The sequence below is a fragment of the Pseudomonas sp. PVC-5-1 genome (assembly GCF_057444345.1).
On the sequence record NZ_CM172024.1, the window covers coordinates 3998468 to 4225432 of the forward strand.

General features: G+C 62.9%; 217 protein-coding genes, 5 tRNA genes, 1 other RNA gene and 1 pseudogene (2 of these 224 only partly in view). 77 read left to right on the forward strand and 147 right to left on the reverse strand.

The window, feature by feature from the left end:
* Positions 1-245, forward strand: a pseudogene (locus AC2T3R_RS18305) (substrate-binding periplasmic protein) (its annotated part extends 520 nt beyond the left edge of the window); the annotation flags it as partial.
* A 195-nt stretch (positions 246-440) separates the two neighbouring features.
* Here AC2T3R_RS18305 and AC2T3R_RS18310 read toward each other — a convergent pair.
* On the reverse strand, positions 441-941 hold the full coding sequence (locus tag AC2T3R_RS18310) for a DUF2938 domain-containing protein (RefSeq protein WP_486744078.1): 501 nt from the start codon (positions 939-941) through the stop codon (positions 441-443).
* An 82-nt stretch (positions 942-1023) separates the two neighbouring features.
* Here AC2T3R_RS18310 and AC2T3R_RS18315 point away from each other — a divergent pair, with 82 nt between their 5' ends.
* The 3 genes from AC2T3R_RS18315 to AC2T3R_RS18325 all read left to right on the forward strand — a co-directional run bounded on the left by AC2T3R_RS18315 (position 1024) and on the right by AC2T3R_RS18325 (position 2673).
* The gene (locus AC2T3R_RS18315) at positions 1024-1446 is read left to right on the forward strand and encodes a helix-turn-helix domain-containing protein (protein ID WP_486744079.1); all 423 of its coding nucleotides are present in this window, start codon (positions 1024-1026) and stop codon (positions 1444-1446) included.
* A 137-nt stretch (positions 1447-1583) separates the two neighbouring features.
* Positions 1584-2009, forward strand: a complete 426-nt coding sequence (locus tag AC2T3R_RS18320; RefSeq protein ID WP_015271150.1) for a hypothetical protein — start codon at positions 1584-1586, stop codon at positions 2007-2009.
* Positions 2010-2115: 106 nt separating this feature from the next.
* Entirely contained in the window at positions 2116-2673 is a 558-nt protein-coding gene (locus AC2T3R_RS18325; RefSeq protein WP_223997978.1) for a hypothetical protein, read from the forward strand.
* A gap of 154 nt (positions 2674-2827) precedes the next feature.
* Here AC2T3R_RS18325 and ffs read toward each other — a convergent pair.
* From ffs to AC2T3R_RS18350, 5 genes are all read right to left on the reverse strand, one after another.
* Positions 2828-2924: signal recognition particle sRNA small type (gene ffs, locus AC2T3R_RS18330), an RNA gene on the reverse strand.
* A 329-nt stretch (positions 2925-3253) separates the two neighbouring features.
* On the reverse strand, positions 3254-5584 hold the full coding sequence (ligA, locus tag AC2T3R_RS18335; RefSeq protein WP_041505748.1) for an NAD-dependent DNA ligase LigA: 2331 nt from the start codon (positions 5582-5584) through the stop codon (positions 3254-3256).
* 238 nt (positions 5585-5822) lie between these two features.
* The gene (gene zipA, locus AC2T3R_RS18340; RefSeq protein ID WP_015271153.1) at positions 5823-6713 is read right to left on the reverse strand and encodes a cell division protein ZipA; all 891 of its coding nucleotides are present in this window, start codon (positions 6711-6713) and stop codon (positions 5823-5825) included.
* A gap of 205 nt (positions 6714-6918) precedes the next feature.
* On the reverse strand, positions 6919-10407 hold the full coding sequence (smc, locus tag AC2T3R_RS18345; RefSeq protein ID WP_486744080.1) for a chromosome segregation protein SMC: 3489 nt from the start codon (positions 10405-10407) through the stop codon (positions 6919-6921).
* A gap of 3 nt (positions 10408-10410) precedes the next feature.
* Positions 10411-11070, reverse strand: coding sequence for a GntR family transcriptional regulator (locus AC2T3R_RS18350; RefSeq protein ID WP_015271155.1), 660 nt, complete (start codon positions 11068-11070; stop codon positions 10411-10413).
* Positions 11071-11338: 268 nt separating this feature from the next.
* Between AC2T3R_RS18350 and xdhA the strand changes: the two genes are divergently transcribed.
* From xdhA to guaD, 4 genes are all read left to right on the forward strand, one after another.
* Positions 11339-12793, forward strand: coding sequence for a xanthine dehydrogenase small subunit (gene xdhA, locus AC2T3R_RS18355; RefSeq protein ID WP_410953274.1), 1455 nt, complete (start codon positions 11339-11341; stop codon positions 12791-12793).
* Complete coding sequence (gene xdhB, locus AC2T3R_RS18360) at positions 12786-15185, forward strand: xanthine dehydrogenase molybdopterin binding subunit (RefSeq protein WP_046615035.1); 2400 nt, start codon at positions 12786-12788, stop codon at positions 15183-15185. Before xdhA ends, xdhB begins: the two co-directional genes overlap by 8 nt.
* 148 nt (positions 15186-15333) lie before the next feature.
* A complete protein-coding gene (xdhC, locus tag AC2T3R_RS18365; RefSeq protein ID WP_039614440.1) occupies positions 15334-16179 on the forward strand; it encodes a xanthine dehydrogenase accessory protein XdhC in 846 nt (281 codons plus the stop codon).
* A gap of 10 nt (positions 16180-16189) precedes the next feature.
* A complete protein-coding gene (gene guaD, locus AC2T3R_RS18370) occupies positions 16190-17494 on the forward strand; it encodes a guanine deaminase (RefSeq protein ID WP_039614441.1) in 1305 nt (434 codons plus the stop codon).
* Here the strand turns inward: guaD and aqpZ are convergent.
* Positions 17491-18189 (reverse strand): aquaporin Z, encoded by a 699-nt coding sequence (gene aqpZ, locus AC2T3R_RS18375; RefSeq protein WP_046615033.1) that lies wholly within the window; start codon positions 18187-18189, stop codon positions 17491-17493. The genes guaD and aqpZ overlap by 4 nt on opposite strands.
* Positions 18190-18407: 218 nt before the next feature.
* A complete protein-coding gene (locus AC2T3R_RS18380) occupies positions 18408-19163 on the reverse strand; it encodes a GntR family transcriptional regulator (protein ID WP_003259493.1) in 756 nt (251 codons plus the stop codon).
* 282 nt (positions 19164-19445) lie between these two features.
* Here AC2T3R_RS18380 and AC2T3R_RS18385 point away from each other — a divergent pair, with 282 nt between their 5' ends.
* Entirely contained in the window at positions 19446-20795 is a 1350-nt protein-coding gene (locus AC2T3R_RS18385) for an NCS2 family permease (protein ID WP_013973528.1), read from the forward strand.
* A 154-nt stretch (positions 20796-20949) separates the two neighbouring features.
* Positions 20950-21717 (forward strand): RHS repeat-associated core domain-containing protein, encoded by a 768-nt coding sequence (locus AC2T3R_RS18390; RefSeq protein WP_486744081.1) that lies wholly within the window; start codon positions 20950-20952, stop codon positions 21715-21717.
* Positions 21718-21777: 60 nt separating this feature from the next.
* Here AC2T3R_RS18390 and uraH read toward each other — a convergent pair whose 3' ends face one another.
* Positions 21778-22131, reverse strand: a complete 354-nt coding sequence (gene uraH, locus AC2T3R_RS18395; RefSeq protein WP_003259496.1) for a hydroxyisourate hydrolase — start codon at positions 22129-22131, stop codon at positions 21778-21780.
* A 17-nt stretch (positions 22132-22148) separates the two neighbouring features.
* Positions 22149-22454 (reverse strand): hypothetical protein, encoded by a 306-nt coding sequence (locus tag AC2T3R_RS18400; RefSeq protein ID WP_410952781.1) that lies wholly within the window; start codon positions 22452-22454, stop codon positions 22149-22151.
* Positions 22455-22529: 75 nt separating this feature from the next.
* Between AC2T3R_RS18400 and puuE the strand changes: the two genes are divergently transcribed.
* The 7 genes from puuE (at position 22530) to AC2T3R_RS18435 (ending at position 29560) form a co-directional block, all read left to right on the forward strand.
* Positions 22530-23456, forward strand: coding sequence for an allantoinase PuuE (puuE, locus tag AC2T3R_RS18405; RefSeq protein WP_013973531.1), 927 nt, complete (start codon positions 22530-22532; stop codon positions 23454-23456).
* On the forward strand, positions 23456-23971 hold the full coding sequence (gene uraD / locus AC2T3R_RS18410) for a 2-oxo-4-hydroxy-4-carboxy-5-ureidoimidazoline decarboxylase (protein WP_013973532.1): 516 nt from the start codon (positions 23456-23458) through the stop codon (positions 23969-23971). The genes puuE and uraD overlap by 1 nt, the downstream gene beginning before the upstream one ends.
* A 56-nt stretch (positions 23972-24027) precedes the next feature.
* The gene (locus tag AC2T3R_RS18415; RefSeq protein ID WP_003259500.1) at positions 24028-24531 is read left to right on the forward strand and encodes an ureidoglycolate lyase; all 504 of its coding nucleotides are present in this window, start codon (positions 24028-24030) and stop codon (positions 24529-24531) included.
* 59 nt (positions 24532-24590) lie between these two features.
* Positions 24591-25919, forward strand: a complete 1329-nt coding sequence (locus AC2T3R_RS18420; protein WP_013973534.1) for a urate hydroxylase PuuD — start codon at positions 24591-24593, stop codon at positions 25917-25919.
* A 225-nt stretch (positions 25920-26144) separates the two neighbouring features.
* Positions 26145-27500 (forward strand): nucleobase:cation symporter-2 family protein, encoded by a 1356-nt coding sequence (locus AC2T3R_RS18425; protein WP_013973535.1) that lies wholly within the window; start codon positions 26145-26147, stop codon positions 27498-27500.
* Positions 27501-27640: 140 nt separating this feature from the next.
* Positions 27641-28426: an outer membrane protein OmpK gene (locus AC2T3R_RS18430; protein ID WP_486744082.1), complete on the forward strand. Its 786-nt coding sequence runs from the start codon at positions 27641-27643 to the stop codon at positions 28424-28426.
* A 351-nt stretch (positions 28427-28777) separates the two neighbouring features.
* A complete protein-coding gene (locus AC2T3R_RS18435; RefSeq protein ID WP_003259506.1) occupies positions 28778-29560 on the forward strand; it encodes an outer membrane protein OmpK in 783 nt (260 codons plus the stop codon).
* Between the two features lie 137 nt (positions 29561-29697).
* Here AC2T3R_RS18435 and AC2T3R_RS18440 read toward each other — a convergent pair whose 3' ends face one another.
* Positions 29698-30612: a DUF808 domain-containing protein gene (locus AC2T3R_RS18440; protein ID WP_486744083.1), complete on the reverse strand. Its 915-nt coding sequence runs from the start codon at positions 30610-30612 to the stop codon at positions 29698-29700.
* 132 nt (positions 30613-30744) lie between these two features.
* Here AC2T3R_RS18440 and AC2T3R_RS18445 point away from each other — a divergent pair, with 132 nt between their 5' ends.
* Entirely contained in the window at positions 30745-31356 is a 612-nt protein-coding gene (locus AC2T3R_RS18445) for a TetR/AcrR family transcriptional regulator (protein WP_015271167.1), read from the forward strand.
* Between the two features lie 134 nt (positions 31357-31490).
* Here AC2T3R_RS18445 and AC2T3R_RS18450 read toward each other — a convergent pair whose 3' ends face one another.
* Positions 31491-31931, reverse strand: coding sequence for a GlcG/HbpS family heme-binding protein (locus AC2T3R_RS18450; protein ID WP_013973539.1), 441 nt, complete (start codon positions 31929-31931; stop codon positions 31491-31493).
* Between the two features lie 257 nt (positions 31932-32188).
* On the opposite strand from AC2T3R_RS18450, the gene gcl reads away from it, so the two are divergent.
* The 6 genes from gcl to AC2T3R_RS18480 all read left to right on the forward strand — a co-directional run bounded on the left by gcl (position 32189) and on the right by AC2T3R_RS18480 (position 39902).
* Positions 32189-33964 (forward strand): glyoxylate carboligase, encoded by a 1776-nt coding sequence (gcl, locus tag AC2T3R_RS18455; protein WP_015271168.1) that lies wholly within the window; start codon positions 32189-32191, stop codon positions 33962-33964.
* A gap of 68 nt (positions 33965-34032) precedes the next feature.
* Positions 34033-34815, forward strand: a complete 783-nt coding sequence (gene hyi, locus AC2T3R_RS18460) for a hydroxypyruvate isomerase (RefSeq protein ID WP_003259508.1) — start codon at positions 34033-34035, stop codon at positions 34813-34815.
* 185 nt (positions 34816-35000) lie between these two features.
* Positions 35001-35894 carry a 2-hydroxy-3-oxopropionate reductase gene (locus AC2T3R_RS18465; RefSeq protein WP_003259509.1) on the forward strand — a complete coding sequence of 298 codons (894 nt, stop codon included), beginning with the start codon at positions 35001-35003 and terminating at the stop codon, positions 35892-35894.
* A gap of 258 nt (positions 35895-36152) precedes the next feature.
* Positions 36153-37427, forward strand: a complete 1275-nt coding sequence (locus AC2T3R_RS18470) for a glycerate kinase type-2 family protein (protein WP_039614445.1) — start codon at positions 36153-36155, stop codon at positions 37425-37427.
* Positions 37424-38839, forward strand: coding sequence for a pyruvate kinase (gene pyk / locus AC2T3R_RS18475; RefSeq protein ID WP_013973542.1), 1416 nt, complete (start codon positions 37424-37426; stop codon positions 38837-38839). Before AC2T3R_RS18470 ends, pyk begins: the two co-directional genes overlap by 4 nt.
* A gap of 187 nt (positions 38840-39026) precedes the next feature.
* Positions 39027-39902: an urea transporter gene (locus tag AC2T3R_RS18480; RefSeq protein ID WP_486744084.1), complete on the forward strand. Its 876-nt coding sequence runs from the start codon at positions 39027-39029 to the stop codon at positions 39900-39902.
* Between the two features lie 15 nt (positions 39903-39917).
* On the opposite strand, the gene AC2T3R_RS18485 is transcribed toward AC2T3R_RS18480, so the two are convergent.
* Entirely contained in the window at positions 39918-40688 is a 771-nt protein-coding gene (locus tag AC2T3R_RS18485) for an RHS repeat-associated core domain-containing protein (RefSeq protein ID WP_486744085.1), read from the reverse strand.
* A 161-nt stretch (positions 40689-40849) separates the two neighbouring features.
* Between AC2T3R_RS18485 and AC2T3R_RS18490 the strand changes: the two genes are divergently transcribed.
* Both AC2T3R_RS18490 and AC2T3R_RS18495 read left to right on the forward strand, forming a co-directional pair.
* Positions 40850-41671 (forward strand): ion transporter, encoded by an 822-nt coding sequence (locus AC2T3R_RS18490; protein WP_486744086.1) that lies wholly within the window; start codon positions 40850-40852, stop codon positions 41669-41671.
* Between the two features lie 217 nt (positions 41672-41888).
* Positions 41889-42890, forward strand: coding sequence for a sulfate ABC transporter substrate-binding protein (locus AC2T3R_RS18495; RefSeq protein WP_046615020.1), 1002 nt, complete (start codon positions 41889-41891; stop codon positions 42888-42890).
* A gap of 124 nt (positions 42891-43014) precedes the next feature.
* On the opposite strand, the gene AC2T3R_RS18500 is transcribed toward AC2T3R_RS18495, so the two are convergent.
* Together AC2T3R_RS18500 and AC2T3R_RS18505 are read right to left on the reverse strand one after the other, a co-directional pair.
* On the reverse strand, positions 43015-43941 hold the full coding sequence (locus AC2T3R_RS18500) for a class I SAM-dependent methyltransferase (RefSeq protein ID WP_410952784.1): 927 nt from the start codon (positions 43939-43941) through the stop codon (positions 43015-43017).
* A 246-nt stretch (positions 43942-44187) separates the two neighbouring features.
* A complete protein-coding gene (locus tag AC2T3R_RS18505) occupies positions 44188-45087 on the reverse strand; it encodes a DMT family transporter (RefSeq protein ID WP_418056980.1) in 900 nt (299 codons plus the stop codon).
* 134 nt (positions 45088-45221) lie between these two features.
* Here AC2T3R_RS18505 and AC2T3R_RS18510 point away from each other — a divergent pair, with 134 nt between their 5' ends.
* The 3 genes from AC2T3R_RS18510 to AC2T3R_RS18520 all read left to right on the forward strand — a co-directional run bounded on the left by AC2T3R_RS18510 (position 45222) and on the right by AC2T3R_RS18520 (position 48495).
* Positions 45222-45659, forward strand: coding sequence for an Lrp/AsnC family transcriptional regulator (locus AC2T3R_RS18510; protein WP_075047026.1), 438 nt, complete (start codon positions 45222-45224; stop codon positions 45657-45659).
* A 558-nt stretch (positions 45660-46217) separates the two neighbouring features.
* Entirely contained in the window at positions 46218-47750 is a 1533-nt protein-coding gene (locus tag AC2T3R_RS18515) for an NCS1 family nucleobase:cation symporter-1 (protein WP_039614451.1), read from the forward strand.
* Between the two features lie 16 nt (positions 47751-47766).
* Entirely contained in the window at positions 47767-48495 is a 729-nt protein-coding gene (locus AC2T3R_RS18520) for an aspartate/glutamate racemase family protein (RefSeq protein WP_015271178.1), read from the forward strand.
* Positions 48496-48633: 138 nt separating this feature from the next.
* On the opposite strand, the gene AC2T3R_RS18525 is transcribed toward AC2T3R_RS18520, so the two are convergent.
* The 15 genes from AC2T3R_RS18525 to ccmA form a co-directional block, all read right to left on the reverse strand.
* On the reverse strand, positions 48634-49296 hold the full coding sequence (locus AC2T3R_RS18525; protein ID WP_397460571.1) for a histidine phosphatase family protein: 663 nt from the start codon (positions 49294-49296) through the stop codon (positions 48634-48636).
* Between the two features lie 240 nt (positions 49297-49536).
* Positions 49537-49875 carry an FKBP-type peptidyl-prolyl cis-trans isomerase gene (locus tag AC2T3R_RS18530; protein WP_003254365.1) on the reverse strand — a complete coding sequence of 113 codons (339 nt, stop codon included), beginning with the start codon at positions 49873-49875 and terminating at the stop codon, positions 49537-49539.
* Between the two features lie 112 nt (positions 49876-49987).
* Positions 49988-50395, reverse strand: coding sequence for a GFA family protein (locus tag AC2T3R_RS18535; protein ID WP_039614455.1), 408 nt, complete (start codon positions 50393-50395; stop codon positions 49988-49990).
* Positions 50396-50569: 174 nt separating this feature from the next.
* Positions 50570-51358 carry a PhzF family phenazine biosynthesis protein gene (locus AC2T3R_RS18540; protein ID WP_397460570.1) on the reverse strand — a complete coding sequence of 263 codons (789 nt, stop codon included), beginning with the start codon at positions 51356-51358 and terminating at the stop codon, positions 50570-50572.
* A gap of 50 nt (positions 51359-51408) precedes the next feature.
* Positions 51409-52347, reverse strand: a complete 939-nt coding sequence (locus AC2T3R_RS18545) for a 2-hydroxyacid dehydrogenase (protein ID WP_486744087.1) — start codon at positions 52345-52347, stop codon at positions 51409-51411.
* A gap of 844 nt (positions 52348-53191) precedes the next feature.
* The gene (locus AC2T3R_RS18550; protein ID WP_013973557.1) at positions 53192-53608 is read right to left on the reverse strand and encodes a hypothetical protein; all 417 of its coding nucleotides are present in this window, start codon (positions 53606-53608) and stop codon (positions 53192-53194) included.
* 12 nt (positions 53609-53620) lie between these two features.
* Entirely contained in the window at positions 53621-54811 is a 1191-nt protein-coding gene (ccmI, locus tag AC2T3R_RS18555; RefSeq protein ID WP_486744088.1) for a c-type cytochrome biogenesis protein CcmI, read from the reverse strand.
* A complete protein-coding gene (locus tag AC2T3R_RS18560) occupies positions 54804-55292 on the reverse strand; it encodes a cytochrome c-type biogenesis protein (RefSeq protein WP_003257333.1) in 489 nt (162 codons plus the stop codon). The genes ccmI and AC2T3R_RS18560 overlap by 8 nt, the downstream gene beginning before the upstream one ends.
* Entirely contained in the window at positions 55289-55825 is a 537-nt protein-coding gene (locus tag AC2T3R_RS18565) for a DsbE family thiol:disulfide interchange protein (RefSeq protein WP_486744089.1), read from the reverse strand. The genes AC2T3R_RS18560 and AC2T3R_RS18565 overlap by 4 nt, the downstream gene beginning before the upstream one ends.
* Positions 55822-57795, reverse strand: a complete 1974-nt coding sequence (locus AC2T3R_RS18570) for a heme lyase CcmF/NrfE family subunit (RefSeq protein WP_178075731.1) — start codon at positions 57793-57795, stop codon at positions 55822-55824. The genes AC2T3R_RS18565 and AC2T3R_RS18570 overlap by 4 nt, the downstream gene beginning before the upstream one ends.
* 11 nt (positions 57796-57806) lie before the next feature.
* Positions 57807-58262: a cytochrome c maturation protein CcmE gene (gene ccmE, locus AC2T3R_RS18575; protein ID WP_015271187.1), complete on the reverse strand. Its 456-nt coding sequence runs from the start codon at positions 58260-58262 to the stop codon at positions 57807-57809.
* A complete protein-coding gene (gene ccmD / locus AC2T3R_RS18580) occupies positions 58259-58435 on the reverse strand; it encodes a heme exporter protein CcmD (protein ID WP_003257324.1) in 177 nt (58 codons plus the stop codon). Before ccmD ends, ccmE begins: the two co-directional genes overlap by 4 nt.
* The gene (locus AC2T3R_RS18585) at positions 58432-59199 is read right to left on the reverse strand and encodes a heme ABC transporter permease (RefSeq protein ID WP_012273476.1); all 768 of its coding nucleotides are present in this window, start codon (positions 59197-59199) and stop codon (positions 58432-58434) included. The genes ccmD and AC2T3R_RS18585 overlap by 4 nt, the downstream gene beginning before the upstream one ends.
* Positions 59200-59245: 46 nt before the next feature.
* Complete coding sequence (gene ccmB / locus AC2T3R_RS18590; protein ID WP_013973563.1) at positions 59246-59923, reverse strand: heme exporter protein CcmB; 678 nt, start codon at positions 59921-59923, stop codon at positions 59246-59248.
* Positions 59911-60543: a cytochrome c biogenesis heme-transporting ATPase CcmA gene (gene ccmA / locus AC2T3R_RS18595; protein WP_013973564.1), complete on the reverse strand. Its 633-nt coding sequence runs from the start codon at positions 60541-60543 to the stop codon at positions 59911-59913. Before ccmA ends, ccmB begins: the two co-directional genes overlap by 13 nt.
* 266 nt (positions 60544-60809) lie before the next feature.
* Between ccmA and fliK the strand changes: the two genes are divergently transcribed.
* From fliK to AC2T3R_RS18610, 3 genes are all read left to right on the forward strand, one after another.
* Complete coding sequence (fliK, locus tag AC2T3R_RS18600; RefSeq protein WP_486744090.1) at positions 60810-62366, forward strand: flagellar hook-length control protein FliK; 1557 nt, start codon at positions 60810-60812, stop codon at positions 62364-62366.
* A complete protein-coding gene (locus tag AC2T3R_RS18605) occupies positions 62363-62707 on the forward strand; it encodes an EscU/YscU/HrcU family type III secretion system export apparatus switch protein (RefSeq protein WP_123083721.1) in 345 nt (114 codons plus the stop codon). Before fliK ends, AC2T3R_RS18605 begins: the two co-directional genes overlap by 4 nt.
* Positions 62708-62798: 91 nt before the next feature.
* On the forward strand, positions 62799-63770 hold the full coding sequence (locus AC2T3R_RS18610; protein WP_015271190.1) for a GlxA family transcriptional regulator: 972 nt from the start codon (positions 62799-62801) through the stop codon (positions 63768-63770).
* A 12-nt stretch (positions 63771-63782) separates the two neighbouring features.
* On the opposite strand, the gene AC2T3R_RS18615 is transcribed toward AC2T3R_RS18610, so the two are convergent.
* From AC2T3R_RS18615 to AC2T3R_RS18640, 6 genes are all read right to left on the reverse strand, one after another.
* Complete coding sequence (locus tag AC2T3R_RS18615; protein WP_486744091.1) at positions 63783-64709, reverse strand: dienelactone hydrolase family protein; 927 nt, start codon at positions 64707-64709, stop codon at positions 63783-63785.
* Positions 64710-64780: 71 nt separating this feature from the next.
* Complete coding sequence (locus tag AC2T3R_RS18620; RefSeq protein WP_486744092.1) at positions 64781-65008, reverse strand: hypothetical protein; 228 nt, start codon at positions 65006-65008, stop codon at positions 64781-64783.
* A complete protein-coding gene (locus tag AC2T3R_RS18625; RefSeq protein ID WP_486744093.1) occupies positions 65001-66266 on the reverse strand; it encodes an aminotransferase class I/II-fold pyridoxal phosphate-dependent enzyme in 1266 nt (421 codons plus the stop codon). The genes AC2T3R_RS18620 and AC2T3R_RS18625 overlap by 8 nt, the downstream gene beginning before the upstream one ends.
* A 50-nt stretch (positions 66267-66316) precedes the next feature.
* Positions 66317-67546, reverse strand: a complete 1230-nt coding sequence (locus tag AC2T3R_RS18630) for an MFS transporter (protein ID WP_003257315.1) — start codon at positions 67544-67546, stop codon at positions 66317-66319.
* Positions 67547-67569: 23 nt separating this feature from the next.
* The gene (locus AC2T3R_RS18635) at positions 67570-68292 is read right to left on the reverse strand and encodes an iron-containing redox enzyme family protein (RefSeq protein ID WP_085721214.1); all 723 of its coding nucleotides are present in this window, start codon (positions 68290-68292) and stop codon (positions 67570-67572) included.
* 73 nt (positions 68293-68365) lie between these two features.
* Positions 68366-68941: a GNAT family N-acetyltransferase gene (locus tag AC2T3R_RS18640; RefSeq protein WP_085721213.1), complete on the reverse strand. Its 576-nt coding sequence runs from the start codon at positions 68939-68941 to the stop codon at positions 68366-68368.
* A gap of 233 nt (positions 68942-69174) precedes the next feature.
* On the opposite strand from AC2T3R_RS18640, the gene AC2T3R_RS18645 reads away from it, so the two are divergent.
* Positions 69175-71928, forward strand: a complete 2754-nt coding sequence (locus AC2T3R_RS18645; protein ID WP_486744094.1) for a dermonecrotic toxin domain-containing protein — start codon at positions 69175-69177, stop codon at positions 71926-71928.
* Between the two features lie 112 nt (positions 71929-72040).
* Here the strand turns inward: AC2T3R_RS18645 and AC2T3R_RS18650 are convergent, their stop codons facing one another.
* From AC2T3R_RS18650 to flgB, 53 genes are all read right to left on the reverse strand, one after another.
* Positions 72041-72436: a DUF2802 domain-containing protein gene (locus AC2T3R_RS18650; RefSeq protein ID WP_015271199.1), complete on the reverse strand. Its 396-nt coding sequence runs from the start codon at positions 72434-72436 to the stop codon at positions 72041-72043.
* A gap of 1 nt (position 72437) precedes the next feature.
* Positions 72438-72917 (reverse strand): chemotaxis protein CheW, encoded by a 480-nt coding sequence (locus AC2T3R_RS18655; RefSeq protein ID WP_003254393.1) that lies wholly within the window; start codon positions 72915-72917, stop codon positions 72438-72440.
* Between the two features lie 41 nt (positions 72918-72958).
* Entirely contained in the window at positions 72959-73852 is an 894-nt protein-coding gene (locus AC2T3R_RS18660) for a CheW domain-containing protein (RefSeq protein WP_486744095.1), read from the reverse strand.
* Positions 73852-74640, reverse strand: a complete 789-nt coding sequence (locus AC2T3R_RS18665; RefSeq protein ID WP_013973578.1) for a ParA family protein — start codon at positions 74638-74640, stop codon at positions 73852-73854. Before AC2T3R_RS18665 ends, AC2T3R_RS18660 begins: the two co-directional genes overlap by 1 nt.
* Positions 74641-74862: 222 nt before the next feature.
* Complete coding sequence (gene motD, locus AC2T3R_RS18670; protein WP_013973579.1) at positions 74863-75720, reverse strand: flagellar motor protein MotD; 858 nt, start codon at positions 75718-75720, stop codon at positions 74863-74865.
* Positions 75721-75723: 3 nt separating this feature from the next.
* Entirely contained in the window at positions 75724-76464 is a 741-nt protein-coding gene (locus AC2T3R_RS18675; RefSeq protein ID WP_013973580.1) for a flagellar motor protein, read from the reverse strand.
* Positions 76464-77603, reverse strand: coding sequence for a protein-glutamate methylesterase/protein-glutamine glutaminase (locus tag AC2T3R_RS18680; RefSeq protein WP_013973581.1), 1140 nt, complete (start codon positions 77601-77603; stop codon positions 76464-76466). Before AC2T3R_RS18680 ends, AC2T3R_RS18675 begins: the two co-directional genes overlap by 1 nt.
* A gap of 46 nt (positions 77604-77649) precedes the next feature.
* Positions 77650-79890, reverse strand: a complete 2241-nt coding sequence (locus tag AC2T3R_RS18685; protein WP_486744096.1) for a chemotaxis protein CheA — start codon at positions 79888-79890, stop codon at positions 77650-77652.
* A gap of 12 nt (positions 79891-79902) precedes the next feature.
* Entirely contained in the window at positions 79903-80691 is a 789-nt protein-coding gene (locus AC2T3R_RS18690; RefSeq protein WP_015271204.1) for a protein phosphatase CheZ, read from the reverse strand.
* A gap of 20 nt (positions 80692-80711) precedes the next feature.
* Positions 80712-81086, reverse strand: coding sequence for a chemotaxis response regulator CheY (locus tag AC2T3R_RS18695; RefSeq protein ID WP_161551427.1), 375 nt, complete (start codon positions 81084-81086; stop codon positions 80712-80714).
* Positions 81087-81189: 103 nt separating this feature from the next.
* Positions 81190-81930 (reverse strand): RNA polymerase sigma factor FliA, encoded by a 741-nt coding sequence (gene fliA / locus AC2T3R_RS18700; protein ID WP_013973585.1) that lies wholly within the window; start codon positions 81928-81930, stop codon positions 81190-81192.
* Positions 81927-82760, reverse strand: coding sequence for a flagellar synthesis regulator FleN (gene fleN / locus AC2T3R_RS18705; RefSeq protein WP_003254408.1), 834 nt, complete (start codon positions 82758-82760; stop codon positions 81927-81929). The genes fliA and fleN overlap by 4 nt, the downstream gene beginning before the upstream one ends.
* Before the next feature lie 93 nt (positions 82761-82853).
* Positions 82854-84164 carry a flagellar biosynthesis GTPase FlhF gene (gene flhF / locus AC2T3R_RS18710; protein ID WP_486744097.1) on the reverse strand — a complete coding sequence of 437 codons (1311 nt, stop codon included), beginning with the start codon at positions 84162-84164 and terminating at the stop codon, positions 82854-82856.
* An 11-nt stretch (positions 84165-84175) separates the two neighbouring features.
* Entirely contained in the window at positions 84176-86305 is a 2130-nt protein-coding gene (flhA, locus tag AC2T3R_RS18715) for a flagellar biosynthesis protein FlhA (RefSeq protein WP_013973588.1), read from the reverse strand.
* Positions 86306-86508: 203 nt separating this feature from the next.
* The gene (gene flhB / locus AC2T3R_RS18720; RefSeq protein ID WP_486744098.1) at positions 86509-87651 is read right to left on the reverse strand and encodes a flagellar biosynthesis protein FlhB; all 1143 of its coding nucleotides are present in this window, start codon (positions 87649-87651) and stop codon (positions 86509-86511) included.
* 2 nt (positions 87652-87653) lie between these two features.
* Positions 87654-88430, reverse strand: coding sequence for a flagellar biosynthetic protein FliR (fliR, locus tag AC2T3R_RS18725; RefSeq protein ID WP_013973590.1), 777 nt, complete (start codon positions 88428-88430; stop codon positions 87654-87656).
* A 7-nt stretch (positions 88431-88437) separates the two neighbouring features.
* Entirely contained in the window at positions 88438-88707 is a 270-nt protein-coding gene (gene fliQ / locus AC2T3R_RS18730) for a flagellar biosynthesis protein FliQ (protein ID WP_013973591.1), read from the reverse strand.
* A gap of 21 nt (positions 88708-88728) precedes the next feature.
* Positions 88729-89484, reverse strand: a complete 756-nt coding sequence (gene fliP, locus AC2T3R_RS18735) for a flagellar type III secretion system pore protein FliP (protein WP_038410037.1) — start codon at positions 89482-89484, stop codon at positions 88729-88731.
* The gene (gene fliO / locus AC2T3R_RS18740) at positions 89484-89918 is read right to left on the reverse strand and encodes a flagellar biosynthetic protein FliO (protein ID WP_289331757.1); all 435 of its coding nucleotides are present in this window, start codon (positions 89916-89918) and stop codon (positions 89484-89486) included. Before fliO ends, fliP begins: the two co-directional genes overlap by 1 nt.
* Positions 89919-89930: 12 nt before the next feature.
* Complete coding sequence (fliN, locus tag AC2T3R_RS18745; RefSeq protein WP_024087456.1) at positions 89931-90401, reverse strand: flagellar motor switch protein FliN; 471 nt, start codon at positions 90399-90401, stop codon at positions 89931-89933.
* A gap of 47 nt (positions 90402-90448) precedes the next feature.
* On the reverse strand, positions 90449-91417 hold the full coding sequence (fliM, locus tag AC2T3R_RS18750; RefSeq protein WP_013973595.1) for a flagellar motor switch protein FliM: 969 nt from the start codon (positions 91415-91417) through the stop codon (positions 90449-90451).
* A gap of 9 nt (positions 91418-91426) precedes the next feature.
* On the reverse strand, positions 91427-91924 hold the full coding sequence (gene fliL, locus AC2T3R_RS18755) for a flagellar basal body-associated protein FliL (RefSeq protein WP_013973596.1): 498 nt from the start codon (positions 91922-91924) through the stop codon (positions 91427-91429).
* 218 nt (positions 91925-92142) lie between these two features.
* A complete protein-coding gene (locus AC2T3R_RS18760; RefSeq protein ID WP_486744099.1) occupies positions 92143-93393 on the reverse strand; it encodes a flagellar hook-length control protein FliK in 1251 nt (416 codons plus the stop codon).
* Between the two features lie 72 nt (positions 93394-93465).
* Positions 93466-93813: an Hpt domain-containing protein gene (locus AC2T3R_RS18765; protein WP_044047131.1), complete on the reverse strand. Its 348-nt coding sequence runs from the start codon at positions 93811-93813 to the stop codon at positions 93466-93468.
* 48 nt (positions 93814-93861) lie between these two features.
* Entirely contained in the window at positions 93862-95553 is a 1692-nt protein-coding gene (locus AC2T3R_RS18770) for a fused response regulator/phosphatase (protein WP_486744100.1), read from the reverse strand.
* Positions 95554-95561: 8 nt separating this feature from the next.
* Positions 95562-95867 (reverse strand): STAS domain-containing protein, encoded by a 306-nt coding sequence (locus AC2T3R_RS18775; protein WP_013973600.1) that lies wholly within the window; start codon positions 95865-95867, stop codon positions 95562-95564.
* A 191-nt stretch (positions 95868-96058) separates the two neighbouring features.
* On the reverse strand, positions 96059-96511 hold the full coding sequence (gene fliJ / locus AC2T3R_RS18780; protein ID WP_013973601.1) for a flagellar export protein FliJ: 453 nt from the start codon (positions 96509-96511) through the stop codon (positions 96059-96061).
* Positions 96512-96517: 6 nt separating this feature from the next.
* Positions 96518-97873, reverse strand: coding sequence for a flagellar protein export ATPase FliI (gene fliI / locus AC2T3R_RS18785; protein WP_013973602.1), 1356 nt, complete (start codon positions 97871-97873; stop codon positions 96518-96520).
* A complete protein-coding gene (gene fliH, locus AC2T3R_RS18790) occupies positions 97863-98645 on the reverse strand; it encodes a flagellar assembly protein FliH (RefSeq protein ID WP_038410041.1) in 783 nt (260 codons plus the stop codon). The genes fliI and fliH overlap by 11 nt, the downstream gene beginning before the upstream one ends.
* Before the next feature lie 161 nt (positions 98646-98806).
* The gene (gene fliG, locus AC2T3R_RS18795) at positions 98807-99826 is read right to left on the reverse strand and encodes a flagellar motor switch protein FliG (protein ID WP_013973604.1); all 1020 of its coding nucleotides are present in this window, start codon (positions 99824-99826) and stop codon (positions 98807-98809) included.
* Positions 99819-101597, reverse strand: coding sequence for a flagellar basal-body MS-ring/collar protein FliF (fliF, locus tag AC2T3R_RS18800; RefSeq protein ID WP_013973605.1), 1779 nt, complete (start codon positions 101595-101597; stop codon positions 99819-99821). The genes fliG and fliF overlap by 8 nt, the downstream gene beginning before the upstream one ends.
* A 15-nt stretch (positions 101598-101612) precedes the next feature.
* Positions 101613-101945 carry a flagellar hook-basal body complex protein FliE gene (gene fliE, locus AC2T3R_RS18805; protein WP_013973606.1) on the reverse strand — a complete coding sequence of 111 codons (333 nt, stop codon included), beginning with the start codon at positions 101943-101945 and terminating at the stop codon, positions 101613-101615.
* Positions 101946-102154: 209 nt separating this feature from the next.
* Complete coding sequence (locus AC2T3R_RS18810; protein ID WP_169774812.1) at positions 102155-103510, reverse strand: sigma-54-dependent transcriptional regulator; 1356 nt, start codon at positions 103508-103510, stop codon at positions 102155-102157.
* Positions 103510-104727 carry a sensor histidine kinase gene (locus AC2T3R_RS18815; RefSeq protein ID WP_486744101.1) on the reverse strand — a complete coding sequence of 406 codons (1218 nt, stop codon included), beginning with the start codon at positions 104725-104727 and terminating at the stop codon, positions 103510-103512. The genes AC2T3R_RS18810 and AC2T3R_RS18815 overlap by 1 nt, the downstream gene beginning before the upstream one ends.
* 210 nt (positions 104728-104937) lie before the next feature.
* Positions 104938-106413, reverse strand: a complete 1476-nt coding sequence (gene fleQ / locus AC2T3R_RS18820) for a transcriptional regulator FleQ (protein WP_015271222.1) — start codon at positions 106411-106413, stop codon at positions 104938-104940.
* 167 nt (positions 106414-106580) lie between these two features.
* Positions 106581-106874 carry a flagellar protein FliT gene (gene fliT / locus AC2T3R_RS18825; RefSeq protein WP_023661008.1) on the reverse strand — a complete coding sequence of 98 codons (294 nt, stop codon included), beginning with the start codon at positions 106872-106874 and terminating at the stop codon, positions 106581-106583.
* A gap of 18 nt (positions 106875-106892) precedes the next feature.
* Positions 106893-107288 (reverse strand): flagellar export chaperone FliS, encoded by a 396-nt coding sequence (gene fliS, locus AC2T3R_RS18830; protein ID WP_169774813.1) that lies wholly within the window; start codon positions 107286-107288, stop codon positions 106893-106895.
* An 82-nt stretch (positions 107289-107370) separates the two neighbouring features.
* Positions 107371-108726 (reverse strand): flagellar filament capping protein FliD, encoded by a 1356-nt coding sequence (gene fliD / locus AC2T3R_RS18835; RefSeq protein ID WP_169774814.1) that lies wholly within the window; start codon positions 108724-108726, stop codon positions 107371-107373.
* 78 nt (positions 108727-108804) lie between these two features.
* Complete coding sequence (locus AC2T3R_RS18840; protein WP_169774815.1) at positions 108805-109155, reverse strand: flagellar protein FlaG; 351 nt, start codon at positions 109153-109155, stop codon at positions 108805-108807.
* 76 nt (positions 109156-109231) lie between these two features.
* Positions 109232-110923, reverse strand: coding sequence for a flagellin N-terminal helical domain-containing protein (locus tag AC2T3R_RS18845; protein WP_486744102.1), 1692 nt, complete (start codon positions 110921-110923; stop codon positions 109232-109234).
* 410 nt (positions 110924-111333) lie between these two features.
* Positions 111334-112263, reverse strand: a complete 930-nt coding sequence (locus AC2T3R_RS18850) for a ketoacyl-ACP synthase III (protein WP_023661003.1) — start codon at positions 112261-112263, stop codon at positions 111334-111336.
* A gap of 492 nt (positions 112264-112755) precedes the next feature.
* Complete coding sequence (locus AC2T3R_RS18855) at positions 112756-114321, reverse strand: flagellar hook-associated protein 3 (RefSeq protein WP_247727097.1); 1566 nt, start codon at positions 114319-114321, stop codon at positions 112756-112758.
* A gap of 13 nt (positions 114322-114334) precedes the next feature.
* Positions 114335-116377 carry a flagellar hook-associated protein FlgK gene (gene flgK / locus AC2T3R_RS18860; RefSeq protein ID WP_486744103.1) on the reverse strand — a complete coding sequence of 681 codons (2043 nt, stop codon included), beginning with the start codon at positions 116375-116377 and terminating at the stop codon, positions 114335-114337.
* A gap of 12 nt (positions 116378-116389) precedes the next feature.
* Entirely contained in the window at positions 116390-117544 is a 1155-nt protein-coding gene (gene flgJ / locus AC2T3R_RS18865; RefSeq protein WP_013973618.1) for a flagellar assembly peptidoglycan hydrolase FlgJ, read from the reverse strand.
* 11 nt (positions 117545-117555) lie between these two features.
* The gene (locus AC2T3R_RS18870; protein WP_015271237.1) at positions 117556-118665 is read right to left on the reverse strand and encodes a flagellar basal body P-ring protein FlgI; all 1110 of its coding nucleotides are present in this window, start codon (positions 118663-118665) and stop codon (positions 117556-117558) included.
* A 12-nt stretch (positions 118666-118677) separates the two neighbouring features.
* Complete coding sequence (gene flgH, locus AC2T3R_RS18875) at positions 118678-119373, reverse strand: flagellar basal body L-ring protein FlgH (protein ID WP_013973620.1); 696 nt, start codon at positions 119371-119373, stop codon at positions 118678-118680.
* A gap of 50 nt (positions 119374-119423) precedes the next feature.
* Positions 119424-120209 (reverse strand): flagellar basal-body rod protein FlgG, encoded by a 786-nt coding sequence (flgG, locus tag AC2T3R_RS18880; RefSeq protein WP_013973621.1) that lies wholly within the window; start codon positions 120207-120209, stop codon positions 119424-119426.
* A gap of 47 nt (positions 120210-120256) precedes the next feature.
* Positions 120257-120997, reverse strand: a complete 741-nt coding sequence (gene flgF / locus AC2T3R_RS18885; protein WP_013973622.1) for a flagellar basal-body rod protein FlgF — start codon at positions 120995-120997, stop codon at positions 120257-120259.
* A gap of 159 nt (positions 120998-121156) precedes the next feature.
* Positions 121157-121327 carry a hypothetical protein gene (locus AC2T3R_RS18890; RefSeq protein WP_013973623.1) on the reverse strand — a complete coding sequence of 57 codons (171 nt, stop codon included), beginning with the start codon at positions 121325-121327 and terminating at the stop codon, positions 121157-121159.
* Positions 121328-121387: 60 nt separating this feature from the next.
* Positions 121388-122710, reverse strand: a complete 1323-nt coding sequence (gene flgE, locus AC2T3R_RS18895) for a flagellar hook protein FlgE (protein WP_023661398.1) — start codon at positions 122708-122710, stop codon at positions 121388-121390.
* A 28-nt stretch (positions 122711-122738) separates the two neighbouring features.
* Positions 122739-123440 carry a flagellar hook assembly protein FlgD gene (gene flgD, locus AC2T3R_RS18900; RefSeq protein ID WP_397461289.1) on the reverse strand — a complete coding sequence of 234 codons (702 nt, stop codon included), beginning with the start codon at positions 123438-123440 and terminating at the stop codon, positions 122739-122741.
* Positions 123441-123452: 12 nt separating this feature from the next.
* Entirely contained in the window at positions 123453-123896 is a 444-nt protein-coding gene (gene flgC, locus AC2T3R_RS18905) for a flagellar basal body rod protein FlgC (RefSeq protein WP_025340101.1), read from the reverse strand.
* A 2-nt stretch (positions 123897-123898) separates the two neighbouring features.
* A complete protein-coding gene (gene flgB / locus AC2T3R_RS18910; protein WP_023661397.1) occupies positions 123899-124309 on the reverse strand; it encodes a flagellar basal body rod protein FlgB in 411 nt (136 codons plus the stop codon).
* A 114-nt stretch (positions 124310-124423) separates the two neighbouring features.
* Between flgB and AC2T3R_RS18915 the strand changes: the two genes are divergently transcribed.
* The 3 genes from AC2T3R_RS18915 to AC2T3R_RS18925 all read left to right on the forward strand — a co-directional run bounded on the left by AC2T3R_RS18915 (position 124424) and on the right by AC2T3R_RS18925 (position 126669).
* Entirely contained in the window at positions 124424-124627 is a 204-nt protein-coding gene (locus tag AC2T3R_RS18915) for a hypothetical protein (protein ID WP_486744104.1), read from the forward strand.
* A gap of 67 nt (positions 124628-124694) precedes the next feature.
* Positions 124695-126041 (forward strand): DUF6861 domain-containing protein, encoded by a 1347-nt coding sequence (locus AC2T3R_RS18920; protein ID WP_486744105.1) that lies wholly within the window; start codon positions 124695-124697, stop codon positions 126039-126041.
* A 10-nt stretch (positions 126042-126051) separates the two neighbouring features.
* Entirely contained in the window at positions 126052-126669 is a 618-nt protein-coding gene (locus AC2T3R_RS18925; protein WP_410952747.1) for a GAD-like domain-containing protein, read from the forward strand.
* Positions 126670-126785: 116 nt separating this feature from the next.
* Here the strand turns inward: AC2T3R_RS18925 and cheR are convergent, their stop codons facing one another.
* Positions 126786-127613 carry a protein-glutamate O-methyltransferase CheR gene (gene cheR, locus AC2T3R_RS18930; RefSeq protein WP_023661396.1) on the reverse strand — a complete coding sequence of 276 codons (828 nt, stop codon included), beginning with the start codon at positions 127611-127613 and terminating at the stop codon, positions 126786-126788.
* A gap of 51 nt (positions 127614-127664) precedes the next feature.
* On the reverse strand, positions 127665-128594 hold the full coding sequence (locus AC2T3R_RS18935) for a chemotaxis protein CheV (protein ID WP_013973629.1): 930 nt from the start codon (positions 128592-128594) through the stop codon (positions 127665-127667).
* Between the two features lie 77 nt (positions 128595-128671).
* On the opposite strand from AC2T3R_RS18935, the gene flgA reads away from it, so the two are divergent.
* The 4 genes from flgA to AC2T3R_RS18955 all read left to right on the forward strand — a co-directional run bounded on the left by flgA (position 128672) and on the right by AC2T3R_RS18955 (position 131243).
* Entirely contained in the window at positions 128672-129424 is a 753-nt protein-coding gene (gene flgA / locus AC2T3R_RS18940) for a flagellar basal body P-ring formation chaperone FlgA (protein WP_013973630.1), read from the forward strand.
* A gap of 164 nt (positions 129425-129588) precedes the next feature.
* Entirely contained in the window at positions 129589-129903 is a 315-nt protein-coding gene (flgM, locus tag AC2T3R_RS18945) for a flagellar biosynthesis anti-sigma factor FlgM (protein ID WP_023661394.1), read from the forward strand.
* 49 nt (positions 129904-129952) lie between these two features.
* Positions 129953-130420, forward strand: a complete 468-nt coding sequence (locus AC2T3R_RS18950; RefSeq protein ID WP_397461292.1) for a flagella synthesis protein FlgN — start codon at positions 129953-129955, stop codon at positions 130418-130420.
* A gap of 79 nt (positions 130421-130499) precedes the next feature.
* Positions 130500-131243: a flagellar brake protein gene (locus AC2T3R_RS18955; protein WP_410952745.1), complete on the forward strand. Its 744-nt coding sequence runs from the start codon at positions 130500-130502 to the stop codon at positions 131241-131243.
* Positions 131244-131582: 339 nt separating this feature from the next.
* On the opposite strand, the gene AC2T3R_RS18960 is transcribed toward AC2T3R_RS18955, so the two are convergent.
* The gene (locus tag AC2T3R_RS18960; RefSeq protein ID WP_003257254.1) at positions 131583-132923 is read right to left on the reverse strand and encodes an MFS transporter; all 1341 of its coding nucleotides are present in this window, start codon (positions 132921-132923) and stop codon (positions 131583-131585) included.
* A gap of 272 nt (positions 132924-133195) precedes the next feature.
* On the reverse strand, positions 133196-133681 hold the full coding sequence (bkdR, locus tag AC2T3R_RS18965) for a Bkd operon transcriptional regulator BkdR (protein WP_012273540.1): 486 nt from the start codon (positions 133679-133681) through the stop codon (positions 133196-133198).
* A gap of 198 nt (positions 133682-133879) precedes the next feature.
* Between bkdR and AC2T3R_RS18970 the strand changes: the two genes are divergently transcribed.
* From AC2T3R_RS18970 to lpdA, 4 genes are read left to right on the forward strand one after another with little or no spacing between them, the layout of a single operon-like run.
* Positions 133880-135112 (forward strand): 3-methyl-2-oxobutanoate dehydrogenase (2-methylpropanoyl-transferring) subunit alpha, encoded by a 1233-nt coding sequence (locus tag AC2T3R_RS18970; protein WP_013973636.1) that lies wholly within the window; start codon positions 133880-133882, stop codon positions 135110-135112.
* 1 nt (position 135113) lies between these two features.
* Complete coding sequence (locus AC2T3R_RS18975) at positions 135114-136172, forward strand: alpha-ketoacid dehydrogenase subunit beta (protein WP_015271253.1); 1059 nt, start codon at positions 135114-135116, stop codon at positions 136170-136172.
* Positions 136173-137459, forward strand: a complete 1287-nt coding sequence (locus tag AC2T3R_RS18980) for a dihydrolipoamide acetyltransferase family protein (RefSeq protein ID WP_486744106.1) — start codon at positions 136173-136175, stop codon at positions 137457-137459.
* A 2-nt stretch (positions 137460-137461) separates the two neighbouring features.
* A complete protein-coding gene (gene lpdA, locus AC2T3R_RS18985; RefSeq protein ID WP_038410063.1) occupies positions 137462-138841 on the forward strand; it encodes a dihydrolipoyl dehydrogenase in 1380 nt (459 codons plus the stop codon).
* A gap of 206 nt (positions 138842-139047) precedes the next feature.
* On the opposite strand, the gene AC2T3R_RS18990 is transcribed toward lpdA, so the two are convergent.
* Together AC2T3R_RS18990 and AC2T3R_RS18995 are read right to left on the reverse strand one after the other, a co-directional pair.
* Positions 139048-140046 (reverse strand): sensor domain-containing diguanylate cyclase, encoded by a 999-nt coding sequence (locus AC2T3R_RS18990; protein ID WP_367069735.1) that lies wholly within the window; start codon positions 140044-140046, stop codon positions 139048-139050.
* A gap of 93 nt (positions 140047-140139) precedes the next feature.
* Positions 140140-141018 (reverse strand): LysR family transcriptional regulator, encoded by an 879-nt coding sequence (locus AC2T3R_RS18995; RefSeq protein ID WP_486744107.1) that lies wholly within the window; start codon positions 141016-141018, stop codon positions 140140-140142.
* A gap of 121 nt (positions 141019-141139) precedes the next feature.
* Between AC2T3R_RS18995 and AC2T3R_RS19000 the strand changes: the two genes are divergently transcribed.
* Both AC2T3R_RS19000 and AC2T3R_RS19005 read left to right on the forward strand, forming a co-directional pair.
* Positions 141140-141874 carry an AzlC family ABC transporter permease gene (locus AC2T3R_RS19000; protein WP_486744108.1) on the forward strand — a complete coding sequence of 245 codons (735 nt, stop codon included), beginning with the start codon at positions 141140-141142 and terminating at the stop codon, positions 141872-141874.
* The gene (locus AC2T3R_RS19005) at positions 141871-142197 is read left to right on the forward strand and encodes an AzlD domain-containing protein (RefSeq protein WP_486744109.1); all 327 of its coding nucleotides are present in this window, start codon (positions 141871-141873) and stop codon (positions 142195-142197) included. The genes AC2T3R_RS19000 and AC2T3R_RS19005 overlap by 4 nt, the downstream gene beginning before the upstream one ends.
* A gap of 74 nt (positions 142198-142271) precedes the next feature.
* Here the strand turns inward: AC2T3R_RS19005 and AC2T3R_RS19010 are convergent.
* Together AC2T3R_RS19010 and phnN are read right to left on the reverse strand one after the other, a co-directional pair.
* Positions 142272-142348 (reverse strand) — tRNA-Arg (locus AC2T3R_RS19010).
* 111 nt (positions 142349-142459) lie between these two features.
* On the reverse strand, positions 142460-143053 hold the full coding sequence (gene phnN / locus AC2T3R_RS19015) for a phosphonate metabolism protein/1,5-bisphosphokinase (PRPP-forming) PhnN (RefSeq protein ID WP_054573231.1): 594 nt from the start codon (positions 143051-143053) through the stop codon (positions 142460-142462).
* A gap of 344 nt (positions 143054-143397) precedes the next feature.
* On the opposite strand from phnN, the gene AC2T3R_RS19020 reads away from it, so the two are divergent.
* Entirely contained in the window at positions 143398-143724 is a 327-nt protein-coding gene (locus AC2T3R_RS19020) for an Arc family DNA-binding protein (RefSeq protein ID WP_015271261.1), read from the forward strand.
* Positions 143725-143934: 210 nt separating this feature from the next.
* Here the strand turns inward: AC2T3R_RS19020 and mgtE are convergent, their stop codons facing one another.
* The 8 genes from mgtE to alaS form a co-directional block, all read right to left on the reverse strand.
* On the reverse strand, positions 143935-145377 hold the full coding sequence (gene mgtE / locus AC2T3R_RS19025; protein WP_039612614.1) for a magnesium transporter: 1443 nt from the start codon (positions 145375-145377) through the stop codon (positions 143935-143937).
* Between the two features lie 531 nt (positions 145378-145908).
* A tRNA-Arg gene (locus tag AC2T3R_RS19030) sits at positions 145909-145985 on the reverse strand.
* Between the two features lie 72 nt (positions 145986-146057).
* Positions 146058-146134 (reverse strand) — tRNA-Arg (locus tag AC2T3R_RS19035).
* 71 nt (positions 146135-146205) lie between these two features.
* A tRNA-Arg gene (locus AC2T3R_RS19040) sits at positions 146206-146282 on the reverse strand.
* A gap of 106 nt (positions 146283-146388) precedes the next feature.
* Positions 146389-146479 (reverse strand) — tRNA-Ser (locus AC2T3R_RS19045).
* Between the two features lie 72 nt (positions 146480-146551).
* On the reverse strand, positions 146552-146740 hold the full coding sequence (gene csrA / locus AC2T3R_RS19050; protein WP_003254503.1) for a carbon storage regulator CsrA: 189 nt from the start codon (positions 146738-146740) through the stop codon (positions 146552-146554).
* A gap of 165 nt (positions 146741-146905) precedes the next feature.
* Positions 146906-148141, reverse strand: coding sequence for an aspartate kinase (locus AC2T3R_RS19055; RefSeq protein ID WP_013973645.1), 1236 nt, complete (start codon positions 148139-148141; stop codon positions 146906-146908).
* 84 nt (positions 148142-148225) lie between these two features.
* Positions 148226-150850, reverse strand: coding sequence for an alanine--tRNA ligase (gene alaS / locus AC2T3R_RS19060; RefSeq protein WP_015271263.1), 2625 nt, complete (start codon positions 150848-150850; stop codon positions 148226-148228).
* Between the two features lie 265 nt (positions 150851-151115).
* Here alaS and AC2T3R_RS19065 point away from each other — a divergent pair, with 265 nt between their 5' ends.
* Positions 151116-152396, forward strand: coding sequence for a M91 family zinc metallopeptidase (locus AC2T3R_RS19065; protein ID WP_486744110.1), 1281 nt, complete (start codon positions 151116-151118; stop codon positions 152394-152396).
* A gap of 21 nt (positions 152397-152417) precedes the next feature.
* Here the strand turns inward: AC2T3R_RS19065 and astE are convergent, their stop codons facing one another.
* The 13 genes from astE to acs form a co-directional block, all read right to left on the reverse strand.
* Positions 152418-153425, reverse strand: a complete 1008-nt coding sequence (gene astE / locus AC2T3R_RS19070) for a succinylglutamate desuccinylase (protein ID WP_486744111.1) — start codon at positions 153423-153425, stop codon at positions 152418-152420.
* Positions 153426-153435: 10 nt separating this feature from the next.
* Positions 153436-153726, reverse strand: coding sequence for a topoisomerase II (locus AC2T3R_RS19075; protein WP_003256592.1), 291 nt, complete (start codon positions 153724-153726; stop codon positions 153436-153438).
* Positions 153727-153740: 14 nt separating this feature from the next.
* Positions 153741-155090: an N-succinylarginine dihydrolase gene (gene astB, locus AC2T3R_RS19080; protein ID WP_410952720.1), complete on the reverse strand. Its 1350-nt coding sequence runs from the start codon at positions 155088-155090 to the stop codon at positions 153741-153743.
* 23 nt (positions 155091-155113) lie between these two features.
* Positions 155114-156577, reverse strand: a complete 1464-nt coding sequence (astD, locus tag AC2T3R_RS19085; RefSeq protein ID WP_486744112.1) for a succinylglutamate-semialdehyde dehydrogenase — start codon at positions 156575-156577, stop codon at positions 155114-155116.
* Positions 156578-157606 carry an arginine N-succinyltransferase gene (gene astA / locus AC2T3R_RS19090; protein ID WP_013973651.1) on the reverse strand — a complete coding sequence of 343 codons (1029 nt, stop codon included), beginning with the start codon at positions 157604-157606 and terminating at the stop codon, positions 156578-156580. It abuts the gene before it with no gap.
* Positions 157607-157684: 78 nt separating this feature from the next.
* On the reverse strand, positions 157685-158704 hold the full coding sequence (aruF, locus tag AC2T3R_RS19095; protein WP_013973652.1) for an arginine/ornithine succinyltransferase subunit alpha: 1020 nt from the start codon (positions 158702-158704) through the stop codon (positions 157685-157687).
* A gap of 146 nt (positions 158705-158850) precedes the next feature.
* Positions 158851-160071, reverse strand: coding sequence for an aspartate aminotransferase family protein (locus AC2T3R_RS19100; RefSeq protein ID WP_253138549.1), 1221 nt, complete (start codon positions 160069-160071; stop codon positions 158851-158853).
* Between the two features lie 341 nt (positions 160072-160412).
* Complete coding sequence (argR, locus tag AC2T3R_RS19105; RefSeq protein ID WP_238066723.1) at positions 160413-161393, reverse strand: transcriptional regulator ArgR; 981 nt, start codon at positions 161391-161393, stop codon at positions 160413-160415.
* Positions 161394-161490: 97 nt separating this feature from the next.
* Entirely contained in the window at positions 161491-162255 is a 765-nt protein-coding gene (locus tag AC2T3R_RS19110; protein WP_013973655.1) for an ABC transporter ATP-binding protein, read from the reverse strand.
* A gap of 22 nt (positions 162256-162277) precedes the next feature.
* Positions 162278-162976 (reverse strand): ABC transporter permease, encoded by a 699-nt coding sequence (locus AC2T3R_RS19115; protein WP_003260115.1) that lies wholly within the window; start codon positions 162974-162976, stop codon positions 162278-162280.
* A complete protein-coding gene (locus AC2T3R_RS19120) occupies positions 162973-163662 on the reverse strand; it encodes an ABC transporter permease (RefSeq protein WP_003260113.1) in 690 nt (229 codons plus the stop codon). The genes AC2T3R_RS19115 and AC2T3R_RS19120 overlap by 4 nt, the downstream gene beginning before the upstream one ends.
* Before the next feature lie 88 nt (positions 163663-163750).
* On the reverse strand, positions 163751-164536 hold the full coding sequence (locus AC2T3R_RS19125; RefSeq protein WP_054903345.1) for an ABC transporter substrate-binding protein: 786 nt from the start codon (positions 164534-164536) through the stop codon (positions 163751-163753).
* A 639-nt stretch (positions 164537-165175) separates the two neighbouring features.
* The gene (gene acs / locus AC2T3R_RS19130; protein ID WP_015271271.1) at positions 165176-167137 is read right to left on the reverse strand and encodes an acetate--CoA ligase; all 1962 of its coding nucleotides are present in this window, start codon (positions 167135-167137) and stop codon (positions 165176-165178) included.
* 398 nt (positions 167138-167535) lie between these two features.
* Here acs and AC2T3R_RS19135 point away from each other — a divergent pair, with 398 nt between their 5' ends.
* Positions 167536-167790, forward strand: a complete 255-nt coding sequence (locus tag AC2T3R_RS19135; RefSeq protein ID WP_003260110.1) for a DUF2790 domain-containing protein — start codon at positions 167536-167538, stop codon at positions 167788-167790.
* A gap of 154 nt (positions 167791-167944) precedes the next feature.
* Here AC2T3R_RS19135 and AC2T3R_RS19140 read toward each other — a convergent pair whose 3' ends face one another.
* A complete protein-coding gene (locus AC2T3R_RS19140) occupies positions 167945-169504 on the reverse strand; it encodes a sigma-54-dependent phenylalanine hydroxylase transcriptional regulator PhhR (protein WP_024087504.1) in 1560 nt (519 codons plus the stop codon).
* 256 nt (positions 169505-169760) lie between these two features.
* Between AC2T3R_RS19140 and phhA the strand changes: the two genes are divergently transcribed.
* From phhA to AC2T3R_RS19160, 4 genes are all read left to right on the forward strand, one after another.
* Positions 169761-170549 (forward strand): phenylalanine 4-monooxygenase, encoded by a 789-nt coding sequence (gene phhA / locus AC2T3R_RS19145; RefSeq protein WP_003260109.1) that lies wholly within the window; start codon positions 169761-169763, stop codon positions 170547-170549.
* A 39-nt stretch (positions 170550-170588) separates the two neighbouring features.
* Positions 170589-170945, forward strand: a complete 357-nt coding sequence (locus AC2T3R_RS19150; RefSeq protein WP_003254532.1) for a 4a-hydroxytetrahydrobiopterin dehydratase — start codon at positions 170589-170591, stop codon at positions 170943-170945.
* Between the two features lie 322 nt (positions 170946-171267).
* Positions 171268-171396 carry a hypothetical protein gene (locus AC2T3R_RS19155; RefSeq protein WP_015271274.1) on the forward strand — a complete coding sequence of 43 codons (129 nt, stop codon included), beginning with the start codon at positions 171268-171270 and terminating at the stop codon, positions 171394-171396.
* 91 nt (positions 171397-171487) lie between these two features.
* On the forward strand, positions 171488-172687 hold the full coding sequence (locus AC2T3R_RS19160; protein ID WP_486744113.1) for an MFS transporter: 1200 nt from the start codon (positions 171488-171490) through the stop codon (positions 172685-172687).
* A gap of 136 nt (positions 172688-172823) precedes the next feature.
* On the opposite strand, the gene ydiJ is transcribed toward AC2T3R_RS19160, so the two are convergent.
* Entirely contained in the window at positions 172824-175844 is a 3021-nt protein-coding gene (gene ydiJ / locus AC2T3R_RS19165) for a D-2-hydroxyglutarate dehydrogenase YdiJ (RefSeq protein WP_486744114.1), read from the reverse strand.
* A 152-nt stretch (positions 175845-175996) separates the two neighbouring features.
* Between ydiJ and AC2T3R_RS19170 the strand changes: the two genes are divergently transcribed.
* A complete protein-coding gene (locus AC2T3R_RS19170; protein ID WP_486744115.1) occupies positions 175997-176881 on the forward strand; it encodes a LysR substrate-binding domain-containing protein in 885 nt (294 codons plus the stop codon).
* Positions 176882-177059: 178 nt separating this feature from the next.
* On the opposite strand, the gene AC2T3R_RS19175 is transcribed toward AC2T3R_RS19170, so the two are convergent.
* The 6 genes from AC2T3R_RS19175 to AC2T3R_RS19200 all read right to left on the reverse strand — a co-directional run bounded on the left by AC2T3R_RS19175 (position 177060) and on the right by AC2T3R_RS19200 (position 183655).
* Positions 177060-178478: an amino acid permease gene (locus AC2T3R_RS19175; RefSeq protein WP_161551429.1), complete on the reverse strand. Its 1419-nt coding sequence runs from the start codon at positions 178476-178478 to the stop codon at positions 177060-177062.
* Positions 178479-179201: 723 nt separating this feature from the next.
* Complete coding sequence (gene rluB / locus AC2T3R_RS19180; RefSeq protein WP_013973666.1) at positions 179202-180269, reverse strand: 23S rRNA pseudouridine(2605) synthase RluB; 1068 nt, start codon at positions 180267-180269, stop codon at positions 179202-179204.
* 274 nt (positions 180270-180543) lie between these two features.
* On the reverse strand, positions 180544-181314 hold the full coding sequence (gene scpB, locus AC2T3R_RS19185) for an SMC-Scp complex subunit ScpB (RefSeq protein ID WP_486744116.1): 771 nt from the start codon (positions 181312-181314) through the stop codon (positions 180544-180546).
* Entirely contained in the window at positions 181301-182155 is an 855-nt protein-coding gene (locus AC2T3R_RS19190) for a segregation and condensation protein A (protein WP_013973668.1), read from the reverse strand. The genes scpB and AC2T3R_RS19190 overlap by 14 nt, the downstream gene beginning before the upstream one ends.
* Positions 182152-182781 (reverse strand): L-threonylcarbamoyladenylate synthase, encoded by a 630-nt coding sequence (locus AC2T3R_RS19195; protein WP_486744117.1) that lies wholly within the window; start codon positions 182779-182781, stop codon positions 182152-182154. Before AC2T3R_RS19195 ends, AC2T3R_RS19190 begins: the two co-directional genes overlap by 4 nt.
* A gap of 13 nt (positions 182782-182794) precedes the next feature.
* A complete protein-coding gene (locus AC2T3R_RS19200; RefSeq protein WP_023661025.1) occupies positions 182795-183655 on the reverse strand; it encodes a PHP domain-containing protein in 861 nt (286 codons plus the stop codon).
* A 67-nt stretch (positions 183656-183722) separates the two neighbouring features.
* Between AC2T3R_RS19200 and AC2T3R_RS19205 the strand changes: the two genes are divergently transcribed.
* From AC2T3R_RS19205 to AC2T3R_RS19225, 5 genes are all read left to right on the forward strand, one after another.
* Positions 183723-184316 (forward strand): septation protein A, encoded by a 594-nt coding sequence (locus tag AC2T3R_RS19205; protein WP_003259096.1) that lies wholly within the window; start codon positions 183723-183725, stop codon positions 184314-184316.
* Position 184317: 1 nt separating this feature from the next.
* A complete protein-coding gene (locus AC2T3R_RS19210; protein ID WP_015271283.1) occupies positions 184318-184617 on the forward strand; it encodes a YciI family protein in 300 nt (99 codons plus the stop codon).
* A 204-nt stretch (positions 184618-184821) separates the two neighbouring features.
* Positions 184822-185499 carry a response regulator transcription factor gene (locus tag AC2T3R_RS19215; protein WP_013973673.1) on the forward strand — a complete coding sequence of 226 codons (678 nt, stop codon included), beginning with the start codon at positions 184822-184824 and terminating at the stop codon, positions 185497-185499.
* 101 nt (positions 185500-185600) lie between these two features.
* A complete protein-coding gene (locus tag AC2T3R_RS19220) occupies positions 185601-186017 on the forward strand; it encodes a Spy/CpxP family protein refolding chaperone (protein WP_025340137.1) in 417 nt (138 codons plus the stop codon).
* A 60-nt stretch (positions 186018-186077) separates the two neighbouring features.
* Positions 186078-187418 carry a sensor histidine kinase gene (locus AC2T3R_RS19225; protein ID WP_486744119.1) on the forward strand — a complete coding sequence of 447 codons (1341 nt, stop codon included), beginning with the start codon at positions 186078-186080 and terminating at the stop codon, positions 187416-187418.
* A gap of 146 nt (positions 187419-187564) precedes the next feature.
* Here AC2T3R_RS19225 and AC2T3R_RS19230 read toward each other — a convergent pair whose 3' ends face one another.
* Positions 187565-188122 (reverse strand): nitroreductase family protein, encoded by a 558-nt coding sequence (locus AC2T3R_RS19230; RefSeq protein ID WP_013973676.1) that lies wholly within the window; start codon positions 188120-188122, stop codon positions 187565-187567.
* A 102-nt stretch (positions 188123-188224) separates the two neighbouring features.
* Here AC2T3R_RS19230 and AC2T3R_RS19235 point away from each other — a divergent pair, with 102 nt between their 5' ends.
* The gene (locus AC2T3R_RS19235) at positions 188225-189679 is read left to right on the forward strand and encodes a TrkH family potassium uptake protein (protein ID WP_013973677.1); all 1455 of its coding nucleotides are present in this window, start codon (positions 188225-188227) and stop codon (positions 189677-189679) included.
* On the opposite strand, the gene AC2T3R_RS19240 is transcribed toward AC2T3R_RS19235, so the two are convergent.
* Positions 189636-190697, reverse strand: coding sequence for an AraC family transcriptional regulator (locus tag AC2T3R_RS19240; protein ID WP_410952713.1), 1062 nt, complete (start codon positions 190695-190697; stop codon positions 189636-189638). The genes AC2T3R_RS19235 and AC2T3R_RS19240 overlap by 44 nt on opposite strands.
* A 153-nt stretch (positions 190698-190850) precedes the next feature.
* On the opposite strand from AC2T3R_RS19240, the gene AC2T3R_RS19245 reads away from it, so the two are divergent.
* A complete protein-coding gene (locus AC2T3R_RS19245) occupies positions 190851-191162 on the forward strand; it encodes an Mpo1-like protein (protein ID WP_015271286.1) in 312 nt (103 codons plus the stop codon).
* Between the two features lie 141 nt (positions 191163-191303).
* Here the strand turns inward: AC2T3R_RS19245 and AC2T3R_RS19250 are convergent, their stop codons facing one another.
* Positions 191304-192116 carry a UDP-2,3-diacylglucosamine diphosphatase gene (locus AC2T3R_RS19250; RefSeq protein WP_410952712.1) on the reverse strand — a complete coding sequence of 271 codons (813 nt, stop codon included), beginning with the start codon at positions 192114-192116 and terminating at the stop codon, positions 191304-191306.
* Positions 192117-192247: 131 nt separating this feature from the next.
* On the opposite strand from AC2T3R_RS19250, the gene AC2T3R_RS19255 reads away from it, so the two are divergent.
* Positions 192248-193015 (forward strand): helix-turn-helix transcriptional regulator, encoded by a 768-nt coding sequence (locus AC2T3R_RS19255; RefSeq protein ID WP_410952711.1) that lies wholly within the window; start codon positions 192248-192250, stop codon positions 193013-193015.
* 166 nt (positions 193016-193181) lie between these two features.
* The gene (locus AC2T3R_RS19260) at positions 193182-194072 is read left to right on the forward strand and encodes a DMT family transporter (protein ID WP_410952710.1); all 891 of its coding nucleotides are present in this window, start codon (positions 193182-193184) and stop codon (positions 194070-194072) included.
* Between the two features lies 1 nt (position 194073).
* Here the strand turns inward: AC2T3R_RS19260 and AC2T3R_RS19265 are convergent, their stop codons facing one another.
* Complete coding sequence (locus AC2T3R_RS19265) at positions 194074-194355, reverse strand: Rdx family protein (RefSeq protein WP_003259082.1); 282 nt, start codon at positions 194353-194355, stop codon at positions 194074-194076.
* A gap of 67 nt (positions 194356-194422) precedes the next feature.
* Between AC2T3R_RS19265 and AC2T3R_RS19270 the strand changes: the two genes are divergently transcribed.
* Positions 194423-196609 carry a patatin-like phospholipase family protein gene (locus AC2T3R_RS19270; RefSeq protein ID WP_013973684.1) on the forward strand — a complete coding sequence of 729 codons (2187 nt, stop codon included), beginning with the start codon at positions 194423-194425 and terminating at the stop codon, positions 196607-196609.
* Between the two features lie 123 nt (positions 196610-196732).
* Here the strand turns inward: AC2T3R_RS19270 and AC2T3R_RS19275 are convergent, their stop codons facing one another.
* Positions 196733-197170 carry a MarR family transcriptional regulator gene (locus AC2T3R_RS19275; RefSeq protein ID WP_013973685.1) on the reverse strand — a complete coding sequence of 146 codons (438 nt, stop codon included), beginning with the start codon at positions 197168-197170 and terminating at the stop codon, positions 196733-196735.
* Between the two features lie 150 nt (positions 197171-197320).
* Complete coding sequence (recQ, locus tag AC2T3R_RS19280; protein WP_410952709.1) at positions 197321-199468, reverse strand: DNA helicase RecQ; 2148 nt, start codon at positions 199466-199468, stop codon at positions 197321-197323.
* 246 nt (positions 199469-199714) lie between these two features.
* Between recQ and AC2T3R_RS19285 the strand changes: the two genes are divergently transcribed.
* The 3 genes from AC2T3R_RS19285 to AC2T3R_RS19295 all read left to right on the forward strand — a co-directional run bounded on the left by AC2T3R_RS19285 (position 199715) and on the right by AC2T3R_RS19295 (position 202345).
* On the forward strand, positions 199715-200302 hold the full coding sequence (locus AC2T3R_RS19285; RefSeq protein ID WP_013973687.1) for a YecA/YgfB family protein: 588 nt from the start codon (positions 199715-199717) through the stop codon (positions 200300-200302).
* Complete coding sequence (locus tag AC2T3R_RS19290) at positions 200256-200675, forward strand: YbaN family protein (RefSeq protein ID WP_161551430.1); 420 nt, start codon at positions 200256-200258, stop codon at positions 200673-200675. The genes AC2T3R_RS19285 and AC2T3R_RS19290 overlap by 47 nt, the downstream gene beginning before the upstream one ends.
* A 311-nt stretch (positions 200676-200986) precedes the next feature.
* Positions 200987-202345, forward strand: coding sequence for a TolC family outer membrane protein (locus tag AC2T3R_RS19295; protein ID WP_397461313.1), 1359 nt, complete (start codon positions 200987-200989; stop codon positions 202343-202345).
* A 178-nt stretch (positions 202346-202523) separates the two neighbouring features.
* Here the strand turns inward: AC2T3R_RS19295 and AC2T3R_RS19300 are convergent, their stop codons facing one another.
* From AC2T3R_RS19300 to AC2T3R_RS19310, 3 genes are all read right to left on the reverse strand, one after another.
* Positions 202524-203123 (reverse strand): tRNA-uridine aminocarboxypropyltransferase, encoded by a 600-nt coding sequence (locus AC2T3R_RS19300; RefSeq protein ID WP_367245693.1) that lies wholly within the window; start codon positions 203121-203123, stop codon positions 202524-202526.
* 164 nt (positions 203124-203287) lie between these two features.
* Positions 203288-204853 carry a methyl-accepting chemotaxis protein gene (locus AC2T3R_RS19305; protein WP_486744121.1) on the reverse strand — a complete coding sequence of 522 codons (1566 nt, stop codon included), beginning with the start codon at positions 204851-204853 and terminating at the stop codon, positions 203288-203290.
* Between the two features lie 139 nt (positions 204854-204992).
* On the reverse strand, positions 204993-205886 hold the full coding sequence (locus tag AC2T3R_RS19310) for a LysR family transcriptional regulator (RefSeq protein ID WP_013973692.1): 894 nt from the start codon (positions 205884-205886) through the stop codon (positions 204993-204995).
* Positions 205887-206111: 225 nt separating this feature from the next.
* Between AC2T3R_RS19310 and speB the strand changes: the two genes are divergently transcribed.
* Together speB and AC2T3R_RS19320 are read left to right on the forward strand one after the other, a co-directional pair.
* Positions 206112-207062 carry an agmatinase gene (speB, locus tag AC2T3R_RS19315; RefSeq protein ID WP_013973693.1) on the forward strand — a complete coding sequence of 317 codons (951 nt, stop codon included), beginning with the start codon at positions 206112-206114 and terminating at the stop codon, positions 207060-207062.
* A 266-nt stretch (positions 207063-207328) separates the two neighbouring features.
* Positions 207329-208708, forward strand: a complete 1380-nt coding sequence (locus AC2T3R_RS19320; RefSeq protein ID WP_013973694.1) for a sodium:solute symporter family protein — start codon at positions 207329-207331, stop codon at positions 208706-208708.
* Between the two features lie 189 nt (positions 208709-208897).
* On the opposite strand, the gene AC2T3R_RS19325 is transcribed toward AC2T3R_RS19320, so the two are convergent.
* The gene (locus tag AC2T3R_RS19325) at positions 208898-209026 is read right to left on the reverse strand and encodes a PA1414 family protein (protein ID WP_009683677.1); all 129 of its coding nucleotides are present in this window, start codon (positions 209024-209026) and stop codon (positions 208898-208900) included.
* A gap of 124 nt (positions 209027-209150) precedes the next feature.
* Positions 209151-210044, reverse strand: coding sequence for a putrescine utilization regulator PtrR (gene ptrR / locus AC2T3R_RS19330; protein WP_410953330.1), 894 nt, complete (start codon positions 210042-210044; stop codon positions 209151-209153).
* Positions 210045-210150: 106 nt separating this feature from the next.
* Here ptrR and AC2T3R_RS19335 point away from each other — a divergent pair, with 106 nt between their 5' ends.
* Positions 210151-211323: an MFS transporter gene (locus AC2T3R_RS19335; RefSeq protein ID WP_486744122.1), complete on the forward strand. Its 1173-nt coding sequence runs from the start codon at positions 210151-210153 to the stop codon at positions 211321-211323.
* Between the two features lie 127 nt (positions 211324-211450).
* Here AC2T3R_RS19335 and AC2T3R_RS19340 read toward each other — a convergent pair whose 3' ends face one another.
* From AC2T3R_RS19340 to AC2T3R_RS19355, 4 genes are all read right to left on the reverse strand, one after another.
* Positions 211451-212377: a DMT family transporter gene (locus AC2T3R_RS19340; RefSeq protein WP_015271296.1), complete on the reverse strand. Its 927-nt coding sequence runs from the start codon at positions 212375-212377 to the stop codon at positions 211451-211453.
* 107 nt (positions 212378-212484) lie between these two features.
* Positions 212485-212880, reverse strand: a complete 396-nt coding sequence (locus tag AC2T3R_RS19345) for a hypothetical protein (protein WP_013973698.1) — start codon at positions 212878-212880, stop codon at positions 212485-212487.
* A gap of 77 nt (positions 212881-212957) precedes the next feature.
* Positions 212958-213212, reverse strand: a complete 255-nt coding sequence (locus AC2T3R_RS19350) for a BrnA antitoxin family protein (RefSeq protein WP_013973699.1) — start codon at positions 213210-213212, stop codon at positions 212958-212960.
* Positions 213190-213468 (reverse strand): BrnT family toxin, encoded by a 279-nt coding sequence (locus AC2T3R_RS19355; RefSeq protein ID WP_309669225.1) that lies wholly within the window; start codon positions 213466-213468, stop codon positions 213190-213192. Before AC2T3R_RS19355 ends, AC2T3R_RS19350 begins: the two co-directional genes overlap by 23 nt.
* A 268-nt stretch (positions 213469-213736) precedes the next feature.
* Between AC2T3R_RS19355 and AC2T3R_RS19360 the strand changes: the two genes are divergently transcribed.
* The gene (locus tag AC2T3R_RS19360; protein WP_013973700.1) at positions 213737-214009 is read left to right on the forward strand and encodes a hypothetical protein; all 273 of its coding nucleotides are present in this window, start codon (positions 213737-213739) and stop codon (positions 214007-214009) included.
* Between the two features lie 125 nt (positions 214010-214134).
* Here AC2T3R_RS19360 and AC2T3R_RS19365 read toward each other — a convergent pair whose 3' ends face one another.
* Positions 214135-215496, reverse strand: a complete 1362-nt coding sequence (locus tag AC2T3R_RS19365; protein ID WP_238066756.1) for a DEAD/DEAH box helicase — start codon at positions 215494-215496, stop codon at positions 214135-214137.
* Positions 215497-215599: 103 nt separating this feature from the next.
* On the opposite strand from AC2T3R_RS19365, the gene AC2T3R_RS19370 reads away from it, so the two are divergent.
* Complete coding sequence (locus AC2T3R_RS19370) at positions 215600-216901, forward strand: mechanosensitive ion channel family protein (RefSeq protein ID WP_486744123.1); 1302 nt, start codon at positions 215600-215602, stop codon at positions 216899-216901.
* A gap of 144 nt (positions 216902-217045) precedes the next feature.
* Here the strand turns inward: AC2T3R_RS19370 and AC2T3R_RS19375 are convergent, their stop codons facing one another.
* The 4 genes from AC2T3R_RS19375 to AC2T3R_RS19390 form a co-directional block, all read right to left on the reverse strand.
* The gene (locus AC2T3R_RS19375) at positions 217046-218422 is read right to left on the reverse strand and encodes a purine-cytosine permease family protein (protein ID WP_486744125.1); all 1377 of its coding nucleotides are present in this window, start codon (positions 218420-218422) and stop codon (positions 217046-217048) included.
* 72 nt (positions 218423-218494) lie between these two features.
* The gene (locus AC2T3R_RS19380) at positions 218495-219376 is read right to left on the reverse strand and encodes a carboxylate/amino acid/amine transporter (protein WP_015271300.1); all 882 of its coding nucleotides are present in this window, start codon (positions 219374-219376) and stop codon (positions 218495-218497) included.
* A gap of 325 nt (positions 219377-219701) precedes the next feature.
* Positions 219702-220301: an FMN-dependent NADH-azoreductase gene (locus tag AC2T3R_RS19385; RefSeq protein WP_013973705.1), complete on the reverse strand. Its 600-nt coding sequence runs from the start codon at positions 220299-220301 to the stop codon at positions 219702-219704.
* Positions 220302-220411: 110 nt separating this feature from the next.
* Complete coding sequence (locus tag AC2T3R_RS19390; RefSeq protein ID WP_012051530.1) at positions 220412-220726, reverse strand: hypothetical protein; 315 nt, start codon at positions 220724-220726, stop codon at positions 220412-220414.
* A 48-nt stretch (positions 220727-220774) separates the two neighbouring features.
* Between AC2T3R_RS19390 and AC2T3R_RS19395 the strand changes: the two genes are divergently transcribed.
* From AC2T3R_RS19395 to AC2T3R_RS19410, 4 genes are all read left to right on the forward strand, one after another.
* On the forward strand, positions 220775-221698 hold the full coding sequence (locus AC2T3R_RS19395) for a LysR family transcriptional regulator (RefSeq protein WP_486744126.1): 924 nt from the start codon (positions 220775-220777) through the stop codon (positions 221696-221698).
* A gap of 13 nt (positions 221699-221711) precedes the next feature.
* Complete coding sequence (locus AC2T3R_RS19400; protein ID WP_013973707.1) at positions 221712-222524, forward strand: alpha/beta fold hydrolase; 813 nt, start codon at positions 221712-221714, stop codon at positions 222522-222524.
* Positions 222518-223075 carry a peptidylprolyl isomerase gene (locus AC2T3R_RS19405; protein WP_486744128.1) on the forward strand — a complete coding sequence of 186 codons (558 nt, stop codon included), beginning with the start codon at positions 222518-222520 and terminating at the stop codon, positions 223073-223075. The genes AC2T3R_RS19400 and AC2T3R_RS19405 overlap by 7 nt, the downstream gene beginning before the upstream one ends.
* Positions 223076-223138: 63 nt before the next feature.
* On the forward strand, positions 223139-224971 hold the full coding sequence (locus AC2T3R_RS19410; protein WP_486744129.1) for an ABC transporter ATP-binding protein: 1833 nt from the start codon (positions 223139-223141) through the stop codon (positions 224969-224971).
* Between the two features lie 126 nt (positions 224972-225097).
* Here AC2T3R_RS19410 and AC2T3R_RS19415 read toward each other — a convergent pair whose 3' ends face one another.
* Entirely contained in the window at positions 225098-226225 is a 1128-nt protein-coding gene (locus AC2T3R_RS19415) for a GNAT family N-acetyltransferase (RefSeq protein ID WP_410953343.1), read from the reverse strand.
* A 262-nt stretch (positions 226226-226487) separates the two neighbouring features.
* Between AC2T3R_RS19415 and AC2T3R_RS19420 the strand changes: the two genes are divergently transcribed.
* On the forward strand, positions 226488-226965 hold the 5' portion of the coding sequence (locus AC2T3R_RS19420) for a putative porin (protein WP_015271304.1). Its footprint extends 767 nt past the window's final position; only the first 478 of its 1245 coding nucleotides appear in the window; the start codon lies at positions 226488-226490; its stop codon lies beyond the right edge, outside the window.

Consider the following 226965-nt stretch of genomic DNA (forward strand, 5'->3'; position numbering starts at 1 on the left):
ATGCGGTAAGCAACCAGCTGTCGTTGCAGTGGTTCAACCAGGGCCTGCCCACCGAACAGCAATTGCAGGCGCTGGCAGTACTGGAAGAACAGGACCTGGGGTGCATGGTACGCAATGACCCGGCGATACCGACCCAAGAGCTGCTGCGGGCGCTGGTGCGAATGAAGCAGTCGGGGGAGATCGAGCGGATTGTGCAGCGGTATGGGGGGATGGGCTATCCAACCCCTATGTCTGTGGCTCGCCCCCGAACCCTGGAGTATCGGCAGCAATCTCTGACTCAAAATCTCAAAGTCGGCGTGGTCGCTGTGGGAGCGGGCGAGCCCGCGAACACCGGCATAGCCGGTGCCAGCCACCGAGCTGCATTCTTCGCGGGCATGCCCGCTCCCACAGGATTGTGCGGTGCAGACACAGTTTCTATTACAGGCTCAAGCCTGGTGGTGTCAGCAGGCTGATTGCGCGCTCGCCAGCAAACCCGCACTCAAGAACATCCCCACGCCAAACACAAAATGCGTGGCCAGGCTCTTCAAGCAGTTGCGCGCAGGCGTCGGCGTCCTCGACGCAAAGAACCCCGCACCCATCGCCGGCTGCATGAAGCACAAAGGCGCCACGACCGTCACCACACCAACAACCAGCGCAGGCAACAATGTAGGTGCCAGCAACCAGCCCTCCCCCACGATCATGACCAGCAGCATCGCGAACAGCACGCCGATGGCGTAATGAATCCCCCACCCCAACGCCAGCTCATGCCGCACCGGTTCCGCCTTGGCAATCGCCTGGTGCCGCACACGCCCGTGCAGCAAATGCCCCGCCCAACGCCCGACCATGGCGAAGTTCAGCGTGGCAACACCCATCCGCCTAAGCAGCAGCCCCCACAAGTCCATCACCATCGTGGCACCGATACCAATCGGCACGGCAGCGGAAAACATCGCAGTAAAGGTCATTGAACAAGCCCTCCAAGATTGACGGTCATCACCATGCCGCGCAGCATAGAAGTTGAAGTCAACTTCAAGTCAAGGGCCCGAAATGGACATTGCCGACGTCGCCAAACGCACAGGCGTACCCGCCTCGACGCTGCGCTACTACGAGAAGAAAGGCCTGCTCAAGTCACTCGCCGGGCCTGGCCAGCGGCGGCAGTTCGCAGCCGATGTTGCAGACCGGCTGGCGCTGATCGCCCTGGGCCAGGCTGCGGGGTTTTCGCTGGATGAAGTCGGGGCGATGCTGGTGGACCTGCAGGTCGACCGGCAGATGCTGACCGCCAAGGCCGACGAACTGGATGCACGGATCAGGCGCTTGCAGGCGATGAGCAAGGGCTTGCGGCATGCGGCGCAGTGCCCTGAGGAAGATCACCTGGAATGCCCGAAATTCCAGCGGCTGATGAAGCTGTCGGCGGCGGGCCATGGGAAAAAACAGGGCAGTTCAATATTTGTCTTGAAGCGCCCAGGATAAAACCACCATCTGGATGCATCATCATCCGAATAGAGTAATGGCAATACGATATCAAAACGCCACTGCTCAGTGTAGAGTTACGCGCCTCCGCGCCCAGCCGTGCGCCGAGAACAGTACTCACACTCAGGAAATGTTGCATGTCCACAATTCGAAATCTGACCGCTGCCGCACTGATAGCGCTGACCACTGGTTGTGCTACCGGCCTCAATTCGGCCCAAGAGTCGGAACTTGCCAGTTATCGCGCCAGAAACCTCGCGGTTGAAGAAAAAAGCCCAGGGCTTGCTGCCGGCCTTGGCCTGCTTCCAGGTGGTGGCTCGTTCTATGGTCGTGCATATGGCTTTGGCGTGGTGAACCTGCTGTTCTGGCCGCTTTCCATTCTGTGGGACCCGGTGAGTGGGCATGACGCTGCAGAGATGATCAACTACCAAGCCACCAAAGCCCATGTTGCAACGCTGAAAAAGCACGACATGGACGAGCTCGATGCCAAGCTGGAATCCGACTCGATCGACCTCAAGCGCTACACGCTCGACAAACGCAGAATCGATGAGAAATACAACCTGTAAAGGCATCTGCCGCACAGCGCGACGCTCGGCCTTTCAATAGTTGAAGCCATACACGATGTATGGCTTTCGTCTTGCACTACCGGCATCTCACTCAAGGATTATTAAAGTGACCTACTTCCGTGTGTTTCTGGTCTCGGTATTTATTGCCCTTTGCACAGGGTGCGCTTCGCCTGCTCAAATCTCCGGAATGTCCGTGGCATCCGACCAGACCGATGCGCAGTTTTACGATCAACGCCTGCATCGCAATATTCAGGTAACCGAAGTAAATGGCGGAGACGCCACCAACCCGCTCTGGACTTCGGAAATCGACGGCCCGGACTTTGGCGCTGCACTCAAACAATCACTTGCCAGTGCTGACCTGCTTGGCGAAGCACCAGCCGCCTACACCCTGCGCGCCAACCTGCTACGCGTCGACCAACCCATTTTTGGCCTGGACTTCGAAGTTACCTGCGAGGCTGAATATACGTTGACCGAGTCCGCTACAAACACCGTAATTTTCCGAGAGATCATCAGGACGCCCTTTACCGCTGGCGTTGGCGACTCCGTTATCGCGATCAAGCGCCTGCGCCTGGCCAATGAAGGTTCGGCACGCACAAATATCAACACGCTGCTTAAGCGCCTGAAGGAACTCAAACTTGAGACCAGACAGGTTTCTTTGAAGTAATGAACGCCTGCTGATAGCGGCTTTCGATGCGGGTAGGACGACAGCGCCTACTCCGCTGCATCGGCGCGGTCGCGGCAGGACTGGCGGCCAAACCAGAGCGAAGTTGGGTAAAGCGAGAAATCCTTGAGAATTCAAGGACCTGAAATGGAGGCGGCCCCACCAGCCACACCCCGGCACTCGATGTTCCCGCTATGGCTGCTCCCTTCCGGGCCTGACCAGGTTAACGGGTAATCAATGCGGGGGGACCGATGGGGCCACCACTACAAGGCTCGCTGAACAGCGAGTGGCGCCATTGTACCGGTCTTGGGGGCAGATACAACCTCTGGAGGAGAAAAAGTCATCATTTCTCAATGACTTGTCCGGGCCGGGGTGGCCTGGAGCTGCCAATTCGCGGGTGAACCCGCTCCTACAGGGTTAGCGCTGACAGCAAGACTAGCGCAGGACTTGTGGGAGCGGGCGTGTCGAGGCGTCGAACCGCCGCGAAGCAGGCGCCGCGATGGATGGCACGGGCTTCGCCCGTGTTCGCGGGCATGCCCGCTCCCACAAGGACCGCGCAAACCACAGGGGATTGCGCAGGGCGTTAGACAGCGATGCCCTGCTCGCCCAGGAAGGTGACAAAGGCATCTTCATCAAGCACCTTCACGCCCAACTCACTGGCCTTGGCCAGCTTGGACCCCGCCCCCGGCCCCGCCACCACGCAGTGGGTCTTGCCGGATACCGAACCCGCCACCTTGGCCCCCAGGCTTTCCAGCTTTTCCTTGGCGATGTCGCGGCTCATGCGCTCCAGGGTGCCGGTCAGCACCCAGGTCTGGCCAGCCAGCGGCAAGCCTTCGGCCACTTTCTTCTCGCTGCTCCAGTGCATGCCGAACGCCAGCAACTGTGCCTCGATGTCCCGGGCCAGCTTCTGGTTGGCTTCATCCTTGAAGAACTCGCGCACGGCTTCGGCCTGCTTGGCCGCCAGGGCCTGGCGCAGGTCGATACCGTCGGCGGCGATGATCTTGTCCAGGCTGTCTAGCTTGGCCACCAGCTTCTCGGCACCGGTCGGGCCAACCGAGGCGATGTCGAGCTTGGCGATCATGCCGGCCAGGGTGGTGCTGGCGGCGAACTCGGCAGCCAGCTCGCCTTCGTCCTGCAGTTGCATGCCGCTGTCGAGCAGCTGCTTGATGACCTTGCGGTTGTGCTCGTCCTCGAAGAAGTTGTGGATCTCGTACGCCACCTCCAGGCCGATGTCCGGCAGGTAGGTGAGCACTTGCGGCAGCGCTTGCTGCACGCGCGCCAGGCTGCCCAGCGAGCGGGCCAGCACCTTGGCGGTCTCCTCGCCTACGTCCGGGATACCCAGGGCGTAGATGAAGCGCGCCAGGCCCGGGCGCTTGCTGGCTTCGATGGCATCCAGCAGCTTCTTGCTGGACACTTCGGCAAAGCCTTCCAGGCCGACGATCTGGTCGAATTCCAGCTTGTACAGGTCGGCCGGCGACCCGATCAGGCCTTCGTCCACCAGTTGCTCGACGCTCTTCTCGCCCAGGCCGTCGATGTCCATGGCGCGGCGTGACACGTAGTGGATGATTGCCTGCTTGAGCTGGGCGCCACAGGCAAGGCGACCGACGCAGCGGTACACCGCCCCCTCGCTGGTGGTTTCCTTGCCCTTGCTACGCTTGACCAACTGGGTACGCTCGACCTGCGAGCCGCATACCGGGCACTCACTCGGCACCTGCACCGGGCGCGCATCTTCCGGGCGGCGCTCCAGCACCACCTGCATCACCTGCGGAATCACGTCACCGGCGCGGCGGATGATCACCGTGTCGCCAATGCGCAGGCCCAGGCGGGCGATTTCGTCCATGTTGTGCAGGGTGGCGTTGGACACGGTCACACCGGCCACCTTGACCGGCTTCAGGCGTGCCACGGGCGTTACCGCGCCGGTGCGGCCGACCTGGAACTCGACATCCAGCACCTCGGTCAGCTCTTCCATGGCCGGGAACTTGTGGGCAATCGCCCAGCGGGGCTCACGGGCACGGAAGCCCAGTTCGCGCTGGGCGGCCAGGCTGTTGACCTTGAACACCACGCCGTCGATTTCGTAGGGCAGGCTGTTGCGTCGCTCGCCGATGTCGCGGTAGTAGGCCAGGCATTCTTCGATACCGGCGGCATGCTTGAGTTCGCGGCTGATCGGCAACCCCCACGCCTTGAGCTGTTCGAGGATGCCGATGTGGCTGTCGCCAATGCTCGCAGACACCTGGCCGACGCCATAGCAGCAGAACTCCAACGGGCGGCTGGCGGTGATTTTCGAGTCCAGCTGACGCAGGCTGCCGGCTGCGGCGTTGCGCGGGTTGGCGAAGGTCTTGCCGCCGGCTTCGGCCTGGGCGGCGTTGAGCCGGTCGAAACCGGCCTTGCTCATGTACACCTCGCCGCGCACCTCCAGCACCGCAGGCCATCCCTCGCCTTGCAGCCTGAGCGGGATGTTGCGCACGGTGCGTACGTTGGCACTGATGTCTTCGCCGGTGGTGCCGTCGCCACGGGTGGCGCCCTGTACGAGCAGACCGTCGCGGTACAGCAAGCTCACGGCCAGGCCGTCGAGCTTGGGCTCGCAGCTGTAGTCGACCGCACCGGGCTGGTCGAGGCCGTCTACCACGCGGCGGCCGAACTCACGCAGGTCGGCTTCTTCGAAAGCGTTGCCGAGGCTGAGCATGGGCACTTCGTGGCGGACCTGGCTGAACGCGGCCAGGGCTGCGCCACCGACACGCTGGGTGGGCGAGTCGGGGGTTACCAAGTGTGGGTATTCGGCTTCAAGCGCCTTGAGCTCGTTGAACAGGCGGTCGTATTCGGCATCGGGCACGCTTGGCTCATCGAGCACGTAGTAGCGGTAGTTGTGCTGGTCGAGCTCGGCACGCAGTTCGTGGATACGGGTTTCGGCGGTCATGGGATTTGTCTTCTCTTGCAAAGCAAAAGAGCAGCCTGGGGGTGGTGCCGGGGGTTTGAGGTATTTATTGCCTGTGCCGGCCTCTTCGCGGGTAAACCCGCTCCTACAGGGACACCACAAACCTCAAGGGCTGTGGTGTCCCTGTAGGAGCGGGTTTACCCGCGAAGGGGCCGGCACAGGCGATAACAACACCCGAACCGACCAGCACGCCCTGAGGCTGCTCTTTCGTCTGGATCTGTCAGCGCTTCTGGGTCAGCGCACGGCGCTCGAACTCGACGATGCGCTGGCGATAGTGCTCGATGGTCTGGGCGGTCAGCACGCTGCGCTGGTCGTCCTTGAGCTCACCGTTCAGTTCGTGCGCCAGCTTGCGCGCCGCAGCCACCATCACGTCGAAGGCCTGCTTCGGATGACGCGGGCCCGGCAGGCCGAGGAAGAAGCTCACCGCGCGGGTGCTGAAGTGGTCGATGTCGTCCAGGTCGAACACGCCGGGCTTGACGGCGTTGGCCATGGAGAACAGCACCTCGCCGTGACCGGCCATGCTCTCGTGACGGTGGAAGATGTCCATTTCGCCGAAACGCAGGCCGCTTTCCAGAATGTTCTGCAGCAGCGCCGGGCCCTTGAAGCCACCCTCGTCGCGGGAGATGACGCTGATCACCAGCACTTCCTCGGCCGGCGGCAGCTCCTTGACGCTGCTGCTGGCAGGCGCCGCACCGTTGCTGCGGGTATTTTCCGCGGCAAAGTCATCATCGCTGTCGGCAAACAGGTCGGGCTCGCGTGGCTCGGCACTCAGGTTCAGGTCGCCCTGCTGTGCATCCGCGGCAGCGGTGGCGCGCTTGCCGCGCTTGGCAGCCTTGGCCGGCTTGGGCTCGCGCTCGCGATCACGCGCAGAAGCACTGAGCGACGGCAGGTCGCTTTCATCCAGCTCAGGCTCCTTGTGGGTATCCAGCACCCGCGACGGGCCAAGCACTTCGGCATTGCCCTCTTCGTCCGGCAGGTTGGAATAACTGCGATCCAGACGGAATTTCAACTTGCCTTTCCCGCCGCGCATGCGGCGCCAGCCGTCGAAAAGAATCCCGGCAATGACAATGATGCCGATGACGATCAGCCACTCGCGCAGACCGATTTCCATGTAATCCCGTGCCTCTATAAAAATATGCTTGAAAACAAAGGGTTCAAAGCCCTTTAACACGTGGCGCCAACTCTATGTTCTGACAGGCGTTTTACCCACGCAAAAAACGAGTGACATTAAGCTAGCACGACCAAAGACAACTTTACACCGTCTGTCGCACATGGCGGGGGCATTTCGCTACGGAATATGACCTTATCGTCGAGCATCAGGCATCGACCATGGCCATGGCCTCCTCCACGTCGACGGCAACCAGACGTGAACAGCCCGGTTCATGCATGGTCACCCCCATCAATTGATCCGCCATCTCCATGGCAATCTTGTTATGGGTGATGTAGATGAACTGCACGCTTTCACTCATTTCCTTGACCAGACGGGCGTAGCGCCCGACGTTGGCATCGTCCAGCGGCGCGTCGACTTCGTCGAGCATGCAGAACGGTGCGGGGTTCAACTTGAAGATGGCAAACACCAGCGCCAATGCGGTCAGTGCCTTCTCGCCGCCGGACAGCAGATGGATGGTGCTGTTCTTCTTGCCCGGTGGTCGCGCCATGATCGTTACCCCTGTATCGAGTAGATCTTCGCCCGTCAGTTCCAGATAAGCGCTGCCACCACCGAAAACTTTTGGGAAAAGTGCCTGTAATCCGGCATTTATCTGATCAAAGGTATCCTTGAAGCGGTTGCGGGTTTCCTTGTCGATCTTGCGAATGACGTTTTCCAGGGTCTCCAGGGCTTCGACCAGGTCGGCGTCCTGGGCGTCCAGGTAGCGCTTGCGCTCGGACTGCTGCTCGTACTCTTCGATGGCCGCCAGGTTGATCGCCCCCAGGCGCTGGATACGCGCCTCAAGCTGCTCCAGCTCCTGTTCGGTACCCTGCTCGCTGGCCTCGGCCTCGAGAGTGGCGAGCACACCTTGCAGGTCGTAGCCGTCGGCCAGCAACTGCTCCTGCAAGGTCTTGCGCCGCACATCCAGGCCCTGGCACTCCAGGCGCAGTTGCTCCAACTGGCCACGCAGCAATTGGGCCTGCTGCTCGGCCTGGGTACGACGCTTTTCGGCGTCACGCAGTTCGCGGTCGGCTTCGTCCATGTGCAGGCGGGCCTGGCGCATTTCCTCGTCGACGCTCATGCGCCGCTCCAGCAGCTCTTCCAGCTTCAGGCGCAGTTCTTCCTGCGGGGCCTCGCCCTCTTCCAGGTTCAGGCTCAGTTGCTCCTGGCGCTCGATCAGGCGCGCGGCCTGCTGCTCCAGGCGCTCCAGTGCCTGCCGGGTGGAGTCGTGCTGGGCACGCAGCGAGCCCAGGCGAACAGCCAGCTGGTGGGCGTGATCCTTGTGCTGGCGGGCCTCCTGGCGCACGCGATCGAGGCTTTCGCGCAAAGTGTCGCGGCGGGCCATCAACTGCTCGCGCTGCTCGGTGTCCTGGGCCATCAGCTCCAGGGCCTCCTGCAGCAGCAGGCGGGCTTCGCCCAGTTGCTCATGTTCCAGAGCGCGCTGCTCTTCCAGTTCGGCCAGCTCTTCCTGCAGGCGCCGGCGGCGCAGTTCGACCTGCTCGGCACGTGCGCGGCCAGCCGACAGGTTGGCCTTCAGTTCGCCATGCAGGCGGCTTTCTTCCTGGGTGCGACGGCGCAGTTGTTCACGCTGTTCTTCAAGGTCCAGCTGCTGCTCGCGCAGGGCCTGCAGTTGCTGTTCCAAATGCTCCAGCGCCGCATCCTGCTCCAGCTGCTCCTGGCCGAGGCGCTCGATCTCCTGGCCGCGTGCCAGCACACCGCCTTCGGCTTCGCCGCCACGGCGCACCCGCAGGAAGTGTCGGCCGACCCAGTAGCCATCGCGGCTGACCAGGCTCTGGCCTTCGCCGAGCGAGGCGCGCTGCGCCAGTGCCTGGGCAAGGTTTTCCACGGGTTTGACGTGGCCCAGCCAGGGCGCCAGGTCGACGCGGCCTTCGACCTTTTCCAGCAGGCTGCCAGGCAGCGACGAGCCGGTACCGCTTGCCAGCAGCAAGCGCAACTCGCCCTGCTCCAGGCCAGCAAACTCCAGGTTACTGAAGTCGTCCACCAGTACAGCCTGCAGATCGGCGCCAAGCACGGTTTCTAACGCAAGCTCCCAGCCCGGCTCAACCCGCAACCCTTCAGCCAGCCGCGGCCGTTGCTCCAGGCCTTGGCCCTGGAGCCAGTCCGCAGCACCTGCACCCGGCTCCAGGGCAGCCTGCTGCAAGGCTTCGAGCGAGGCAAGGCGCCCGCCCAGGCGTTGCAGGTCGCCCTGCGCCTGCTGTTGGGCCTGGGTGGCCTGCTGCAGTTGTTCACGCGCGCCTTCCAGGCGCTCGACCACCTGCTCTTCGGACAACTGCAACTCTTCCAGCAACATTTCGCTACTGGCCAGCTGCTCGGCCAGTTCGAGCATGGCCGCATCCTGCGGGTCGCTGCCCAGCAGCTCGCGCTCCTCGCCCAGCTTGCGTTGGCGCTCGGCCTGGCGTTCCAGGCTGGCTTCCAGCTGCTGCAGACGCGCCTGCTGCACTTCGGCCTGGCGGCGCGGCTCGGCGGAACGGCTGTTGAAGCTGTCCCACTGTTCCTGCCAGCCGTGCATGCCCAGCTCGGCCTCTTCAAGGGCAGCGGCGGCTTCTTCGGCAGCGGCCAGGGTCATTTCCTGCTCGGGTTCGAGCATTGCCAGCTCTTCGCCCAAGGTAGCCAGCAGGGTGCGGTCGTGCCCGAGGTGCGACTCGGTCTCCAGGCGCGTGCGCTCGGCTTCCTTGAAGTCATCCTGCAACTGGCGCAGGCGCTGCTGGCCGTGCTGGATGCTCTGCTCGACCCGGGCGATGTCACCGGCCACCGAGTAGAAGCGGCCCTGCACCTGGTTGAAGCGCTCGGACAATTCGTGATGGCCATCGCGCAAGCGCTCGATGCTGGCATCGGCATTGCGCTGCTCGGCCACCAGCGCCTCATGGGACACATCCTGGTCGCCGATCACCGCCTCGCGCTGGCGCACCCGTTCGTCCAGATCACGCCAGCGCAAGGCCGACAAGCGCGCCTTCAGCTGGCGTTCCTGGGCCTTGTATTCCCGGTACTTCTCGGCTGCCTGGGCCTGGCGGTGCAGGCGCTCCAGCTGGCGCTCCAGCTCTTCGCGCAGGTCGGTCAGGCGCGCCAGGTTTTCCTGGGTGCGGCGGATGCGGCTCTCGGTTTCCCGGCGGCGTTCCTTGTACTTGGAAATGCCGGCGGCTTCCTCGATGAAGTTGCGCAGCTCCTCGGGCTTGGCCTCGATCAGCTTGGAGATCATGCCTTGCTCGATGATCGAGTAGCTGCGCGGCCCCAGGCCGGTGCCGAGGAAGATGTCGGTGATATCGCGCCGGCGGCACTTGGTACCGTTGAGGTAGTAGCTGTTCTGCCCGTCGCGGGTGACCTTGCGGCGGATCGAGATCTCGGCGTAGGCGGCGTATTCGCCGACCAGGGTGGTTTCGCTGTTGTCGAACACCAGCTCGATGCTGGCCTGGCTGACCGGCTTGCGGCCACTGGAGCCGTTGAAGATGACATCGGTCATCGACTCGCCGCGCAGGTTCTTCGCCGAACTCTCGCCCATCACCCAGCGCACGGCATCGATGATGTTGGACTTGCCACAGCCGTTGGGGCCGACCACGGCCGCCATGTTGCTGGGGAAGTTGACCGTGGTCGGGTCCACGAACGACTTGAACCCGGCCAGGCGAATGCACTTCAGGCGCATCGGTCAGCCTCGGGCCAACGCCGCCAGCACCAGTTCGCAGCTGCGCTGGCCATAGGCGGTGAGCACCTCGCGAATGCGCGGCAGGTCACGGGCGATCACGGCGTCGAGCAGGCGGGCGAACAGGTCCAGGTAATCGATCATGTTGGCCTGGCGCTGGTCCAGCGACAGGTAGTAGGCACGGCTCATCGCCGGCTGCAGGTTTTCCACGGTTTCCTGCAGGAAAGGGTTGTCAGCGAACGGATAGGCCGCCCGCATGACCGCGAAGCTGTCGGCGACGAAGGCCTTGATGTCCAGCTGGTCATGGGCTCGCTGCAGGCGCTGCTGGATCTCCAGGAACGGGCGCAGGTCGGCATCGGTGCGCCATTTTTGCGCAACCGCGTTACCCAGCAGGATGTAGAACTCGCCCATCAGTGCACACAGGCTGCGCACACTGCGCTCGTCGAGCTCGGTCACATGGGCACCCCGCCGCGGCAGGATCGCCACCAGGTGGCGGCGTTCGAGGATCAGCAGCGCCTCGCGCACCGAGCCGCGGCTGACGTTGAGTGCCTGGGTGACCTTCTGCTCCTGGATACGCTCGCCTGGCGCCAGCTCGCCACGGATGATGCGTTCGGCCAGGTAATCGGCAATCTGCTCGGAGAGGCTGTCCGGGGCCTTGAACGTCATGGTTTTCCTTCAAAATCATTGAACTGGGCACAAGGAGCGAATTGTAGCGTACTTGGCCGCTGATCGCGCAGAGGGGCCTGGCGGTTTATTTGACCTGCAAGGCAACCGCACGCCCGGCGCGATCTATGCTTGGAATATGGGCAATGTGTGCAGCCGGGCTTGGACATGAGCAATTTCTTGACCTTTGAGTCAGAAAAATATTGACCAGCTGGACAGCTCTTGCTTAGAGTCCGCCCAACAACAATAAAACCATTGCGAGGCCATCCCCGTGATCCAGTTTCTCGTAAACCAGGAGCTGCGTAGTGAGCATGCCCTGGACCCGAACATGACGGTGCTGCAGTACCTGCGCGAGCACCTGGGCAAACCTGGCACCAAGGAGGGCTGCGCCAGTGGTGACTGCGGTGCCTGCACCGTGGTGGTCGGCGAGCTGACCCAGGACGACCAGGGCAACGACAGCATCCGCTACCGTAGCCTCAACTCGTGCCTGACCTTCGTCTCGTCGCTGCACGGCAAGCAACTGATCAGCGTCGAGGGTCTCAGGCACCAGGGCCAGCTGCACAGCGTGCAACAGGCCATGGCCGATTGCCATGGCTCGCAGTGCGGCTTCTGTACACCCGGCTTCGTCATGTCGCTGTTCGCCCTGCAGAAGAACAGCAGCGGCGCCGACCTGCACCAAGCCCAGGAAGCCCTGGCCGGCAACCTGTGCCGCTGCACCGGCTACCGGCCGATCCTCGACGCCGCCGAGCAGAGCTGCCGCCAGCCCTGCCGCGACCAGTTCGATGCCCAGCAGGCACAGACCATCAGCCGCCTCAAGGCCATTGCCCCAACCCAGACCGGCGAACTGAACAGTGGCGACAAGCGCTGCCTGGTGCCACTGACCGTGGCCGACCTGGCCGACCTGTACAGCTCGCACCCCGAAGCGCGGCTGCTGGCCGGCGGTACCGACCTGGCACTGGAAGTCACCCAGTTCCACAAGACCTTGCCGGTGATGATCTACGTCGGCCATGTGGCCGAGCTCAAGCGCATCGAGAAAACCGCCAGCCACCTGGAAATCGGCGCCGCCACACCGCTCACCGACTGCTACGGTGCACTGAACGAGGAATACCCTGACTTCGGTGCCCTGCTGCACCGCTTCGCCTCGCTGCAGATCCGCAACCAGGGCACCCTGGGCGGCAATATCGGCAACGCTTCGCCAATCGGTGACTCGCCACCCCTGCTGATTGCCCTGGATGCGCAGATCGTCCTGCGCCAGGGCGAGCGCCAGCGGGTGATGCCACTGGAAGACTACTTCATCGACTACCGCATCACCGCCCGCCAGGACAGCGAGTTCATCGAGAAGATCATCGTGCCGCGCGCCACCAGCGATTGGGCGTTCCGCGCCTATAAAGTGTCCAAGCGCCTGGACGATGACATTTCCGCCGTGTGCGGCGCCTTCAACCTGAGCATCGAAGACGGCGTGGTCAGCGGTGTGCGCATCGCCTTCGGCGGCATGGCGGCAATCCCCAAACGGGCCCGTGCCTGCGAAGCAGCGCTACGCGGCAAGCCGTGGAACCAGGCTGCCATCGAGCGCGCCTGCCAGGCCCTGGCGGAAGACTTCACCCCGCTCAGCGACTTCCGCGCCAGCAAGGAATACCGCCTGCTGACCGCCCAGAACCTGCTGCGCAAGTACTTCATCGAACAGCAAACGCCGTACATCGAAACCCGGGTGACCGCTTATGTCTAACCATCACGTAGCCAAGAGCCAGGCCGAGATGGCCGAACTGTTCAGCCAGGACCTGACCACCGGGGTCGGCCGCAGCGTCAAGCATGACAGCGCCGACAAGCATGTGTCCGGCGAGGCGGTGTACATCGACGACCGCCTGGAATTCCCCAACCAGCTGCACGTCTATGCGCGCACCGCCGACCGCGCCCACGCGCGCATCCTGCGCATCGACACCACGCCGTGCTATGCCTTCGAGGGCGTGCGCATCGCCATCACCCACGAAGACATCCCTGGCCTCAAGGACATCGGCCCGGTGGTGGCCGGCGACCCGCTGCTGGCCATCGACAAGGTCGAGTTCTTCGGCCAGCCGGTGCTCGCCGTGGCCGCCCGCGACCTCGATACCGCGCGCCGTGCGGCCATGGCCGCCATCGTCGAGTATGAAGACCTGGAGCCGGTGCTGGATGTGGTCGAAGCACTGCGCAAGAAGCACTTCGTGCTCGACAGCCACACCCACCAGCGTGGCGATTCCGCCGCTGCACTGGCCAGTGCACCGCACCGCATCCAGGGCACCCTGCACATCGGTGGCCAGGAGCACTTCTACCTGGAAACGCAGATCTCCTCGGTGATGCCCACCGAAGACGGCGGCATGATCGTCTACTGCTCCACGCAAAACCCCACCGAAGTGCAGAAACTGGTCGCCGAAGTACTCGACGTGCCAATGAACAAGGTGGTGCTGGACATGCGCCGCATGGGTGGCGGTTTTGGTGGCAAGGAAACCCAGGCCGCCAGCCCGGCGTGCCTGTGCGCCGTGGTGGCGCGCCTGACCGGCCAGCCGACCAAGATGCGCCTGCCACGGGTCGAAGACATGACCATGACCGGCAAACGCCACCCGTTCTACGTCGAGTACGACGTGGGCTTCGACGACGACGGGCGCCTGCACGGCATCAACTTCGACCTGGCCGGCAACTGCGGCTACTCGCCCGACCTGTCCGGTTCGATCGTCGACCGCGCCATGTTCCACTCCGACAATGCCTACTACCTGGGCGATGCCACCGTGCACGGCCACCGCTGCAAGACCAACACAGCCTCCAACACCGCCTATCGCGGCTTTGGCGGCCCGCAGGGGATGGTCGCCATCGAGCAGGTGATGGACCACATCGCCCGCCACCTGGGCCGCGACCCGCTGGCGGTGCGCAAGGCCAACTACTACGGCAAGACCGAGCGCAACGTCACCCACTACTACCAGACCGTCGAGCACAACATGCTCGAAGAGATGACCGCCGAACTGGAAGCCAGCAGTGACTATGCCGAGCGCCGCGAGTCGATCCGCCGCTTCAACGCCAACAGCCCGGTCCTGAAGAAGGGCCTGGCACTGACACCGGTCAAGTTCGGTATTTCGTTCACCGCCACCTTCCTCAACCAGGCCGGTGCGCTGATCCATATCTACACCGACGGCAGTATCCACCTGAACCATGGCGGCACCGAGATGGGCCAGGGCCTGAACACCAAGGTGGCACAGGTGGTGGCGCAGATCTTCCAGGTCGATTTCAGCCGTATCCAGATCACCGCCACCAATACTGACAAGGTGCCCAACACCTCACCGACCGCTGCCTCCAGTGGTGCCGACCTGAACGGCAAGGCAGCGCAGAACGCTGCGGAGATCCTCAAGAAGCGCCTGACCGAGTTCGCCGCACGGCACTACCAGGTGACCGAGGAAGACGTCGAGTTCCGCAACGGCCATGTGCGCGTGCGCGACCAGATCGTCAGCTTCGAGCAGCTGGTGCAGCAGGCCTATTTTGCCCAGGTGTCGCTGTCCAGCACCGGTTTCTACCGTACGCCGAAGATCTACTACGACCGCAGCCAGGCACGTGGCCGGCCGTTCTACTACTTCGCCTTCGGCGCCGCCTGCGTGGAGGTGGTCGTCGACACCCTGACCGGCGAATACAAGATGCTGCGCGCCGACATCCTGCACGATGTGGGTGATTCGCTGAACCCGGCCATCGACATCGGCCAGGTGGAAGGCGGCTTCATCCAGGGCATGGGCTGGCTGACCACTGAAGAACTGGTGTGGAACGCCAAGGGCAAGCTGATGACCAACGGCCCGGCCAGCTACAAGATCCCGGCAGTGGCGGACATGCCGCTGGATTTGCGGGTAAAGCTGGTGGAAAACCGCAAGAACCCTGAGGACACCGTGTTCCACTCCAAGGCCGTGGGCGAACCGCCGTTCATGCTCGGCATCGCCGCCTGGTGCGCGATCAAGGACGCCGTGGCCAGCATCGCCGACTACCGCGTGCAGCCACAGGTGGATGCACCGGCGACGCCGGAGCGGGTGTTGTGGGGTTGCGAGCAGATGCGCAAGGCGGTGGCTGCAGCGCAACCTGCCGAGCCGGAGCTGGAAACCGTCACTCACTGAGGTTGGGTGGGCGCCTGTTCGGGCCCTATCGCCGGCAAGCCGGCTCCCACAGGTACTGCACCGCTGGCAAGCTCTGTGTTGCACCTGTGGGAGCCCGGCTTGCCGGCGATAGGGCCAGTACAGGCAACCTGAAATGAGGATCTGCATCATGCACCAATGGATCAACGCCCTCGCCGACCACCAGTCCCGTGGCGAAGCCTGCGTGCTGGTTACCATCATCGAGGAGCGCGGCTCGACCCCGCGCAATGCCGGCTCGAAAATGGTCGTCAGCGCCAGCGGCCTGTTCGACACCATCGGCGGCGGCCACCTGGAATACAAGGCCCTGCACATCGCCAGGCAAATGCTCGAAGAGCACCGCACCACCCCGCATCTGGAGCGCTTCAGCCTCGGTGCCAGCCTTGGCCAGTGCTGCGGCGGCGTCACTGTGCTGCTGTTCGAGCCCATGGCCGCGGTGCAGGCGCAGATCGCGGTGTTCGGCGCGGGCCATGTCGGCCGGGCTCTGGTACCCTTGCTCGCCGCGCTGCCCTGCCGGGTGCGCTGGATCGATTCGCGCGAGCAGGAATTCCCTGCCCTGATCCCCGACGGGGTGACCAAGGTGGTCAGCGAGGATCCGGTCGACGAAGTGGCAGACCTGCCGCCAGGCTGCTACTGCATCGTCATGACCCACAACCACCAGCTCGACCTGGAACTGACCGCCGCCATTCTCAAGCGCAACGACTTCACCTGGTTCGGCCTGATCGGCTCGAAGACCAAACGGGTCAAGTTCGAGCACCGCCTGCGCGAGCGCGGCTATGACGAGGCCGTGATGGCGCGCATGCGCTGCCCGATGGGCCTGGCCGAGGTCAAGGGCAAGCTGCCCATCGAGATCGCCGTGTCCATCGCCGGTGAAATCATCGCCACCTACAACGCCTGCTTCGGCCAGCACGACGCTGCCGCCAATGCCGGCCCCATTGCCCAGTTGCTGCCGCCCTCCCGGCGCAGCCAAGCCATTTGACGAGTGTGTTATGACCGTTACCCGCAAAGCCTACCGTGCCGCCATCCTGCACAGCATCGCCGACCCGGCCGAGGTGGGCCTGGAGGCTTCCCATGAATACTTCGAGGACGGCCTGCTGGTGGTCGACAATGGCCGCATCAGCGCCGTAGGCCACGCCGCCGAACTGTTGCCGACCCTGGACGCCGATATCCCGGTCGAGCACTACCAGGACGCACTGATCACCCCAGGCTTCATCGACACCCATATCCATTTCCCGCAGACCGGCATGATCGGCTCCTACGGCGAACAGTTGCTGGACTGGCTGAATACCTACACCTTCCCCTGTGAAAAGCAGTTCGCCGACAAGGAACACGCCGACCAAGTGGCGAAAATCTTCCTCAAGGAACTGCTGCGCAACGGCACCACCACCGCCCTGGTGTTCGGCAGCGTGCACCCGGAATCGGTCAATGCCCTGTTCGAAGAAGCCGAACGCCTGGACCTGCGCCTGATCGCCGGCAAGGTGATGATGGACCGCAACGCCCCGGACTACCTGACCGATACCGCAGAGTCCGGCTATACCGAAAGCAAGGCACTGATCGAGCGCTGGCACGGCAAGGGCCGCCTGCATTATGCAGTCACCCCGCGCTTCGCCCCGACCAGTACGCCTGAACAGCTGGCGCTGGCGGGCCAACTGCTCAAGGAACACCCGGGCGTGTACATGCACACGCACCTGTCGGAGAACCTCAAGGAAATCGAGTGGGTCAAGTCGCTGTTCCCCGAGCAGAAGGGTTACCTCGACGTATACGACCACTTCGAGCTGCTGGGCGAACGCTCGGTATTCGCCCATGGCGTGCACCTGTGCGATGATGAATGCCAGCGCCTGGCCGAAACCGGCTCGGCGGTGGCCTTCTGCCCCACCTCCAACCTGTTCCTCGGCAGCGGCCTGTTCAACCTGCCCCAGGCCGAGCGCTTCAAGGTCAATGTGGGCCTGGGCACTGACGTTGGCGCCGGTACCAGCTTCTCGCTGCTCAACACCCTGAACGAAGCGTACAAGGTGATGCAACTGCAGGGCGCACGCCTGCACCCGTACAAGTCACTGTACCTGGCCACCCTCGGCGGCGCCCGCGCGCTGCGCCTGGACGACCGCATCGGCAGCCTGCGCCCGGGCAACGATGCCGACTTCGTGGTACTGGACTACAAGGCCACGCCACTGCTGGACTACCGCATCCAGCAGTCCAACAGCATCGAGGAAACCCTGTTCGTGCTGACCACCCTCGGCGACGACCGCACCGTGCGTGAAACCTACGCCGCTGGGCGTTGCGTGCACCAGCGCTAAGGTTCTTTTGCCAGACCCCGGTACAGTGCGCCGCCGATCGCAGCACCAATCAGCGGCGCCACCCAGAACAGCCACAGCTGTTGCAGGGCCCAGCCACCGACGAACAAGGCCGGCCCCGTGCTACGCGCGGGGTTGACCGAGGTATTGGTCACCGGGATCGAGATCAGGTGGATCAGGGTCAAAGCCAAACCGATGGCGATCGGCGCAAACCCCGCCGGCGCCCGGGCGTCGGTAGCGCCCATGATCACCACCAGGAACATCGCCGTCATCACCACTTCACTGACAAAGCCCGCCCCGAGCGTGTAGCCGCCAGGCGAGTGGTCGGCGTAGCCGTTCGAAGCCAATCCCGCAGACAGCTCGAAACCTGCCTTGCCGCTGGCGATGAGGTAGATCACACCTGCCGCCAGAATGGCGCCGATCACCTGGGCGATCACGTAGGGCAGCAGCTCTTTGGCCGGAAAGCGCCCGCCCACCACCAGCCCGAACGACACGGCGGGGTTGAGGTGACAGCCGGAGATATGGCCGATGGCGAAGGCCATGGTCAGCACGGTGAGGCCGAAGGCGAAGGCGACGCCAAGTACACCGATGCCGATGGGCGAGCTGGCGGCGAGTACCGCACTGCCGCAGCCGCCAAGCACCAGCCAGAAGGTGCCGACCAGCTCGGCCCCCATGCGTTTACCGAGGGACATGCTCATGAGTCCATTCCTCAAGAAGTTGAACGCAACGAATGCGCAAGCCCAACTGCTTGATGAAGGTTTGCTCACAAGAATTTAGCAGACACCAGGCTAATGGCCAGAAATGGCTGGGGGCTGCTTCGCGCCCCATCGCCGGCAAGCCAGCTCCCACAGGTGTGGGAGCTGGCTTGCCGGCGATGGGCTGCAAAGCAGCCCCCTTCAGTCAACCAGGCAAACGATCAACCCTTGACCGATACCTTGGGCTTTTTCAGCAAGTGCGAGAACACCGCATGCAGGTCGTCCGAGGCACTCTCCTCGTCCAGGTTCAGCTTGCTGTCGATGTGGTCCATGTGGTGCATCATCAGGCTCACCGCCTGCTCTGCATCCCGCGCCTCGATGGCATCGATCAGCTGCATGTGCTCGTCATACGAGCAATGCGAGCGGTTGCCGCTTTCGTACTGGGCGATGATCAACGAAGTCTGCGACACCAGGCTGCGCTGGAAGCTGACCAGCGGCGCATTGCCCGCAGCCTCGGCCAGCTTGAGGTGGAATTCGCCGGAAAGACGAATGCCGGCACCGCGGTCACCACGCGAGAAGCTGTCGCGCTCCTCCCGCACCATCTGCCGCAGCTCGTTGAGCTGCTCGAGGGTAGCGTGCTGCACGGCCAGTTCGGTAATGGCCCGTTCGACCATGCGCCTGGAGAAGAACACCTGACGGGCTTCTTCCACCGTAGGGCTGGCCACCACTGCGCCGCGGTTCGGCCGCAACAGCACCACGCTTTCATGGGCCAGCCGCGACAACGCGCGGCGAATGATGGTGCGGCTGACGCCGAAGATCTCGCCCAGCGCTTCCTCGCTCAACTTGGTACCCGGTGCCAGACGCTGCTCGAGGATCGCCTCGAAAATATGCGCGTAGACGATGTCGTCCTGGGTACCACTGCGGCCAGCCTTGCCGGTACGCGCAGGTTTCTTCAGAGGTTGCAGCTGTTCGTTCATGGGCTCTCGAGGCACGAAGGAAAGTATGGCGCCATTGTACACAGGCTGAGCCGTTTCTGCAGGTGGCCTTTTACCTATATAGCCGTTGTACGACGTATTGCGCACACAAAAGATAAAACATTATTTGCTTTATTTGTACACAAAAGCATAATCCACCGAGCAACTTCTTGACCCATAAGTCAACAAACCGGTCAGACGTCTGCCTTCCCTCGCGGAGCCGCCAAGTGCATTGCGCAGGCCCATGGTTCCAGAACAACAAGAAAGACTTGAGGAGTACTCGCTGTGGAAAGCCGCAAATCCGAAGCCCCTACGCTGGATCTTGCCCCACCGCTCGAAACGAGCTGGCTGGAGCGGATTTTCAAACTCAAGCAACACGGCAGCACCGTCAGAACCGAAATGATCGCCGGCGTGACCACCTTCATCACCATGGCCTACATCATATTCGTCAACCCCAACATCATGGCCGACGCAGGCATCGACCACGGTGCCGCCTTCGTCGCCACCTGCATCGCCGCCGCGCTGGGCTGCCTGCTGATGGGCCTGTACGCCAACTGGCCGGTGGGCCTGGCGCCGGGCATGGGGCTTAACGCCTTCTTCACCTACACCGTAGTCGGCACCATGGGCTACAACTGGGAAACGGCACTGGGCGCAGTCTTCGTCTCGGGTGTGCTGTTCATGTTCCTGACCTTGTCGAAAGTGCGCGAATGGTTGCTCAACAGCATCCCGGTCAGCCTGCGCCATGCCATGGGGGCCGGCGTCGGATTGTTTCTCGGGCTGATCGGCCTGAAGACGGCAGGCATCATCGTCGACAGCCCCGCCACGCTGATCAAGCTGGGCTCGCTGCATGAGCCAGGGCCGCTGCTGGCGGCGGTGTGCTTCCTGCTGATCGCCATCCTCAGCTACAAGCGGGTGTTCGGTGCAATCCTGATCAGCATCATCGGTGTCACCCTGGCCGGCTGGGGCCTGGGTCTGGTGAAATTCGGCGGGGTGATGTCGATGCCGCCTAGCCTGGCTCCGACCTGGATGGCCATGGATGTGGCCGGTGTTTTCAACGTCAGCATGATCAGCGTGGTGCTGGCGTTCCTGTTCGTGCACATGTTCGACACCGCCGGCACCCTGATGGGCGTAGCGCAGCGGGCCAACCTGGTGGCGCCGGACGGGCGTATCGAGAACTTGTCGAAGGCGCTGAAGGCTGACAGTGCTTCAAGTGTGTTCGGCGCCGTGGTCGGCGTGCCGCCGGTGACCAGCTATGTGGAAAGTGCTGCCGGCGTGGCCGCTGGTGGCCGTACCGGCCTGACTGCCGTGGTGGTCGGCCTGCTGTTCATCGCGGCGATGTTCTTCGCCCCGCTGGCCGGGATGATTCCAGCCTATGCCACCGCCGGTGCGCTGATCTACGTGGCGATGCTGATGATGGGCAGCATGGCGCATATTCACTGGGACGAGGCCACCGACAGCATTCCGGCGATCGTCACGGTGATCATGATGCCGCTGACTTTCTCGGTCGCCGACGGTATTGCCCTGGGCTTCATCAGCTATGTGGCGCTGAAGGCAGGTACCGGCAAGTACAAGGAAATCTCCGCCAGCCTGTGGGTGCTGTGCGCGATCTTCATTGCCAAGTTTGTGTTCCTCTGAACCCTGCTGCACCAACCAAGGGCGCCTCGGCGCCCTTTTTTCCTCCCCGGCGCGCCCCCCCCCCTGTGGGAGCGTCAGGCTGATATTTCTGTCAGGTGCAAGGTGCGCAGGGGCTTGATACAAATGCTACCGGATACCAGTGGAGGCTGGCCCAATGCGTGATTCGACAAAGTCCGCCCGCGCCTATGCACCTTTTGGTTACGGTACGCCCGCCAACAACTTGCTGGGTTTCAATGGCGAAATTCAACACGTCATTAGCGGTCTTTACCCGCTGGGTAACGGCCATCGCATGTACAGCCCGACGCTGCAGAGATTCCACAGCCCTGACACCCAGGCCCCCTTCAACCGAGGCGGGATAAACCACTATGCCTATTGTGGCAACGACCCGGTCAACTGGCGGGACCCAAGCGGGAAATGGCGACAGGTCGTGAAAATTGCGCTGAAGATTGCAGTGGGTGGCGGCGCTGCGGCAGCAGGCAAGATGAACGCAGAGTTTGTCGGCGATGTGTACACGACAGGCAAGCATGCACTGACGCGAGGGCCAGTACCGCAGCACGAGTTCCCCCTGGAACGAACCACCCTCATGCAAAACGCCAATCAAGATAGACGACCGTTCAACGACTCGGTAAACGGCGTCAACTTCAATCTGGCGACCTGGGGTGATGCCTCGCTGACCGAGCGCCAGGCCCGGTACTACATAGACGGGACCTGGTCGGACCAGAGCAATACCACCCTTTACGGTTACAGCGCTGCAGGCTGGCTCATTGGCTTCGCCAAAACCCGTCAACCCGGCACCTTGACCGGAGCCCTGTTCAATGCTGCGGGCGCGGCCGGCGCAGGCGTCCTGGACCATGTGAGCTACAAGACCGGAAGCATGCTTACACAAGACTTCACGCGACAAACCGCGTCAATCCGACAATAAAAAAAGCCCGCCAGTGTGAGAGCGGGCCAAAGGACCTACGAAGATTCTTCTAGCGACCAACTAGCTTCCACGATAGGTCGAATAGCTGTACGGCGAGATCAGCAGCGGCACGTGGTAGTGCTCCTGCTGCTCGTCGATGCCAAAGCGCAGCACGACAACATCCAGGAACGCCTGGGCCGGCAGCTGTACACCGCGAGCGCGGTAGTAGTCACCAGCGCTGAACTGCAGCTGGTAGACGCCGGTACGGTAGTCGTCACCCTGCAGCAGCGGCGCATCGACGCGGCCATCGCTGTTGGTCAGGGCGGTGTTCACCAGCTCAAGCTGCTGGCCTTCGACACGGTACAGCTCGACCTTGATCGAGCTGCCCGGGCAGCCATGCGCGGCATCCAGTACGTGTGTGGTCAAACGTCCCATTGCTTGTCGCCTCTTGTTCAATCTGTGGGCAAAAAATACTCAGCCGTCGCACCAGCATAGCGCCTGCGGCAGGCGGGAATGACGTCATTAAGACATTCCGAGCCAAGATTGTACACAATTTTTTCAACCCATCTGTCGCCCGCAGCAAATCTTGCCACTGAGCGACCCACCGATCGCAAAGACAGGCCTGGTAACGACACCAACATCATTAGCTGACCAATCAGGCAGGTTTCTTGCACTGTTTTTCCAGGTCGCTGCGAGGCGACAAAAGGGAAGAAATGCGGAAAAACAGGCTTACAAAAGATTTCAGAAGTTGTATACAATCAGCCCATCCGGTGGTGCGACATCCCGACGCGGTCCGCCCACCCCCGCACAAACGCACAAGAAGGAAGACTGCAGTGAGCGCTGACTACCCTCGCGACCTGATCGGTTACGGCAACAACCCTCCTCACCCGCAATGGCCGGGCAACGCTCGCATCGCGCTGTCTTTCGTCCTCAACTACGAGGAAGGTGGCGAACGCAACATCCTGCACGGTGACAAGGAGTCCGAAGCGTTCCTCTCGGAAATGGTCGCCGCCCAGCCACTGCAGGGCGTGCGCAACATGAGCATGGAATCGCTGTACGAGTACGGTAGCCGTGCCGGCGTGTGGCGCCTGCTGAAGCTGTTCAAGGACAGCGGCGTGCCGTTGACCATCTTCGCCGTGGCCATGGCCGCCCAGCGCCACCCCGACGTGATCCGTGCCATGGCCGAGGCCGGTCATGAAATCTGCAGCCACGGTTACCGCTGGATCGACTACCAGTACATGGACGAGGCCCAGGAGCGCGAGCACATGCTCGAAGCCATCCGCATCCTCACCGAAATCACCGGCGAGCGCCCGCTGGGCTGGTACACCGGCCGCACCGGCCCGAACACCCGTCGCCTGGTGATGGAGGAAGGCGGCTTCCTGTATGACAGCGACACCTACGACGACGACCTGCCCTACTGGGAGCCGAACAACCCTACCGGCAAGCCGCACCTGGTGATCCCCTACACCCTCGACACCAACGACATGCGCTTCACCCAGGTACAGGGCTTCAACTGCGGCGAGCAGTTCTTCCAGTACCTGAAGGACGCCTTCGATGTGCTGTACGCCGAGGGCGCCGAAGCACCGAAAATGCTGTCCATCGGCCTGCACTGCCGCCTGGTCGGCCGCCCGGCGCGCCTGGCCGCACTGAAGCGCTTCGTCGATTACGCAAAAAGCCATGACCAGGTCTGGTTCGCCCGTCGCGTGGACATCGCCCGCCACTGGCACGCCACCCACCCGTACAAGAAAGAGAACGCCTGATGACCGCCTTCAAGACCCTCAAGCCATCCGCCCTGGACCGCGACGCCTTCGTCAAGGCCTTCGCCGACATCTACGAGCACTCGCCGTGGGTAGCCGAAAAAGCCTATGACCTGGGCCAACTGGGCGAACTGGACGAGATCGAGGCGCTGCACCAGCGCATGAGCGACATCCTGCTCAGCGCCAACCACGCCGACCAGTTGGCGCTGATCAACGCTCACCCGGACCTGGCCGGCAAGGCCGCCATCCAGGGCGAGCTGACCGAATCGAGCACCAACGAGCAGGCCGGCGCCGGTATTCACCAGTGCACCGCCGAAGAGTTCGCCCGTTTCACCGAACTGAACGACGCCTACAAGGCCAAGTTCCAGTTCCCGTTCATCATGGCGGTAAAAGGCAGCAACCGGCACCAGATCCTCGCCTCCTTCGAAAAACGCATCCACAACGATGCCGATGCCGAATTCAAGGAAGCCCTGGCACAGATCAACCTGATCGCCCTGTTCCGCCTGCTGCAGCTGTAAAGCCGCCGCAACGCTTGAGCCTTATCCAGAACAACGAACATAGAAGAGATATCCGCATGCGCACCCTGATGATCGAGCCCCTGACCAAAGAAGCCTTCGCCCCCTTCGGAGACGTGATCGAAACCGACGGCAGCGACCACTTCATGATCAACAACGGCTCGACCATGCGCTTCCACAAGCTCGCCACGGTCGAAACCGCCGAGCCTGAAGACAAGGCGATCATCAGCATCTTCCGCGCCGACGCGCTGGACATGCCGCTGACCGTGCGCATGCTGGAACGCCATCCGCTGGGCAGCCAGGCTTTCATCCCGCTGCTCGGCAACCCCTTTCTGATCGTGGTCGCGCCAGTTGGCGATGCACCTGTATCAGGTTTGGTCCGAGCCTTCCGCAGTAATGGCAGGCAGGGCGTTAATTACCATCGCGGCGTCTGGCACCACCCGGTGCTGACGATCGAAAAGCGGGATGACTTCCTGGTGGTTGATCGCAGTGGTTCCGGCAACAACTGCGACGAGCATTACTTCACCGAGGAACAGATGCTGGTCCTCAATCCCCACCAATAAGAAAAGGTCGGTCATTCAAGGGCATTGCCCGAGCGGGTGACCGGCAAGAGGTACATACTGTGGAAGCACACCTTCACGAATGGCTGAACCTGAGCATTCGCTGGGTTCACATGATCACCGGTGTCGCCTGGATCGGTGCATCGTTCTACTTCGTCTGGCTGGAGAACCACCTGAACCGAAGCAATCCGCGCGATGGGTTGTCGGGTGATCTCTGGGCAATTCACGGCGGTGGTATCTACCACCTGGAGAAATACAAGCTCGCCCCCCCGAAAATGCCCGAGAACCTGCACTGGTTCAAATGGGAGGCCTACTTCACCTGGATGTCCGGTATTGCCCTGCTGTGCGTGGTGTTCTACTGGAACCCGACCCTGTACCTGCTGGCCCCTGGCAGCACCTTGAGCGGTGCCGAAGGCGTGGCCATCGGTATCGGCTCGCTGATCGCCGGCTGGTTCATCTACGACTTCCTGTGCGACTCGCCCCTGGGCAAGAAGCCAGCGCTGCTCGGTGCAGTACTGTTCGTGCTGATCATCGCCGCATGCTGGGGCTTCAGCCTGGTGTTCAGCGGCCGTGGTGCGTACCTGCACACCGGCGCGATCATCGGCACCATCATGGTCGGCAACGTGTTCCGCATCATCATGCCGGCCCAGCGCCAGCTGGTTGCGGCGATCGAGAACAACCAGACCCCAGACCCGGTACTGCCGGCCAAGGGCCTGCTGCGCTCGCGCCACAACAACTACTTCACCCTGCCGGTGCTGTTCATCATGATCAGCAACCACTTCCCGAGCACCTACGGTAGCCAGTACAACTGGCTGATCCTGGCCGGTATCGCAGTAGCCGCGGTCCTGATCCGCCACTACTTCAACACCCGCCACGACAGCAACAAGTACGCCTGGACCCTGCCGGTCGGCGCCCTGGCGATGATCTGCCTGGCCTATGTCACCGGTCCGAAACCGATGGCCGTCAGCCCGGAGCAAGCTGCGGCGAAGGTCGAGTACCAGCCACTGCCCGCGACCGCTGTAGGTGGCAAGACCGCCGCCGAGCAACGCGCCGAAGACGCCGCCAAGGCTGCCGCAGCGCCTGCCGCGCCGGCCGAAGCCCCTGCCCAGGCCACCGCCCAGGCTGGCGGCGAGAGCTTCGACAAGATCCACAATGTCATCCAGGAACGCTGCACCGTGTGCCACTCGTCCAAGCCGACCAGCCCACTGTTCAGCGCTGCCCCTGCCGGCGTGATGTTCGACACCCCGCAGCAGATCCAGGCCCAGGCCGCGCGCATCCAGGCGCAAGCGGTCGCCAGCCAGATCATGCCGCTGGGCAACATCACCCAGATGACCACCGAAGAGCGCAAGCTCGTCGGTGACTGGATCGCCAAAGGCGCCCCGGTCAACTGATAGCACCTCGCCAGGCAACCCGTTCCCAAGGGGGATCACCCCCCCCTGTGGGAGCGGGCGTGCCCGCGAAGAGGCCGGCAAAGCCAGCCTCAGGCTTCATGTATTACGCAACAAGCAAGCATCGAGCGTTCGACCTCTAGCGAGAACCCCAGGCTGCCTCCACCGAGCCTGCCGCCTGAGCCCGGCGCTTGGATCCGAGAATAAAAACAAAACTCGAGGTGCTGCATGTCCGAGTCACGCAAGGCGTACATCCCTGTTGCGCCGCCGCGCGAGCCCTTGCCCCTGTTCCAACTGATCCTGGTTGGCCTGCAACACGTTCTGCTGATGTACGGCGGCGCCATCGCCGTGCCATTGATCATCGGCCAGGCCGCCGGGTTGTCCCGTGAAGAAGTCGCTTTCCTGATCAACGCCGACCTGCTGGTCGCTGGCGTCGCCACCATCATCCAGTCCTTCGGTATCGGCCCGGTGGGCATCCGCATGCCGGTAATGATGGGTGCCAGTTTCGCTGCCGTCGGCAGCATGGTGGCCATGGCCGGCATGCCCGGCGTGGGCCTGCAGGGGATCTTCGGCGCGACCATCGCCGCCGGGTTCTTCGGCATGCTGATCGCGCCGTTCATGTCCAAGGTCGTCCGCTTCTTCCCGCCTCTGGTTACCGGTACGGTGATCACCTCGATTGGCCTGTCGCTGTTCCCGGTGGCAGTCAACTGGGCCGGTGGCGGCCAACAGGCAGATACCTTCGGCTCGCCGATCTACCTGCTGGTGGCCGGCCTGGTGCTGGCGGTAATCCTGCTGATCAACCGTTTCATGCGCGGTTTCTGGGTCAACGTGTCGGTGCTGGTGGGCATGGGCCTGGGCTACATCCTGGCCGGTTCCATCGGCATGGTCGACCTGTCGGGCCTGAACGACGCACCGTGGCTGCAAGTGGTCACCCCACTGCACTTCGGCATGCCGACCTTCAGCCTGGCGCCGATCCTGTCCATGTGCCTGGTGGTGGTGATCATCTTCGTCGAGTCCACCGGCATGTTCCTGGCCCTGGGCAAGGTGACCGATCGTGAAGTTACCCCAGGGATGCTGCGTCGCGGCCTGCTGTGCGATGCCGGTGCGTCGTTCATCGCCGGCTTCTTCAACACCTTCACTCACTCCTCGTTCGCCCAGAACATCGGCCTGGTGCAGATGACCGGGGTGCGCTGCCGCTATGTCACCATCGTGGCCGGTGCACTGCTGATCCTGCTCAGCCTGCTGCCCAAGGCGGCCTTCCTGATTGCCTCGATCCCGCCAGCGGTACTGGGCGGCGCGTCCATCGCCATGTTCGGCATGGTCACCGCCACCGGGATCAAGATTCTCCAGGAGGCGGACATCGGCGACCGTCGCAACCAGCTGCTGGTTGCAGTGAGCGTCGGGTTCGGGTTGATCCCCGTGGTACGTCCGGAGTTCTTCGCCCAGATGCCCCAGTGGATGGAGCCCATCACCCACAGTGGCATCGCCATGGCCACGGTCAGCGCCCTGGTGTTGAACGTGCTGTTCAACATCCTTGGTGGTGCCGACCGCGCGGTGCACAACGAAGCCTGTCACCAACATTGAGCCAGACGGGGCGGCGCATGGCCGCCCCGCATTCACACAGGCAGTAAACGCAACACCGTCGGCCCGCCGGAATGGGCCGCCCGGGGCGCCTGCGCGCCAAATAAACCGCCAACAAAAACAATAAGTCCGGGAATCACAACATGAAGCGCATCACCACGTCCCTGTTGCTGGGCAGCAGCCTGCTGGCCACCCTCCCCTCGCATGCAGGCGAATGGCTGCAATGGCACGGCGAAAGCCTGACCTACCTGTACGGCAAGGACTTCAAGGTCAACCCTGATATCCAGCAGACCATCACGTTCGAGCACGCCAACAAATGGAAGTACGGCGACACCTTCATGTTCGTCGACAAAATCTTCTACAACGGCAAGGCCGACGCCAGCAAAGGCGTCACCACCTACTACGGCGAGTTCAGCCCACGCCTGTCATTCGGCAAGATCTTTGACAAGAAGCTGGCCTTCGGCCCGATCAAGGACGTACTGCTGGCCATGACCTACGAGCGCGGCGAAGGCGACAACGAGGCCTACCTGATCGGCCCTGGTTTCGACCTGAACATCCCCGGCTTCAACTATTTCACCCTGAATTTCTACGTGCGCAACACCGAGGGCAGCCGCCCGGGTGACAACGTCTGGCAGATCACCCCCGGCTGGTCGTACACCGTCCCCGTGGGCAGGTCCGACATTCTGATCGACGGCTACATGGACTGGGTCACCGACAATGACCAGACCCGCCGTGGCACCTACCACGCCAACCTGCACTTCAACCCGCAGGTGAAGTACGACCTGGGCAAAGCGCTGAACCTGGGCGCCAAGCAGCTGTACGTGGGCTTTGAGTACAGCTACTGGAAGGACAAGTACGGCATCGACAGCCGCGGCAATCTGGAAAGCAACCAGAGTGTCGCCAGTGCGCTGATCAAAGTGCACTTCTAGAAAACTGACCAAACGCACAAGTTTGTTCCACTCTGCTCCAGGACGGAGCACTTGAGGCAAGGCGCGCAAGCCAGTAATCTGCGCGCCCCCTCGATCAGGGCAGAACGGATTCTGCCTGCGTTTACTGACCGCTCAGTCAATGAATACGGGCGGTTGGCCAACGTGTTGCCAGCCTGAAAGACCCTTTTCATCCGTTCAGAACGAAGTCGAGCAGGAAGGTTTTGCCAGCCCAGGAAAGTTGGCTCAACCCTTGCCAAACAGCTGTGGCCTATCGAAAAAAGCTGACTCAAAAGACAAAAAGCGCCAATAACGAGCGCTGACAACAGATCAATCAAGGGAGCGACACTCGCAATGCGTACCATCAACAGCCTGATCCTCGCCGGCGGCCTGCTGGCCTGTGGCACCACCTTCGGCGGCGACCTGCTGCAATGGCAGAACAACAGCCTGACCTACCTGTGGGGCAAGAACTTCAAGGTCAACCCGTCGATCCAGCAAACCGTGACCTTCGAGCACGCTGATGGCTGGAAGTACGGCGATAACTTCATCTTTGTCGACAAGATCTTCTACCAGGGCCAGAAAGATGAGGGCAACGGCCCGAACACCTACTACGGCGAAATCAGCCCGCGCCTGTCGTTCGGCAAGATCTTCGACCAGAAGATCGGGTTTGGCCCGGTCAAGGACGTACTGCTGGCGATGACCTACGAGTTCGGTGAAGGTGATACCGAGTCTTACCTGATCGGCCCTGGCTTCGACCTGGACATCCCAGGCTTCGACTACTTCCAGCTGAACTTCTACAACCGCACCACCGACGGCAGCCGCGCCGGCGACAACGTGTGGCAGATCACCCCGGTGTGGTCGTACACCATTCCGGTCGGTTCGTCCGATGTGCTGATCGACGGCTTCATGGACTGGGTGGTGGACAACGACGAGAACCGCCGCGGCACCTACCAGGCCAACCTGCACTTCAACCCGCAGATCAAGTATGACCTGGGCAAGGCCTTGCACCTGGGCGAGAAGCAGCTGTATGTGGGTGTGGAGTACGACTACTGGAAGAACAAGTACGGCATCAAGGATTCCGATGCCTTCACCACGGACCAGAACACCATGAGCTTCCTGCTCAAGGTTCACTTCTGATCTGAGTACAGGGGCCGCCTTGCGGCCCATTCGCGGGTAAACCCGCTCCTACAGGGTCCGCACCGGCTTCATGGCAGACGCTATACATGTGGGAGCGGGCTTGCCCGCGAACCGGGGCAAAGCCCCGGCCATGCAAATCAGGTGGCCGGCCGAACCGCCCGCCACAGTTTCCCCGCAATGCCCACCACCGCCAGCACCACGGCACCGGCCACAACCCCGACACCGCCGTTCAGCAGTGCCACGGTCAACGCCCCGCCACGCCCTTCGCTGAATGCCTCGATCGCATGATGCAGAGGTGCGATGCCATGCACCAGGATCCCGCCACCAACCAGGAACATGGCTGCCGTGCCGATCACCGACAGGCTCTTCATCATGTATGGCGCGGCACGCAGAATGCCGTTACCTACCGCCCTGGCCAGGCGTGATGCCTTGCGGGTCATCCACAGCCCCAGGTCATCGAGCTTGACGATACCGCCCACCAGCCCGTAGACGCCGATGGTCATGACCACCGCAATACCCGACAGCACGACGATCTGCTGGGTCAACGGCGAGTCGGCAACGATGCCCAGGGTGATGGCGATGATCTCTGCCGACAGGATGAAGTCGGTACGTACCGCCCCCTTGATCTTGGTTTTCTCGAACGCCACCAGGTCGACATTGGCATCGGCCACCGCCTCCTTGAGCGCTTCGTGCTCGGCGTCAGTTTCGGCCTTGCTGTGCAGGAACTTGTGCGCCAGCTTCTCGAAGCCCTCGAAGCAAAGGTAGGCACCGCCCAGCATCAGCAATGGCGTCACCGCCCAGGGAATGAACGCACTGATCAGCAGCGCCGCCGGCACCAGGATGGCCTTGTTCACCATCGAGCCCTTGGCTACTGCCCACACCACAGGGATCTCGCGCTCGGCACGTACCCCGGTGACCTGCTGGGCATTCAGCGCCAGGTCATCGCCCAGCACGCCTGCGGTCTTTTTCGCCGCCACCTTGGTCATCACCGAGACGTCATCGAGCACAGTGGCGATGTCGTCGATCAGTACCAGTAGACTGCTTCCTGCCATGTTTGCCTGCATCCAGAAGAGTAAGTGTCCAGGATTCTAGCCCAAAGCCGCTGCCTTGAGCGCCCGTCGAGCCCGGTGCTACCATGCCCGATCCCTCTTAGAGGTGGCCAGACACGAGGAAGGTCCCTGACCATGAGCACCATTCGCGAGCGCAACAAGGAACTGATCCTGCGCGCGGCCAGCGAGGAATTCGCCGACAAGGGCTTCGCCGCCACCAAGACCAGCGATATCGCGGCCAAGGCCGGCCTGCCCAAGCCGAACGTGTATTACTACTTCAAATCCAAGGACAACCTCTACCGCGAGGTCCTGGAAAGTATCATCGCGCCGATCATGCAGGCGTCTACCCCGTTCAATGCCGACGGTGACCCGAAGGAAGTGCTGAGTGCGTACATCCGCTCGAAGATCCGCATTTCGCGCGACCTGCCGCATGCGTCCAAGGTGTTCGCCAGCGAGATCATGCACGGCGCCCCGCACCTGTCGCCGAACCAGGTAGCGCAGCTGAACGAGCAGGCGCGACATAACATCGAGTGCATCCAGCGCTGGATCGATCGCGGGCAGATCGCCCATGTGGATGCGCATCACCTGATGTTCAGCATCTGGGCAGCGACCCAGACCTATGCCGATTTCGACTGGCAGATCTCTGCCGTGACCGGCAAGGCCAAGCTGGCCGACAGCGATTATGACGCGGCGGCGGAGACCATCATCCGCATGGTGCTCAAGGGGTGTGAGCCTGAGCTAGCCTGACAGGGCCAGTGGGGCTGCCTTGCAGCCCATCGCCGGCAAGCCAGCTCCCACAGGGCCGCCACAGACCTTGAAAACTGTGATGTACCTGTGGGAGCTGGCTTGCCGGCGATGGGGCCGGAACAGGCAACAGAGATTTAGGCTGCTACACCCGCATCCGCCTTCAACCCCACCTCCTCGATCGCACTGATCGCGCACTGCTCGTCGATATCCGACGTATCCCCGCTGATCCCTACCGCACCCAACACCTTGCCGTCCTGATCACGCACCAGCACACCACCCGGCGCCGGCACCACCGGTCGCTCGCCCAACCCGTTCAGCGCGGCAAAAAATGCCGGCCGCTGCTGCGCGTCCAGCGCCAGCAGGCGCGACCCCTTGCCCAGGGCAATCGCCCCCCAGGCCTTGCCGGTAGCCACCTCCGGCCGGATCAGGCTGGCGCCATCCTCGCGCTGCAGCGCCAGCAAGTGGCCGCCGGCATCCAGCACCGCCACGGTCAGTGGCGCGGCGTTGATCTTGCGGCCCGCCGCCAGCGCGGCATTCACCAGGCTGACCGCGACTTTCAGGTTCAAAGCGTTCATGGAAAGGTCCTCTTCTTGTTGTGAGAAGCCCTGAGGGCAGGTGAAAAACCGATAAGCCAATAGAACACAACTGAATCTTTTTTTGTATACAATAAATTGAAACGATCGTATGCGAGATTGCAAACGCCCGTTTTCACGGGCGCTTGAACGAAAGCGACCTCGTCCGACGAAAACCCGTTGACCTGAGCGGCCAGCCGTGAATACACTCTGGCACAAAGCAAGTTGTATACAATTACAAAATCGATGAGGCACAAACCATGAGCAAAATGAGAGCAATCGATGCAGCCGTTCTGGTCATGCGCCGTGAAGGTGTAGATACCGCGTTCGGCATCCCGGGGGCTGCCATCAACCCGTTGTACTCGGCCCTGAAGAAAGTCGGTGGCATCGATCACGTCCTCGCTCGTCACGTCGAAGGCGCCTCGCACATGGCCGAGGGTTACACCCGTGCCAACCCAGGCAACATCGGCGTGTGCATCGGCACCTCCGGCCCAGCCGGCACCGACATGGTCACCGGCCTGTACAGTGCCTCCGCCGACTCCATCCCGATCCTCTGCATCACCGGCCAGGCCCCACGTGCCCGCCTGCACAAGGAAGACTTCCAGGCTGTCGACATCACCAACATCGTCAAGCCGGTCACCAAGTGGGCCACCACCGTTCTGGAGCCGGGCCAGGTACCTTACGCCTTCCAGAAGGCCTTCTATGAAATGCGCACCGGCCGCCCAGGCCCGGTACTGATCGACCTGCCGTTCGACGTGCAGATGGCCGAAATCGAATTCGACATCGACGCCTACGAACCGCTGCCAGTGCACAAGCCGTCCGCTACCCGCGTACAGGCCGAAAAAGCCCTGGCCCTGCTCAATGACGCCGAACGCCCGCTGCTGGTAGCCGGTGGCGGCATCATCAACGCCGACGCCAGCGACAAGCTGGTCGAGTTCGCCGAACTGACCGGTGTACCAGTGATTCCAACCCTGATGGGCTGGGGCACCATCCCGGACGACCACGCACAGATGGTCGGCATGGTCGGCCTGCAGACTTCGCACCGCTATGGCAACGCCACCCTGCTGAAATCCGACCTGGTGTTCGGTATCGGTAACCGCTGGGCCAACCGCCACACCGGTTCCGTCGACGTCTACACCGAAGGCCGCAAGTTCGTGCACGTGGACATCGAGCCGACCCAGATCGGCCGCGTATTCACCCCGGACCTGGGTATCGTTTCCGACGCTGGCAAGGCACTGGACGTGTTCCTCGAAGTGGCCCGCGAGTGGAAAGCCGCTGGCAAGCTGAAGTGCCGCAAGGCCTGGCTGGAAGACTGCCAGGAGCGCAAGGCCACCCTGCAGCGCAAGACCCACTTCGACAACGTGCCGGTCAAGCCGCAGCGCGTCTACGAAGAAATGAACCAGGTATTCGGCAAGGACACCTGCTACGTCAGCACCATCGGCCTGTCGCAGATCGCCGGCGCGCAGTTCCTGCACGTGTACAAGCCACGCCACTGGATCAACTGCGGCCAGGCCGGCCCGCTGGGCTGGACCATCCCTGCCGCCCTCGGTGTGGTCAAGGCCGATCCGAAGCGCAAGGTGGTCGCGCTGTCGGGTGACTACGACTTCCAGTTCATGATCGAAGAGCTGGCGGTGGGCGCACAGTTCAACCTGCCGTACGTGCACGTGCTGGTGAACAACGCCTACCTGGGCCTGATCCGTCAGGCGCAACGTGGCTTCGACATGGATTACTGTGTACAACTGGCGTTCGAGAACATCAACTCGACCGACGCCGCCACCTACGGTGTCGACCATGTCGCCGTGGTCGAAGGCCTGGGCTGCAAGGCCATCCGTGTATTCGAGCCGGCCGAGATCGCCCCTGCCCTGCTCAAGGCACAGAAGATGGCCGAAGAGTTCCGCGTACCGGTGGTGGTCGAAGTGATTCTCGAACGTGTGACCAACATTTCCATGGGCACCGAGATCAACGCGGTCAACGAGTTCGAAGACCTGGCCCTGGTCGGCAACGACGCGCCAACCGCCATCTCGCTGCTGGACTGATCGCCTGACGCCCCCGTGCCGGCCCCTACCTCAGGGCGCCGGGGGCCTTCATCGCTAGGAGACACAACATGCCTCGCTTCGCTGCCAACCTGTCCATGCTGTTCACCGAACAGGACTTCCTGGCCCGCTTCAAGGCTGCCGCCGATGCTGGTTTCAGCGGCGTAGAGTACCTCTTCCCGTACGATTTCAGCGCTGCCGAGATCAAGCAGCAGCTGGACGCCAACGGCCTGACCCAGGTGCTGTTCAACCTGCCGGCGGGCGATTGGGCCAAGGGTGAGCGCGGTATCACCTGCCACCCTGACCGCGTCGAGGAATTCCGCGCCGGTGTCGACAAGGCCATCGAGTACGCCAAGGTGCTGGGCAACACCCAGGTCAATGCCCTGGCCGGCATTCGCCCACAAGGCCCGGACTGCGCCACCGTGCGCAAGACCTTCGTGGAAAACCTGCGCTACGCCGCCGACAAGCTGAAAGCCGCCGGGATCCGCCTGGTCATGGAAATGATCAACACCCGCGACATCCCCGGCTTCTACCTGAATACCACCAAACAGGCCCTGGAAATCCAGGCCGAGGTTGGCAGCGACAACCTGTTCCTGCAGTACGACATCTACCACATGCAGATCATGGAAGGTGACCTGGCTCGCACCATGGAAGCCAACCTGAAACTGATCAACCACATCCAGCTGGCCGACAACCCCGGCCGCAACGAGCCAGGCACCGGCGAGATCAACTACCGCTTCCTGTTCGAACACCTGGACCGCATCGGCTACCAGGGCTGGGTGGGCGCGGAGTACAAGCCGCTGACCACCACCGAAGCGGGCCTGGGCTGGCTGAAGACCCATAACGCTATTTAAGGACCACACGCACCTTGTAGGAGCGGCCTTGTGTCGCGAAAGGGGTGCGCAGCGCCCCCAGGATTTCAGCTACGGCATAGATTGCCGGGGCTGCTGCGCAGCCCATCGCGACGCAAGGCCGCTCCTACAAGGGTCCGCGTTGTCTGCTCCATCGAGATTCAACAAATACAACGAGGTAATCTCTCATGGCTAAAATCGGTTTCATCGGCACCGGCATCATGGGCAAGCCCATGGCTCAGAACCTGCAGAAAGCAGGTCACAGCATCTTCATTTCCACCCACCACGACGCTGCCCCGGCCGACCTGATCGCCGCCGGTGCCGTGGCCCTGGCCAACCCGAAGGAAGTTGCCCAGGAAGCCGAGTTCATCATTGTCATGGTCCCCGACACCCCGCAGGTCGAGAGCGTCCTGTTCGGTGACAACGGCGTGGCCGAAGGCGTGGGCCCGAACAAGGTCGTGATCGACATGAGCTCGATCTCCCCTACCGCTACCAAAGCCTTCGCAGAGAAGATCAAGGCTACCGGCGCTGCCTACCTGGACGCCCCGGTGTCCGGCGGCGAAGTCGGTGCCAAGGCCGCGACCCTGAGCATCATGGTCGGTGGCTGCCCGAAAGCCTTCGAGCGCACCCTGCCGCTGTTCGAAGCCATGGGCAAGAACATCACCCGCGTCGGTGGCAATGGCGACGGCCAGACCGCCAAGGTGGCCAACCAGATCATCGTTGCCCTGAACATCCAGGCCGTTGCCGAAGCCCTGCTGTTCGCCGCCAAGAATGGTGCCGACCCGGCCAAGGTACGTGAAGCCCTGATGGGCGGCTTCGCCTCGTCGAAGATCCTCGAAGTGCACGCCGAGCGCATGATCAAGGGCACCTTCGACCCAGGCTTCCGCATCAACCTGCACCAGAAGGACCTGAACCTGGCCCTGCAAGGCGCCAAGGAACTGGGCATCAACCTGCCCAACACCTCCAATGCACAGCAAGTGTTCAACACCTGCCAGGCCCTGGGCGGCGGCAACTGGGACCACTCGGCGCTGATCAAAGGCCTGGAGCACATGGCCAACTTCTCGATCCGCGACGACAAATGATCTAGATCCGGGGGCTGCTGCGCAGCCCTTTCGCGACGCAAGGCCGCTCCTACAACGGATCGCGGTCCCCTGTAGGAGCGGCCTTGTGTCGCGAAAGGGGCGCAAAGCGCCCCCAAAATCTCAGATCCAACACCTTAGAACCTGCGACCACAGCTTCAAGGGTGGCACCGAGCAACACCCGCCCCTGGTTCGGCCTGCACGGAGGCAGTTCCAGGGGCGTTTTTGATTCTGCAGAACAACAATAATTGGGAGCCTGCCATGTCGGTCGATCCGCAAAACCTTCTCCGCGAGCTGTTCGACACAGCCATCGCCGCCGCCCACCCCCGTCAAGTCCTCGAACCCTACCTGCCCGCCGACCGCAGCGGCCGGGTCATCGTCATCGGTGCCGGCAAGGCCGCAGCCGCCATGGCCGAAGTGGTCGAGAAGTGCTGGCAGGGCGAAGTCTCCGGGCTTGTTGTCACACGGTACGGTCACGGTGCCAACTGCCAGAAGATCGAGGTGGTCGAAGCCGCCCACCCGGTCCCCGATGCCGCCGGCCTGGCCGTGGCAAAACGCGTGTTGGAACTGGTCAGCAACCTCAGTGAAGACGACCGCGTCATCTTCCTGCTGTCCGGCGGTGGCTCAGCGCTGCTGGCCCTGCCCGCCGAAGGCCTGACCCTGGCCGACAAGCAGCAGATCAACAAGGCGCTGCTGAAATCCGGCGCCACCATCGGCGAGATGAACTGCGTGCGCAAGCACCTCTCGGCGATCAAGGGCGGCCGCCTGGCCAAGGCCTGCTGGCCGGCCACGGTGTATACCTATGCCATTTCCGATGTCCCGGGCGACCTCGCCACGGTGATCGCCTCCGGCCCTACCGTGGCCGACCCGAGCACCTCGGCCGACGCCCTCGCCATCCTCAAGCGCTATAACATCGAAGCACCCAAGGCGGTTATCGACTGGCTCAACAACCCCGCCTCGGAAACCGTCAAGGCCGATGACCCAGCCCTGGCCCGCAGCCACTTCCAGCTGATCGCCAAGCCCCAGCAGTCGCTCGAAGCCGCCGCGGTCAAAGCCCGCCAGGCCGGGTTCAGCCCGCTGATCCTCGGCGACCTGGAAGGCGAATCACGCGAAGTGGCCAAGGTGCACGCCGGTATCGCCCGGCAGATCGTCCAGCACGGCCAGCCACTGAAGGCACCCTGCGTGATCCTGTCCGGCGGCGAAACCACCGTGACCGTGCGCGGCAATGGCCGTGGCGGGCGCAACGCCGAATTCCTGCTCAGCCTCACCGAAAGCCTGAAAGGCCTGCCGGGCGTGTACGCCCTGGCCGGTGACACCGACGGTATCGATGGCTCGGAAGAGAACGCCGGCGCCTTCATGACCCCCGCCAGCTACGCCCGCGCCGAAGCCTTGGGCCTGTCGGCCAGCGACGAGCTGGACAATAACAACGGCTACGGCTATTTCGCCGCCCTGGATGCGCTGATCGTCACCGAGCCGACCCGCACCAACGTCAACGACTTCCGCGCCATCCTGATCCTCGAGACTGCCCAATCATGACGCCTGATAAAAAAGTAAAGATCCTCGCCACCCTTGGCCCTGCGATCAAAGGCATCGACGACATCCGCCAACTGGTAGAAGCCGGGGTGAACATCTTCCGCCTCAACTTCAGCCACGGCGAGCATGCCGACCACGCCCTGCGCTACCAGTGGATCCGCGAAGTCGAGCAGCAACTGAACTACCCGCTGGGTATCCTCATGGACCTGCAGGGGCCGAAGCTGCGCGTCGGCCGCTTTGCCGACGGCAAGGTGCAGCTGCAACGCGGCCAGGCCCTGCGCCTGGACCTGGACAACACCCCGGGCGACAGCCGCCGGGTCAACCTGCCGCACCCCGAGATCATCGCCGCCCTCGAGCCGGGCATGGACCTGCTGCTGGACGACGGCAAGCTGCGCCTGCGCGTCACCGCCAAGCACAGCGACGCCATCGACACCGAAGTGCTGGCCGGTGGCGAGCTCTCCGATCGCAAGGGTGTCAACGTGCCGCAAGCGGTGCTCGACCTCTCCCCGCTCACCGAGAAAGACCGCCGCGACCTGGCCTTCGGCCTGGAACTGGGCGTGGACTGGGTGGCCCTATCGTTCGTGCAGCGCCCCGAAGACATCACCGAAGCACGCCAGCTGATCGGTGACCGTGCCTATCTGATGGCGAAGATCGAAAAGCCATCGGCGGTCGAACAGTTGCAAGCCATCGCGGAACTTGCGGATGCAATCATGGTGGCCCGTGGCGACCTGGGCGTGGAAGTGCCGGCCGAAAGCGTGCCGCAAATCCAGAAACGCATCATCGGCACCTGCCGCCAACTGGGCAAACCGGTGGTGGTGGCCACCCAGATGCTCGAATCCATGCGCTTCTCGCCAGCGCCGACCCGCGCCGAAGTCACCGACGTGGCCAACGCCGTGGCCGAAGGTGCCGATGCGGTGATGCTGTCGGCCGAGACTGCCTCGGGTGAGTACCCGCTGGAAGCCGTGCAGATGATGAGCAAGATCATCCGCCAGGTGGAGAACGGCCCGGACTACCAGGCCCAGCTCGACGTTGGCCGGCCGAAGGCCGAGGCCACCGTATCGGACGCCATCAGCTGCGCCATCCGCCGTATCAGCGGCATCCTGCCGGTGGCGGTGCTGGTCAACTACAGCGAGTCGGGCGCCTCGACCCTGCGCGCGGCCCGCGAGCGGCCACGGGCCCCGATCCTCAACCTCACGCCGAACCTGGCCACCGCGCGTCGCCTGAGCGTGGCGTGGGGCGTGCACTCGGTGGTCAACGACCGCCTGCGCCAGGTGGACGAGGTTGTATCCACCGCACTGGAGATTGCCCAGGCACAAGGCATGGCCAGCCGTGGCGACACGCTGCTGATCACCGCCGGTGTGCCTTTCGGCAAACCAGGGTCGACTAACACGCTGCGGATCGAGACCTTGATCTGACCGCATCGCCGGCAAGCCGGCTCCCACAGGGATCGCACCACTTCAAAGGCCTGCGCAATCCCTGTGGGAGCTGGCTTGCCGGCGATTGGAGGGCAAAGCCCTCCTTGTACACAGAAACACCAGACCTGCGGAAAACCCGAGGCCCAAAGAGGCCCACCGCTCCCCATCAACCTCACTGACTGCCCCGATGTACACCAAAAATTTCGTCAACCCGTGCCCCGACTGGGCCACGGCGTTACTCAACGGCTTCAGCCAGGTGCTGCTGCTGCGCAACCCCCTGTGCGGCCTGTGCTGCCTGCTGGCCATCCTGCTGACCGCCCCCGGCCTGGTCGGTGGCGCCCTGCTCGGTGCCTTGGCCGGCCTGCTCACCGCCCAGGCTCGCGGCTACGACCGTGCCGACCGCCAGGCCGGGCTGTACAGCTACAACGGCGTACTGATCGGCATCCTGATCAGTGCCGTGCTGCCCTGGTCGGTCATCCTGCCGCCACTGATCATCGCCGCTGGCGGCCTGTCCAGCATCATCACCCACCAGTGGCGCAAGCGCGGCGGCAAACTGCTGATCGCCTACACCGCACCCTTCGTGCTGCTTGGCTGGGCCGTATTGCTGATCGCCAGCCCCTCGCCCAGCGGCTTCGTCGAAGCCCAGCCGCTGTACGCGTTGGCGCGCGGCGTGGGCCAGATCTTCCTGCTCGACCAGCCGCTGGCCGGTCTGCTGATCATCATCGGCATGTTCATCGCCAACCCTTATGCCGCAATGTGGGCGGTGATCGGCTCGGCCATCGGCGGTGGCGTGGCACTGTTCGCCGACCAGGCGCAAGCCGCCTGGCTGGGCCTGTACGGTTTCAACGCCGCGCTGGCGGCACTGGCGTTCAGCAGGCAAGGTGAAAAGCCGTGGGTGACGCTGCTGGCCATCGCCCTGGCCCTGCTGCTGCAACCGCTGTTCAAGCTGCTACCGGTGCCCGGCCTGACCGCGCCCTTCGTCGCCGCCTGCTGGCTGATGCACCTGGGCTGCCACCTCAAATCGTTTGGCGAACGACGCAATAGCAAAGGCATCCCCAGTTGAACATTATGCTGGCTGCTAGCTAAGAGGTGATGTCCCGGGGCGCCCCTTGCGGATGGCGGCTGCCAGCCCAGGCATGGTCAGGCCTGGTCTCGAGTAGTCAGTCATGCCTGAGCTGTTTATGTAAATCATGTTGGGGGCAGGTTTCACCTGGCCATTTTTTCCTACTTCTACGTGAATGGGATTGACGTCCATCAGAGTGAATCCCTCACTGATGAATTGTTCGGTGGGTTCCAATGGCTCCATACCAATACCTTTAGCAGGTACAAGATACTCATTGATGAATAGGCTTCGATCCTTACTTACATAGAACTTTCCACTGAGATTTGCATCCGGATCCGGACGCTCGGAAACCTTCCCATCTAACGACTTTGCCCTAAACGGCTGGATGCGCTTGTCTTCAGGGGCTGCCGGGTCATAAGAAAAACCCTGAACTCGTAAATTCTTGCCGTTGATTTTTTTGAAAACCGGTTCGAAAGCCTTCCAATGCTTGGCAAATCGGTTGCTACCTTTGGGATCAATGAAATTGACCGGGTCGCCTCCACAATATGCATAAGGATTGACCCCTCCGGCCTTGAAGGGGCTCAATACATCCACACTGCAGAAACGCATCAGAACCGGGCTGTATATTCGGTTCCCGTTCCCTAGCAGATACCCCTGCACTACGCAATCCAGTAACTGCCCGTTGTAACGCAGTCGATGACCACGTATGCAGTTAGCCAAGTAGCCATAGACTGAATAGGCTGATGACTTGATTGTCCTTTGGGCCGAGCCGGTCCTATCGTCCATTACCTTCTCCAAAAGCGGCACCACCTATACGCTTATGCTGTATCGCAGGGCAGATAAACGAAACTGGCATTTCTACCAGGTTGGCTCCGATCTTCGTTACGTTGCTAGCCTAGGCAAAGACCTTCTAGGCTTGACTTTCACACCACCGGAATCTTCTTCACATGCCCACCCCGCAATCCCTGCGCGAGCAGCTCTACATCATCGTCTTCCAGACCGATACCGTGGCTGGAAGACGCTTCGACAAGATCCTCCTGCTGATCATCCTGGCCAGCTTGGTTACCGTCATCCTCGACAGCATCGACGAAGTGCACCAGGGCTACGCCGGCCTGCTGGCCGGCATCGAGTGGGGCTTTACCGCGATCTTCCTGGCCGAGTACCTCACCCGCCTGTACTGCTCGCCCAAGCCTTTGCGCTACGCATTCAGCTTTTATGGCCTGGTCGATCTGCTGGCGATCGTGCCGGGGGTCATCGCGCTGTACTACAGCGACGCCCAGTACCTGCTGATTATCCGGGTGATACGGATGCTACGGATCTTCCGTGTGCTCAAGCTCAGCCCCTACCTCAAGCAGGCCCATTACCTGATGGAGGCGCTGCGCGGCAGCAAGCAGAAGATCATCGTGTTCCTGGTGACGGTATCGACCCTGGTGACGGTGTTCGGCACCTTGATGTATGTGATCGAAGGGCCTGAGCATGGCTTTACCAGCATTCCCAAGGGCATCTACTGGGCCATCGTTACCCTGACCACGGTAGGCTTTGGCGACATTGTGCCGAAGACCCCGCTGGGGCAGGTGCTGTCGTCGCTGGTGATGATTACCGGTTATTCGATCATCGCCGTACCGACCGGGATCTTTACCGCCGAGCTGGCCAATGCCATGCGCGGGGAGCAGCTGCAGCATGATTGCCCGACTTGCAGCAAGAAAAGCCATGAGCATGGCGCGGCGTTCTGTTCGCGGTGTGGGAATGTGCTGTTTCCCAAACAATGATTCCGCCTGTTCCGGCCCTATCGCCGACAAGCCCGCCCCCACAGGATCACAACAGGCCCAAACCCTGCGCGGTCCCTGTAGGAGCGGGCTTGCCCGCGAAGAGGCCAGCACAGGCAGGAGCATAAACAAAGTCGTTTTTGTTCTTTAACCCGCGCAAACCCACCCGCTATAGTCGCTGGCAATCTGCCCCAATAACCTTCAAGAACAAGGAAGCAACGTGAAAAAACTCTTCACCGCCTCGCTGCTCGCCGCAGGCCTTGCCCTGGGCAATTTCGCCCAGGCTGCCCCCACCCTGCTCAACGTTTCCTACGACGTGATGCGCGACTTCTACAAGGATTACAATCCGGCCTTCCAGAAGCACTGGGAAGCCGAGCACAACGAGAAGGTCAACGTGCAGATGTCCTTCGGCGGCTCGAGCAAGCAGGCGCGAGCGGTGATCGATGGCCTGCCGGCCGATGTCATCACCATGAACATGGCCACCGACATCAACGCCCTGGCCGACAACGGCAAACTGGTGCCGGACAACTGGGTCAGCCGCCTGCCGAACAACAGCGCGCCATTCACCTCGGCCACTGTGTTCATCGTGCGCAAGGGTAACCCCAAGGCGCTGAAAGACTGGCCCGACCTGCTCAAGGATGGCGTACAGGTGATCGTGCCCAACCCCAAGACCTCGGGTAACGGCCGCTACACCTACCTGTCGGCCTGGGGCTATGTGCTCAAGCAAGGCGGTGATGAAAACAAGGCCAAGGACTTTGTCGGCAAGCTGTTCAAGCAGGCGCCGGTGCTGGACACCGGTGGCCGCGCCGCCACCACCACCTTCATGACCAACCAGATCGGCGACGTGCTGGTGACCTTCGAGAACGAAGCCGAAATGATCGCCCGCGAGTTCGGCCGCGACCAGTTCGAAGTGGTCTACCCGAGCGTGTCGGCCGAAGCCGAGCCGCCGGTCAGCGTGGTCGACAAGGTTGTGGCGAAGAAAGGCACCCAGGCCGCGGCCGAGGAATACCTGAAGTACCTGTGGTCGCCAGCCGCCCAGGAAATCGCCGCACAGAACTACCTGCGCCCGCGTGATGCAACGGTACTGGCCAAGTACACCGACCGCTTCCCGAAAGTGGACTTCCTGTCGGTGGAGAAGACCTTTGGTGACTGGCGCACCGTGCAGAAGACCCACTTCAATGATGGTGGGGTGTTTGACCAGATCTACACCAACAATCAGTAATTGATGCAGGCAGGTCCGGCCCTATCGCCGGCAAGCCAGCTCCCACAGGTACTCCACAGTACTCAACACCTGTGCAGTACCTGTGGGAGCTGGCTTGCCGGCGATAGGGCCGGTACAGGCAACATCAGACCTGACGGAATACCAGGGCCTTCAAGCCCCCCGCCGGGTCCACGTCAGGAAACTCCGGTGGGTTCTCCAGCCGCTCGACGAATTTCAGCGACGGCGCCTGCTCTGCCATCCCCTCGATCAGAAACTCTGGCCCGATGCCCGGATCGTTCACGCATGCCAGCACCGTCCCGCCCTCGCTCAACAACTCCGGCAAGCGCCGCAGGATCTTCGCGTAATCCTGGGTCAGCACAAAACTGCCGCGCTGGAAGGTCGGCGGGTCGATGATGATCAGGTCGTAAGGCCCGTACTTGCGCACCTTGCCCCACGACTTGAACAGCTCGTGCCCCAGGTAGGCCACCCGCGACGCATCGTGGCCATTGAGGCGGTGGTTGTCGCGGCCCCGGGACAACGCCGACTTGGCCATGTCCAGGTTCACCACCTGCTCGGCGCCACCGGCAATCGCCGCCACCGAGAAACCGCAGGTGTAGGCGAACAGGTTCAGCACGCGCTTGCCCGCCGCCTGCTCGCGCACCCAGCGCCGACCATAGCGCATGTCGAGGAACAGGCCATTGTTCTGCCGTACGCCCAGGTCCAGCAGGTAGGTCAGCCCATCCTCGACCACCTCGCGCTGCTGGCACGGTTCGCCCAGCAGCCACTGGCCCGGGCTGTCGGGCAGGTAGCGATGCTGGAGAAGGATGGCTTGACCAGTCCACTGTGGACGCTCGGCGAGCGTGAGCAGCATGGATTCCAGTTCGGCCAGCTGGCCTTCCGCCGGCTCGCGGAACAGAGCGACCGATAGCACGCCTTGCAGCCAGTCCACGGTGACCTGCTCCAGGCCCGCCCAGCAGCGGCCGCGGCCGTGGAACAGGCGGCGGGTTTCCTGCGGGGCAGGGTCGAGGGCGGCGAGCAGGTGTTGCTCCAGAGTCTGGATCGGCGAAGTCATCATGGGTCGCAAGCTGGCAAAAGCGGCATTCTACCCCCAGAGGGCGCTTCGCGCCCTATCGCCGGCAAGCCAGCTCCCACAGGTCCTGCGCAAGCTTTGAGAACTGTGCATTACCTGGGAGCAACTTGTACTGCCTGTACTGGCCTCATCGCTGACAAGCCAGGCTCCTATAGGTACTGCGCATGGCTTGAGCCCGATGCGGTCGAAGTGGGAGCTGGCTTGCCGGCGATAGGCCGCAAAGCGGCCTCAATGCCCCTTGACCGCTATCGTCCTGGGCCGGAACCACCACCCCTGCTGCATCCCCGCCGCCGCCAGCAGGATCAACGCCACCCCCAGCCACTGCAACGGTGCCAGCCGGTGCCCGAACGCCACCCAGTCCACCAGAATCGCCGCAATCGGGTAGATGAACGACAGTGCCCCGGTCAGCGCCGTGGGCAAGCGCTGGATGGCGCTGTACAGCAACACATACATCAAGCCGGTGTGCACCATGCCCAAGGTCACCAGGCTGGCCAGTGCCGGCACTTCACCCGGCAAGCCGCCAAGCTTGACCCACGGCGCCAGCAACAGCACACCCGTAGCCACCTGGATCAGCGCGATCAGGTGCGGTGGCGTGCCACTCAGGCGCTTGATGATCAACGCCGCGATGGCATACAGGAAGGCCGCCCCCAGCGCCAGCGCAATGCCCAGCAAATAGTCCTCACCGCCACCCTGCCCCGCGCCATGGGCACTGACAATGGCCAGCATGCCGAGGAACGCCACGCTCAGCCAGGTAACTTTGGCCAGGGTGATCTTCTCGCCCAGGAACACCGCCGCCAGCCCCACCAACATGAACGGCTGTACGTTGTACACCGCCGTGCCGATGGCAATCGACGCCCGCGAGTAGGAGGCGAACAGCAGCACCCAGTTGCCGACAATGGCCACACCGCTGGCAATCGCCAGCAGGAACGCCGTGCGGCTGATCACGCCCGGCCGCAGAAAGCCGAACCCCGCGCAGATCGCCAGCAAGGTCACGGCACCGAACACGCAGCGCCAGAACACCACCTCGAGCACTGGCTGGCCGGACACCAGCACGAACCAACCGATGGTCCCGGAAATCAGCATGGCGGCAACCATTTCCAGCGAGCCACGACGCAATGAACTGTCCATCTCACACCTCCTGTTGAAGACGGCAACAGTATGCAAAGGTTGCTGGCCGCCCTTCCAGCGGATAACGAAGGAAGATTGGCATGTTTGCCTTTACTATCAAGGCAAATCACGCGAACTACCTGATTGAGGTGACCATGACCGATGCCATCGACCAACTGCTGATCAACGCGCTCATGGAAGACTCGCGCCGCTCGCTCAAGGCCCTGGCGCAAATCAGCGGGCTGTCGGCGCCCAGCGTCAGCGAACGCCTGCGCCGCCTGGAGGAACGCGGCGTGTTGCGCGGTTACACCGTAGAGGTCGACCCGCGCGCTTTTGGCTACCAGTTGCAGGCCATCGTGCGCATCCGCCCGCTACCCGGGCAGCTGCAGGAGGTGGAACGGCAGATCGTTGCCATTCCCGAGTTCACCGAGTGCGACAAGGTTACTGGCGAGGACTGCTTCATCGCCCGGCTGCATGTGCGCTCGATGGAGCAGTTGGATACCCTGCTCGACCGCATCAATGTGCTGGCCGAGACCAACACCGCCATCATCAAGAAAAGCCCGGTGAAGCGGCGGTTGCCGCCGATGGATTGATTTCTTCCTGTTCTGGCCTCTTCGCGGGCACGCCCGCTCCCACAGGATCTCCACAGTCCAGGATGCTGTGCGGTCCCTGTGGGAGCGGGCGCGCCCGCGAAGAGGCCAGTACAGGAAAAAGCTGACTAAAATTTGTACACAAGAATGTCACCATAAGTGCCGTTTTTGTGTGCACTTTCCAAGATTGCGCCCCAATAGGTTACACACTTCCCACAAATAATTCTGACCAAACGATCAACTAAATTACCTTCGGGAAATTTAAATCTGTTCATTTGGTCAACTTATACTCTATTTATTTCATGAACTTACAACTCAACAAGATAAGTTCAAAATGATGGCCAGCTGAAGTTTGCTTTTTCCTTGGCATGGAACTCGCTTTTGTGTGTTCGTGTTTTGTATACAAACAAAGCAAAACATAAATACACAAGAACCCGCGACGCCGACCCAACATCGGCCGCCGCGCCCCAAACCCTGAGATGCCAACGCTGCACCGACGAGATGGCGAGCCCGTGCGCATGCCCGCTCATCGCAGTCCACGTGCATCAGGAGCCCGCCGGAATGAGTACCAGCTTCGACCTTGCCCCTGAACTATCCGTCGCCAGCACCCACCCCGCGTCCACTCTCGCCGGCAGCCAGCCGGAACTCGCCCTGAGCCCGCGCCTGCATAACCGCGACCTCGCGCCGACGCGCATCGAAGGTCGCCGCTGGGGCGGCTACAGCATCTTTGCGCTGTGGACCAACGATGTGCACAACATCGCCAACTACTCGTTCGCCATGGGCTTGTTCGCCCTCGGCCTGGGTGGCTGGCAGATCCTGCTGTCGCTGGCCATCGGCGCGGCGCTGGTGTACTTCTTCATGAACCTGTCCGGCTACATGGGGCAGAAGACCGGCGTACCATTCCCGGTCATCAGCCGCATCGCCTTCGGCATCCATGGTGCGCAGATTCCGGCGTTGATTCGTGCGGTCATCGCCATCGCCTGGTTCGGCATCCAGACCTACCTGGCTTCGGTGGTGCTGCGCGTGCTGCTCACCGCTGTATGGCCGCAGATGGCAGCCTATGACCATGACAGCATCCTCGGCCTGTCGAGCCTGGGCTGGGTGTGCTTCGTGTCGATCTGGCTGGTGCAGCTGGTGATCCTGGCCTATGGCATGGAGATGGTGCGCCGCTACGAGGCCTTTGCCGGCCCGGTGATCCTGCTGACCGTCGCCGCCCTGGCGGTGTTCATGTACTTCAAGGCCGACGCCCGCATCGCCTGGTCGGTGGCCGAACCGCTGACCGGCTACGAGATGTGGCGCAACATATTTGCCGGCGGCGCGCTGTGGCTGGCGATCTACGGCACCCTGGTGCTGAACTTCTGTGACTTCGCCCGCTCCTCGCCATGCCGCAAGACCATCCGCGTCGGCAACTTCTGGGGCCTGCCGGTGAACATCCTGGTGTTCGCCGTGATCACCGTGGTGCTGTGCGGCGCGCAGTTCCAGATCAACGGCCAGATCATCGACAGCCCGACCCAGATCGTCGCGGCCATCCCAAGTACAGCGTTCCTGGTACTGGGCTGCCTGGCCTTCCTGATCGTGACGGTGGCGGTGAACATCATGGCCAACTTCGTCGCCCCGGCCTTCGTCCTCAGCAACCTGGCACCGCGTCACCTGAACTTCCGCCGCGCCGGGCTGATCAGCGCCACCCTGGCGGTATTGATCCTGCCGTGGAACCTGTACAACAGCCCGCTGGTGATCGTGTACTTCCTGTCCGGCTTGGGTGCCCTGCTCGGCCCGCTGTACGGGGTGATCATGTCCGACTACTGGTTGCTGCGCAAAGGCTGCATCAACGTGCCGCAGCTGTACAGCGAAGACCCGGCTGGCGCCTACCACTACACCAAGGGCATCAACCTGCGCGCCGTGGCCGCCTTTGTGCCGGCCGCCCTGCTGGCCATCGTCCTGGCCCTGGTGCCCAACTTCCATGGAGTGGCGCCATTCTCCTGGCTGATCGGTGCCGGCATCGCCGCCGCACTTTACCTGCTGATCGCCCCACGCAAACACCAATACCAGGACGTCAGCGGCGAATGCATCGCCGTGGACCACAGCAGCCATTGACCAGGGAGGACTACCCATGCGCATTCTGATCGCCAACGTCAACACCACCGAAGCCATCACCGAAGCCATTGCCGAACAGGCCCGTGCGGTGGCAGCGCCCGGCACCGAAATCATCGGCCTCACCCCATGGTTCGGTGCCGAGTCGGTGGAAGGCAACTTCGAAAGCTACCTGGCCGCCATCGCGGTGATGGACCGGGTACTGGCCTACGAAGGCCCTTACGACGCCGTGATCCAGGCGGGTTACGGCGAACATGGCCGCGAGGGCTTGCAGGAACTGCTGAACGTGCCGGTAGTGGACATCACCGATGCAGCCGCCAGCACGGCGATGTACCTGGGCCATGCCTACTCGGTGGTGACCACCCTGGACCGCACCGTGCCGCTGATCGAGGACCGCCTGAAGCTCTCCGGCCTGTATGACCGCTGCGCATCTGTACGCGCCAGCGGGCTGGCAGTGCTGGAGCTGGAAGCCGACCCGCAGCGCGCGGTGGAGGCGATTGTCGAGCAGGCAGAACGCGCCGTGCGTGACGACAAGGCCGAGGTGATCTGCCTGGGTTGCGGCGGCATGGCCGGTTTGGACGAGCAGATCCGCCAGCGCACCGGCGTGCCGGTGGTGGATGGTGTGAGTGCGGCGGTGACCATGGCCGAATCGCTGGTGCGCATGGGCTTGAGTACCTCCAAGGTCCGTACCTATGCCACGCCACGGGTGAAGAAAGTGGTGGGTTGGCCGATGCGGTTCGGACGCTAACCTTCTATTTGCCTGTGCCGGCCCTTTCGCGGGCTTGCCCGCTCCCACAGGCCCCCACCGCTCTCAAGGGCTGTGCTGTACCTGTGGGAGCGGGCAAGCCCGCGAAGAGGCCGGTACAGGCAAACCATCACCAGCGGATCAGGTCGGGCAGCTATGCGCACCATCATTCAGGCCCTGACGCACATTGCGGCTGAGCAGGCTGGCCTTGCCGTCGTGCCAGGTCAGGGTCAGGACGTAGAGGGTGTCGAAGTCGTCGCCGCTCCAGTCCTCGGTGATCACCCGCTTTTCACCGAGGGCCTTGCCAGCCACGGCATTGATCAGGTCAGGGAGGTAGCCATGCGACCAGGCGGTGTACACGGTCGCGTTACGGTACTTGTCGCGCAGCAGCTCTTCGGCCAGCGCGTCGGTGTCGTTGGCGCCATAGTCGATGTTTACCGGCAGGCCCAGGCGAATGGCGCTGGGGCTGATGGTCATCAGCGGGCGAATGTAGCTGTAGCTTTGGTCCTTGCTGCCTTCCTCGACATGCCGCGAGGGGTTGGCAGCGAACACGTAGTCGGCCTTGCCAAAGCGCTCGGGCAGCACGGTAGCCAGGTCCAACGCACGGTTGAGGCCCTGGCAGTTCAACTGGCCCAGCCCCTCACCCGGCTTCTCGGCGTGGCGCAGGAACACAAGGGTCTGGGTGCCATCCACCGGTTGCGCCCGGCTTTCGACTGCTTCCAGCGCCAGCGGTACGGCTATGGCTGCAAGCGTCAGGCTCAGCAACCAGTGACGACGACGGCGGAAGAATGTTGGCAACTTCATCAAAACAGGCCCATGTGGCAGAAAGAATCGGGTAGACCCGCCACATCACCCCGCCAACAGCACCGCGGGGCATCCTTGTAGTGAATGCCGTCCTTGGCAACGAGTGAGGGTGAGAGTGCCCTGAACCCGTTTGGTTCCTCCCTGGAGGTGGATGCCGTTCCCTAGGCAAGGCTTAGATTAGAGGATGGGGTGTTGCTGAAATGTGTAGGGCGCAAGAACATCGGGTTGCAGTACTGCCACTCAATCATCCCGCGTCAGCACTTCCAGCAATTCGATCTCGAAGGTCAAATCCGAATTCGGCGGAATCGCCCCCACGCTGCGTTCGCCATAGCCCAGGTGCGCCGGTACCAGCAACTTGCGCTTGCCGCCAACGCGCATACCCATCAGGCCTTGATCCCACCCCTTGATTACCCGACCAGTGCCGATCACGCACTGGAACGGCTTGCCGCGCGACCAGGACGAGTCGAACTCGCTGCCGTCGGCCAGCCAGCCTGTGTACTGGGTGGTGATCAGGGCGCCTTTGACGGCGGCTTTGCCATCCCCCTCCACAAGGTCGATGATCTGCAGTTCTTGGCTCACGGGGCATACTCCAACGCTGGAAACAAAGCCGCCCTTTTCTCAGGAATGCACCGGTTTGGCAAGTTCGCGTGGCGTTTCGTGCTGGCGCATCGATCACAGCACGCCGCCTGAATCAGCCGAGCTGCTCGAAGGCTTCCTGGCCAGTCAGTTCCTTGGTCTGGTTGGCGAAGCAATACCAGGCGGGTTTCTGTTCGACGAAGATCTGCAAGTCGAAATGCCATTCCTGGTCGCCGTCGAGCAGGCCGACCGGCACGGCGTGGAAGTCATTGGCCTTGAGCCGGTAGTACAGATGCGTGCCGCACTGGCCGCAGAAGCCGCGCTGGGCCCAATCGGAAGACTCATAGACGCTGGGCGCGCGCCCTTCGATCACCGGTGGCTGGCTGCAATGCACCACCAGCAATGGGCCGCCGGTCCATTTGCGGCACATGCTGCAGTGGCAGGCGCTGATATGGGTATTGTCGACGGTGACCTTGAGCCGGGTGGCGCCGCACAGGCAGGTGCCGTGTTTTTCCAGGGCCATGGATGGCTCCTTGAGCGGAAGATGGGCCAGCAAGTATAGATGCCTGTACCGGTCTCATCGCCGGCAAGCCTGCTCCCACCCCGACCGCGCCGTTCTCAGGCCAGTGCAGTACCTGTGGGAGCTGGCTTGCCGGCGATGAGGCCGGCACAGGCAGCACAAGACAGTTGCCCAAGGTCAGATGTACACCGTACCGCGCAGGTACAACGCCGCCCGCCCGCTGATGATCACCCGGCCGTTACCCGGCACTTCGCACTGCAGCTGCCCTTTGCGCACCCCACCCTGCTCGCAGCTCAGCACGTTCCTACCCAGACGCTCTGCCCATATCGGCGCCAGCGAGGTGTGCGCCGAGCCAGTCACCGGGTCTTCGTTCACGCCAACCCTCGGGCCGAACCAGCGGGTGACGAAATCAAAGCCACGGCCTGCCGCGGTAACGGCGATACCGCGCACATCGAAGGCCGACAGCGCAACGAAATCCGGCTTCAGGGTGTCGAGCAACAGGGCGTCATCGATCACTACCACATAGTCGTCACTGCGGTACAGCGCCTGTGCCTGGCCCAGGCCCAGCGCCTGCAACAGGCCCGGTAGCATGTCCACGGCGACCGGCTGCTTGGCCGGGAAGTCCATGGCCAGCAGCCCGTCAGCGTTGCGGCTGACCCGCAGCTCGCCACTGCGGGTGTTGAAACGCAGCACCTGCGCCTGCTCGCCCAGCTGTTCGAACAGCACATAGGCCGAGGCCAGGGTGGCATGGCCGCACAGGTCGACTTCCACGGTCGGGGTGAACCAGCGCAGGTCGAAGGTTTCGCCGTTGCGCACGAAGTAGGCGGTTTCCGAGAGGTTGTTCTCTTCGGCAATGCGCTGCAGCACGTCGTCCGGCAGCCAGCTTTGCAGTGGGATCACTGCCGCCGGGTTGCCCCCGAACGGCTCGGCGGAAAACGCATCGACCTGGAAGATTTCAAGTTGCATGCACACACTCCTTGTTGCCCGATCGCTGCCAGGCAGATGTATGAAAAGGGTTACTGGCGTACCGGAGTCAACACGGCTTCGCCGGCAAAGAACGCCTGCAGGTTGCGCAGCACTAGGGTCACCGTATCGCGCGCCGCCTCCGGCGACTGGCCGGCCACGTGGGGGGTGAGCACGGTGTTGCCAAGGGCCTTGAGGGCATCGGGTACAGCCGGCTCGTCGTCGAACACATCCAGTGCCGCACCAGCCAGCTGGCCATGCTGCAGCGCGGCCACCAGGGCCTGGGTGTCGACCACGCTGGCTCGGGCGATATTCACCAGGTAGCCCTCGTCCCCCAGGGCCTCGAGCACCTGCGCATCGACCAGGTGACGAGTGTTGGCTCCCCCGGGGGTTGCCACCACCAGGATGTCGACGGCGTCAGCCAAGTGCTGCGGGCTGTCGTACCAGGTGTAGGGCACATCCTGGCGCGGCGTGCGGCTGTGGTAACTGACGGGCATGGCGAAGCCCAGGTGGGCGCGCCTGGCGATGGCCAGGCCCACCGCACCAAGGCCGAGAATGCCCAGGCGCTTGCCACTCACCGAGGGGCTGATCACCCGGTTCCATTCGCCCCGGCGGGTACTGGCATCGGCGCGGGGAATGTCGCGCAACAGCGCCAGCAGCAGGGCGAGGGTGTGGTCGGCGACCGCTTCGGCATTGGCCCCGGCGCCGTTGGTGACAGTGATGCCGCGCGCAGCGGCCGCGGCCAGATCGACCTGTTCGTAGCCGGCACCGATCACGCAGATGATCTGCAGTTTGGACAGCGTGTCGATTTCGCTGGCAGTCAGGCCCAGCGGGCCGCGGGTGAGCACGGCATCTACTTCATGGGCATGGCGCTGGATGGCCTCGGCCCGCAGTTGCGGCGAAGGGGCACGGATCAAACGGTAGCCGGCCTGCTCCAGCATGGGCAGGTAATCATCGACGGTTTCCACCAGCACCAGGACTGTCTTGTGCATGCCACCTCCGGGTCAGTTCGAGGCGACATTATGCGGAGTCACCGGCCAGTACAGTCAACCGAAATAAAGAGGTGAAACTGCACTGTTCTGCTTAGCTCTGCTCTGCTCTGCTCTGCTCTGCTCTTGCTCTTGCTCTTGATCTTGATCTTGATCTTGATCTTCGCGACTTCAGGAGGCCGAGCAGAGGTCTTGCGGAGGGAGGTGACGGGCATGGATGCCCGTCAAGCGCTGAGGCCCCATGGATGGGGCCTGCAGCGCGTACTCCCGGGAGCAAGACCGGCGCGAGGGAACCCCGGAGCGCAGCGCAGGGGCCGGATGATGGGAGCGCAGCGTTTTTTGGTTACTTTTTGTCGCGTTTGACAAAAAGTAACTCGCCGTAAGGGCGAAAAGGTGAGTATGCGTCGCCATCGTAAATGGACTATGCGCGAGATCAAGACCGGTACTTTTCCGCTCTTCGCTCTTCGCTCTTCGCTCTTCGCTCTTCGCTTTCAAGCGTGGGCATCAACAACAAGGTCAACATTCATTTTCGAAGGTGGCGCTTAATCACCTTTCCGCCCTTACGGCGGGTCACTTTTTGTCAAACGCGACAAAAAGTAACCAAAAAACGCTGGCTCCTATCATCCGGCCCCTACGCTGCGCTCCGGGGTTCCCTCGCTACGAGCCTGCTCCCGGGAGTACGCGCTGCAGGCCCCATCCATGGGGCCTCAGCGCTTGACGGGCATCCATGCCCGTCACCTCCCTCCGCAGTCCCTTCGCTCGGCCTCCTGAAGTCGCAATCGGCGGCGCCTGGACTACCGCGCGCTTAAAAGCAAAAGCAACGGCAACGGCAACGGCAACGTTGCAATTATTGGGCGAACGCACGCCCCAGACCACCCGGCACACCGCTGCTGTCAGTCTCCTGCCACGGTCCATCCGGGCTCAGCGACCAGCTCCAGCCGTTGTTGAAGCGGTAGTAGGTCCGCTGGCGGTAGAAGGTATTGGGCTTCTTCTCCAGCACATACACACCCAGCTTCGGGTCCCAATGGCTCGCCCCGCCAGGCGGCGGCGCGAAGCTGGCCGAGGTGCGAGGCATCGGCTTGGGCGTGGCCGCAGGCTTGCTCGGCGCGGGGGCCGGCTGCCTGTCCGGCAAGGGCTTGACCGCCGGCCCCGGCGGCGGCAGGCGCTCGATCGGTGGTTCGGGCTGCTCGTACGGCTCATGCACCGTACACGCAGACAAACCCAGGGCCAGGGTGATCAGGGTCAGGCGGACGATGCTGTGCATGGCATTGCTCTCTTACGGGTCGGGGCTGTCGATGGTCAGGTGCTGGATGGCCTGGGTGGCGCTGGGCAATGGCGTGCCCTGGCCAATCCACTCGCCATGGGTTGGCTGGCCAGCGCGTGATACACGTGCAACGAGTTGGACTTCGGCAAAGTCCGACAGTTTCATCTGCGGCATCATGGCGTCAGCATCGGACAGTTCCACCTCGATCGGCAACTGCGCCACGGTCACCCGCTTGGCCGCCAGCGGCATGGGTGGGCCATTGCTGGCGCGGGCGAAGATGAATACCGTGTCGTCCGGCTTGACCTTGTCCTTCAACGCCGCAGCCAGTTCCACGCGCACCTTCAAGCGAGCCGCCACGGGCGCCGCAGACCGCCCCGGCGAACCACCCAGGCGCTCGGCGGCGCGGTCGATGCCGCCCTGCAGCGCCGCACGCGAGGTATCACCTTCCGGCAGCTGCGCCAGCAGGCGCTTCCAGTAATCGATGGCTTCCTGGTAACGCTCGCCCTCGAAGGCAGCGATACCACGCAGCCCCAGGCTGGTCACTTCGTTGGGGTCGGCTTTCAGCGCCTCGTCAGTCAGCGCCTGCAGCTGCGGGCTCCATTTCTTGTCGGCGGCGAAGTACAGCGCCTGTGCCCATTGCCCGAGCAATTCGGGCTGGCGACCGGCCAGGGCCACGGCGCGCTCGAAGGTACGCGCGGCATCGGCGGGGCGCTGCTCGGCCATGTAGGCTCGGCCCAGGAAGTACACGGCCTCGGCCGAATCCGGCTGGGCCTGCACCACCCGCTCCAGGCGGGCAGTCATTTCTTCCATCGATTTGGGCGCTTCGGCAAACTCCTGGGTCAGCTCAACCTTGTCGGCCGCGCCGAAATGCAGGTACAGCCCCAATGCCAGCAGCGGCACCAGCAGCGCCGCCAGCAACGGCAGGGCCTTGCCCAGGTGCCCCTGACGCGGGGCCTCGGCACCTTCGGTATCCGCCAGCAGCTCACGGGCGGCCTCGTCACGGCCCTTGGCCATCTGCGCCTCGTCGAGCACGCCAGCGGCCTGCTGGGCAACCAGTTCGGCGACGCGCTCCTGGTACAGTGCCACGTTCAGGGCGGTGCGGTCTTCTTCCTGCTGGCGGCCACGGCCACGCAGGATCGGGATCAGCAGGAAGCTGAGGGCAGCGAGCAGCAGCAGGCCCGCGCTAAGCCAGAATTCAATCATGGGTCTGTTCTTTTTCCAGCAATTTGGCGAGACGCTCGCGTTCTTCGGCGGACAACTCATTGGCGCCCTGCACGGCCGCACTGCGGCGCCGGCGCACGATCAGCGCCAGCACCACGAAACCACCAGCCAGCAAAATCCCCGGGCCGAACCACAGCAGCCAGGTACGCCCGCTGAGCGCCGGCTTGTAGCGCACGAAGTCGCCATAGCGGTCGACCATGAAGTCGACGATCTGCTGGTTGCTCTTGCCCTCGCCGAGCATGCGGAAGATTTCCCGACGCAGGTCGGCGGCAATCGGCGCGTTGGAGTCGGCGATGTCCTGGTTCTGGCACTTGGGGCAGCGCAGCTCTTTGGTCAGCTGCTGGTAGCGCTCACGCTCGGCATCGTCGCGGAACTGGTAGGTGTCGATGGCCGCCTTGGCCACGCCTGCCAGGCTCAACCCCATGAAGAGCCCCAGCACGGCAGCTGCCAGCCCCCGCTTCATGGCCTGGCCTCGTAGACCAGGCCCTGGTACAGCGGCGCCAGCTGCTCACGCCAGACCGTGGCATCGACCACGCCCACGTGCTTGTAGCGGATGATGCCCTTGGCATCGATCAGGAAGGTTTCCGGAGCGCCATACACGCCCAGGTCCAGGCCCAGGCTGCCCTGCTCGTCACGAATGTCCAGCTGGTACGGGTTGTGGAACTCGGCCAGCCACTTCAGGGCCGCCGCATTGTCGTCCTTGTAGTTGACGCCGTGGATCACCACGCCCTGCTGGGCCAGCTGGTTCAGGTACGGGTGCTCTACCTTGCACGACGGGCACCAGGTGGCCCACACGTTGACCAGTGCCGGGCGGCCACGCAAGTCGGCCTCGGTCAGGGTACGGTCGCCCTGGGTCGAGGCCAGGGAAAACGCCGGGAACGGCTTGCCGATCATTGCCGAGGGCAGCTCGTCGGGCTTGAGGAACAGCCCTTTGTAGAGGAACACCGCCACCAGCAGGAATACCGCCAGGGGGACTACCATGATCCAACGCTTCATGCAGCTGCTCCAGACACGCCCAGGGCATCACGCACCCGGGTCTTGACCTTGACGCGATAGCGCCGGTCGAGGGCCGCCAGCAACCCGCCCAGGCCGGTCAGCAGACCGCCCAGCCAGATCCAGCGGACGTAAGGCTTGATATGCACGCGGACCGCCCAGGCACCGTTCTCCAGCGGCTCGCCGAGGGCGACGTACAGGTCGCGGGTAAAGCCGGCGTCGATGCCAGCTTCGGTCATCATCGACTGCTGCACGGTGTACAGGCGCTTCTCCGGGTGCAGGGTGGTCACTTCACGGCCATCGCGGCTGACCACCACGGTGCCCTTGTCGGAGATGAAGTTCGGCCCTTCGAAGTGCCGGGCCCCCTGGAACAGGAAGTGGTAACCGCCCAGCTCCACGCTCTCGCCCGGTGCCATGCGCAGGTCGCGTTCAGCGCTGTTGTTGCTCGACAGCACCACGCCCAGCGCGCACACCGCCAGGCCCAGGTGCGCCAGCTGCATGCCCCAGTAGCTGCGACCCAGGCCAGGCAGGCCCTTGAGCAGGCCTTTGTGACGGGTCTTGTCGAGAATGTCGCGCAGCCCGCCAAGCACCACCCAGGCGGCCAGGGCGAAGGCGGTCAGGGTCGGCCAGTCGAAGTCGTCGACAATAAAGCCTGCCACCGGCGCGAGGATGGCGCTGCCGAGCAGCACCGGGGTCATCATGCTGGCCAGCCATTTGCCGGGGGTGTCTTTCCAGCGCACCACCACGCCCACGCCCAGCACCACCATCAGCAGTGCCATCAGCGGCAGGAACAAGGCGTCGAAATACGGTGGGCCGACCGACAGCTTGGCACCGGTCAACGCATCGAGCACCAGCGGGTAGAGGGTGCCGAGCAGAATCATCGAGGCCGCCACTACCAGCACCAGGTTGTTGGCCAGCAGCAGCGTCTCGCGCGACCACAGGGCAAAGCCGACCTGGCTCTTGACCACCGGTGCGCGCAGGGCGAACAGAGTGAGCGAACCACCGACCACGAACAGCAGGAAGATCAGGATGAAAATGCCCCGCGACGGGTCGGCGGCAAACGCATGCACCGAGGTCAGGACACCGGAGCGCACCAGGAAGGTACCCAGCAGGCTCAGCGAGAACGCGGCAATCGCCAGCAGCACGGTCCAGCTCTTGAATACCCCGCGCTTTTCGGTCACCGCCAGCGAGTGGATCAGCGCCGTACCCACCAGCCAAGGCATGAACGAGGCGTTTTCCACCGGGTCCCAGAACCACCAGCCACCCCAGCCAAGTTCATAGTAGGCCCACCACGAACCCAGGGTAATGCCGACACCGAGGAAGGCCCAGGCAACGATGGTCCAGGGCCGCGACCAGCGCGCCCAGGCGGCGTCCAGGCGGCCACCGAGCAAGGCGGCGATGGCGAAGGCGAAGGCCACCGAGAACCCGACGTAGCCCATGTACAGCATCGGCGGGTGGACGATCAGGCCAAAGTCCTGCAACAGCGGGTTGAGGTCGCGGCCATCGGTCGGCACCTGCGGCAGCAGGCGCTGGAACGGGTTGGAAGTGATGATCAGGAAGCTCAGGAAGCCCACGCTGATCATGCCCATTACCGCAAGCACGCGGGCCAGCATCACCTGCGGCAACTGCCGCGAGAACACCGACACGGCGAAGGTCCAGCCGCCGAGGATCAGCGCCCACAGCAGCAGCGAACCTTCGTGGGCGCCCCACACGGCACTGAACTTGTAATACCAGGGCAAGGCGCTGTTGGAGTTGCTGGCCACATAGGCGACCGAGAAATTGTCGGTCATGAAGGCATGGGTCAGGCAGGCGAAGGCAAAGGCCAGGAAGGCGAACTGCCCCCAGGCCGCCGGCCGCGCCAGGCTCATCCACAGGCTGTCGCCACGCCAGGCGCCGAGCAGCGGCACGCTGGCCTGCACGACGGCAAAGCAGATGGCCAGGATCATCGCCAGCTGGCCGAGTTCGGGGATCACCAGCGCCGCGTTCATGGCCTGGCCTCCCCGCCGGTGGCGGCCTGGCCGCTTTCCTTCAGGGCCTTGGTAACCTCGGGCGGCATGTACTTCTCGTCGTGCTTGGCCAGTACTTCATCGGCCACCACCACGCCATCGGCGTTGAGCTTGCCGAGGGCGACGATGCCCTGCCCTTCGCGGAACAGGTCGGGGAGGATGCCACGGTAGGTGATCGGCACCGACTTGTTGAAGTCGGTGACCACGAAGCGCACGTCCAGCGAATCGGACGAACGCTGTACCGAACCTTTCTCGACCATGCCGCCGGCGCGGATGCGGGTGTCCAGCGGCGCTTCGCCGTTGGCGATCTGGGTCGGGGTGTAGAACAGGTTGATGTTTTGCTGCAATGCGCTCAAGGCAAAGCCGACGGCAACCCCGACGCCGACCAGCAGGCCGACGATGAGCAACAGGCGTTTCTTGCGCTGCGGATTCACTGGTTGTTCTCCCGGCGCAAACGGCGCGCCTCATCTTGCAGGTAGCGACGGCGGGCCAGCACGGGCGTGGCGACATTCAGCGCCAGCACCGCCAGGCAGATGCCATAGGCCGTCCACACGTACAGGCCATGGTGGCCCATGGCGAGAAAGTCACCGAAGGTGGCGAAACTCATTGTGCGGCCCTCCGCCCCAGGCTGTTCAATACTTCATCCTTGACCCAACTGGCGCGCGCTTCGCGCTTGAGTACTTCAAGGCGCATGCGCAGCAACAGCACCGCGCCGAAGAAGCAGTAGAAGCCCAGCGCCGTGCACAGCAGCGGCAACCACATTTCTGCGGGCATCGCCGGCTTTTCGGTGAGGGTGAAGGTGGCGCCCTGGTGCAGGGTGTTCCACCACTCCACCGAGTACTTGATGATCGGGATGTTCACCACGCCGACGATCGCCAGTACCGCACAGGCCTTGGCTGCACTGTCACGATTACTGATTGCCTGGCCCAGCGCAATAATGCCGAAGTACAGGAACAACAGGATGAGCATGGACGTCAGCCGGGCATCCCAGACCCACCAGCTTCCCCAGGTGGGCTTGCCCCAGATGGCCCCGGTGACCAGCGCCACGGCGGTCATCCAGGCGCCAATGGGGGCGGCGCATTGCAAGGCGACGTCGGCCAGTTTCATCTTCCACACCAGCCCCACCACCCCGGCCACTGCCAGCAGCACGTAGCAGGACTGCGCCAGCATCGCCGCCGGTACGTGGATGTAGATGATGCGGAAGCTGTTGCCTTGCTGGTAGTCCTGGGGGGCGAAGGCCAGGCCCCAGGTGATGCCGACCAGCAGCAGGAGCACGGCAGCGCCGGCAAGCCACGGCAGCATGCGGCCGCTGATGGCATAGAACCATTTGGGGGAGCCCAGCTTGTGGAACCACGTCCAGCTTATTTTCATCAGGGTACATCCAGGGTATTGGCCGGGCTTGAAAGCCCGGGACTCGTTATTCGCCGACGCTGATCTTCAGGCCGGCCGCTATCGCAAAGGGTGCCAGGGTCACGGCCAGGGCCGTCAGGCTGGCGAGCCAGAGCAGGTGGCCGGTTGCCGGCATATTCTGCAACGCCGCTTGCAACGCACCACTGCCCAGGATCAATACAGGGATATACAACGGCAGAATCAGCAATGCCAGCAGCAAACCGCCGCGTTTCAGACCGACTGTCAGCGCCGCGCCCACCGCGCCCAGCAGGCTCAGCACGGGCGTGCCCAGCAGCAGGGAACCGAGCAGCACCGGCAGGCAGTGGCTCGGCAGGCCCAGCATCAGCGCCAGCAGCGGCGCCAACAATACCAGCGCCAGCCCGGAAAAGATCCAGTGTGCCAGCACCTTGGCCAGCACCAGCAGCGCCAACGGGTGCGGCGACAGCACCCACTGTTCCAGCGAGCCGTCCTCGAAATCGCTGCGGAACAGGCCGTCCAGCGACAACAGCACCGCCAGCAGCGCCGCCACCCAGACCAAGCCTGGCGACAAGGTTTGCAACAATTGGCTTTCCGGGCCGACTGCCAGCGGGAACAGTGCAACCACGATGGCGAAGAATACCAACGGGTTGGCCAGCTCGGCCGGGCGGCGGAACAGCAGGCGCGCTTCGCGGCGCAACAACAGGATGAATACGCTCATGCCGCCCATTGCCCCAGGTTCAGTTCACGGTAACCGGAGGGTTTGCGTTCCAGCGTGTGGTGGGTGGTCAGCACCACCGTGCCGCCCTGCTCGCAGTGGGCCGCCAGGTGCGCCTCGAGCTGCGCCACGCCCTGCTTGTCGAGGGCGGTGAAGGGTTCGTCGAGGATCCACAGCGGCGGGCTGGCCAGGTACAGCCGGGCCAGGGCCACGCGGCGCTGCTGGCCGGCAGACAGGGTGTGGCAGGGCACGTCTTCAAAACCACGCAGGCCGACGGCCGCCAGTGCCGCCCAGATCGCCTCGCGGCTGGCCGGCTGGTGCAGGGCGCACAGCCAGGTGAGGTTCTCCTCGGCGGTGAGCAGGTCCTTGATGCCCGCTGCATGGCCGATCCACAACAGGATGCTGGCCAGGGCGTGGCGCTGCTCGGCCAGTGGCTTGCCACCCAGCAGGATCTGCCCGGCCGTCGGCTGCATCAGGCCGGCCAGCAAGCGCAGCAGGCTGGTCTTGCCGCTGCCGTTGGGGCCGCTGATCTGCAGCATGTCGCCGGGCCGCAGCTCGAAAGCGAGGTGCTCGAACAGCAGGCGCCAGTCGCGCTCGCAGGCCAGGCCCGCGGCTTGGAGGTGAAGGGTCACGGTTTCGCCTTATCTTTGTAGGGTTCCGGAGCGGTGTCGCCTGCTTCGCGGGCACGCCCGCTCCCACAAGGTTTCACGCAAGGCTTGAAAGCTGCGCAACCCCTTGTAGGAGCGGGTTCACCCGCGAAGCAGGCGACACGGCCCTGGAGCCCTGTATCTCAAGTCGCCCCCCTCGCTGCCGTTATACTGGCAACGACGGACGGCCGGCATTATTACACGCGCCGCCACGCTGCCAAGAGGGCGGGTTCGACAGGTTGTATACAATCATGACTGAAATCAATAGTCTCGGCGCACAAACCGCAATCAGCCCCCAGGCCATCAAGGCGGGCATGACCGGCGAACTGCTGCGCCTGACACAACCGCAACCCGGCTTGATGGCCCCCGGCGAGACCGCCCAGGCCGAAGTCATGTCGTTGCGCCAGGTGGGCCAGGACTTTCAGCTGGTGCTGCGGCTGATGCAGGCCAACGGCACCCAGACCCAGCTGCAAGCCAGCGCCAGCCAGCCCCTGCCCCAGGGCAGCCAGGTCACGGTCAGCCAGACCGAAAGCAACCGCCTGGCGATCATGCTGCAGCAGGCCAGCGCCAGCCAGGTCGCCACCCTCACCCGCCTGGACACCAGCAAAGTGCCGGTCGGCACCCTGCTGCAGGGCAAGGTCCTGACCAACCAGGCGCTGGCCCAGGCGCCCGGCCAGCCAGCCGTCTACCGGGCGCTGGTCAGCCTGCTCAACAGCGCCCAGGCCGGCGCTACCCTGAGCGTGGACAGCCCGCGCCCGCTGGCCGTCGGCAGCCTGCTCAGCGCGCTGGTGCAGGGCGACCAGTCGCTGCGTTTCGTACCGCTCAGCGGCCGCCAGGACCAGCTCAGCATTGCCCAGCAGCTGCTGACCCAACAAAACCGCCAGGCTTCGCTGCCCGGCCTGCTCAATGCCCTGCAACAGGTGGCCCGCGACCCGGGCGCCGATGGCGAATTGCGAGCCAGCGCCGAACGCCTGCTGGCGAGCCTGCCAGAAGCCCGGCAACTGGGTGATGCCAAGGCAGTGGCGCAGGCCCTGAACAACAGCGGTGCCTTTCTCGAAGCCAAACTGCTGGGCGGTTTCCCGGCCAGTGTCGCCACCGACCTCAAGGCCCACTTGCTGCGGCTGATCACCATCACGCCGGCAAGCGTACCCGGGGCGCCCAACCTGGCGCCCGCCAGCCTGGCCGTTACCATGCCGGCCCTGGCCCGCAGCGCGCTGGGCATGCTCGAGCGGGTCAGCCCCAAGCCGCAGCCGGGCGCATTCCCGCTGCCGTCGCGCCTGCTCAAGGCCATGGAGGACGAAGGCGACCTGCAACAATTGCTACGCCTGGCCGCCGCTGCCGTATCGCGCCTGCAAAGCCATGCCATGAGCAGCCTGCAACAAACCGGTACCCTGGAAAACGGCAACCTGCAGACCACCTGGCAAACCGAAGTGCCGATCCGTCACGGCCAAGAGTTCATCCCGTTGCAGGTCAAGCTGCAGCGCGAGGAAACGCCACAACAGCAGGCCGACCGCCAGCAGGAGTCAGCCGACCCGCTGCAAGCCCTGTGGCGTATCGAGCTGGCTTTCGACCTCTCGCCCCTTGGCCCGCTTCAGGTCCAGGCACAACTGAGCCAAGGCCGCCTGGGTGGCCAGCTTTGGGCGGAACGCGAGGCGACAGCCCGGCTGATCGACAGCCAGCTCGGCAGCTTGCGCGAACGCCTGTTGGCGCGGGGCCTGGATGTGGGTGATCTGGAATGCCATCCTGGTATCCCACCACAAGGCCCGCGTACGCGGGTAGAACAACGTTGGGTGGATGAGAACGCATGACGCACCAACCTGCACGCCAGGCGATTGCCCTGTTCTACGACGGGCAGCAAGCCCCGACCCTCACCGCCAAGGGTGACGATGCGCTGGCCGAGGCCATCCTGGCATTGGCCCGGGAACACGAGGTGCCGATCTACGAAAATGCCGAGCTGGTGCGTCTGCTGGCGCGCCTGGAGCTGGGGGACCAGATACCGGAGGCGCTGTACCTGACCATCGCCGAAATCATCGCCTTTGCCTGGCACCTGCGGGGCAAGGTGCCTGCGGGCTTCGATGACGAACCTGCCGCCCCTGGGCCTGTTCCACCGCTCCTGGGAAGGCTGCTGCCAGGAGGCGAAGGCACCTGACCACCCTGGTATTCATGCAAATTGCCTTTTTGCGCCATATTGGTAACGTGCCGCTCAAGGTCAGGCGCCTGGCGATGTAAGGAATACTGTAATGCGTACCATCTGGTTCTTGCTGCTTCCGGGCACCCACATCCTTGATCTCGGCGGCCCGTTACAAATCATGGCGAGCCTTGAAGAACTCCAGCTGGCTCCGGTCAACGTACGTTGCATAGCCGCCAGACAACAAGTCAGCAGTTTTCAGGGCGTGACACTGAGTGGCCTGCACCAGTTGCCTGACCGGCTGGCACCGCAGGACTTGCTGTTCGTGGTGGGCAACAAGCTCTCTGCGACACCCGCCGATACCGCGATATTGACCGCCACAGCCCGGTGGCTGGCGCAGGTGGTCAGGCAAACGCCGGATATACAACTGTGCTCCATATGCACCGGTGCGTTTCTGCTGGGCGAAGCTGGCTTGCTGGATGGCCGGCAATGCACCACGCACCATCGTTACGTCGACTTGCTTCGAACGCGCTACCCAGCAGCCAAGGTGCTGGAGAACCGCCTGTTCGTCGAGGATGATGGCGTGTTCACCTCGGCAGGCGTGTCCAGCGGAACCGACCTGGCGCTGCACATCGTCAGCCTGCAATTTGGCAAGGTAGTGGCCAACCAGGTGGCGCAGGAACTGGTCATCTACCGTCGCCGCGCCGGCGAAGATGTGCAACTGCGCGCGGCAGACCTGGCGCGCAACCACATCCACCCGTTGGTGCATGCAGCCCAGGACTACATGGATGCACACCTGGGTACCAACTTCAGCTTCGAACAACTGGCCAGCCAGTTCAATGTGAGCTACCGGCACCTGGCGCGGCTGTTCCGCGATAATACCGGCCAAACGCTGCAGAACTACCTGCGCGCCCAACGCATCGACCTGGCCCGTGAGCTTTTGCGCGGCAGCCATCTCAACGTGGAACAGATCGCCGAGCGTTGCGGCTACGGCAGCAGCCATGCCTTTCGCCTGGCATGGCGCCAGGAAATGCCACAACCGCCACTGCAGTTTCGCCATGCTCTGGCTAACGAGGGCGCCTAGATCTTTGTGCTGCTACCGCTCGCTTATCGCAGTCGGGGCGAAGCTTTCGGTGAAGAACTCCACCACGGCCCGGCGCGAAGCGTCGCGCGCTGCCGGGTCAGGTGCCGAACGCCCCACGCCTCCCTGGCCACGGTGCAGGAACGGGTCCTGATACTCCTGTGCAGCCTCCAACCCATTGAAGCCGTGCTCTGCGCCGGGGTACACCAGCACCTGCGCCCGCGCCTGGTCTTCGCTGGGCAGGTTTGAAATCAGCGACGAACAGGCACGCGGGTCATCGTCGTACTGGTCGTTTTCGCCCACCAGCACCAGCAAGCGCGCCGGGGCCAGATGCTTGAAGGTATAACCTGGCACACGGTTGTAACCCCAACACACGGGGTAGAACGCGGCCATCGAGATGGGGCGTACGCCTGAGGCTTTCTCCAGTTCGTCGTTGATGGGAGCAGAGGCGGCGAGCATGGCCTGTACGCCCCCCCAGGAAAACCCGAGCACGCCCACGCGTTTGTCATCGACACCGGGTTGCTTGGCCAGGTAAGCCAGGGCGCCTGCCAGGTCCGGCAGGGTATCGTGCACACGTGGTGGCCGCCCTTGTGCACCGCCCGCAAGCCTGCGTGCGCCCCACATATCCAACTCCAGCGTAGCGATGCCGCGGGCATTGAGGTCGCCGCCATGCAACGGGCCGCGCGAATCCATGCCCGCCGAGCCATGCAGGATGATCACCGCCGGTACCGGGCCCGCACCGTTGGCCGGCAGCGACAACACAGCCGGAACCCGAATCGGTATCGCCTTGCCAGCGGATGGCAGTGGCTGACTATAGAAAGAGACAAGCCGTTTGCTGACAGTGACAACGGTGCCGCTATCGGTGGCGGCGACCTCAGCCCGGGCCGTTGCGAACGGAAGCGCACAGCCCAGCACCAAGCTGATGGCCATTACTTTGAACATCTGGTTACCCCTGAACGTCATGAGCGGGTGTTGAACCTTCACCCGTTATCGAAAATTGGCGGCGCCTGGCATCAGCCGCACATCGTCATTACTGCCAGGCCATCGACATGCCATTGGGTGAATGCCAACGGGTCGAGCACCGCCATACCTGTCATCACGCAACTCGCCAGCACAAAAGCCACGGCATAAAAACGCACCTCCTTCGCGCAGGCCGTGCCATACACCGCGATCAATGCAAGGATCTGCACCCCCACGGCGAACACACCGATGCCGAATCCTGAAGCAAGCAGTTCAGCCATTGAACACCGCGTTCCGGGCACGGCCGGCCGTCGCTGCCATGGACCTTTGCGAGGACACGGCCTGGAAGGCCTGTTGCAGGTCGGCCTTGATATCGTCAACACGCTCCAGGCCGACACAGAACCTGATCAAACCATCCGTGATACCCGCCTGTTGGCGTGCCTGTGCGTCCAACCGCCCGTGTGTGGTTGTGGCCGGATGCGTGACCATGCTGCGGGTGTCACCGATGTTGGTACAGCGCGCCACACAACGCAGTTCGTCAATCCATTGCCAGGCTGCGGCCTGGCCCCCGACGATCTCGAAAGCCAATAGCCCGCCATGGCCGTCCTGCTGGCGGCACGCCAATGCATGCTGGGGGTGGTGTTCAAGGCCGGTGTAATGGACTTCAGTCACCAGGTCCTGATCCATAAGCCAGCGTGCCAGCTCAAAGGCGCTCTCCTGCGCCCGCATCATTCTGACTTCGAGGGTTTCCAGGCTTTTGAGCAGCAGCCAGGCGTTGAACGGGCTGCAAGAAATGCCCAAGGTACGCAGAACACCCCGCAACACCTGCAGGAGGCTTTGCGAACCGGTCACGACGCCCGCCAATGCACGCCCCTGGCCATCCATGTACTTGCCAGCGGAGTGGATGACCAGGTCCGCTCCCAGTGTGTGTGGCCGCTGAAAAACCGGGGTCAGCAAGGTGTTGTCCACCACCAGCAATGCCCCTTTTTCATGTGCCAGCATGCTTATGGCGCGGATATCACCGATTTTCAGCAGCGGATTGGAGGGCGACTCCAACACCACCAGGCGGGTCCTGCCGTCGATTGCTGACTTCCACTGCGCCAGGTCTGTCAAATCGACGAATCGGGCCTCGATCCCGAAGCGGGCCATGTAGTAGCTGAAGGCATTGACCGTAGTACCGAACACGTCCCGGCTGCAGACGATGTTGTCGCCTTGCTGGAGAAAGGCGTGACAAAGCGCGGTGAAAGCGCCCATACCAGAAGCGAACGCCACTGCGCTTTCAGCGCGTTCGAGCGCTGCCACACGGCTTTCAAACGCTTGGACGGTCGGGTTGGTGAACCGGCTGTATACATTGCCTTGCTGCTGGCCGCTGAAGCGCTCGCATGCCTCTTTGGCTGAAGCGAAGGTATAGGCGGACGTCATGGCCAACGGCTCACAGAACACATCGGACAGGTCGCTGACCCGGTGAGCATGCAATGCCCTGGTTGCATTGAAATCAGTTGCGTTGAAATCATCCAGGCCAATCACGGTCGATTGCATGGTTATGCGCCTCCTTGTTTGCATTGAACAATGCGCAATTGATCGGTGGACTATTCAGGTTCGGCGAGTTGAGTGGCCAGGGTTTCGCTTGAAGGGCGAACCGCTACCAGCCACAAGGATGCCAGGGCAGCCACCGCCGTGGCCGTGGCCAGGCCGGCCAAGGTCAGCTGGTAGCTTTGATGCCGGTCGAAATCCAGTGCGCCCAGCTGCGTGGCTACCAAGGCGCCAAGTTGGTGTACCAGGAACAGCATCCCAAACACCTTGCCTTTGATTTCGGCGCCATACAGCGCGAAGCAGAAGGCAGACGTGAGCACCACCGTTCCGAGGTAACTGGCGCCAAACAGCACAGCGAACACGTACGTTCCGAGGGGCCCGGGCGTGGTCAGCAGCACGATGACCGCAGCGGTTCGCAGCAGGTAGAACATCATCAACAGCAGCCCCTTGTTGTAGCGGGTGGCCAACCAACCCGCCAGCAGGCCGCTGACCAGTTCCAGCACACCCAGCAGGCTCAGGCCGCTGGCCTGCACCGAACTGGGCAGCGCCTCACCCTGCCAGAACGACACCAGATGAACATCGATGAACGCCATGGTGGCACCACAACTGGCGAAACTGAGCGCCAGCACGAAGAAGCGCGGGTCACGCAGCAGAAACATCACCGGATGCCTGACCTTTGCTGCCTGCGGGTCGGGCTTCAGCGGCACGGTGCGGGATACCCAATACAGCGCCAGGCTCAAAGGCACCAGGAAGATCAGGCCAACCCAAGAGAACACCGACTGCCAGGGCACGCTCTGCTGCAGCATGATCCACAACGGCGACAGCACGATGAAGCCGATGGACGTGCCGTTGGTGACGAATGCGAAAGCGAAGGCCTTGAACCGTTCGGCGACCAGGCGATCGACCAGAATACCCATGGGTACATAGGTCATCGCCGCAAGGGCAAAGGCTCCAAGCAGGCCATACACCAGGGTGAACACCAGCAGGTGCGTGCCGGCGAAGGTCACGCCCAGCAGCACCACCCCGCCGCTGAGACTGCCCAGGGCCACCGTGCTCAAGGGGCCAACCCGGTCGCTCAGCCACCCCACCACGGGCGACACCAGGCCAATGGTCAGGACGAACAGCGATCCTGCGGTGGCCAAGGCTGCGCGCCCCTCGCCAAAGTGCGAGGCCAGGTCGACGAAGTAGACTTGGTACAACCCTTTCAATGCGCTGGACAGAAACATCACCACGAAGCCGACTACCAGCACCGAGACGATCAAGGTAGAGCTGAATTTCTGTTTCATGGCCAATCCTTATTGTGTGGGCATTACACCGCCTCGGCTTGCGGAACTCGGCAATAGGCCTGGTACATGTTTTCGTACATTGCGTAGAACAGCCGGCAGGTGTGGTCTACCGCCTGCAACGCCTCTTCCTGCATCTGCGCGGTGGTGCACAACTGCGAGACAAGGTCCAAGCCTTCATTGACGTGGCCCACGTCTTCCTTCTGGTGCACCGAGAAAAACAGCAGGTCCTGTTCGGTCAGGCCATAGGCTCGCCCCAGCAACACGTGCCGTGCATCTCCAGCGACGGTCTCGAGGTTCTGCCCCTCGCTGGCGATCATCACTGCTGCTGCACCAATGTGATAACGCGCCGGGTCCCGTACCGCCTGCAGGCGGAAATCGATCAACTCCCGAGTGGCTGGCAGCGGTTGCTCGGCATCACGCTCGGCATCGGTGATACCGAGTGCCCGCAGGAAGTTCTGCATGAGCACGACATGGTTATCGGTGCGCGAAAGCCGGCCGGTTTCTTCTTCGAAGCAATTGGTGATCAATGCCCGCTTGTGGGCGGGCAGCGGGCAATGAAAGAACAAGTGCTCGACATAAGTCAGGAAATACTTGGTGAGCTGGTAGCCTTGCAGCGCGACCTTGCGCAGCAGCAGCCGGTTGCCCTCGGGCGCAAGCAATTCCTCGAATATCGGGTGGGACAAGGTCAGATGGTGGTGCAGCTTCTGCTCCAACTGATCGCGAAAATCTGCAGTAGATAAGGCCATTGGGGCGTTCCTTGGATGAATGAGCAGTTGCCGTTGACGGGGATGACCGCAGGCGGGGTCAATGAAGGGCAATTCAGTGCAGGTTGAGTCGCAGCGCAAGGCTTTCCACGGTCTGGGCCATGTAATGGCCGCGATGCTTCACGCCATCGACCCGCGCGTAGTCGTCAAGCACGCCGTAGGTCTGAAACCCGAAGGATTGCCATAACCGGTGTGCACGAGTGCCCTCGCGCACATCCAGGGTCAACAGCTCGATACCTTGGGCCTGGCACAAGCGCACGACTTCGCAGAAAGCCCGTGCCACCAGGCCGGACCCGCGATAGGCCGGATGCACCACGCCCTTGCTAAGGTCGGCAATATGCCGGCAGTTCGGCATGCTGCTGCGCGAAAGGATGACCAGGCATGCCGGCCCTGCCATTGCCTGGCCGAGCAGGACGTGGGTATCGCCGCCACGGATGCGCTCTTGCAGCGAGGCCGTGAATTCGACGCTCTGCCCGGCAGACATCTCGTGCTCGTAACCCAGAACACCGCCATCGCCAACTGTGCTGTTGATGAGTTGCATGATGGCTGGCGCGGTATGGCTGTCAGCCTGGCGCAACCACTGCAACTGTGGTTCGCCGGGGGCCAACTGCTTTGAAGAGAGGGTGTTCATTGCGTAAATCCCTTGTGCGTACAGGCAGGGATTTAAACGTTTAAGTAAGACGCCGGGTAAGAAGGGAACCGGACAGGAAACGGAAGGATAGTGACATACATGCAAAATGCCATCAGCGACCGAGGCCAGGTGCGATGAGACCGGTCAGGTCCTGTACCGAAAAATCTACCACCGTTTTCCCGCGCCCCTGTTTCAACCTTGCCGACCTCATCTCAGCGCAAGGTATACCCCCCATGCATTCGACCCGCATCAACGTGATGGGCACGCATTACGTTATAGACCACCTTGGCCATGTGCCCCGCCCCGATCGTGAGGCCAACCGCGCCATCCGCCAATGGCTTGCGCAGCAAGGCCATGACCTGGACCCGGACCAGCTCGACGTCGTTACCCTCCACTACTGTTCGGATGGCGCAGGTGGCCAGCTGGCCGCAATCAGCCAGCGCACCAGCCTGACCCAGGCACTGCTGGGCAACTGGCAGGGCGAGTCGGCCAGTGACATGTTCGGCAAGCTGCTGCAAGCACCCTGGGCCGGTGCGTTACCCGCAGGTCCGATACGGTTGGTGGACACCCTCCCGGCCCCCGCCTTCAATCACTACGGGGCACCCTTCGAGGTATTCAACGGACTGTTCCGGCGCACTACCGCGCAACGCTACGACGCTTCCACCCATTTGCCGGTAAGCGCCGAAGCCTTCCAGCAGTTCATCAACAACCTGGATTTCCAGCAGCCTTTCAAAGCGTCGCTCGATGCCTACTGGCGTGACCATCTGCACAGCCACAGGCTGGCGCTGAAGCTCAACTTCATCGCAGCCTGCAACAGACAGGTCAGCGAGGGCAGCCTCAGCGAACCTGCACGGCAACTGGTCTGGCAAGCGGCCGGGCTGATGCCACGGCGCAACAGGCTGCGACGCAGCACGTTGAGCATCTACGGCTATGCAGCGACCGACCTGCTGTACCTGAACGACCCCGCCACCGACCTGACGGTGCTGTACGTACCTGGCAACAGCTCACCGTTGCTGACGTTCAGCAGCGAACGAGAATTGAAGGCCTGGGTCGGTGAACAATGCAAAGACCCGACCAGGCGCCAGGCCCTGAAACAGCACTTTCGCCTGGCCGATTGCCCGCAAGGCCTCGATTTCAGCGGACTGGACACTGCCATGGAGGGGCTGGGTGCCTACCCTGAGCGTCACCTGCTGCCGCCCGAACACGGCTATTTCAACGACGACGGCACCTGGCCGCCGCAGACCTATGTCAATTATCGACCAGCCAAGTACAACCCCAAAATCAAGGGCGACCTGTTCCAGGCGTTGGCCGAGCGCCAGCGTCAGCGCAGCTACGACGATGCCGCGTTTCTTATCACGGCTGACAGCGAAGTCATCAAGGCCAGGTGGCGTGGCTACCTGGCCACAACGCTCAATCTGCTGGCGCCACTGTGCCTGGTAGTACCCGGCCTGGGGCCGCTGCTGGCCGTCGGCGGTATCGCCCAGCTTGGCCTGGGGCTCGACCAGGCAATCAACGGCAAGTCACTGCAGCAGCGTCAGGAAGGCATCGGCAACATCACCTGGGGCCTGTTCAACGCCTTGCCCCTGGCGGCAGGCGCTGCCGCAAGGGCCCAGGCGTTGTTCGAATTCAAGGTCGAAGGTTTCGCGCCGCCGACGCGGCTGAATGAACAGATCGGCTACCCCCTGAGCCCGCTCTCGCCACCGCGCTTCCCGGAGCCCGAGGGCGCAAGCTACTTCCATATCACCGACCCGATAGAGCCACTGGAGGACGCTGACCAGGCAGTTGCCGACGCCGTCATTCGTACACCCCAGTACGATGGTGAGCCAGACACCCTGGCAGCGAACATCGATGGCTACAACGCCAGGGTGATCTACGACATGGAGCGGGACGTATTCATTCGGGCCGAAGACCTGAACCAGGTCGACCCTGTCGGCTTCGTGGCGGTACCCGGCAGCCGGAACCTGCGCCCCGCGCCACAAGGGCGCGTGGTTACCCATGCGATGCGCAGTCGTACCCTGCGGGCGCTGGGCGTGGACCTGCCATTGCCGCTACAGGTGCCGGCCAGAGCGCCAGGCAGTTGGCCAATACCCAAGCACATCTCCTGCCTGTGGGTCGGTGACCAGATCATCGGCCCGGAGCTGCTGGCCAACTTGGGCCAGAACGCAGCGCGGTTGCAAGGTAGCGAATACAGCATGCGGTTGTTCCTTTCCAGCACTGCCCAGCAGGCCTATGCCGAAAACCTGGAGCTGCTGGCCAGTCATGCCCCGGGTTTGCAGGTGCTGCCCTTGGAAGAGCAGGCCTTCTTCAGGGCTTTCCGCCAAAGCAGGTACTACGCGCAGTACGACGCTGCCCTGGATGGCAACGGCGGCGTTGCCCGCAACTATGCATCGGCATGCGATGTGCTGCGCTACCCGATGCTGCACCACGAAGGTGGCTTGTACATGGATGTCGATGACACCTTGCTCGCGCCAGGCGAATACTCATTGATCATCGACGGCCAACCGGTAGGTGCCGCCGGTGAACCCATCGATCAGGTCGATTTGAGCACGGACGCCAATGGGCTGCTGCTGGTACCGCCCATGTCCAATGAAAAGATGAGCATGAACAGCCTTTACAACTCCAGCCTTATCGGCAGCCACCCCGGCAACCCCACCCTGGAGGCCATTTCCGAAGAGATGTACGCACGCTACCAGCTCAATCGCGACTTCTACGACAGCAAGCCCAGCCTGGCTGAAGACCCGGGGAATTTCTATGAGTATGCCAGCCGCCTGAGCTACCTCACCGGCCCTGCCCTGCTCAGCGACGTGGTCGATCGGCAACTGCCGAGCCTGCGCATCCTGCGCCAGCTCACCAATCTCTATGGGATGCCGCGCATCAATGCCTACCGGTTCGTCGATCTGCCACGCATGCGCGATTCGGTGCGTACGCTCCTGCCCCTGAACCGGTTCGCCACCGTCGGTGGCAACCATTCCTGGAGCCGAACATGAATCACCGCGAACCACTGGAAGAGGTCGCGATGGCGGGGGACGCGCAGGGCTACTGACTGCCGGACGGGCTTGCGCGGCCGCTGTGCCTGGGGCCGCACAAGACTCATGGCAATCAGTTGCCGCGATGCAGCTTGCTCATCAGTTCTGCCTCGGCCTGGGTCAGGCCGCAGCTTTCGGTCAGCTCGGCCACGCTGGCGCCCATGCCCACCAGCTTGGCCGCTTGGGTGAAGGTGACGTTGTGCGGGTCGCGCTGCTCCAGTTGCTGGATCTTGTCGGGCAGCGGCGCAACCGCCACGCGCAAGTCATGCAGCGCCTCGCCCATGCGCACGGTACCGTTCTGGTAATCGTCCAGGCGCTTGGCCAGGTCCTTGATGCGCTGGTCACGCAGCGCGTCACCCGCTGCCTGCTGCGCAGCCAGCTCGCGCTGGCGCTTGCTGTAGTTGAGAAAAAACCACAGGCTCAGCGCCCAGACCAGCGCCAGGAAGATGACAGCAACCTCTAGGATCAACTCAGATGTTCTCCAGCTCGGACCACTCTTCCTCGGTCATCATCTTGTCCAGCTCGACCAGGATCAGCAGTTCGCCGTTCTTGTTGCACACGCCCTGGATGAACTTGGCCGACTCTTCGTTACCCACGTTCGGCGCAGTCTCGATCTCGGACTGGCGCAGGTAGACCACCTCGGCCACGCTGTCGACCAGGATACCGACCACTTGCTTGTCGGCCTCGATGATGACGATACGGGTGTTGTCGGTGACTTCAGTCGGCATAAGGCCAAAGCGCTGGCGGGTGTCGATCACGGTCACCACGTTGCCGCGCAGGTTGATGATGCCCAGCACGTAGCTTGGTGCACCCGGCACCGGGGCGATCTCGGTGTAGCGCAACACTTCCTGCACCTGCATCACGTTGATGCCGTAGGACTCATTGTCCAGACGGAAGGTAACCCATTGCAGGATCGGATCTTCGGAACCTTGTGCAGACGACTTTTTCATTCCCCTACCCTCAAAATCCGCCACAGGCGGTGTGTTCGGTGTCATTTCTGTTTGGCGTGCATCTGCTTGACCGCACCACTGGCGATCAGCTCGGCCAGTGCAGCGACGTCGAGCAGCGCACACATGTGTTCAATAACCGTGCCGGCCAGCCACGGGCGCTGGCCACGCTGGCTGCGCCACTTGATCTCGGACGGGTCCAGGCGCAGCGAGCGGCTGACCTGGTGTACGGCCAGCCCCCATTCGTAGCCCTGCACGGAAATCACGTACTGCAGGCCCTGGCGAAAATCATCGCGGTAGCGATCGGGCATCACCCAGCGCGCGGTGTCCAGCACCTTCAGGTTGCCGGCCTGGCAGGTCAGGATGCCGAGAAACCAATCCGGCTGGCCGAATAGTGGTGTCAGTTCCTGGCCGGCCAGGGTGTAGATCGAGCCCAGGCACACCAGCGGCACCGCCAGGGTCAGGCCGGCCACGTCGAACAGCAGGCATTCGAACGGCTCGGCGGCCCAGGCCGGGCGGCCATCGACCGTGGCCGGGGGCTCGGGCACCTGCGGCGCCGGCAGGTGTACGTCCACCAGCGGCACGGCCGGCTCCACGGTCTGCTCCTCGACCAGCACCGGGATGCTGGCCTCGGCCACCACTTCGCGCTCGACTACCGTCACTACCGGCGCCTCCACCGGCATCACCTGGGGCAGCACCGCCAGCCTGGGCTCGGCGAACAGCCGTGGTGCGGGGCTGCCGGTTGCTTCGGCTGACGCTGGCCTGGCTTGCTGCAAGGCATCACGCACCTGCTCTTCGCGCACCGCTTCGACGAACTCGTCCGCCGCCGCTGGCGCCTCGAACAGGTCTTCAGCTTCGGTGGCTTCCTGCAGCAGGCCGTCGAGGTACGACTGTAGGGCCATCTGTGGCCGCGTACTGGTTTGCCGTGTCTGGGTCATCAGGCCACCTGCGCTGCAGTCTTGTAGGTCAGCAGGTGCTTGAGCAGCGCCCTGTAGGCAACCAGCCCGCGGCTCTTGCTGTCGAATTGCGAGGGCGTGACGCCCTTGCGGCTGGCATCGCGCAGGCGCGTATCCACCGGGATGTAGCCCTGCCACACATGCTGGCCGTAGGTGTCACGCAGCAGCTTGAGCGTGGCCAGCGAGGCCTGGGTGCGGCGGTCGAACAAGGTCGGCACTATCTGGTACGGCAGCGCCTGCTTGCGCGAGCGGTTGACCATGGCCAGGGTCCCGACCATGCGCTCCAGGCCCTTGACCGCGAGAAATTCGGTTTGCACCGGAATCACCAGCTGCTGGCTGGCTGCCAGGGCATTGACCATCAGCACACCGAGCAAGGGTGGGCTGTCGATCAGGGCATAGTCGAAATCCTGCCACAGCTGCGCCAGACTCTTGGCGATCACCAGGCCCAGGCCGTTCTGCCCCGGTGACTGGCGCTCCAGCACTGCCAGCGCGGTACTCGACGGCAACAGCGAGATGCGTTCGTCACTGGTGGGCAGCAGCAGTTGCCCCGGTAGGCCCTCGGGCACCGCGCCCTTGTGCAGGAACAGGTCGTAGCAGCTGTGCTCCAGGGCATCGGGGTTGTGCCCGAAATAGCTGGTCATCGAGCCGTGCGGGTCGAGGTCGACGACGACCACGCGCTTGCCGGCCTCGGCCAGCAGGCCGGCCAGGGCGATGGTAGTGGTGGTCTTGCCGACGCCACCTTTTTGATTGGCTACTGCCCAGACTCTCATCAAGCAAACTCTATCTATTGATTTGGCAGGGACACTGCTGGGGCAACTGTCTTGCTCAACATCGGAAAGCTGGCGCGATCCCTGTGGGAGCGGGCGCGCCCGCGAACACCGGCGCAGCCGGTGCCATTCACCGCTTCGCCTGATCCGCGGGCTCGCCCGCTCCCACAGGGGACAGTACTGCCTTCAAATTTGTGTTCGTGGCAACGTCGGGGAATTGACGGATCACTGCCCCGCCACCGTTGCTGGCGTTGCCGGTGCACTTTGTGTGCCAGCCCGGCGCAATGCAGCATCCGGCGTGGCATTGGCACTGCCCGAGCCAGTCAGGCTGCGGCGCACTTCGAGGTTGCGCGAAATCACCAGCACCACGCGGCGATTGCGCGCACGGCCTTCGGCAGTGTCGTTGCTGGCAACCGGCTGGTACTCGCCATAGCCGACCGAGGCCATGCGTGCCGGGTTGACCCCTTCCATGGCCAGCAGGCGCACGATGCTTGCCGCCCGAGCCGAAGACAGCTCCCAGTTGGTCGGGTACTGCGCAGTGCGGATTGGCAGGTTGTCGGTAAAGCCTTCGACGTGCACCGGGTTGGCGAACGGTTTGAGAATGCCGGCCACCTTCTCGATGATCGCAAACGCCTTGTCGCTGGGCATGGCATCGCCACTGCCGAACAGCAACGAGGAATTGAGCTCGATCTCGATCCACAGCTCATTGCCACGCACAGTCATCTGGTCGCTTTTGATCAGGTCGCCAAAGGCATCGCGCACGTCATCGCTGATGGTTTTCAGTGGGTCGATACTGGTCGCCCCAAGGCCGGCATCGGTCTGCTCGCTGTCCTTCACCAACGGCTCGGCCGGGCGCACGCTCAGCGGCCGCTCTTCACCGATGGGGATCGGCTTCATGCTGCGCTCGGGGTCGTTGAACACCCCGAGCAAGGCCTGGGAAATGACCTTGTACTTGCCCTCGTTGATCGAGGAAATCGAGTACATCACCACGAAAAAGGCGAACAGCAGAGTAATGAAGTCGGCGTACGACACCAGCCAGCGTTCGTGGTTTTCGTGCTCCTCGGTATGACGACGGCGACGCATGGGTTACTCCATGAAGCCTTGCAGCTTCAGCTCGATCGAGCGCGGGTTCTCACCCTCGGCGATCGACAGCAGGCCCTCGAGCAGCATCTCGCGGTAGCGCGACTGGCGCATGACGATGGCCTTGAGCTTGCTGGCGATCGGCAGCAGCACCAGGTTGGCGCTGGCCACGCCGTAGATGGTCGCGACAAAGGCCACGGCAATGCCGTTGCCCAACTGCGACGGGTCGGCCAGGTTGCCCATCACGTGAATCAGGCCCATCACCGCACCGATGATGCCGATTGTCGGCGCGTAGCCGCCCATGCTCTCGAACACCTTCGCGGCCTGGATATCACGGCTTTCCTGGGTCAGGAAGTCGACTTCGAGGATGCTGCGGATGGCCTCCGGCTCGGCACCATCCACCAGCAGCTGCAGGCCCTTGCGCGCATAAGGGTCAGGCTCGCTGTCGGCCACCCCTTCCAGGCCCAGCAGGCCTTCCTTGCGCGCGGTCAGGCTCCAGTTGACGACGCGGTCGATCCCGCCCGCCAGGTCGACCCGTGGCGGAAACAGGATCCAGCGCAGAATCTGCAAGGCACGCTTGAACGACGACAGCGGCGACTGCAGCAAGGCCGCCGCCAGGGTGCCGCCCAGCACGATCAGTGCCGCCGGGCCATTGATCAGGGCGCCGACATGGCCGCCTTCGAGGAAGTTACCACCGACGATGGCGACAAACGCGAGGATCAGGCCGATCAGGCTGAGCACGTCCATCAGACGCACGCCTCCACCAGGTGCTTGCCGATTTCGTCCAGGCTGTACACCGCGTCGGCCAGGTTGGCCTTGACGATGGCCATGGGCATGCCATAGATCACGCAGCTGGCTTCATCCTGGGCCCAGACCGTGCTGCCGCCCTGCTTGAGCAGGCGCGCCCCTTCACGACCATCGGCACCCATGCCGGTAAGCACCACCGACAGCACCTTGTCGCCATACGACTTGGCCGCCGAGCCGAAGGTGATGTCCACGCACGGTTTGTAGTTCAGACGCTCGTCACCGGGCAGGATCTTCACCGCGCCACGGCCGTCGATCATCATCTGCTTGCCACCTGGGGCCAGCAGGGCCAGGCCCGGGCGCAGCATGTCGCCGTCCTCGGCTTCCTTGACGCTGATGCGGCACAGCTTGTCCAGGCGCTCGGCAAAGGCCTTGGTGAACGCCGCTGGCATGTGCTGGATCAGTACGATCGGCGCCGGGAAGTTGGCCGGCAGCTGGGTCAGCACCCGCTGCAGGGCGACCGGGCCGCCCGTGGAGGTACCGATGGCCACCAGTTTGTATGGCTTGCGCTTGGGTGCCGGCGAATGCGCTGGCGCCGCTGCCGGGGCCGCTGCACGGGCAGGCGCAGGCGTGCGCGCCGCTGCCGGGCTGGCGAAACTGCTGGCAGCTGCGTGACCGCTGCCTGCTGGCGCGGGTACGGGTGCGGCAACCGGCGCATGGCTGGCGTAGCTGCCAAAACGGCGGTTGCTGCGGGAAATGGTATGCACCTTCTCGCACAGCAGTTGCTTGACCTTGTCGGGGTTGCGCGAGATGTCCTCGAAGTTCTTCGGCAGGTAATCCACCGCACCGGCATCCAGCGCATCGAGGGTGACACGGGCGCCTTCATGGGTCAGCGACGAGAACATCAACACCGGCGTCGGGCAGCGCTGCATGATGTGCCGCACCGCGGTGATGCCGTCCATCATGGGCATTTCGTAGTCCATGGTGATGACATCGGGCTTCAGCGCCAGCGCCTGGTCGATTGCTTCCTTGCCATTGGTCGCGGTACCCACTACCTGGATCGTCGGATCCGCCGAGAGGATTTCCGAGACGCGGCGGCGGAAGAAACCGGAATCATCCACCACCAGGACCTTGACTGCCATAAACACTCCATTAGGCGGCGCAACCCGCCAGGGTGCGCCACCGAAATCAAATACGCCGCGCGGCGTAACGCTTGAGCATGCTCGGGACGTCGAGAATCAACGCGATGCGACCGTCGCCGGTGATGGTGGCCCCGGACATGCCCGGGGTGCCCTGCAGCATCTTGCCCAGCGGCTTGATTACCACTTCTTCCTGGCCAACCAGTTGATCGACGACAAAGCCGATGCGCTGGGTGCCGACCGACAGGATCACCACGTGGCCCTCGTGCTGCTCTTCGTGCACCTGGCCCTGGACCAGCCAGCGCTTGAGGTAGAACAGCGGCAGCGCTTTGTCGCGCACGATCACCACTTCCTGGCCGTCGACCACGTTGGTGCGCGACAGGTCGAGGTGGAAGATCTCGTTGACGTTGACCAGCGGGAAGGCAAACGCCTGGTTGCCCAGCATCACCATCAGGGTGGGCATGATCGCCAGGGTCAGCGGCACTTTGATGACGATCTTCGAGCCTTGGCCCTTGGCCGAGAAGATGTTGATCGAGCCGTTGAGCTGGGAGATCTTGGTCTTCACCACGTCCATGCCCACACCACGACCGGACACGTCGGAAATCTCGGTCTTGGTCGAGAAGCCCGGGGCGAAGATCAGGTTGTAGCAGTCCGACTCGCTCAGGCGCTCGGCGGCATCCTTGTCCATCAGGCCCTTTTCCACGGCCTTGGCGCGCAGGATGTTAGGGTCCATGCCCTTGCCGTCGTCGGAGATCGACAGCAGGATGTGGTCGCCTTCCTGCTCGGCCGACAGCACCACGCGGCCGGTACGCGCCTTGCCGGAGGCTTCACGCTCCTCGGGCATCTCCACGCCATGGTCGACGGCGTTGCGCACCAGGTGCACCAACGGGTCGGCCAGGGCCTCGACCAGGTTCTTGTCGAGGTCGGTCTCTTCGCCGACCAGCTCCAGGTTGATTTCTTTCTTGAGCTGGCGAGCCAGGTCGCGCACCAGGCGCGGGAAGCGGCCGAAGACTTTCTTGATCGGCTGCATGCGGGTTTTCATCACCGCGGTCTGCAGGTCGGCGGTGACCACGTCGAGGTTGGACACGGCCTTGGACATGGCCTCGTCACCGCTGTTAAGGCCCAGGCGCACCAGACGGTTACGCACCAGCACCAGCTCGCCGACCATGTTCATGATCTCGTCCAGGCGCGCGGTATCGACCCGCACGGTGGTTTCCGCTTCGCTGGCGCCATGCTTGTCGGCGGCCGGGGCCGGGGCGCGGGGTGCTGCGGCAGGTTTGCTGGCAGGCGCCGGCGCCGGTGCCGGAGCAGTAGCTGCTGCTGGCTTGGCCACGGGCTGGCTGTCGGCCTTGGCCGCAGCCGGCGCTTGCACCTTGGTTGCAGCCGGGGCTTCGACGGCGGCCACGTCGCCGCCAAACTTGCCTTTGCCGTGCAACTGGTCCAGCAGCGCCTCGAACTCGTGCTCGCTGATTTCATCGCTGGCTGCACTGGTGTCAGTTGCAGCAGGCGCCGGCGCCTTGGCACCGGGCAAGGCATCGGCCTGGAAGGTACCCTTGCCATGCAACTGGTCCAGCAGCGATTCGAATTCGGCGTCGGTAATTTCGTCGCTGGCCACTTCCGGCGCGCTGGCAACCGGCTGCGCGGCAACCTCGGGGCTGAACTGGCCTTTGCCGTGCAACTGGTCGAGCAGCGACTCGAACTCGGCGTCGGTGATTTCGTCACCTTCGCCGCTCACGGTCTCGCCCTGCATCTGCTCGTCGGCCGCAGCTTGCGCCTTGACCGCATCGAGCGAATCGAGCAGCTGTTCGAACTCGCTGTCGGTGATGTCCTGCTCCTCGGCAGGCGCTTCGGCAACCGGTGCCGGTGCTGCGGCGGCAGGCGCTTCAACGGCCACGGCGCCCCCCGGCTCGGCCAGGCGCGACAGCGCCGCCAAAAGCTCGGGGGTAGCCGGGGTCACTTCGGCGCGCTCGCGCACCTGGCCAAACATGCTGTTGACCGTGTCCAGTGCCTCGAGCACCACATCCATCAGTTCCGCGTCGACCCGGCGCTCACCTTTGCGCAGGACGTCGAACACGTTCTCGGCGATATGGCAGCACTCCACCAGCTCGTTCAGCTGAAGGAAGCCGGCGCCCCCTTTTACAGTGTGGAAACCGCGAAAGATCGCATTGAGCAGGTCGGCATCGTCGGGCCGGCTTTCCAGCTCGACCAGTTGCTCGGACAGTTGCTCAAGAATTTCGCCGGCTTCTACCAGGAAATCCTGGAGGATTTCTTCATCGGCGCCGAAGCTCATCAAACGTGCTCCTTAAAAACCCAGGCTGGACAGCAGATCATCGACATCGTCCTGACCGGACACGACGTCTTCACGCTTATCGGCATGAATCTGCGGACCTTCACCCCGAGTCGGATGTTTTTCTCGATCTTTTTCTGCGCGCAGCTGATCGTGGTCATGCTGGATGCCCGCAAAGCGGTCGACCTGGCTGGCCATCAGCACCAGTTTGAGCAGGTTGCTTTCCACCTCGGTGACCAACGTGGTGACGCGCTTGATCACCTGGCCGGTCAGGTCCTGATAGTCCTGGGCCAGCAGAATGTCGTTGAGGTGGCCGGCGACCTTGCGGTTACCTTCGGCGCTGTGCGTCAGGAAACTGTCGACGCGCTTGACCAGGTCACGGAACTCCGGCGCAGCCACTTCGCGGCGCATGAAACGCTGCCAGTCGGTGCTCAGTGCCTGGGCCTCGCTGGCCAGGTCGTTGAGCACCGGGGTGCTTTCCTCGACCAGGTCCATGGTGCGATTGGCCGCGCCCTCGGTGAGCCTGACGACGTACGACAGGCGCTCGGTGGCGTCGGTTATCTGCGACACCTCCTCGGCCTGCGGCATGGTCGGGTCGATCTGGAAACTGACAATGGCACTGTGCAGCTCGCGGGTCAGCTTGCCGACTTCCTGGTACAGGCCGCGGTCGCGGGTCTGGTTCAGCTCGTGAATCAGCTGCACCGCCTCGCCGAAACGGCCCCGCTCCAGGCTTTCGACCAGCTCCTGGGCATGCTTCTTCAGGGTCGATTCGAACTCGCCCAAAGACGTTTGTGATGAATCCATGGCGCGCCCCCTGACGTGACTCAGCCGTTGACGCGTTCGAAGATCTTCTCGATCTTTTCTTTGAGCACCTGGGCGGTGAACGGCTTGACCACGTAGCCATTGACGCCGGCCTGGGCCGCTTCGATGATCTGGTCGCGCTTGGCTTCGGCGGTCACCATCAGCACCGGCATGGTTTTCAGGCGATCGTGGGCACGCACCTTGCGCAGCAGGTCGATGCCGGACATGCCAGGCATGTTCCAGTCGGTCACCAGGAAGTCGTAGTGGCCGTTCTCCAGCATCGGCAGCGCCGTGGTGCCGTCATCGGCTTCTTCGGTGTTGGTGAAGCCCAGGTCACGCAACAGGTTCTTGATGATCCGCCGCATCGTCGAAAAGTCGTCAACGATGAGGATTTTCATGTCTTTGTTCAAGTAGACCTCCAAGCAGTCTCAAACGCGCTCGGCCCCGAGCGCGCATTCACAATTCGGTACAACGTAGAAAACGACTGCAACGACAGCGGGCTCAACGCGCCCGCCATTCCCCCAGGCGGCTGCGCAGGCGCGCGGCACACTGGCTGTGCAACTGGCTGACCCGCGACTCGCTGACCCCCAGCACCTCACCGATTTCCTTGAGGTTCAGCTCTTCGTCGTAGTACAGCGCCAGCACCAGGCGCTCACGCTCCGGCAGGTTGGCGATGGCCTCGGTCAGGGCGACCTGGAAGCGCTCGTCCTCCAGGCCACGCGCAGGTTCTACCTGGCCACTGGCGCCATCCTCATGCAGCCCTTCGTGCTCGCCGTCCTGCAACAGGTCGTCGAAGCTGAACAGGCGGCTGCCCAAGGTATCGTTCAAGATCCCGTAGTAATCATCGAGACTCAATTGGAGTTCGGCAGCAACTTCATGATCTTTAGCGTCACGTCCGGTTCTGGCTTCAACCGCACGCATCGCGTCGCTGACCATGCGGGTGTTGCGGTGCACCGAACGCGGTGCCCAGTCGCCCTTGCGTACTTCATCGAGCATGGCCCCGCGAATGCGGATGCCGGCGTAGGTTTCAAAGCTGGCGCCCTTGCTGGCGTCGTATTTGTTGGCTACTTCCAGCAGGCCGATCATGCCGGCCTGGATCAGGTCCTCGACCTGCACGTTGGCCGGCAACCGCGCCAGCAGGTGGTAGGCAATGCGCTTGACCAGCGGGGCGTAGCGTTCGATCAGCTCGTACTGGGCATCTTTCGACGCTCGGCTGTACATCTTGAAACCGCTGGCGTTCATAGCACTGGACCCGCGCTGGTGGGTTGCACCAGACGCTCGACAAAGAACTCCAGATGGCCACGCGGGTTGGCCGGCAGCGGCCAGCTGTCGACCTTCTGGGCTATCGCCTTGAAGGCCAGCGCGCACTTGGACCGTGGGAAAGCTTCGTACACGGCACGCTGCTTCTGCACCGCCTTGCGCACGCACTCGTCATACGGCACAGCGCCCACATACTGCAGGGCAACGTCGAGGAAACGGTCGGTGACCTTGGTCAGCTTGGCGAACAGGTTACGGCCTTCCTGCGGGCTCTGCGCCATGTTGGCCAGCACGCGGAAACGGTTCATGCCGTAGTCGCGGTTGAGCAGCTTGATCAGGGCGTAGGCGTCGGTGATCGAGGTGGGTTCGTCGCATACCACCAGCAGCACCTCCTGTGCCGCGCGGACGAAGCTGACCACCGAATCACCGATACCCGCCGCGGTGTCGATCACCAGCACGTCGAGGTTGTCGCCAATTTCGCTGAACGCCTGGATCAGCCCGGCATGCTGGGCCGGGGCCAGGTGCACCATGCTCTGCGTGCCCGAGGCAGCCGGTACGATGCGCACACCACCGGGGCCCTGCAACATCACGTCGCGCAATTCGCAGCGCCCTTCGATGACATCGGCCAGGGTCCGCTTGGGGGTAAGGCCCAGCAGCACGTCGACATTGGCCAGGCCCAGGTCGGCGTCGAGCAGCATGACCCTGCGGCCAAGCTCGGCCAGCGCCAGGGACAGGTTCACTGAAACGTTAGTCTTGCCGACGCCACCTTTGCCACCGGTCACGGCGATCACCTGTACGGGATGCATGCTACCCATGTCTGTTCTTTACCTTGTCTCGCTGGGACTCAGGCCACACGTAGGGCAATTCTGCGTACCCTTTGGCATAGCTACCTTGCACACACTTCATCATCAACCCGCTCGCCGTGGGTTGTGATAGAGATCAGCGAACATGTCGGCCATGGCCTCTTCGCTGGGCTCGTCCTGCTGCTGCACATTGACCGCGCGGGTGACCAACTGGTGCCCCCGAGGCAGGTGCAGGTCGTCAGGAATGCGCGGCCCATCGGTCAGGTAGGCCACTGGCAGTTCATGACTGATGGCAAGGCTCAGCACATCGCCAAGGCTCGCCGTTTCATCGAGTTTGGTCAGGATGCAACCAGCCAGGCCGCAGCGCTTGTAGCTGTGGTAGGCAGCAGTCAGCACCTGCTTCTGGCTGGTGGTGGCCAGCACCAGGTAGTTCTTCGCGGCAATGCCACGCCCGGCCAGGGTTTCAAGTTGCATGCGCAGGGCCGGGTCACTGGCCTGCAGGCCAGCGGTATCGATCAGCACCACGCGCTTGCGCAGCAGCGGCTCCAGCGCCGCGGCCAGCGACTGGCCCGGGTCGACGTAGGTCACAGGCACGTTAAGGATGCGGCCCAGGGTCTTGAGCTGCTCCTGGGCGCCGATGCGGAAGCTGTCCATGCTCACCAGCGCCAGGTTCTGCGCGCCGTACTTGAGCACGTAGCGGGCGGCCAGCTTGGCCAGGGTGGTGGTCTTGCCCATGCCGGCCGGGCCGACCATGGCGATCACCCCACCCTCTTCGATCGGCTCGACCTCGGGGATTTCGATCATCCGCGCCAGATGCGCCAGCAACATGCGCCAGGCCTGGCGTGGCTCGTCGATCTCGGCGGTCAGGTCCAGCAGCTCACGGGCGATCGGCCCGGACAGACCGATGCGCTGCAGCCGGCGCCAGACGGTGGCCTGCTGCGGCTTGCTGCCTTGCAGCTGGTTCCAGGCCAGCGAGCCGAGCTGCACTTCCAGCAGCTCGCGCAGGCCCGAAAGCTCGGAGCGCATGGCATCGAACAGGCGCGGATCGACCGGCGCCGACGCAGGGACTGGCGCAGCGGCCTCGGGCGCATCGATGTGCGGTTCGATCAACGGCTCGGCGGCGGTCAGCGACTGCCCGGCGAACAATTGGCGGTTGTTGTCGCTGCTGTCCTGACGATGATCCAGTTCGGCCTGGGCAGTGGCGATGCGCGTATGGGTCTTGCGCAGCTCTTCTTCCAGTTCTGCGTTGGGCACACGCGGGGCCAGGGCAGACAGCTTGTAGTCCAGCGCGGCCGTCAGTTCGACACCGCCGGCGATGCGACGGTTGCCGATGATGGCGGCATCGGCGCCCAGCTCATCACGGACCAGCTTCATGGCCTGACGCATATCGGCGGCGAAAAATCGCTTAACTTGCATTATCCCCTACCTCAGCCGTTAGGGCCCACGGTGGCAACGATTGTGACTTGCTTGTTGTCCGGTATTTCCTGATACGCCAGAACATGCAAATTCGGTACAGCCAGACGACCGAAACGCGACAGCATGGCGCGGATCGGGCCGGCGACCAGGAGGATGGCCGGTTGGCCCTGCATTTCCTGGCGCTGGGCCGCCTCGATCAACGAACGCTGCAGCTTCTCGGCCATGCTCGGTTCCAGAAGAACACCGTCTTCCTGACCTTGCCCGGCCCTTTGCAGACTATTGAGCAAAATCTGTTCCAACCTTGGCTCCAGGGTAATCACTGGCAGCTCCGACTCAACGCCGACAATGCTTTGCACGATGGCGCGACACAATCCGACGCGCACCGCCGCCACCAGCGCGGCGGTATCTTGACTCTTGCCGGCGTTGTTAGCGATCGCCTCGGCGATACTGCGGATATCGCGTACGGGCACCTGCTCCGACAACAGAGCCTGCAGCACCTTGAGCAGGCCCGACAACGAAATGACACCCGGCACCAACTCTTCTGCAAGTTTAGGCGATGCCTTGGCCAACACCTGCAGCAGTTGCTGGACCTCTTCATGGCCGATCAGCTCGTGGCAGTGCTTCTGCAGAATCTGGTTCAGGTGCGTAGCCACCACGGTACTGGCATCGACCACGGTGTAGCCCAGCGACTGCGCCTGGGAACGCTGGCCGACATCAATCCACACGGCCTCCAGGCCGAACGCCGGATCGCGTGCGGCAATGCCGTTGAGAGTACCGAACACCTGCCCCGGGTTGATTGCCAGTTCGCGATCCGGGTAGATCTCGGCTTCGGCCAGGATCACCCCCATCAGGGTCAGGCGATAGGCGCTGGGCTGCAGGTCAAGGTTGTCGCGGATGTGCACGGTGGGCATGAGGAAGCCCAGGTCCTGCGACAGCTTCTTGCGCACGCCCTTGATTCGCGCCAGCAATTGGCCACCCTGGTTGCGATCGACCAGCGGGATCAGCCGGTAGCCGACCTCCAGGCCAATCATGTCGATCGGCGTGACGTCATCCCAGCCCAGCTCCTTGGTTTCCAGCGCGCGTTGTGGCGATGGCAGCAGGTCCTGCTGGCGCTGCGCTTCCTGCAGCGCCTGCGCCTTGGCCTTCTGCTGCTTCTTCCACACCAGGTACGCGCCACCACCGGCCAGCAGGCCAAGGCTGAGGAAGGCCACGTGCGGCATGCCCGGCACCAGGCCCATGACGATCATCAGCGCGCCGGACACCGCCAGGGCCTTGGGCGAATCGAACATCTGCCGGTTGATCAGCTTGCCCATGTCCTCGGAGCCCGAGGCGCGGGTAACCATGATCGCGGCAGCGGTCGACAGCAGCAGTGATGGCAATTGCGCCACCAAACCGTCACCGATGGTCAGCAAGGCGTACACCTTGCCGGCATCGCCAAAGCTCATGCCGTGCTGCAGCATGCCGATCAGCATGCCGCCGATCAGGTTGATGAACAGGATCAGCAAACCGGCGATGGCGTCACCGCGAACGAACTTGCTGGCACCGTCCATCGAACCGTAGAACTCGGCCTCCTGCGCCACTTCGGCACGACGGTGCTTGGCCTGGGCCTGGTCGATCAGGCCGGCGTTGAGATCGGCGTCGATGGCCATCTGCTTGCCGGGCATGGCGTCGAGGGTGAAACGCGCGCTCACCTCCGAGATGCGCCCGGCACCCTTGGTCACCACCACGAAGTTGATGATCATGAGGATGGCGAACACCACGGCACCGACCACGTAGTTACCGCCGATCACCACCTCGCCGAAGGCCTGGATCACCTTGCCGGCGGCGCCATGGCCCTCCTGGCCATGCAGCATCACCACCCGGGTGGAAGCCACGTTCAGGGCCAGGCGCAGCAGCGTGGCCACCAGCAGGATGGTAGGGAACGCAGCGAAGTCGAGCGGGCGCAGGGCGTAGACGCAGACCAGCAGGACCACGATCGACAGGGCGATGTTGAAAGTGAAGAACACATCGAGCAGGAACGGCGGTATCGGCAACATCATCATTGCCAACATCACCAGCAGCAACAGCGGTACACCCAGGTTGCCCCGACCGAGCCCGGCCAGGTTGTTACGGGCGTTGCTGATTAACTGAGTGCGATCCACCGCGAGTCCTCTTGATGCAAAACTTTGACGCACAGGGGGCGCCTGGCGCTGGCTTTGCAAGAAGCTTTCCAACTTTGCTCGATGGGGGATTTATGTTGCCTGTTCCGGCCTCTTCGCGGGTGAACCCGCTCCCACAGGGACCGCAGCAGAGGACCTGTGGGAGCGGGTTCACCCGCGAAAGGGCCAGAAGCCCTGACACAAGGTCAACTGTCGCGGCGCAGGTCCGGCGGAATCGGCAGGTCGTCCTTAAGCGGCTCTGGCCGCTTGCCCTTGCCAGCCCGGTACTGGCGGATCTGGAACACGTAGGCCAGCACCTGCGCCACCGCCAGGTAAAGCCCGGCAGGGATTTCCTGTTCGAGCTCGGTGGAGTAGTAGATCGCCCGCGCCAATGCCGGTGATTCGAGGATCTGGACCTTGTGCTCCACACCGATCTCGCGAATCTTCAAGGCAATGAAATCCGTCCCCTTGGCTAGCAGCAACGGCGCTGCCCCACCTTTTTCCGGGTCGTACTGCAAGGCCACCGCATAATGCGTCGGGTTGGTGATGATCACGTCGGCCTGCGGCACAGCCGCCATCATGCGCCGCTGCGATACCTCGCGCTGCAGCTGGCGAATACGCTGCTTGACCTCAGGCTTGCCTTCGCTGTCCTTGTACTCGTCGCGCACTTCCTGCTTGGTCATCTTCATTTTCTTGTGGGTCTGCCACAGCTGGAACGGCACGTCCGCCGCCGCGATCAGCAGCAGCCCGGCCGACATCCACAACGCACTCCAGCCCACTACCTGCAAGCTGTGGATGATCGCCTGCTCCAGCGGCTCGTTGGCGATCGACAGCAAGGCCTGGCGATCGCTGACCAGCACCACCACCGCCACCACCAGGATCACGAAGAACTTGGCCAGCGCCTTGAGCAGCTCGGTCAGGGCATGCATCGAGAACATGCGCTTGATACCCGCCAGCGGGTTCATGCGGCTGAACTTGGGCTGCAGCAGGCTGCCGGAGAACAGGAAACCGCTCAGCGCAATGGGTGCCACGAAGGAGATCACGAAGAGCAGGATCAGCACCGGCTGCGTCGCCCAAATCGCCATCTTGCCCGAGGCCAACAGGAAGGCGCTCATAGCCCGCTCGTCGACGATGATGTCGCGGGTCAGGCTGAAGTTCATGCGCATCATCTCCAGCAGCGTCTCGGCCAGGTGGCCGCCGAAGGCCAGCAGGCCACCGGCGCCGGCCAAGGTCACCGCCACCGTGTTCAGCTCCTTGGAGCGCGCGATCTCGCCTTTCTCGCGGGCATCGCGCTTGCGCTTTTCGGTGGGGTCTTCTGTCTTGTCCTGACCGCTCTCGCTTTCCGCCATGCTCAGCGCGCCCTCGCCAGTTCACGCAGCCATTGCAGCGCTTCGCTGGCCAATGCCTGGTAGTGGGACAGCACATCGGCCAGGCCGACCCAGAAAATGAACATGCCCATGACCAGGGTCAGCGGGAAACCGATGGAGAAAATGTTCAGTTGCGGCGCGGCGCGGGTCATCACACCAAAGGCAATGTTCACGACCAACAGCGCGGCGATCACCGGCAGAATCAGCAGCAGGCCTGCGGCAAATACCCAGCCCAGGCGCCCGGCCAGCTCCCAGAAATGGTTGACTACCAGTGCGTTGCCCACCGGCAAGGTGGTGAAGCTTTCGGTCAGCACCTCGAACACCACCAGGTGGCCATTCATCAGCAGGAACAACACACTTACCAGCATGGTCATGAACTGGCTGATCACCGTGACGTTGACCCCGTTGGCTGGGTCGACCATCGAAGCGAAGGCCATACCCATCTGCACCGCGACGATCTGCCCGGCAATCACGAACACCTGGAACAGCAACTGCAACGCCAGGCCGAACAGCGCGCCGACAATGATCTGCTCGGCACACAGCAGCAAACCGCGCAGGCTCAGCGGGTCGAACTCAGGCAGGGGGGGCAGTGCCGGGACGATTACCACGGTAATAGCCACCGCCACGTACAGGCGCACCCGCGCCGGCAGCATGCGGGTGCCGAGGATGGGCATGGTCATCAGCACCGCCGTCACCCGGAACAACGGCAGGATGAAGGTCGCGACCCAGGTGCCGATCTGCGTGTCGGTCAGCTCCAGCATCGGCGCGTCAACCGATCAGCTGCGGGATGTTGGTGTAGAGACTGGTGATGTACTCCATGAACTTCTGCACCAGCCACGGCCCGGCGATGATCAACGTCACCAGCATCACCAACAGGCGCGGCAGGAAACTCAGGGTCTGTTCGTTGATCTGCGTGGCGGCCTGGAACATCGCCACCACCAGGCCCACCAGCAGGCTCGGCACCACCAGCACGGCAACCATCAGCGTGGTAAGCCATAACGCATCACGGAACAGGTCGACAGCGACTTCAGGTGTCATCGGCGGCTCTCCTTGACGGCGTCAGACGCCGCCGAAACTACTGGCCAGGGTACCCATGATCAGCGCCCAGCCATCGACCAGCACGAACAGCATGATCTTGAACGGCAGCGAGATGATCAGTGGCGACAGCATCATCATGCCCATGGCCATCAGCACGCTGGCCACCACCATGTCGATGATCAGGAACGGGATGAAAATCATGAAACCGATCTGGAACGCGGTCTTCAGCTCGGAGGTGACGAACGCCGGCACCAGGATCGTCAGCGGCACCTGGTCCGGGCCGGCGATGTCTGTACGCTTGGACAGGCGCATGAACAGGTCGAGGTCGCTTTGCCGGGTTTGTGCCAGCATGAAGTCCTTGAGCGGCCCCTGGGCCTTGTCGATGGCCTGCTGGGCGGTCATCTGCTCCTTCAGGTACGGCTGCAGGGCGTCCTGGTTCACCCGGTCGAACACCGGCGCCATGATGAACATGGTCAGGAACAGCGCCATGCCGGTCAGCAACTGGTTCGACGGCGTCTGCTGCAGGCCCAAGGCCTGACGCAGGATCGAGAACACGATGATGATGCGGGTGAAGCTGGTCATCAGGATGACGAACGCCGGGATGAAGCTGAGCGCAGTCATGATCAGCAGGATCTGCAGGCTGACCGAATATTCCTGCTGCCCGTCCGGGGTATTGGACAGGGTAATGGCCGGGATCGACAGCGGGTCGGCACCCAGGGCCAGCGGCGCAGCCAGCAGCAGCGCCAGAGTCAACAACACACGCAGCGCGCCACTCATCACTTCTTGTCCTTAGGGTCCTTGCCCATCAGCTCCATCAGCCGCTGGGCAAACTCCGGTGTCGCCTGGCGGGCGTTTTCCGGCACTTCCACGGGCTCGGCCAGCACATGCAGGGCCTCGATGCTGCCAGGGGTATGGCCGATCAGGATCTGCTCCTTGCCCACCTGCACCAGCAGCAGGCGGTCACGCGGGCCGATGGCCCGGCTGCCGACGATCTCGATCACCTGCCCGCCCTTCACCGCCGTGCTTTGCAGACGCCGCAGCAACCAGGCCAGGAAGAAGATCAGGCCGACCACCAGCAGCAGGCCGAAAACCATCTGCGCCAGCTGCCCACCGAGGCTGCCAGGTGCGGCTGCCGGTGTGGCCGCAGGTGTGGCCGCGGCCAGGCAAGCCTGGCTGGCGAGCAGCGCGGCAGCCGCCGCGATGGCGCGCATCGTGCCCTTCACTCAGCGCAGCTTCTTGATACGTTCGCTGGGGCTGATCACGTCGGTCAGGCGGATGCCGAACTTCTCGTTGACCACCACTACCTCGCCATGGGCGATCAGCGTGCCGTTGACCAGCACGTCGAGCGGTTCGCCGGCCAGGCGGTCGAGCTCGATCACCGAGCCCTGGTTGAGCTGCAGCAGGTTGCGGATGTTGATCTCGGTGCTGCCCACTTCCATGGAAATGTTCACCGGGATATCCAGGATCACGTCCAGGTTCGGGCCTTCGAGGCTGACGTTTTCGTTCGGCTTCGGCGAGCTGGCGAACTCCTCCATCGGCAGGCGTCCCGGTCCGCTGGTGCTGCTGCCGGTGTCACCACCCAGCAGTGCATCAATGTCGGCCTGGCCGGCTGCACCGGTTTCTTCCAGTGCCGCAGCCCACTCATCGGCCAGTGCCTGGTCCTCTGCGGAGGTAATCTCGTTTTCGTTAGCCATGGTTTCCTCGACAGGCATTCAATTCGTTATGTGCGATCGGCACGCCGTCAGCGGCGTTCGATCGGGTCGATGATCTGCAGCGCCAGGTTGCCCTTGTGCGAACCCAGGCGCGCCTTGAACGACGGCACGCCGTTGGCACGCAGCACCAGGTGCTCGGGCAGCTCCACCGGGATCACGTCGCCAGGCTGCATGTGCAGGATGTCGCGCAGCTTCAACTGGCGACGGGCTACGGTGGCGGTCAGCGGCACGGCAACATCCAGCACGTCCTCGCGCAGGGCCTTGACCCAGCGCTCGTCCTGGTCGTCCAGGTCGGACTGGAAACCGGCGTCGAGCATTTCCCGCACCGGCTCGATCATCGAGTACGGCATGGTCACGTGCAGATCGCCGCCCCCGCCGTCCAGTTCGATGTGGAAAGTGGACACCACCACCGCCTCGCTGGGGCCGACAATGTTGGCCATGGCCGGGTTGACCTCGGAGTTCATGTACTCGAAGGTGACCGGCATGATTGCCTGCCAGGCTTCCTTGAGGTCGACGAAGCACTGGTCCAGCACCATGCGCACCACGCGCAACTCGGTGGGGGTGAACTCGCGGCCTTCGATCTTGGCATGGCGGCCATCGCCGCCGAAGAAGTTGTCCACCAGCTTGAACACCAGCTTGGCATCGAGGATGAACAGCGAAGTGCCGCGCAGCGGCTTGATCTTGACCAGGTTGAGGCTGGTCGGCACGTACAGCGAGTGCACGTATTCGCCGAACTTCATCACCTGCACGCCACCCACCGCCACGTCGGCGGAGCGGCGCAGCAGGTTGAACATGCTGATACGGGTGTAGCGGGCGAAGCGCTCGTTGATCATTTCCAGGGTCGGCATGCGACCCCGCACGATACGGTCCTGACTGGTCAGGTCGTAGCTTTTGATGCTGCCAGGCTCGGATGCACTCTCGGTCTGCACCAGCCCGTCGTCGACGCCATGCAACAGGGCATCGATTTCATCCTGGGACAGCAGGTCCTGTACGGCCATTGCGGACTCCTACTGCAATACGAAATTGGTGAACAGCAACTGGTCGACGACCGGCTTGCCGACTTCCTTCTGCGCCACTTCCTGGACCACTGCGGTGGCCTTCTGACGCAGCATTTCCTGCCCCACCGGGCTGCCGGCCAGGGTGTCGAAGCCTTGCCCGGAGAACATCATCACCAGGTTGTTGCGGATCACCGGCATGTGCACCTTGAGCGCATCCAGGTCGGCCTGGTTGCGCGCTTGCAGGGTGATGCTCACCTGCATGTAGCGCTGGCGACCGTTCTGGTTGAAGTTGACCACGAAGGCCGGGGTCAGTGCTTCGTAGATAGCCGCTGGCTTGACGTTGCTGGCTGCAGGATCGGCGGCCGGGGCCGGCTCGCTCTTGTGCATGATGAACCAGGTAGCGCCCACCGACAGGCCGATCGCCAGCAACAGGCCCACTACTGCCAGCAGGATCAGCTTGAGTTTGCCTTTAGTGGCGGGGTCTTTGACTGCTTCGCTCTTCGCCATGCCAATAATCCGTCGTCCATCGGGGGTTCAAGGGAGGATGGCTTGGCTTGAGCAAGTGTTATGCCAGATTTTGCAGAGGATGGGTTCCGGCAGGTTTTGCGGCGCTGCCTTCTTCGCGGGCACGCCCGCTCCCACAGGCAACGCACAGGATTCGAAACCGATGAAATACCTGTGGGAGCGGGTGCGCCCGCGAAGAGGCCGGCTCAGGCTAACGGTTATCAGGCGTAATAATCGACCGCACTGTCACCAACAACCACCTGCTGCTCCACAGGCCGGGCGCTATCGACTGCCTCTACCCCGCCCTGCTCGACCCGGCGCGCCGCCACCCCGGACAGGTTGCTGCCCTGCGCCTGCCCCTGCTGCTGTTGCTGCTGCCCGCGCGACTGGTCGGCCACGTTGACATCCGGCTGTGCCAGCCCCTGCTGGGCGAACAGCTCGCGCAGGCGGTGTACCTGGCTGTCGAGGGCGTCACGCACCCCGGCGTGGCCGCTGATGAAGGTGACCTGGGTCGACTGGTCCGTCGCAACATTGACGCGAATGTCCAAGCGGCCCAGTTCAGCCGGCTCCAGCTGGATATCCGCCGACTTGAGGTTCTGGCTGGACAGGTACATGACCCGGTTGACCAGGCCCTCGGCCCAGGCGTTCTGGTTCATCGGCAGCGGTTGGTGCAATGGGCTGGCGTTGGCAGGCACGGCATTGGCGGTCTTGGCCGTGGCGGCCTGGGTCAGGTTGGCCAGGCGGTTGGCGAAATCGTCGATGCGCGTATCGCTGCCAGCGCCCTTGGTGTCCTTCAGGCCATCTTCGAGCAAGGCAGCAAAGGCCTTGTCGCCGGGCTCGCCCGCCTCACCCTCGGCATTCTCGACCAGATTCGCCAAGGTATTGACGGCCATCTGCCCCTCCTCGCCCTGAGCCTGCGAAGCGTCCAGGGCATGTGCCGAAGTCGCCCCTTTGGCCTGGGCGCTTTGCTCCAGCGCCAGACGCAAGGTCGGCAGGTTGGCCAGAGGGTCGGCGTCAGGATCGAAGGTTTCCTCGGCGGCAGACTCCTCGGGCAGCACGGCCGTGACCTGCGCCGTGGCGGCCTGCAACACCGGCGCCACCGCCTCGGCCTGCGCCTGGATCAGTTGAGCGCCAGGCTGGGCGTCGGTTACCTGGCCGGCCACCAGGCTGGCATCGCGCAAGCCGGTGTCAGCCTTGGCCTGGTCGTCGGCTGGCAATGGTTTGCCGTCATCGGCAACTGCGGGTTTGTCGGCAGCGGCTTTCTTGCCGCCCTGCGCCGCCTCTGGCTTGGCCTGGGCGACCTTGTCGTCCTGCCCTGCGGCCTTGTCGCGGCCCTGCTTGGCCATCACCTGGCCGAAGCCTTCGCCCTTGTCGCCCGGCGCCTGCAGCGGCTTGTCGGCCTGTGCGGTGGCCGAACGCGAGGTATTGGCAACGGCGTTGCCTTGCAGCAATGGGTTGGGTGCGACAGGCATCGAGCGGTCTCCGCGCCAGAAACAAAAAAATCATCCAGTCAGAGACAGGCAAGACTCGCGCCAAGTCGTGTATCAACCCGCCGAAATGCGTTGCTGCTCACCTCGGTAGAAGCGCTGTACCTCGACGAACTCCAGGTCGATGCGGTTGATCAGGTCCTCGATGCCATACAGCGGAGGCCGCCGCGCGCGCTCCTCCAGTTGCTGGCACAGGCTGGCCAGTGCAACCGCGCCCATATTGCTGCTACTGCCCTTGAAACTATGGGCCGCAGAACCGAGCTCTTCAGCATTTTTGGCCGCATGCAACTGGCCCAGGCGCCGCTCGGAGTCGTCAAGAAAGGTTTGCACCAACTGCAGGTAGCCATCTTCCATGACCTCACGCAGGTCGCTGAGTACCTTGTGGTCAATATGCATGTCAGTCACTTGTTCACTCCTTGATCAAGCCAGATTATGCCCGAGCCAACCCGTGGCTCACCAGACGAACTCCACATGCGCGCAACGCCCGCCTTCACTCCAGCACGCGCTGCTGGCCAGCCGCCGAACCAGATTCAGGCCACGCCCGCTCAGCCCCTGCTCCAGCGTGGGCCGCGACAGCACGCCCTGCACATCGAACCCGGCACCACTGTCACGGACCTCGATCATCAGACGCCCGCCGTCGGCATGCGGTTCAACCTTGAAATCGATGCGCACGTAACCGTCGGTCAACACCCCGAGGCGCCGGGCGCGCTCTTGATAATAGTCTGCAAAGCCTTGGCCATCGCGCTTGAGCTGCGAATCCAGGCCCAGCACGCCATGCTCCAGCGCGTTTGAATAAAGCTCGCTGAGCACACTGTGCAGGTTGCCGGTGCGCGCACGCAGGCCGTGAATCTCCTGCAACAACTGCACCAGGTACGGCACCGGGTTGAAGCGTTTGAGGCTCTCGCCACGCACCTCGAATCCCAGCGACCAGTCCAGCGGGCTGGAGCGGCCGCTATCAGAGTAGATCATCGGCGCCGGCACCCGCTCCTCGGCACAGAACATACGAATGTCGCACAGGCTGATGTCATCGCGCGGGCGCCCGCCAAAGCGCTCCAGGGCCTGCATCACTTCGTCGAACAGCCGCGCCGGGTCACGGTTGTCGGCCAGCACCCTGCGCAGGCGCTGCACGCCGAACAGGCGCTCCTGGTCGTCGGCCGTATCGAGCACGCCGTCCGAAAGCAGCAGCAGGCGCTCACCCGGCGCCAGCGGCAGCACTTCGGTACTGTCATCGAAACGCTCAGCGTCCAGGATGCCCAGCGGCAGGTGTCGCGAACCCAGCGCCGACAGCACCTGGCCATCCACTGCCAGGCGATAGCCATCAGGCATACCGCCGTTCCACACCTCCACCGAACCGCGCTGCATGCTGAGGTTGAGCAGCAGCGCACAACAGAACATGTCCACCGGCAAGATGCGCTTGAGCTTGGCGTTCATCTCGCGCAGGACCTGCGCCATGCCGTAGCCCTTGGCAGTCATGCCGTAGAACACTTCGGCCAGCGGCATCGCCCCTACCGCCGCCGGCAGGCCGTGGCCGGTAAAGTCGCCGAGCAGCACACGCATGTCGCCGGACGGGGTGAACGCGGCCAGCATCAGGTCGCCATTGAACAGCGCATAGGGCGATTGCAGGTAGCGGATGTTAGGCGCGGCAAGGCAGCCGGAGTGGGCCACCTTGTCGAACACCGCCTTGGCCACCCGCTGCTCGTTGAGCAGGTGGTGGTGGTGCCGGGCAATCTGGTCACGCTGCTCCATCACGGTGGCCTGCAGCCGGCGCAGGCGGTCCATGGCGCGGATCTTGGCACCAAGGATCACCGCACTGTAGGGCTTGGCCATGAAGTCGTCGCCCCCTGCCTCCAGGCAGCGCACCAGGCCTTCCTCCTCGTTCAATGAAGTCAGGAAAATGATCGGCACCAGCGCTTCGCCGGCCAGGGCCTTGATCTGTCGCGCCGCCTCGAAGCCATCCATCACCGGCATCAGCGCATCCAGCAGCACCAGTTGCGGGCGCCGCTCGACGAACAACGCCACCGCCTGCTCGCCGTTTTCCGCGGTAAATACCTGATGACCCTGACGGCGCACGATCTGCGCCAGCAGCAGGCGGTCGGCGGCACCGTCTTCGGCCACCAGCACGGTCAACGCCTGTTCGGCCGGCATGTCGGCGCTCAACTGATATCGAAGAGTTTTTCGAAATTGGAGATGGCGAGTATCTTGCGCACGTCGGAGCTGGCATGCACCACTCGCACATCCGACTCATCGCCGCCTGCATGGTCACGCAGCAACAGCAGCATGCCGAGCGCGGAACTGTCGAGGTAGGTGGTGTCCTTCAGGTCGACGACCACCGAATCTGGCCGGCTGGGCTGGCGTTCGTAGGCGTCGCGAAATTCCTGGTGCTTGCCGAAATCGAAGCGCCCCTTGATCTTTATCGTCAGCTTTTTCCCGTCCTGCGAAAAATCAGTCTCGACTGCCATGCTAGCGATTCCTTCGATGATGGCGGATGCAACTCCATAAAGGTTTAGCAGGCGATGGCGGGGGTGGCAAGCATGTGGGCTGCCTGTCCCGGCCTCTTCGCGGGTAAACCCGCCCCCACAGGATCTCCACAAATTCGAATCCTGCGCCGTGCCTGTGGGAGCGGGTTTACCCGCGAAGAGGCCAGTACAGGCTATAGGTGATTCTGCCGCGGCAGGCGTTGTGACAGCTCGTCGAGCAGGCGCTGCTCGCGCTTGTCTTCGGCCCGCCGGGCTTCCTCCAGATAGCGCTGTACCAGCTTGCGCAGGCCTTCCACCCGGGCATAGGCCTGCTGCCAGGTGCCGCGGGCGTTGTTGAGGTTGTTCTGGTGCCAGACCAGGCTCTGGCGCTGCTGAGTCATGGCCGTTTCCAGCTGCCCGAGGAAGCGCTGGTAATTGACCAGCCAGCTACCGTTTACCCCCTGCCCGCCGCGGTTGATCCACTGCAGCTGGTAATCCTCGCGAAACCGCTCGAGCTCGGCCAGCTTGGCCTGGGCAGTGGCCACCTGCTGCTGGAACTGCCCAAGGCGCTGCGCCGCCTTGCGCTCGGCCTCTTCGGCCATGTCCACCACCGGCGCCAGGCGCGCGGCACGTCCAGGCAGCGCCATGGCTTATCAGCCTGCCGGGGGCGTGAAGATCGCCCCCAGCTGGTCGCGGCTTTGCGCCATGCCCACGTTCTCGCGCAGGCCCTGGCGCAGAAACTCCACCAGCTTCGACTGCAGGGCAATGGCCAGATCGGTTTCCGGGTCGCCACCCGCCACGTAGGCACCCACACTGATCAGGTCACGGCTTTGCGACAGGCGCGACCACAGCTGCTTGAACTTTTGCGCCTGGCGCAAATGGTCGGCATCGACCACCTGAGGCATGACCCGACTGATCGAGGCTTCGATGTCGATAGCCGGGTAATGGCCTTCCTCGGCCAACCGCCGCGACAGCACGAAGTGGCCATCGAGCACACCACGCGCCGAGTCGGCAATCGGGTCCTGCTGGTCGTCACCCTCGGACAACACAGTGTAGAACGCGGTGATCGAACCACCGCCTGGCTCGCCGTTGCCGGCCCGCTCCACCAGCTTGGGCAGCTTGGCGAACACCGACGGCGGGTAACCCCGGGTGGCCGGCGGTTCGCCGATGGCGAGGGCAATTTCACGCTGGGCCTGGGCGAAACGAGTCAGCGAGTCCATCAGCAACAGCACGTTCTTGCCCTTGTCGCGGAAGTACTCGGCGATACGTGTGCAGTACATGGCGGCGCGCAGGCGCATCAGCGGCGCATCGTCGGCGGGCGAAGCGACCACAACCGAGCGCTTGAGGCCTTCCTCACCCAGGATATGCTCGATGAATTCCTTGACCTCGCGGCCCCGCTCACCAATCAGGCCGACGACGATGATTTCGGCTTCGGTGAAGCGGGTCATCATGCCCAGCAACACCGACTTGCCCACGCCGGTACCGGCGAACAAGCCCAGGCGCTGGCCGCGACCGACGGTGAGCAGGCCATTGATGCTGCGGATACCCACATCCAGCGGTTTGCTGATGGGGTCGCGGTTCAACGGGTTGATCACCGGGCCGTCCATCGGCACCCAGTCCTCGGCCTTCATCCCGCCCTTGCCATCCAGCGCACGGCCGGCGCCGTCGAGCACCCGGCCGAGCATGCTCATGCCCATGGGCAGGCGGCCGCCGTCATCCAGCGGCACCACCCGGGCGCCGGGAGCGATGCCGACGATGCTGCCGACCGGCATGAGGAATACCTTGGGCCCGGCAAAACCCATGACTTCGGCTTCCACCTGCACCGGGTGATAACTGTCGTCGTTGATTACCAGGCAGCGGCTGCCGACTGCAGCGCGCAGGCCTTCGGCTTCCAGGGTGAGGCCAACCATGCGCAGCAGGCGGCCTTCGACGATGGGCTGGGCCGGCAGTTCGATGGCCTCGGCATAACTGCCCAGGCGTTTGCCGAAGCTGGTGCGTTCAAGGTGCATCCGGGGTATCCACCAGGCTGTCCAGATCAATGGACATATCCGCTGCCGCCGGGTGCAGCGAATGGTCGTGCAACTGATCGAACAGTTGCGCCACGGCTTTCTCGATGCGGGTTTCCATGGTCGCGTCGATGCGGCTGTGCGCGGTCTCGATACGGCAGCCGCCTGGTAGCAGCGCGCTGTCCTCGAGCAGCCGCCAGCTTTCCTCATGGCGCTCGCGCAGGGCCTTGGCCAGCTCGAAATCCTGCGGGTTGAGATGGATGCGAATATTGTCCGCGCCCATGGGCAGCAGCTTGAGCGCTTCGCGCAGTACCTGGGTGATCTGGCTGGAATCACTCCGCAGTTCGCGACCGATTACCTGACGGGTCATGTGAGCAACCAGGTGGACCAGGGCCTTCTCGATCTGCGTGTCTTGCTCGGCGATCGGCTCCATCAGGTTGGTCATCAGCCGGTCGAGGCTTTCCAGCTTGGTCTTCAGGGCCTCTTCGGCTTCCTGGCGGACCTTGAGCTGGGTGCTATGGAAGCCCTCGCGCTCACCGGTGGCAAAGCCTTCGTTGTAGGCTTCCTGGCGGATGGCCTCGAGTTCTTCCAGGGTCAGTGGCTGGACTTCTTCCAGCGGCACTTCCTCGACTTCTTCCTCGACTACCTCGGGCTCCGGCTCCGGTTCGGGCTCAGGCTCGGGTTCCGGGTCGAAGCTGGGCAGCGCCCATACGTCCACGCCTTCGAGGTCGCGGGCGCGGATCAGGTCGCTGGGGTGATGTTCTTTGGTGGGCATGCTGTCATGTTCTCAAACCATGTTCAGCCGACACGGTCCCTGTGGGAGCGGGTTCACCCGCGAATGCGTCGGCAGCGACAACCTCTATCGCCAGGTCCGACGCCTTCGCGGGTAAACCCGCTCCCACAAGGGGCGGCGTCGGCTTTCAGATCGCGAAGACCTTAGATCATTTCCTCGGCACCCTTGCCGCCGAGCACGATCTCGCCGGCCTCGGCCATGCGGCGGGCGATGGTGAGGATTTCCTTCTGCGCCGTTTCCACGTCGCTGACCCGCACCGGCCCCTTGGCCTCCAGGTCGTCGCGCAACAGCTCCGAGGCACGTTTGGACATGTTCTTGAAGATCTTGTCCTTGACCCGCTCGTCGGCGCCCTTGAGCGATACCACCAGCACGTCGGACGAGACTTCGCGCAGCAGCGCCTGGATGCCACGGTCGTCGACATCGGCCAGGTTGTTGAAGACGAACATCAGGTCTTCGATCTGCTCCGACAGGTCGCTGTCGATCTCGCGGATCGCGTCCATCAGCGCACCTTCCACCGAGCTGTCGAGGAAGTTCATGATGTCGGCGGCGCGCTTGATGCCACCCAGGGTGGTACGTGCCGCGTTGGAATTGCCCGAGAACTGCTTCTCGAGGATCTGGTTCAGCTCCTTCAACGCCGCCGGTTGCACAGTGTTCAGCGACGACACGCGCAGGACGATGTCCAGGCGCACCTTGTGGTCGAAGTTGCTCAACACTTCGCCGGCCTGGTCGGGGTCGAGGTAGGCGACCACGATGGCCTGGATCTGCGGGTGCTCGTAGCGGATCACATCGGCAACGGCGCGCGGCTCCATCCACTTGAGGCTGTCCAGGCCACTGGTGTTGCCACCGAGCAGGATGCGGTCGACCAGGCCGTTGGCCTTGTCCTCGCCCAGCGCCTGGTTGAGCATCTTGCGGATGTAGGCATCGGAGCCCACGCCCAGGCTGGTCTGGTCGCCGACGATTTCGACGAACTCGCTCATCACCTGCTCGACCTGGTCACGGTGCACATTGCCCATCTGGGCCATGGCCACACCCACCCGCTGTACTTCCTTTGGCCCCATGTGCCGCAGCACCTGGGCCGCGTCGGTCTCGCCCAAAGAAAGCAGGAGGATTGCCGCCTTGTCGACGCGGCTCAGCTTGGCGGTAACGGCTCGGTTGTCACTCATCGGCGTTGATCCACTCTTTCACGACCTGGGCAACGCGGCCCGGGTCTTCGGCCACCAGGCCTTTGATTGCGTTGAGCTGTGCCTCGTAACCCTCGCTGGGGCTAGGCAGCAGAATGCTTGTCGGGCCACCCAGAGTGACGCGGTCGTTGGCCAGTTCGCCATCCAGACCCATCATGCCGCCCAGCTCCATGTCGCTGTCCGGGGCAGCCTGCTTGCCGCCCCCTGTAATATTGTTCAGCACCGGCCGCAACACACCGAATACCAGTACCAGGATGAACACCACGCCCAGCACCTGCTTGACGATGTCCCAGAACCACGGCTGCTGGTAGAAGGCGATATCGGCGATCTCCTCGCCACGGTCGGCGGCGAACGGCACGTTGATCACCGTCACGCTGTCGCCACGGCTGGCATCGAAGCCGACCGCGTCCTGTACCAGGCGCGTGAAGCGTGCCAGGTCCTCGGCGCCCCAAGGCGCACGGGTGGTGTCGCCGGTGGCCGGGTCGATCTTGACCTGATCGTCCACCACTACCGCCACCGACAGGCGGGTCATGCGCCCCTGCTGCTGGCGGGTATGGCTGATGGAGCGGTCGAGCTCGAAGTTCTTGGTACTCTGCTGACGTTTATCCGACGGATACGGCGCAAGCATAGGCTGGCCGGTGGCCGGGTCCATGATCTGCTGACCATTGGCATCCACCAGCGGCTGGCCTGGCTGGATGGCAGCAGCCGGCGTGGCGGCGCCACCGGTTGTCTGCGGTGCCGATGCAGCGCCTGGCGGCTGGTTGCTCAGCGCGCCAGGCACGCCTTGCGGGCCTTGGCTGCTGGCACGTTGTTCATCGACCGATTGCTCGCTGCGCAGCGCCGGCTGGTCGGGGTTGAACTGCTCGGAGGTGGACTCGACCGCGCTGAAGTCCAGGTCGGCAGACACTTCGGCCTTGTAGCGGTCATTGCCCAGCACCGGCTGCAGGATGTTGTGTACCCGCTGGGTGAGCATGCTTTCTACCCGGCGGCTGTAGTCGAACTGCTTGCCTGCCTGGGTCAGGGCGGTGTCCTGGATCTGCTCGGACAGCAGGTTGCCCTTCTGGTCGACTACTGTGACCTGGGACTTGTCCAGTTCCGGCACGCTGGTGGCGACCAGGTTGACGATGGCCATCACCTGCCCGGCTTCCAGGGCACGGCCCGGGTACAGTTCGACCAGTACCGAGGCGCTGGGCTTGCGTTCGTCACGCACGAACACCGAGCTTTTCGGGATGGCCAGGTGCACGCGCGCGCCCTTGACGTTGTTCAGGCTGGACACGGTACGCGCAAGTTCGCCTTCCAGGCTGCGACGGTAACGGGTGGCTTCCATGAACTGGCTGGTGCCCAGGCCCTGCTCCTTGTCGAGCAGCTCGAAACCGACGTTGCCATCGCTTGGCGCCACCCCGGCGGCCGCCAGTTTCAGGCGCGCACGGGAGAGGTCGTCGGCCTTGACCAGCAGAGCCCCGGAGTTGGGCTCGACGTTGTAGGGGATGTCGGCGGCGGCCAGGGTATCCATGACCTGCTTGGTGTCCATGCCGGCCAGGCTGCCGTACAGCGGACGGTAATCGGGTTGTTGCGACCACAGCACCACGGCAAAGCCGATCGCCACGCTGGCGGCCAGGCCGACCATGAGGCCGATCTGACGCAGCATGGGCATCTGCGCGATGTTTTCCAGAAACGCCATGCCGAACAGCGGCGGCTTGGCCGCGGGCGGGCCGCTCTTGGCAGGGGCGTTGTCGACGACTGCTTCAGCCATGGTTTACGTCCGTCCTCAAACCGGCATCTGCATGATGTCCTGGTACGCCTGGACCAGCTTGTTGCGTACCTGGGTCAGGGCCTGCATCGACACGCTGGCCTTTTGCGAAGCGATCATCACGTCGGTCAGGTCGACGCCACTCTTGCCGATCTCGAAAGCGTTGGCCAGTTGGGTCGAAGCCTGCTGAGTCTCATGCACCTTGCCGATGGCCTGGCCGAGCATGTCGGCAAAGGTACTCTGCCCCGGTGCCAGCTCGGGGGCGGCGGCCACCTTGGGCAGCGACATGGCATCGGCCTGCATGGCCCGCATGTCCAACATCAGACGATTGAATTCAACACCTTGGCTCATGACCCTTCTCTCTCCTGCAGCCGCATTTTTTTGACAGTGATGCGGCGGATAGCCAACCTAAAGCAACAAAGGTGCCAGCCTATGCATGCCAGACAATCTGGGGCCGCTTCGCGCCCCATCGCCGGCAAGCCAGCTCCCACAGGTACAGCGCGGGCCTCTGTGGGAGCTGGCTTGCCGGCGATGGGCTGCGCAGCAGCCCCTTTCGATCTTCAGCCGAACAGGCTGGCCTCGACGTCAAACCCGGCATCGCGCATCTGCGCCAGCTTGTAGCGCAAGGTACGCGGGCTTATCCCCAGGCGTTCGGCCGCCTCCTTGCGGCGGCCGCGCTCGGCTCGCAGGGTGTCGATGATCATCTGGTACTCATGACGACGCATGTCATCGCCCAGCCCGCCAGCCTCGGCCACCACCTCGAGTGATGGCTCTGTGCCGGCTGACAATGGAATGGCGCCCGCCAGACAGAAATCCGCCGCCTCAATCACCCCACCCTGCTGCAGGATCAACGCCCGCTGCAGGGCATTGTCCAGTTCACGTACGTTGCCCGGCCAGGCGTACGCCTGCAGGCAATCCTGTGCCTGGGGCGACAGGCGCACCGGGGCATGCTTCATCTTGGCCACGTGGCGCGCCAACAAGCGCTCGGCCAGTTGCAGGATGTCACCTGGGCGTTCGCGCAGCGGGCGCCAGGCCAGAGGGAACACCGACAGGCGATAGTACAGGTCTTCACGAAAACGCCCGGCAGCCACTTCGCCAGCCAGGTCACGGTTGGTGGTGGCCAGCACACGGATATCCAGGCTGATCGGCTTGCGCCCGCCGACCCGCTCCACCTCGCGCTCCTGCAGCACGCGCAAAAGCTTGGCCTGCAAAGCCATCGGCATTTCCGAGATTTCATCGAGCAGCAAGGTGCCACCCTCGGCCTGCTCGAACTTGCCGACCTGGGCGGCAATGGCGCCAGTGAAGGCGCCCTTCTCGTGGCCGAACAGGGTGGCCTCGAGCATGTTGTCGGGGATGGCCGCACAGTTGATCGCCACGAAGGGTTGAGCCGCGCGCGCCGACTGTTGGTGGATATAGCGCGCCAGCACTTCCTTGCCGGTGCCGGACTCGCCCGAAATCAGCACGGTCGAGTCACTGCGCGCCACGCGAGCGGCCAGTTCCAGCAACTGTCGGCTGGCTGGCTCGCAAGCCACCGGGCCTTCTTCTTCAGCCACGCGCCCGGCGGCATGCCGCTCGACCAGGCTGAGCAATGCCTTGGGCTCGAACGGCTTGACCAGATAGTCGGCAGCCCCTTGGCGCATCGCCTCGACGGCGCGCTCCACCGCGGCATGCGCAGTCATCAGCAACACGGGCAGTTGCGGTTGCTGGCGGCGCAGCTGGGCCAGCAGTTGGTGCCCATCCATGCCAGGCATGTTCACATCGCTGACCACCAGGCTGAAGGCCTCCTCCAGCACTGCTTCCAACGCTTCTTCGGCACTGCCTACCGCCTGGTAGGCGAAACCGCCGATTTCCAGGGTATCGCCCAGTGCCTGGCGCAATACACGGTCGTCCTCGACCAGCAGCACCTTGATCGTCATTACATGCCCTCCGCCAGCTGCCCACCGATCAACGGCAGCTCCACCCGCACACAGGTGCCACGGCCAACCTTGGAGCGCAGGCGCAGCGTACCTTGGTGCGCACGCACCACGGCCTTGACCACGGCCAGGCCCAAGCCGGTGCCAGTAGCCTTGGTGGTCAGGAACGGCTCGCCCAGGCGACCGAGCAGGTCGGCATCTATGCCACTGCCGGCGTCGCTTACACACAGGTGCAGGCTGCGCTCGCGGCGGAACAGGTGCACCTTCAGGCGCGCCGGGCCGTCGCTGGCTTGCAGCGCATTCTCGATCAGGTTGAGCAATGCACCAATCAAGGTGTCCCGGTTGCACAGCAGCTCACCCAGGTGGCTGTCGCACTGCCAGCGCACGGCGTGCCCTTGCACATGCGCCTGGGCAGCCTGCTGCAGGACCTGGAACAGGGCTTTTGGCGTGACTCGATCACCCAGCGGCAGCTCGCCACGAGCGAATACCAACATGTCGCGGACCTGATGCTCCAGCTCGTGCAGGCGCTCCTTCAGGGTGCCGGCAAAGCGCTGGCGGGTTTCCGCGCCCAGGTCTTGTTCGGGATCAGCCAGGTGGCTGGCGTAGAGCATCGCCGCCGACAGTGGCGTGCGGATCTGGTGCGCCAGCGAGGCGACCATGCGCCCCAGCGAAGACAGGCGCTCGTGGCGAGCCAGCTGGTCTTGCAGGCGACGGGTTTCGGTCAGGTCGTTGAGCAACACCAATTGGCCAGGTTCGGCATCCAGCGAGCGAGTGGCAATGGACAGGCGGCGGCCATCGCGCAGCGAGACTTCGTGACCGTCATCCTTGCGTGGGGCAAAGCTGCGGGCGATCACCTGGCGCCACAGCTGGCCGACCAGCGGCTCGCCGAGCAATTCGCAGGCTGCCGGGTTGGCTTCGCGTACCAGGCCCTGGCCATCGATCACGATCACCCCGCCGGGCAGCAGGTCCAACAGGTTTTGCAGGCGGTTGGCCAGGCGTTCCTTTTCGCTCAGTTCATCGATGCGCTGGGCGCTGACCACCGCCAGCTCGCCCTTGAGCTCGCTGACCCGGGCCTCCAGCAGGCTGTAGGACTGACTCAACTGGCTGGACACCTGATTGAACAGGGCGAAGGCCTGCTCGACACCCTGGCGACTGTCCTGCTCGATCGGGGTTTGCCCCTGCGGATCGGGGGCTCGGATTACGTGGGCGGCCTGGGGCATCTTGCTCTCTCGCGTGGCTGACCGTCATAAAAACGGTGTGTTACCAGCGGTGTAGCAATAGCCGTGCCGGAGATAGGGATTTGGGTTGGCTGTGCCGGCCCCTTCGCGGGTGAACCCGCTCCTACAGGGATATCATCGAATCAAGCTGTGCATCGTTCCTGTGGGGGCGGGCGTGCCCGCGAAGAGGCCGGTACAGACAACCGCCAGGCGTCAATCCTCCGCCTGCTCCTCGCCGCCCTGGCGGCTCATGCCGTACTTGCGCATCTTCTCGACCAAGGTGGTGCGGCGAATGCGCAAACGTTCAGCTGCACGCGCAACGATACCGTTGGCATCGTCCAGCGCCTGCTGGATCAGGCCCTGCTCCAGGCTGCCCAGGTAATCCTTCAGGTCCAGGCCTTCAGGTGGCAGCATGGCGTGGTTGCTGAAGTTCGGCGTATGGCCGTTGATCGCCACGCGCTCTTCCAGGTCGCTGCGCAGGCTGTCGACCATCTGCTCGTCTTCGTCATCGACGTAACGGAATTTCTTCGGCAGCTCGGAAACGCCAATCACCCCGTACGGGTGCATGATCGCCATGCGCTCGACCAGGTTGGCCAGCTCACGTACGTTGCCCGGCCAGCCGTGGCGACACAGCGACATGATCGACGCGGAGTTGAAGCGGATGGACCCGCGCTTCTCGTGCTCCATGCGCGAGATCAGCTCATTCATCAGCAGCGGGATGTCTTCCACCCGCTCACGCAGCGGCGCCATCTCGATGGGGAACACGTTCAGGCGGTAGTACAGGTCTTCGCGGAACGTACCCTCCTCGATCATGGTCTCGAGGTTCTTGTGGGTCGCGGCAATGATGCGCACATCGATGCTCTGGGTCTTGTTGCTGCCCACGCGCTCGAAAGTACGCTCCTGCAGCACACGCAACAGCTTGACCTGCATCGGCAACGGCATGTCGCCGATTTCGTCAAGGAACAGGGTACCGCCGTTGGCCAGCTCGAAGCGCCCGGCACGGCTGGTGATCGCCCCGGTGAAGGCGCCCTTCTCGTGGCCGAACAGTTCGCTTTCCAGCAGCTCGGCCGGGATCGCACCGCAGTTGACCGGCACGAACGGCGCTTCGCGGCGTTTGGAATGGTAGTGCAGGTTGCGCGCGACCACTTCCTTGCCGGTGCCGGACTCACCCAGGATCAGCACGCTGGCATCGGTATCGGCCACTTGCTGCATCATCTGCCGCACGTGCTGAATGGCACGGCTGGTGCCGACCAGGCTGCGGAACAGGTTGGGTTCGCGCTGGCGGCCACGCTCGCGCGCCTGGTCGTACATCTCGCGATAGACCTGGGCACGGTGCAGCGAATCCAGCAGCTGGCTGTAGCTTGGCGGCATTTCCAGGTTGGAAAGCACCCGGCGGCGAAGGTCTTCCGGGAACTCCGCAGAAGAAATTTCACCTAAAAGCAGAACCGGAAGGAACTCATCCCACCCAGTCACTGTCTTAACGAGCCCAAGCACACTGCCCGGGGCATTTACAGTGCCGATAAGCACGCACAGCACTTCGCGACTCGAAGACAACGGCTCGACCACTTGCTGCCAGTCCTGGCTGGAGCAAGCGAGGTTTTCTTCGCCGAGGAAGTTAAGCACCACCGCCAGGTCGCGGCGGCGTGCGCTGTCGTCGTCGATCAGCAGAATCTTGGTTTCACGCCACATGCAATAGCAACTTCCCTAGTCATATCGGCGCCCGAGGGCGTGCTCGACATCATTCCGACTGAATGGTCAGTGTTCGGACGTCTGAAATTCGAAAACAGCCACTAGTAAAGTCAAAAACTTAAAGGCAGTCAAATTTATGGCGCCGAAGCGTTGCATTCTGGCCAGCTTCAGCTGAACAGATGGTATACCTTTGTGGCGTGTTTCGCTTGGTTGATATTCGACATTTGTGTGACCAAGGATTGACGCTCGTCACTTGCAACGTCGATTAGCTGACGATAAACCGCCATCAACGCTTCCAGATTAGCCCGCACGGCGGCTTCATCCCCCTGCCCCTCCTGCAGCACTTCATCCATCAGCGCCCGACACGCCAAGTCGAGCTCACCAATGGCCGCCCAGTCGCGCGCTTGCAGGGCCTGGCTCAGGGCCAGACGGGTATCTTCAATTTGCTGCAACGCGCTCATAGGGGTGTCCTCAGGGTGTTATTGCTCGGCGGAGGCGATGGCGTCCCAGCCGCTTTTCACAGTGATCATCAGCTGTGCGACTTCATCGATAATTGCCGGGTCGCTGTGCAGGTTGGCCTGGGTCAGTCGACGGGCCATGTAGTCGTACAGGCTGTCCAGGCGGTCCAGTTCGTCCGGGTTGTCGGTCTTTTCCTTGTCCAGGCCTTCACGCAAGCCGCCGATGATGTCGATGGCCTTGCCCAGCATCAGGCCCTTCTGCGCCACGTCGCCGCGCGCGATCGCACCCTTGGCCTGGGCCATGCGATCAAGCGAGCCTTCCATCAACATCTGCACCAAGCGGTGCGGAGTGGCTTCGGAAATCTGGGCGTGGGAATTGACCTTCTGGTACTGGCGAAGGGCTCTCATCGGGTGCATGGGGGATCCTCAGTAAACGGGGCTGCTCGGCAGGGGCCGTATACTTACTACATCGGCCCTGCCCCGGTTTTCTTTAGTGCGGTCAGTCGTCGCTGTTGGCTTTATTCAGTGCATTCAGCGTGGTCATGACGCTGTCGCTGGTAGCCTTGAGCTGGGCAACCATGGTGTCCATGGCGTTGTATTTCTTGGTCAGGGTTTCGGTCAGCGACTCGATACGGCGGTCCAGTGCGGCTTGCGCCTCCTCCAGCTCTTTAAGCTGGTTGGTCAGGCTGGTCTGGCGCGAGGCGAGGATACCACCGGTTTTGGTGTACTCCTCCGTGGTGCTCGTCATCCGGCTCAACAGACCATCCTTGCCAGTAAACAGGCTGCCAATGTCAGCACCGTAACTCTTGACTGCACTATCCCACTTGGTGTCATTGAACTCGAGCAAACCGGTCTTCTGCACTGTGTTGATACCGAGCTGCGACAAAGTACGCAGGCCGCCACTTCCCATACTGCGACTGATTTCGCTACGCATGGCATTGACCAGCGAACGCATGGTGGCATCACCGGTCAGCGCCGCAGAGCCCGTGGCAGCGCCATCGGCGCCTGTGGTGACCTTGGTCTGGGTATTGATGGCAGTCATCAGTGCGTTGTAAGCGGTGACGAACGATTGCACGGAACTCTTTAGCGTGTCGTTGTTGCTGATAACCGAAAGACTGGCCTTACCTTCCTTGACCAAGGTGATGTCCACACCACTGACGGCGCCAGTAACGGTATTAGAGGCGGACTCCAGCTCCAGCCCATCAAGGGTGTACTTGGCATTTTGCGGCTTGGCGATAGTAGTCACGCCGGTGGCCATGTTGGCATCGCCGCCCAGTGTCAACTCGGTGCCCTCGCCCATCTTGGTCGAAGAAAAAATGAGCCGCGAACCACTGGCGTCGGTAACGATGTTCGCGGTTATGCCCTTGGACTGCAGCTGCCCATTGATCGTGTCGCGAGCCTGTTGCAAGGTCGCGCCGTTGGCGATGGTCACGCTATGAGTGGCGCTGCCTTGACTGATGGTCAGGGTTTGCGACTCACCCGAATCGTTAACGATGGTCGACGTTTTGTCGTAGACCTGGGTAGAAATTTTCGAAGCCGTTGCCAACTGGGTAACTTCCAGCGCGTAGCTACCCGACGACGCCCCATCCCCCAGCTTGATCTTGGCGATAGCTTCGTCAGACGATGAAGATGCCAAACCAGAGAAACTCGAAGCCGTGTTCAGTTTGGTGATGGCGGCACGGAAAGTGTCCAGTGCACTTTTGATGGTACCGATGGCCGACAGCGAGGTAGTAGCCGTGGTGGTTTGGGTGTTGATCTGCTTCTGCTTTGGTGCCTTTTCGGCATTGGCCAACGCCGCAACGATCTCATCGATCTTAAGACCCGAACCCAGGCCGGTAATAGTTGAACTCGCCATCTTCACTCTCCATTTCGGTGACCGTCGAAAATCCGACGAAAACGCGTCCGTGCGGCTTTACAACAAAAGCCGTGCCAATCAGGCCTGAATATCAAACAACAGGCTATTGGCATCCCTCAGGTTTTCCGCCAGTTTCAGCGCTACTTCGGAGGGCAGCTGACGGATGACTTCGCCGCTTTGGCGGGCTATGACCTTGACCACCACCTGACCGGTGGAGTCATCGATCGAAAAGTCGAGTTGTCGCTCTGAAGCCTTGACGAAGTCCTGGATGGCGCTGACCGCGCTTTCCAGGTCTTGCCGGGCTGCAGGCTTGGAATCTTTGTCGACCGGCTCGTTGGCTGCCGGGTCGCTTGCTTGCCGCTTGCTCGTCGTAGTGTCGTGCGCAGCGGAGGCGGGATAGGACAGGCCCAGTTTCACGCTCATATCCATGTCTTACACCTCTTTTTACTGGAAAGACGAAAGGGTACGTCACCGTACCCTTCGTCAAACTACTCAGCTTTTGGTATTAGCCCAGCAGTTTCAGCACCGACGACGGCAGCTGGTTGGCCTGGGACAGGATCGCGGTGGAAGCCTGTTGCAGGGTTTGCTGCTTGGTCAGCTCGGCGGTTTCCGAAGCGAAGTCGGCGTCCTGTACACGGCTGCGGGCAGCGGTGGAGTTTTCCGAGATGCTGTTCAGGTTGGCTACGGTGCTGTCGAAGCGGTTTTGAACGGCACCCAGCTGGGCGCGCTGGCTGTCGACCTGGGCAATGGCAGCGTCCAGAGCCTGAATTGCAACTTGGGAAGACTTGGCATCGGTGATGCTCAAGTTGGAAACAGTTGTTTCCATAGTTACTGCTTTAGCACCAGTTTTCCCTGTCAAACCGAGCGCCGCCAAACCGGTACCGGCACTACCATCCGCAATAGTAATGTCCTTATCAGAGAACAACGACAAGCTACCATCATCAGCAAGGCTTGCAGTTACGCCAGTGCTAGCGCTATTGATCGCAGAAACAACGTTCTGTGCAGTCGAGCCAGCGGCAAATTTAACCTCGACACCATTAAGGTTGATCGAGGTATCTGCATTAGTTTTAGCTTCCGACGTACCAGCAGTGAGGCCCAACTGAGCAAGCGAACCACCAGTATTGTTAGCCAGTTTGACATCACTACCGTCTTTCGAAGTAATGCTCAATCGGCCATCCGCATCAAAGGCGGCAGATGCAATGCCATCAGCTCCAGTGATTTGAGCCAGGACAGAGGTCACAGTTGCGCCAGTGGTCCAAGTGACATCAGTGCCATTGACTTTCAGAGAGCCAGCCGAGCCCAACGTTGCAGTTGCAGAGTTCGCGGAAGTGACTGTATTAGTAGTAGCTGCGGTAAGACCAATATCGGCGACATCCGCACCTGCCACAACGATATCCGACGACGAGCTCAAGGTCAGCTTATTAGCGGTGTCATCCCAAGATGCAGAAACGCCTGCGCCCAAATCGTTGATCGCCTTGGCAACATCCGCACCTTTTGCAGAAGCAGCCAGAGTCAGCGCTTTACCATTAATGCTGATGTCTTCTGTACCGGTGATAGTCGATGCCCCTCCGCTATTGAGAGTTGCAACAGCCGCACCAGTAACAGCCGCGCCAGCCTTATTGCCTAACGCAGTAGCAGTCAAACCAGCCAGTGGGCCACTAGCTACGCTTGCTTCGCTGTAAGCCCCCTTCAAACCAGTCGAGCTAATGTCAGTCATACCAAACGAAATAGTTTCGTTAGCGCTTGCACCAATTTGGAAACCAACGTTCTGGAACGAACCGTCCAGAATGTTACGGCCACCGAAAGTGGTGGTGTTTGCAATACGAGTCAACTCACCCGAAAGCGCAGTGAATTCCTGCTGCAGGGAAGTACGGTCGTCATCGCTGTTCGAGCCGTTAGCCGACTGCAGGGCCAGTTCACGCATACGCTGCAGAATGCTGGTCGATTCCTGCATCGCGCCTTCAGCGGTCTGGGCGATGGAGATGCCGTCGTTGGCGTTCTTCACGGCAACGCTCAGGCCTTTGATCTGGCTGGTCAGACGGTTGGCGATCTGCAGGCCAGCGGCGTCGTCTTTGGCGCTGTTGATTTTCAGGCCAGAGGACAGGCGGGACATCGAGGTACCCAGCGCGTCGGAAGCACGGTTCAGGTTCTTCTGAACGCCCAAGGAGGTGATGTTGGTGTTAACGGTCAAAGCCATGACGAATTCCTCGTTGTATGGATACTGCGGCTTCCGGCCCTGGCGACAGCCGGGTGTGGCCTAGAGAACCTTCGTAATAGTTATCGTCGGGTGCGCAGGTTGCTTGAGGGCGTTTTTGAAAAAAAAATGCTGGCATGGGGCCAGCCCTGAGAAATCAAGGGGTTAAGGGCGGTTTATTGGCGTCAAAAACTGTGCGGGAGTAGGCCAAATGCCATATCAGGAGCATCACCCCGCCCTGTGGGAGCGGGCGCGCCCGCGAAGAAGGCAACGCGATGGATGGCACCGGCTTCGCCGGTGTTCGCGGGCATGCCCGCTCCCACAGAAACCGCGTGACGGCCTCGATTTTCTTTCGAGCATCAAAAAAGCGCCGGGCGGTGGCCGCCGGGCGCTTTTTCTGGACTGCTGGGGGATCAGTCGCGGTACAGGATGGCCGAGCCCCACGACAAGCCCACGCCAAAGCCGCTGATCGCCACGCGCTTCCAGCTGCCGTCGAGCATGTGCTTCTGCAGCAGCAGCGGCACGCTGGAAGAAACGGTGTTGCCGGTTTCCAGCATGTCCTTGACGAACTTTTCCGGATGGTTCTCTTCGAAACGGCGGGCCACGGCATCGACAATCGCCGCACTGCCCTGGTGTATGCAGAAGGCATCGATATCCGACGACTTCAGGCCGCTGGCATCCAGCAGCTCGTGCAGATGCGCCGGCACCTTGACCAGGGCAAAGTTGAACACCTGGCGGCCGTTCATGAAGAACTTGCCATCACTCACCTTGAGGTGCTCGGCACCGGAACCGTCGGTACCGAAGCGCGCCTGGCCCAGGTTCCAGACCGCGTTTTCACCCATCCAGGTAGCCGTGGCGGCATCACCGAACAACATGGTGGTGTTGCGGTCTTCCGGGTCGACGATCTTCGAATACGGGTCGGCGGTGATCAGCAGGCCGTTCTTCAGCCCCGCCGCTTCCATGAAGCCCTTGATGGCATACAAGCCGTACACGTAGCCGGAGCAGCCCAGCGACACGTCGAACGCCGCCACGCGGGTAGACAGGCCGAGCTTGCTCTGGACGATGGCGGCAGTGTGCGGCAGGCCTTCTTCGTCACCGTTCTGGGTGACCACGATCAGCGCATCGATCGATTGCGGGTCGAGGTCGGGATTGCTGGCGAACAGCGCCTGGGCGGCTTCCACGCACAGGTCCGAGGTTTCCTGCTCGGCGGCCTTGCGCGGCAGGAACGATGCGCCGATCTTGCCGAACATGAACTCTTCGTCCTTGCCGAACTTCGCACCCTGGACATAGTTGTCCAGGCCAGCGGTGGGCACGTAACTCGCGATGCTTTTGATGCCAATCATTCTGGCTTCCCAATGAAAACAGCCAAAGACCACCACTCGATGAATTGAGGGCGCCAAATACCGGAACGTCACCGCTGGGGGTTGAAGGCAGTGCTCGCCTGCGCACCGGTAACAAAATGCTGCAACAGCTGTTGCATAGAATACAGGGAAGATGACCGTTTTGACTCATTGGTCACATTGAAATGCTACGAAAGCCGTGTGGAAGGTGTGGGGACTGTGGAATTCGGGAGTGACCAAGCGGACACAACACCTGCGGGGTAGGCCTTCTGTAGCGTAAATCGGCAAAAAGCATCCCACAGGTAGGTGGGGTCCTGAAACCTGCTCGACACCTGTGGGAGCGGGTTCACCCGCGAAGCAGGCGACGCGGTGGATGGCACCGGCTCCTGCGCCGGTGTTTGCGGGTAAAACCCACAGGGATCGCGCCAGCTTCCAGAAATTGAGCAGGGCAGCAGCGCCCACTAGGGCGAGCGCTCCAGCCTGCCAGGCGCCCGATCAGATCTTGTCGAACAGGCTCAGCTGTGAAATACGCGCAAACGCCAGCTGCGAGGCTTCGAGCATGGCCTGCTGCAGCGTCAGCTGGATGGTCGCCGAAGCCATGTCGGTATCGCCGATAGCACTTTGCGTGCTTTTGTTGGCCAAGCCCAGGCTTTCGTTCTCCTGCGCCTGAATTTCCAGCGAGTTGGCCCGCGCACCGATGGAGCCACGGGTAATGTCGATGCGGTCACGGGCACTGGCCAGGTTGGAGATCGCCGAGTCGGTGGCAGTTTTCAGCGCAGCCTGCGCCTCTGGCGAGTCAAGGGGCTTTTCCAGGGCACTGCGCAGCTGACCCAGGGTGTCCAGCACGTTCTGTGAGCGGTGGGTATTGGCATTGACCGAGAACTGGTCACCCTGGGCTGGTGCGCTGTCGAACTGGTAGGTAACGCCGGCCACCGTGATCGCATTGCCCGCTCCTAGTGTACCGGAGGCAATAGGCTTGCTATCGGCAGAGTACGGCTGCGCATACAGCGAATACTCCGTATCACTGGTGAAGCGGATCACCGCACCGTTGCTCGGGAAGGTGCTGCGGTAGGCATCAGGGTCAGTGATACTGGTACCGGTTACCTGCGCGGTCGATGGGTTACCAGCGCTGCGGGTGGCAGTCAGGGTGTCTGGCTTGGCTTCGAGGGTGAAAACGTGGCCCGCCACCACGGCGTCGGCATCATCGCCCTCCGCCAGGTTCAGGTTGATTTCGAAGTCGACGCCCCGCAGCGAAATCATCTTGCCGCCTTCGGTGTTGACGTCGAACTTGCCCTTGCCCGCCGTTTCGGTGGTGATGTCGTTGCCGGCTGCGTCCTTCACGCTGTACTCGGTGGCACTGGTGAATGTGACGGTATAAGGCTGGCCAGCAGCAAACTGGTTGCTGTAGGTGGTGGCCGACGTCAGCAGGCCGCCAGAGAGCAGCACCTTGCCATCATCCGGCGACGGTGCCACCAGGTTCGATTGGGTGCGGCTGTTGTTGGTGGCCTGGTCGAAAATGCTGTAGCCGGTGTCGTTGGTCGCCAGGCGCAGGGTGTCGGACACCTGCAGGCTCAGCTGGGTCTGGTCGCCCTGGTAGCTGTAGGTGCCGTCGGCGTTGCGCACATAGGGTGGGGTCGACGACTTGGAGCCGCCGAACATGTAGTCGCCGTTGGCGTCGCGCGAGTTCAGCAGACCGAAGACATTGGCTTCGATTTCCTTGATCTCACTGGCAATCGAGGTACGGTCGGCATCGCTCAGGCCACCGTTGCCGGCCTGGATCGCCAACTCGCTGGCGCGCTGCAGGGCATCGTTGATGGTCGACAGCACGCTCTCTTCCTGCAACAGGGCGTTCTTGACTGTGGTCATGTTGCCGCTGTACTGGTCCAGCAAGGCGCTCTGTTGCTGCAACACCAGCAGGCGCGCAGCGCCGACCGGGTCGTCGCCGGCCGACTGGATGCGCGACTTGGAGGTAACCTGTTCGGTGATCTTGGCCAGGTTGGAGTAGTTCTGCGAGTAGCCGGTGGCGCTGGTCTCGTAGAACTGAGCAGTGGAAATGCGCACGGTAGTCTACTCCTTACAAGGCGTTGATCAGGGTGCTGAAGGTTTCTTGCGCCGCCTTGATGATCTGCGACGACGCCGTGTAGTAGTGCTGGAACTTCACCAGGCTGGCCGCCTCATCATCGAGGTTGACGCCCGACACCGCACTTCGGCTTTCGGCGGCGGACTTGAACACCGCCTGGGTCGCCGTGGTATCGATGGCGGCCTGGCTGGCCTTGGCCCCTACCCGCTCGACCAGCGAGGCATAGGCCGAGGTGAAGCTGGTGCCGGTGCCGGAGTTGGTGCCCACGGTCGACTTGGTCTGCAGGTCCAGCAGTGCGTTGGCGTTGCGGTTGTCGGCCTTGCCGTCGGCATTGAACGACAGGGTGAAGCTGTCGTTGGTAGCCGGGCTGCCGCCAATGGTGGTTTCCACGGCAAAGGTACTCGGATTGCCGCTGCCATCGAGAATCGGGTTACCGGACGCATCACGCATCGGCACGGCGATCGACAGCTTGTTGTCCTGCCCTGGCACCACGCTGCCGGTACCAATCTGGGTGCCCTTGGCATCGTACAGCTTGTAGCCCTGGGAGCCGCCACTGGCCGCGTCGAACACCACGCGCACCGGCATCGAGTCGCGAATCGATTGCTGGATCAGCGCAGTGTCGGCCCCACCGTAGATGTCCAGTGATTCGCCCAGCGTCGGCTGGGTGATGGTGCCGGTACCACTGTTGCCGCTGCCCGCCGTGGCACTGACCGGGCCGGCAAAAGCCAGCTTGTTGGCATCGGTGAGGGTGGTGGTGATGCTACCGGCTGCCGAACGGGTGGGGATCACCTTGAAGCTGTCCCCAGCCGCCAGGCCGCCGCCATTCAGCGACAGGCTGAAGCCGTCGATCACTGGTGCCGGGTCGGCGCTGAGGTCGAAGGTGCCCATGTCGGTGCCGTCGGAGCGGCGCACGCTGTACTGATTGGCGCTAGTGAACTTCACCTCGTAGTCGTAGGTGCTCAGCGCGCCACTGTCGGCAATGGTCACGTTGAGGTTGCCAGAGCCGGCACTGTTGTTCGACGAGGCCAGGCTGCGCTGGGCAACGGCGGTGGCACTGTTGATGCTGGAGAACAGCGAGCTGCCGAACTGGCCGTTTGCATCCAGGCCCTGGCCCAACTGGCTGTTGATGCTGTCGGCAACCACCAGGGCGACCCGACCGAGCTCGTTCATCGATGGTGTCAGCACATCCTGGCGATAGCGCAAAAGGCCGCCGATGGTGCCACCAGTGATCACCGAGGTCACATCGGAGCTGAACGATTCATAGTTGATGCGCAGGCTGGCCTGGCTCTTGTCGGCGGCGCCGGGCTGCACCGACAGGGTGTTGGCCTTGTTGCCAGTGACCAGCGACTGGCCGCTGCCCAGGTATACGTCGTAGTTTCCGTCACGCTCCTGCACCGTCACACCGACCAGCTCGTTGAGCTGGCGCACGGCTTCGCTGCGTGCGTCCAGCAGGCTGTTGGGCGTGTTGCCGGTAGCGCTGGCGGCGGCGATCTGCTTGTTGTACTCGGCGATGCTGCCGGTGAGCTTGTTGACCTGCCCCGCCAGCGTATCGAGCTGGGAGTTGATCACCTCGTTCTGCTGGCTCAGCTGGGTGGACACCGCATTGAAACGGTTGCTCAAGGTCTGCGCCTGGGTCAGCAGCAGCTGCCGCGAGGCAACATCACCAGGCTTGGCCGATGCGGTCTGCAGGGCCGAGAAGAATGCGGTAAGGACCGAACTGATGCCGGTGTCACGGTCGGCCAGCAGCTTGTCGACGCTGGTGATCTGGTCCTGGAAGGCGACCGAGTCGGCCTGCAGCGAGGTGGCGGTCTGCAACTGGTTGTCCAGATAGGCGCTGTAGATGCGGCGCACATCCGACAGCGTGGTACCGGTGCCCAAAAAGCCCGCGCCGATGTTGTGCGAAGGGCCCGCTGCCTGGATCGTCTGCTGGCGCGAATAGCCACTGGTCGCAGCGTTGGCGATGTTGTTACTGGTGACCGACAATGCCGCCTGGCTGGCACTCAGGCCACTCAGGCCGATGGAAATCAGGCTCGACATGATTTAGTCCTTTTATAGATTCGTGGTTCTGCCAGCCATGGCGTATTGCGGGGTTGCTTGCATTTGCCGGGCAATGCTGATGATTTTTTTCGCATAGCCCGGGTCGGTCGCATAACCTGCCTTTTGCAGCTCTCTTGCAAACTGCTCAGGGTTATCGGCCGAATTCAGGGCATCTTGATAGCGGGAATTGCTCTGCAACAGGCTTACCAGGTCGTGGAAGCTGTCCTGGTATGAGTCGTAGCTGCGGAATGCAGCCGTTTCCTTGACGAACTGGCCGTCACGGAACTCGCTGGTGATCGCCCGCGCTTGCTCGCCCTGCCAGTTGCCGGTGGCCTTGATGCCGAACAGGTTGTGGCTGCTGCTGCCATCGGTATTGCGCATTACCGATTTGCCCCAGCCGGTTTCCAGAGCGGCCTGGGCCACCAGGTAGCGCGGGTCGATACCAATGCGTTTGGCAGCCTGCTCGGCCATCGGCAGCATGGTGGCGACGAACTCGTCACTGTCGGCAAAGGCCTTGTTCGGGGCCAGTGGCGGTTGGGCCACGGCGCGGCCAAGTATGCGCAGGCCGTTGTCCGGCACGGCGAAGGCCTGGGCTACCTGCTGACCGTCACGGGCCGGCACGGCAGCGCTGTTAGCGGTGGCCGCCGACGGCACGATGCCGGCCAGCAGGCGGTCGGTGAGTTTGCTCGGCAACGCCAGTCGCCGCGCATTGAGCGCGGCAACATCGTTGCGGCCAGACGCCGAATCAGCGGCATGCGCCGGCTCCGCCACCTTGCTGCCCCACAATGCCGGGCCACTGGCATCGGCCCGTGGGAACGGGCTGGTGTTGATGGACGCACTACGGCCTTTGGTCAACTGGCGTACCAGCACATCCTGCAGGCCAATACCTCCACCTTCGCGGGACATGCTCACGGCCAACTGCTGGTCGTACATGTCGCGGTACTGCTTCACCGTTTCGGTGTTCATCGGGTTGTCGTCGGCCAGCACGTCACTGGCCTTGCGCGAGGCCTTGAGCATTTCGCTGATGAACAGCGATTCGAACTCCTGGGCCACCTTGCGCACGTTGGCTTCGCTGTCGCGGTCACCCACCTTCAGCGAGCTGAGGCGGTTGAGGTCGGTGTAGGCGCCGCTGTCGACGCTACCTGAAACCAGGCTTTTGCTGTTCATCCGCACCGTCCTCAGATCACGATCAGGTCGGCCTGCAACGCGCCGGCCTGTTTCAGGGCTTCGAGGATGGCCATCAGGTCGCTGGGCGCTGCGCCCACCTGGTTCACCGCGCGGACGATTTCATCCAGCGTGGTGCCCGGGCCGAACTTGAACATCGGCTTGGCTTCCTGCTCGGCATTGACCCGCGAGCGCGGCACCACGGCGGTCTGGCCGTTGGAGAACGGCCCCGGCTGGCTGACGATCGGGTCTTCGGTAATGGTCACGGTCAGGCTGCCGTGGGTCACCGCGGCCGGCGACACCTTGACGTTCTGGCCGATGACGATGGTGCCGGTACGCGAGTTGATGATGACCTTGGCGACCGCCTGGCCCGGGTCGATCTCGAGGTTCTCGAGGATCGACAGGTAGTCCACGCGCTGGCTAGGGTCCATCGGCGCAGTGACACGCACCGAACCGCCGTCCACGGCCTGGGCCACGCCCGGGCCGAGCAGGTCGTTGACCTTGTCGACGATGCGCTTGGCGGTGGTGAAGTCGGGGCGGTTGAGGTTCAGGGTGAGGCTGTTGCCCTGGTTGAAGCCGCTCGGCACCGCACGCTCGACGGTAGCACCGCCAGGGATGCGACCAGCTGACGGAACGTTGACGGTGATCTTCGAACCGTCACGGCCCTCGGCATCGAAGCCGCCCACCACCAGGTTGCCCTGGGCCACGGCATAGACGTTGCCATCGATACCCTTGAGCGGGGTCATCAGCAGGCTGCCACCGCGCAGGCTCTTGGAGTTACCAATCGAGGACACGGTAATGTCCACCACCTGGCCTGGCTTGGCGAACGCTGGCAGGTCGGCATGCACCGACACTGCTGCAACGTTTTTCAGCTGCACGTTACCGGAGCCGGCCGGCACCTTGATGCCGAACTGCGACAGCATGTTGTTGAAGGTCTGCAGGGTGAATGGCGTCTGGGTGGTCTGGTCACCCGTGCCGTTGAGCCCCACCACCAGGCCGTAACCGATCAGCTGGTTGGAGCGCACGCCAGAAATGCTGGCGATGTCCTTCAGGCGCTCGGCCTGGGCGCCAAAAGCACAGGACAGGAGCAGGGTTGCGGCAATCAGCTGCCTCACGTTGAACATGGTCATCCGTACTCAGAAAGGCCAAAGCGGGCTGATGAAGAAGCGGTCCAGCCACCCGGGCTGGCTGGCATCGGCGAACGAGCCGGTACCGGAATAGGTGATGCGCGCGTCGGCCACACGGGTGGACGGCACGGTGTTGTCGGTGGCGATGTCGTCGGCGCGGATCATGCCGGCAATGCGCACCAGCTCTTCGCCGGTGTTCAGGGTCAGCCACTTCTCTCCGCGCACGGCGATGATGCCGTTGGGCAGCACTTCGGCCACGGTCACGGTGATGGAACCGGTCAGGGTGTTGCCCTGGGTGGCCTTGCTGTCGCCCTTGGTGGCGCGCTCGCCGCTGTAGCCGGCCTCCAGCGACAGGTCACCGCTGCCGAACGGGTTGTTGGTGCTCGGCGTGCTGCCGAACAATGACGTCAGGCCGATGTTGGCGTTGCTGTTTTTCTGAATCTGCGAGCCGGCGTTCTTGCTGGCCGATGTGCGCTCGTTGAGGGTGATGGTGATGATGTCACCCACCCGGAACGCCTTGCGGTCGCTGTACAGGTTCTGCTCGAAACCGGCCTGGTAGATCGAACCGTTGTTGGCCGCTGCCGGCAACGGGGTGCGCGGCAGTACCGGCGCGTAGTACGGGTCGTTGGGCTTGGGCGTCGGCGCGACGCAGCCTGCCAGCAACACCGCCCCCCCCAGGGCGAAAACGGACAACAGACGATTCATGACGCTTACCTCACGGGTGCAACGGAGTGACGGGGTTAGAGCTGCCTGCTTCAGAGCTGTTGAGTAACGAACGACAGCATCTGGTCAGCCGTGGAAATGACCTTGGAGTTCATCTCGTAGGCACGCTGGGTGGTGATCATGTTCACCAACTCTTCCACGGTGCTGACGTTGGAGTTTTCCAGGGTCTGCTGCAGGGTGGTGCCGAACCCGTTCAGGCCCGGGGTGCCAACCTGCGGCGCGCCACTGGCAGCGGTCTCGAGGAAAAGGTTGTCGCCAATCGCCTGCAGGCCCGCCGGGTTGATGAAGTCGGCGGTCTGGATGTTGCCGATCACCTGCGCAGCCGGATTGCCGGCGGTGGTGATCGACACCGTGCCGTCCTGGCCGACGGTGAAGGTCTGCGCGTCGTTCGGCACGACGATGGCAGGCTCCAGCGCGTAACCGTTGGCGGTGACGATCTGGCCGTCGGAGTTCAGGTGGAAGGTACCGTCACGGGTATACGAAACTGTGCCGTCCGGTTGCAGGATCTGGAAGAAGCCACGGCCGTTGACCGCCATGTCCAGCGGGTTTTCGGTGGTCTGCAGGCTGCCGGCAACGAAACTTTTCTGGGTGCCGACAATACGCACACCGGTACCGACCTGCAGGCCCGAGGGCAGCTCGCTATCCTGCGTAGACTGGGCGCCAGGCTGACGGCGGATCTGGTACAGCAGGTCCTGGAACTCGGCGCGGTCACGTTTGAAACCAGTGGTCGAAACGTTGGCCAGGTTGTTGGAAATGACCGTCAGGTTGGTGTCCTGGGCGGACAGGCCGGTTTTAGCGACCCAAAGAGCCGGAAGCATGTTGATTCTCCTCGTGCGCCTGTTTTACGGCACCCGTTCAAAAGTGATTAGCCGATTTGCAAAACCCGAGCCATGGCTTCGTCGCCTTCCTTGGCCGTATTCATCATCTTGACGTGCAGTTCGAACTGACGGGACAGCGCCAGCACCGAGGTCATTTCCTCGACGGCATTGACGTTGCTGCCTTCCAGGAAACCCGACACCACCCGCACGTTGACGTCGGCGTCGGCCGGCTGACCGTCGCGGGTATGGATCAAGCCGTCCAGGCCCTTGGTCAGGCCTTTGGTGTCTGGGTTGACCAGCTTGATGCGGTCGACCTCGGCCATCACCCGCGGGTCTTCACCCATGGAGCGAATGCTGATGGTGCCGTCGGCGCCCACTTCCACCTTCTGCTCCGGCGGAATGGCGATCGGGCCACCATTACCGATCACCGGCATGCCATTGCCGGCACGCAGCACGCCAAGGGCATCGATGTTCAAGCTGCCGGTACGCACGTAGGCTTCGCTGCCATCGGGCGCCTGCACGGCAATGAACCCCTTGCCGGTCACCGCCACATCCAGGTCGCGGCCGGTCTCGACCATTGGGCCCTCACTGAAGTCGGTGGCCGGGCGTTCGGTCATGGCAAAGGCGCGCGACGGAAAGCTGTCGCCGAACACCGGCATCGAACGTGCCTGCTCCAGGTCACGCTGGAAACCGTTGGTGGAAATGTTCGCCAGGTTGTTGGCGTGGGCCTTCTGTGCCAGCGCGTTCTGGCTGGCGCCGGTCATGGCCACATAAAGCAGTTTGTCCACAGCATCTCCTCTGCGCGTAGCTGCCGCGCTGTCACTGCGCAGGTCAAAGCAATAATCGAACCAACTCTGAAAGCCCTTGTTTACAGGGGGTTCAGCATAGTGAGGGGCAATAAACGTCAGTTTGTCGGCGGATGTTTGCCGCCTGCGGCAAGGGTTTGCTTAGAAGGTGCGGCAAGCGGCGTTGTTGTAGGGACCGGAATGGCGCACCCAGCCTTCGCCCGGACTGCTGGCCGAGCACATGTAGCGACCGGTGGCCAGGCTTTGCCATTGGTAGAACGGGGCGGGAGCGGCCGCGAGCGGCAGGGCCATGGTCAACAGGATTGTGAGCATTAGCCGTTTCATGCGTTGGGACCTCGAGAATTTGGGGCCGCTTTGCGGCCCCAATGACCATCAGGCCATCTGGATGATGGTCTGCATGATGGTGCTTTCGGTGGAGATGGTCTTGGCGTTGGCCTGATAGTTGCTCTGTGCCTTGATCAGGTTGACCAGCTCGCCGGTCAGGTCGACGTTGGAGTCTTCCAGCGCACCGCCACTGATCTGGCCAAGAGTACCCGTGTCCGGAGCGCCGATTACCGGCACACCCGAGGCGTAGGACTCTTGCCAGCTGGTACCGCCAATCGGCGTCAGGCCCTGCAGGTTGGCGAAGTTGGCGATGGCCACCTGGCCGATTACCTTGTCCTGGCCGTTGGTGAAGTTGGCGAACATGTTGCCGCTTTGATCGATGGTCAGGCCCGACAGCTCACCGGTAGCGAAGCCGTCCTGGCTCTTGGCGGTGGTGGCGCTTGCCGCGTTGTACTGAGTGGTGCCGAGCATGTCCAGGTTCACCCCGGCCAGGTTGGCAGTGGCGCCGTTCGGGCTCCATACGCCGGCAGCGTTCTTCTGCGCCGGGATCCAGTTGCCCAGGGTGAAGGTCTTGTCGGCAGCGATGGTCATGCCACCGGCTACCGGGCCTGCGGTCATGGCCGCGGTGTCCAGGGTGCCGTCAGACTTGAACGGCAGCTTGTTGGTCAGTGGCGTGGTCAAGGTCGGGTCGGCCGGGTTACGCCCATCGATGGTGGTGTACATGGTCCAGGAGTTGCTGCTGGCATCCTTGACGAAGTACTGGTTCAACTGGTGCGCGTTACCCTGGCTGTCGTAAACGTCGGTGTTGAATGTGTAGTTGTAGCTGCCGGTATTGGTGGGATCGAACGGCGTCACGGCCGGCGCGGTGGCACTGGAGTTCAGGTTGACGTTCTCGGAGATTTTTCCGGTCGGATTGGGCGTCAGGTTCGAGGTATCGATCTGCAGGTTGGTCAGCACGCCCTGCATGATCTTGCCATTGGCATCCACTGCATAACCTTGCAGGTTGGCGCCCGACGAGTTGACCACGTAACCATCCTTGTCGCTGTAGAACGCACCGGCACGGGTGTAGATCTTCGAACCGCCGTCGCTCATCACGAAGAAGCCGTTGCCATCGATGGCCATGTCCAAGGCCTGGCCGGTGCCGTTGATATTGCCCGGGGAGAACATCTGCGACACCGCAGCAGTCTTCACACCAGTGCCCACCACGGTCTTGCCGGCGCTGGTGCCGCGAATGGAGTTGGAATACTGGTCGGCGAATTCGGCACGCGACGATTTGAAGCCGGTGGTGGCAACGTTGGCAATGTTGTTGCCGGTAACGTTCAGGGCCTTGTTCGCTGCATAGAGGCCGCTAAGGCCGGTATTGAAAGACATGTGTAACTCCTGTCGTTTTGCTCAGGCCCTAGATGCCGATGCTTTGGATTTTGGAAAGCGCAACACTGCCCAGCCCAGCCAGGTTGAGCGTCATCTCCGAACCGTTGGTGCCCATGGTCACACTGGTGACCGAGGCCGGCAGGTTGGTGGTCATGGTGGTGGCCTTGCCATCGATCGAGGCGGTGGCCTTGAAGGTGTAGGCACCTGCTGCGACGGCTTCGCCGTCGTCATTCAGGCCATTCCAGGTAAAGTCGATCTTGCCGGCTTTCTGCGTACCCAGGTCGATGGTGCGCACCAGCTTGTCGTCCTTGTCGTAGATGCCCACCGAAGTGGCAGTACTGGACGACGTCAGATTGACCGTACCTTTCATTTCCTTGCTGGTGTCGACCAGAGCCTTGTTGGTCTCGACAATTACGTTGCGCCCGACCAGTGACGACGCCTGCAAGGCCTGGGATGACTGCAAACCGGCCGCGATACTGGTCACCGAATCATTCAGAGACTGCATGCTTTCGAGGCTGCTGAACTGCGCCAGCTGCGCCACGAACTCGCCGTTCTCCTGCGGGTCGAGCGGGTTCTGGTTCTTCATCTGGGTAACCAGCAACTGCAGGAATGCATCCTTGCCCAAGGCGCTGCCGGCGCTGCCTGTGCTGCTGTCGGTCTTCGACGTCTGCTTCTGCAGCGAGGTCAGGTACGCGCTACCGGCCTCGGTGGTGGAATTGGTGGTGGTCATGTCGGCTTCCTATCACTGCCCCAGGGTCAGGACTTTCTGCATCATGCTCTTGGCCGTATTCATCAGCTCGGCGTTGGTCTGGAACGCGCGGCTGGCGGAGATCATGTCAGCCATCTCTTCGACCACGTTGACGTTCGGGTAGTAGACGTAACCGTCCTTGTTCGCCGCTGGGTGGTTGGGCTCGTAACGGGCCTCCAGGTTGCTTTGATCCTCGACGATGCCTTTTACCTGCACGCCCTGCCCTGCCTCGCCCTGGTCTTCGAACAGCGACTGGCTACCGCCGGCCTGCGCGTCCTGGAAGGTGGTGGCGAACACCGGGTGGCGGGCGCGGTAGGTCTGGTCGATGCTCGAGGACACCGTCTCGGCGTTGGCGATGTTGGAAGCAACGGTGTTCAGGCGCGTGTTCTGCGCACTCATGCCGCTACCGGCAATGTTGAAGACACTGGAAAGGGACATGGTCATTCTCCCCGCAGGGCCGAAACCAGCCCTTTGAATTTACTGTTGAGCAAAGTGAAGCTGGCCTGGAAGCCGATGGCGTTTTCGGTGTAGTTCGATTGCTCGATCTGCGCGTCCACGGTGTTCTGGTCGATCGACGGCTGCGTTGGCGTGCGGTACTTGAGGGTATCGTCAACCATGGCCAGGCCCTCGGCCTCGATATGGCGGCTGTTGGTACGATCCAGGCTGAAACGGCCGCCGCTCTGCTGCTTGTCGCTCTCGGCAGCGAGCACCGAAGCGAAGTCCATGTCTCGCGCCTTGTAATTGGGCGTGTCGGCGTTGGCGATGTTGTTGGCCAGCACTTCGGCACGCTGGGCGCGGAAGCCCAGAGCCTTTTCGTGAATACCAAGCGCCTTGTCGAAGCTGATGCTCATGTCGGGGAAACCTTCGGAGGTTGACCGGAATATCGTTGGCCAAGGTGTAGCAAGGGCTGTGCCAAACAACCGAAAGCCCGGAAATACGGGCTTGCAGAGCGAGGTGCTGTCAGAGTGATGCCAGAAAAGCGGCAAAGGCCTTCCGCCTTCGGCCGCGAAAGCGGCAATTGCCGGGCGGCAGAAGCGGCAAAACAAAAATTTGACGTCAATGAGCAGCCATCACCACCAACCACGGACACCTGCCCCGCCCTCTCACAGCACATACACATGAACTTCGCCGAACATGCCGGGAATGAAGTCGCCTTTTCCTACAGCTGACTCAGAAACCTCCGATCCGAATCCATGATGGGATTTCCCCCTGTACACGCTGTCAGGGAGACACCTCATGTACCTGGATTACCTCGTGCCCTCCTGGCACGAGATCGAGTCACGTGTCATCGCCATGGTGGGCTACCAAAGCGGTGGCCAGTTCCGCACCAGCCTCAATGAAGAGGTCGCCTCGCTAGGCCTCAACCTGCGCCGGATCGAAGCCGTCCGCACAGCCTTCTACCACGCCGAATGGCAGGCGGCGCACGTGCTGCGCCAGCGCTTCGCCGACCTCGACATCAACAGCATCGTCGACGAACTGCTGATGGTCGTGCGGCAGATGGCGATGATCGTCGCCGGCAGCACCATTACCGGTGGCCTGCTTGGCGCGGGGGTTGGCGCATTCGCCGGCGGCGCCGGAACCATTCCGTTCGCCGGCGCGGGCGCGGCCATGGGCCTCAAGGTCAGTGGCTGGATCCTCGGCGCGCTGGGGCTGGCCTCCATCGCCGAGTTCTTCATCGAGGGCTTGCCGCGTATCGGCGAGTACTACGTCGACGGCATTCGCTTCGCTTGGGAAGGCACCTGCGGCAATGAAGGCACGGGCCCGTTCTGCCGGGACGACCCCTATGCGATATCCCGGGCCACGCATCAGATTGCCCAAGGTCATGTGGAGGTCGTGCTGCTGTTGCTGGGGGCGATCGTGTCGTACCTCACCCGCGGCCGCGGCGATGCCCGGGTGCTGGCCCAGGAAATGGCGGCCAGCCGCAAAGGTGCGCGGCTGGGGCAATGGATGCTCAAGCATGAAGAAGGGTTGAAGCAACGGCCGGACCTGCAGGTGCCGGAGCGGCGCAAGGGGGTGGTGGGTGAGCCGCAACCGATGCAGCCTGATCGGCCGGCAGGGAAAGACAAGGAGCCCTCGACAGGGAAGCCCGGTAGCATGCCGTTGCATACCGTGGCGTGCTTCAAGGCAGACAAATTGCCAGTATCCAAGCATGGCGAGTTTGAACGGCAGTTGAAAGGGCAGCAGGAAGGGTTGAACCGGCTGACGGTTGAGGAGTTTCTCGAGAATATTGCCAACCCCGTAAAGCGGAGCCCTAGCGCGGCAAAAAGAGCGCGCAAAGAGCTGGAAGAAGCACTGACCCAGCGACTGGAAGAAGAGTTACAGGAATCAATGGGATATAGAGCTGCAAAAGCAGAAGCAGCTAAGAGGGCAAAGAAAACCATGGCAAGCCTTGCAGCCCTGCACAACCCTGACCTTGTAGCCGGCGGGAAAGATGTCATTGCTGATTTTGGAGATCGGCAGGTCAACTCAAGTATCGGACCACAATGGAAGACTAAGGTCGAGAACCTAAGAAATGCCGCAGCGGCAATACCAGAATCCTCTCGTGGCAGAACGTTGATAAATGTAAATCTTCACAAATGCTAGGAGACAATAAATGGATGAGGCTTTTTCTGTTTTTCTAGAAGAGTTTGGCAATACCATAGAGCGCCGAGAAGTCCCAGTATCGAGCATTCAGCGCTATCGCGGGACACTGCCTGATCAGCTACTGGAGTATTGGAGCGAGCATGGATGGTGCGGTTATGGCGATGGGATTTTCTGGATGGTCAACCCACAGGAGTATAATGGCATTGTAGCATCCTGGCTTGAAGGCACCGCGCTCGAAACCATCGACAACTATCACGTGATTGCCAGAAGCGCCTTTGGAGACTTGTACCTCTGGGGAGAGAAGACAGGCGCATCACTCAAAATCACGAGCGTGCTTTCGCGCTACAGAGTTCATAACTCCATTTACGTTGGAGACAAAATGAACAAGGGGGTTAAGGCCTTCATGGCATCCAAGCGGGTAGATACCAACGACTACGGCGACCTATTCAAGCCGGCTCGACAAAAACTTGGCCAGCTAGGCCCTGACGAGATGTATGGTTTCACCCCCGCCATCATGCTTGGCGGCCCTGATAATCTTGACCATTTGGCGAAAGTAAAAATTGTGGAGCACTTGATGCTCCTATCGCAAATATCCGAACTCAAGCCATTCGCCCTTTCCGACTTTTAGGCAATTTATCTACAAGCACAGCCTTCCCGCATCGACCAGCAATGGACCAAGCGCCGCCAGGCGCTTGGGACCCACTCCTGATTACCGCAAAATTTCATCTCACGGAGATAGCCGACTCACTTCGCCTGGTAGATGATCCCCGGACTGCACTGCACCATCTGGTAATGGTCCGGCAGCCCGTTCAGCGCCTCGGAAGCCCCGAGGAACAGATAGCCGCCCGGCTTCAAGGTACTGTGGATACGTAACAGGATGTCCTTCTTCACCTGCGCCGAGAAGTAGATGAGCACGTTACGGCAGAACACCACATCGAACTTGCCCAGGCTGGCATAGCTGTCGAGCAGGTTGAACGAGCGGAACTCGACACGGCTGCGAATCGCCGGCTTGACTGCCCAGCGCCCCGGCCCCTTGGTTTCGAAGTAGCGCTGCAGGCGCTCCTGGGACAAGCCACGGGCAATCGCCAGGCTGTCGTACTCGCCGGTCTTGCAGTTGGTCAGCATGGTGCCGGACAGGTCGGTGGCCACGATTTGCGCGCCCATCTTCAACTGGCCGAGGTTGCTGCGTTCGAACTCGTCGATAGCCATGGAGATGGAATACGGCTCCTGCCCCGACGAACAGGCCGCCGACCACATGCGCAGGCGCTGGCCAGGGTTGTTGCGGATGAACTCGGGGATGACCTTGTTCTTCAGCACCTCGAACGGGTAGGTATCGCGAAACCACAGGGTCTCGTTGGTGGTCATGGCATCGACCACCTGCTCGCGCAAGCCGCCGCGCGGTTGGGCCTGGATGCGCTGCACCAGTTCGCCCAGGCTCTTGATGCCCTGTTGCTCCATCAGCTTGTTGAGACGGCTGGAAACCAGATACTGCTTATTCTCGCCCAGCAGGATGCCACAGGCTTTCTCCAGGAAGACCCGGAACTGTTCGAAATCCAAATTACCCGTAGACACTACTGCCGCCTCTTTTCAATCACTGGTGCCGGGGGCCTGCCCCCGGCTGCTTCAATGCGCCGCCTTGATCCGGTCGACCACCCGCTGGGCCAGGTCGTCCGGCTTGAACTTGGCCAGGAAGTCATCGGCACCGACCTTCTTGACCATCGCCTGGTTGAACACCCCGGAAAGCGAAGTATGCAGGCAGATGTGCAATTTTTGCATGCGTGGGTCACTGCGGATCTCTGCCGTTAGCGTATAGCCGTCCATTTCCGGCATTTCAATGTCCGAGATCATCATCAGGAACTCTTCTTCCGGCTTCTTGCCCTCATCCACCAGCTGGCGCAGGTAGTTCAGGGCCTGACGGCCGTCATTGAGCGCCACCACCTCGACCCCCACGGTCTGCAGGCAGCGGCTGACCTGTTTGCGCGCCACCGACGAATCGTCGACGGTGAGCACCCGCAGCAGCACGGCCTTGTCCTGCACCTCGGCATCGATCACACCGGCCGACACCGACTCGGAGGACGGCGCCACTTCGGCCAGCACCTTCTCCACATCGATGATCTCGACCATGCGGTTGTCCACCCGGGTGACCGCGGTCAGGTAGTGGTCGCGGCCAGTGCCCTTGGGTGGCGGATGGATCTCTTCCCAGTTCATGTTGACGATGCGCTCCACCGAATGCACCAGGAAGCCTTGGGTCTTGGTGTTGTACTCGGTGATGATCACGAAACTGTTGCGCGTGTCTTCCTGCAGCGGCCGCAATCCGGTGGCCATCGACAGGTCGAGGATCGGGATGGTCGCCCCGCGAATATTGGCAACCCCACGCACCACCGGGTGCGCCTTGGGCAGCAGGGTCAGCGCAGGGCATTGCAGCACTTCCCTGACCTTGAATACGTTGATGCCGTAAAGCTGTTCGCCATTGAGGCGGAACAGCAGCAATTCCAGGCGATTCTGCCCCACCAGCTGCGTGCGCTGGTTGACCGAATCCATAACACCTGCCATGCCAGACTCCTTTATGTTTCAGCCTTTCGTTGCAACTCAGGTAGCGAGTCGGCACGGGCTTTGCTTTTTTGAGCGCCATGTACACGAAAACGACATTTTTCCGACGACTGACGCGCCTGCTGACTGGCTCGCTGGCCATGCTGTGCCTGCTGGTGCCCGGCGCTCGCACGGTAGCGGACGCGTTTACCTTGCCTGAACAACTTATCGGTGTCACTCAAGGGTTTCTTGAATTCAGCGTCGAAGATTATCTGGCCACCACCCAGACCGCCGGCCGTTACGAGATCCAGGTCAACCCGCTGGACCCGCGCCTGCGCATGCCGCTGTGCAGCCAGCAGCTGGACGCCTCGCTTGAAAGCCCGGCCCAGCCGTTGGGCCGCGTCACGGTGAAGGTGCGCTGCGAAGGCTCGGCGCCCTGGACCGTGTTCGTGCCGGCCACTGTGCGGCTGTTCCGCGACGTGGTGGTGGTGACCCGACCACTCAAGCGCGACAACGTGGTGGGCGAAGGCGACGTGGCCCTGCGCGAGCGGGATGTCGGAACCCTGGGCCAAGGCTTCCTGACCGAACTGGAGCAGGCGGTGGGCATGAAGATGCTGCGGCCCACGGTGATCGACCAAGTACTCACCCCGCAACACCTGGAACAGGCCGAAGTGGTGCGCAAGGGCGACCACGTGGTGATCATCGCCCGCAGCGGCAGCCTGAGTGTACGCATGCCCGGGGAAGCCCTGAGCAAGGGTGGCCTGAGCGAACAGATCCGGGTGCGCAACCTCAATTCCAAACGGGTGATCAAGGCCAGGGTGACCGGCCCTGGACAGGTAGAGGTGAGTATGTAGCCAGCCCATTGATTTGCGCTGGCGGTGAGGAACCGCTTTTCCTAAACTGTGTCAGAAAACGGGTTCGCGAGCTTGCTGACAGGCGGCTATGCATTTGTGCCTAAAGTTTCTTTCGGGTTGGCCGAAAACAAGGCAAGCGTCCAAATACCCAGAGGTTTCTGATCATGGTCATCGACTTCAGTCGTTTGAATAACTCTCCGTCCGTCACGGGCGGCGTGCGCGGCAACACCGCGTCCGGCAGCGCCGAAAAACCGGCAGCCAGCCAGGAAGCGGCAACCGGCACCAGCGCCAGCGGAGAAGCGGTACACCTCAGCCAAGAGGCCCAGCAGTTGCAGAAGATCAGCGACAAGCTGCGCGACGAGCCGGTGGTCAACAGTGCCCGTGTGGCCCAGTTGAAACAGGCGATCGCCGACGGCAGCTACCAGGTCGATGCCGGCCGGGTCGCCAGCAAACTGCTCGATTTCGAAGCCCAGCGCTGACCGTTCGGCGCGCTGACTTCACGGACGCTAGAAAAGCCAAGAGTTAGCCATGCACGACACCACCTTGCTGCAACTGATCGAAGATGACATTGCCCCGCTGCAGGAACTGCTTGACCTTCTGCAAAAGGAAGCGATCGCCCTGCATGGCCGCGACATGCCGCTGCTGGAGCAGATCCTGGCGCGCAAGCAGTCGTTGATCATCTTGCTCGAGCAGCACGGCCAGCGCCGGAGCCAGTTGCTCGGCAGCCTGGGCCTGAGTGCAGATCGGGCAGGTGTGCAGGCGCTGGCTGCGCAATCGGCTCATGGCGAAACGATGCTGCAGCGGCTCGACATGCTTTCGCAGCTGATGGACAGCTGTCAGCAGGTCAACCAGACCAATGGCCGGATCATCCAGGTGCAGCAGCACGTCACCAACAACCAGATCCGCATCCTCATGGGCGGAGACTCTCCGTCGCTCTACGACAGCCGCGGCAGTACCTCGCCGCTGGCCAAGCCACGGGCGCTCAGCCAAGTGTGATTTTTCTATTAAGGCACGGAACATACTGGCAAAATGCCGTTAATTGCGTGTGTCGCTTTTGCCTGGAGAACGATAAGCCGTGTTCAATGAATCCGATGCCCCGCAGCCGCCAAAGGTGCTGAACACCCCTTTGGAGATTGCGGCCAATTTGCGGCAGCTGCAGGAAAGCCACGACCCCCTGATCATCACCTTCCACGACCGCAGCCAGCGCTTCCAGAGCTACGTGGTGCACGTGGACCGTGAAAGCAACATCCTGGCGCTGGACGAGATGATTCCGCGCGATGGTGAGAAATTCATCGAGAACGGCGAACACTTCCGCGTCGAAGGCTTCCATGATGGCGTGCGTATCGCCTGGGACTGCAACCATGCGTTGAGGATCAGCGAAGTCGACGGCCACCGCTGCTACCGCGGCGCCATGCCTCAGGAGATGACCTACCACCAGCGCCGCAATGCCTTCCGCGCCGCGCTGAAGCTATCGCAGCTGGTCGATATCATCCTCGATGGCACCCACCTCAAGGGCAACGGCGCCCTGCGTGGGAAGCTGCTGGACATCTCCGCCACCGGCTGCAAACTACGCTTCGAAGGCAATGTCGAGGATCGCCTGCAACTGGGCCAGGTATATGAACGCTTCAAGGCAGGCACCCCGCTGAGCCTGGTCGATACCATGGTCGAGCTGCGCCACCTGCACTATGAAGAGCGGATCAATACCACCTTTGCCGGCGTGCGCTTCCATAACCTTACCGGGCAGGCGCAGCGCAAGGTCGAGAGCTTCGTGTACCAGTTGCAGCGTGAAGCGCGGCGGTTCGACAAGGACGACTATTGATCGTCGGCCGAGTACAAAACGCCACCTATCAAGGTGGCGTTTTCATTTGTGATTCTCCTGTGCCGGCCTCTTCGCGGGCATGCCCGCTCCCACAGAACTGCACATAACTCATTGAATTAGAAGGGACTCTGTGGGAGCGGCTTTAGCCGCGAACACCGGCGCAGCCGGTGCCATGCACCGCGTTGGATTCTTCGCGGCTAAAGCCGCTCCCACAGGGTACGCGTACTGCTTGCGGATCCAGTTATCTACGCGACAGCTCTCCCACAGGTACAACGCATGCCTTGAACGCTGCGCGGTCGCTGTGGGAGCGGGCGTGCCCGCGAAGAGGCCGGCACAGGCCTACACCGACTTGCTGACCTCACCTTCCGGCTCAGGCTCCTTGTCAGCCCCCTTCTCCTCCGCCTCGGTATCCTCAGCCGCCACCGGCGCCTGCATTACCTCCTGCACCGTCTGCTCATCCACCCGTGGGTCCAGCGCCGCCGACAGTGGCGAACCGGCAGCCGGCATCGCAACGTGGCCCAAAGGCGCATCCTGCACCTGGTGCAGCCCGGTGACCGCCTTCGGACGAATGCGCCACACCAGCACCAGGGCAAAGAACACGAAGAAGGCATACAGCATCTGCGGGCCCAGCACCTTCATCAGCACGCCTGCCGCCAGCGGCCCGATACACGCGCCCACACCGTAGGTCACCAGCAGCATCGCGGTCAGCGACACCCGCCGCTCGCTTTCCACATGGTCGTTGGAAAACGCCACCGCCAGCGGGTAGAGGCAGAACTGCAGCAACGAAATCACGAAACCTATGCCGAACAGCAACTCCAGCGGCACACTGGGCAGCATTGCAAGTGGCGCCGAGGCCAGCGCCAACCCCACGGCCACGCTGCGGATCAGCACCGCCCGATCGTAGCGGTCAGACAACCAGCCCAGCGGCCACTGCACCAGCAGGCCGGCAAAAATGCAGCTACCCATGAACAGACCGACCTGTTCGGTAGTCATGCCTTGGCTGGAGGCATACAAGGGCGCCAGGCCATAGAACGAGCCGACGATCAGCCCTGAGCCCAGCACCGTGCTGAGCGACTGCGGCACCCGCTTGATGAAGAACTTCGGCTCCATCGGTGCCGGGCGCAACGGTGCGGGGTGAATGCGCCGGGTCATGGCCACCGGCACCAGGCACAGGGTGAAACACATGGCCACCAGCATCAGCAGCTCCAGGCCAAGCTGTGGGTGCACCACCAAAATCAGCTGGCCGAGCACCAGGCCCAGGTAAGAGGCGATCATGTAGCCGCTGAACACCGCGCCGCGGTGCTTCACATCGGCCTGCTCGTTCAGCCAGCTTTCGATGACCATGTACTGGCACATCATCCCCAGGCCGACGATCATCCGCAGCCCGACCCAGGCCGGCAGCCAGCTGGTCAAGCCATGGCCGAGCACCGCCGCACCGACGATGCCAGCACAAGTGGCGTAGGCGCGAATGTGCCCTACTCGGCCAATCAACCGGTGGCCGACCTTGCCGCCTACCGCCAGGCCAAAGTAGTTGGCCGCCATCAAGGCACCCACCCACAGGCTGTCGACATGATCGGCTGCCAGGCGCAGGGCCAGGTAGGTACTGAGCAGGCCCGAGCCGATCAACATCATCAGCGCGGCGAAATACAACGACTGAAACGGCTTCCATATATTTCGCATAGGTCCCTTGCGGCTCCCGGGTCAGGTGGCGATGGGTTGCAGCCAAGCATAAAAGCAAAATTGCTGCGGCGCAGTCCCCTGCCTGACAATTCGTGAATCAAGGGCGCGTCCAGTGTCGGTCATGTCGTGTTCATGCACGTGCACCGGACTGCACTCAAGCGTTTCGCTCTCACGGTTTTTGAATGCAAGCGCAATACCGGGAGAAATACTCAACTTCTATTCGAGTAATATCCGGCTGGCCTGATAACCGGCTTCCCCCGTCGAAGCCGCCCTCATTCCCGCAAGGTCATGCCATTGGCCGGCAGCGGCAGGGCCGTCTTGTAACGCACCTGCTTCAAGGCAAAACTGGAACGGATATTGGCCACCCCCGGCAACCGCGTCAGATAATCCAGAAACCGTTCCAGCGCCTGGATGCTGGGCAGCAGTACCCGCAACAGATAGTCCGGATCGCCCGTCATCAGGTAGCACTCCATCACCTCGGGCCGTTCGGCAATCTCTTCCTCGAATCGATGCAACGACTGCTCGACCTGTTTTTCCAGGCTCACATGGATGAATACGTTCACGTCCAGCCCCAACGCCTCGGGCGACAGCAAGGTCACCTGCTGGCGGATCACCCCCAGCTCCTCCATGGCCCGAACCCGGTTGAAGCACGGCGTGGGAGACAGGTTCACCGAGCGGGCCAGTTCGGCGTTGGTGATGCGGGCATTTTCCTGCAGGCTGTTGAGAATGCCGATATCGGTACGATCGAGTTTGCGCATGAGACAAAATCACCGGTTTTTTGTGTTTATGCGGAATGTTTATCTGCCCTGCTCGGCAAAGGCAACCAACTTGAGAGAAAAATTCTCCTGCCGGACCACTAAGATGTAGGGGACGCTGACCTACCAGTCACAAGCCGGTACTCAGCGGCGGCCGCTTCAGAGCTCACAAAAACAAATACCCGAGCGAGCGTAAAAAGCATGAACGAGTACGCCCCCCTGCGTTTGCATGTGCCCGAGCCTACCGGCCGGCCAGGCTGCCAGACCGATTTCTCCTACCTGCGCCTGAACGATGCAGGTCAAGCCCGTAAACCCCCAGTCGATGTCGACGCTGCCGACACCGCGGATTTGTCCTACAGCCTGATCCGCGTGCTCGACGAGCAAGGCGACGCGCAAGGCCCGTGGGCCGAAGACATCGACCCGCAAGTTCTCCGCCAGGGCATGCGCGCCATGCTCAAGACGCGGATTTTCGATAGCCGCATGGTGGTCGCCCAGCGCCAGAAGAAGATGTCCTTCTACATGCAGAGCCTGGGTGAAGAAGCCATCGGCAGCGGCCAGGCCCTGGCGCTGAACCGCACCGACATGTGCTTCCCCACCTACCGCCAGCAAAGCATCCTGATGGCCCGCGACGTGTCGCTGGTCGAGATGATCTGCCAGTTGCTGTCCAACGAGCGCGACCCGCTCAAGGGCCGCCAACTGCCGATCATGTATTCGGTGCGCGAGGCCGGTTTCTTCACCATCAGCGGTAACCTGGCGACCCAGTTCGTGCAGGCGGTCGGCTGGGCCATGGCCTCGGCGATCAAGGGCGATACCAAGATCGCCTCGGCGTGGATCGGCGACGGCGCAACCGCCGAGTCGGACTTCCACACCGCCCTCACCTTTGCCCACGTGTACCGCGCCCCGGTAATACTCAACGTGGTCAACAACCAGTGGGCGATCTCCACCTTCCAGGCCATCGCCGGTGGCGAGTCGACCACCTTCGCCGGCCGTGGCGTGGGTTGCGGCATTGCCTCGCTGCGAGTCGACGGCAACGACTTCGTCGCCGTGTACGCTGCCTCGCGCTGGGCCGCCGAACGCGCCCGCCGTGGCCTGGGCCCGAGCCTGATCGAGTGGGTCACCTACCGTGCAGGCCCGCACTCGACCTCGGACGACCCGTCCAAGTACCGCCCGGCCGATGACTGGAGCCACTTCCCGCTCGGCGACCCGATCGCCCGCCTGAAGCAGCACCTGATCAAGATCGGCCACTGGTCCGAGGAAGAACACCAGGCCACCACTGCCGAACTGGAAGCCGCGGTGATCGCCGCGCAGAAGGAAGCCGAGCAGTACGGCACGCTGGCCAACGGTCACATCCCGAGTGCAGCCTCGATGTTCGAGGACGTGTACAAGGAAATGCCCGACCACCTGCGCCGTCAACGCCAGGAACTGGGGGTTTGAGATGAACGACCACAACAACAGCATCAACCCGGAAACCGCCATGGCCACCACTACCATGACCATGATCCAGGCCCTGCGCTCGGCCATGGATGTCATGCTCGAGCGCGACGACAATGTGGTGATCTACGGCCAGGACGTCGGTTACTTCGGCGGCGTGTTCCGCTGCACCGAAGGCCTGCAGAACAAGTACGGCAAGTCCCGCGTGTTCGACGCGCCGATCTCCGAGAGCGGCATCGTCGGCACCGCCGTGGGCATGGGTGCCTATGGTTTGCGCCCGGTAGTGGAAATCCAGTTCGCCGACTACTTCTACCCGGCCTCCGACCAGATCGTTTCCGAGATGGCGCGCCTGCGTTACCGCTCGGCCGGCGAGTTCATCGCCCCGTTGACCCTGCGCATGCCCTGCGGTGGCGGGATCTATGGTGGCCAGACCCACAGCCAGAGCCCGGAAGCGATGTTCACCCAGGTGTGCGGCCTGCGCACTGTCATGCCGTCCAACCCGTATGACGCCAAGGGCCTGCTGATCGCCTCGATCGAATGCGATGACCCGGTGATCTTCCTGGAGCCCAAGCGCCTGTACAACGGCCCGTTCGACGGCCACCACGACCGCCCTGTCACCCCCTGGTCGAAGCACCCGCAAAGCGCCGTACCCGATGGCTACTACAGCGTGCCGCTGGACAAGGCAGCCATTACCCGCCCCGGCAATGACGTGACCGTGCTGACCTACGGCACCACGGTGTACGTGGCCCAGGTGGCCGCCGAAGAAACCGGCGTCGACGCCGAGGTGATCGACCTGCGCAGCCTCTGGCCGCTAGACCTGGAGACCATCGTCGAGTCGGTGAAAAAGACCGGCCGCTGCGTGGTGGTACACGAAGCTACCCGCACCTGCGGCTTCGGCGCCGAACTGGTGTCGCTGGTACAGGAACACTGCTTCCACCACCTGGAGGCGCCGATCGAGCGCGTCACCGGTTGGGACACCCCCTACCCCCACGCACAGGAATGGGCTTACTTCCCAGGGCCTTCGCGGGTAGGTGCGGCATTGAAAAAGGTCATGGAGGTCTGAATGGGCACGCACGTCATCAAGATGCCGGACATTGGCGAAGGCATCGCGCAGGTCGAGTTGGTCGAGTGGTTCGTCAAGGTCGGCGACATGATCGCCGAAGACCAGGTGGTGGCCGACGTCATGACCGACAAGGCCACCGTGGAAATCCCTTCGCCGGTCAGCGGCAAGGTGCTGGCACTGGGTGGGCAGCCCGGTGAAGTGATGGCGGTCGGCAGCGAGCTGATCCGCATCGAAGTGGAAGGCAGCGGCAACCATGTGGATGTGCCCACCAAGGATGCGCCCAAGCGCGAACAGGTCGAGGCCCCCGCTGCCCTGGTAGCCGCCAAGCCAGAGCCGCAGAAGGAAGCAAGACCGGCCGCGTGCCAGGCGCCCGTCAACCACGAGGCAGCCCCGATCGTGCCGCGCCAGCCAGGCGAAAAGCCGCTGGCCTCCCCGGCGGTGCGCAAGCGCGCCCTGGATGCCGGTATCGAACTGCGTTACGTGCATGGCAGCGGCCCGGCCGGGCGTATCCTGCACGAAGACCTCGACGCCTTCATGAGCAAACCGCACAGCGCTGGCGGACAAGCGCCGAGCGGTTATGCCAAGCGCACCGACAGCGAGCAGGTGCCGGTGATCGGCCTGCGCCGCAAGATCGCCCAGCGCATGCAGGACGCCAAGCGCCGCGTCGCGCACTTCAGCTATGTGGAAGAAATCGACGTCACCGCCCTGGAAGCCTTGCGCCAGCAGCTCAACAGCAAGCACGGCGACAGCCGCGGCAAGCTGACCCTGCTGCCGTTCCTGGTGCGCGCCCTGGTCGTGGCACTGCGCGACTTCCCGCAGATCAACGCCACCTATGACGACGAAGCCCAGGTCATCACCCGCCATGGCGCGGTGCATGTGGGCATCGCCACCCAGGGTGACAACGGCCTGATGGTACCGGTACTGCGCCATGCCGAAGCTGGCAGCCTGTGGAGCAATGCCGGCGAGATCTCGCGCCTGGCCAACGCTGCTCGCAACAACAAGGCAAGCCGCGATGAGCTGTCCGGTTCGACCATCACCCTGACCAGCCTGGGCGCACTGGGAGGCATCGTCAGCACGCCGGTGGTCAACACCCCGGAAGTGGCGATCGTCGGCGTCAACCGCATGGTCGAGCGGCCTGTGGTGATCGACGGCCAGATCGTCGTGCGCAAGATGATGAACCTGTCCAGCTCGTTCGACCACCGCGTGGTCGATGGCATGGACGCCGCGCTGTTCATCCAGGCCGTGCGCGGCCTGCTCGAACAACCCGCCTGCCTGTTTGTGGAGTGAGCATGCAACAGACTATCCAGACTACCCTGTTGATCATCGGCGGCGGCCCTGGCGGCTACGTGGCTGCCATCCGCGCCGGGCAACTGGGCATCCCCACCGTGCTGGTGGAAGGCCAGGCACTGGGCGGTACCTGCCTGAACATCGGCTGCATCCCGTCCAAGGCGCTGATCCACGTGGCCGAGCAGTTCCACCAGACCTCGCGCTTTGCCGGGCCGTCGGAGCTGGGCATCAGCGTCGCCTCGCCGCGCCTGGACATCGGCCAGAGCGTGGCCTGGAAGGACGGCATCGTCGACCGCCTGACCACCGGCGTCGCCGCGCTGCTGAAAAAGCACGGGGTCAAGGTGATCCATGGCTGGGCGAAGGTGCTCGACGGCAAGCAGGTCGAGGTCGATGGCCAGCGTATCCAGTGCGAGCACCTGTTGCTGGCCACTGGCTCCAGCAGCGTCGAACTGCCAATGCTGCCGCTGGGTGGGCCGATCATTTCCTCGACCGAAGCCCTGGCGCCGAAAACCCTGCCGCAGCACTTGGTAGTGGTGGGCGGCGGCTACATCGGCCTCGAGCTGGGCATCGCCTACCGCAAGCTGGGCGCCCGGGTCAGCGTGGTGGAGGCGCGCGAGCGCATCCTGCCAACCTACGACAGCGAGCTGACCGCCCCGGTGGCCGAATCGCTGAAGAAGCTGGGCATCACCCTGCACCTGGGCCATAGCGTCGAAGGTTACGAAGGCGGCTGCCTGCTGGCCCGTGATGGCCAGGGCGGCCAACTGCGCCTGGAAGCCGACCAGGTGCTGGTGGCCGTGGGCCGCCGGCCACGCACGCAAGGTTTCAACCTGGAGTGCCTGGACCTGAAGATGAACGGCGCCGCCGTCGCCATCGACGAGCGCTGCCAGACCAGCATGCGCAACGTCTGGGCCATCGGCGACGTGGCCGGCGAACCGATGCTGGCGCACCGGGCCATGGCCCAGGGCGAGATGGTCGCCGAGATCATCGCCGGCAAGGCGCGTCGTTTCGAACCCAGCGCGATCGCCGCGGTGTGTTTCACCGACCCGGAAGTGGTGGTGGTCGGCAAGACCCCGGAGCAAGCCAGCCAGCAAGGGCTGGACTGCATCGTCGCGCAGTTCCCGTTCGCCGCCAATGGCCGGGCCATGAGCCTGGAATCGAAAAGCGGTTTCGTGCGGGTGGTGGCGCGCCGTGACAACCACCTGATCCTGGGTTGGCAGGCGGTTGGCGTGGCGGTTTCCGAGTTGTCGACGGCGTTTGCCCAGTCGCTGGAAATGGGCGCGTGCCTGGAGGATGTGGCCGGAACCATCCATGCCCACCCGACACTGGGTGAGGCGGTACAGGAAGCGGCGCTGCGCGCGCTGGGCCACGCCCTGCATATCTGACACTGAAGCGGCCGAGGCCGATTTGGCCCGCAGCGCCCCTGGCGTTGCGGGTCTTTTTTCATTCAGGCCTTACGGCGGTCCAACACAAAACCTGAAACCACCGCGGTCTCTGTGGGAGCAGGCATGCCCGCGAAGCCCCCAACACGGTGTATGGCACCGGCTCCGCCGGTGTTCGCGGGCGCGCCCGCTCCCACAATGATCGCGATCTATTGGGCTATCGCGTTCTTGCCGTTCCCCTTGGCCCGGTACAGCGCCTTGTCGGCACGCGCCAGCAGTGCATGCTGGTCCTCCCCTTCCTCCCATTGCACCACACCGTAGCTCATGGTCAGCCGGCAATCGCCCACCGGCTCTATCTGCGCCATCGCCTGGCGCAAGCGTGCAGCCACCTCCAGCGCCTCGCCCAGCGAGGCCTGCGGCAATACGATGACGAACTCGTCCCCACCCCAGCGCGCCAGCAGGTCCTGCTCCCGCAGGCAGGCACGCAGGACGTCGACCACCCGCAACAGCGCCGCATCGCCATGGGCATGGCCATAGCGGTCATTGATCGGTTTGAAGTCATCCAGGTCCATGGCTATCAGCGACAACGGCTGGCGAAAGCGCTGGGCACGCTCGCACTCCAGTTGTAACGCCTTCTCCAGCCGATAGCGATTGGCAATGCGGGTCAACGCATCACGCTCGGCCAGCTCGCGGTTTTCGTCCAGCTGCCGCTGCAACTGCTGGTTCACCCAGGACAGCTCGCGAGTGCGTTCGGCCACCTGGCTTTCCAGCGACTGGTTCCTCTGCTGCAGTTGCGCCACCAGGCGCTTGTTGGCGTCAATGTTGCGGTGGGCACCAAGCATGCGCGCCACCGAGCCGTCCTCGTTATGGGCGATGATGTAACCGCTGTCTTCTATCCACAGATAGCTGCCATCCTGGCAACGGCAGCGGTATTCGACCAGATAGTGCTCGTTACGCTGGTTGATGTACGCCTCGAAATGCGCCATCACCCGTGGGTAGTCCTCCGGGTGGATCACGCTTTCCCAGGTGAGCACCGAGTTGGCCATGGAGTGGCTGGGGTAGCCAAGCATGGCGTACCAGCCCGGGTTGCGATAGACGTAGCCGGTATTGGCATTCCAGTCCCAGATACCATCGCTGATAAGATCGAACAACGTACGCAACTGCTGTTCACTGAAGCCGGCAGGTACCGGCCGGGTTTCCTGACTCATTGACGCTCTCCCTGGCGGCTGGCGCACCCGAACAGAATAGACCCGACGCCCTGTTTTTGCGGCGCTGTGAGAGCAGGCATGGATCGAGGACGCTCAAGCCAGATGCAACAGCGCCTCCTCCACCGCGGCAACCACCTGGTTGCCCTTGGCACCCGGCAGCCGCCATGCGGCGATGGTCACACCCAGTGGCACAGCGCGGTCGATGGGGGCGACCAGTTCACCGCTGTCCAGGTAGCGCTGCACCAGGCTTTTGCGCCCTATCAGCACCCCGGCGGCCAGCAAGGCTTGCTGCAGGGCGATCGAGTACAGGGAAAAACCCGGCCCACGGGCAACGAACTTGTGCCCGGGCATCACTGCCCCCGTCCACACCGCCCAGTCGTTCCAGCCCACGTCAGCGATGCAACGGGCGTCGGCAAGGTCCTCGGGCTTGGTGATGCTGGTGGCCAGGGCCGGCACGCACACGGGCAGGATTTCTTCCGTGGCTATCCTGCGTTGCCAGCGCTCGGGCTTTTCGGTGTAGAACAGGCACAGGTCGAACGGGCTGCGCTTCAGGTTGGGCGGCTCATCCACCGCAGTCACCGAGATCTCGATGGGTGCCAGCAAGCGGGTCAGTTCCGGCAGGCGTGGCCCGATCCACAACTGCGCCAGAGCAGGCGATGTGACGATATGCACCCGCTGCGGTGCCGCCAGGCGGCGCAGTGCGCGCGCAGCGGCTTCCACGGCGTCGAATGCCTCGGTGAACTGGCCTTTCACGCTTTCGCCCAAGGGCGTCAGCCGTACGCCTTTGGCATGGCGCTCGAACAAGGCCGCGCCGTATTCGTTCTCCAGGGTCTTGACCAGGGCGGCGATGGCCCCCGGTGTCACCTTCAGTTCGAGTGCAGCACGGGCGAAACCGCCCAGGCGGGCTGACGCTTCGAAGGCACGCAAGGCATTGAGCTGCAGCGAGTGCCGGGTAGAAGTATCGAGGTACACGGTTTCAGGCCTATTTTTTTTAGGCCTACTATTCCAGAAATCTGGCGTTGTGGCCAACTGTCGCGCGCATTAACGTGGACGTGCCGCCCTTGTACCGCCTGCACACTTTCAAGGATTTCAAATGCCGTATCCAAGCGCGCTCCAAGCGTTCAGGCAAGGCGCCCGCAGCGCCCTGCCATTGACCTCCGGCATAGTGCCCTTCGGCCTGATCACCGGGGTCACGGCGATCGGCATGGGCCTGTCGCCAACCGATGCCATCGGCATGACCTTGCTGTTCTACTCCGGTTCGGCGCAGATGGTGGTGATGCAGTTGATGCAAAGCGCCGCCCTGCCGGTGACCATGGTAGTCACCGCGCTGGTGATCAACCTGCGCTTCCTGATGTACAGCGCCAGCCTGGCCCCGCACCTGGGCCAGTTGCCCCGCCGCCGCAGGTGGCCGATGGCGTACATGCTGTCGGACCAGTCCTTCGCCCTGTGCATGCTGAAGATGGGCACGGGCGGGCTGGGACAGTATGCCTACCCCTACTATGCCGGTACGGCAATCACCATGTTCTTCGGCTGGAACCTCTCGGTGCTGGCGGGCATGTATCTGGGAGCGAGCATTCCTGAAGACTGGTCGCTCGGCTTTGCCATCCCCCTCTCGTTCCTGGCCCTGTTGATACCTGGCATTCGCAATGCAGCCACGCTTGGCGCAGCGCTGACCGGCGGTGTGCTCGCCGTACTGGCCGTCGACCTGCCCTACAACCTCGGCCTGCTAGCTGGCGCGCTGGGCGGCATCGTCGCTGGGCTAGCCATCGAGAACTGGCAAAAACAGCAAACTGCGGCAGAAGCCAATACCGAGCAGGAAGCATCATGAGCGAAACGACCCAGTGGATGACCTTCATTCTGATCGGCCTGGGCACCTTCGCCATCCGCCTGTCGTTCATCGAGTTGCACACGGCATTGCGCATCCCCCCACTGTTTCGCCGCGCCCTGGCGTATGTGCCAGCCAGCGTGTTGGCCGCATTGGTACTGCCGGCCGTGGTATTCCCGGACCGGCAGGCGGGGTTCGACTGGATGAACCCACAGATACCAGCGGCGATACTTGCCGCGCTGGTGGCGTGGCGTACGCGCAGCACGATGCTGACGCTGATTGTGGGAATGGGAATGCTGTGGGCCTTGAAGCATCTGGGGATGTAGGAATACGCAGGTTCAAGGCTTCCCGATTTCGCGTCACCAACACCGGGTGAACGCGGTAAGGGAACGAAAGGAAATGGCGTCCCAGGCAGGAATTGAACCTGCAACCTTCCCCTTAGGAGGGGGATGCTCTATCCAATTGAGCTACTGAGACGCAAGTGCCGGCAGCGAACGCTGCACAGCAGGACGGCCAGCATGTTAACCAGCATGCTGGCGTTTGTCATGCCTCAAGCGGGCTTTTTCGCGTAATCCTTTTCTGCCAATGCTACACCTGCGGCAGCACACCTTCATCATGCAGCAGCGTGAACAATGCCGCGACTGCGGTTTCCAGAGTTGTGGAGTTGTCCAGCACATGCAGCGACGGATCAGCCAGCGCCTGCAAGCGTGCATTACGTGCCAGGCGCTGCTCGATTTCCTCTGCGCTTTCCCGGCCGCGGGCCAACAGGCGCTCGCGCAGCACTCCGTGCCTGACCTCCACCAGCACTGCCAACAAGTTCGGGTAGCGCCGGCGCGCCTCGGCGAGATAAGCCCGCGAACCATTCACCAGCACCGACCTGCCCGCCGCCAGCCACTGATCCACCTGCAGTGGAATGCCGTAATCCAGGCCATTGGCGCGCCAATGCATGGCGAACGCACCCTGTGCTCGCATTGCTTCGAACTGTTCGGCCGTTACGCCATGGGCGGCTTCGCCCTTGGCTTCAGCCGAACGGGTAATGACGCGACGAGCGATTTCCACCCCGGCGGCTGAAAGCCGCTGACGGGAAGCGTCAATCAGGGAATCTTTCCCGGAACCCGACGGTCCTACCAGATATATCAACCGGCCTGTGCCTGATTGGCGGTCGCTTGCGTCATGTTGCATAGCCACTATGCTCTATGGAGGGAACCGGCACATTCTATGGACTTTCCCGGGCTTTTGCTGCGTTTTACCAGTTTTTGACGGCAAAAGTCTGACGATTGGGCAAGCCGGTGCATGTAAAACTTTTCAAACCAGTACTCATTTCTGATAATTGGTACTGGCACAAAGCCTTTATCCGGCTCACTATTTGTCACAGAATTGACGCCAAGGAAACGGCGACCATGAGGCAAGATGAGCATCCATTTTTCACAGACGGTTGAACATTTCGTCGTCGCCACGGTCGTACTACCACCCCGTGCGGCCAATTTGAGAACCGCTTCCCCTGAACCAAAATCTGGTCAATTTATATGCGCCCAATGAAACAGGCTATTTATTCGAGCCGCACCGCTGACAAGTTCGTCGTCCGCCTGCCCGACGGGATGCGTGAGCGCATTGCCGAGGTAGCGCGCAACCATCACCGCAGCATGAACTCCGAAATCATCGCGCGCCTGGAACAGAGCCTTATCCAGGAAGGTGCGCTGGGTGACGATTTGAGCATGCGCCTGGACAGCCCCGAACTGTCCCTGCATGAACGCGAATTGCTGCAACGCTTCCGCCAACTGTCGCACCGCCAGCAGAACGCGCTGGTGGCCCTGATCGCTCACGATGTGGAAATGGCTGCCGACGCCTCCTGAGGTTTGCAGCCGAACACAAAAAAGCCAGCGTAAGCTGGCTTTTTTGTAGGTGGCGTCCCTGCAAGAGACGCGATCCGTTTGTTTGTAGGAGCGGCCTTGTGTCGCGATGGGCCGCACAGCGGCCCCAGGATTTCACCAGCGCTGCGGAGATTGTTGGGGCCGCTGTGCGGCCCATCGCGACACAAGGCCGCTCCTACAGGGGACCGTGGGCTACAGCAGGAACAGCGTGGCCAGCCCGAGGAAGATGAAGAACCCACCACTGTCGGTCACCGCTGTAATCATCACGCTAGAGCCCATCGCCGGGTCGCGCCCCAGGCGTGTCAGGGTCATCGGGATCAACACCCCCATCAAGGCCGCCAACAGCAGGTTCAAGGTCATCGCCGCAGTCATCACCAGGCCCAACGACCAGCTGCCATACAGCCAGAACGCCACCGCACCGATCACCCCGCCCCAGATCAGGCCGTTGAGCAGCGATACCGCCAGCTCCTTGCGCATCAGGCGGCTGGTGTTGCCCGGCGACACCTGGTCCAGCGCCATGGCGCGCACGATCATGGTGATGGTCTGGTTACCGGAGTTGCCACCAATACCCGCCACGATCGGCATCAGCGCAGCCAGGGCCACCAGTTTCTCGATCGAACCTTCGAACAGGCCGATCACTCGCGAGGCAACGAAAGCGGTAATCAGGTTGATGGCCAACCAGGCCCAGCGGTTGCGCAGCGAACGCCAGACCGAGGCGAAGATGTCTTCTTCCTCGCGCAAACCGGCCATGTTCAGCACTTCGCTTTCGCTTTCCTCACGAATCAGGTCGACCATTTCGTCGATGGTCAAGCGGCCGATCAGGCGTTCGTTCTTGTCCACAACTGGCGCAGATACCAGGTCATAACGCTCGAAGGCCTGCGCCGCATCATAGGCATCTTCCTCGGGGTGGAAGGAGACCGGATCGGTCGCCATGACCTCCGCCACCTTCTTCTCCGGGTCGTTGACAAGCAGGCGCTTGATCGGCAATACGCCCTTGAGAATGCCGTCATAGTCGACCACGAAGAGTTTGTCGGTGTGGTTCGGCAGCTCTTTCAGGCGGCGCAGGTAGCGCAACACCACTTCCAGGCTGACGTCTTCGCGGATGGTGACCATCTCGAAGTCCATCAGCGCACCAACCTGCTCCTCGTCGTAGCTAAGCGCCGAACGCACGCGCTCGCGTTGCTGGGCATCGAGGGTTTCCATCAGCTCGTGAACAACGTCACGCGGCAGCTCTGGAGCCAGGTCGGCCAGCTCGTCGGCGTCCATTTCCTTGGCGGCGGCGAGCAGCTCGTGATCGTCCATGTCGGCGATCAGCGATTGCCGCACGGCGTCGGACACTTCCAGCAGGATGTCGCCATCGCGATCCGAGCGCACCAGCTGCCAGACCGTCAGGCGGTCTTCCAGGGGCAAGGCTTCGAGGATGTAGGCGATGTCGGCGGGGTGCAGGTCGTCGAGTTTGCGCTGCAGCTCGACGAGGTTCTGGCGGTGGACCAGGTTTTCCACCAGGTCGTGGTGGGCGCCTTCCTGACGGTGGGTCAGGTCTTCTACCACGCGCTGGCGCTGCAGCAGTTCGACCACCTGGGCCAGGCGGTCCTGCAGGCTTTCCTGCGCTTTTTTTACTTCTACTTCAGTCATAGGCGAACTCCACTCCCAGCAGCGGAGCACGCCGGGAGAATCAATCGGTCAGATCTTTCTGTATGAATCTTGTTAGCGAGTAACTACTGGGTAAGTCCATGGTGGTTTTCCACAAGCCCCGGCGGGGCTGACGGGCGCAATCATACACTGCTAAAGCTGTCAGATCGCTTAAAATTTTTGGCCAGAACAATCGTTTGCGTGATAAAGCTGGGACAACGCTCGAAGCTATCAGTGCGACGGTGGGTCTGGCGGTTAAAGCACATTTGTTGTGTGCCTGGATGTGTATGCGATACCTGATCGAATTCGGGGCTGCTTTGCAGCCCTTTCGCCGGCAAGCCAGCTCCCACAGGTATCGCGCTGCTCTCTGGACTGTGTTGTCCCTGTGGGAGCTGGCTTGCCGGCGATGGGCCGCATGGCGACCCCAAGCTACACCACAGTCATTACAGAAGAGCGTAGATCGACATCAGCAACAATTCATTGGCGTAGAAAAACAAAAAGCCCGCTCAATTGAGCGGGCTTCTTGATTTGGTGTGGCGGACTCAGGAGGATTCGAACCTCCGACCGCTCGGTTCGTAGCCGAGTACTCTATCCAGCTGAGCTATGAGTCCGTGGTGGTATTTTTAGACCAGATTACCACTGGTTGGTTGAAGTGCCTTTGCAAGCAGAACCACTTCAAAAAGTGGCGGACTCAGCAGGATTCGAACCTGCGACCGCTCGGTTCGTAGCCGAGTACTCTATCCAGCTGAGCTATGAGTCCGCGATGGTAGTTTTAGACCAGATTACCACTGGTTAATTGAAGCAGCCTTGCAAGCAAAGCCACTTCAAAAGTGGCGGACTCAGGAGGATTCGAACCTCCGACCGCTCGGTTCGTAGCCGAGTACTCTATCCAGCTGAGCTATGAGTCCGTGTCTTGCCGCGCATTATAGGTCGCTGAAACATTTTTGCAAGAACTTTTTCGTTTAAAATCAACTACTTAGCGTTCTTACCGTTTACAGCGCCCTAAGCGAATAATGGCGGTGAAGGGGGGATTCGAACCCCCGATACCCTTATGAGGTATACTCCCTTAGCAGGGGAGCGCCTTCGGCCACTCGGCCACCTCACCGCAACACGAGGCGAATATTAAACAGGCTCTTCCTCGTTTGCAACCCTTTTTTTGAAAAAAACTTCAAAAAAATTAAAGGCTTGGCTCCTCGTCCTTCTCTTTCTTGATCCGCAGGTAGATTTCCTCGCGGTGCACAGCCACTTCTTTCGGGGCGCTGACGCCAATACGCACCTGGTTGCCTTTTACGCCGAGCACCGTCACGGTGATCTCGCCGTCTCCAATGATCAGGCTCTCGGCGCACCGACGAGTCAGAATCAACATAGCTTTCTCCTTACGCAAAACATTCAGGGGTAACAGTCTTGGGTGTCGAGGCCTGGTCGTGGACGACGACCTGGGCCCGGTTGATCGCCACACAGGGCAGGACGGGCCTGCGTGGCGAGCAGAAACGCGAAGGGCGCGGCAAGCCGCGCCCTTCCAGGCAGCGTATTACTCGCTCTGTCGTGCCGGAGCGTCGAGCTCGAACGCGGTGTGCAGCGCGCGTACGGCCAGCTCCAGGTACTTCTCTTCGATCACGACCGAAACCTTGATCTCGGAGGTGGAGATCATCTGGATGTTGATGCTCTCCTTGGCCAGGGCTTCGAACATGCGGCTGGCAACACCGGCGTGCGAACGCATGCCGACGCCGACGATCGAGACCTTGGCGATCTTGGTGTCGCCGATCACTTCACGGGCACCGATTTCGCGGGCAGTGTTTTCCAGCACGCTCTGCGCCTTCTCGTACTCGTTGCGGTGCACGGTGAAGGTGAAGTCGGTGGTGTTATCGTGGGCAACGTTCTGCACGATCATGTCGACCTCGATGTTCGAGGCACTGATCGGGCCGAGGATCTTGAAGGCCACGCCCGGGGTGTCCGGCACGCCGCGAATGGTCAGCTTGGCTTCATCACGGTTGAAGGCGATACCGGAAATGATCGGCTGTTCCATGGATTCCTCTTCATCAATGGTAATGAGGGTACCCGGACCCTCCTTGAAGCTGTGCAGCACGCGCAGCGGAACGTTGTACTTGCCGGCGAATTCCACCGAACGGATCTGCAGCACCTTGGAACCGAGGCTGGCCATTTCCAGCATCTCTTCGAAGGTGATCTTCTCCAGGCGCTGGGCCTGCGGCACAACACGCGGGTCGGTGGTGTAGACGCCATCGACGTCGGTGTAGATCTGGCACTCGTCAGCCTTCAGCGCAGCCGCCAGGGCCACACCCGTGGTGTCGGAGCCGCCACGGCCAAGCGTGGTGATGCTGCCATGCTCGTCGACGCCCTGGAAGCCTGCTACCACGACCACGCGGCCTTCCTTGAGGTCGGCACGAATCTTCTGGTCGTCGATCTGCAGGATGCGCGCCTTGTTGTGTGCGCTGTCGGTGAGAATGCGCACCTGGTTGCCGGTGTAGGACACCGCTGGCACGCCGCGCTTGATCAAGGCCATGGTCAGCAAGGCAATGGTGACCTGCTCACCGGTCGACACGATCACGTCCAGCTCACGCGGAACCGGCTGATCGGTGATCTGCTTGGCCAGGTCGATCAGGCGATTGGTTTCACCGCTCATTGCCGACAGCACAACCACCAGGTCGTCGCCCGCTTCACGGTGTTTCTTGACCTTATCGGCTACCTGCTCGATCCGCTCGATGGAACCGACAGAGGTGCCGCCAAATTTCTGTACGATCAACGCCATTTCAATGGTGCCTCAGCCCATACAGGGCCCCAAAAAACAATCCAACATGAAGAGGCCGGCGACTAGACCGCCGGCCCCCTCATCTCAAAGTCCCTGCTCTGCGAATGGCACGGCCAGCGCCAGAGCCTGGTCCAGTGCGGCGACGTCGACGCCGCCACCCTGAGCCATGTCCGGACGACCACCGCCCTTGCCACCCACCGCCGCAGCGGCTTGTTTCATCAGATCGCCAGCCTTGAGTTGGCTGGAGAGGTCCTTGGTCACGCCGGCCACCAGCACAACCTTGCCCTCATGCTCGCTGCCCAGCAGGATCACTGCGTGGCCGAGCTTGTTCTTCAGCTGATCGACCAGCGCCAGCAGTGCCTTGCCATCCTGTCCATCCAGGCGGGCGGCGAGCACCTTGGCGCCCTTGACCTCAACGGCCGCGTTGGAGAGATCATCCCCGGCGGCGCTGGCGGCCTTGGCCTGCAGCTGTTCCAGCTGCTTCTCCAGCTGGCGGTTGCGCTCGAGCACAGCCGACAGCTTGTCGATCAGGTTGTCGCGGTTACCCTTCACCAGCTGCGCGGCTTCCTTGACCTGCTCTTCGGCAGCGTTCAGGTAGGCCAGCGCAGCAGCGCCGGTGACCGCTTCGATACGGCGCACGCCAGAGGCCACGCCGCCTTCGCTGATGATCTTGAACAGGCTGATGTCACCGGTGCGCTTGGCGTGGATACCGCCGCACAGCTCCACCGAGAAATCGCCGCCCATGCTCAGCACACGCACGGTGTCGCCGTACTTCTCGCCGAACAGCGCCATGGCACCCTTGGCCTTGGCGGTTTCGATGTCGGTCAGTTCGGTTTCCACCGCAGTGTTCTTGCGCACTTCACGGTTGACGATGTCTTCCAGGGCCTTGATCTGCTCCGGTTTCACCGCCTCGAAGTGGCTGAAGTCGAAACGCAGGCGCTGGCTGTCGACCAGCGAGCCTTTCTGCTGTACGTGTTCGCCCAGTACCTGGCGCAGCGCTTCGTGCAGCAGGTGGGTGGCGGAGTGGTTCAGCGAGGTGGCGTGCTGCACGTCGGCATCGACCTTGGCCTCGACCGGGGAGCCGATCACCAGCGCACCGCTGGCAACCACGCCGTGGTGCAGGAAGGCACCACCGGTCTTGGTGGTGTCGCGCACGTCGAAGCGCGCAGCGCCAGCCTGCAGGTAACCGGTGTCACCCACCTGGCCACCGGATTCGGCGTAGAACGGCGTGCGGTCGAGCACGACCACGCCCTGCTCGCCTTCACCCAGCTGGTCGACGGCCTGGCCGTCCTTGTACAGGGCGATGATCTTGCCCTGGCCTTCGGTGGCCTCGTAGCCGAGGAACTCGGTGGCGCTGTCGACCTTGACCAGGCTGTTGTAGTCCATGCCGAAGGCGCTGGCGGAACGGGCACGTTCACGCTGGGCGTCCATCTCGCGCTCGAAACCGGCTTCGTCGATGGTCAGCTCGCGCTCACGGGCGATGTCGGCGGTCAGGTCCATCGGGAAGCCGTAGGTGTCGTACAGCTTGAACACCACGTCGCCCGGCACCACATCACCCTCGAGCTGGGCCAGGTCCTGCTCGAGGATGCGCAGGCCCTGCTCCAGGGTCTTGGCGAACTGTTCTTCTTCAGCCTTGAGCACGCGCTCGATGTGCGCCTGCTGGCTGTTCAGTTCCGGGAAGGCCTCGCCCATTTCAGCGACCAGCGCGGCAACGATCTGGTAGAAGAAGCTGCCTTTGGCGCCCAGCTTGTTACCGTGGCGGCAGGCGCGGCGAATGATGCGGCGCAGCACGTAGCCACGGCCTTCGTTGGACGGCAGCACGCCGTCGGCGATCAGGAAGCCGCACGAACGGATGTGGTCGGCGACCACTTTCAGCGAGGCCTGGCCCTCATTGCTGCAACCGATGGCCTTGGCCGCGGCCGACAGCAGGTTCTGGAACAGGTCGATCTCGTAGTTCGAGTGCACGTGCTGCAGCACGGCGCTGACGCGCTCCAGGCCCATGCCGGTGTCCACAGACGGCGCTGGCAGCGGGTGCAGCACGCCGTCGGCGGTGCGGTTGAACTGCATGAAGACGTTGTTCCAGATCTCGATGTAGCGATCGCCGTCTTCTTCCGGCGAGCCGGGCGGGCCGCCCCAGATGTCCGGGCCGTGGTCGTAGAAGATCTCGGTGCACGGGCCGCATGGGCCGGTGTCGCCCATGGTCCAGAAGTTGTCGGAAGCGTACGGGGCGCCCTTGTTGTCGCCGATGCGCACCATGCGCTCGGCCGGCACGCCGACTTCCTTGGTCCAGATATCGTAGGCTTCGTCGTCAGTGGCGTAGACGGTGACCCAGAGCTTTTCCTTGGGCAGGTTCAGCCATTTTTCCGAAGTCAGGAAGGTCCAGGCGAAAGTGATCGCGTCGCGCTTGAAGTAGTCACCGAAGCTGAAGTTGCCCAGCATTTCGAAGAAGGTGTGGTGACGCGCGGTGTAACCGACGTTTTCCAGGTCGTTGTGCTTGCCGCCTGCGCGCACGCACTTCTGGCTGCTGACGGCACGCGTGTAGGCACGCTTCTCCGCACCGAGGAAGCAGTCCTTGAACTGGTTCATGCCGGCATTGGTGAACAGCAGGGTCGGGTCGTTGTTCGGGATCAGCGAACTGGAGGCGACTCGGGTATGTCCCTGCTCTTCGAAGAAGCGAAGGAAGGCTTCACGGATTTCTGCGCTTTTCATAGGTTCTTCCACGGAAACGGCGGCCGTTTGGGCTAATACGTCGAATCGACGAAACGACGGCAAAGGGCGCCATTATATCCAGCCTGAACGGGAGATACAGTGTGTTTGTACACCAGAACAGCAATCGGCGGATGAAAAGCCGTTCATTAGCACGGCCAGGGCGGAAAAGCAGACCTGCGGGCCCACCCATGCGGTACATAAGCAACACCTGACCCGGGCAGTGGAACGGGATCCTGCCGGCCCACCCTCGCTGCCGGAGCACTCCATGCCTGAGCTGAACATATCCAAACTCCACTCGGACCCGCATCCGCTACCCCACGGCATCATGCAGGCCAACCCGAGACCGATCTACTACATCGACGCCCGGGAACCCGGCCACTCGCAAACCGCCTTCGACAATAACGAAGACAACCCTCGGCAGCAGACCGAGGTCAAGTACATCCAGGCCGACGAAAATGTGCGAATCACCCTCGAACGCGCCTATCCATTGGGGCGGCGCTATCGCCGCAGCACCCAGAACAGCGAGCTGCTGGTGTTCAACGTGGCCCCGCGTGCGCTGCGCGCGAATGAACAGCAAAAGCGCCTACGTATCGCCCCTCGCGAATGCCTGCTGGAAGCGACCATCAACGATGCGGTATTCATGGTCCCCGCGCATACCGCCCAAGCCATTGCCATTCGCCTCACCGATGGCAATCACCACGTGGTCATCGCCCCGGAGGTGAAGAAGACGGTGCTGATCGACATGATAGGGAGCGGCAACAAGATCGAGACCGGCGCAGGTATCGTCCACATCGACGCCCATACCGGCACGCACCAGATTGTGGTCGGTAGCGGCCCGGTGCTCATCGACAAGGGCGACGCGGTTGTCAACGTCACAGGGCACCGCCTGCTTGGCCGCGAGTCATCCAGGGTCGAGCTCTACCGCAATGCCGAAAACGATGCACGACTGGCCCGACCCGTGATGGCCGAACATCAGGCTCTGGGCAATATCGGCGTGCAAGTGACGGGTAGCGACCAATTCAGGCAAGCGGCAGAGGATGCGCTGGAACTGCTGCGCAAACTACCCTGCGGCCAGGCGCTACTGGCGGCCCTGGATAAAAAGGCCGGGCAGTCCGGAGCCCCGATCAGCGTGATCGAAGCAGCCAGACACCAATTCACGACCTATACACCCAGCGACCACGAAGAAGATGAAGACGAAGGCCACTTCATCATCGACGAAAACCAGAGTAGCTGGGGCTACAGCGGCGGCACCCTGGCATACAACCCAGGCTGGTCGACCGCTGCGCAACTGCCACTACTCGACCTGTACCGCTGCCTGTGCCAAGGCTGGAACTCGATGTCAGGCACCGTGTTTCCGGGCCAGACCGAGGTTCAAGGCAAAAACGGCGCCTATCCGGTGGACAACCTGCTGCTACAGAGCATCGGCTTGCCCACCGATTGCAGGTTCACATTCGGCGGCAGCACCGCCCTGAACACCAACCCACCCGCCTTCACTGAAAACGGGCTGCGTCAGGCGTTGCAACTGGAGCTGCGCACACAGCCGTGAACCCAGGCTATCCGGGCCAGCTCAGCCTAATCGCTGGCCGGAGTCGGGCACGATCAGAATCCCCGCCCTGAGGCCATTCTTGACCTTGGGGTTGGGGAAGATGATGCGCGCGCCCTCCTCCTCGACCACCCAACGCGTCTCGGCCAGGTCCTCGGCCAGCAAGTAGCCCTTGCTCAGCTCGGAGAAGTTCTCGATGTCTGCAGGCAGGTGCAGGTGGAAGCTGTCGCTGTGCTTGATGATCTCGCGGGAAACGCTGAACAGCTGCAGGCCATCCAGCGAGCCTTCGTCTTCGGGCTCGGTGTTTTCGATGATGCTGATCAGCCGCTCCTCCAGCTTGTCGAGGTTGACCTCCTCGTTCTGGCCGAACGGGCGGGCCTTGCCCAACTCCAGGGTGAAGGCTTCGGCCTCCAACTGCTCGTAGGTGAAGGCGCTGAAAGTGATGGAAGACTTGCTCTGCAACAACACCGCCTCCATGCCCGCCGCCGCCAGGCGTGCCAGCTCGCGACGGGAATGCTTGCGCCCCTCTTTATAAGGGTACAAGGCGAACTGCTCGATCTTCGAGCCGCGGATGGCGGTATGCAAGTCGTAGTGCAGGCGGCTACGCCCCGCCTTGCTGAAGAACACCCGGGCGAACTGTTCCAGCTCGGCGGCACGCAATGCCTCGAAGCCACTGGACAGCTCATGGCGGCCGTTGAACAGGCGGTTGATGTCCTGCTCGATGAAGCGCTCGCCCTTGCGGATCGCTGCGGGGTTGCCAAACAGGAAAAGCACCCGGGCCTTGGGTTTGATCTTGCCGTTGGCCACGCCATGCAACAGCCGCTCGAGCAACTCGATCGGCGCCGTTTCGTTGCCGTGGATGCCGGCGGACAGCAGCAGGTCCAGCCCGCAATCCTCGCTTTCGGCCGGGCGCACTTCGAGCGCGCCCTCCCCCAGCCAGCGCAAACGCGCGCCCTTGGGTGTCACTTGGGTCTTCTCGGCCGGTTCGTGATCGGTGAGGGTCAGCTCAAGCAATTTGCCAAGGGCGAGCATAGGTACTTCCTTAGTGGTGGTGGCCGCAATCGGGGCCATGGACGTGATCGTCGTCTTCGCCGACCTCCGCCGGTTCCATTTCCAGCTGCAGGCTGACCAGGTTGGTGGCCATCGGGCGCAGCAGCAGGTTGGCGTACTCGGTGTCGTCTTCCTCGACATCCACGCCGATCAGCAGCTGGCCACGACCATCCTGCTGAATCCACACTTCCTTGCCTTGCCAGACAACGGCAAAGCGGGTGCAGGAAGTTTCCAGCTGAGTGCCGTCTTCATCTTCCAGGATAAGGCGCAGGGCGTCGGTCATTGCAAAGTCTCTCTTCAAGGTTGGCGTTGGAACGGATACACCGAGCCCAACTTCAGGATCTGGGTCAATTCGTCCAGTGCCGTACGGCATTCCACCAGCAATTGCGGGTCGGCCAGGTCTGCCTCGCCAAGGCGATCGCGGTAATGCTTGTCGACCCACTGCAACAGGGTGTCGTACAGCGAGGCGGTCATGATAACGCCTTGGTTGACCGCTGCCAGTTCCGTTTCCTTCAACGCCACGCGCAAACGCAGGCAAGCCGGCCCACCGCCGTTCTGCATGCTCTGCTTGAGGTCGAACACTTTCACCTCCCGCACCGGGCCGCCCTGGCTGGTCAACTGGCCCAGATAGGCCCAGACCCGCTCGTTGTTGCGGCACTCTTCCGGCACCACCAGCAGCATGGAGCCGTCGTCGCGGCTGAGCAACTGGCTGTTGAACAGGTATGAACGCACCGCGTCCTCTACCGTCACCGCCGCCCGCGGCACGCAGATGGCCTGGAAGTTGCCACCCTTGCTGGCCAGTTTAGCTCGCAGCTGGCCAAGTACCGCGTCCGTCTCGAGGAAAGCGTCCTCGTGGTAGAACAGCACCTCGCCGTTGCCCACCGCAATCACATCGTTGTGGAACACGCCCTGGTCGATTACCGCCGGGTTCTGTTGAGCGTAGACCACGCCGTCATCGCTCAGGCCATGCAGCCGGGCCACGGCCTGGGAGGCTTCCAGGGTCTGCCGGGCCGGGTACTTCTGCGGCGCCGGGTAGCGGCTATCGAAGGCGCTGCGGCCGTAGACGAAGAACTCCACGCCGGCCTCGCCATACGTACGGCAGAAGCGCGTGTGGTTGGCCGCCCCCTCGTCACCGAACTGTGCCACGGCAGGCAGTGCCGCGTGGTGGGCAAAGTGCTTGTCGTTGCTGAACATGGCCCCCAGCACGCGGCTGGTGGTCGGGTGCTCGATGCTGCGGTGGTACTTGCAGTTGAGGTTGGCAGCAGTGAAATGCACGCGGCCATCGGCAGTGTCGGCACTGGGGCTGACCGTGGCGGCGTTGGCCACCCACATGCTCGAAGCCGAGCAACTGGCCACCAGCAATGGCATGGCCTCCTTGGCGGCACGCTGGATCACTTCGGCATCGCTGCCGCTGAAGCCCAGGCGGCGCAGTGCAGCCACGTCCGGGCGCTCCTGCGGTGCCAGCACGCCCTGCTTGAAGCCCATGTCGGCCAGCGCTTTCATCTTCGCCAGGCCCTGGCGCGCGGCTTCGCGCGGGTTGGAACCCTGCTGGCTGTTGCTCTGCGAAGCCACGTTGCCGTAGGACAGGCCGCCATAGTTGTGGGTAGGCCCCACCAGGCCATCAAAATTCACTTCGTAGGATTTCATCGGCTAGGCTCCGTGACCTGTTGTTATAGGGTGACGCCCGGCGTCAAGGTTGCCGGCAAGGCAAGGCTGGCGGTCTCCAGCGAAGCAACGGGGTAAGCGCAGTAATCCGCTGCGTAATAGGCGCTGGCGCGGTGGTTGCCACTGGCGCCCACGCCGCCGAACGGCGCACTGCTGGCGGCACCGGTCAGTTGCTTGTTCCAGTTGACGATGCCGGCGCGGCTGCGCAACCAGAAGTACTGGTAACGGGCGTGGGAGTCGGACAGCAAGCCGGCGGCCAGGCCGTACTGGGTGTTGTTGGCCTCATCGATGGCGGCATCGAAGTCGGCATAGCGGATCACCTGCAGCAGCGGGCCGAAGAACTCTTCGTCCGGGCGCTCGGCCACAGCGGTGACATCGACAATGCCTGGGGTCAGCAGTGCGGCGTCGGCCTGCGGCTGGGTCATTTCCAGCAGCTTCACAGCACCCTTGGCGACCAGTTCGGCCTGGGCCGCAATCAGCGCCCGCGCCGCCTGCAGCGAGATCACCGAACCCATGAACGGCGCCGGCTGCTGGTCGAACGCCCCGACCGTGATGGATCTGCTCACCTCGACCAGGCGCGCGATCAGCGCATCACCCCAAGCGCCTTGCGGCACCAGCAGACGACGGGCGCAGGTGCAGCGCTGGCCGGCGGAAATGAACGCCGACTGGACAATGGTGTACACCGCCGCATCGAGGTCCTTGACCTCGTCCACCACCAGCGGGTTGTTACCGCCCATTTCCAGGGCCAGGATCTTGTCCGGGCGGCCGGCGAACTGCTGGTGCAGCAGGTTGCCGGTGCGGCTGGAGCCGGTGAAGAACAAGCCATCGATACCTGGGTTGGCGGCCAGCGCCACACCCGTTTCGCGCGCACCCTGCACCAGGTTGAGCACACCCGCCGGCAGTCCGGCGGCAATCCAGCAATTGACGGTCAGTTCGGCCACCTTGGGCGTCAGCTCACTGGGCTTGAACACCACGCAGTTGCCAGCCAGCAGCGCTGGCACGATATGGCCATTGGGCAGGTGACCAGGGAAGTTGTACGGGCCGAACACCGCCACCACGCCATGGGGCTTGTGCCGCAGCACGGCCGTGGCATCGGCCAGCGGGCCGCTCTTTTCGCCGGTGCGCTCGCGGTAGCTCTGCACCGAGATCGCGACCTTGTTGATCATGCTGGTGACTTCGGTCGCCGACTCCCACAGGGGCTTGCCGGTTTCCTCGCCGATGCACTGGGCCATGGCTTCGGCATGCGCTTTCAGTTGCGCGGCGAACTTCTCCAGCACTTCGATACGCGCCTCCAGGCTCAATTGCGCCCAGGCCGGGAAGGCCTGACGCGCAGCCTGCACGGCGGCATCCACCTGGCTGGTGTCAGCACCCTGCCCCTGCCAGACGACGGCTTGCGTCACCGGGTTGAGCGACTGCAGGGTTTCGCCCTTGCCAACCTGCCAATTGCCTGCGATGTAATGCGTGGTCATTTACTGGGCCTCCCGGCTTGCCGACAGCGGCACGGCGCGCACATTGTCGCCGGCGCCCATGCGCAGGCGTTTGGCGGTCAAGGGGTCGACCACCAGGGTACCGGCAGCCAGCCGCGCAGGTGCGGCCGTGATGCGGCAGTCGTCGCGCTTGCGGTTGTGGATGATGTAAGGCGTCGCGTCATCGCCCGGCGTGCCCACCGCCAGCACCAGGGTCTGGCTCTCGCGCACGGCGCGGATCCTGGAGGTGTCGCACTCGATGGCGGGGCCGGCGTCGAAGATGTCGACGTAGCCCTGGTAGTTGAAGCCTTCCTGCTTGAGCATGGCCAGCGCCGGCTCGGTGTCCTTGTGCACGCGGCCGATCACGTTGCGCGCCGCCTCGGACAGGAAGCAGGTGTACAGCGGGAACTTCGGCATGAGTTCGGCAATGAACGACTTGTTGCCCACGCCGGTGAGGTAGTCGGCCTGGCTGAACTCCATCTTGAAGAAGTGCCGACCCAGGCTTTCCCAGAACGGCGAGCGGCCCTGCTCGTCGGACATGCCGCGCATTTCGGCGATGATCTTCTTGCCGAACAGCTCGGGGAACTCGGCGATGAACAGCATGCGCGCCCGCGACAGCAGGCGGCCGTTGAGGCCGGAGCGGTAGTCGCTGCGCAGGAACAGCGAGCACAGCTCGGAGTTGCCGGTCAGGTCGTTGGCCAGGAACAGGGTGGGGATTTCGCGGTAGATCTTCAGCTCCTGCGAGGCGCTGACGGTCAGCCCGACCCGATAGTTGTACCAGGGCTCGCGCAGGCCGACGGCACCGGCGATGGCACTGATGCCCACCACCATGCCTTCGTCGTTTTCCAGCACGAACAGGTAGTCGGTGTCGCCACGCTCGGCTTCGCCGCGGAAGCTCTTCTCCGCCCAGCCAACGCGATGCCCCAGGCGCTCTTCGTTGGCCGGCAGCGTGGTCAGCCCGGTGGTACCGGTGCTGCGTGCCAATTCGATCAACGCAGGCAAATCGCTGCTGCGTACAGGACGAACGATCATGCTATCTCCTTTTGCGGCGGCGGCGGCCGGCGCGAAACTCTTCTAACGCATCAATCCCGAAACGTCTGTTGCCAGACCTCAGACCGCAACCAGGCGCACGCTGGCACCCTCGCCCACCCCCAGCGCCTCGGCGGCTGCCGGGCTCAGGCTGACCGGCTTGCCGGGCACCCAGTCCAGGTCCAGCAGCACCGCGCGGTAGTCCTGCAACTGGCCGTTGCACACCAGGTACGGGCGCCCGCCCTTGACCGGGGCTTCCTCGAGCCTCACCGGCACAACCCGGCTCTGGGCGATCGAGCGGATACCCGAGGTACGCGCATGCAGGGTCGGGCCACCGTCGAAGATGTCGATGTAGTGCTCGGTCTCGAAGCCTTCGCGCATGAGGATGTCGAAGGTAATCTGCGCCCGCGGGTGCACCTGGCCCATGGCTTCCTGAGCCAGGTCAGGCAGCAGCGGCACGTAGATCGGGTAGTGCGGCATCAGTTCGGCGAGGAAGGTGCGGCTCTTCAGGCCGCACAGGCGCTCGGCGTCGGCGTAGTTGAGGTCGAAGAAGTTGCGGCCGATTGCATCCCAGAACGGCGATTCGCCCTGCTCGTCGCTGTAGCCGACGATCTCGGTCACCACCGAGTCGGCGAAACGCTCCGGGTGAGCGGCCATGAACAGCAGGCGGCCACGCGAATTGAGCTCGGCCCAGCCACTGTTCACCAGTTCCGGCAGCACATAGAAGCTGGTCAGCAAGCTGTTGCCGGTCAGGTCATGGCACAGCGACAGCACATGGATCTTGTTGTGGATCTTCAGCTCGCGCGAGGCGTGCACGAAGGTCTCGTTACGAAAGCTGTAGAACGGCTCGGAGTAGCCCGCTGAAGCGACGATGGCCGAGCAACCGGCCAGCTTGCCGGTTTCACTGTCCTCGAGTACGAAGAAGTAGCTTTCTTCACCGTTGAAGCTGACCTCGGCGGCGAAGGAAGTCTCGGATGCGGCGATCTTGTCGCCCAGGCGAGCGGTGTCGTCCGGCAGCGAGGTGACACCAATGGGGCTGTCTGCAGCCATGCGCTGCACTTCGTTCAGATCAGCCATTTGCGCGGGGCGCATCACCAGCATGGTGTCACTCCTTTGGAATCGGGCCGCTCACGGCGGCACGGAAAAACGGCAGGTGCACTGGCACCTGCACTGGAATCGGGTATCACCGGCCCGGTACAGACTCGGGCTGAGCCTGCACCGTGGCCGGCAAAGGGACCGCGGGCGGATCAGCCCTTGGTCAGGGTGGCCACGGCGCGCTCGAAGCGGTCCAGGCCTTCGTCGATGTCGGCGTCTTCAACTACCAGGCTTGGCGCGAAGCGGACCACATCCGGGCCGGCCTGCAGCACCATCACGCCTTCTTTCTCGGCGGCGTTGAGCACATCCTTGGCCTTGCCTTTCCAGGCCTCGGTCAGCACGCAGCCCAGCAGCAGGCCAACGCCACGCACCTGGCTGAACAGGTTGTACTTCTGGCCGATCTGCTCCAGGCGGACCTTGAAGCGCTCATGCTTGGCCTTGATACCGGCCAGGGTTTCCGGGGTGTTGACCACGTCCAGCACCGCGCAGGCGACGGCGCAGCCCAGCGGGTTGCCGCCGTAGGTGGTGCCGTGGGTGCCGACGGCCAAGTGCTTGGCCAGTTCGGTGGTGGTCAGCATGGCACCGATCGGGAAACCACCGCCCAGGCTCTTGGCGCTGGTCAGGATGTCCGGGGTAACACCGTAGTGCTGGTAGGCATACAGCGAACCGGTACGGCCAACGCCGGTCTGCACTTCGTCGAAGATCAGCAGGGCGTTGTGCTCGTCACACAGTTTGCGCGCGCCTTCCAGGTAGGCCTTGTCGGCCGGCACCACGCCGCTCTCGCCCTGGATCGGCTCGATCACCACGGCGCAGGTCTTGTCGGAAATCTGTGCCTTCAGCGCTTCCAGGTCGTTGTACGGCACATGGCTGATGCCGGTGATCTTCGGGCCGAAACCATCGGAGTACTTCGGCTGGCCACCGACGCTTACGGTGAACAGGGTACGGCCGTGGAAGCTGTTCACGGTGGCGATGATTTCGTGCTTTTCCGGGCCGAAGCGGTCGTGGGCAACACGACGGGCCAGCTTGAAGGCGGCCTCGTTGGACTCAGCGCCGGAGTTGCAGAAGAACGCACGGTCGGCAAAGGTGGCGTCCACCAGCTTGCGGGCCAGGCGCAGGGCCGGCTCGTTGGTGAACACGTTGGATACGTGCCAGAGGGTATTGGCCTGCTCGGTCAGGGCCTTGACCAGTGCCGGGTGGCAGTGGCCCAGGGCGTTGACCGCGATGCCACCGGCAAAATCGATCAATTCGCGACCCGACTGGTCCCAGACACGGGAGCCCTCGCCTCGCACAGGAATGAAGGCCGCCGGAGAATAGTTGGGGACCATGACCTGGTCGAAATCGGCACGTTGCACCGGGGCTTGCTCAACGGACATCTGAGTCTCCTGAAGAGGAACGCTGGCCTGGAAGTGGCGAGCGATGGGGGGATTGTAAGGACTGATCCGCGCCTGTCCTTGCGGCCAAGCGACAACTTGTTACAGCGCAAAACCCAGTTTTGACAAGGCTTTCGGCAATGCGACAAACACTGTCGCAATCGCGCAGTGTACGGGAGAGAGGGGGCTGGGTGAACGGGTGTTCACATATAGAAGTAGGTGGCCTGCACCGGCCCTATCGCCGGCAAGCCAGCTCCCACAAGTACCCCGTAACCATCAAGGCCTGTGGTGATCCTGTGGGAGCTGGCTTGCCGGCGATAGGGCCAGTACAGACTACAGGGCAATCAGCCTTTTTCGGCAGGCGCCGAGCTCAGTTCGAACGGGCTGCTGCTACGCCGCTGGTTGCGATCCTCCCGCGGCGTTGCGCCAAAGAAGTTGCGGTAGGCACTGGAAAAATGCGGCCCCGAGGAGAAGCCGCAGGACAGCCCGATCTGGATGATCGACTTGCTGGTCTGCATCAGCATCTGCCGCGCCTTGTTCAGCCGCAGCTCCAGGTAATACTGGCTCGGCACGCGGTTCAGGTACTGCTTGAAGATGCGCTCCAGCTGCCGGCGCGACACGCACACGTGTTGGGCAATTTCGTCGGTGGTCAGCGGCTCTTCGATGTTGGCTTCCATCAGCAGCACCGCCTGGGTCAGCTTGGGGTGGCTGGAGCCCAGGCGGTTCTGCAGCGGAATACGCTGGCGCTCGCCACCCTCGCGAATGCGCTCGACCACCAGTTCCTCCGACACCGCCCCGGCCAGCTCCGCCCCGTGATCACGGGCCAACACTGCCAGCAGCAGGTCGGTCACGGCCATGCCGCCACAAGCGGTCAGGCGATCGCGGTCCCAGTCGAACAGGTGACTGGTGGCGATAACCTTGGGGAAGCGCTCGGCAAAATCATCCTGCCAGCGCCAGTGCACCGCAGCCCGGTAACCGTCGAGCAGGCCCAGCATCGCCAGAGGGTAGACCCCGGCCGACAGGCCGCCAATCATGCAACCACTGCGCGCCAACTGCTTGAGCGCCGCCGACAACGCAGCCCCCACCGCCGGCGGCTGCTCGTCAGCCAACAGGAACAGCTTGTGACACCCCTCCAGGCGACCGTTCCACGGCTCGCCCGGCAAGCGCCAGCTACCCTCTTGCGCCGGCTCCGCCTGCAGAAAGACCAGATCGTAGACCACCTCCGGGTGCACCCGCTGCGCCACCTGCAACACTTCCTCGGCCAGCGCCAGGGTCAAGGGCCGGGTGCTGGGCCAAATGAGAAAACCGATTCGCTGGGTGGTCATAGGTGCGGTCCGAAACCTGAGGTCGTTCGAGTCTGTGCGCCGGGTCAGGCTGCGCTCGCCGCGCAGCATGCCCTATTCTGGTGCAAAAATGCAGCTTTTACTTCAGGCTGCCGGAGAGGAACTGCTTCAGGCGCTCCGACTGCGGGTTGGCCAGCACTTCGCGCGGGCAGCCGGTTTCTTCCACCAGGCCCTTGTGCAGGAACACCAGCTGGTTGGAAACCTCACGGGCAAAGCCCATTTCGTGGGTCACCACCACCATGGTGCGGCCTTCCTGGGCCAGCGACTGCATCACCTTGAGCACATCGCCCACCAGTTCCGGGTCCAGCGCCGAGGTCGGCTCGTCGAACAGCATGACCTCCGGCTCCATGGCCAGCGCCCGGGCAATTGCCACACGCTGCTGCTCGCCGCCGGACATGTGCCCCGGGAAGGCATCCTTGCGGTGGGCGACTCCGACCTTGGCCAGGTAATGCTCGGCCTTTTCCAGGGCCTCCTTGCGATTCACACCCAGCACATGCACCGGCGCTTCGATGATGTTTTCCAGCGCGGTCATGTGCGACCACAGGTTGAAGTGCTGGAAAACCATCGACAGGCGCGAGCGCATGCGCTGCAGCTGACGCGGGTCGGCTGCCTTGAGCGCGCCGTCCTTGCCCGGTACCAGCTTCAACTCTTCGTTGTTGAGCAGGATCTTGCCAGCGTGCGGCTGCTCCAGCAGGTTGATGCAGCGCAGGAAGGTCGACTTGCCCGAACCGCTGGAGCCGATGATGCTGATGACATCGCCTGCCTTGGCCGACAGGGACACGCCCTTGAGCACTTCATGGCTACCGTAGCGCTTGTGCAGGTCTTGGACTTCGAGTTTGTACATGCTGTCGATTCTCACAAAGCGGTCAGTGCTTGCGCGGCGCCAGGTAGCCGAGCCAGCGGCGTTCGGCCATCTTGAACAGGCGCACCAGGATGAAGGTCAGGCACAGGTAGAACACGCCCGCCGTGATATAGGCCTCGAAAGGCAGGTAGTACTGGGCATTGACCGTGCGCGCAGCGCCAGTGATGTCGATCAGGGTAACGATCGACGCCAGGCTGGTGGTCTGCAGCATCATGATCACTTCGTTGCTGTACTGCGGCAGCGCCCGGCGCAGGGCCGACGGCAGCAGGATGCGCCGGTACATCTTCATGCGCGACATGCCCATGGCCTTGGCCGCCTCGATTTCGCCATGCGGCGTGGCCTTGAGGCTGCCGGCGATGATTTCGGCGGTGTAGGCACTGGTGTTGATGCCGAACGCCAGGCAGGCGCAGAAGGTAGCGCTGGACAGCAGCGGCCACAGGAAGCTTTCGCGCACCGCCTCGAACTGCGCCAGGCCGTAATAGATCAGGAACAGCTGCACCAGCATCGGCGTGCCGCGGATCACGTAGGTGTAAAGCCACGCCACGAGATTGACCGCTGGCTGCTTGGACACCCGCATCAGGCCCAGCGGAATGGCCGCCAGCAGCCCGAAGAACAGCGAAATCGCCAGCAGCTTGAGGGTGGTCAGCAGGCCGCCGAAATACATCGGCAGTGCCTCCCAGACGACGTTGTAGTCGAAGATCATAGTTCAGCCACCTTGACGCCAACCGAGTAGCGGCGCTCGAGATACTTCAGGGCCAGCAGCGAGATGCTGGTCAGCACCAGGTACAGGGCCGCCACCGCCAGGAAGAAGGTGAAAGGCTCGCGGGTGGCATCGGCCGCCTGCTTGGCCTTGAACATCATGTCCTGCAGGCCCACTACCGAAATCAGCGCGGTGGCCTTGGTCAGCACCAGCCAGTTGTTGGTGAAGCCCGGGATCGCCAGGCGAATCATTTGCGGCACCTGGATGCGGAAGAACACCTGGCGGTTGCTCATGCCATACGCCACGCCGGCTTCGGCCTGGCCTTTCGGAATACCAAGGAACGCACCGCGGAAGGTTTCCGACAGGTAGGCACCAAAGATGAAGCCCAGGGTACCGATACCCGCGATCAGCGGATTCAGGTCGATGTAGTCTTCATAACCGAGCAGCGGCGCAACCCGGTTGATGATGTCCTGCCCGCCGTAGAAGATCAGCAGGATCAGGACCAGGTCCGGAATACCACGAATCACCGTGGAATACAGATCGCCCAGCCAGGCCAGCCAGCGCACCGGCGACAAGCGCAGTGCCACACCGATCAGGCCGAGCACGATGGCCAGGGCCATCGACGACAGGGCGAGCTGAAGCGTCAGCCACGCCCCGTCGAGGATGACTGCCCCGTAGCCTTTCAACATGATGAGGTCCTCGACCTAGAGAATGAAAAATGGTGCAAACCTCAGAGCCTCTGCTGTTTGCACCATTGCACAGGTGAAACCCGACGTCTTAGTTCGAGTCTGGACCGTAGATGTCGAAGTTGAAGTACTTCTTCTCGATTTCTTTGTACTTGCCGTTGGCACGGATGGCGTCGATGGCAGCGTTGATGCGGTCGACGTTGGCCTTGTCACCCTTGCGCACGGCAATACCGATGCCGTCGCCGAAGTACTTGGCGTCGGTGAAGGCCGGGCCTACGAAGGCGAAGCCCTTGCCGGCGTCGGTCTTGAGGAAGCCGTCTTCCAGCAGGGTGGCGTCAGCCACGGTGCCATCGAGGCGGCCAGCTGCCACGTCCAGGTAGATTTCGTTCTGGGTGCCGTAAGGAACCACGGTGGCACCTTTGGCGCCCAGCACTTCCTTGGCGAAGCGGTCGTGGATCGAACCGCGCTGCACACCAATCTTCTTGCCCTTGAGCTCATCCAGGCTGTCGCTGACGGCGGTACCTTCCTTCATCACCAGGCGCGCCGGGGTCAGGTAGTAGCGCTTGGTGAAGTCGACCGATTTCTTGCGGTCTTCGGTGATCGACATGGACGACAGGATGGCGTCGATCTTGCGCACTTTCAGCGCCGGGATCAGGCCGTCGAACTCCTGCTCGACCCAGGTGCACTTGGCTTTCATCTCTTCGCACAGGGCGTTGCCGATGTCGTAGTCAAAACCGGCAATGCTGCCGTCTGGCTGCTTGAAGGCGAAGGGTGGGTAGGCGGCTTCGATGCCGATTTTCAGCGGTTTTTCATCGGCCTGCGACACCAGGGAAAACACGGACAGCGCCAGGGCGCCAAGCAGTGCGAGCTTCTTCATCAGGTAACTCCATCGGTACGGAGCAATACAAGGCAGGTAACGGCTGCCCGATATGCGAATGGGTACAACGCGAGCCGCGCAGGGTTCGACCAAGGTCGCAGACCACGAGCGAGTGAGTGGCATTTTAACGACAGCCCGGTAGTCGATATTTCTTCAAAGCGACAACTACTTACAGAAGCGCTTGAAACGGCAGCGGGCGATGTTGACAGCCATTGCAAAATATGCAAGAGCGCAAGAAATAGAACCTATAGTACTAGCAATTCCCGGGCCTATTATTGGCAAAGCCTTGTATTACGGCAAGTGCAGCGTGCCGTGTCGCAAAAAAGGCTGCGAAAACGCACCGAAACAGGCCGGATTTGTTTCCTGGCGCCCCGATATTGTGCGACGCCGGTGACAGAACAGTTACCGATGAATGTCGGGTAACAGTAAAGCAAAAACCCCGCCGGTTGCCCGGGCGGGGTTCTTGCTGGCTGGCCTCACTGGTACAACACAGCCCTCAGGCATATACCTCACCCTGTGGGAGCGGCTTCAGCCGCGAACACCGGCAACGCCGGTGCCATCCACCGCGCTGGGCTCTTCGCGGCTAAAGCCGCTCCCACAGAGATAGCGCAACGCCTCCAGCGTTTGCGAGCCCCACTATCAGGCCGAAGCCAGGCTCATGGCCTTGTGGGTATCGATCAGGTGTTGCACCACACCCGGGTCGGCCAGGGTCGAGATATCGCCCAGGGCATCGTACTCACCCGTGGCAATCTTGCGCAGGATGCGGCGCATGATCTTGCCCGACCGGGTCTTCGGCAGCCCCGGCGCCCACTGGATCACATCCGGCGAGGCGATCGGGCCGATTTCCTTGCGCACCCAGTTCTTCAGCTCCAGGCGCAGCTGCTCGCTGGCCTCGATACCGGCGTTGAGGGTGACATACACATAGATGCCCTGCCCCTTGATGTCGTGCGGCACACCCACCACCGCGGCCTCGGCCACTTTCGCATGCGCCACCATGGCGCTTTCGATTTCGGCAGTACCCATGCGGTGACCGGACACGTTCAGCACGTCATCCACGCGACCGGTGATCCAGTAGTAGCCATCCTCGTCGCGGCGCGCACCATCACCGGTGAAGTACATGCCACGGAAGGTCTTGAAGTAGGTATCGACGAAACGGTCGTGGTCGCCGTACAGCGAACGCGACTGGCCCGGCCAGGAATCGAGGATCACCAGGTTGCCTTCGGCAGCGCCCTCGATCAGGTTGCCCAGGTTGTCCACCAGCGCCGGCACCACGCCGAAGAATGGGCGGGTTGCCGAGCCCGGCTTGAGGCCGGTGGCGCCCGGCAGCGGGCTGATCAGGATGCCGCCGGTCTCGGTCTGCCACCAGGTGTCGACGATCGGGCAACGCTCCTTGCCCACGGTCTTGTAGTACCAGTTCCAGGCTTCGGGGTTGATCGGCTCACCCACCGAGCCCAGCAGGCGCAGGCTGGAGCCATCGGCACCTTCGACTGCAGCCTGCCCTTCGGCCATCATCGCGCGGATGGCGGTTGGCGCGGTGTACAGGATGTTGACCTTGTGCTTGTCGACGATCTTCGACACGCGCGTGATGTCGGGGTAGTTCGGCACGCCTTCGAACAGCAAGGTAGTAGCGCCGTTGGCCAGCGGGCCGTAGACGATGTAGCTGTGGCCGGTGACCCAACCCACGTCAGCGGTACACCAGTACACCTCGCCCGGGCGATAGTCGAACACGCGCTCATGGGTCAGCGCGGCGTATACCAGGTAGCCGCCGGTGGTGTGCAGCACGCCCTTCGGCTTGCCGGTGGAGCCGGAGGTATAAAGGATGAACAGCGCTTCCTCGGCACCCATCTCTTTCGGCGCGCAATGGCTGGAGGCGACTTTCATCAGGTCTTCGTACCAGATGTCGCGGTGCTGGTGCCAGGCAATGTCGCCACCGGTGCGCTTGCACACGATGATCTTCTGCACGCTGTTGGTTTCAGGGTTGGTCAGCGCCAGGTCGACGTTGGCCTTGAGCGGGGTACGGCGGCCACCGCGCACGCCTTCGTCTGCGGTGATCACGACCTTGGACTTGCAGTCGATGATACGGCCAGCCAGCGCTTCGGGCGAGAAGCCGCCGAACACCACCGAGTGAATCGCACCGATACGGGCACAGGCCAGCATGGCGACCACGGCTTCGGGGATCATCGGCATGTAGATGGTGACCACGTCACCCCGGTGCACATCCTGGCCACGCAGGGCGTTGGCGAACTTGCAGACCTGCTCGTGCAGTTCGCGGTAGGTGATGTTGCGGTGTTCGGAAGGGTCGTCGCCTTCCCAGATGATGGCCAACTGGTCACCGCGCTCTTCGAGATGGCGGTCCAGGCAGTTGGAGGAAACGTTCAGAGTGCCGTCGGCGAACCATTTGATATCGACGTGATGGTCGTCGAAGGAGGTCTGCTTGACCTTGGTGAACGGCTTGATCCAGTCGATGCGCTGGGCCTGCTCGCGCCAGAAGCCGTCCGGGTTGATCACCGATTGCTGGTACATGGCCTTGTAGGTGGCCTCGTCGGTCAGGGTGGTGGCCGCAACCTCGGGACGAACGGGATACAGTGGAGCCGCACTCATCTGTGTTACCTCGGTGTAATAGTTGTTTTTGTATGGAACCGTTTGTAACTGTACCAGAGCGACAAAAGCCATTCGACGTTGGTAGTAATTTGGTACGCCCGTTCAGACAAAGCGCTCTGGCACGCACCTTACAGCCCAGGCGAGAAATTACGGGCGCGGTTTACCAGAGGATTGTTACAGATTCTGTCAAAACACTTTATCAAAAGACCCACTGTTTCGGCCTTGGCCCCAGCCATAAAATTCACCTCGCCAGCAACGGCAAGGCGATTAACAACTGGTAACAGCCCCCACGAAGGCAAGCGTTAATCCCCCTCCAAACCTGATAGTTAAAACTAGCAATACTCGCGGCGCCATAAGCGCCGCGTGCCCCCTCACGACCTTAGACAGGTAAATTGAAAATGAAAGCTTTACTGGTATTGGTACTTGGCAGTCTTTGCGGCGCGGCGATGGCCGGCGAAGCCAAAGATGCCGAGCAGATTCCGGTTGAACAGTACAGTTACTCGCAGCACCTGGACATTGCCCGCGTCATTTCCATGAGCGAAGTGCCCAATGTGTGCGAAGTCGTGCCAGCCCGCATGACCTACGAGGACTCCAAGGGCCAGAAGCACATTCTCGAATACCGCGTGATGGGGAACGGCTGCTCGAACGGCTGATACCTTGTGAATTGGGGCCCTGCGGGCCCCTTTCGCGGGCTTGCCCGCTCCCACAGGTACAGCGCCTGCCCTGAATTTGGCGCGGTACCTGTGGGAGCGGGCAAGCCCGCGAAGAATATTGCACCTGATTAACAGGTTATTGACCAACCGCTTATTAATCTACCGACTTGCCCAACGAATAATCCCTCAACTTGTTGGCAATAGTAGTATGCGAAACACCCAGTCTTTTACCTAAAGCCCGACTACTCGGGAATTCCCCCATCAAACTTTCCAGTACCGCTTTTTCAAAACGTCCGACAATCTGCGAAAGATCCCCATCCAGCGAAAATTCACCCAGCGGTTGGCGCACGCCGTAATCCGGCAAACGTATATGTTCACTTTTGACCACGCCGCCTTCGCATAACGAAACCGCCTGGAACAACACGTTTTCCAACTGCCTTACATTACCCGGCCAATGGTACTGGCCGAGTTTGTCCATCGCCGCTGGCGCCAGGCGCGGCATGGCGCAGCCGATCTGCCGGCTGGCCTGGTCGAGAAAGTGCTGCACTAGCCCTTCAAGGCCATCCATGCATTCGCGCAATGGTGGAATGTGCAGCGACAACACATTGAGCCGGTGATACAGGTCCTGGCGAAACTCGCCACGGGCACACAATTCGGACAAATCCACCTGGGTCGCGCAGATCACTCGCACATCCAGGTACACCTCTTCATCGCTGCCTACGCGGCGGAAGCAGCCATCTTGCAGAAAACGCAGCAGCTTTACCTGCAAGCGTGGGCTCATCTCCCCTACCCCGTCGAGAAACAGCGTGCCACCGGCGGTCAGCTCCAGCAGCCCCAGCTTGCCCTCGGCCCGCGCCCCTTCGAATGCCCCGGGGCCGTAGCCGAACAGCTCGGTCTCGGCCATCGACTCGGGCAACCCGGCGCAGTTGAGCGCCATCAACGGCGACTGGCCGCGCGGGCTTGCCAGGTGGCAGGCACGCGCCAGCAATTCCTTGCCGGTGCCGGTCTCGCCCTCGATCAGCAAAGGCGCGTCCAGCGGCGCCATGCGCCGCGCCTCGCGCACCACCGCAGCCATCACCCGCGAGCTCTGGAAGATACTGTCGAAACCGCGCAGCTCCTGCTTGCGCACGTTATAGATGCGCTCACCGATTCGGTCGGCGCGGTGCAGGGTCAGCACCGCGCCGGCCAGCGCCTCGCTGTCGTCGTGCTCGGACTGCAGCGGCGCGATATCGGCCAGGAACACATCGCCCTTGACCTTGATGCGCAGGCCGTTGATGCGCGACTTGTTGGCGCGCACCAGCTCTGGCAGGTCGAAGTCCTCCACATAGCGCGCCAGCGGCATGCCCGGCACTTCGTCCACCCGCACCCCCAGCAGCTGCGCAGCGGCACGATTGGCGGCGACGATGCTGCCGCCCATGTCGATCGACAGTACCGGAAAGTCCAGCGCACCCAGCAACGCATTCAGCTCCATGTGTCGGCGCTCGCTGGGCATCAGCCCCACGCGCTTGACACCGAATACCCCGGCAATCGCCTCGAACTTCGGCCGCAGCGCCTGGAACTGCAGATTGATCAGGTTCGGGCAATGCAGGTAGATGGCGTTGCCATGGTCACCGCCCACCTCGCCGCGCAGCACGTTGATGCCGTACTCCACCAGCAGGTTGAGGATGTCGCGCAGGATGCCAATACGGTTCTGGCAATGCACTTTGATACGCATGAGGGCTCTCGAAGCGCCAATGTTTTTCAACACCGCGCGGAAAAGTCGTAAAGATAAGCTGACAAAAACAGCCGAAGCTTCAGCCAGATGCCTCGGATTTTCCGACACCTACGCCTTTTTGTAAAATTATCGTTACGAAAACATCGCCGAATGCCGGTCCCGCCCAATGGCCCACCCCGTGCAAAGTGGCCAGCGAAGGGATATTCCTTAGGCATGTCCTGCACATAACAAGAAAAGCCCTCACCAGGAGAGCCACATGAAACAGACGCAATACGTGGCACGCGAGCCCGATGCGCATGGTTTTATCGATTACCCGCAGCAAGAGCATGCGGTATGGAACACCCTGATCACCCGTCAGTTGAAAGTGATCGAAGGCCGCGCGTGCCAGGAATACCTGGACGGCATCGACCAGCTCAAGCTGCCCCATGACCGTATTCCGCAACTGGGCGAGATCAACAAGGTGCTGGGCGCCACCACCGGTTGGCAGGTTGCTCGGGTCCCGGCGCTGATCCCCTTCCAGACCTTCTTCGAACTGCTGGCCAGCAAGCGCTTCCCGGTAGCCACCTTCATCCGTACCCCGGAAGAGCTGGACTACCTGCAAGAGCCCGATATCTTCCACGAGATCTTCGGCCACTGCCCGCTGCTGACCAACCCCTGGTTCGCCGAATTCACCCATACCTACGGCAAGCTCGGCCTGGCCGCGACCAAGGAACAACGCGTTTACCTGGCGCGCCTGTACTGGATGACCATCGAGTTCGGCCTGATGGAAACCGCGCAGGGCCGCAAGATCTATGGCGGCGGCATCCTCTCGTCGCCAAAGGAGACCGTCTACAGTCTGTCTGGCGAGCCCGAGCACCAGGCCTTCGACCCGATCGAGGCCATGCGCACACCGTACCGCATCGACATCCTGCAGCCGCTGTATTTCGTGCTACCGAACATGAAGCGTCTGTTCGACCTGGCCCACGAAGACATCATGGGCATGGTTCACAAAGCCATGCAGCTGGGCCTGCACGCACCGAAGTTTCCACCCAAGGTCGCTGCCTGAGCGACCTTGCCGATAACAACTCGAACCGGAAAACACCACATGAATGCCTTGAACCAAGCCCATTGCGAAGCCTGCCGCGCCGACGCACCAAAGGTCACCGACGAAGAGCTGGCCGAGCTGATTCGCGAAATCCCGGACTGGAACATCGAAGTACGTGACGGCCACATGGAGCTGGAACGCGTGTTCCTGTTCAAGAACTTCAAGCACGCCCTGGCGTTCACCAATGCCGTGGGCGAGATCGCCGAGGCCGAAGGCCACCACCCGGGCCTGCTGACCGAGTGGGGCAAGGTCACCGTGACCTGGTGGAGCCACTCGATCAAAGGCCTGCACCGCAATGACTTCATCATGTGCGCACGCACCGACAAGGTGGCGGAGACGGCTGAAGGCCGCAAGTAACTGCTTGGAAATTGGGGCCGCTTCGCGCCCCTTCGCGGCGGTTCGGCGCCCCGACACGTCCGCTCCCACTAGGACCGCGCAAGCCCTGATCTTCGCGGTCCTAGTGGGAGCGGGCGTGTCGGGGCGCCGAACCGCCGCGAAGGGGCGCGAAGCGGCCCCAGTTTTTTGCAGGAAAAATGTCCGCTGTTCGCCCGCAAAACCGACAAGCGACCGCCAAAAAAACCCAAACTGTCATCCAGACTTGTGTATCCTGCCCCAGCTTTGCAAAGCTTCAAACGCGCCTGGCGCAGACTTTTCACTCACACTTGCGAGGAACGACGAGATGCATGAAATCCCGAATCTTCCCTTCCCAAGCCTGAACCCAGAAGAGCCAACCGTTACCGTTCACGCCGAACCGGCAGCTGCCGTCGAGCAGGATGGTGACGATCAATCCAGCGCTGACCAGGAATAACCGCGCATCCCCCGACTGTGTGAAAACGGCTGACCTGCGGGCTATCCCCGTCATCACGTTTTCACACCGTCCAGAACCCACGTAGGCCCTCATGCCCCACTCACCGCGCCCTCTTGCGGTCACCCTGCAAGTCGTCTCCATCGTCCTCTTCACCTTCATCGGCTACCTGAACATCGGCATCCCGCTGGCAGTATTGCCCGGCTATGTGCACAACGACCTGGGCTTCAGCGCCGTGGTCGCGGGCCTGGTGATCAGCGTGCAGTACCTAGCCACCCTGCTCAGCCGCCCCACCGCCAGCCGCATCATCGACAACTACGGCAGCAAGAAGGCGGTCATGTATGGCTTGGCCGGCTGCGGGCTCAGCGGGGTGTTCATGCTGGCCTGCGCCTTCCTCACCCACCTCCCTTGGCTTAGCCTGGCCTGCCTGCTGGTCGGCCGCCTGGTACTCGGCAGTGCGGAAAGCCTGGTGGGCTCCGGTTCCATTGGCTGGGGCATTGGCCGCGTAGGTGCTGAAAACACGGCCAAGGTCATTTCCTGGAACGGCATCGCCAGCTATGGCGCGCTGGCCATCGGCGCTCCGTTGGGCGTGCTGATGGTCAAGAGCCTGGGCCTGTGGAGCATGGGCGTGAGCATCATCCTGCTGTGTGCGCTCGGGTTGCTGCTGGCCTGGCCCAAACAGGCCGCACCGATCGTCAGTGGCGTGCGCCTGCCGTTCCTGCGGGTGCTGGGCAAGGTGTTCCCGCACGGCTCGGGGCTTGCCCTGGGCTCGATCGGCTTTGGCACCATCGCCACCTTCATCACCTTGTATTACGCCAGCCGTGGCTGGGCCAATGCGGCACTGACCCTGAGCCTGTTCGGCGCCAGCTTCATCAGTGCGCGACTACTGTTCGGCAACCTGATCAACCGGCTTGGCGGGTTCCGGGTGGCGATCGCCTGCCTGTCGGTGGAAACGCTCGGGCTGCTGATGCTGTGGCTGGCGCCCAGCGCCGAACTGGCGTTGGCGGGGGCCGCACTGAGCGGGTTCGGCTTCTCGCTGGTGTTCCCGGCACTGGGCGTGGAGGCGGTGAACCAGGTGTCGGCGGCCAACCGCGGGGCGGCGGTGGGGGCTTATTCGCTGTTCATCGATTTGTCGCTGGGGGTGACCGGGCCACTGGTGGGCGCGGTGGCGGCGGGGTTCGGGTTTGCTTCGATGTTTCTGTTTGCGGCAGCGGCGGCGGCTTGCGGGCTGGTGTTGAGTTTGTATCTGTATCGGCAGGCGCAGCGAAGGCGGGATCGCGCACAGCAAACCTGATTTATGTACTGCCTGCACTGGCCCATCGCCGGCAAGCCAGCTCCCACAGGGTCCGCATGAACCAAGGCTGACGCTACACCTGTGGGAGCTGGCTTGCCGGCGATGGGCTGCAAGGCAGCCCCCGGGGCCCTGAAGGTCAGCGCTGAGCGTACTGCAGCACCACTTCCAGCGGGTGGCGCATCTGCCGCTCGGTCATGCGCTTGACCTGGCTGCGGCACGAGTAGCCTGTCGCCAGCGGCTCGCCTTCCTTGTCCAGCTTGGTCGCCCACGACTGCTCGAAGATGGTCCGCGAGGTATCCTGATTGCGCGCCTCGTGCCCATAGGTACCAGACATACCGCAGCAACCAGTCGCCTCGGTCACCAGCTTCAGGCCCAGACGGGCGAACACCTGCTCCCACTGCTTGGTGCTGGCCGGCACGTTGGTCTTCTCGGTGCAGTGCGCCATCAGGCGGAAATTGCCCGGCGCAGTCGGTGCCTGCTCCGGCAGCACGTCCATCAACCACTCCTGCGGCAACAGCACCTGCGGGCAGCCATCCAGGCCCGGCACTTTCTGGTACTCCTGGCGATACACCAGGGTCATCGCCGGGTCCAGGCCCACCAGCGGCACGCCGCAGTCAGCCAGGGCCTTGAGCTGGGTCGCATTACGGACAGCCGCCTTGGCAAACGCACCGAGGAAGCCCTGAACGTGCAGTGGCTTGCCGTTTGCACTGTACGGCGCCAGGAACACCCGGTGGCCCAGGCGGTGCGCCAGGTCGATGAAGGCCGACAGCAGCGGTGTCTCGAAGTAACGGGTAAATGCATCCTGCACCAGCACGATGCTGCGCTCGCGCTGGGCCGGGGTCAGTTCACGCAGGGCCGGCACGCTGGCCACGCCGACGCGGCAGCGGGTCAGGGTGGCCTGGAAGTTGAAGCGACTGATCAGCGGGCTGTCGACCATGCCGACCTTGTCGGCCAGCAGCTTGCTCACCCACTTCGAGCCCATCACCGCGTTGTACAGCCCGGGCGCGTGGGCCAGGTACGGGATGGTGAACTCCAGCGAACCGATCAGGTAGTCACGCAGCGGGCGCTGGTAGCGGCCGTGGTACAGCTCGAGGAAGCGCGAGCGGAAGTCCGGCACGTTGACCTTGATCGGGCACTGCCCGGCGCACGACTTGCACGCCAGGCAGCCGGCCATGGCGTCGTACACCTCATGAGAGAAGTCTTCCTGGCCCTGGCTGCGCGCACGGTTGTTGCGCAGGCGTGCCGGCAGGCCCTTGAGCCACGACACCTTGTTGCGTGCCGCCGCCAGCACGTCGATGTTGGCCTCGCCCTGCAGGCGCAGCCATTCGCGCATCAGCGAGGCACGGCCCTTGGGTGAGTGCTGGCGCTCGCGGGTGGCCTTCCACGACGGGCACATGGCGTCGTTGGGGTCGTAGTTGTAGCAGGCGCCGTTGCCGTTGCAGTGCACGGCGCTAGGGAAGTCCTGCCACACGCGCTCGTCGATGGTGCGGTCGAGATCGCCGCGCAGGGTCACGCCATCGACCGGGGTCAGGCCTTCGGCACTGCCCAACGGGGTGCAGATCTTGCCCGGGTTGAGCTGGTTGTGTGGGTCGAAGGCGCCTTTCAGGCGCTGCAGCGCCGGGTACAGCTCGCCGAAGTACTCCGGCACGTATTCAGAACGCAGGCCCTTGCCGTGCTCGCCCCACAGCAAGCCGCCATAGCTTTTGGTCAGCGCCGCCACGGCGTCGGAAATCGGCTTGACCAGTGCGGCCTGGGCCGGGTCCTTCATGTCCAGCGCCGGGCGCACGTGCAGCACGCCGGCATCGACGTGGCCGAACATGCCATAGGCCAGGCCGTAGCCATCGAGCAGTGCACGGAAGTCGGCGATGTAGTCGGCCAGTTGCTCCGGCGGTACCGCGGTGTCTTCCACGAACGGTTGCGGGCGTACTTCGCCCTCGACGTTGCCCAGCAGGCCCACCGAACGTTTACGCATGGTGTAGACGCGGGTCACCGCCTCGGCACCCTCGGCCAGGGTATGGCCCAGGCGCTCGACGCTGGTGTCGCTCTGCAGGTGCTGGATGAACGCTTGCACCTTGGCATTGACCTCGGCCGGCTCGTCGCCGCAGAACTCCACCAAGTTGATGCCCAAGGTCGGGCGCTCGGGGTCGGCCGGGAAGTATTCGGCGACGCTGTGCCAGACGATATCCTTCATCGCCAGCATCAGCACCTTGGAGTCGACGGTCTCGATCGACAGCGGCTTGTGCGCCATCAGCGCGTTGGCATCACGCAGTGCATCCATGAAGCTGGTGTAGCGCACGTTGACCAGCACGGCGTACTTGGGGATCGGCAGCACATTGAGCTTGGCTTCGACCACATAGCCCAGCGAGCCCTCGGCACCGCACAGCACGCTGTTGAGGTTGAAGCGGCCCTGCTCGTCGCGCAGGTGGGCCAGGTCATAGCCGGTCAGGCAACGATTGAGCTTGGGGAAAGTGGCTTCGATGAGATCGGCCTGGGTTTCCTGGATCTCCCGCGCCATGCGGTACACCTCGCCGACCCGCCCAGGCGCAGCACAGGCCTGTTCCAGCGCGGCATCGTCGATCGGCAGGCTGTGCAGGCGCTCGCCACCGAGCAGCACGCTGTGCAGCTCCAGTACGTGGTCGCGGGTCTTGCCATAGGTGCAGCTGCCCTGGCCGCTGGCGTCGGTGTTGATCATGCCGCCGACAGTGGCACGGTTGGAGGTGGACAGCTCGGGGGCGAAGAACAGCCCGTGCGGCTTGAGCGCAGCGTTGAGCTGGTCCTTGACAGTACCGGCCTGCACCCGCACCCAGCGTTCCTCGACGTTGATTTCGAGGATCTTGTTCATGTGCCGCGACAGGTCGACGACGATACCGTCGGTAAGCGACTGCCCGTTGGTGCCGGTACCACCACCGCGCGGGGTCAGCTTGACCTGCTGGAAGCGCCCCTCGGCCATCAGCGTGGCGACCCGCGCCACATCGTCGGCGTCCAGCGGGAACACCGCCGCCTGTGGCAAGCGCTGGTAGATCGAGTTGTCGGTGGCCAGCACCGTGCGGGTGCCGTAGTCGGCACTGATCTGGCCACGGAAGCCGCTGTAGCGCAGGGCTTCGAGGAATTCGGGGTAGTTGGCGCTCGGGGCAACGGTCGGCAGCTGGGCGATCATCGAAGGATGGCCTCTTGATATTGGCTAATTCACGGGATTCCTGTCGTTCCGGCATGGGTGATGACATGCGGAGGTGACGTGCAGGCCAATGTTCCTGTAGTTTCGCTTCAGGGGCAAACGGATAATCCTGCCACTATTAATGACTTTCATGAATGAATTACCGCCATCTCACCCCGTCCATGTCGCTGCTACTGGCTTTCGAGGCTGCCGCCCGGCATGAAAGCTACACCCGAGCCGCCGCCGAGCTGTCGCTGACCCAGAGCGCGGTCAGCCGCCAGGTGCAGGCGCTGGAGCAGCAACTGGGCCTGACCCTGTTCCGCCGCGAGGGGCGCCAGGTGCAGCTGACCGATGTCGGCCGCCTGTACCAGCGCGAGCTCAGCGAGGCACTGGGGCGCATCCGCAGCGCCACCTTGCAGGCCTTGGCCTACCAGTCGGGGGTAGGCACCTTGCGCCTGGCCACCCTGCCCACCTTCGGTTCGAAATGGCTGCTGCCGCGGTTGCATGCCTTCTACAGCGCACACCCGGGCATGTTGGTGCACGTACATTCACGCATCGAAGCCATCAACTTCGACACCAGCGAGATCGATGCCGCCATCGGCGTGGCCAGCCACGACCTGCCGGGGTTGATCTGCCATCGCCTGCATGCCGAGGAACTGGTGGTGATATTGCCGCCTGAGGCTGGTGCGGACAGCCAGGGCTGGAGCCCAGCACGCATCAGTGAAGAGGTGCTGCTGAATGTGGCCAACAACCCGCATGCCTGGGGCGAGTGGTTCTCGCACCATGGCCTGGCGCACCGGACGATGCGCCTGGGGCCGAGCTTCGAGCTGACCTCGCACCTGATCCAGGCGGTACGGGCCGGGATCGGCATCGGCCTGGTGCCGCGCATACTGGTGGAGGAAGAACTGGCCAAGGGTGAGCTCTACAGCCCAGGGGTGGCATTTGCCAGCCAGCGCAGTTATTACCTGATCTACCCCCCACGCAATGAGGCATTGCCGTCGCTGCGGGCGTTTCGCAGTTGGTTGCTGGAGCAGATCTGAATGTCTGGGCTGCCTGTACCGGCCCTTTCGCGGGCACGCCCGCCCCCACAGGGACCGCGCTGAACTGGAACCTGTGGTGATCCTGTGGGAGCGGGCGCGCCCGCGAAAGGGGCGGCTCAGGCAACAAAAAACCCGAAGCCAGTCACCCGGCTTCGGGTTTTTCTATCGCCGCAGCGCCTTACTTGGCCACGCTACCAGCAGCCCCAAGGGCCTGCGCCTTGCGACGCGGCTTGACCATGTAGACCACGAACATGGCAAACAGCCACACCGGGATCGCATACACGGAAACCTGGATACCCGGGATCATCGCCATGATGCCCAGGATCAGCACCACGAACGCCAGGCAGATGTAGTTGCCATAGGGGTACCACAGCGCCTTGAACAGCGGCTTCTGGCCAGTGCGGTCCAGGTGCTGGCGGAACTTCAGGTGCGAGTAACTGATCATCGCCCAGTTGATCACCAGGGTAGCCACCACCAGCGACATCAGCAGTTCCAGGGCGTTTTGCGGCATCAGGTAGTTGAGCAGCACCGCGATCAGCGTCACGCCTGCCGACGCCAGGATCGAGCGCACCGGCACACCGCGGCTGTCGACCTTGGCCAGCGACGCCGGAGCGTCACCTTGTTCGGCCATGCCCAGCAGCATGCGGGCGTTGCAGTAGGTGCCGCTGTTGTACACCGACAGCGCTGCAGTCAGGACCACGAAGTTCAGCAGGTGCGCGGCCACGTCACTGCCCAGCAGCGAGAACACCTGAACGAACGGGCTGCTGCCATAGCTGCCACCGGAGGCATCGATACTGGCTACCAGGTTGTCCCATGGGGTCAGCGACAGCAGCACCACCAGGGCACCGACATAGAAGATCAGGATACGGTAGATGACCTGGTTGATTGCCTTGGGGATCACGGTCTTCGGCTTGTCGGCCTCGGCAGCGGTGAAGCCAAGCATTTCCAGGCCACCGAAGGAGAACATGATGAAGGCCAGGGCCATCACCAGCCCGCTGACACCGTTCGGGAAGAAGCCGCCGTGCGACCACAGGTTGGCCACGGTGGCTTCCGGGCCGCCGCTGCCGCTGGTCAGCAGGTAGGCACCCAGGCCGATCATGCTGACGATGGCCACCACCTTGATGATGGCAAACCAGAACTCGGCCTCACCGAAGAACTTCACGTTCATCAGGTTGATGGCGTTGATCAGCACGAAGAACGCTGCCGCTGTGACCCAGGTGGGGATCTCCGGCCACCAGTAGTGGACATACTTGCCGACCGCCGAAAGCTCCGACATGCCCACCAGGATGTACAGCACCCAGCAGTTCCAGCCCGACAGGAAGCCGGCGAAACCACCCCAGTAGGTGTGGGCGAAATGGCTGAACGAGCCGGCCACCGGCTCTTCGACGATCATTTCGCCGAGCTGGCGCATGATCATGAAGGCGATGAAGCCGCAGATGGCGTAGCCAAGGATCATCGACGGGCCAGCGGATTTCATCACGCCTGCCGAGCCGAGGAACAGGCCGGTACCAATCGCACCACCGAGGGCGATCAACTGGATATGGCGGTTCTTCAGGCCCCGCTTGAGCTCGCCTGAATGCATGTTTTGTCCACTCATGAACGAAGTCACCTGCATTGTTTTTATCTGTGACGGAATCGGACCCACCGCGCTCGTGGCGCAGCGGAATGGGCAAGGTGGTTACCTTGGGTTTCCTGACCTCAGGTGCCGCCGGAGCGGGTCAACCAGGCGTGATCAAGAGTGCGCGGTACGCAAAGGAGTCACAGGTAAAACGCGGCGCACTGTATACCCCTGCAAACGCGCAGGCGTCAACGCGTTGCATCCTTTCCTCGGGAAAAAACGCAGCGATCCTGTGGTGTGGGCCTTGAAAGGCGAAGTGATCGGCGTACATGGCGCCTCCATTTGTTGTTTTGTCAGCCCGGCTCTGTGGACAGGCTTTTGCACACGGCAATGGCGGCTATAACACCGTGGGGCGGGGCTTTGGGCAAGGGTGGGCGGGGCTTGGCTGGCTGTTTTGATGGGGAGTCGGCGGCAAGGTTTGTTTACACGATTCGACCTAATCTGAAATCCGGGCTGAAACCGACCACATTCGTACAGTTTTCTTTACAAGGTGGTTCAGGAACTTGCCAGTCGTCCGAAAATTCTTTTTGTTCAATATCTTGGGGCCGCTTTGCGGCCCATCGCGACACAAGGCCGCTCCTACATGGACCGCGTCAATTTCAAATATTGCGCGGGCCCTGTAGGGCTGCGCAGCAGCCGCAAATTCTCACAGCCATAAAAAAACCAGCCCGAAGGCTGGTTCTATTTCAACGCAAAGGCCAATCAGCCACGCGGTTTGCCGCGGCCACGGCCTGCCGGCTTGTCACCTTCAGGCTTGGCCGGACGCTTGCGCATCTCGCTCGGGCGTTCGGCCACGGTGCTGCCACGGCCGGTCTTGCGCGGGGCCTCTTCACGCGCCTGGCGCGCCGGGCGTTCGCCGGCAGCAGCACCTTCGTGGGCCGGGCGCAGGCTGCGCACGCGCTCGCCACGGCCCAGCGGGCGGGTCGATTTGCGCTGCAGGCGCTCCATCTTGTCCTTGGCCTTGAGCTTCATGGCTGGCAGCGCCACCGGCTGCAGGCCCACTTCAGCAGCGAGGATGTCGATTTCGCCCTGGGTCATTTCACGCCAGCGGCCCATCGGCAGGTCGGAGTTGAGGAACACCGGGCCGAAACGCACGCGCTTCAGGCGGCTGACCACCATGCCCTGGGACTCCCACAGGCGACGCACTTCACGGTTACGGCCTTCCATCACCACGCAGTGGTACCAGTGGTTGAAGCCTTCGCCACCGGGTGCCTTCTGGATGTCGGTGAACTTGGCCGGGCCATCTTCCAGCATCACGCCGGCCTTCAGGCGCTCGATCATCTCGTCGTCGACCTCACCACGCACACGTACCGCGTACTCACGGTCCATCTCGTAGGACGGGTGCATCAGGCGGTTGGCCAGTTCACCGTCGGTGGTGAACAGCAGCAGGCCGGTGGTGTTGATATCGAGGCGGCCGATGTTGATCCAGCGGCCTTCTTTCGGCCGTGGCAGGCGGTCGAACACGGTCGGGCGGCCTTCCGGGTCGTCACGGGTGCAGATTTCGCCATCGGGCTTGTTGTACATGATCACCCGGCGGGTGGCCTCGGCGGCCTCTTCGCGCTTGATCAGCTTGCCATCCACGGCAATGGCGTCGTGCAGGTCGACGCGCTGGCCGAGGGTGGCTTCGACGCCGTTGACCTTGATGCGGCCCTGGCTGATCCAGGCCTCGACGTCACGGCGCGAGCCAACGCCAATGCGCGCCAGCACTTTCTGCAGCTTTTCGCCGGATGGAGGGGTGATCTCGGTATCTTGCAGGTCTTGCTCACTCATCTGGGCACCTCCCGGTGTAGGAATGAAATAAGGGTTCTGGCGACGAACGCGCCAAAAGGCCGCGCATCATACGCGGTTCGGCGGGGGAACGCACTGGAGGGTAGAGGGTTTTGTGGGCTTTGCGAGGGGTTTCTGCCTAATGGTTATGTATTGGCATGGCCGGCCCTTTCGCGGGCACGCCCGCTCCCACAGGGATATCACAGGTCCTGAGGGCTGCGCAGTACCTGTGGGAGCGGGCAAGCCCGCGAAAGGGCCGGTATAGGCAACAAAGGAATCAGGGCAGTGACTTGCCCTCTTCTTCCACCGAGGCCTCAGGCTCTTCCTCGCGCAAATCATCGAAATCTGTCTTCAGCCCCTCTTCCATCGCATCCAGCTCCACCAGCAGGCTACGGAAGCTGGTCTCCTCCTTCGGCTCGGCAACCTCTTGCTCTTCCCCAAGGCTGGCATCCGCCAATGCCTGCAGGTGCGCCGGCACTGGCGCATCATCCGGGTCGAGCAGCGGCTCGGGCTCCATCTCCCGCAGCTCGGCCAGGGCCGGCAGCTCGTCCAGGCTCTTGAGGTTGAAATGGTCGAGAAACGCCTTGGTGGTGGCGAACATCGCCGGCCGCCCGGGCACTTCGCGGTAGCCGACCACGCGGATCCACTCGCGCTCCATCAGGGTCTTGATGATGTTGCTGTTCACCGCCACGCCGCGCACATCTTCGATTTCGCCACGGGTGATGGGCTGGCGGTAGGCGATCAGGGCCAGGGTTTCCAGCAGCGCGCGCGAGTAGCGCTGCGGGCGCTCTTCCCACAGGCGCCCGACCCACGGCGCAAAGTCCTCGCGAATCTGCAGGCGGTAACCGCTGGCCACCTCCTTGAGCTCGAAGGCGCGGCCGTTGCACGACTTGCCCAGCAGCTCCAGCGCCTGCCTGAAGACCTTGGGCTCCGGTCGCTCGGCTTCCTCGAACAGTTCGTACAGGCGCTCCAGGGATTGCGGCTTGCCCGAAGCCAGCAGGAAGGCTTCGATCAGCGACGCCAGGTCGCGGGGTTCATTCAGGTTCATCAGGGTCTTCAACAAGCGCCGGGCGAAGCCGCACGTGGATGGCGGCGAAGGGTTCATTCTGCACCAGTTCGATCAGCGATTCCTTCACCAGCTCGAGAATCGCCATGAAGGTCACCACCACGCCCAGCTTGCCCTCCTCGGCGGCGAACAGCTCGACGAACGGCACGAAACCGCCGCCCTTCAGGCGTTCCAGCACCTGGCTCATGCGCTCGCGGGTGGACAAGGTCTCGCGGGTGATCTGATGGCTTTCGAACAGGTCGTTGCGGCGCATCACCTCGGCCATCGACACCAGCAGCTCTTCCAGGCTGACCTGGGGCAACAGCTTGCGCACCTTGGCCTGTGGCGCCTCCAGGCGCGGCACCACCACCTCGCGGCCGACCCGTGGCAATTCATCGATACCTTCGGCGGCAGCCTTGAAGCGCTCGTACTCCTGCAGCCGGCGAATCAGTTCGGCGCGCGGGTCACCCTCCTCCTCCTCGACCTCGGCCGAGCGCGGCAGCAACATGCGCGACTTGATCTCGGCGAGCATGGCAGCCATCACCAGGTATTCGGCGGCCAGTTCCAAGCGCACGCTCTTCATCAGCTCCACGTAGCCCATGTACTGGCGGGTGATTTCCGCCACCGGGATGTCGAGGATGTCGATGTTCTGCTTGCGGATCAGGTACAGCAACAGGTCCAGCGGGCCTTCGAAGGCTTCGAGGATGATTTCCAGGGCGTCCGGCGGGATATACAGGTCCAGTGGCAGCTCGGTCAGTGCTTCCCCATAGACCAGGGCCAGCTGCAGCTGCCGAGGCGTTTCGGCCTGTTCGGCCGGTGCCTCGGGCGTTTCCACCTGGCTCACGCGTTGACCAGGAACGGCGTGGGGTCGCCGCAGCCTTCACGGACCAGTTCCGGTTCATCGCCGGACAGGTCGATGATGGTCGATGCCTTGAGGTCACCGAAACCGCCGTCGATCACAAGGTCGACATTGTGCTCCAGGCGCTCGCGGATCTCGTAAGGGTCGGTCATCGGCTCGGTGTCGCCTGGCAGGATCAGGCTCACACTCATCAACGGCTCGCCCAGTTCGGCCAGCAGGGCCAGGGTAATGGCATGGGCCGGCACCCGTAGCCCGATGGTGCGCCGCTTATCGTGCAACAGCAGGCGCGGCACTTCGCGCGTGCCGTTGAGGATGAACGTGTAAGGCCCCGGCACATGTGCCTTGAGCAGCCGGAAGGTGCCGGTATCGACCTTGGCGTACAACCCCAGCTGCGACATGTCGCAGCACATCAGGGTGAAGTTGTGGGTCTTGTCCAGCCCGCGCAGGCGCCGCACCCGTTCGATGGCCGCCTTGTCACCCATCTGGCAACCCAGTGCATAAGCCGAATCCGTCGGGTACACCACCACACCGCCCTTGCGGATAATCTCGACGGCCTGCTTGATCAGGCGCTGCTGCGGGTTCTCCGGATGAATCTGGAAAAATTGGCTCACGTAGTCGTCCTGTTCATACCGCCAAAGGCTGTTCATGGCTGAATCGGCGCCACAGAGGTGGCAGGTCCTCGGGCAAAGGCCGGTAGGCACCGATCTCGCCCCAGGTGCCGGGGCCGTGGAAGTCACTGCCAGCGCTTGCCAGCAGGCCGAACTCACGGGTGAGGATGGACATGGTGCCCACCTGCTCGGCAGGCATCATCCCGTTGACCACTTCAAGCGCCTGCCCGCCTGCCTGAATATAGTCGGCAATCAGCCTTCTGCGCTTGCTGCGGGTCAGATCGTAGTGCATGGGATGCGCCAGGCTCACCCAAGCGTTGGACTGGCGCAGGGTCGCGACGGTTTCATCAAGGGTCGGCCAGTGCTGCTTGACGTCCCCCAGCTTGCCGGCGCCCAGCCATTTGCGAAACGCCTCGCCGCGATCCTTGACGTGCCCGGCACGCACCAGGTACTCGGCAAAATGCGGGCGCGCCGGGGCGTTGCCGCTATCGCCCAGTTCGTGCTGCACGGCGCGAGCGCCGTCGAGGGTACCGGGCATGCCCTTGGCCGCCAGCCGTTTGTCGATTTCTTCGGCGCGCAGCCAGCGGCCACGGTGCAGCGCTTCGATCGCCGCCAGCAGGGGCGGTGCGTCGAGCGGGAAGTCATAGCCCAGCACATGGATGGTCGCGCCACCCCAGGTGCACGACAGCTCCACCCCGCTGACCCAGTGCATGCCCTTGTCGCGGCACGCCTGGCGCGCCTCGGGCAGGCCTTCGATGGTGTCATGGTCGGTCAGTGCCAGCGTTTGCACCCCATGCTCATGGGCCCGGGCGACCAGTATCGAGGGCGACAGGGCGCCGTCGGAGGCCGTGCTGTGACAGTGCAGATCAACATTCATGGAGGAGCGCTTTCGCTGGAATCGATGTTTGTTATTATGCCGTCACATCCCGATTCTGGCTGCCATTGTGAAACAATTCATCGATTTCATCCCGCTGCTGCTGTTCTTCATCGTCTACAAGCTCGACCCGCGCCCCATGGAAGTCGCCGGCCACAGCTTCGAATTCGGCGGCATCTACAGCGCCACGGCCATGCTGATCATCAGCTCGCTGGTGGTCTACGGCGCGCTGTTCCTGCGCCAGCGCAAGCTGGAAAAGGGCCAGTGGCTCACCCTGGTGGCCTGCCTGGTGTTCGGCGGCCTGACCCTGACCTTCCACAGCGAAACCTTCCTCAAGTGGAAGGCACCGGTGGTGAACTGGCTGTTCGCCCTGGGCTTCGCCGGCAGCCACTTCATCGGCGACCGGGTGCTGATCAAGCGCATCATGGGCCACGCCCTGAGCCTGCCCGATGCCATCTGGACCCGCCTGAACCTGGCCTGGATCGGCTTCTTCCTGTTCTGTGGCGCGGCCAACCTGTTCGTCGCCTTCACCTTCCAGGACTTCTGGGTCGACTTCAAGGTGTTCGGCAGCCTGGGCATGACCGTGATGTTCCTGGTAGCGCAGGGCGTGTACCTGTCGCGCCACCTGCACGACGACCCTTCTACCTCCAAACCCAAGGATTGACATGCTCTACGCCATCATCGCCAGCGACGTCGCAAACTCCCTGGAAAAGCGCCTGGCTGCCCGCCCGGCGCACATCGAACGCCTGCAGCAGCTGAAGGCCGAGGGCCGCGTGGTACTGGCCGGCCCGCACCCGGCCATCGACAGCAACGACCCGGGCGAAGCGGGTTTCAGCGGTAGCCTGATCGTTGCCGAGTTCGACTCCCTCGCCGCGGCGCAAGCCTGGGCCGATGCCGACCCTTACATTGCCGCGGGCGTGTACGACAAGGTGGTGGTCAAGCCGTTCAAGCAAGTGCTGCCTTGATCTGAGACCGCGTGGGCTTCTTCGCGGGTAAACCCGCTCCTACAGGCGCAGTGCAAGCTTGAAGCCTGCGCCGTCCCTGTGGGAGCGGGTTTACCCGCGAAGAAGGCCACGCGGTACCGGCAGTTATACTGTTGCCATCAGTCTGCGGTATCTTTGCCACTGGCGGGCCGAATAGTCGCCGTCAATGGTTGAATTGAGTGAGTCATGAGCGAGCTGTTACTGATAGATGATGACCAGGAGCTGTGCGAGCTGCTCGGCAGCTGGCTGACCCAGGAAGGGTTTACCGTGCGCGCCTGCCACGATGGCCAGAGCGCACGCCAGGCCTTGGCCACACATGCCCCGGCGGCCGTGGTGCTGGACGTGATGCTGCCCGACGGCAGTGGCCTGGAACTGCTCAAGCAGTTACGCAGTGAGCATGCCGAACTGCCGGTACTGATGCTCTCGGCCCGCGGCGAGCCGCTGGACCGTATCCTTGGCCTGGAACTGGGCGCCGACGACTACCTGGCCAAACCTTGCGACCCGCGTGAACTCACCGCTCGCCTGCGTGCCGTGCTGCGCCGCAGCCACCCCACCGCCACCACCAGCCAGGTGGAGCTGGGCGACCTGGTCTATAGCCCTGCCCGTGGCGTGGCCAGCATCGATGGCCGTGAAATGACCCTGACCCTGTCCGAAAGCCGCATTCTCGAAGCGCTGCTGCGCCAACCCGGCGAGCCGCTGGACAAGCAGGAACTGGCGCAGATCAGCCTGGGCCGCAAGCTGACCCTGTACGACCGCAGCCTAGACATGCACGTCAGCAACCTGCGCAAGAAGATCGGCCCCCACGCCGATGGCCGGCCACGCATCGTCGCCCTGCGCAGCCGTGGCTATTACTACTGCCTCTGAACATCTTTACCGAGCCTTTACCATCCGCTGACCGCGCTTGACGGTGATCTCCCTAGACTGTGCTCATCCGGTAACCACCGGCCCATGAAAGGAGAGACACCATGCGCAAGACCCTTATCGCCCTGATGTTCGCCGCCGCCCTGCCGACCGTTGCCATGGCCATGCCTGAAGGCGGCCCGCGCCACGACGGCCCACATCATCGCGGTGATGCGCCTTTCCACCAGCTGGACCTGAGCCGTGACCAGCGCCAGCAGATCGGCAAGCTGATGGGCGAGCAGATGAAACAGCGCCGCGACATTACCGAGCGCTACCTGTCCAAACTGCCGGCCGCCGACCAGAAGGCGATGAAGGACGAACTGCAGGCCAACCGCGACAAGACCGACAGCGCGGTCCGCGCCCTGCTCAAGCCTGAGCAGCAGAAGAAGTTCGACGAACTGCAGAAGGAACGCGCCGCACAGAAAGCCGAGTGGCAGGAGTTCCAGGCCTGGAAAGCTGAAAAAGGCAACAAGGCCCAGTAAGCTGTCCGCCCGATGCCCGGCCCGCCTCAGTGCGAGCCGGGCTTTTCTTGTTTGCAGGAGGTGCACTTGCGTTCACTGTTCTGGCGCATCCTGGCCAGTTTCTGGCTGGCCATCACCCTGGTTGCGGGCCTGTCGATCCTGCTGGGCCACATGCTCAACCAGGACGCCTGGATCCTCAGCCGCCACCCGGGCCTGAATACCCTGGCCAGCAAGTGGGCCAAGCATTACGAACAGGAAGGCCTGGCTTCGGCACAGCACTTCCTGGAACGGCGCAAGGACCGCTACAAGATCGACGTGCAGGTGCTCGACGACAGTGGCGAAGCCGTGGTGCCCGGCACCTTCCCGCGCCGTGCGGCGGCCTTCGAGGCACGCCAGCACAATGACCAGCGGCGCCTGCCGTGGCGCCGGTTGACCGAGGAATACACCAGCCCCGACACCGGCCAGACGTACCTGCTGATCTACCGCATCCCCCACCCGGCGCTGGATGCCTGGCACCGCGAAAGCCTGCTGTGGCCGCTCAGTGCGCTGGGCATTGCTCTGGTGGTGCTGACCCTGTTCAGCCTGCTGGTGACCCTGTCCATCACCCGCCCGCTCAGCCGCCTGCGCAGCGCCGTGCACGACCTGGGCCAGACCACCTACCAGCAGAACAGCCTGGCGCAGCTGGCGGCGCGGCGTGACGAATTCGGCGTGCTGGCCAAGGACTTCAACAAGATGGGCGCGCGCCTGCAAAGCACCATCGGCAGCCAGCGCCAGTTGCTGCGCGATGTGTCCCATGAATTGCGTTCACCGCTGGCCAGGCTGCGTATTGCCCTGGCCTTGGCCGAGCGCGCCGAACCTGAGCAGCGTGAAGCGCTGTGGCCACGCCTGACCCGCGAATGCGACCGCCTGGAAGACCTGATCAGCGAAATTCTCGCCCTGGCGCGGGTCGATGCCGAACAGGCCCATGCCGAGCCGGTCGACCTCAACGCCCTGCTCGGCAGCGTGCGCAAGGACGCCCAGCTCAGCGCACCAGAGCAGGACGTGCGCCTGGAGGCACAGCCGGGGTTGACCTTGCAGGGTTGGCCAACGCTGATCGAGCGTGCCGTGGACAACCTGCTGCGCAATGCCTTGCGCTTCAACCCGCAGGGCCAGCCGATCGAAGTCAGCGCCGCGCGCGAGCAGGACCGTATCCTGATCAGCGTGCGTGACCATGGGCCGGGGGCGGCGGCGGAGCACCTTGCGCAGTTGGGGGAACCGTTCTTCCGTGCGCCGGGGCAGGATGCGCCGGGGCATGGGCTGGGACTGGCGATTGCACGCAAGGCGGCGGAGCGGCATGGTGGTAGTCTGATTTTGGACAATCACCCACAGGGTGGATTTGTAGCTCGGCTGGAGCTGCCTGAGACTGAGGCAACCGGCAGTTGATTGATGTAAATGCTCCTGGCCTCTTCGCGGGCTTGCCCGCTCCCACAGGTACAGCACTGCCTTCAAGGCCTGTGTAGTACCTGTGGGAGCGGGCAGGCCCGCGAAGAGGCCGGATGCCTTGAGACTGCAATCAGCCCAAGGCTGCGTTACTCGCCCCAGGCACTGACGAAATCAGCAGTTTCCAGAATCGGCGCGGTGCGCGGCTCGGTCAGCGGCGTACCCACATACAGGTAACCGATCAGCTCCTCGTTCGCAGCCAGCCCCAGGCCCTTGTGCACATGGGCATCGAAAGCCATGTCCCCGGTGCGCCATACCGCACCGATACCTTGCGCATGCGCCGCAATCAGGATGCCGTGCGCGGCACAGCCCGCCGCCAGCCGCTGCTCGGACTTGGGCACCTTGAAGTGGTCCTGCAGCTTGGCAATCACCACGATCAGCAACGGCGCCCGCAGGGGCATGGCGCGGGCCTTGTCCAGGGCAGCCTGGGTGGCATCCCCCTTGTGCTGCAGCGCTTCGGCGAACAGCTCACCCAGCTTCTCGCGGCCCTGGCCTTCGATGGTGAGAAAGCGCCACGGCCGCAGCTGGCCGTGGTCCGGGGCGCGCAGGGCGGCCTGGAACAGCGCCTCGCGCTGGGCGGCATTGGGCGCCGGGTCGGTCAGGCGTGGCACGGAAACACGGTTGAGCAATGCGTCGAGAGCCTCCATCGGCTACCCTCCTGGCAGGTAAATGTGCGGCCATTCTAGCGTTTACATCACCAGACCCATAGGTAGAATGGCGCCCTTCCGTTTCGAGTCAGAGCAGATCACATGGCGTTGCCGACCTTAAGGATCATTGGTTTCATCATCGGCATCTTCCTGATTACCCTCGCAGTCAGCATGGCCGTGCCCATGGCGACCCTGGTGATCTTCGAACGCACCCGTGACATGCCGTCGTTCCTCTGGTCGAGCCTGATCACCTTCATTGCCGGCCTGGCCCTGGTGCTTCAGGGTCGCCCCGAGCATGTGCACCTGCGCCCGCGCGACATGTACCTGCTGACCGTCAGCAGCTGGCTGGTGGTGTGCGTGTTCGCCGCCCTGCCTTTCCTGCTGACCCAGCACATCAGCTACACCGACGCCTTCTTCGAGAGCATGTCGGGCATCACTGCCACCGGCGCCACCGTACTCAGCGGGCTGGACAACATGTCACCGGGCATCCTGATGTGGCGGTCGATGCTGCACTGGCTCGGCGGCATCGGCTTCATCGGCATGGCGGTAGCGATCCTGCCGCTGCTGCGCATCGGTGGCATGCGCCTGTTCCAGACCGAATCATCCGACCGTTCGGAGAAGGTAATGCCGCGCTCGCACATGGTCGCCAAGTCGATCGTGGGGGTATACGTCGGCTTCTCGATCCTGGGCGCGCTGGGCTTCTGGTGGGCCGGCATGAGCCCGTTCGATGCGATCAACCACGCCATGTCGGCGATTTCCACTGGCGGGTTTTCCACCTCCGACCAGTCGCTGGCCAAGTGGGATATCCCGGCCGTGCACTGGGTCGCGGTGGTGGTGATGATCCTCGGCAGCCTGCCCTTCACCCTTTACGTGGCGACCCTGCGCGGCAACCGCAAGGCACTGATCCGCGACCAGCAGGTGCAGGGTTTGCTGGGCATGCTGGTGGTTACCTGGCTGGTGCTCGGCACCTGGTACTGGGCCACCACCAACCTGCACTGGCTCGACGCCCTGCGCCACGTGGCGCTGAATGTGACTTCGGTGGTCACCACCACCGGCTTCGCCCTGGGTGACTACAGCCTGTGGGGCAACTTCTCGCTGATGCTGTTCTTCTACCTGGGCTTCGTCGGTGGCTGCTCCGGCTCGACGGCTGGTGGTATCAAGATCTTCCGCTTCCAGGTCGCCTACATCCTGCTCAAGGCCAGCCTCAATCAGCTGATCCACCCACGCGCGGTGATCAAGCAGAAGTACAACGGCCACCGCCTCGACGAAGAAATCGTGCGCTCGATCCTGACCTTCTCGTTCTTCTTCGCCATCACCATCTGCGTCATGGCGCTGCTGCTGTCTTTGCTTGGCGTGGACTGGATGACCGCCCTGACCGGCGCTGCGGGTACGGTTTCGGGTGTGGGGCCGGGCCTGGGTGAAGTGATCGGCCCATCGGGCAACTACGCCACGCTGCCGGATGCTGCCAAGTGGATTCTCGCCAGCGGCATGTTGCTCGGCCGATTGGAAATCATCACCGTGCTAGTGTTGTGCATGCCGGCGTTCTGGCGCCACTGACCACCTCGGGCTCGGCGCCCAGGCGGGCGCGGTACTCACTGGGCGTGACATGGAACCAGCGGCGAAACGCACGGTAGAAATTGCTGGGGTCGGCAAAACCCAGCAGGTAAGCGGTTTCCAGCAGGGTCATGCCCGGCTGCGCCAGGTACTGTTCGGCCAGTTCGCGGCGGGTGTCGTCAAGCAGGGTCTGGAAGCTGGTGCCCTCCTCATGCAGCCGCCGCTGCAAGGTGCGCTGCGACAGGTGCAGGGCCTGGGCCAGGGTTTCGCGCTTGGGCTCGCCCTGCGGCAGGATGCGGCACAATACCTGGCGCACCCGGTGGGTGACCCGGCTTTCCGAGAAACGCGCCAGGTATTCGCCGGCAAAACGGTCATGCAGTATCGCCATGGCTTCATTGGCGGTGGGCAGCGGTGCCTCCATGTCGGCGCGCTCGAACACCAACGCATCGTGCGGCGCACCGAACACCAGCGGCGAATGGAACGCCACCTTGTAGGGTTCGATATTCTTTGGCTGCGGCCCTTGCACCAGCACCCGGCGCGGTTGCACCGGGCGACCGCTCAGCCAGCTGCACAGCGCCAGCGCGCAGGCCAGCGATGCTTCGGCGCTGTGCCGGGTCGGTGGCAAGTGGTCGCCGTGTACGGTCAGGATCAGCGAATAGCCCTCGGGGCCGAGGACGAAGCTGAGGTCGGAGCTTTCGGCAATGATGCGCTGGTAACGCACCAGGCGCTCGAAGCCTTCGGCCAGGGTGCGGCTGGACATCAACGCATAACCCACCACATGGAACGATGCCGGGCGCACCACCCGCGCCATGTTCAGGCCTATGGCCTCGTTGCCCGACAGCTCTACCGCCAGTTGCCACAGCCGGGTCATGGAGTCCTGGGGGAAGCGCGCGTCGGGGTCGTCGAGGGCAGCGAAATCCAGCCCCAGCTGCTTGAACATGGCCCGGCAGTCCAGCCCTTCCAGTTCGAGTGCCTTCACGATCCCTGATGCCCAGCTGGCTGACGTGGTTCTTTCGCTCATGACAGGCTTCTTATGCTGACCGCTCCTGCGGTGAACCCCAAGGATATTCAATTGGCGCCTATTGTCACTGATAGGCTTCGCCAGTCACTCTAGACTCGAATCAGGCTCCACGCCGTGCATCTTGTCCAGAAGTGTTAATCCCGGAGCACTGTCATGAACCGCACAGCGCAGTTTCGCAGTTTTGCCGAGTTCTACCCTTACTACCTGGGGGAGCACAGCAACCCCACCTGCCGCCGCCTGCACTTCGTCGGCACCAGCCTGGTGATAGCCCTGCTGGCCTACACCATCGGCAGTGGCAAATGGTTGTTGCTGCTGGCCTTGCCCGTGTTCGGCTACGGCTTTGCCTGGGTCGGGCATTTCTTTTTCGAAAAGAACCGGCCTGCAACCTTTACCCATCCGCTGTATAGCCTGATCGGGGATTTCGTGATGTTCAGGGATATCCTGCTGGGCAAGATCAGCCTGTAGATTTTTTGGGGCCGCTTTGCGGCCTATCGCGACACAAGGCCGCTCCTACAAGGTCCGCGTAAATTCCGGGTTCACGCGATCGTTGTAGGAGCGGCCTTGTGTCGCGATGGGCTGCAAGGCAGCCCCCAGGGCCCTCAAGCCCTACGCTGGTTCGCGCACCGCCGCCGCTGCCTGCGCTTCCCGCGCCTGTGCCTCGGCCAACCGATACAACTCGATCGTGCCATCCCAATGCTCGATCAGCGCCGTGCACGACTCCACCCAATCCCCGCAATTGAGGTACTCCACCTCCCCCACCTGGCGAATCTCGGCATGGTGGATATGCCCACACACCACCCCATGAAAACCGCGACGGGTGCACTCGTGGGCAATGGCATCCTCGAAGTCGCTGATGAAGTTCACCGCGCCTTTGACCTTGTGCTTCAGGTACGCCGACAGCGACCAATAGCCGTATCCATAGCGGGCACGCCAGTGGTTGAGCCAGCGGTTGAGCACCAGGGTGAATTCGTAGGCACGGTCACCGAGGAACGCCAGCCAGCGGTGGTAACGGGTAATCACGTCGAACTGGTCGCCATGGATCACCAGCAGGCGGCGGCCATCGGCGGTCAGGTGCTCGGCCTCGTCCACCAGCTGGATGTTGCCGAGGATCAGCCTGGAGTAACGGCGCAGGAATTCGTCATGGTTGCCGGTGACGTAGATCACCTCGGTGCCCCGCTTGCTCATGGTCAACAGGCGGCGAATCACGTTGGTGTGGGCTTGAGGCCAGTAGATACCACCGCGCAGCTTCCAGCCATCGATGATATCGCCCACCAGGTAGATACGGTCGGCCTGGTAGCCCTTGAGGAACTGCGACAGGTGTTCGGCCTGGCAGTCGCGGGTGCCCAGGTGCACATCGGAAATCCACAGGGTACGCACGCGTTGCTTGCGCGAGGGACGTGACAGTTCGGCATGGGTCATGGGCAGGCTCCGACGCAGTTTGCTGGAGACTGGCAGGCGCGGATGACAGATCGGTGGCAAAACCGTTACGAGTGATGGACCGCGAGGAATGAGGCACAATGCGCCTCTGCCCTGCGAGGACGCCTCTCCCCATGACCGCCGGCCCGATCCTCTCGCTGCGCCATTACCGCGACAGCCTGATCGCCCACAGCCACGAACACCCGCAACTGGTGTTCGGCCTGCGCGGTCGCCTGGACTTCGAGGTGCAGGGGCATGGCGCAGGGATCGATCGACAGGGGTTGATCGTGGTACCGGCGGGCGCCCATCACACCTGCGCCAGCGATGGCGGCAGCGATTGCCTGGTGCTGGATGTACCAGGGGACCATTGGTTGCGCGAGCAACTGGGCGAACATGCAGATGCCAGCCGCCGCCTGCTCGACCGCCCCGCCGCCCTGGGCCTGGATGAGCGCCAGCAACAGTTGGTGGACTGGCTGGCGACCAGCCCCATGCACGACCCGCTGATTGCCCGACAAGGGGCAGCGCTGCTGCTGGCCAGCCTCAACCCCACGGCGGCCGCCAGCGTCACAGCCAGCCAGCGTCTGCCCTATGCCGCCTTCGATGCACATATCGAGCGGCATGCCGCCTACCCGCTGCAAGTGGCTGACCTGGCGCGCATCGCCGGGTTGTCCAGCGCCCGCCTGCATGCGCGCTTTACTGCGGAATGCGGGATGACGCCGATGGACTACATTCGCCAGCGGCGCTTGCTCAAAGCGCGACGGCTGGTGATGCAGACCTTGCTACCGATGGGGGAGATTGCGGCGCAGGTGGGGTACAGCTCGCAAAGTGCGTTTTCGGCGGCGATGTTGCGGGCGTTCGGGTGTACGCCGTTGGCTTTGCGGCGAGAGTCTGGCGACAATTGACGCCAGTCTTGCGACAGACCGCCTTTGCCTGTGCCTATACACTTTGCCTGTGCCGGCGCTTTCGCGGGTGCTGCACAGGCTTCAAAAGCGGTGCAGTACCCGTGGGAGCGGGCATGCCCGCGAAGAGGCCGGCACAGCCAGTAGAGATCTTGAGCAAGGACCACCCATGAACCACCGCACCGCCCTCGGCGCCCTGCACATCGGCGCGCTGTTCTTCGGCCTCACCGGCGTCTTCGGCAAACTGGCCGCCAGCGCCAGCCCGGCGATCATCGTCTTCGGCCGCGCCGCCTTCGCCGTGCTCGCCCTGGCCCTGTTCGCCAGCCTGGCCGGCCCGGGCTGGCAACGCCTGAGCGGCCAGGACGCCCGCCGCCTGCTGCTCGGTGGCGTGCTGCTGGCCGGCCACTGGGTCAGCTTCTTCATCGCGGTAAAGGTTGCCGGTGTGGCCATCGCCACCCTCGGCTTCGCCAGCTTCCCGGCCTTTACCGTGATCCTCGAGGGCCTGCTGTTCCGCGAACGCATCCGCCGCAATGAGGCTTTGCTGGTACTGCTGGTCAGCATCGGCCTGGTACTGGTCACGCCGGCATTCGACCTGGCGAGTGAAGCCACCGGTGGCCTGCTCTGGTCATTGCTGTCGGGGCTGCTGTTCTCCCTGCTGTCACTCACCAACCGCGCCGGCTCCGGCCGCCTGCCTGCAGTGCAGGCGGCGCTGTGGCAGAACCTGGTGGTGGGCCTGTGCCTGCTGCCGTTCGCGGCGCCGGACCTGGCCGGCGTAGCCACCATGGACTGGCTGTGGATCGCCCTGCTCGGCATCTTCTGCACCGGCGTGGCGCACAGCCTGTTCGTCGCCAGCCTGTCGGTGATCAAGGCGCGCACCGCCGCCGTGGTGTTCGGCATGGAACCGGTCTACGGCATCGCCGTGGCCTGGGTGGTGTTCGCCGAAACCCCCACCCTGCGCATGCTGCTGGGCGGTGCACTGATCATCTTCGCCATCGTGCTTTCCAGCCGCCTGGCCGCCGAACAACCGCCCAGGCAGCGGCCACTGGCCGAAAGCGCCTGATTCAGCGGTCGTTGTGACCCAGGTCACGCTGCGGGTCGATCTGGTCGCGCACCCGCTGCTTCAGCACCTTGGCTTCGGGGAAGCCACCGTCGGCTTTGCGCTCCCAGATCTGCACGCCATTGCAGGTAATGCGGAAGATACCGCCGGTGCCAGGCTCCAGGGCCACTCGACCGAGGTCGTCGGCAAAGGTGCTGAGCAGTTCCTGGGCCAGCCAGGCGGCCCTCAGCAGCCATTGGCACTGGGTGCAATACGTGATGACAATTTCCGGTTTGCTGTCAGCCATGGTGAGGCATCTCCAGATGAGGGGCCGCTTATACTAGCGGTCTTTAGCCCACGGTTTGAGACTCACGATGCGCCGTTTGCTGTTCTGTTTCCTGCTCACCCTCTCCTCCTTCACAGCATTCGCCGCCGAACCGGCCAGGCCCAAGGTTGGCCTGGTGCTGTCAGGGGGCGCGGCCCGCGGCCTGGCCCATATCGGTGTGCTCAAGGCCCTGGAGGAACAGGGGGTACGCATCGACGCTATCGCAGGCACCAGCATGGGGGCGGTGATAGGCGGCCTGTATGCCTCTGGCTACAGCGTCGAAGAGCTGGAAAAGCTTGCCACCACCCTCGACTGGCAACAGGCGCTGTCCGATGCCCCGCCGCGCAAGGACGTACCGTTCCGGCGCAAGCAGGATGACCGCGACTTTCTGGTCAAACAGAAGCTTAGCTTTCGCGACGACGGCAGCCTGGGCCTGCCGCTGGGGGTGATCCAGGGCCAGAACCTGGCGCTGCTGTTGGAAAGCAAGCTGGCGCACACCGCCGACACCCGTGACTTCGACAAGCTGCCAATCCCCTTCCGCGCCGTGGCCACCGACATTGCCAGTGGCGAAAAGGTGGTGTTCCGCCGTGGCCACCTGCCCCAGGTGATCCGCGCCAGCATGTCGATCCCGGCGGTGTTCGCCCCGGTCGAGCTGGACGGCCGGCTGCTGGTGGACGGCGGCATGGTCGACAACATCCCGGTGGACGTCGCCCGCGAAATGGGTGTGGACCTGGCCATCGTGGTCGACATCGGCACGCCGCTGCGTGACCGCAAGCAGCTGGCCACGGTGGTCGACGTGCTCAACCAGTCGATCACCCTGATGACCCGGCGCAACTCGGAAGAACAACTGGCCAGCCTGCACCGTGACGACATTCTCATCCAGCCACCGCTGACCGCCTTTGGCGTCACCGACTTTGGCCGCGCCAGGGAAATGATCGAGGCCGGCTACCGCGCCACCCGCCTGCTCGACCCGCGCCTTGTCGCCCTGCGCCAGCCCGAAGGTGACAGCAGCCTGGCCGTGGCCCGCTCGCCACGCCAGCGCACGCCAACGATAACCGCGATCAGGATCGAGAACGACTCCAAGGTCAGCGACGAGGTCATCCGCTCGTACATCCGCCAGCCGATCGGTGCGCCGCTGGAGCTAGGCCGCCTGCAGACCGACATGGGCACGCTGTACGGCCTGGACTACTTCGACCGGGTGCAGTACCGCGTGGTGCACAAGGGCGACGACAACACCTTGGTGATCAACGCCCGGGGCCGACGCGGTGGCACCGACTACCTGCGCCTGGGCCTGAACCTGTCGGACGACCTGCGCGGCGACAGCGCCTTCAATCTGGGCGCCAGCTACCGGGTAAACGGCATCAACAGCCTCGGCGCCGAATGGCTGACCCGTGGCCAGATCGGCGACCAGCAGGAGTTGTACAGCGAGTTCTACCAGCCGCTGGACGTGGGCTCGCGCTACTTCATCGCACCGTACCTGGACTTCAGCTCGCAGAACATCGAAGCCACCCTGGACAACGACCCGGTGGCCGAGTACCGCCTGGAGCGTTACGGTTTTGGCCTTAACGTGGGGCGGCAGATCGGTACCAACGGTGAAGTGCGCCTGGGCGTGGGCAAGGCCTGGGGAGAGGCCGAGGTGCGCATCGGCGACCAGGACCTGCCCAAGGTCAGTTTCAACGAAGGTTTCTACGAGCTGAAGTACTCGTTCGACACCCTGGACAACGTGTACTTCCCGCACAGCGGCGAGGACATCGGCCTGACCTTGCGCAAGTACGACCAGTCTCTGGATTCCGACCAGGATTACCGTCAGTGGATGTTCAACCTGGACAAGGCCATCAGCAGCGGGCCGAACACCTTCGTGCTGGGCGGGCGCTACGGGCGCACGCTGGATGATACCGAGGTGGTGACGTCGAGCTTCGTGCTGGGTGGCGCGCGGGAGCTGTCAGGCTTTCGCCAGGACTCGGTGTCGGGGCAGAACGTGAGCCTGATGCGCATGGTCTACTACCGCCGCCTGACGCCACGGGCCTACGTACCGCTGGACTTCCCGCTGTACATCGGCGGGTCGCTGGAGCGAGGGCGGGCGTGGAACAACGACAACGAGTTCGACAGTGGGTACATCAATGCGGCGAGCATCTTCCTGGGGCTGGAGACGCCGCTGGGGCCCTTGAACTTCACTTATGGTGCCAACAGTGCGCATGAGCAGGCGGTGTACCTGAACCTTGGGCATACCTTCTAGGTGCCGGACACATTGTGGGAGCGGCTTTAGCCGCGAACACCGGCGAAGCCGGTGCCATACACCGCGTTGCATTCTTCGCGGGTAAACCCGCTCCCACAGGCCGCAAAGCGGCCCCAACCCCCCTCAGGATTTCTCCAGGTTGGCCAGGATCTTGGCATGCACCCGCATGCACACCTGCAGCTCCGCCTCATCCACCCCGGTGAACAGCTCTACCCGCAGTTGATTGGCAATGGTCTCGATCTGGTCGATCAGCGGCTTGGCCGGCGGGCACAGCACAATTTTCTTCGCCCGTCGGTCCTCCAGCACCGCCTGCCGGCGTACCAGCCCCTGCGCTTCCAGGCTATCGAGCAGGCGTGCCAGGGTCGGGCCTTCGACGCCCACGCTCTGGGCCAGCTCACGCTGGGTCGGGGCCTCTTCGAAACGGGCCAGGTGCAGCAACACCAGCCAGCGCGCCTGTGAAAGGTTGAGCCCGGCCAGGCGGCGGTCCAGCTCGGCACGCCAACCCCGGGACATCTGGGCCAGCTGCATGCCGAAGCGGTGTTGGTTGTCGGTCAGGGGCATAAGTAACTCATTGAATAGATCTAATTATTAGGCAGCTAACCATGGCCCGCCCCACGAGGCAAGGCTCGGGCACCCTGGAATGTTCGATAATCGTCAAAAAACATGACAAAGGTCAGCAGACGGCAGTTCTGCCTTCGATCCTGTCACCACTTACAACTCGAACTCGGCCGCCAGCGCAGCCCGCACGCAGTACAGCACGCCCTCCGGCACCCGTCCCCCGAACAGCGGCGCAATCGCAGACACCGGTGGCAGCTCGCCCTCGCCATCGAGGAAGGCATCCTGCACTTCCATCAACAGGTCTTCCGGCAGGTCCAGGGCCTGTTCCAGGCTCAGTTCCTGGCGGCCCAGCGCCTCGGCCAGCAGGCTGTAGACGTTCTTCTCGCTGCAGTTGAGCTGGCCGGCGATCTGCGCCGGGGTCATGCCGGCGCGTGCCAGGCTGACCAGTTCGTGGCGCAGGTCGAGCACTACTTTCGGTGCTTCGTCAGTGCCACCGCTATTGTTCAGCACCTCGAGGAAGGCCTGGCCATAACGCTCCAGCTTGCGCGCGCCCACGCCGCTGACCTGGGCCATGTCGCTGAGGCTGACCGGCTGGCTACGCAGCATCTCCAGCAGCGTCGAGTCGGGGAAGATGACATAGGGCGGCACGCTGTGCTCCTCGGCCAGCTTGCGCCGCAGGGTACGCAGTGCTTCCCACAGGTCGCGCTCTTCGGCACGCACCAGCTGGCTGGCCGGGCTGCCGCCGCTGGACGACGAGGTCCTGGCGGTGGTCTGCGGCTTGAGGTCACGGCGCAGCTGCAAGGTCACCTCGCCCCGCAGCAGCGGCCGGCAGCTGTCGGACAGGCGCAGGCCACCGTAGCCTTCCAGGTCGATGTCGACCAGGCCGCGCGCCACCAGCTGACGGAACAGCGAACGCCACTCGACCTCGGCCAGCCCCTTGCCGACGCCAAAAACCGAGAGTTTTTCGTGGCCGAAATTGCGCACCTTTTCGGTGTCCTTGCCCAGCAGCACGTCGACCAGGTGCCCGACGCCGTAGCGCTGGCCGGTGCGGAACACCGCCGACAGCGCCTGACGGGCAGGCTCGGTGGCATCCCAGGTCTGCACCTGGTCGACACAGTTGTCACAGTGCCCGCACGGTTGCTCGAGGGTTTCGTCGAAATAGGCCAGCAGTGACTGGCGGCGGCAGCGGGTTTCTTCGCACAGGGCCAGCATGGCATCGAGCTTGTGCTGCTCGATGCGCTTGTGGCGCTCGTCACCTTCGGAGTTCTGCAGCATCTGCTTGAGCATGACCATGTCCTGCAGCCCGTAGGCCATCCAGGCATCGGACGGCAGCCCGTCACGGCCGGCACGGCCGGTCTCCTGGTAGTACGCCTCGAGCGACTTGGGCAGGTCAAGGTGGGCAACAAAACGCACGTTCGGCTTGTCGATGCCCATGCCGAAGGCAATGGTGGCGACCATGATCAGCCCTTCCTCGTTGAGGAAACGGTGCTGGTTGGCCGCGCGCGTCTCGGCCGCCAGGCCGGCATGATACGGCAGCGCCGGGAAGCCCTGGTCACAGAGGAAGGCAGCGGTTTCGTCGACCTTCTTGCGTGACAGGCAATAAACGATACCGGCGTTGCCGCGGCGCTCGCCGAGGAAGGCCATCAGCTGCTTGCGCGGCGCCTCCTTGGGCACGATGCGGTAGAAGATGTTGGGCCGGTCGAAACTCGACAGGAAGCGTTCGGCGCCTTGCAGGTGCAGGCGCTGGACGATCTCTTCACGGGTGCGCATGTCGGCGGTGGCGGTCAGCGCTATGCGCGGCACATGCGGGAACAGCTCGGCCAACTGGCCCAGTTGCAGGTATTCGGGGCGGAAATCGTGGCCCCATTGCGACACGCAGTGGGCCTCGTCGATGGCGAACAGCGAGATATCCAGATCACGCAGGAAGTCGAGCATGCGCGGCTGCACCAGGCGTTCCGGTGCCAGGTACAGCATCTTCACTTCGCCACGGCGCAGGCGCCCGGCCAGGTCACGCTGCTGCTCCGGGGTCAGCGTGGAGTTCAGCGCGGCGGCCGGCACACCCAGTTCGTCGAGCGTGGCGACCTGGTCGTCCATCAGCGCGATCAGTGGCGAGACCACCACCGTCAGGCCCGGGCGCAGCAGCCCCGGCACCTGGAAACACAACGACTTGCCGCCGCCGGTGGGCATCAGCACCAGGGCATCGCCGCCATTGGCCACGCAGTCGATGATCGCTGCCTGGCGCCCACGGAAACTGTCGTAGCCAAAGATGTCCTTGAGAACGCGCTGAGCCTGTTCGAGCATGTGCAACTCCACAAATCGCCGTACCATCCCGGATACAGGCTGGACGAAAAACCCGCCCCGCACACGCCAAATGCGTAAGCGGTTTTTGCCAGGCGGCCGGCAAACCCTGCCCCTGGATGAAAAATCGCGGAGTATACCGCAGCACCGCCCCGCGCAGGGCACCACGGCGATAGACGTTCCCTTTACCCCGCTGCCGTCGCAAGGTGCTAGAATTCGTTATCGTTTATTCCCCAAGGTAGCCCTGTAATGTCCTTCGCCGAGCAACTGACCCGCCTGCAAGCCTTCCTCGACGCCGACGAGCTGCACGAAGAAGCGCTGGACTATGTCGCCGCCCACGGCTACCTCACCGCCCTGTCGATCAATGCCGAGGAAGTGCCCGAGCGCGAATGGATCGACGCCCTGTTCGCCGAAGAGCCGCACTACGCCAGCGACGCTCAACGCACCGAGATCGAGGCCACCCTGGTGGCGCTGAAAGCGCACATCGCCCGCCAGCTGGCCAGCGACGACGAATTCGAGCTGCCGTGCGACCTCGACCTGACCGAAGAGCCAGACGATTCCGACCTGCGCGGCTGGTGCATCGGCTTCATGGAAGGCGTATTCCTGCGTGAAGAGGCCTGGTTCGAGAACGCCGAGGAAGAAGTCAGCGAGATGCTGCTGCCAATCATGGTCGGCTCGGGCCTGTTCGACGAGCAGCCGGAGTTCGCCGACATCGCCAGCAACGCCAACCTGCAGGACGACATGATCGTACAGATCCCCGAAGCACTGACGGCGCTGTTCCTGCTGCTGCATGCCCCTGACGAAAAGCCGGCACTGCTCAAGCCACGTCACCACTAAGTCGCCTGTGCGCTACCTGCTGCTGGCCACCGGCTGGCTCAGCGTCGCGTTGGGGGTGTTGGGGATATTCCTGCCGGTATTGCCCACCACCCCGTTCCTGCTATTGGCGGCCGCCTGCTTTGCCCGCAGCTCGCCGCGCTTTCACCACTGGCTGGTCCATCACCCCAAGCTCGGGCCATGGATCCGTGACTACCTCAGTGGTGAAGGCATCCCCCTCAAGGGCAAGGTCTACGCCATCGGCCTGATGTGGGCCAGCATCGGTCTGTCGTGCTATCTGGTGCCCCTGTTCTGGGCACGTATCTTCATGTTGTCCAGTGCCGTCCTGGTAAGCCTGTATATCCTCAGCCAGAAAACCCTGCACAAGCCAAAGTGACAATATTTTGTCGCCAAATATCACTTTCGCCTAATTCGTGCTTCCCTTAGCCGAAATGATTCTGGAACTCGGTTAAAGCCCTGTATTCATTGGCCTTAATGGAGTTTCTCGCCGCCATTTCCAGTGTTCATCTGCGAGCCTGTTAGATAATTTATTTAGGTTATGGCAATTTTTTATGAATAAATCTTCTTGTCTATCGCGTTGAATGTACTTAGCTGTGTTATTAAAAACCTGCAACACTATATGAAATAACTTTATCGTCATTTTTTTGGCGATTAGCAGGATCAATTCCAAGATCAGGGAGATGTACCATGCGCGTTTTGAACCCCATCACCAGTGCATTATTGTTGGCCCTGGCGAGTGCCAACGTACAGGCGATGTCGATCACAGAGGCTGTCCAGAGCGCCGTGGACTACCACCCGCAGGTCAGCTCCAACCGCAACAGCAAGCTGTCTGCCGATGAAGATGTGAAGTTTGCGCGTGGTGGGTACTACCCTTCCGTGGATCTGGTTGCCGGCTATGGCCGCCAGCGATCTGACAACACCACGACTCGTGCCGAGGGCAACCACAACAAGGAAACCCTCAACTACACCCAGTCCGAGCTGCGCCTGCGGCAGATGATCTTCGACGGCTTCAACACCTCGAATGAAGTGGGCCGCACCGAAGCGGTCTCCACCTCCCGCGCCTACTACACCCAGGCCGTTGCCCAGGATGTCGCCCTGCGTGCAGTCGAGGTGTACCTGGAAGTGCTCAAGCGCCGTGAACTGGTGACTCTGGCCAAGAACAACCTGCAAGCCCACCTGCGCGTCAACGACCAGATCGGCCTGCGCAACGAGCGCGGCGTCGGCAGCACCGCCGACCTTGACCAGTCCCGCGCACGTCGCGCCCTGGCGGAAAACAATCTGGACACCGCCGAAGTCGACCTGGCCGATGCCGAGGCCAACTTCTTCAGCGTCGTCGGCCGCATGCCGGACGAGCTGGAAAGCCCGCAGTCCATCAAGGGCGAGGTGCCTGGCACCCTCGATGAAGCCCGCGACGGCATGCGTCAGAACAACCCGTACATCAAGTCTGCGCAGGCTGACGTCAATGCTGCCGAGCAGCAATACGAAGTGGCCAAGTCGACCTTCTACCCACGCTTCGACGCCATTCTGGCTACCGGTGCCAACAACAACACCGGTGGCGAGAAAGGCCACAACAACAACGACTGGCAAGCCGGCGTGGAGATGAACTACAACCTGTTCCGCGGCGGCAGCGACAAGGCTCGCCTGCAGTCCGACGCGCACAAGATCAACCAGGCCCTGGACATCCGCAACAACGCCCTGCGTGAGCTGACCGAAAACCTGAGCCTGGCGTGGAACGCCATGAACAACGCCAGCAAGCAGCTGCCGACTGCGCGTGAATACGCCGAGACCACCAAGCGCGTGCGTGCCGCCTACCAGGACCAGTTCGGCCTGGGCCAACGTACCCTGCTCGACGTGCTCGACAGTGAAAACGAGCTGTACAACGCCGACCGCCGCTACACCGAGGTGCGTTATACCGAGGAGTTCTCGCGCTACCGCGTGCTGGCGACCATGGGCGAGCTGTTGACCAAGCAACGTATTTCGCTGCCACCGGAAGCGCTGGCTACCACCGAAGTACGCACCGAGGCGCGTTTGCCTGATATGCGTTGATCGGGTTCGAGATAGCCGGGGCCGCTTTGCGGCCCATCGCCGGCAAGCCAGCTCCCACAGGTACAGCACAAGCTTCACCCTTTGTGTTCCAGCTGTAGAAACACAAAACTTGAGCCCTGCCGCTGCACCTGTGGGAACTGGCTTGCCGGCGATAGGGCCTTCACTGCCACCTCACCCCTCACCCCTCACCATGGTTACGCTGGAACGTCTCCAAACCCATGGCCCTGATCTGCCCCTCGATCAACGCCTCGAACGGTGCCAGCAGCGCATCGAAACAGGCAGGCTGCTCCAACGCGTTCAGCGCTCCCACCACCGCCTCGATAGTCGATAACGCCCCCGCCTCCGGCGCCTTGCGCAAGCGGTAGCGTGAAGGCGCGACAGCCCCCAGGGTGACTCGCGGCAACGCCTCCAGCAACGGGTTCAGGTACAACAGCTTGCGCGCCTTGCGCCAGGTGCCGTCGGGTACGATCAACAGCAAGGGTTTGTCGTCCGTCTCGCCATAGGCCACCAACTCCTGGGCGTCGTCGCCCGGGAACAGCAGGGCCGGCCGGTAACCGGGGGTCGCCAGCAATTCGTTCAGGTCATCGAATACCTCGCCTACCCGCAACTCGGCGTTGTTCAGGCCAAGAGCGGCCAGGCGGGCGGTATTCAGGGCATGGGCGGTTTCACTGGGGTGCTGCAGCAGGATGACGCGGGTACGGCTGTCGAGCGCGGGGATCAATGAGCAGAGGCAATGGTCGAGCGGGCGCTGGCAGCGCTCGCAGCGGGGTCTGGGCATGGGGTTCTCCTTGGCGGGAACAGTTTGCCACAGAACCGGGGCCCGCTTTGCGGGCCTTTCGCCGGCAAGCCAGCTCCCACAGGATCACCACAGGCCTGAGCCTTGTGCAATACCTGTGGGAGCTGGCTTGCCGGCGAAAGGGCCGCAAAGCGGCCCCGGCGATCTCAACGGTTGAACCGCTCTGCCAGGCTATGCAGGTATTCCGCCATGCGCTCCAGGTCCTGGCTGATTTCCGCGCCCTGCCTGGCCTGCCCGGCACTCTGGTCGCACAGGTGGGCTATGCGCACGATCTGCTGATTGATGTCCTCGGCCACATGGCTCTGCTGCTCCGACGCCGTCGCCATCTGCTGGCTCATGCCAGTGATACGGCTGACCGCCTGGGCAATCCCGCTCAACGCTGCTTGCACCGCCTCGACACTGTGCACGCTGTCCCGCGAGATCTGCTCGCCGCGGCTGGCGGTGCTGACCGCGCGCTCTGCCCCGGCGCGCAACGAGGCGATGATCTGGTGGATCTCCTCGGTCGAGGCACGGGTGCGCTGGGCCAGCGAACGCACCTCGTCGGCCACCACGGCAAACCCGCGCCCCTGTTCGCCGGCACGCGCCGCCTCGATGGCTGCGTTGAGCGCCAGCAGGTTGGTCTGCTCGGCGATCGAGGTAATCACATCGACCACGCTGCCGATCGACTGGGTCTGCTCGGCCAGGGCATTGACCGCCTGGCCGATGTCGTTGACCGCATTGCTCATGCTGCCCATGGCTTGCAGGCTCTGCATGGCCAGCTCGCTGCCCTGTTGCGCCAGCTGGTCAGCATCGCCCGCTGCGTGCGCCGTGCTCTGCACGTTGTGGGTAACCTGCTGGATGGTCGCCGCCATCTGCGCGATGGCGGCGGCGGACTGGTCGGTCTCGTTGCGCTGGCGGTCGAGCATCTGTGCCTGGGCATCGGACAGGTCGGACGACTGCGCGGCCCGCGATTTCACTCCGACACCGGCATCCACCAGGCGGGTCAAAGCCGTTTGCAGGCGTGCTTCTTCACTGATGATGGCAAGATCCAGCTGGCCTTGCAGGCCTGGGTTATCACTGTAGGTCAGTGCCACCAGCGGGCTGGTGAAGGCCTTGGGATGCTCGGCCAGCGTGCGGCGGACCGCCCGGTTCTGCCGGTGCTCGACCAGATACCAGGCCAGCAGCAGGCTGGCCATCAGCATCCCGAGCGCCGCGTAGGGCGGTAGCCACAGGTAGCCCGCCGCCGACAGCAGGCCCGCACCTATCAATGGCCAACCGTGGCCCAGGCCATGCAGCAGGCGGGCCGCCCACGGCACCGGTGTGCGGCCGGCCCGCAGACGCGCATACAACGCCTCGGCGCGACGGATCTGCTCGCGAGTGGGCACCGAGCGCACCGACTCGTAGCCACTGATGCGGCCCTGCTCGTAGATGGCCGTGACGTAGGCGCTGACCCAGTAGTAATCACCGTTCTTCGCCCGGTTCTTGACGACCCCCATCCACGGTTTGCCTTGCTTGATGGTTTCCCACATGTGGCCGAACACTGCCGGCGGCATATCCGGGTGGCGCACCAGGTTGTGGGGTTGGCCGACCAGCTCGTCGTAGGTGAACCCGCTGATCGCCACGAAAGCGTCGTTGCAGTAGGTGATGCGGCTGTTGAGGTCAGTGGTGGAAATCAGGCGTTGATCGTTGGGAAAGGTTCTTTCGTGCTCAGTGACGGGCAAATTCATGCGCATCTTGGGCAATCCTTGCAGGATGAAAGGGAGGTAGACAGCAGCACACGCAAATTTGATATATAGCAGGACGCCATTATGTTGTCGGTCAGCGGCACCAACAATTTAACGGGTGCCGACGAAATACAGCATATGCCGGGCTTCAGCCCACGTTGAGCTGGCTTTTGAGGAGGTCGCGGAAGGTCTGGATCAATGGCTCACGGCTGCGCCCGCGGCGAATGATCAGCGAGAACGGTGCCTGGTAGCCGAAGGTCGACGGCGACAGCACGCGCAAGTCGCCCTTGTCGACCCAGGCCTGGGCATAGTGCTCGGGCAGGTAGCCGATGTAGGCCCCGGACAGGATCAGGATCAACTGCGCCTCCATGCTCTCCACCGTCGCCGCGCTGTGCTTGAAGCCATGCCGGGCCAGTTCGGCCTGGCTCCAGTAACCACGCCCGACCATGCGCTGCTGGGTCACCACCTGCTCGGGGATGCGCCGTTCGGCATACAACGGGTGGCGGCTGCTGCAGTACAGCCAGTGCTGCTCACGGTACAGCGGCTGGTAGAGCAGCCCGCTCATGCGCGAGGAGAACGCCCCGATCGCCAGGTCCAGACGGTTGTCCTGCACGCCCAGTTGCAGCTCGTAAGGGCTGGATACCGACAAGTGCAGGTGCACCGCCGGGTGTTCCTGGCTGTAGGCGCCAATGGCTTCGGCCAGCGGCAAGGCCCTGTCACCGACCGTGGAATCGATCACCCCCAGGTTGAGGGTGCCACGCAACTCGCCCTTGAGGGCGGCGGCGTACTGTTCGAAGCCGTCCAGCTCGGCCAGCAGGCGCAGGGTTTCCTGGTGGAACAGCTCGCCCTTGCTGGTCAGGCTGAAGCCGCCACGGCCACGGTGGCACAGCACGATCCCCAGGGCACCTTCCAGCTGGCTCATGTAGGTGCTGATGGCCGAGGTCGACAGGTTCAGCTCACGCTGGGCATTGGCAAAGCCCTGGTGGCGCACCACGCTGACGAAGATGCGCAGCAGTTTCAGGTCGGGCAAGGTCGAGGCCATGGTGCAACGGTTCCGCAGGGGGTATTAGCGCGCAGTCTAACCGCTCTGCCGCCTTTAGTTCAGAAATTCCTGAACTAAGTATTTGCCGGTAGCGATTTTTCCCCGGCACTACCTTCAGCAGACTTGGCCGAAATGTCCCTGCCCGCCGGCAAGACCACACCTGGAAGGCGCGCGGCGGCACAGGTTCGAACAAACAGAACAATCGACCGACTGATGAGGCCCACCGTGGACAAGATCCTCCACCAACCACTGGGCGGCAACGAAATGCCGCGTTTCGGCGGCATCGCCACCATGCTCCGTCTCCCCCACCTGCAAAGTGCCCAAGGCCTGGACGCCGCCTTCATCGGCGTGCCACTGGACATCGGTACTTCGCTGCGCTCCGGTACCCGTTTCGGCCCGCGTCAGATCCGCGCCGAATCGGTGATGATCCGCCCGTACAACATGGCCACGGGAGCTGCACCGTTCGACTCGCTGTCGGTGGCCGACATCGGTGACGTGGCGATCAACACCTTCAACCTGCTGGACGCCGTGCGCATCATCGAAGAAGCGTATGACGAGATCCTCGAGCACAACATCATCCCGCTGACCCTGGGTGGCGACCACACCATCACCCTGCCGATCCTGCGCGCGCTGCACAAGAAGCACGGCAAGATCGGCCTAGTGCACATCGATGCCCACGCCGACGTCAACGACCACATGTTCGGCGAGAAGATCGCCCATGGCACCACCTTCCGCCGTGCCGTGGAAGAAGGCCTGCTCGATTGCGAGCGCGTGGTGCAGATCGGCCTGCGCGCCCAGGGCTACACCGCCGATGACTTCAACTGGAGCCGCCGCCAGGGCTTCCGTGTGGTCCAGGCCGAAGAGTGCTGGCACAAGTCGCTGGAACCGCTGATGGCCGAAGTGCGCGAAAAGGTCGGCGGTGGCCCGGTGTACCTGTCGTTCGACATCGATGGCATCGACCCGGCCTGGGCTCCCGGTACCGGCACCCCGGAAATCGGCGGCTTGACCACCATCCAGGCGATGGAGATCATTCGCGGCTGCCACGGCCTGGACCTGATCGGCTGTGACCTCGTCGAAGTCTCCCCGCCTTACGACACCACTGGCAACACCTCGCTGCTCGGTGCCAACCTGCTGTTCGAGATGCTCTGCGTGCTTCCAGGCGTAGTGCGCCGCTAAACGAGAGCAACACCGTTCCCTGTGGGAGCGGGCAAGCCCGCGAAGGGGCCAGCACTGACAACCCCTGTGCATGGCAAGGGCTGTGCCCTTGTTCGCGGGCACGCCCGCTCCCACAGGGGACTAGTGCAAGCCTCTAGAAAGTACCCCGGCAGGAGCCATATGGGAGGGCCACAGAGGCCCGCCAACAACACGACAAGACCGCCGGGCGCCGTGAACCCGCCCGCGTGGTCGATCTCGCCATAATAAAGATAATCGGGAGACCCCCAATGGCCTTGGACATCATTGTTGTAATGATCTATACCGCCGGCATGCTCGGGCTTGGCTGGTACGGCATGCGGCGCGCGAAAACCCATGAGGACTACCTGGTGGCCGGGCGCAACCTCGGCCCGGTCCTGTACATGGGCACCATGGCCACCACTGTACTCGGTGGCGCTTCCACCGTCGGCACCGTACGCCTGGGCTACGTCCACGGCATCTCCGGCTTCTGGCTGTGCGCAGCCCTGGGCCTGGGCATCATCGCCCTCAACCTGTTGCTGGCCAAACCCTTGCTGCGTCTGCGCATCTTCACCGTGACCCAGGTGCTGGAACAGCGCTACAACCCAGCCGCACGCCAGGCCAGCGCCGTGATCATGCTGGCCTATGCACTGATGATCGGCGTCACCTCGACCCTGGCCATGGCCACCGTATTGCAGGTGCTGCTCGACCTGCCGTTCTGGGCCTCGCTGCTGCTGGGCGGTGGTGTGGTGGTGCTGTACTCGACCATTGGCGGCATGTGGTCGCTGACGCTGACCGACATCGTCCAGTTCGTGATCAAGACCGTCGGCCTGATGTTCATCCTGCTGCCAGTGTGCCTGTACAAGGCCGGTGGCTGGGACACCCTGGTGGCCAAGCTGCCGGCGGCCAGCTTCCAGCTGACCACCATTGGCTGGGACACCATCATCACCTACTTCCTGATCTACTTCTTCGGCATCCTCATCGGCCAGGACATCTGGCAGCGGGTGTTCACTGCCCGTGACGAGAAGGTCTGCCAGCGTGCCGGCACCACCGCCGGTGTGTACTGCATACTGTACGGCCTGGCCTGCGCCGCGATCGGCATGGCTGCGCATGTGCTGATGCCCGACCTGGCCAACCCGAACAATGCCTTTGCCGAGATGATCAAGACCACGCTGCCCGATGGCATCCGTGGCCTGCTGATGGCAGCGGCGCTGGCCGCCATGATGTCCACCGCCAGCGCCGGCCTGCTGGCTGCGTCCACCACCCTGACCGAAGACCTGCTGCCCAAATTGCGTGGCGGCAAGGCGTCGAGCCTGGGCGTCAGCCGCCTGTTCACCCTGCTCACCGGCCTGGTAGTGCTGGGCATTGCCCTGGTGGTGAACGATGTGATCAACGCCCTGACCCTGGCCTACAACCTGCTGGTCGGCGGTATGCTGATCCCGCTGATCGGGGCGATCTTCTGGAAGCGCGCTACCACCGCCGGGGCTATCGCCAGCATGTCGCTGGGCTTTGCCACCGCGCTGCTGTTCATGTTCAAGGATGGGCTGGAGGCCAATACGCCGATCTACTACAGCCTGGCAGTTGGTCTGGTCAGCTTTGTGGTGGTCAGCCTGATGTCGCGTAAATCGGTGGCGGCGGTGAAGCTGGCCTGATAGATCCCGGCTGCCTTTACTGGCCCTTTCGCGGGTAAACCCGCTCCTACAGGAATATCACAGGCCTCGAGTACTGTGGGGTACCTGTGGGAGCGGGCAAGCCCGCGAAGAGGCCGGTACAGGCAACACACAACTGGCAGACACAAAAAGGCCGCTGCACCCACCCAGGTGCAGCGGCCTTTGTCTGTATCAGCGACGACGCGGTTGGCGTTTGCGCTGCTCTTCATCAGTCGGGATCGGCACCGGCTGCAAGGGTGGTGGAATCAGCCCCAAGGCGACAGCCAGGTCATGGAGCCAGTTGGACAGTGGTTTATTCATAATGCCCCCTTGACGGGTCAGCCTCACGGCAATTCAATCCTGCGATGTTTCATACAGATCATAGCCCTATGTCCTGTATTACGCATGCCTCTATAGCTACAGATACGGGCCATTTTGATACGGATCAAGCCGTAACGGCGCATTCCGACGACTGGTTAATCGTTTCGCTTTGTTGCAGGTCGATCCAGGCCTGCAAGTTTGCCCCGCGCATGCCCTGGCGCCACATCAACCAGGTGACCGCCTGATCGAACGGCGCCTGCAGCTGGTGCACCCGCACCCGGTCGCGCCCGGGCAGGCTGTCGAGCATCGACCTGGCCATCATCGCCACACCCGCGCCGGCGATCACGCAGGCCAGCATGCTCTGGTACGACTCGATTTCCATCACCCGGCCCATGGGCGTATGGGCATGGGCATACCAGGCCTCCAGGCGCATGCGGTACGAGCAGCCCTGGCGGAAGGTGAACACCGCCTTGCCGGCCACATCCTTGGCAGTGTGTACCGCAGGGTGCTCGGGGCTGGTGATCAGCACCAACTGCTCATCGCAAAGCGGCACGCCATCCAGCCCGGCCAGGCTCGGTGGCCCATCCACCAGGGCCGCGTCCAAGGTGTGGTTGAGCAGGCCTTCCAGCAACTCGCCACTGGGCGCCGCACGCACCTGCAAGTTAACCGCCGGGTAGGCCTGGTGATAACGCGCCAGCAACCCCGGCAAATGGGTCGCCGCCGTGCTGTACATGGTCCCCAGCACGAAGTCCCCGGCCGGTTGGCCGCCCCGCACGGCGGCCAGCGCCTCGTCGCGCAAGGCTGACAGGCGGTTGGCGTAGTCCAGCAGCACCTTGCCCGCAGGCGACAGCTGCAGGCGCTGGCGCTCGCGCAGGAACAGCTCGACACCCAGTTGCTCTTCGAGCTGGCGCAAGCGCGTCGACAGGTTCGACGGCACCCGATGCAGGCGCTCTGCGGCGCGGGTGACCGAACCCTCCTCGGCCACGGCCTGGAAGATACGCAGTTGGCTGAATTCCACGACATTCTCCAAAACAGAACAACTTGATCATCATTATTCAATTTTATTGAAAAAGAAACCGCCCTAACCTGCCAGCCATCTCTTACATCCGCGCAGGAGACTTGTCATGTCGCCACTCATTCAACTGCTGGCCAGCGCCGTGGCGCTGATGATGGCCATGGGCATCGGCCGTTTCGCCCTGACCCCGCAGCTGCCGCAACTGATCGCCGAAGGCCAGTTCGACCTGACGGTGGCCGGGCTGGTGGCCGCGGCCAACTACCTGGGTTACTTCATCGGCGCGGTAGATGCCATGTTCGCCCGCTCGCCGGGCCAGGTGCGCCTGCGCCTGCACGGCGGGCTGTGGCTGTGCGTACTGCTGACTCTGGCCTCATGGGCCGCAGACGGGTTCTGGAGCCACCTGCTGCTGCGCTTCGGCACCGGCGTGGCCAGCGCCTGGGTGCTGGTGATGATCACCAGCCTCAGCCAACAGGTGGCCAATGCCGACAACCGCCAGCGCCTGGGTGCCCTGGTGTTCGCGGGGCCCGGCCTGGGCATTGCGCTGACTGGTTTGCTGGCGCTGGTGGCGCATTTGTGGGGGCTCGGCTCGGCAGCACTGTGGCTGATCTATGCCGTGGCCGCGCTGGTGATGCTGCTGGCGGTGCGGCCTTGGCTGCCCAGGGCGCTGCAAGCCGCGCCGGTATCGCCCGCTGCACACCAGGGCCCGACCCGCCGTGTCGGCATCGGTCGCCTGGGGCTGGTATATGCACTGTATGGCGTAGGTTACATCCTGCCGGCCACCTTCCTGTCGCAGATGGCCAACCAGCAGTTCCACGGGCAGTGGCTCGCAGACCTGTTCTGGCCGGCATTCGGCCTGGCGGCGGCGCTGGGGGTTCTGCTCGTGAGCCTGCGGCGTGGCGGCCGAACCGCGACCTGGCTCACCGCCACCCTGTGGCTGCAGGGGCTGGGTGTGCTGGCCTGCCTGATGGGCGGAGGTGTCGGGCTGGCGTTGGGCGTGGTGCTGTGTGGCGGGCCATTCCTGGCCTGCATGCAACTGGTGATGCAACGTTCGCGGGAGCTGGCGCCGCATGCCACGCAGCGCAATGCCGGGCTACTGACAGCCTGCTTTGCCTTGGGGCAGTTGAGCGGGCCGCTGCTGGCGGCGGTCAGCAGCCATTACAGCGGCGGGTTGCAGCCTGCGCTGATGGTGGCTGCGGGTGGGTTGGTGGTGGCTGGGGGGCTGGTGCTGTTTGGCAGCTCTGCACAGCAGGCCAACGCCTGTCAGGCCAAGGCCGCATCCTGAATCGTGGTTGCCTGTGCCGGCCTCTTCGCGGGCTCGCCCGCTCCCACAGGGGCCGCAAAATCTTCAAGACCTGTGCAGTACCTGTGGGAGCGGGCAAGCCCGCGAAGAGGCCGGTACAGGTTATCGATCATCCCACAATCCGCCGCAACTGCTGCTTAACCCAAGGCTCGGCACTCACCAGCACCACCCCCAGCAGCACCATCAACGCACCAACCACAAAGTTCAGGCTAAGCGGCTCATCCAGCAACAAAACGCCAAAGGTCACCCCGAACAGCGGGGTGATGAACGAGAACACTGCCAGGTTCGACGCCAGGTATTTGCGCAGCAACCAGAACCAGGTCAGGTAGCTGATGAACGACACCACAATCCCCTGGAACAGCACGCTGCCCATCGCCAGCGGCGTCAGCGTCACCGCGCCGATCTGGCCGCTGAGCAAGGCAATCAGCAGCAACCCGGCAAAGCCCACCGCCAGCTGATAGAACAGGGTCAGGGTCGCTGGTGCTTCCGACAGCCGCGAGCAGCGCACCACCACCGTGGTCGCCCCCCAGGCCAGCCCGGCGATCACGCCAAAGGCATCCCCCAGCAGGGTGCGGCCATCCATGTGCTCGAACGACATGCCGCCGGCAAACGCCATGGCAATACCGCCGAAGGCCAACAGGATCCCAAGCCATTGCAGCAGCCGCAGGCGTTCGCTGGGTAACCTGAAATGCAGGCCCAACGCAGTGAACACCGGCGCGGTATAGAGGAACACCGACATGTGCGCCGCCGAGGTCAGCTTCAGCCCCTCGGCAATGAACAGGAACTCCAGGCCGAACAGCCCACCCGCCACCACCCCGGCACGCCAGGTGCTGCCGACCTGCTCCCAGCCTCCGCGCCAGCACAGCATCAGGCCCACCAGCACGGCGGCGATGCCGTTGCGCAGGGCCGCCTGCATCACCGGCGCGATATCGATGGCAGCAGTCTTGATCAGGACCTGCTGGCAGCCCCAGATCAGGCACAGCCCCAGCATCACCTGAAAGGCAAAGGCATCAGGGTTCTTGCGGGCCGCGCTCATGAGTGGGCCTCTGCGGTGGTCATTGGCATGGGTGAGGGCTCGGCAGTTATTCAGGAACTACCGATTATCGGGTTTCCATGGCCGCCCTTGCCAGCCTCAAAACGACCTCAGGCGATCTGCGCCTTCGCCGACACCTGCTCGAAGGTGGTTTCATCCAGCGCATCCTCTTGCTCGTCCAGCACCTGGCGCGGGTGCTCGAAGCCGGGGATGCTGCTGTCGATCAGGCTCATCAACCGCGAGCCACGTTCGGTCAGCACGAAATTCTCGCCATTGCCACCATCTTCTTCGGGTCGGGTTTCGATGAAACCACGCTCGAACAACAGCCTCTCGTACTCGCAGGCACGGGTTTTCAGGTGGTCCAGGTCGCCCACCGGCTCCCCCTTGGCAGCTAGTGCCGCAGCGTGTTGCTCGGCATAGGGGCGTGGCGTGAAGCTGTGACCGGCGCCGTTCTGCACCTCGTGCAGCAAACGCTCGATCAGGTCCCAGTCGTAGGCGATGCTCATGGCTACGGGCTCCTGCTGTGGACGGAAGGGGTACACAGGTTGGGACCTGCCGAGGTTGCCCGGCGTTCCGAAATATCTCAGCGCTGGCGTTTTTGCGCTTGCATGTACTGACGCAGCAACTGGTTGATCCGGGTCTGGTAGCCGCTACCCTGCTCTTTGAACCAGGCGAGGACATCGGAATCGAGGCGAATGGTCACCGTCTGCTTGGCTGGAACTCGCAGCTCAGCCTCGCGGAAGAAATTTTCATCCAGCTCAGGAATATCCGAGGTATCAATAGCCTGGTCGTCCTGTCGAGCCAGGCGACTCCAGTCAGTTTTCGATGCTTTGGTCATAATGTTTGGCCTCCCGTCTGGTGGCTTTGCGTGCAGAAATGATGCGAATGACATCACCCTGCCTTTCCGTGTACACGACCACGCCTATCAGACACTTCAGCCAGCCCAGGCAGACCCAGCGCTCCTCATCGTGGTCCGGATTGTCATCGCGGCGAATCAGCATCGGGTGATTGAACATATCCGGAACATCGCTGAAGTCGATGCCGTGCTTGCGGATGTTTATCTGGTTCTTGGCATCGTCCCATTCAAAGAACATGGGACGCTCCGTATTTACATCTGTACATACGATACCTCCTGATCCAGGCCAAGGCTAGGGAGCGATCGCCCACTCTTCAATAGCTTCAGGAGGTTTTGGGAAAGGGATTACAACCTAGAGGGAAGTGGCCTGGCCAAATGGCTCACAAGGCTAGGTCAGATGCCCAGCTGGGGACAGGCTGACCATGAAGTGCCACCGGTCGAAGGCGCTGAACTAACGGCCAAGCACATGCCTCCACCGGGCATCACCACCGCCGGAGGTAGGAAGGATGAAACTGCTGCTGCCCATTGCCTGTGCCACTGCCCTGTCCTGCGCCCTGCCCGCCTGGGCCTGCACACCGGAAGAAGCAACGCAGAAACGCGAAGAGCTGGCCGGGTTGGTCACCCAGTTGACCGAGCAGAACCCGCAGAAGGCCAAGGAGATCAATGACGAGCTTCAAGGGATGGAGCTGGGCACGGCTAGCAAGGACTTGCCCGACAAGTGTCAGCTGATCGACAAGCGGATCAAGGAGTTGAAAGAGGCGGAGAAAAAGGCTGAATAGTGGCCGCCTGTGCTGGCCCCTTCGCGGGCACGCCCGCTCCAACAGGGATAACACAGCCTTCGATATCTGTGATTATCCTGTAGGAGCGGGCGTGCCCGCGAAGAAACCAACAGCGCTACTGAAGGTTACTCAGCCGCAGGCTTGCGCTTCTTCAGCGGCGCCAGGCCGTCAGCGCTGGCCAGCGGTGCATTGGCCTTCGGCTTGGCGGTTGGCTTGCGCTTGGCGGTCGCCTTCTTGTCACCGGTCTTCTTCTCGACCTTTTTCTTCTTGCTGCCAGCCGCCTTGCCCGAGGCCTTGACCTTCTTAGGCCCGTTGTAGGTCCCCTTCACTTCCTTGATCACCCGGCGCTCGAACTGCTGCTTGAGGTAGCGCTCGATGCTCGACATCAGGTTCCAGTCGTTGTGGGTGATCAGCGAGATCGCCAGGCCTTCGCCACCGGCACGGCCGGTACGGCCCACGCGGTGCACGTACTCGTCACCGCTGCGCGGCATGTCGAAGTTGATCACCAGGTCCAGGCCGTCGATGTCCAGGCCACGGGCCGCAACGTCGGTAGCCACCAGCACCTTGGAGCTGCCCTGCTTGAAGCGGTCCAGGGCCAGCTTGCGGTCCTTCTGGTCCTTCTCGCCATGCAGCACGAAGGCCTTCACGTCCTTGGCCACCAGGTGGCCGTAGATGCGGTCGGCCAGGGCGCGGGTGTTGGTGAAGATGATCGCCTTGTCGAAGGTTTCGTTGGCCAGCAGCCACTGCACGATCTGCTCTTTGTGCTGGTCGTGGTCGGCGGTGATGATCTGCTGGCGGGTGCCTTCGGCCAGCTGCGAGACGCTGTTGAGCATCAGGTGCTCAGGGTCTTTCAGCACCTTGCCGATGATGTCGCGCAGGGCCGCACCACCGGTGGTGGCGGAGAACAGCAGGGTCTGCTGGCGGTTCTCGCACTCCTTGCACAGGCGCTCCATGTCTTCGGCGAAGCCCATGTCGAGCATGCGGTCGGCTTCGTCGAGGATCAGCACCTGTACGTGGGACAGGTCCAGGTTGCCGGCATTGAGCTGCTCGAGCAGGCGGCCCGGGGTGCCGATCAGCACATCCGGCACCTTGCGCAGCATGGCGGCCTGTTCCTTGAAGTCTTCACCGCCGGTAACCAGGCCCGACTTGATGTAGGTGAACTGCGAGAACAGCTGTACCTGCTTGAGGGTCTGCTGGGCCAGCTCACGGGTCGGCAGCAGGATCAGCGCGCGGATCTCGACGCGGCGTTCGCGCAGGTCGACCAGGCGGTTGAGCAACGGCAGCACGAAGGCCGCGGTCTTGCCGCTGCCGGTCTGCGCGGTCACGCGCAGGTCACGCCCTTGCAGGGCCAGGGGGATGGCCGCGGCCTGCACCGGGGTTGGCTCGACAAAGTTAAGCTCGGCCACGGCTTTAAGCAGGCGTTCGTGCAGGGCGAATTGGGAGAACACGGAGGTAACCTCAGGCAAGTGCGGAAAATTCAGTTGCATAGGGTAACGTTTTCTGCCGCCTTAGCCGAATTTCTTTTGGCAACTTTGTCGCCATCCGCGCTCTAATGGCGCTTCGTTTGGCAACAAGACTGTACGCAAGCCCATGGATATCCAACGAATCTGGCGTGACTCCCTCGACCTGTGGGGCACCCTTGACCAACATCCGATGCTGCACGCGGCCATTGGCCTGGCGGTGCTGCTGCTCATTTCCCTGGTCATCGGCCGCCTGGCACGCTTCCTGGTGCTGCATGGCGCCCGCCTGCTGGCCCGCCAGCCAGCGCTGAAGTGGCTGGACGACCTGCGCAACAACAAGGTGTTCCACCGCCTGGCACAGACCACGCCGTCACTGGTGCTGCAGTTCGGCCTGAAACTGGTGCCCGAGCTGTCGGACACCGCCCAGCACTTCCTCGGCAATGTCGCCCTGGCCTTTACCCTGCTGTTCATGACCATGGCGCTGTCGTGCCTGCTGGATGCCCTGCTCGACATCTATGCCCGCACCGAACACGCCCGCACCCGCTCGATCAAGGGTTACGTGCAACTGGCCAAGATGATGCTGTGGATCTTCGCCTCCATCGTCATCGTCGCCACCCTGATCGACCGCTCGCCGCTGTTGCTGCTGTCGGGCCTGGGTGCCATGTCGGCGGTGCTGCTGTTGGTGTACAAGGATACCCTGCTGTCGTTCGTCGCCAGTGTGCAGCTGACCAGCAACGACATGCTGCACGTGGGCGACTGGATCGAAATGCCCCAGGTGGGCGCCGATGGCGATGTGGTGGACATCACCCTGCACACGGTGAAGGTGCAGAACTTCGACAAGACCATTGTCTCCATCCCCACCTGGCGCCTGATGAGCGAGTCGTTCCGCAACTACCGCGGCATGCAGCAGTCCGGTGGCCGACGCATCAAGCGCAGCCTGTTCATCGACGCGGCCGGCGTGCGGTTCCTGACTCGCGAGGAAGAACAGCGCCTGAGCCAGGTCAGCCTTCTGCGCGATTACCTGGCGGGCAAGCGCCAGGAACTGCAAAGCTGGAACGAAGCCTTGGGGCCGGTGGCCGAGCTGTCGGCCAACCGCCGCAAGCTGACCAATATCGGCACCTTCCGGGCGTTTGCCCTGGCCTACCTGAAGAACCACCCCAACGTGCACCCGAACATGACCTGCATGGTGCGGCAAATGCAGACCACCGCCGAGGGTGTACCGCTGGAGATCTACTGCTTTACCACCACCACGGCGTGGGCTGAGTACGAGCGGATTCAGGGGGATATCTTCGACTACCTGCTGGCGGTGTTGCCGGAGTTTGGGCTGAGTCTGTATCAGCAGCCAAGTGGCAACGACATGCGGGTGGGGTTGAGCGGGCGTGTATCGCAAGAGCCTGTGCCGCGTCGGCTGGAAGACATGAACGAGGCTTGATATTGCCGGGGCTGCTTCGCAGCCCATCGCCGGCAAGCCAGCTCCCACAGGTATTGCACACGTCTCGAATTTTGCGCGTTGCCTGTGGGAGCTGGCTTGCCGGCGATGGGCCGCAAAGCGGCCCCTTTCCGTGTCAGGGCCGAGTCAGGGGTGCGCATTCATGGTTGTCGAAAGCCGGTTACTCTCGCGCCCATGGACCATGCAGTACAGCGCACCGGCCAGGATCAACCCCATCGCCCAACTGATATCCGCCCCCAGCCACTCGGCCACGAAGCCCGTGTAGAACGACAGCTTCATGAACGGGATGGTACCGATGATCGACACGGCGTACACCGCCAGGCTTCGACGATTGAAGCAGCCATAACGCCCCTTGGAGTCATACAGCGCCCCCACATCATAGTGGCCTCGGCATACCCAGTAGTAATCCACCAGGTTGATGGCGCTCCATGGGATCAACAGGTACAGCTGGCCGATCAGGATGTCGGCAAAGAACGTATCGAAATTGTATTGGGTGGCGATGGCGATCAGCGTTGCCGCTGTGGTCAGCCCAGCCATTACCAAGGCCTTGGCCGTCGCGGTCACGCGCCGGATGGTCTTGAAGGCACCAAAGATCGTGACCGACGACATGTAGGCGCTGTACAGGCACAGGACGTTGTACTGGATCACCCCCAGCGCTATCACTGCCAGCGCCAACGGCGCCCACGGGCCAAACAACGCGGCAATGGCTGTGGCCGGGTCATGCCCCAGTGCCGACGGCAATGCCACTGCCACCAGCGCGCCCAGTGCCATCATGGCAAAGGAGCCCAGCGCACAACCGCAATAGGTGGCCCAGAACGTGGCGCGTGGGTTGACGTTGGCCGGCAGGTAGCGCGAGTAATCGGCTACATAGGGGCCATACCCCAGTGTCCAGGAGGCCGACTGGGCCACGATCAGGTTGAAGGCGGTGAACGAGAAGCCGGTACTCACTGCCGTCGTGGTTGCCATGTCGCCGGGGTGCAGCAGGATCAGCACCAGGGCGCCGGCAAAAACCAGTGTGGACAACAGGCTCATCCACGCGCCCAGGCGGTGGATCAGCTCGTAGCCGACAAAGCCGATGACAAAGGTCAGCAAGCCGACCACCACGATCGCCTGGTCATCGCTCATGGGCACCAGCGCCTGCAGGGCATTGCGCATCAGCACGCCGCTGGCGGCGAGGAACAGGACTGCGGCCGTGACCATCACCAGCAGAGGGAGCGCGGCACCATGGACACCGAACTGGGCCCGGCTCTGGATCATCTGTGGCACGCCCAGGTGAGGCCCCTGGGCAGAATGCGCGGCCATGAACACGGTGCCGATCAGGTTGCCGACCAACAGGCCCAGCAAGGTCCAGCCCAGACTTAGCCCCGACGCAGCGCCCAGGGTGCCGACCATCAGCGCGGTTATCTGGAAGTTGGAGCTGAACCAGATGGTGAACAATCGTTTAGGCGTGCCATAACGCTCTGCGTGTGGGACAAATTCGATACTTCGCGTTTCTAGCTTCACGCCGGTCTCCCGATTTTGTTTTCCGGATTATCGGGTAGGGACCGGCGGAATTTGGGTTCAGTAACGAACGCGTCATAGCTGACTGCGCCATGGCTTGCTTGATAACGTCAGGGTACCTAGGCGGCTCATCCACACCGACGCCAGGATCACCGCCGCGCCGATGAACAGCCTGCCCAATGGCTCGTCCTGGTTCCAGATCAGCAGATTGAGCAGCAACCCTACCGGCACATGCAGGTTGTTCATCACCGCCAGCGTCCCGCCCGAAACCATGCATGCGCCCTTGTTCCACCAGTACAGCCCCAGCGCCGTCGGGCACAGGCCCAGGAACAGCAGCACCAGCCACTGCACATCGGTGGTCGGCAGGTGCTGGGCGTTGCCAAACAGCAGGAAGGCCGGCAATACCACGATCAACGCGCCCAGGTAGAAGTAGCCAAAGCGCTTGTAGTGCGGCAGGTCGCTGGGGTGGCGTGCAACCAGATGGCGGTACAGCACCTGGCCGGCGGCGTAGGTGAAGTTGGCCAGTTGCAGCAGCAGGAAGCCGATGAAGAACTCGCCGCTGATGGTATCGAAGCGGATCACCGCCGCGCCGGCCACCGCCACCAGCGCTGCCACCAGGGCCCACGGGTTGAAGCGCCGGTTCATGGCGTCTTCGATCAGCGTCACGTGCAACGGCGTGAGAATGGTGAACAGCAGCACCTCCGGCACGGTGAGCACGCGAAAGCTCAGGTACAGGCAGACGTAGGTGATGCCGTACTGCAGCGCGCCGATCAGCAGCATCGAGCGCATGAAGCGCGGCTCGACCTGGCGCCAGCGGGTCAGCGGCAGGAACACCAGGCCAGCCAGCACCACGCGCGCAAGCACGGCAAAGTAGCTGTCGACGTGCCCGGCCAGGTACTCACCGATCAGGCTGAAGGAAAACGCCTGGATCAGCGCGACGATAATCAGGTAGCCCATGGTTGCCTCTCGTGGATCAAGGCCGCGACCTTAGCGGGTTGCGGGGAATGAGTTCAACCATGAGGAAAGTAAGGACGGCAGCGCACGCGGTCTATGTAGGAGCGGCCTTGTGTCGCGAAAGGGCTGCAAAGCAGCCCCGGCAATATGTGCTGCTGTGCAGAGATCCCGGGGGCGCTTCGCACCCCTTTCGCGACACAAGGCCGCTCCTACACAGAGCAAAAGCAGACCGCATGTGCACAAATAGAAAAAAAGCCCGGCCATGCAGGCCGGGCAGGTACACCCAAAGGAGCAAAAACAGGTGTCAGAGTTGGGAATTCGCTAAGCCTCAGGCCACCGCCGCCAGCTTGGCCTTGGCCTGGTTGACGCCCTTCTCGTGGAAGTCAGCGCTCATGTTCAGGCCTTCGGCATGGATGAAGTCGACATCGTGAATGCCGATGAAGGCCATTACCTGGCGCAGGTACGGTTCCTGATGGTCGCTGGTGGCACCGGCGTGGATGCCGCCACGGGCAGTCAGGACGATGGCGCGTTTGCCGGTCAGCAAGCCCTGCGGGCCGGTGGGGGTGTACTTGAAGGTGATGCCGGCACGCAGCACATGGTCCAGCCAGGCCTTCAGGGTGCTGGGGATGGTGAAGTTGTACATCGGCGCGGCCATCACCAGCACATCGGCAGCCAGCAGTTCATCGGTCAGCTCGTTGGAGCGGGCCAATGCGTCGAGCTCCGCCGCACTGCGCTGTTCTTCGGGCTTCATCCAGCCACCCAGCAGGTTGGCGTCCAGGTGCGGCACCGGGTTCACGGCCAGGTCACGCACACTGATCTGATCGGCCGGGTGGGCGGCCTGCCACTGCTGGATGAAATCACGGGTCAGCTGACGGGAAACGGAATCCTGCTGGCGGGCGCTGCTTTCGATGATCAGTACGCGGGACATTGGGGTGCCTCCATCGGCAAAAAGGGTTGCGATTCGATGGAGGTGAGATTACGGGTTGACCTATCGATAAAAAAGCGTAAAAAATGGGTTCAATCTATCGATTTATCAGTTTATTCTGCACTGCAATTCAACGCGATCCGTAGTTTGATGATCTGCCGGTTGAACTTGGCAGTGACATCGACGCTTTTACCGGCCGGTACGTTCACCCGGCGCACCCTTGGTGCCTCGGGGCCATTGCGAAAGGTCACCTTGCACGCGGCCGGTACCTGCCCATAGTTGTTGAGGGTGATGGCGCCAATGTCATAGGCCGTGTCATAGGCGGTGTAGTCGAGCTTTACCCCGGTCAGTTCCTTCTCAACGTCGATGGGATAAGCCATGGCCCCGAGGGGCAGGCACATCAGTATTGCCGCACAACATTTCTTCATTGGCCGCTCTCCTTGAAAGAGCGCAGCTTAGGACAACAGGAGCGAAAGATGAAAGCGCCGCGCGTAACCCTTGACCAGTGGCGAACCCTGCAGGCAGTGGTCGATCACGGCGGGTTTGCCCAGGCCGCCGAGGCACTGCACCGCTCGCAGTCATCGGTCAGTTACACCGTGGCCCGCATGCAGGAGCAACTGGGCGTGCCGCTGCTGCGTATCGACGGCCGCAAGGCGGTGCTCACCGAGGCCGGCAGTGTGCTGCTGCGCCGTTCGCGCCACCTGGTCAAACAGGCCAGCCAGCTCGAAGACCTTGCCCACCACATGGAGCAGGGCTGGGAGGCCGAGGTACGCCTGGTGGTCGATGCCGCCTACCCCAGTGCCCGCCTGGTCCGCGCCCTGGCTGCTTTCATGCCGCAGAGCCGTGGCTGCCGGGTGCGCCTGCGTGAAGAAGTGCTGTCTGGCGTCGAGGAAGTGATGCACGAAGGCATCGCCGACCTGGCCATCAGCAGCTACAGCATCGGCGGCTACCTGGGCGCCGAACTGAGCGCGGTGGAGTTCGTCGCTGTCGCCCACCCCGAACACAGCCTGCACCGCCTGGGCCGCGAACTTACCTTCCAGGACCTGGAAAGCCAGTTGCAGGTGGTAATCCGCGACTCCGGCCGCGCCCAGCCGCGCGATGTCGGCTGGCTGGGTGCCGAGCAACGCTGGACCGTCGGCAGCCTGAGCACCGCCGCTACCTTTGTCAGCAGTGGCCTGGGCTTTGCCTGGCTGCCCCGCCACATGATCGAGCGCGAGCTACGCGAAGGCGTGCTCAAGCCGTTGCCGCTGGATCAGGGTGGCAGCCGCCACCCACTGTTCTACCTTTATTCGAGCAAAGAGAAGACCTTGGGCCCGGCTACGCAGATTCTCATCGACCTGCTGCGCAATTTCGACACCGCGCCACTGGACGTGCCCTTCGCAGCCCCCCCGCAAGCCTGAGAGGACCGCGCCCATGGCCTATTTCGAACACGAAGGATGCACACTGCATTACGAGGAATATGGCCAGGGCGAACCCCTGGTATTGCTGCATGGCCTGGGCTCCAGCTGCCAGGACTGGGAGCTGCAGGTGCCGGTGCTCAGCCGCCACTACCGGGTAATCCTCATGGACATCCGCGGCCACGGCCGCTCCGACAAGCCACGCGACGGCTACCAGATCGCCACCTTCAGTGCCGACCTGCTGGCCCTGCTCGAACACCTGCACACCGGCCCCGTGCACATCGTCGGCCTGTCCATGGGTGGCATGGTCGCCTTCCAGTTCGCTGTCGACCACCCGCAGTGGCTGCGCAGCCTGTGCATCGTCAATAGCGCCCCCGAGGTCAAGCGCCGCACTCGCAGTGACTGGGTATGGTGGCTCAAGCGCTGGGGCCTGGCGCGCCTGCTCAGTGTCGAAACGGTCGGCAAGGGCCTGGCCGAGCGGCTGTTTCCCAAACCGCAGCAGGCCGAACTGCGGCACAAGATGGCCCAGCGCTGGGCACGCAACGACAAGCGCGCCTACCTCAAGAGTTTCGACGCCATCGTCGACTGGGGCGTGCAGGAACGCATCGGCCAGGTTCACTGTCCTACCCTGGTGATCGCAGCCGACCAGGATTACACCCCGATACAACTGAAAGAACGCTACGTCGCCCTGATGCCTCACGCCAGGCTGGTGGTCATCGACGATTCCCGGCACGCTACACCCCTCGACCAACCCGAGGTCTTCAACCAGACCCTGCTGCAGTTCCTTGCAGCCGCTTCCACCTCTCAAGGATCTTTGAGCCCATGCTGAAAAAACTCCTGCTCACCGCCTGCTCGGTCGCCTTCGCCACCAGCGTCATGGCCTCCGACAAGACCCCGCACGTACTGCTGGACACCAGCTTCGGCCAGGTCGAAATCGAGCTGAATGCCGAGAAGGCACCGATCAGTACCAAGAACTTCCTGGAATACGTCGACAGCGGCTTCTACAACAACACCATCTTCCACCGTGTAATCCCGGGCTTCATGGTCCAGGGCGGCGGCTTCACCGACCAGATGGTGCAGAAGAACACCCGAGCCCCGATCACCAACGAAGCCGGCAACGGCCTGCAGAACACCCGTGGCACGCTGTCCATGGCCCGTACCCAGGACCCGAACTCGGCCACCAGCCAGTTCTTCATCAACGTGGCCGACAACGACTTCCTCAACCCTGGGCGTGACCGTGGCTATGCCGTATTCGGCAAGGTGACCAAGGGCATGGAAGTGGTCGACCAGATCGTCAATTCGCCGACCACCATCAAGAAAGGCATGCGCGATGTACCGGCCGATACGGTCTACATCAAGTCGGCCAAACGCATCGACTGACCGCAGGCTTCACAGGGACGTGAAACCGCCTGAGGGTCGGATGAAACAGGAGTGTCGTCACCCATGCTGTACCGCCGTTTCGAGCAGTTGATCGATATCTTCCGCGACGCGCCCAGCGAGTCGCCACCCGGCCAGGTCTGGCCGTTCTACCTGTACTACCTGCGCCAGGTGTGGCCGAGTTTTGTCGCCCTGCTGGTGGTGGGCCTGGTTGCCTCGCTGATCGAGGTGGCGATGTTCAGCTACCTCAGCCGCATCATCGACCTGGCACAGGGCACGCCCAATGCCAGTTTCTTCAGCGAACACAGCGGCGAACTGATCTGGATGCTGGTGGTGATCCTGCTGCTGCGCCCGGTGTTCTTCGGCCTGCACGACCTGCTCGTGCACCAGACCATCAACCCCGGCATGACCAGCCTGATCCGCTGGCAGAACCACACCTATGTACTCAAGCAGAGCCTGAACTTCTTCCAGAGCGACTTCGCCGGGCGCATCGCCCAGCGCATCATGCAGACCGGCAACTCACTGCGAGACTCTGCGGTGCAGGCGGTGGATGCGCTATGGCACGTGCTGATCTACGCCATCACCTCGCTGGTGCTGTTCGCCGAGGCCGACTGGCGCCTGATGCTGCCGCTGCTGCTATGGATCGCCGGCTACATCGCCGCGCTGTTCTACTTCGTCCCCCGGGTGAAGGAGCGTTCGGTGATTTCCTCCGACGCCCGCTCCAAGCTGATGGGCCGCATCGTCGACGGCTACACCAACATCGCCACCCTCAAGCTGTTCGCCCACACCGACTTCGAACAGCAGTACGCGCGCGAAGCGATCCGCGAACAGACAGAGAAAACCCAGCTGGCCGCGCGCTTGGTCACCAGCATGGACGTGGTCATAACCACCCTCAATGGCTTGCTGGTGGTCGCCACCACAGGCCTGGCGCTGTGGCTGTGGAGCCAGTCGCTGATCACCGTCGGCGCCATCGCCCTGGCCACCGGCCTGGTGATCCGCATCGTCAACATGTCGGGCTGGATCATGTGGGTGGTCAACGGCATCTTCGAGAACATCGGCATGGTCCAGGACGGCCTGCAGACCATCGCCCAGCCGGTCACCGTCACCGACCGGCCCAACGCACCGGCGCTCAAGGTCAGCCGCGGTGCGGTGCGTTTCGATGATGTGGACTTCCATTACGGCAAGGCCGCCAACGTGATCGAAGGGCTCAGCCTGGACATACGCCCGGGCGAGAAGATCGGCCTGATCGGCCCGTCGGGGGCAGGCAAGTCGACCCTGGTCAACCTGCTGCTGCGGCTGTATGACGTGCAGGGCGGGCGCATTCTCATCGACGGCCAGGACATTGCCGAGGTAAGCCAGGCCAGCCTGCGCGCGCAGATCGGCATGATCACCCAGGACACCTCGCTGCTGCACCGCTCGATCCGTGACAACCTGCTGTATGGCCGCCCCGATGCCAGCGAGGCCGCGCTTCATGAAGCGGTGCGCCGGGCCCGCGCCGACGAGTTCATCCCGCAGCTGTCGGACGCTCAGGGGCGCACCGGTTTCGATGCCCATGTGGGCGAGCGCGGGGTCAAGCTGTCGGGCGGCCAGCGCCAGCGCATCGCCATTGCCCGGGTGCTGCTGAAGAATGCACCGATCCTGATCATGGACGAGGCCACTTCGGCGCTGGACTCGGAGGTAGAGGCAGCAATCCAGGAAAGCCTGGAGACGCTGATGCAGGGCAAGACGGTGATCGCGATTGCCCACCGGCTTTCCACCATCGCCCGGATGGACCGGCTGGTAGTGCTGGACAAGGGGCGGATTGTCGAGAGTGGCAGCCACAGTGAACTGCTGGAGCAGCAAGGCTTGTATGCCCGGTTGTGGCATCACCAGACCGGGGGGTTTGTCGGGGTCGACTGATTTCCTGTGCCGGCCTCTTCGCGGGCTCGCCCGCTCCCACAGGATCACCACAGACCTTGAAAACTGTGCCGTACCTGTGGGAGCGGGCAAGCCCGCGAAGAGGCCGGCACAGCCAATATAAATGGATCAGTCCCGGCGATAGGGCAACATCCCTCTGGCCTCCTCGGCATACGCCCGCACCCCTTCCCGTTCCTGCGCCAGAAAATCCTCCACCGCCCGCCGCAGCCCCGGGTGCAGCAGGTAGTGCCACGACCGCGTCAGCACCGGCTCGAACCCTCGAATCAGCTTGTGCTCCCCCTGTGCCCCGGCATCGAAACGCTGCAGCCCTTCGGCAATGGCAAAGTCCATGCCCTGGTAGAAACAGGTTTCGAAATGCAGCCGGTCGAACTCGTCCAGGCACCCCCAATAACGGCCAAACAGGCTGTCGCCCCCCACCAGGCTCAGGGCCATGGCCACATCACGGCCACCCTGCCGCGCCATCACCACGCGCAACGCTTCGGGCATGCGCTCGGCAAGCAGGCTGAAGAACTCGCGTGTCAGGTAGGGCGCACGGCGGCGCACCGCGTAGGTATTGGCGTAACAGCGGTAGACGAAATCCCACTGCGCCTCATCCAGTTCACCCCCACGGTACCAGCGGAATTCAATCCCGTGCCCGGCCACCTGTTCACGCTCCTTGCGCATCTGCTTGCGCTTGCGCGAACTCAGGCTGTCGAGAAAATCCTGGAAGTCACGGTAGCCGTGGTTGCGCCAATGAAACTGGCAGCCCAGGCGCTCCATCCAGCCAGGCTGGCCTGCCAGTTGCTCGTCCAGCGCCGGCTCGGTGAAATTGATGTGCGCGCCAGACAGCCCGCCCTTGGCCAGGTACTCCGGCAAAGCCTGCAGCACCAGCAGGCCATCGGCTGGGTCGGCGGCGAGCAGGCGCGGGCCGCTGACCGGGCTGAACGGCACGGCACCGAGCAGCTTGGGGTAGTAGGCAATGCCGGCCCGCTCACAGGCATCGGCCCAGCCATGGTCGAACACGTACTCGCCAAACGAGTGCCATTTGCGGTACGCCGGCAGCAGCGCCCGTACCCGCCCGTCACGTTCCAGCACCAGGTGCTCGGCGGCCCAGCCGGTGTTGCGCGCGACGCTGCCGCTGTCCTCCATGGCGCTGAGAAACGCATGGCGTAGAAACGGTTGGCCAGCGGGCACCAGGGCATCCCAGGTGGCCGCCGGAAGATCACGCAAATGAGCAAGGCTGTACAGGCTGGTCACGGTTTCGGCTCGCTGTTTCAAGGTACCCAGTATCCCCAAGGAAGGCCCGCCACTCAAATCACGATAGCCGGGACAGATCCTTTTATTCTCAATTACTTAACCGCAGTGCCACCAATTCGACATTAATCTGTCATTCGCCCCCGCAATACTTGCGCCTGTTTTCCGGAACCCCAGAACCTGTCTATTCAGGCCCTTTCCGAAGACATGCCAACACAGGGGCGGGCGCTTGAGCCTCCCCATCTTATTCAACAGGGAGAACCTTATGCGTCTTGTTTCTACACTTACCGGAGTGAGCCTCACCGGCATGATGCTGGCTCTGAGTACTCCGGCCAGTGCAGCTGTCGACGCCAAGCTGCTCGAAATGCTCCGCGCCAATGGCTCGATCAACCAGGCGCAGTACAACGAACTGCAGGCGGACCTGGCTCAAGAAACCAAGGAAAAGGCCGCTCAGAAAGCTCAGTCCGAACGGATGAGCTCCTTTGAACAGAAAGTGGCATGGGCCGCCAAGACCCAGGTCAAGGGTGATGTGCGCCTGCGTTACGAAGACGTCAACGTCGACGACCCGAACAGCAGCAGCGGTAACCAGGACCGCCAGCGCGTGCGTGCCCGTGTCGGCTTCTACAGCGAAATCAACCCGCAGGTCGACGCGGGCATCCGTATCGCCACCGGCAGCAGTGCCGACCGCCGTTCGACCAACCAGAGCTTCGACAACTACTTCGACAAGAAGTCGCTGTGGGTCG

Excerpts from the sequence above, each read along its gene's own strand:
- AC2T3R_RS18310 (WP_486744078.1), bottom strand. The coding sequence starts at position 941 with ATGACCTTTACTGCGATGTTTTCCGCTGCCGTGCCGATTGGTATCGGT.
- AC2T3R_RS18315 (WP_486744079.1), top strand. The coding sequence starts at position 1,024 with ATGGACATTGCCGACGTCGCCAAACGCACAGGCGTACCCGCCTCGACG.
- AC2T3R_RS18320 (WP_015271150.1), top strand. The coding sequence starts at position 1,584 with ATGTCCACAATTCGAAATCTGACCGCTGCCGCACTGATAGCGCTGACC.
- ligA (WP_041505748.1), bottom strand. The coding sequence starts at position 5,584 with ATGACCGCCGAAACCCGTATCCACGAACTGCGTGCCGAGCTCGACCAG.
- zipA (WP_015271153.1), bottom strand. The coding sequence starts at position 6,713 with ATGGAAATCGGTCTGCGCGAGTGGCTGATCGTCATCGGCATCATTGTC.
- smc (WP_486744080.1), bottom strand. The coding sequence starts at position 10,407 with ATGCGCCTGAAGTGCATTCGCCTGGCCGGGTTCAAGTCGTTCGTGGAC.
- AC2T3R_RS18350 (WP_015271155.1), bottom strand. The coding sequence starts at position 11,070 with ATGACGTTCAAGGCCCCGGACAGCCTCTCCGAGCAGATTGCCGATTAC.
- xdhB (WP_046615035.1), top strand. The coding sequence starts at position 12,786 with ATGTCTAACCATCACGTAGCCAAGAGCCAGGCCGAGATGGCCGAACTG.
- xdhC (WP_039614440.1), top strand. The coding sequence starts at position 15,334 with ATGCACCAATGGATCAACGCCCTCGCCGACCACCAGTCCCGTGGCGAA.
- guaD (WP_039614441.1), top strand. The coding sequence starts at position 16,190 with ATGACCGTTACCCGCAAAGCCTACCGTGCCGCCATCCTGCACAGCATC.
- aqpZ (WP_046615033.1), bottom strand. The coding sequence starts at position 18,189 with ATGAGCATGTCCCTCGGTAAACGCATGGGGGCCGAGCTGGTCGGCACC.
- AC2T3R_RS18380 (WP_003259493.1), bottom strand. The coding sequence starts at position 19,163 with ATGAACGAACAGCTGCAACCTCTGAAGAAACCTGCGCGTACCGGCAAG.
- AC2T3R_RS18390 (WP_486744081.1), top strand. The coding sequence starts at position 20,950 with ATGCGTGATTCGACAAAGTCCGCCCGCGCCTATGCACCTTTTGGTTAC.
- uraH (WP_003259496.1), bottom strand. The coding sequence starts at position 22,131 with ATGGGACGTTTGACCACACACGTACTGGATGCCGCGCATGGCTGCCCG.
- uraD (WP_013973532.1), top strand. The coding sequence starts at position 23,456 with ATGACCGCCTTCAAGACCCTCAAGCCATCCGCCCTGGACCGCGACGCC.
- AC2T3R_RS18415 (WP_003259500.1), top strand. The coding sequence starts at position 24,028 with ATGCGCACCCTGATGATCGAGCCCCTGACCAAAGAAGCCTTCGCCCCC.
- AC2T3R_RS18425 (WP_013973535.1), top strand. The coding sequence starts at position 26,145 with ATGTCCGAGTCACGCAAGGCGTACATCCCTGTTGCGCCGCCGCGCGAG.
- AC2T3R_RS18430 (WP_486744082.1), top strand. The coding sequence starts at position 27,641 with ATGAAGCGCATCACCACGTCCCTGTTGCTGGGCAGCAGCCTGCTGGCC.
- AC2T3R_RS18435 (WP_003259506.1), top strand. The coding sequence starts at position 28,778 with ATGCGTACCATCAACAGCCTGATCCTCGCCGGCGGCCTGCTGGCCTGT.
- AC2T3R_RS18440 (WP_486744083.1), bottom strand. The coding sequence starts at position 30,612 with ATGGCAGGAAGCAGTCTACTGGTACTGATCGACGACATCGCCACTGTG.
- AC2T3R_RS18445 (WP_015271167.1), top strand. The coding sequence starts at position 30,745 with ATGAGCACCATTCGCGAGCGCAACAAGGAACTGATCCTGCGCGCGGCC.
- AC2T3R_RS18450 (WP_013973539.1), bottom strand. The coding sequence starts at position 31,931 with ATGAACGCTTTGAACCTGAAAGTCGCGGTCAGCCTGGTGAATGCCGCG.
- gcl (WP_015271168.1), top strand. The coding sequence starts at position 32,189 with ATGAGCAAAATGAGAGCAATCGATGCAGCCGTTCTGGTCATGCGCCGT.
- hyi (WP_003259508.1), top strand. The coding sequence starts at position 34,033 with ATGCCTCGCTTCGCTGCCAACCTGTCCATGCTGTTCACCGAACAGGAC.
- AC2T3R_RS18465 (WP_003259509.1), top strand. The coding sequence starts at position 35,001 with ATGGCTAAAATCGGTTTCATCGGCACCGGCATCATGGGCAAGCCCATG.
- AC2T3R_RS18470 (WP_039614445.1), top strand. The coding sequence starts at position 36,153 with ATGTCGGTCGATCCGCAAAACCTTCTCCGCGAGCTGTTCGACACAGCC.
- pyk (WP_013973542.1), top strand. The coding sequence starts at position 37,424 with ATGACGCCTGATAAAAAAGTAAAGATCCTCGCCACCCTTGGCCCTGCG.
- AC2T3R_RS18480 (WP_486744084.1), top strand. The coding sequence starts at position 39,027 with ATGTACACCAAAAATTTCGTCAACCCGTGCCCCGACTGGGCCACGGCG.
- AC2T3R_RS18485 (WP_486744085.1), bottom strand. The coding sequence starts at position 40,688 with ATGGACGATAGGACCGGCTCGGCCCAAAGGACAATCAAGTCATCAGCC.
- AC2T3R_RS18490 (WP_486744086.1), top strand. The coding sequence starts at position 40,850 with ATGCCCACCCCGCAATCCCTGCGCGAGCAGCTCTACATCATCGTCTTC.
- AC2T3R_RS18500 (WP_410952784.1), bottom strand. The coding sequence starts at position 43,941 with ATGACTTCGCCGATCCAGACTCTGGAGCAACACCTGCTCGCCGCCCTC.
- AC2T3R_RS18505 (WP_418056980.1), bottom strand. The coding sequence starts at position 45,087 with ATGGACAGTTCATTGCGTCGTGGCTCGCTGGAAATGGTTGCCGCCATG.
- AC2T3R_RS18510 (WP_075047026.1), top strand. The coding sequence starts at position 45,222 with ATGACCGATGCCATCGACCAACTGCTGATCAACGCGCTCATGGAAGAC.
- AC2T3R_RS18515 (WP_039614451.1), top strand. The coding sequence starts at position 46,218 with ATGAGTACCAGCTTCGACCTTGCCCCTGAACTATCCGTCGCCAGCACC.
- AC2T3R_RS18520 (WP_015271178.1), top strand. The coding sequence starts at position 47,767 with ATGCGCATTCTGATCGCCAACGTCAACACCACCGAAGCCATCACCGAA.
- AC2T3R_RS18525 (WP_397460571.1), bottom strand. The coding sequence starts at position 49,296 with ATGAAGTTGCCAACATTCTTCCGCCGTCGTCGTCACTGGTTGCTGAGC.
- AC2T3R_RS18535 (WP_039614455.1), bottom strand. The coding sequence starts at position 50,395 with ATGGCCCTGGAAAAACACGGCACCTGCCTGTGCGGCGCCACCCGGCTC.
- AC2T3R_RS18540 (WP_397460570.1), bottom strand. The coding sequence starts at position 51,358 with ATGCAACTTGAAATCTTCCAGGTCGATGCGTTTTCCGCCGAGCCGTTC.
- AC2T3R_RS18545 (WP_486744087.1), bottom strand. The coding sequence starts at position 52,347 with ATGCACAAGACAGTCCTGGTGCTGGTGGAAACCGTCGATGATTACCTG.
- AC2T3R_RS18550 (WP_013973557.1), bottom strand. The coding sequence starts at position 53,608 with ATGCACAGCATCGTCCGCCTGACCCTGATCACCCTGGCCCTGGGTTTG.
- ccmI (WP_486744088.1), bottom strand. The coding sequence starts at position 54,811 with ATGATTGAATTCTGGCTTAGCGCGGGCCTGCTGCTGCTCGCTGCCCTC.
- AC2T3R_RS18560 (WP_003257333.1), bottom strand. The coding sequence starts at position 55,292 with ATGAAGCGGGGGCTGGCAGCTGCCGTGCTGGGGCTCTTCATGGGGTTG.
- AC2T3R_RS18565 (WP_486744089.1), bottom strand. The coding sequence starts at position 55,825 with ATGAAGCGTTGGATCATGGTAGTCCCCCTGGCGGTATTCCTGCTGGTG.
- ccmD (WP_003257324.1), bottom strand. The coding sequence starts at position 58,435 with ATGAGTTTCGCCACCTTCGGTGACTTTCTCGCCATGGGCCACCATGGC.
- AC2T3R_RS18585 (WP_012273476.1), bottom strand. The coding sequence starts at position 59,199 with ATGAAAATAAGCTGGACGTGGTTCCACAAGCTGGGCTCCCCCAAATGG.
- ccmB (WP_013973563.1), bottom strand. The coding sequence starts at position 59,923 with ATGGGCGGCATGAGCGTATTCATCCTGTTGTTGCGCCGCGAAGCGCGC.
- fliK (WP_486744090.1), top strand. The coding sequence starts at position 60,810 with ATGACTGAAATCAATAGTCTCGGCGCACAAACCGCAATCAGCCCCCAG.
- AC2T3R_RS18605 (WP_123083721.1), top strand. The coding sequence starts at position 62,363 with ATGACGCACCAACCTGCACGCCAGGCGATTGCCCTGTTCTACGACGGG.
- AC2T3R_RS18610 (WP_015271190.1), top strand. The coding sequence starts at position 62,799 with ATGCGTACCATCTGGTTCTTGCTGCTTCCGGGCACCCACATCCTTGAT.
- AC2T3R_RS18615 (WP_486744091.1), bottom strand. The coding sequence starts at position 64,709 with ATGTTCAAAGTAATGGCCATCAGCTTGGTGCTGGGCTGTGCGCTTCCG.
- AC2T3R_RS18620 (WP_486744092.1), bottom strand. The coding sequence starts at position 65,008 with ATGGCTGAACTGCTTGCTTCAGGATTCGGCATCGGTGTGTTCGCCGTG.
- AC2T3R_RS18625 (WP_486744093.1), bottom strand. The coding sequence starts at position 66,266 with ATGCAATCGACCGTGATTGGCCTGGATGATTTCAACGCAACTGATTTC.
- AC2T3R_RS18630 (WP_003257315.1), bottom strand. The coding sequence starts at position 67,546 with ATGAAACAGAAATTCAGCTCTACCTTGATCGTCTCGGTGCTGGTAGTC.
- AC2T3R_RS18635 (WP_085721214.1), bottom strand. The coding sequence starts at position 68,292 with ATGGCCTTATCTACTGCAGATTTTCGCGATCAGTTGGAGCAGAAGCTG.
- AC2T3R_RS18640 (WP_085721213.1), bottom strand. The coding sequence starts at position 68,941 with ATGAACACCCTCTCTTCAAAGCAGTTGGCCCCCGGCGAACCACAGTTG.
- AC2T3R_RS18645 (WP_486744094.1), top strand. The coding sequence starts at position 69,175 with ATGCATTCGACCCGCATCAACGTGATGGGCACGCATTACGTTATAGAC.
- AC2T3R_RS18655 (WP_003254393.1), bottom strand. The coding sequence starts at position 72,917 with ATGAAAAAGTCGTCTGCACAAGGTTCCGAAGATCCGATCCTGCAATGG.
- AC2T3R_RS18660 (WP_486744095.1), bottom strand. The coding sequence starts at position 73,852 with ATGACCCAGACACGGCAAACCAGTACGCGGCCACAGATGGCCCTACAG.
- AC2T3R_RS18665 (WP_013973578.1), bottom strand. The coding sequence starts at position 74,640 with ATGAGAGTCTGGGCAGTAGCCAATCAAAAAGGTGGCGTCGGCAAGACC.
- motD (WP_013973579.1), bottom strand. The coding sequence starts at position 75,720 with ATGCGTCGCCGTCGTCATACCGAGGAGCACGAAAACCACGAACGCTGG.
- AC2T3R_RS18675 (WP_013973580.1), bottom strand. The coding sequence starts at position 76,464 with ATGGACGTGCTCAGCCTGATCGGCCTGATCCTCGCGTTTGTCGCCATC.
- AC2T3R_RS18680 (WP_013973581.1), bottom strand. The coding sequence starts at position 77,603 with ATGGCAGTCAAGGTCCTGGTGGTGGATGATTCCGGTTTCTTCCGCCGC.
- AC2T3R_RS18685 (WP_486744096.1), bottom strand. The coding sequence starts at position 79,890 with ATGAGCTTCGGCGCCGATGAAGAAATCCTCCAGGATTTCCTGGTAGAA.
- AC2T3R_RS18690 (WP_015271204.1), bottom strand. The coding sequence starts at position 80,691 with ATGGATTCATCACAAACGTCTTTGGGCGAGTTCGAATCGACCCTGAAG.
- AC2T3R_RS18695 (WP_161551427.1), bottom strand. The coding sequence starts at position 81,086 with ATGAAAATCCTCATCGTTGACGACTTTTCGACGATGCGGCGGATCATC.
- fliA (WP_013973585.1), bottom strand. The coding sequence starts at position 81,930 with ATGAACGCCAGCGGTTTCAAGATGTACAGCCGAGCGTCGAAAGATGCC.
- fleN (WP_003254408.1), bottom strand. The coding sequence starts at position 82,760 with ATGGGTAGCATGCATCCCGTACAGGTGATCGCCGTGACCGGTGGCAAA.
- flhF (WP_486744097.1), bottom strand. The coding sequence starts at position 84,164 with ATGCAAGTTAAGCGATTTTTCGCCGCCGATATGCGTCAGGCCATGAAG.
- flhB (WP_486744098.1), bottom strand. The coding sequence starts at position 87,651 with ATGGCGGAAAGCGAGAGCGGTCAGGACAAGACAGAAGACCCCACCGAA.
- fliR (WP_013973590.1), bottom strand. The coding sequence starts at position 88,430 with ATGCTGGAGCTGACCGACACGCAGATCGGCACCTGGGTCGCGACCTTC.
- fliQ (WP_013973591.1), bottom strand. The coding sequence starts at position 88,707 with ATGACACCTGAAGTCGCTGTCGACCTGTTCCGTGATGCGTTATGGCTT.
- fliP (WP_038410037.1), bottom strand. The coding sequence starts at position 89,484 with ATGAGTGGCGCGCTGCGTGTGTTGTTGACTCTGGCGCTGCTGCTGGCT.
- fliO (WP_289331757.1), bottom strand. The coding sequence starts at position 89,918 with ATGCGCGCCATCGCGGCGGCTGCCGCGCTGCTCGCCAGCCAGGCTTGC.
- fliN (WP_024087456.1), bottom strand. The coding sequence starts at position 90,401 with ATGGCTAACGAAAACGAGATTACCTCCGCAGAGGACCAGGCACTGGCC.
- fliM (WP_013973595.1), bottom strand. The coding sequence starts at position 91,417 with ATGGCCGTACAGGACCTGCTGTCCCAGGATGAAATCGATGCCCTGTTG.
- fliL (WP_013973596.1), bottom strand. The coding sequence starts at position 91,924 with ATGGCGAAGAGCGAAGCAGTCAAAGACCCCGCCACTAAAGGCAAACTC.
- AC2T3R_RS18760 (WP_486744099.1), bottom strand. The coding sequence starts at position 93,393 with ATGCCTGTCGCACCCAACCCATTGCTGCAAGGCAACGCCGTTGCCAAT.
- AC2T3R_RS18770 (WP_486744100.1), bottom strand. The coding sequence starts at position 95,553 with ATGCCGGCCGAACAGGCGTTGACCGTGCTGGTGGCCGAAGACGGTGCC.
- AC2T3R_RS18775 (WP_013973600.1), bottom strand. The coding sequence starts at position 95,867 with ATGGCAGTCGAGACTGATTTTTCGCAGGACGGGAAAAAGCTGACGATA.
- fliJ (WP_013973601.1), bottom strand. The coding sequence starts at position 96,511 with ATGGCGCTGCCTGGACGTGCCGCGCGCCTGGCGCCGGTGGTGGACATG.
- fliI (WP_013973602.1), bottom strand. The coding sequence starts at position 97,873 with ATGCACCTTGAACGCACCAGCTTCGGCAAACGCCTGGGCAGTTATGCC.
- fliH (WP_038410041.1), bottom strand. The coding sequence starts at position 98,645 with ATGCCCACCAAAGAACATCACCCCAGCGACCTGATCCGCGCCCGCGAC.
- fliG (WP_013973604.1), bottom strand. The coding sequence starts at position 99,826 with ATGAGTGACAACCGAGCCGTTACCGCCAAGCTGAGCCGCGTCGACAAG.
- fliF (WP_013973605.1), bottom strand. The coding sequence starts at position 101,597 with ATGGCTGAAGCAGTCGTCGACAACGCCCCTGCCAAGAGCGGCCCGCCC.
- fliE (WP_013973606.1), bottom strand. The coding sequence starts at position 101,945 with ATGAGCCAAGGTGTTGAATTCAATCGTCTGATGTTGGACATGCGGGCC.
- AC2T3R_RS18810 (WP_169774812.1), bottom strand. The coding sequence starts at position 103,510 with ATGACGATCAAGGTGCTGCTGGTCGAGGACGACCGTGTATTGCGCCAG.
- AC2T3R_RS18815 (WP_486744101.1), bottom strand. The coding sequence starts at position 104,727 with ATGCCCCAGGCCGCCCACGTAATCCGAGCCCCCGATCCGCAGGGGCAA.
- fleQ (WP_015271222.1), bottom strand. The coding sequence starts at position 106,413 with ATGTGGCGTGAAACCAAGATTCTGCTGATCGACGACGACAGCGCACGC.
- fliT (WP_023661008.1), bottom strand. The coding sequence starts at position 106,874 with ATGAGCGCGTTGCAGCAAATTGAAGATACCCGTCTGGCCCTGAGCCAG.
- fliS (WP_169774813.1), bottom strand. The coding sequence starts at position 107,288 with ATGCACCCGATGAGAGCCCTTCGCCAGTACCAGAAGGTCAATTCCCAC.
- fliD (WP_169774814.1), bottom strand. The coding sequence starts at position 108,726 with ATGGCGAGTTCAACTATTACCGGCCTGGGTTCGGGTCTTAAGATCGAT.
- AC2T3R_RS18840 (WP_169774815.1), bottom strand. The coding sequence starts at position 109,155 with ATGGATATGAGCGTGAAACTGGGCCTGTCCTATCCCGCCTCCGCTGCG.
- AC2T3R_RS18845 (WP_486744102.1), bottom strand. The coding sequence starts at position 110,923 with ATGGCTTTGACCGTTAACACCAACATCACCTCCTTGGGCGTTCAGAAG.
- AC2T3R_RS18850 (WP_023661003.1), bottom strand. The coding sequence starts at position 112,263 with ATGATTGGCATCAAAAGCATCGCGAGTTACGTGCCCACCGCTGGCCTG.
- flgK (WP_486744103.1), bottom strand. The coding sequence starts at position 116,377 with ATGTCGAGCCTGATTTCCATCGGCCTGAGTGGCCTGAGTGCCAGCCAG.
- flgJ (WP_013973618.1), bottom strand. The coding sequence starts at position 117,544 with ATGAACAGCAAAAGCCTGGTTTCAGGTAGCGTCGACAGCGGCGCCTAC.
- AC2T3R_RS18870 (WP_015271237.1), bottom strand. The coding sequence starts at position 118,665 with ATGTTCAACGTGAGGCAGCTGATTGCCGCAACCCTGCTCCTGTCCTGT.
- flgH (WP_013973620.1), bottom strand. The coding sequence starts at position 119,373 with ATGAATCGTCTGTTGTCCGTTTTCGCCCTGGGGGGGGCGGTGTTGCTG.
- flgG (WP_013973621.1), bottom strand. The coding sequence starts at position 120,209 with ATGCTTCCGGCTCTTTGGGTCGCTAAAACCGGCCTGTCCGCCCAGGAC.
- AC2T3R_RS18890 (WP_013973623.1), bottom strand. The coding sequence starts at position 121,327 with ATGCTCACAATCCTGTTGACCATGGCCCTGCCGCTCGCGGCCGCTCCC.
- flgE (WP_023661398.1), bottom strand. The coding sequence starts at position 122,710 with ATGTCTTTCAATACCGGCCTTAGCGGCCTCTATGCAGCGAACAAGGCC.
- flgD (WP_397461289.1), bottom strand. The coding sequence starts at position 123,440 with ATGACCACCACCAATTCCACCACCGAGGCCGGTAGCGCGTACCTGACC.
- flgC (WP_025340101.1), bottom strand. The coding sequence starts at position 123,896 with ATGTCCCTTTCCAGTGTCTTCAACATTGCCGGTAGCGGCATGAGTGCG.
- flgB (WP_023661397.1), bottom strand. The coding sequence starts at position 124,309 with ATGAGCATCAGCTTCGACAAGGCGCTTGGTATTCACGAAAAGGCTCTG.
- AC2T3R_RS18920 (WP_486744105.1), top strand. The coding sequence starts at position 124,695 with ATGTACCTGGATTACCTCGTGCCCTCCTGGCACGAGATCGAGTCACGT.
- AC2T3R_RS18925 (WP_410952747.1), top strand. The coding sequence starts at position 126,052 with ATGGATGAGGCTTTTTCTGTTTTTCTAGAAGAGTTTGGCAATACCATA.
- AC2T3R_RS18935 (WP_013973629.1), bottom strand. The coding sequence starts at position 128,594 with ATGGCAGGTGTTATGGATTCGGTCAACCAGCGCACGCAGCTGGTGGGG.
- flgA (WP_013973630.1), top strand. The coding sequence starts at position 128,672 with ATGTACACGAAAACGACATTTTTCCGACGACTGACGCGCCTGCTGACT.
- flgM (WP_023661394.1), top strand. The coding sequence starts at position 129,589 with ATGGTCATCGACTTCAGTCGTTTGAATAACTCTCCGTCCGTCACGGGC.
- AC2T3R_RS18950 (WP_397461292.1), top strand. The coding sequence starts at position 129,953 with ATGCACGACACCACCTTGCTGCAACTGATCGAAGATGACATTGCCCCG.
- AC2T3R_RS18960 (WP_003257254.1), bottom strand. The coding sequence starts at position 132,923 with ATGCGAAATATATGGAAGCCGTTTCAGTCGTTGTATTTCGCCGCGCTG.
- bkdR (WP_012273540.1), bottom strand. The coding sequence starts at position 133,681 with ATGCGCAAACTCGATCGTACCGATATCGGCATTCTCAACAGCCTGCAG.
- AC2T3R_RS18970 (WP_013973636.1), top strand. The coding sequence starts at position 133,880 with ATGAACGAGTACGCCCCCCTGCGTTTGCATGTGCCCGAGCCTACCGGC.
- AC2T3R_RS18975 (WP_015271253.1), top strand. The coding sequence starts at position 135,114 with ATGAACGACCACAACAACAGCATCAACCCGGAAACCGCCATGGCCACC.
- AC2T3R_RS18980 (WP_486744106.1), top strand. The coding sequence starts at position 136,173 with ATGGGCACGCACGTCATCAAGATGCCGGACATTGGCGAAGGCATCGCG.
- lpdA (WP_038410063.1), top strand. The coding sequence starts at position 137,462 with ATGCAACAGACTATCCAGACTACCCTGTTGATCATCGGCGGCGGCCCT.
- AC2T3R_RS18990 (WP_367069735.1), bottom strand. The coding sequence starts at position 140,046 with ATGAGTCAGGAAACCCGGCCGGTACCTGCCGGCTTCAGTGAACAGCAG.
- AC2T3R_RS19000 (WP_486744108.1), top strand. The coding sequence starts at position 141,140 with ATGCCGTATCCAAGCGCGCTCCAAGCGTTCAGGCAAGGCGCCCGCAGC.
- AC2T3R_RS19005 (WP_486744109.1), top strand. The coding sequence starts at position 141,871 with ATGAGCGAAACGACCCAGTGGATGACCTTCATTCTGATCGGCCTGGGC.
- phnN (WP_054573231.1), bottom strand. The coding sequence starts at position 143,053 with ATGCAACATGACGCAAGCGACCGCCAATCAGGCACAGGCCGGTTGATA.
- AC2T3R_RS19020 (WP_015271261.1), top strand. The coding sequence starts at position 143,398 with ATGCGCCCAATGAAACAGGCTATTTATTCGAGCCGCACCGCTGACAAG.
- mgtE (WP_039612614.1), bottom strand. The coding sequence starts at position 145,377 with ATGACTGAAGTAGAAGTAAAAAAAGCGCAGGAAAGCCTGCAGGACCGC.
- csrA (WP_003254503.1), bottom strand. The coding sequence starts at position 146,740 with ATGTTGATTCTGACTCGTCGGTGCGCCGAGAGCCTGATCATTGGAGAC.
- AC2T3R_RS19055 (WP_013973645.1), bottom strand. The coding sequence starts at position 148,141 with ATGGCGTTGATCGTACAGAAATTTGGCGGCACCTCTGTCGGTTCCATC.
- alaS (WP_015271263.1), bottom strand. The coding sequence starts at position 150,850 with ATGAAAAGCGCAGAAATCCGTGAAGCCTTCCTTCGCTTCTTCGAAGAG.
- AC2T3R_RS19065 (WP_486744110.1), top strand. The coding sequence starts at position 151,116 with ATGCCTGAGCTGAACATATCCAAACTCCACTCGGACCCGCATCCGCTA.
- astE (WP_486744111.1), bottom strand. The coding sequence starts at position 153,425 with ATGCTCGCCCTTGGCAAATTGCTTGAGCTGACCCTCACCGATCACGAA.
- AC2T3R_RS19075 (WP_003256592.1), bottom strand. The coding sequence starts at position 153,726 with ATGACCGACGCCCTGCGCCTTATCCTGGAAGATGAAGACGGCACTCAG.
- astB (WP_410952720.1), bottom strand. The coding sequence starts at position 155,090 with ATGAAATCCTACGAAGTGAATTTTGATGGCCTGGTGGGGCCTACCCAC.
- astD (WP_486744112.1), bottom strand. The coding sequence starts at position 156,577 with ATGACCACGCATTACATCGCAGGCAATTGGCAGGTTGGCAAGGGCGAA.
- astA (WP_013973651.1), bottom strand. The coding sequence starts at position 157,606 with ATGATCGTTCGTCCTGTACGCAGCAGCGATTTGCCTGCGTTGATCGAA.
- aruF (WP_013973652.1), bottom strand. The coding sequence starts at position 158,704 with ATGCTGGTGATGCGCCCCGCGCAAATGGCTGATCTGAACGAAGTGCAG.
- AC2T3R_RS19100 (WP_253138549.1), bottom strand. The coding sequence starts at position 160,071 with ATGTCCGTTGAGCAAGCCCCGGTGCAACGTGCCGATTTCGACCAGGTC.
- argR (WP_238066723.1), bottom strand. The coding sequence starts at position 161,393 with ATGACCACCCAGCGAATCGGTTTTCTCATTTGGCCCAGCACCCGGCCC.
- AC2T3R_RS19110 (WP_013973655.1), bottom strand. The coding sequence starts at position 162,255 with ATGTACAAACTCGAAGTCCAAGACCTGCACAAGCGCTACGGTAGCCAT.
- AC2T3R_RS19115 (WP_003260115.1), bottom strand. The coding sequence starts at position 162,976 with ATGATCTTCGACTACAACGTCGTCTGGGAGGCACTGCCGATGTATTTC.
- AC2T3R_RS19120 (WP_003260113.1), bottom strand. The coding sequence starts at position 163,662 with ATGTTGAAAGGCTACGGGGCAGTCATCCTCGACGGGGCGTGGCTGACG.
- AC2T3R_RS19125 (WP_054903345.1), bottom strand. The coding sequence starts at position 164,536 with ATGAAGAAGCTCGCACTGCTTGGCGCCCTGGCGCTGTCCGTGTTTTCC.
- acs (WP_015271271.1), bottom strand. The coding sequence starts at position 167,137 with ATGAGTGCGGCTCCACTGTATCCCGTTCGTCCCGAGGTTGCGGCCACC.
- AC2T3R_RS19135 (WP_003260110.1), top strand. The coding sequence starts at position 167,536 with ATGAAAGCTTTACTGGTATTGGTACTTGGCAGTCTTTGCGGCGCGGCG.
- AC2T3R_RS19140 (WP_024087504.1), bottom strand. The coding sequence starts at position 169,504 with ATGCGTATCAAAGTGCATTGCCAGAACCGTATTGGCATCCTGCGCGAC.
- phhA (WP_003260109.1), top strand. The coding sequence starts at position 169,761 with ATGAAACAGACGCAATACGTGGCACGCGAGCCCGATGCGCATGGTTTT.
- AC2T3R_RS19150 (WP_003254532.1), top strand. The coding sequence starts at position 170,589 with ATGAATGCCTTGAACCAAGCCCATTGCGAAGCCTGCCGCGCCGACGCA.
- AC2T3R_RS19155 (WP_015271274.1), top strand. The coding sequence starts at position 171,268 with ATGCATGAAATCCCGAATCTTCCCTTCCCAAGCCTGAACCCAGAAGAG.
- AC2T3R_RS19160 (WP_486744113.1), top strand. The coding sequence starts at position 171,488 with ATGCCCCACTCACCGCGCCCTCTTGCGGTCACCCTGCAAGTCGTCTCC.
- ydiJ (WP_486744114.1), bottom strand. The coding sequence starts at position 175,844 with ATGATCGCCCAGCTGCCGACCGTTGCCCCGAGCGCCAACTACCCCGAA.
- AC2T3R_RS19170 (WP_486744115.1), top strand. The coding sequence starts at position 175,997 with ATGAATTACCGCCATCTCACCCCGTCCATGTCGCTGCTACTGGCTTTC.
- AC2T3R_RS19175 (WP_161551429.1), bottom strand. The coding sequence starts at position 178,478 with ATGAGTGGACAAAACATGCATTCAGGCGAGCTCAAGCGGGGCCTGAAG.
- rluB (WP_013973666.1), bottom strand. The coding sequence starts at position 180,269 with ATGAGTGAGCAAGACCTGCAAGATACCGAGATCACCCCTCCATCCGGC.
- scpB (WP_486744116.1), bottom strand. The coding sequence starts at position 181,314 with ATGAACCTGAATGAACCCCGCGACCTGGCGTCGCTGATCGAAGCCTTC.
- AC2T3R_RS19200 (WP_023661025.1), bottom strand. The coding sequence starts at position 183,655 with ATGAATGTTGATCTGCACTGTCACAGCACGGCCTCCGACGGCGCCCTG.
- AC2T3R_RS19210 (WP_015271283.1), top strand. The coding sequence starts at position 184,318 with ATGCTCTACGCCATCATCGCCAGCGACGTCGCAAACTCCCTGGAAAAG.
- AC2T3R_RS19215 (WP_013973673.1), top strand. The coding sequence starts at position 184,822 with ATGAGCGAGCTGTTACTGATAGATGATGACCAGGAGCTGTGCGAGCTG.
- AC2T3R_RS19220 (WP_025340137.1), top strand. The coding sequence starts at position 185,601 with ATGCGCAAGACCCTTATCGCCCTGATGTTCGCCGCCGCCCTGCCGACC.
- AC2T3R_RS19230 (WP_013973676.1), bottom strand. The coding sequence starts at position 188,122 with ATGGAGGCTCTCGACGCATTGCTCAACCGTGTTTCCGTGCCACGCCTG.
- AC2T3R_RS19235 (WP_013973677.1), top strand. The coding sequence starts at position 188,225 with ATGGCGTTGCCGACCTTAAGGATCATTGGTTTCATCATCGGCATCTTC.
- AC2T3R_RS19240 (WP_410952713.1), bottom strand. The coding sequence starts at position 190,697 with ATGAGCGAAAGAACCACGTCAGCCAGCTGGGCATCAGGGATCGTGAAG.
- AC2T3R_RS19245 (WP_015271286.1), top strand. The coding sequence starts at position 190,851 with ATGAACCGCACAGCGCAGTTTCGCAGTTTTGCCGAGTTCTACCCTTAC.
- AC2T3R_RS19250 (WP_410952712.1), bottom strand. The coding sequence starts at position 192,116 with ATGACCCATGCCGAACTGTCACGTCCCTCGCGCAAGCAACGCGTGCGT.
- AC2T3R_RS19255 (WP_410952711.1), top strand. The coding sequence starts at position 192,248 with ATGACCGCCGGCCCGATCCTCTCGCTGCGCCATTACCGCGACAGCCTG.
- AC2T3R_RS19260 (WP_410952710.1), top strand. The coding sequence starts at position 193,182 with ATGAACCACCGCACCGCCCTCGGCGCCCTGCACATCGGCGCGCTGTTC.
- AC2T3R_RS19265 (WP_003259082.1), bottom strand. The coding sequence starts at position 194,355 with ATGGCTGACAGCAAACCGGAAATTGTCATCACGTATTGCACCCAGTGC.
- AC2T3R_RS19270 (WP_013973684.1), top strand. The coding sequence starts at position 194,423 with ATGCGCCGTTTGCTGTTCTGTTTCCTGCTCACCCTCTCCTCCTTCACA.
- AC2T3R_RS19275 (WP_013973685.1), bottom strand. The coding sequence starts at position 197,170 with ATGCCCCTGACCGACAACCAACACCGCTTCGGCATGCAGCTGGCCCAG.
- recQ (WP_410952709.1), bottom strand. The coding sequence starts at position 199,468 with ATGCTCGAACAGGCTCAGCGCGTTCTCAAGGACATCTTTGGCTACGAC.
- AC2T3R_RS19285 (WP_013973687.1), top strand. The coding sequence starts at position 199,715 with ATGTCCTTCGCCGAGCAACTGACCCGCCTGCAAGCCTTCCTCGACGCC.
- AC2T3R_RS19290 (WP_161551430.1), top strand. The coding sequence starts at position 200,256 with ATGCCCCTGACGAAAAGCCGGCACTGCTCAAGCCACGTCACCACTAAG.
- AC2T3R_RS19295 (WP_397461313.1), top strand. The coding sequence starts at position 200,987 with ATGCGCGTTTTGAACCCCATCACCAGTGCATTATTGTTGGCCCTGGCG.
- AC2T3R_RS19300 (WP_367245693.1), bottom strand. The coding sequence starts at position 203,123 with ATGCCCAGACCCCGCTGCGAGCGCTGCCAGCGCCCGCTCGACCATTGC.
- AC2T3R_RS19305 (WP_486744121.1), bottom strand. The coding sequence starts at position 204,853 with ATGCGCATGAATTTGCCCGTCACTGAGCACGAAAGAACCTTTCCCAAC.
- AC2T3R_RS19310 (WP_013973692.1), bottom strand. The coding sequence starts at position 205,886 with ATGGCCTCGACCTTGCCCGACCTGAAACTGCTGCGCATCTTCGTCAGC.
- AC2T3R_RS19320 (WP_013973694.1), top strand. The coding sequence starts at position 207,329 with ATGGCCTTGGACATCATTGTTGTAATGATCTATACCGCCGGCATGCTC.
- AC2T3R_RS19325 (WP_009683677.1), bottom strand. The coding sequence starts at position 209,026 with ATGAATAAACCACTGTCCAACTGGCTCCATGACCTGGCTGTCGCCTTG.
- AC2T3R_RS19335 (WP_486744122.1), top strand. The coding sequence starts at position 210,151 with ATGTCGCCACTCATTCAACTGCTGGCCAGCGCCGTGGCGCTGATGATG.
- AC2T3R_RS19340 (WP_015271296.1), bottom strand. The coding sequence starts at position 212,377 with ATGAGCGCGGCCCGCAAGAACCCTGATGCCTTTGCCTTTCAGGTGATG.
- AC2T3R_RS19345 (WP_013973698.1), bottom strand. The coding sequence starts at position 212,880 with ATGAGCATCGCCTACGACTGGGACCTGATCGAGCGTTTGCTGCACGAG.
- AC2T3R_RS19350 (WP_013973699.1), bottom strand. The coding sequence starts at position 213,212 with ATGACCAAAGCATCGAAAACTGACTGGAGTCGCCTGGCTCGACAGGAC.
- AC2T3R_RS19355 (WP_309669225.1), bottom strand. The coding sequence starts at position 213,468 with ATGTTCTTTGAATGGGACGATGCCAAGAACCAGATAAACATCCGCAAG.
- AC2T3R_RS19360 (WP_013973700.1), top strand. The coding sequence starts at position 213,737 with ATGAAACTGCTGCTGCCCATTGCCTGTGCCACTGCCCTGTCCTGCGCC.
- AC2T3R_RS19365 (WP_238066756.1), bottom strand. The coding sequence starts at position 215,496 with ATGCAACTGAATTTTCCGCACTTGCCTGAGGTTACCTCCGTGTTCTCC.
- AC2T3R_RS19370 (WP_486744123.1), top strand. The coding sequence starts at position 215,600 with ATGGATATCCAACGAATCTGGCGTGACTCCCTCGACCTGTGGGGCACC.
- AC2T3R_RS19380 (WP_015271300.1), bottom strand. The coding sequence starts at position 219,376 with ATGGGCTACCTGATTATCGTCGCGCTGATCCAGGCGTTTTCCTTCAGC.
- AC2T3R_RS19385 (WP_013973705.1), bottom strand. The coding sequence starts at position 220,301 with ATGTCCCGCGTACTGATCATCGAAAGCAGCGCCCGCCAGCAGGATTCC.
- AC2T3R_RS19390 (WP_012051530.1), bottom strand. The coding sequence starts at position 220,726 with ATGAAGAAATGTTGTGCGGCAATACTGATGTGCCTGCCCCTCGGGGCC.
- AC2T3R_RS19395 (WP_486744126.1), top strand. The coding sequence starts at position 220,775 with ATGAAAGCGCCGCGCGTAACCCTTGACCAGTGGCGAACCCTGCAGGCA.
- AC2T3R_RS19400 (WP_013973707.1), top strand. The coding sequence starts at position 221,712 with ATGGCCTATTTCGAACACGAAGGATGCACACTGCATTACGAGGAATAT.
- AC2T3R_RS19405 (WP_486744128.1), top strand. The coding sequence starts at position 222,518 with ATGCTGAAAAAACTCCTGCTCACCGCCTGCTCGGTCGCCTTCGCCACC.
- AC2T3R_RS19410 (WP_486744129.1), top strand. The coding sequence starts at position 223,139 with ATGCTGTACCGCCGTTTCGAGCAGTTGATCGATATCTTCCGCGACGCG.